Origin of the sequence: Erythrobacter litoralis (assembly GCF_029760855.1) — a bacterium.
In the GTDB taxonomy this organism is placed as follows: domain Bacteria; phylum Pseudomonadota; class Alphaproteobacteria; order Sphingomonadales; family Sphingomonadaceae; genus Qipengyuania; species Qipengyuania litoralis_A.
Genome location: NZ_SOSI01000006.1, coordinates 1 through 212,671, shown reverse-complemented (window position 1 = coordinate 212,671; position 212,671 = coordinate 1). Strand labels below are relative to the sequence as shown.

At 60.2% G+C, this 212,671-nt stretch carries 196 protein-coding genes, 3 tRNA genes and 1 other RNA gene; 104 read left to right on the top strand and 96 right to left on the bottom strand.

What is annotated here, in order from left to right; all coding sequences use genetic code 11:
• A partial coding sequence (locus E3U23_RS12575; RefSeq protein WP_279351622.1) for an ABC-F family ATP-binding cassette domain-containing protein occupies window positions 1-1,557 on the bottom strand: 1,557 nt, incomplete at its 3' end.
• Window positions 1,558-1,669: 112 nt separating this feature from the next.
• Here E3U23_RS12575 and E3U23_RS12570 point away from each other — a divergent pair.
• From E3U23_RS12570 to E3U23_RS12555, 4 genes are all read left to right on the top strand, one after another.
• Window positions 1,670-2,392: an SIMPL domain-containing protein gene (locus tag E3U23_RS12570; RefSeq protein WP_279351621.1), complete on the top strand. Its 723-nt coding sequence runs from the start codon at window positions 1,670-1,672 to the stop codon at window positions 2,390-2,392.
• Between the two features lie 63 nt (window positions 2,393-2,455).
• Window positions 2,456-2,764 (top strand): PepSY domain-containing protein, encoded by a 309-nt coding sequence (locus tag E3U23_RS12565; protein ID WP_279351620.1) that lies wholly within the window; start codon window positions 2,456-2,458, stop codon window positions 2,762-2,764.
• An 87-nt stretch (window positions 2,765-2,851) separates the two neighbouring features.
• Window positions 2,852-3,529 (top strand): response regulator transcription factor, encoded by a 678-nt coding sequence (locus E3U23_RS12560; RefSeq protein ID WP_279351619.1) that lies wholly within the window; start codon window positions 2,852-2,854, stop codon window positions 3,527-3,529.
• Window positions 3,530-3,599: 70 nt separating this feature from the next.
• Window positions 3,600-4,934 (top strand): sensor histidine kinase, encoded by a 1,335-nt coding sequence (locus E3U23_RS12555; RefSeq protein WP_279351628.1) that lies wholly within the window; start codon window positions 3,600-3,602, stop codon window positions 4,932-4,934.
• On the opposite strand, the gene E3U23_RS12550 is transcribed toward E3U23_RS12555, so the two are convergent.
• Entirely contained in the window at window positions 4,931-5,239 is a 309-nt protein-coding gene (locus E3U23_RS12550) for a chorismate mutase (protein WP_279351618.1), read from the bottom strand. The genes E3U23_RS12555 and E3U23_RS12550 overlap by 4 nt on opposite strands.
• Window positions 5,240-5,307: 68 nt before the next feature.
• Between E3U23_RS12550 and E3U23_RS12545 the strand changes: the two genes are divergently transcribed.
• From E3U23_RS12545 to E3U23_RS12510, 8 genes are all read left to right on the top strand, one after another.
• A complete protein-coding gene (locus E3U23_RS12545; protein WP_279351617.1) occupies window positions 5,308-6,324 on the top strand; it encodes a polyprenyl synthetase family protein in 1,017 nt (338 codons plus the stop codon).
• Between the two features lie 44 nt (window positions 6,325-6,368).
• Complete coding sequence (hrpB, locus tag E3U23_RS12540; protein WP_279351616.1) at window positions 6,369-8,873, top strand: ATP-dependent helicase HrpB; 2,505 nt, start codon at window positions 6,369-6,371, stop codon at window positions 8,871-8,873.
• A 16-nt stretch (window positions 8,874-8,889) separates the two neighbouring features.
• Window positions 8,890-9,168, top strand: coding sequence for an ETC complex I subunit (locus E3U23_RS12535; RefSeq protein WP_279351615.1), 279 nt, complete (start codon window positions 8,890-8,892; stop codon window positions 9,166-9,168).
• Window positions 9,169-9,202: 34 nt separating this feature from the next.
• An RNA gene (gene ffs / locus E3U23_RS12530) (signal recognition particle sRNA small type) lies at window positions 9,203-9,297 on the top strand.
• Window positions 9,298-9,346: 49 nt separating this feature from the next.
• Window positions 9,347-11,158, top strand: a complete 1,812-nt coding sequence (locus E3U23_RS12525) for a DNA polymerase III subunit gamma/tau (protein ID WP_279351614.1) — start codon at window positions 9,347-9,349, stop codon at window positions 11,156-11,158.
• On the top strand, window positions 11,155-11,493 hold the full coding sequence (locus E3U23_RS12520; protein ID WP_279351613.1) for a YbaB/EbfC family nucleoid-associated protein: 339 nt from the start codon (window positions 11,155-11,157) through the stop codon (window positions 11,491-11,493). Before E3U23_RS12525 ends, E3U23_RS12520 begins: the two co-directional genes overlap by 4 nt.
• 110 nt (window positions 11,494-11,603) lie before the next feature.
• Window positions 11,604-14,000, top strand: a complete 2,397-nt coding sequence (gene lon / locus E3U23_RS12515; protein ID WP_279351612.1) for an endopeptidase La — start codon at window positions 11,604-11,606, stop codon at window positions 13,998-14,000.
• A 187-nt stretch (window positions 14,001-14,187) separates the two neighbouring features.
• Window positions 14,188-14,460, top strand: coding sequence for an HU family DNA-binding protein (locus E3U23_RS12510; protein WP_279351611.1), 273 nt, complete (start codon window positions 14,188-14,190; stop codon window positions 14,458-14,460).
• A 62-nt stretch (window positions 14,461-14,522) separates the two neighbouring features.
• Here E3U23_RS12510 and rlmB read toward each other — a convergent pair whose 3' ends face one another.
• A complete protein-coding gene (gene rlmB / locus E3U23_RS12505; protein WP_279351610.1) occupies window positions 14,523-15,323 on the bottom strand; it encodes a 23S rRNA (guanosine(2251)-2'-O)-methyltransferase RlmB in 801 nt (266 codons plus the stop codon).
• Between the two features lie 148 nt (window positions 15,324-15,471).
• Between rlmB and E3U23_RS12500 the strand changes: the two genes are divergently transcribed.
• The 4 genes from E3U23_RS12500 to E3U23_RS12485 all read left to right on the top strand — a co-directional run bounded on the left by E3U23_RS12500 (window position 15,472) and on the right by E3U23_RS12485 (window position 18,387).
• Window positions 15,472-15,557, top strand: a tRNA-Tyr gene (locus E3U23_RS12500).
• Window positions 15,558-15,627: 70 nt separating this feature from the next.
• Window positions 15,628-16,767 (top strand): beta-ketoacyl-ACP synthase III, encoded by a 1,140-nt coding sequence (locus E3U23_RS12495; RefSeq protein ID WP_279351609.1) that lies wholly within the window; start codon window positions 15,628-15,630, stop codon window positions 16,765-16,767.
• Window positions 16,768-16,816: 49 nt separating this feature from the next.
• Window positions 16,817-17,566 carry a phosphatidylserine decarboxylase gene (locus E3U23_RS12490; protein ID WP_279351608.1) on the top strand — a complete coding sequence of 250 codons (750 nt, stop codon included), beginning with the start codon at window positions 16,817-16,819 and terminating at the stop codon, window positions 17,564-17,566.
• The gene (locus tag E3U23_RS12485; protein WP_279351607.1) at window positions 17,563-18,387 is read left to right on the top strand and encodes a CDP-alcohol phosphatidyltransferase family protein; all 825 of its coding nucleotides are present in this window, start codon (window positions 17,563-17,565) and stop codon (window positions 18,385-18,387) included. The genes E3U23_RS12490 and E3U23_RS12485 overlap by 4 nt, the downstream gene beginning before the upstream one ends.
• Here the strand turns inward: E3U23_RS12485 and E3U23_RS12480 are convergent.
• Window positions 18,368-18,595 (bottom strand): hypothetical protein, encoded by a 228-nt coding sequence (locus E3U23_RS12480; protein WP_279351606.1) that lies wholly within the window; start codon window positions 18,593-18,595, stop codon window positions 18,368-18,370. The genes E3U23_RS12485 and E3U23_RS12480 overlap by 20 nt on opposite strands.
• 340 nt (window positions 18,596-18,935) lie before the next feature.
• Between E3U23_RS12480 and rpsB the strand changes: the two genes are divergently transcribed.
• From rpsB to rpmE, 13 genes are all read left to right on the top strand, one after another.
• Complete coding sequence (gene rpsB / locus E3U23_RS12475) at window positions 18,936-19,685, top strand: 30S ribosomal protein S2 (RefSeq protein ID WP_279351605.1); 750 nt, start codon at window positions 18,936-18,938, stop codon at window positions 19,683-19,685.
• A 106-nt stretch (window positions 19,686-19,791) separates the two neighbouring features.
• Entirely contained in the window at window positions 19,792-20,715 is a 924-nt protein-coding gene (gene tsf, locus E3U23_RS12470; protein WP_279351604.1) for a translation elongation factor Ts, read from the top strand.
• Window positions 20,716-20,848: 133 nt separating this feature from the next.
• Window positions 20,849-21,085, top strand: a complete 237-nt coding sequence (locus tag E3U23_RS12465; protein ID WP_279351603.1) for a hypothetical protein — start codon at window positions 20,849-20,851, stop codon at window positions 21,083-21,085.
• 134 nt (window positions 21,086-21,219) lie between these two features.
• Window positions 21,220-21,945, top strand: a complete 726-nt coding sequence (gene pyrH / locus E3U23_RS12460) for a UMP kinase (RefSeq protein WP_279351602.1) — start codon at window positions 21,220-21,222, stop codon at window positions 21,943-21,945.
• A 13-nt stretch (window positions 21,946-21,958) separates the two neighbouring features.
• Window positions 21,959-22,516 carry a ribosome recycling factor gene (gene frr, locus E3U23_RS12455; RefSeq protein ID WP_279351601.1) on the top strand — a complete coding sequence of 186 codons (558 nt, stop codon included), beginning with the start codon at window positions 21,959-21,961 and terminating at the stop codon, window positions 22,514-22,516.
• Window positions 22,517-22,549: 33 nt separating this feature from the next.
• Window positions 22,550-23,227 (top strand): polyprenyl diphosphate synthase, encoded by a 678-nt coding sequence (gene uppS, locus E3U23_RS12450; protein WP_279351600.1) that lies wholly within the window; start codon window positions 22,550-22,552, stop codon window positions 23,225-23,227.
• The gene (locus tag E3U23_RS12445; RefSeq protein WP_279351599.1) at window positions 23,214-23,960 is read left to right on the top strand and encodes a phosphatidate cytidylyltransferase; all 747 of its coding nucleotides are present in this window, start codon (window positions 23,214-23,216) and stop codon (window positions 23,958-23,960) included. Before uppS ends, E3U23_RS12445 begins: the two co-directional genes overlap by 14 nt.
• A gap of 2 nt (window positions 23,961-23,962) precedes the next feature.
• On the top strand, window positions 23,963-25,111 hold the full coding sequence (gene dxr, locus E3U23_RS12440) for a 1-deoxy-D-xylulose-5-phosphate reductoisomerase (RefSeq protein WP_279351627.1): 1,149 nt from the start codon (window positions 23,963-23,965) through the stop codon (window positions 25,109-25,111).
• Window positions 25,112-26,230: an RIP metalloprotease RseP gene (gene rseP, locus E3U23_RS12435; RefSeq protein ID WP_347710022.1), complete on the top strand. Its 1,119-nt coding sequence runs from the start codon at window positions 25,112-25,114 to the stop codon at window positions 26,228-26,230.
• Window positions 26,231-26,391: 161 nt separating this feature from the next.
• Window positions 26,392-29,148, top strand: coding sequence for an outer membrane protein assembly factor BamA (gene bamA / locus E3U23_RS12430; RefSeq protein WP_431732687.1), 2,757 nt, complete (start codon window positions 26,392-26,394; stop codon window positions 29,146-29,148).
• Entirely contained in the window at window positions 29,148-29,840 is a 693-nt protein-coding gene (locus E3U23_RS12425) for an OmpH family outer membrane protein (protein ID WP_279351598.1), read from the top strand. Before bamA ends, E3U23_RS12425 begins: the two co-directional genes overlap by 1 nt.
• A gap of 21 nt (window positions 29,841-29,861) precedes the next feature.
• Complete coding sequence (fabZ, locus tag E3U23_RS12420) at window positions 29,862-30,314, top strand: 3-hydroxyacyl-ACP dehydratase FabZ (protein ID WP_279351596.1); 453 nt, start codon at window positions 29,862-29,864, stop codon at window positions 30,312-30,314.
• A 94-nt stretch (window positions 30,315-30,408) separates the two neighbouring features.
• Entirely contained in the window at window positions 30,409-30,642 is a 234-nt protein-coding gene (rpmE, locus tag E3U23_RS12415; protein WP_279351595.1) for a 50S ribosomal protein L31, read from the top strand.
• Between the two features lie 61 nt (window positions 30,643-30,703).
• On the opposite strand, the gene E3U23_RS12410 is transcribed toward rpmE, so the two are convergent.
• Window positions 30,704-31,339 (bottom strand): prolyl hydroxylase family protein, encoded by a 636-nt coding sequence (locus E3U23_RS12410; protein ID WP_279351594.1) that lies wholly within the window; start codon window positions 31,337-31,339, stop codon window positions 30,704-30,706.
• Between the two features lie 192 nt (window positions 31,340-31,531).
• On the opposite strand from E3U23_RS12410, the gene E3U23_RS12405 reads away from it, so the two are divergent.
• The 10 genes from E3U23_RS12405 to E3U23_RS12360 all read left to right on the top strand — a co-directional run bounded on the left by E3U23_RS12405 (window position 31,532) and on the right by E3U23_RS12360 (window position 39,697).
• Window positions 31,532-31,608, top strand: a tRNA-His gene (locus E3U23_RS12405).
• Between the two features lie 51 nt (window positions 31,609-31,659).
• On the top strand, window positions 31,660-32,724 hold the full coding sequence (locus E3U23_RS12400) for a Leu/Phe/Val dehydrogenase (RefSeq protein WP_279351593.1): 1,065 nt from the start codon (window positions 31,660-31,662) through the stop codon (window positions 32,722-32,724).
• Between the two features lie 54 nt (window positions 32,725-32,778).
• Window positions 32,779-33,501, top strand: a complete 723-nt coding sequence (ccmC, locus tag E3U23_RS12395; protein WP_279351592.1) for a heme ABC transporter permease CcmC — start codon at window positions 32,779-32,781, stop codon at window positions 33,499-33,501.
• On the top strand, window positions 33,501-33,641 hold the full coding sequence (locus E3U23_RS12390; protein WP_279351591.1) for a hypothetical protein: 141 nt from the start codon (window positions 33,501-33,503) through the stop codon (window positions 33,639-33,641). Before ccmC ends, E3U23_RS12390 begins: the two co-directional genes overlap by 1 nt.
• Complete coding sequence (ccmE, locus tag E3U23_RS12385; RefSeq protein ID WP_279351590.1) at window positions 33,638-34,108, top strand: cytochrome c maturation protein CcmE; 471 nt, start codon at window positions 33,638-33,640, stop codon at window positions 34,106-34,108. The genes E3U23_RS12390 and ccmE overlap by 4 nt, the downstream gene beginning before the upstream one ends.
• Complete coding sequence (locus E3U23_RS12380) at window positions 34,105-36,060, top strand: heme lyase CcmF/NrfE family subunit (RefSeq protein WP_279351589.1); 1,956 nt, start codon at window positions 34,105-34,107, stop codon at window positions 36,058-36,060. Before ccmE ends, E3U23_RS12380 begins: the two co-directional genes overlap by 4 nt.
• Window positions 36,057-36,584, top strand: a complete 528-nt coding sequence (locus E3U23_RS12375; RefSeq protein ID WP_279351588.1) for a DsbE family thiol:disulfide interchange protein — start codon at window positions 36,057-36,059, stop codon at window positions 36,582-36,584. Before E3U23_RS12380 ends, E3U23_RS12375 begins: the two co-directional genes overlap by 4 nt.
• On the top strand, window positions 36,581-36,982 hold the full coding sequence (locus E3U23_RS12370) for a cytochrome c-type biogenesis protein (protein ID WP_279351587.1): 402 nt from the start codon (window positions 36,581-36,583) through the stop codon (window positions 36,980-36,982). Before E3U23_RS12375 ends, E3U23_RS12370 begins: the two co-directional genes overlap by 4 nt.
• On the top strand, window positions 36,979-37,629 hold the full coding sequence (locus E3U23_RS12365; RefSeq protein WP_279351586.1) for a tetratricopeptide repeat protein: 651 nt from the start codon (window positions 36,979-36,981) through the stop codon (window positions 37,627-37,629). Before E3U23_RS12370 ends, E3U23_RS12365 begins: the two co-directional genes overlap by 4 nt.
• A gap of 118 nt (window positions 37,630-37,747) precedes the next feature.
• Window positions 37,748-39,697, top strand: a complete 1,950-nt coding sequence (locus E3U23_RS12360; protein WP_279351585.1) for a potassium transporter Kup — start codon at window positions 37,748-37,750, stop codon at window positions 39,695-39,697.
• On the opposite strand, the gene E3U23_RS12355 is transcribed toward E3U23_RS12360, so the two are convergent.
• Genes E3U23_RS12355 through E3U23_RS12330 form a run of 6 tightly spaced genes read right to left on the bottom strand, consistent with a single transcriptional unit; the run spans window position 39,694 to window position 45,231 of the window.
• Complete coding sequence (locus tag E3U23_RS12355) at window positions 39,694-39,960, bottom strand: hypothetical protein (RefSeq protein ID WP_279351584.1); 267 nt, start codon at window positions 39,958-39,960, stop codon at window positions 39,694-39,696. The genes E3U23_RS12360 and E3U23_RS12355 overlap by 4 nt on opposite strands.
• Window positions 39,957-40,607, bottom strand: a complete 651-nt coding sequence (locus E3U23_RS12350) for an inner membrane-spanning protein YciB (protein ID WP_279351583.1) — start codon at window positions 40,605-40,607, stop codon at window positions 39,957-39,959. The genes E3U23_RS12355 and E3U23_RS12350 overlap by 4 nt, the downstream gene beginning before the upstream one ends.
• A complete protein-coding gene (gene ftsY, locus E3U23_RS12345) occupies window positions 40,607-41,530 on the bottom strand; it encodes a signal recognition particle-docking protein FtsY (protein ID WP_279351582.1) in 924 nt (307 codons plus the stop codon). The genes E3U23_RS12350 and ftsY overlap by 1 nt, the downstream gene beginning before the upstream one ends.
• Window positions 41,527-42,717 carry a tRNA (N(6)-L-threonylcarbamoyladenosine(37)-C(2))-methylthiotransferase MtaB gene (mtaB, locus tag E3U23_RS12340; RefSeq protein WP_279351581.1) on the bottom strand — a complete coding sequence of 397 codons (1,191 nt, stop codon included), beginning with the start codon at window positions 42,715-42,717 and terminating at the stop codon, window positions 41,527-41,529. Before mtaB ends, ftsY begins: the two co-directional genes overlap by 4 nt.
• Entirely contained in the window at window positions 42,699-43,508 is an 810-nt protein-coding gene (gene dapF / locus E3U23_RS12335) for a diaminopimelate epimerase (RefSeq protein WP_279351580.1), read from the bottom strand. The genes mtaB and dapF overlap by 19 nt, the downstream gene beginning before the upstream one ends.
• 40 nt (window positions 43,509-43,548) lie before the next feature.
• Window positions 43,549-45,231, bottom strand: a complete 1,683-nt coding sequence (locus tag E3U23_RS12330; protein WP_279351579.1) for a putative bifunctional diguanylate cyclase/phosphodiesterase — start codon at window positions 45,229-45,231, stop codon at window positions 43,549-43,551.
• 156 nt (window positions 45,232-45,387) lie between these two features.
• On the opposite strand from E3U23_RS12330, the gene E3U23_RS12325 reads away from it, so the two are divergent.
• Window positions 45,388-45,798, top strand: a complete 411-nt coding sequence (locus E3U23_RS12325; protein ID WP_279351578.1) for an EVE domain-containing protein — start codon at window positions 45,388-45,390, stop codon at window positions 45,796-45,798.
• Here the strand turns inward: E3U23_RS12325 and E3U23_RS12320 are convergent, their stop codons facing one another.
• Both E3U23_RS12320 and E3U23_RS12315 read right to left on the bottom strand, forming a co-directional pair.
• Window positions 45,799-47,466, bottom strand: coding sequence for a thiamine pyrophosphate-binding protein (locus E3U23_RS12320; RefSeq protein ID WP_279351577.1), 1,668 nt, complete (start codon window positions 47,464-47,466; stop codon window positions 45,799-45,801).
• A 336-nt stretch (window positions 47,467-47,802) separates the two neighbouring features.
• Window positions 47,803-49,149, bottom strand: a complete 1,347-nt coding sequence (locus tag E3U23_RS12315; RefSeq protein ID WP_279351575.1) for an MFS transporter — start codon at window positions 49,147-49,149, stop codon at window positions 47,803-47,805.
• A 117-nt stretch (window positions 49,150-49,266) separates the two neighbouring features.
• Here E3U23_RS12315 and pgsA point away from each other — a divergent pair, with 117 nt between their 5' ends.
• Window positions 49,267-49,860 carry a CDP-diacylglycerol--glycerol-3-phosphate 3-phosphatidyltransferase gene (gene pgsA, locus E3U23_RS12310; protein ID WP_279351574.1) on the top strand — a complete coding sequence of 198 codons (594 nt, stop codon included), beginning with the start codon at window positions 49,267-49,269 and terminating at the stop codon, window positions 49,858-49,860.
• A 44-nt stretch (window positions 49,861-49,904) separates the two neighbouring features.
• Here pgsA and E3U23_RS12305 read toward each other — a convergent pair whose 3' ends face one another.
• From E3U23_RS12305 to rnd, 3 genes are all read right to left on the bottom strand, one after another.
• Window positions 49,905-50,228 carry a hypothetical protein gene (locus tag E3U23_RS12305; RefSeq protein ID WP_279351573.1) on the bottom strand — a complete coding sequence of 108 codons (324 nt, stop codon included), beginning with the start codon at window positions 50,226-50,228 and terminating at the stop codon, window positions 49,905-49,907.
• Window positions 50,229-50,323: 95 nt separating this feature from the next.
• Window positions 50,324-51,220 (bottom strand): LysR substrate-binding domain-containing protein, encoded by an 897-nt coding sequence (locus tag E3U23_RS12300; protein WP_279351572.1) that lies wholly within the window; start codon window positions 51,218-51,220, stop codon window positions 50,324-50,326.
• A 108-nt stretch (window positions 51,221-51,328) separates the two neighbouring features.
• Window positions 51,329-52,519 carry a ribonuclease D gene (rnd, locus tag E3U23_RS12295; protein WP_279351571.1) on the bottom strand — a complete coding sequence of 397 codons (1,191 nt, stop codon included), beginning with the start codon at window positions 52,517-52,519 and terminating at the stop codon, window positions 51,329-51,331.
• A 164-nt stretch (window positions 52,520-52,683) separates the two neighbouring features.
• Here rnd and aspS point away from each other — a divergent pair, with 164 nt between their 5' ends.
• The 7 genes from aspS (at window position 52,684) to E3U23_RS12260 (ending at window position 59,288) form a co-directional block, all read left to right on the top strand.
• The gene (gene aspS / locus E3U23_RS12290) at window positions 52,684-54,501 is read left to right on the top strand and encodes an aspartate--tRNA ligase (protein ID WP_279351570.1); all 1,818 of its coding nucleotides are present in this window, start codon (window positions 52,684-52,686) and stop codon (window positions 54,499-54,501) included.
• A gap of 111 nt (window positions 54,502-54,612) precedes the next feature.
• Window positions 54,613-54,849, top strand: a complete 237-nt coding sequence (locus E3U23_RS12285) for an acyl carrier protein (RefSeq protein ID WP_279351569.1) — start codon at window positions 54,613-54,615, stop codon at window positions 54,847-54,849.
• A gap of 100 nt (window positions 54,850-54,949) precedes the next feature.
• A complete protein-coding gene (gene fabF / locus E3U23_RS12280; RefSeq protein WP_279351568.1) occupies window positions 54,950-56,209 on the top strand; it encodes a beta-ketoacyl-ACP synthase II in 1,260 nt (419 codons plus the stop codon).
• A gap of 1 nt (window position 56,210) precedes the next feature.
• Complete coding sequence (gene mltG / locus E3U23_RS12275) at window positions 56,211-57,179, top strand: endolytic transglycosylase MltG (protein ID WP_279351567.1); 969 nt, start codon at window positions 56,211-56,213, stop codon at window positions 57,177-57,179.
• Complete coding sequence (locus E3U23_RS12270; RefSeq protein ID WP_279351566.1) at window positions 57,176-57,694, top strand: 2'-5' RNA ligase family protein; 519 nt, start codon at window positions 57,176-57,178, stop codon at window positions 57,692-57,694. The genes mltG and E3U23_RS12270 overlap by 4 nt, the downstream gene beginning before the upstream one ends.
• Window positions 57,695-57,779: 85 nt before the next feature.
• Window positions 57,780-57,856, top strand: a tRNA-Met gene (locus E3U23_RS12265).
• Window positions 57,857-58,034: 178 nt separating this feature from the next.
• Complete coding sequence (locus tag E3U23_RS12260) at window positions 58,035-59,288, top strand: tyrosine-type recombinase/integrase (RefSeq protein ID WP_279351565.1); 1,254 nt, start codon at window positions 58,035-58,037, stop codon at window positions 59,286-59,288.
• Between the two features lie 8 nt (window positions 59,289-59,296).
• On the opposite strand, the gene E3U23_RS12255 is transcribed toward E3U23_RS12260, so the two are convergent.
• Together E3U23_RS12255 and E3U23_RS12250 are read right to left on the bottom strand one after the other, a co-directional pair.
• Window positions 59,297-59,500 (bottom strand): DUF5818 domain-containing protein, encoded by a 204-nt coding sequence (locus E3U23_RS12255; protein WP_279351564.1) that lies wholly within the window; start codon window positions 59,498-59,500, stop codon window positions 59,297-59,299.
• Window positions 59,497-60,084, bottom strand: a complete 588-nt coding sequence (locus E3U23_RS12250; RefSeq protein WP_279351563.1) for a lytic transglycosylase domain-containing protein — start codon at window positions 60,082-60,084, stop codon at window positions 59,497-59,499. Before E3U23_RS12250 ends, E3U23_RS12255 begins: the two co-directional genes overlap by 4 nt.
• 139 nt (window positions 60,085-60,223) lie before the next feature.
• Between E3U23_RS12250 and E3U23_RS12245 the strand changes: the two genes are divergently transcribed.
• The 8 genes from E3U23_RS12245 to E3U23_RS12210 all read left to right on the top strand — a co-directional run bounded on the left by E3U23_RS12245 (window position 60,224) and on the right by E3U23_RS12210 (window position 71,495).
• On the top strand, window positions 60,224-61,132 hold the full coding sequence (locus tag E3U23_RS12245; RefSeq protein ID WP_279351562.1) for a DUF7146 domain-containing protein: 909 nt from the start codon (window positions 60,224-60,226) through the stop codon (window positions 61,130-61,132).
• Window positions 61,133-61,207: 75 nt separating this feature from the next.
• Window positions 61,208-65,455: a strawberry notch family protein gene (locus tag E3U23_RS12240; protein WP_279351561.1), complete on the top strand. Its 4,248-nt coding sequence runs from the start codon at window positions 61,208-61,210 to the stop codon at window positions 65,453-65,455.
• 104 nt (window positions 65,456-65,559) lie between these two features.
• Complete coding sequence (locus E3U23_RS12235; protein ID WP_279351560.1) at window positions 65,560-67,533, top strand: ParB/RepB/Spo0J family partition protein; 1,974 nt, start codon at window positions 65,560-65,562, stop codon at window positions 67,531-67,533.
• A 165-nt stretch (window positions 67,534-67,698) separates the two neighbouring features.
• Entirely contained in the window at window positions 67,699-68,628 is a 930-nt protein-coding gene (locus E3U23_RS12230; RefSeq protein ID WP_279351559.1) for an ArdC family protein, read from the top strand.
• Window positions 68,629-68,639: 11 nt separating this feature from the next.
• Window positions 68,640-69,080: a hypothetical protein gene (locus tag E3U23_RS12225; RefSeq protein ID WP_279351558.1), complete on the top strand. Its 441-nt coding sequence runs from the start codon at window positions 68,640-68,642 to the stop codon at window positions 69,078-69,080.
• Between the two features lie 219 nt (window positions 69,081-69,299).
• Window positions 69,300-70,232, top strand: a complete 933-nt coding sequence (locus tag E3U23_RS12220; protein ID WP_279351557.1) for a DUF2493 domain-containing protein — start codon at window positions 69,300-69,302, stop codon at window positions 70,230-70,232.
• 327 nt (window positions 70,233-70,559) lie between these two features.
• Entirely contained in the window at window positions 70,560-70,829 is a 270-nt protein-coding gene (locus E3U23_RS12215) for a hypothetical protein (RefSeq protein WP_279351556.1), read from the top strand.
• 267 nt (window positions 70,830-71,096) lie between these two features.
• On the top strand, window positions 71,097-71,495 hold the full coding sequence (locus E3U23_RS12210) for a single-stranded DNA-binding protein (protein WP_279351555.1): 399 nt from the start codon (window positions 71,097-71,099) through the stop codon (window positions 71,493-71,495).
• A 64-nt stretch (window positions 71,496-71,559) separates the two neighbouring features.
• On the opposite strand, the gene E3U23_RS12205 is transcribed toward E3U23_RS12210, so the two are convergent.
• Window positions 71,560-71,826, bottom strand: a complete 267-nt coding sequence (locus E3U23_RS12205; protein ID WP_279351554.1) for a DUF6437 family protein — start codon at window positions 71,824-71,826, stop codon at window positions 71,560-71,562.
• Between the two features lie 345 nt (window positions 71,827-72,171).
• On the opposite strand from E3U23_RS12205, the gene E3U23_RS12200 reads away from it, so the two are divergent.
• From E3U23_RS12200 to E3U23_RS12160, 9 genes are all read left to right on the top strand, one after another.
• Window positions 72,172-72,393 carry a hypothetical protein gene (locus E3U23_RS12200; protein ID WP_279351553.1) on the top strand — a complete coding sequence of 74 codons (222 nt, stop codon included), beginning with the start codon at window positions 72,172-72,174 and terminating at the stop codon, window positions 72,391-72,393.
• 686 nt (window positions 72,394-73,079) lie between these two features.
• Window positions 73,080-73,409 (top strand): hypothetical protein, encoded by a 330-nt coding sequence (locus tag E3U23_RS12195; protein ID WP_279351552.1) that lies wholly within the window; start codon window positions 73,080-73,082, stop codon window positions 73,407-73,409.
• Complete coding sequence (locus E3U23_RS12190; protein WP_279351551.1) at window positions 73,399-75,726, top strand: type IV secretion system DNA-binding domain-containing protein; 2,328 nt, start codon at window positions 73,399-73,401, stop codon at window positions 75,724-75,726. Before E3U23_RS12195 ends, E3U23_RS12190 begins: the two co-directional genes overlap by 11 nt.
• A gap of 41 nt (window positions 75,727-75,767) precedes the next feature.
• Entirely contained in the window at window positions 75,768-78,677 is a 2,910-nt protein-coding gene (mobF, locus tag E3U23_RS12185; protein ID WP_279351550.1) for a MobF family relaxase, read from the top strand.
• Window positions 78,678-79,118: 441 nt separating this feature from the next.
• Complete coding sequence (locus E3U23_RS12180) at window positions 79,119-79,322, top strand: hypothetical protein (protein WP_279351549.1); 204 nt, start codon at window positions 79,119-79,121, stop codon at window positions 79,320-79,322.
• A 7-nt stretch (window positions 79,323-79,329) separates the two neighbouring features.
• Entirely contained in the window at window positions 79,330-80,745 is a 1,416-nt protein-coding gene (locus E3U23_RS12175; protein ID WP_279351548.1) for a hypothetical protein, read from the top strand.
• Window positions 80,746-81,142: 397 nt separating this feature from the next.
• Entirely contained in the window at window positions 81,143-81,874 is a 732-nt protein-coding gene (locus tag E3U23_RS12170) for an aminotransferase (RefSeq protein ID WP_279351547.1), read from the top strand.
• Window positions 81,874-85,503, top strand: coding sequence for a DEAD/DEAH box helicase (locus tag E3U23_RS12165; RefSeq protein ID WP_279351546.1), 3,630 nt, complete (start codon window positions 81,874-81,876; stop codon window positions 85,501-85,503). Before E3U23_RS12170 ends, E3U23_RS12165 begins: the two co-directional genes overlap by 1 nt.
• A 4-nt stretch (window positions 85,504-85,507) precedes the next feature.
• Window positions 85,508-88,756, top strand: a complete 3,249-nt coding sequence (locus tag E3U23_RS12160) for an NERD domain-containing protein (RefSeq protein ID WP_279351545.1) — start codon at window positions 85,508-85,510, stop codon at window positions 88,754-88,756.
• A gap of 58 nt (window positions 88,757-88,814) precedes the next feature.
• Here the strand turns inward: E3U23_RS12160 and E3U23_RS12155 are convergent, their stop codons facing one another.
• Window positions 88,815-89,366: a hypothetical protein gene (locus E3U23_RS12155; protein ID WP_279351544.1), complete on the bottom strand. Its 552-nt coding sequence runs from the start codon at window positions 89,364-89,366 to the stop codon at window positions 88,815-88,817.
• A 258-nt stretch (window positions 89,367-89,624) separates the two neighbouring features.
• Between E3U23_RS12155 and E3U23_RS12150 the strand changes: the two genes are divergently transcribed.
• The gene (locus E3U23_RS12150) at window positions 89,625-90,767 is read left to right on the top strand and encodes an AlbA family DNA-binding domain-containing protein (protein ID WP_279351543.1); all 1,143 of its coding nucleotides are present in this window, start codon (window positions 89,625-89,627) and stop codon (window positions 90,765-90,767) included.
• 217 nt (window positions 90,768-90,984) lie between these two features.
• Here the strand turns inward: E3U23_RS12150 and E3U23_RS12145 are convergent, their stop codons facing one another.
• From E3U23_RS12145 to E3U23_RS12130, 4 genes are all read right to left on the bottom strand, one after another.
• On the bottom strand, window positions 90,985-91,620 hold the full coding sequence (locus E3U23_RS12145; protein ID WP_279351542.1) for a S24 family peptidase: 636 nt from the start codon (window positions 91,618-91,620) through the stop codon (window positions 90,985-90,987).
• Between the two features lie 303 nt (window positions 91,621-91,923).
• Entirely contained in the window at window positions 91,924-92,118 is a 195-nt protein-coding gene (locus E3U23_RS12140) for a DUF6961 family protein (protein ID WP_431732688.1), read from the bottom strand.
• Window positions 92,115-92,246: a hypothetical protein gene (locus E3U23_RS12135; protein ID WP_279351540.1), complete on the bottom strand. Its 132-nt coding sequence runs from the start codon at window positions 92,244-92,246 to the stop codon at window positions 92,115-92,117. Before E3U23_RS12135 ends, E3U23_RS12140 begins: the two co-directional genes overlap by 4 nt.
• Window positions 92,246-92,773, bottom strand: a complete 528-nt coding sequence (locus E3U23_RS12130; protein ID WP_279351539.1) for a thermonuclease family protein — start codon at window positions 92,771-92,773, stop codon at window positions 92,246-92,248. The genes E3U23_RS12135 and E3U23_RS12130 overlap by 1 nt, the downstream gene beginning before the upstream one ends.
• 163 nt (window positions 92,774-92,936) lie before the next feature.
• Between E3U23_RS12130 and E3U23_RS12125 the strand changes: the two genes are divergently transcribed.
• On the top strand, window positions 92,937-93,146 hold the full coding sequence (locus E3U23_RS12125) for a hypothetical protein (RefSeq protein WP_279351538.1): 210 nt from the start codon (window positions 92,937-92,939) through the stop codon (window positions 93,144-93,146).
• Window positions 93,147-93,150: 4 nt separating this feature from the next.
• On the opposite strand, the gene E3U23_RS12120 is transcribed toward E3U23_RS12125, so the two are convergent.
• The 19 genes from E3U23_RS12120 to E3U23_RS12030 all read right to left on the bottom strand — a co-directional run bounded on the left by E3U23_RS12120 (window position 93,151) and on the right by E3U23_RS12030 (window position 111,572).
• On the bottom strand, window positions 93,151-95,853 hold the full coding sequence (locus E3U23_RS12120) for a conjugal transfer protein TraG N-terminal domain-containing protein (RefSeq protein WP_279351537.1): 2,703 nt from the start codon (window positions 95,851-95,853) through the stop codon (window positions 93,151-93,153).
• Window positions 95,854-95,864: 11 nt separating this feature from the next.
• The gene (locus E3U23_RS12115) at window positions 95,865-97,301 is read right to left on the bottom strand and encodes a conjugal transfer protein TraH (RefSeq protein ID WP_279351536.1); all 1,437 of its coding nucleotides are present in this window, start codon (window positions 97,299-97,301) and stop codon (window positions 95,865-95,867) included.
• Entirely contained in the window at window positions 97,291-98,103 is an 813-nt protein-coding gene (locus tag E3U23_RS12110; RefSeq protein WP_279351535.1) for a conjugal transfer protein TraF, read from the bottom strand. The genes E3U23_RS12115 and E3U23_RS12110 overlap by 11 nt, the downstream gene beginning before the upstream one ends.
• Window positions 98,100-99,824 carry a conjugal transfer protein TraN gene (locus E3U23_RS12105; RefSeq protein WP_279351534.1) on the bottom strand — a complete coding sequence of 575 codons (1,725 nt, stop codon included), beginning with the start codon at window positions 99,822-99,824 and terminating at the stop codon, window positions 98,100-98,102. The genes E3U23_RS12110 and E3U23_RS12105 overlap by 4 nt, the downstream gene beginning before the upstream one ends.
• Complete coding sequence (gene trbC, locus E3U23_RS12100; protein ID WP_279351533.1) at window positions 99,821-100,576, bottom strand: type-F conjugative transfer system pilin assembly protein TrbC; 756 nt, start codon at window positions 100,574-100,576, stop codon at window positions 99,821-99,823. Before trbC ends, E3U23_RS12105 begins: the two co-directional genes overlap by 4 nt.
• Window positions 100,573-101,586: a conjugal transfer pilus assembly protein TraU gene (gene traU, locus E3U23_RS12095; protein ID WP_279351532.1), complete on the bottom strand. Its 1,014-nt coding sequence runs from the start codon at window positions 101,584-101,586 to the stop codon at window positions 100,573-100,575. Before traU ends, trbC begins: the two co-directional genes overlap by 4 nt.
• Window positions 101,583-102,218 carry a type-F conjugative transfer system protein TraW gene (gene traW / locus E3U23_RS12090; RefSeq protein WP_431732686.1) on the bottom strand — a complete coding sequence of 212 codons (636 nt, stop codon included), beginning with the start codon at window positions 102,216-102,218 and terminating at the stop codon, window positions 101,583-101,585. The genes traU and traW overlap by 4 nt, the downstream gene beginning before the upstream one ends.
• Complete coding sequence (locus E3U23_RS12085) at window positions 102,215-102,721, bottom strand: S26 family signal peptidase (RefSeq protein ID WP_279351531.1); 507 nt, start codon at window positions 102,719-102,721, stop codon at window positions 102,215-102,217. The genes traW and E3U23_RS12085 overlap by 4 nt, the downstream gene beginning before the upstream one ends.
• Window positions 102,718-103,098 (bottom strand): TrbI F-type domain-containing protein, encoded by a 381-nt coding sequence (locus tag E3U23_RS12080; RefSeq protein ID WP_279351530.1) that lies wholly within the window; start codon window positions 103,096-103,098, stop codon window positions 102,718-102,720. The genes E3U23_RS12085 and E3U23_RS12080 overlap by 4 nt, the downstream gene beginning before the upstream one ends.
• Window positions 103,091-103,498 carry a hypothetical protein gene (locus tag E3U23_RS12075; protein WP_279351529.1) on the bottom strand — a complete coding sequence of 136 codons (408 nt, stop codon included), beginning with the start codon at window positions 103,496-103,498 and terminating at the stop codon, window positions 103,091-103,093. Before E3U23_RS12075 ends, E3U23_RS12080 begins: the two co-directional genes overlap by 8 nt.
• Window positions 103,495-106,044 carry a type IV secretion system protein TraC gene (traC, locus tag E3U23_RS12070; RefSeq protein WP_279351528.1) on the bottom strand — a complete coding sequence of 850 codons (2,550 nt, stop codon included), beginning with the start codon at window positions 106,042-106,044 and terminating at the stop codon, window positions 103,495-103,497. Before traC ends, E3U23_RS12075 begins: the two co-directional genes overlap by 4 nt.
• Window positions 106,041-106,613 (bottom strand): hypothetical protein, encoded by a 573-nt coding sequence (locus E3U23_RS12065; RefSeq protein WP_279351527.1) that lies wholly within the window; start codon window positions 106,611-106,613, stop codon window positions 106,041-106,043. The genes traC and E3U23_RS12065 overlap by 4 nt, the downstream gene beginning before the upstream one ends.
• Complete coding sequence (locus E3U23_RS12060; protein ID WP_279351526.1) at window positions 106,610-107,479, bottom strand: DsbC family protein; 870 nt, start codon at window positions 107,477-107,479, stop codon at window positions 106,610-106,612. Before E3U23_RS12060 ends, E3U23_RS12065 begins: the two co-directional genes overlap by 4 nt.
• Window positions 107,476-108,771 carry a TrbI/VirB10 family protein gene (locus E3U23_RS12055; RefSeq protein ID WP_279351525.1) on the bottom strand — a complete coding sequence of 432 codons (1,296 nt, stop codon included), beginning with the start codon at window positions 108,769-108,771 and terminating at the stop codon, window positions 107,476-107,478. Before E3U23_RS12055 ends, E3U23_RS12060 begins: the two co-directional genes overlap by 4 nt.
• On the bottom strand, window positions 108,771-109,526 hold the full coding sequence (locus tag E3U23_RS12050) for a type-F conjugative transfer system secretin TraK (protein WP_279351524.1): 756 nt from the start codon (window positions 109,524-109,526) through the stop codon (window positions 108,771-108,773). Before E3U23_RS12050 ends, E3U23_RS12055 begins: the two co-directional genes overlap by 1 nt.
• Window positions 109,523-110,098, bottom strand: a complete 576-nt coding sequence (locus E3U23_RS12045) for a type IV conjugative transfer system protein TraE (RefSeq protein WP_279351523.1) — start codon at window positions 110,096-110,098, stop codon at window positions 109,523-109,525. Before E3U23_RS12045 ends, E3U23_RS12050 begins: the two co-directional genes overlap by 4 nt.
• Window positions 110,099-110,109: 11 nt before the next feature.
• Complete coding sequence (gene traL / locus E3U23_RS12040) at window positions 110,110-110,397, bottom strand: type IV conjugative transfer system protein TraL (protein ID WP_279351522.1); 288 nt, start codon at window positions 110,395-110,397, stop codon at window positions 110,110-110,112.
• A gap of 25 nt (window positions 110,398-110,422) precedes the next feature.
• Window positions 110,423-110,749 (bottom strand): hypothetical protein, encoded by a 327-nt coding sequence (locus tag E3U23_RS12035; protein ID WP_279351521.1) that lies wholly within the window; start codon window positions 110,747-110,749, stop codon window positions 110,423-110,425.
• A 508-nt stretch (window positions 110,750-111,257) separates the two neighbouring features.
• A complete protein-coding gene (locus tag E3U23_RS12030) occupies window positions 111,258-111,572 on the bottom strand; it encodes a hypothetical protein (RefSeq protein ID WP_279351520.1) in 315 nt (104 codons plus the stop codon).
• Here E3U23_RS12030 and E3U23_RS12025 point away from each other — a divergent pair.
• Window positions 111,565-111,810, top strand: a complete 246-nt coding sequence (locus tag E3U23_RS12025) for an AlpA family transcriptional regulator (RefSeq protein WP_431732685.1) — start codon at window positions 111,565-111,567, stop codon at window positions 111,808-111,810. The genes E3U23_RS12030 and E3U23_RS12025 overlap by 8 nt on opposite strands.
• A 443-nt stretch (window positions 111,811-112,253) precedes the next feature.
• Window positions 112,254-112,379, top strand: coding sequence for a hypothetical protein (locus E3U23_RS12020; RefSeq protein WP_279351519.1), 126 nt, complete (start codon window positions 112,254-112,256; stop codon window positions 112,377-112,379).
• An 82-nt stretch (window positions 112,380-112,461) separates the two neighbouring features.
• Here the strand turns inward: E3U23_RS12020 and E3U23_RS12015 are convergent, their stop codons facing one another.
• Together E3U23_RS12015 and E3U23_RS12010 are read right to left on the bottom strand one after the other, a co-directional pair.
• A complete protein-coding gene (locus E3U23_RS12015) occupies window positions 112,462-114,066 on the bottom strand; it encodes a GMC family oxidoreductase (protein ID WP_279351518.1) in 1,605 nt (534 codons plus the stop codon).
• Between the two features lie 5 nt (window positions 114,067-114,071).
• Window positions 114,072-115,541, bottom strand: a complete 1,470-nt coding sequence (locus E3U23_RS12010) for an aldehyde dehydrogenase family protein (protein WP_279351517.1) — start codon at window positions 115,539-115,541, stop codon at window positions 114,072-114,074.
• A 111-nt stretch (window positions 115,542-115,652) separates the two neighbouring features.
• On the opposite strand from E3U23_RS12010, the gene E3U23_RS12005 reads away from it, so the two are divergent.
• Entirely contained in the window at window positions 115,653-116,840 is a 1,188-nt protein-coding gene (locus tag E3U23_RS12005) for a cytochrome P450 (RefSeq protein WP_279351516.1), read from the top strand.
• Between the two features lie 159 nt (window positions 116,841-116,999).
• Here E3U23_RS12005 and E3U23_RS12000 read toward each other — a convergent pair whose 3' ends face one another.
• Entirely contained in the window at window positions 117,000-117,905 is a 906-nt protein-coding gene (locus E3U23_RS12000; RefSeq protein ID WP_279351515.1) for an HpcH/HpaI aldolase/citrate lyase family protein, read from the bottom strand.
• A 468-nt stretch (window positions 117,906-118,373) separates the two neighbouring features.
• On the opposite strand from E3U23_RS12000, the gene E3U23_RS11995 reads away from it, so the two are divergent.
• The 3 genes from E3U23_RS11995 to E3U23_RS11985 are packed head-to-tail and all read left to right on the top strand — an operon-like array spanning window position 118,374 to window position 120,864.
• Window positions 118,374-118,790 (top strand): carboxymuconolactone decarboxylase family protein, encoded by a 417-nt coding sequence (locus tag E3U23_RS11995; RefSeq protein WP_279351514.1) that lies wholly within the window; start codon window positions 118,374-118,376, stop codon window positions 118,788-118,790.
• Window positions 118,787-119,995, top strand: a complete 1,209-nt coding sequence (locus E3U23_RS11990; protein ID WP_279351513.1) for an MFS transporter — start codon at window positions 118,787-118,789, stop codon at window positions 119,993-119,995. Before E3U23_RS11995 ends, E3U23_RS11990 begins: the two co-directional genes overlap by 4 nt.
• 26 nt (window positions 119,996-120,021) lie before the next feature.
• A complete protein-coding gene (locus tag E3U23_RS11985) occupies window positions 120,022-120,864 on the top strand; it encodes an NAD(P)-dependent oxidoreductase (protein ID WP_279351512.1) in 843 nt (280 codons plus the stop codon).
• Window positions 120,865-120,886: 22 nt separating this feature from the next.
• Here E3U23_RS11985 and E3U23_RS11980 read toward each other — a convergent pair whose 3' ends face one another.
• Window positions 120,887-121,858, bottom strand: coding sequence for an NAD(P)H-dependent flavin oxidoreductase (locus tag E3U23_RS11980; protein WP_279351511.1), 972 nt, complete (start codon window positions 121,856-121,858; stop codon window positions 120,887-120,889).
• Between the two features lie 107 nt (window positions 121,859-121,965).
• Here E3U23_RS11980 and E3U23_RS11975 point away from each other — a divergent pair, with 107 nt between their 5' ends.
• From E3U23_RS11975 to E3U23_RS11965, 3 genes are all read left to right on the top strand, one after another.
• Entirely contained in the window at window positions 121,966-122,871 is a 906-nt protein-coding gene (locus E3U23_RS11975) for an oxygenase MpaB family protein (RefSeq protein WP_279351510.1), read from the top strand.
• On the top strand, window positions 122,868-124,082 hold the full coding sequence (locus tag E3U23_RS11970) for an NADH:flavin oxidoreductase (RefSeq protein WP_279351509.1): 1,215 nt from the start codon (window positions 122,868-122,870) through the stop codon (window positions 124,080-124,082). Before E3U23_RS11975 ends, E3U23_RS11970 begins: the two co-directional genes overlap by 4 nt.
• A gap of 252 nt (window positions 124,083-124,334) precedes the next feature.
• Complete coding sequence (locus tag E3U23_RS11965; RefSeq protein WP_279351508.1) at window positions 124,335-126,821, top strand: TonB-dependent receptor; 2,487 nt, start codon at window positions 124,335-124,337, stop codon at window positions 126,819-126,821.
• A gap of 146 nt (window positions 126,822-126,967) precedes the next feature.
• Here E3U23_RS11965 and E3U23_RS11960 read toward each other — a convergent pair whose 3' ends face one another.
• Window positions 126,968-127,906, bottom strand: a complete 939-nt coding sequence (locus tag E3U23_RS11960) for a cyclase family protein (protein WP_279351507.1) — start codon at window positions 127,904-127,906, stop codon at window positions 126,968-126,970.
• A gap of 19 nt (window positions 127,907-127,925) precedes the next feature.
• Window positions 127,926-129,713, bottom strand: a complete 1,788-nt coding sequence (locus E3U23_RS11955) for a flavin-containing monooxygenase (RefSeq protein WP_279351505.1) — start codon at window positions 129,711-129,713, stop codon at window positions 127,926-127,928.
• 123 nt (window positions 129,714-129,836) lie between these two features.
• On the opposite strand from E3U23_RS11955, the gene E3U23_RS11950 reads away from it, so the two are divergent.
• On the top strand, window positions 129,837-130,199 hold the full coding sequence (locus E3U23_RS11950; RefSeq protein WP_279351504.1) for a Rieske 2Fe-2S domain-containing protein: 363 nt from the start codon (window positions 129,837-129,839) through the stop codon (window positions 130,197-130,199).
• Window positions 130,192-131,652, top strand: a complete 1,461-nt coding sequence (locus E3U23_RS11945; RefSeq protein ID WP_279351503.1) for a class I adenylate-forming enzyme family protein — start codon at window positions 130,192-130,194, stop codon at window positions 131,650-131,652. Before E3U23_RS11950 ends, E3U23_RS11945 begins: the two co-directional genes overlap by 8 nt.
• Here E3U23_RS11945 and E3U23_RS11940 read toward each other — a convergent pair.
• The 3 genes from E3U23_RS11940 to E3U23_RS11930 are packed head-to-tail and all read right to left on the bottom strand — an operon-like array spanning window position 131,649 to window position 136,011.
• A complete protein-coding gene (locus E3U23_RS11940; RefSeq protein WP_279351502.1) occupies window positions 131,649-133,292 on the bottom strand; it encodes an MFS transporter in 1,644 nt (547 codons plus the stop codon). The genes E3U23_RS11945 and E3U23_RS11940 overlap by 4 nt on opposite strands.
• An 11-nt stretch (window positions 133,293-133,303) precedes the next feature.
• Entirely contained in the window at window positions 133,304-134,092 is a 789-nt protein-coding gene (locus tag E3U23_RS11935; protein ID WP_279351501.1) for an SDR family NAD(P)-dependent oxidoreductase, read from the bottom strand.
• Window positions 134,092-136,011, bottom strand: a complete 1,920-nt coding sequence (locus tag E3U23_RS11930; RefSeq protein ID WP_279351500.1) for a flavin-containing monooxygenase — start codon at window positions 136,009-136,011, stop codon at window positions 134,092-134,094. Before E3U23_RS11930 ends, E3U23_RS11935 begins: the two co-directional genes overlap by 1 nt.
• Window positions 136,012-136,120: 109 nt before the next feature.
• Here E3U23_RS11930 and E3U23_RS11925 point away from each other — a divergent pair, with 109 nt between their 5' ends.
• Together E3U23_RS11925 and E3U23_RS11920 are read left to right on the top strand one after the other, a co-directional pair.
• Complete coding sequence (locus tag E3U23_RS11925) at window positions 136,121-137,014, top strand: IclR family transcriptional regulator (protein ID WP_279351499.1); 894 nt, start codon at window positions 136,121-136,123, stop codon at window positions 137,012-137,014.
• Window positions 137,011-137,799: an SDR family NAD(P)-dependent oxidoreductase gene (locus E3U23_RS11920; protein ID WP_279351498.1), complete on the top strand. Its 789-nt coding sequence runs from the start codon at window positions 137,011-137,013 to the stop codon at window positions 137,797-137,799. The genes E3U23_RS11925 and E3U23_RS11920 overlap by 4 nt, the downstream gene beginning before the upstream one ends.
• Before the next feature lie 3 nt (window positions 137,800-137,802).
• Here E3U23_RS11920 and E3U23_RS11915 read toward each other — a convergent pair whose 3' ends face one another.
• The 8 genes from E3U23_RS11915 to E3U23_RS11880 all read right to left on the bottom strand — a co-directional run bounded on the left by E3U23_RS11915 (window position 137,803) and on the right by E3U23_RS11880 (window position 146,943).
• The gene (locus E3U23_RS11915; RefSeq protein ID WP_279351497.1) at window positions 137,803-138,765 is read right to left on the bottom strand and encodes an acyl-CoA dehydrogenase family protein; all 963 of its coding nucleotides are present in this window, start codon (window positions 138,763-138,765) and stop codon (window positions 137,803-137,805) included.
• 8 nt (window positions 138,766-138,773) lie between these two features.
• Window positions 138,774-139,952 carry an acyl-CoA dehydrogenase family protein gene (locus tag E3U23_RS11910; RefSeq protein ID WP_279351496.1) on the bottom strand — a complete coding sequence of 393 codons (1,179 nt, stop codon included), beginning with the start codon at window positions 139,950-139,952 and terminating at the stop codon, window positions 138,774-138,776.
• A gap of 4 nt (window positions 139,953-139,956) precedes the next feature.
• Window positions 139,957-142,134 carry an acyl-CoA dehydrogenase gene (locus E3U23_RS11905; RefSeq protein ID WP_279351495.1) on the bottom strand — a complete coding sequence of 726 codons (2,178 nt, stop codon included), beginning with the start codon at window positions 142,132-142,134 and terminating at the stop codon, window positions 139,957-139,959.
• Window positions 142,131-143,651: a class I adenylate-forming enzyme family protein gene (locus tag E3U23_RS11900; protein WP_279351494.1), complete on the bottom strand. Its 1,521-nt coding sequence runs from the start codon at window positions 143,649-143,651 to the stop codon at window positions 142,131-142,133. The genes E3U23_RS11905 and E3U23_RS11900 overlap by 4 nt, the downstream gene beginning before the upstream one ends.
• Window positions 143,652-143,788: 137 nt before the next feature.
• Window positions 143,789-144,541, bottom strand: a complete 753-nt coding sequence (locus tag E3U23_RS11895; RefSeq protein WP_279351493.1) for an SDR family NAD(P)-dependent oxidoreductase — start codon at window positions 144,539-144,541, stop codon at window positions 143,789-143,791.
• Window positions 144,534-145,370, bottom strand: coding sequence for a TIGR03084 family metal-binding protein (locus E3U23_RS11890; protein ID WP_279351492.1), 837 nt, complete (start codon window positions 145,368-145,370; stop codon window positions 144,534-144,536). The genes E3U23_RS11895 and E3U23_RS11890 overlap by 8 nt, the downstream gene beginning before the upstream one ends.
• Entirely contained in the window at window positions 145,363-146,142 is a 780-nt protein-coding gene (locus tag E3U23_RS11885; protein WP_279351491.1) for a FadR/GntR family transcriptional regulator, read from the bottom strand. The genes E3U23_RS11890 and E3U23_RS11885 overlap by 8 nt, the downstream gene beginning before the upstream one ends.
• Before the next feature lie 57 nt (window positions 146,143-146,199).
• Window positions 146,200-146,943, bottom strand: coding sequence for an SDR family NAD(P)-dependent oxidoreductase (locus tag E3U23_RS11880; RefSeq protein WP_279351490.1), 744 nt, complete (start codon window positions 146,941-146,943; stop codon window positions 146,200-146,202).
• 82 nt (window positions 146,944-147,025) lie between these two features.
• Here E3U23_RS11880 and E3U23_RS11875 point away from each other — a divergent pair, with 82 nt between their 5' ends.
• Window positions 147,026-147,970, top strand: coding sequence for an alpha/beta hydrolase (locus E3U23_RS11875; RefSeq protein ID WP_279351489.1), 945 nt, complete (start codon window positions 147,026-147,028; stop codon window positions 147,968-147,970).
• A gap of 43 nt (window positions 147,971-148,013) precedes the next feature.
• Window positions 148,014-148,577, top strand: a complete 564-nt coding sequence (locus tag E3U23_RS11870; RefSeq protein WP_279351488.1) for a TetR/AcrR family transcriptional regulator — start codon at window positions 148,014-148,016, stop codon at window positions 148,575-148,577.
• A gap of 13 nt (window positions 148,578-148,590) precedes the next feature.
• Here the strand turns inward: E3U23_RS11870 and E3U23_RS11865 are convergent, their stop codons facing one another.
• Window positions 148,591-149,466 carry a Coq4 family protein gene (locus E3U23_RS11865; RefSeq protein ID WP_279351487.1) on the bottom strand — a complete coding sequence of 292 codons (876 nt, stop codon included), beginning with the start codon at window positions 149,464-149,466 and terminating at the stop codon, window positions 148,591-148,593.
• An 11-nt stretch (window positions 149,467-149,477) separates the two neighbouring features.
• A complete protein-coding gene (locus tag E3U23_RS11860) occupies window positions 149,478-151,235 on the bottom strand; it encodes an N-acyl-D-amino-acid deacylase family protein (protein WP_279351486.1) in 1,758 nt (585 codons plus the stop codon).
• Window positions 151,236-151,356: 121 nt separating this feature from the next.
• Between E3U23_RS11860 and E3U23_RS11855 the strand changes: the two genes are divergently transcribed.
• The gene (locus tag E3U23_RS11855; RefSeq protein ID WP_279351485.1) at window positions 151,357-152,982 is read left to right on the top strand and encodes a flavin-containing monooxygenase; all 1,626 of its coding nucleotides are present in this window, start codon (window positions 151,357-151,359) and stop codon (window positions 152,980-152,982) included.
• On the opposite strand, the gene E3U23_RS11850 is transcribed toward E3U23_RS11855, so the two are convergent.
• Together E3U23_RS11850 and E3U23_RS11845 are read right to left on the bottom strand one after the other, a co-directional pair.
• Entirely contained in the window at window positions 152,979-154,178 is a 1,200-nt protein-coding gene (locus E3U23_RS11850) for a CaiB/BaiF CoA transferase family protein (protein ID WP_279351484.1), read from the bottom strand. The two genes, E3U23_RS11855 and E3U23_RS11850, sit on opposite strands and share 4 nt — an antisense overlap.
• A 13-nt stretch (window positions 154,179-154,191) precedes the next feature.
• Window positions 154,192-154,953, bottom strand: coding sequence for an SDR family NAD(P)-dependent oxidoreductase (locus E3U23_RS11845; RefSeq protein ID WP_279351483.1), 762 nt, complete (start codon window positions 154,951-154,953; stop codon window positions 154,192-154,194).
• A gap of 132 nt (window positions 154,954-155,085) precedes the next feature.
• Here E3U23_RS11845 and E3U23_RS11840 point away from each other — a divergent pair, with 132 nt between their 5' ends.
• Genes E3U23_RS11840 through E3U23_RS11830 form a run of 3 tightly spaced genes read left to right on the top strand, consistent with a single transcriptional unit; the run spans window position 155,086 to window position 159,720 of the window.
• Window positions 155,086-156,342 (top strand): MFS transporter, encoded by a 1,257-nt coding sequence (locus tag E3U23_RS11840; protein ID WP_279351482.1) that lies wholly within the window; start codon window positions 155,086-155,088, stop codon window positions 156,340-156,342.
• Window positions 156,339-158,063, top strand: coding sequence for an N-acyl-D-amino-acid deacylase family protein (locus E3U23_RS11835; RefSeq protein WP_279351481.1), 1,725 nt, complete (start codon window positions 156,339-156,341; stop codon window positions 158,061-158,063). Before E3U23_RS11840 ends, E3U23_RS11835 begins: the two co-directional genes overlap by 4 nt.
• Window positions 158,064-158,070: 7 nt before the next feature.
• The gene (locus E3U23_RS11830) at window positions 158,071-159,720 is read left to right on the top strand and encodes a GMC family oxidoreductase (protein ID WP_279351480.1); all 1,650 of its coding nucleotides are present in this window, start codon (window positions 158,071-158,073) and stop codon (window positions 159,718-159,720) included.
• 4 nt (window positions 159,721-159,724) lie between these two features.
• Here the strand turns inward: E3U23_RS11830 and E3U23_RS11825 are convergent, their stop codons facing one another.
• From E3U23_RS11825 to E3U23_RS11815, 3 genes are read right to left on the bottom strand one after another with little or no spacing between them, the layout of a single operon-like run.
• Window positions 159,725-160,510 (bottom strand): SDR family NAD(P)-dependent oxidoreductase, encoded by a 786-nt coding sequence (locus tag E3U23_RS11825; RefSeq protein WP_279351479.1) that lies wholly within the window; start codon window positions 160,508-160,510, stop codon window positions 159,725-159,727.
• Between the two features lie 3 nt (window positions 160,511-160,513).
• Window positions 160,514-161,017: a nuclear transport factor 2 family protein gene (locus E3U23_RS11820; protein ID WP_279351478.1), complete on the bottom strand. Its 504-nt coding sequence runs from the start codon at window positions 161,015-161,017 to the stop codon at window positions 160,514-160,516.
• A 3-nt stretch (window positions 161,018-161,020) separates the two neighbouring features.
• A complete protein-coding gene (locus E3U23_RS11815; RefSeq protein ID WP_279351477.1) occupies window positions 161,021-162,139 on the bottom strand; it encodes a Rieske 2Fe-2S domain-containing protein in 1,119 nt (372 codons plus the stop codon).
• Window positions 162,140-162,250: 111 nt separating this feature from the next.
• Here E3U23_RS11815 and E3U23_RS11810 point away from each other — a divergent pair, with 111 nt between their 5' ends.
• Entirely contained in the window at window positions 162,251-163,048 is a 798-nt protein-coding gene (locus E3U23_RS11810) for an SDR family NAD(P)-dependent oxidoreductase (protein WP_279351476.1), read from the top strand.
• On the top strand, window positions 163,045-163,797 hold the full coding sequence (locus tag E3U23_RS11805; RefSeq protein ID WP_279351475.1) for an SDR family NAD(P)-dependent oxidoreductase: 753 nt from the start codon (window positions 163,045-163,047) through the stop codon (window positions 163,795-163,797). Before E3U23_RS11810 ends, E3U23_RS11805 begins: the two co-directional genes overlap by 4 nt.
• A gap of 4 nt (window positions 163,798-163,801) precedes the next feature.
• Here E3U23_RS11805 and E3U23_RS11800 read toward each other — a convergent pair whose 3' ends face one another.
• Genes E3U23_RS11800 through E3U23_RS11780 form a run of 5 tightly spaced genes read right to left on the bottom strand, consistent with a single transcriptional unit; the run spans window position 163,802 to window position 169,033 of the window.
• A complete protein-coding gene (locus E3U23_RS11800) occupies window positions 163,802-164,119 on the bottom strand; it encodes a 2Fe-2S iron-sulfur cluster-binding protein (RefSeq protein WP_279351474.1) in 318 nt (105 codons plus the stop codon).
• Window positions 164,120-164,157: 38 nt separating this feature from the next.
• Entirely contained in the window at window positions 164,158-165,255 is a 1,098-nt protein-coding gene (locus E3U23_RS11795) for an acyl-CoA dehydrogenase family protein (protein ID WP_279351473.1), read from the bottom strand.
• Complete coding sequence (locus E3U23_RS11790) at window positions 165,255-166,424, bottom strand: acyl-CoA dehydrogenase family protein (RefSeq protein ID WP_279351472.1); 1,170 nt, start codon at window positions 166,422-166,424, stop codon at window positions 165,255-165,257. The genes E3U23_RS11795 and E3U23_RS11790 overlap by 1 nt, the downstream gene beginning before the upstream one ends.
• The gene (locus tag E3U23_RS11785; RefSeq protein ID WP_279351471.1) at window positions 166,424-167,302 is read right to left on the bottom strand and encodes an amidohydrolase family protein; all 879 of its coding nucleotides are present in this window, start codon (window positions 167,300-167,302) and stop codon (window positions 166,424-166,426) included. The genes E3U23_RS11790 and E3U23_RS11785 overlap by 1 nt, the downstream gene beginning before the upstream one ends.
• Before the next feature lie 15 nt (window positions 167,303-167,317).
• A complete protein-coding gene (locus E3U23_RS11780; protein ID WP_279351470.1) occupies window positions 167,318-169,033 on the bottom strand; it encodes a class I adenylate-forming enzyme family protein in 1,716 nt (571 codons plus the stop codon).
• A 230-nt stretch (window positions 169,034-169,263) separates the two neighbouring features.
• Here E3U23_RS11780 and E3U23_RS11775 point away from each other — a divergent pair, with 230 nt between their 5' ends.
• The 7 genes from E3U23_RS11775 to E3U23_RS11745 are packed head-to-tail and all read left to right on the top strand — an operon-like array spanning window position 169,264 to window position 175,892.
• Window positions 169,264-170,502, top strand: a complete 1,239-nt coding sequence (locus tag E3U23_RS11775) for an FAS1-like dehydratase domain-containing protein (RefSeq protein WP_279351469.1) — start codon at window positions 169,264-169,266, stop codon at window positions 170,500-170,502.
• 3 nt (window positions 170,503-170,505) lie between these two features.
• Window positions 170,506-171,345: an SDR family NAD(P)-dependent oxidoreductase gene (locus tag E3U23_RS11770; protein ID WP_279351468.1), complete on the top strand. Its 840-nt coding sequence runs from the start codon at window positions 170,506-170,508 to the stop codon at window positions 171,343-171,345.
• A 12-nt stretch (window positions 171,346-171,357) separates the two neighbouring features.
• Window positions 171,358-172,212, top strand: coding sequence for a phosphatidylglycerol lysyltransferase domain-containing protein (locus E3U23_RS11765; protein WP_279351467.1), 855 nt, complete (start codon window positions 171,358-171,360; stop codon window positions 172,210-172,212).
• A gap of 21 nt (window positions 172,213-172,233) precedes the next feature.
• Window positions 172,234-173,091 carry an enoyl-CoA hydratase/isomerase family protein gene (locus tag E3U23_RS11760; protein ID WP_279351466.1) on the top strand — a complete coding sequence of 286 codons (858 nt, stop codon included), beginning with the start codon at window positions 172,234-172,236 and terminating at the stop codon, window positions 173,089-173,091.
• Complete coding sequence (locus E3U23_RS11755; RefSeq protein WP_279351465.1) at window positions 173,078-173,608, top strand: lipocalin-like domain-containing protein; 531 nt, start codon at window positions 173,078-173,080, stop codon at window positions 173,606-173,608. The genes E3U23_RS11760 and E3U23_RS11755 overlap by 14 nt, the downstream gene beginning before the upstream one ends.
• On the top strand, window positions 173,605-174,822 hold the full coding sequence (locus E3U23_RS11750; protein ID WP_279351464.1) for an acyl-CoA dehydrogenase family protein: 1,218 nt from the start codon (window positions 173,605-173,607) through the stop codon (window positions 174,820-174,822). Before E3U23_RS11755 ends, E3U23_RS11750 begins: the two co-directional genes overlap by 4 nt.
• A gap of 5 nt (window positions 174,823-174,827) precedes the next feature.
• The gene (locus E3U23_RS11745; RefSeq protein ID WP_279351463.1) at window positions 174,828-175,892 is read left to right on the top strand and encodes an acyl-CoA dehydrogenase family protein; all 1,065 of its coding nucleotides are present in this window, start codon (window positions 174,828-174,830) and stop codon (window positions 175,890-175,892) included.
• On the opposite strand, the gene E3U23_RS11740 is transcribed toward E3U23_RS11745, so the two are convergent.
• Window positions 175,883-176,734, bottom strand: a complete 852-nt coding sequence (locus tag E3U23_RS11740; RefSeq protein WP_279351462.1) for a Coq4 family protein — start codon at window positions 176,732-176,734, stop codon at window positions 175,883-175,885. The two genes, E3U23_RS11745 and E3U23_RS11740, sit on opposite strands and share 10 nt — an antisense overlap.
• 1 nt (window position 176,735) lies before the next feature.
• Window positions 176,736-178,541 carry an acyclic terpene utilization AtuA family protein gene (locus E3U23_RS11735; protein ID WP_279351461.1) on the bottom strand — a complete coding sequence of 602 codons (1,806 nt, stop codon included), beginning with the start codon at window positions 178,539-178,541 and terminating at the stop codon, window positions 176,736-176,738.
• A gap of 88 nt (window positions 178,542-178,629) precedes the next feature.
• On the opposite strand from E3U23_RS11735, the gene E3U23_RS11730 reads away from it, so the two are divergent.
• On the top strand, window positions 178,630-179,421 hold the full coding sequence (locus tag E3U23_RS11730; RefSeq protein ID WP_279351460.1) for an enoyl-CoA hydratase/isomerase family protein: 792 nt from the start codon (window positions 178,630-178,632) through the stop codon (window positions 179,419-179,421).
• 67 nt (window positions 179,422-179,488) lie between these two features.
• Here the strand turns inward: E3U23_RS11730 and E3U23_RS11725 are convergent, their stop codons facing one another.
• The 12 genes from E3U23_RS11725 to E3U23_RS11670 all read right to left on the bottom strand — a co-directional run bounded on the left by E3U23_RS11725 (window position 179,489) and on the right by E3U23_RS11670 (window position 193,424).
• A complete protein-coding gene (locus tag E3U23_RS11725) occupies window positions 179,489-181,840 on the bottom strand; it encodes a TonB-dependent receptor (protein WP_279351459.1) in 2,352 nt (783 codons plus the stop codon).
• Window positions 181,841-182,134: 294 nt separating this feature from the next.
• Window positions 182,135-183,355 (bottom strand): acetyl-CoA C-acetyltransferase, encoded by a 1,221-nt coding sequence (locus tag E3U23_RS11720; RefSeq protein WP_279351458.1) that lies wholly within the window; start codon window positions 183,353-183,355, stop codon window positions 182,135-182,137.
• A gap of 5 nt (window positions 183,356-183,360) precedes the next feature.
• A complete protein-coding gene (locus tag E3U23_RS11715) occupies window positions 183,361-184,146 on the bottom strand; it encodes an enoyl-CoA hydratase-related protein (RefSeq protein ID WP_279351457.1) in 786 nt (261 codons plus the stop codon).
• Window positions 184,143-185,801, bottom strand: a complete 1,659-nt coding sequence (locus tag E3U23_RS11710) for an acyl-CoA dehydrogenase family protein (RefSeq protein ID WP_279351456.1) — start codon at window positions 185,799-185,801, stop codon at window positions 184,143-184,145. The genes E3U23_RS11715 and E3U23_RS11710 overlap by 4 nt, the downstream gene beginning before the upstream one ends.
• Window positions 185,798-186,613, bottom strand: coding sequence for an FAS1-like dehydratase domain-containing protein (locus E3U23_RS11705; protein WP_279351455.1), 816 nt, complete (start codon window positions 186,611-186,613; stop codon window positions 185,798-185,800). Before E3U23_RS11705 ends, E3U23_RS11710 begins: the two co-directional genes overlap by 4 nt.
• Window positions 186,610-187,812, bottom strand: a complete 1,203-nt coding sequence (locus tag E3U23_RS11700) for a CoA transferase (protein WP_279351454.1) — start codon at window positions 187,810-187,812, stop codon at window positions 186,610-186,612. The genes E3U23_RS11705 and E3U23_RS11700 overlap by 4 nt, the downstream gene beginning before the upstream one ends.
• A 3-nt stretch (window positions 187,813-187,815) precedes the next feature.
• A complete protein-coding gene (locus tag E3U23_RS11695; protein WP_279351453.1) occupies window positions 187,816-189,276 on the bottom strand; it encodes a 3-hydroxyacyl-CoA dehydrogenase in 1,461 nt (486 codons plus the stop codon).
• Between the two features lie 6 nt (window positions 189,277-189,282).
• Complete coding sequence (locus tag E3U23_RS11690; RefSeq protein WP_279351452.1) at window positions 189,283-189,831, bottom strand: cupin domain-containing protein; 549 nt, start codon at window positions 189,829-189,831, stop codon at window positions 189,283-189,285.
• A gap of 29 nt (window positions 189,832-189,860) precedes the next feature.
• The gene (locus E3U23_RS11685) at window positions 189,861-191,012 is read right to left on the bottom strand and encodes an acyl-CoA dehydrogenase family protein (RefSeq protein ID WP_279351451.1); all 1,152 of its coding nucleotides are present in this window, start codon (window positions 191,010-191,012) and stop codon (window positions 189,861-189,863) included.
• A 158-nt stretch (window positions 191,013-191,170) separates the two neighbouring features.
• Window positions 191,171-191,959, bottom strand: coding sequence for a CmcJ/NvfI family oxidoreductase (locus E3U23_RS11680; RefSeq protein ID WP_279351450.1), 789 nt, complete (start codon window positions 191,957-191,959; stop codon window positions 191,171-191,173).
• Window positions 191,960-191,961: 2 nt separating this feature from the next.
• The gene (locus tag E3U23_RS11675; protein WP_279351449.1) at window positions 191,962-192,855 is read right to left on the bottom strand and encodes a carotenoid biosynthesis protein; all 894 of its coding nucleotides are present in this window, start codon (window positions 192,853-192,855) and stop codon (window positions 191,962-191,964) included.
• A complete protein-coding gene (locus E3U23_RS11670; protein ID WP_279351448.1) occupies window positions 192,852-193,424 on the bottom strand; it encodes a TetR/AcrR family transcriptional regulator C-terminal domain-containing protein in 573 nt (190 codons plus the stop codon). The genes E3U23_RS11675 and E3U23_RS11670 overlap by 4 nt, the downstream gene beginning before the upstream one ends.
• 315 nt (window positions 193,425-193,739) lie before the next feature.
• Here E3U23_RS11670 and E3U23_RS11665 point away from each other — a divergent pair, with 315 nt between their 5' ends.
• Genes E3U23_RS11665 through E3U23_RS11655 form a run of 3 tightly spaced genes read left to right on the top strand, consistent with a single transcriptional unit; the run spans window position 193,740 to window position 197,998 of the window.
• A complete protein-coding gene (locus E3U23_RS11665; protein ID WP_279351447.1) occupies window positions 193,740-195,236 on the top strand; it encodes a class I adenylate-forming enzyme family protein in 1,497 nt (498 codons plus the stop codon).
• A complete protein-coding gene (locus E3U23_RS11660) occupies window positions 195,233-196,432 on the top strand; it encodes a CaiB/BaiF CoA transferase family protein (RefSeq protein ID WP_279351446.1) in 1,200 nt (399 codons plus the stop codon). The genes E3U23_RS11665 and E3U23_RS11660 overlap by 4 nt, the downstream gene beginning before the upstream one ends.
• 12 nt (window positions 196,433-196,444) lie before the next feature.
• Window positions 196,445-197,998: an AMP-binding protein gene (locus tag E3U23_RS11655; protein ID WP_279351445.1), complete on the top strand. Its 1,554-nt coding sequence runs from the start codon at window positions 196,445-196,447 to the stop codon at window positions 197,996-197,998.
• A 66-nt stretch (window positions 197,999-198,064) separates the two neighbouring features.
• Here the strand turns inward: E3U23_RS11655 and E3U23_RS11650 are convergent, their stop codons facing one another.
• The gene (locus tag E3U23_RS11650; protein WP_279351444.1) at window positions 198,065-198,604 is read right to left on the bottom strand and encodes a nuclear transport factor 2 family protein; all 540 of its coding nucleotides are present in this window, start codon (window positions 198,602-198,604) and stop codon (window positions 198,065-198,067) included.
• Window positions 198,605-198,847: 243 nt separating this feature from the next.
• Here E3U23_RS11650 and E3U23_RS11645 point away from each other — a divergent pair, with 243 nt between their 5' ends.
• The gene (locus E3U23_RS11645) at window positions 198,848-199,816 is read left to right on the top strand and encodes an AraC family transcriptional regulator (RefSeq protein ID WP_279351443.1); all 969 of its coding nucleotides are present in this window, start codon (window positions 198,848-198,850) and stop codon (window positions 199,814-199,816) included.
• Between the two features lie 6 nt (window positions 199,817-199,822).
• Here the strand turns inward: E3U23_RS11645 and E3U23_RS11640 are convergent, their stop codons facing one another.
• The 4 genes from E3U23_RS11640 to E3U23_RS11625 are packed head-to-tail and all read right to left on the bottom strand — an operon-like array spanning window position 199,823 to window position 202,988.
• Window positions 199,823-200,506, bottom strand: coding sequence for an RraA family protein (locus tag E3U23_RS11640; protein WP_279351442.1), 684 nt, complete (start codon window positions 200,504-200,506; stop codon window positions 199,823-199,825).
• Between the two features lie 2 nt (window positions 200,507-200,508).
• Entirely contained in the window at window positions 200,509-200,934 is a 426-nt protein-coding gene (locus tag E3U23_RS11635; RefSeq protein WP_279351441.1) for a Zn-ribbon domain-containing OB-fold protein, read from the bottom strand.
• Window positions 200,935-200,944: 10 nt separating this feature from the next.
• The gene (locus E3U23_RS11630) at window positions 200,945-202,108 is read right to left on the bottom strand and encodes a thiolase family protein (protein ID WP_279351440.1); all 1,164 of its coding nucleotides are present in this window, start codon (window positions 202,106-202,108) and stop codon (window positions 200,945-200,947) included.
• 19 nt (window positions 202,109-202,127) lie between these two features.
• The gene (locus E3U23_RS11625) at window positions 202,128-202,988 is read right to left on the bottom strand and encodes a MaoC family dehydratase (protein WP_279351439.1); all 861 of its coding nucleotides are present in this window, start codon (window positions 202,986-202,988) and stop codon (window positions 202,128-202,130) included.
• A gap of 89 nt (window positions 202,989-203,077) precedes the next feature.
• On the opposite strand from E3U23_RS11625, the gene E3U23_RS11620 reads away from it, so the two are divergent.
• Complete coding sequence (locus E3U23_RS11620) at window positions 203,078-204,496, top strand: MFS transporter (RefSeq protein ID WP_279351438.1); 1,419 nt, start codon at window positions 203,078-203,080, stop codon at window positions 204,494-204,496.
• Window positions 204,497-204,571: 75 nt separating this feature from the next.
• Here the strand turns inward: E3U23_RS11620 and E3U23_RS11615 are convergent, their stop codons facing one another.
• The 5 genes from E3U23_RS11615 to E3U23_RS11595 form a co-directional block, all read right to left on the bottom strand.
• Window positions 204,572-204,961, bottom strand: coding sequence for a VOC family protein (locus tag E3U23_RS11615; RefSeq protein WP_279351437.1), 390 nt, complete (start codon window positions 204,959-204,961; stop codon window positions 204,572-204,574).
• Window positions 204,962-204,983: 22 nt separating this feature from the next.
• The gene (locus tag E3U23_RS11610; protein WP_279351436.1) at window positions 204,984-206,450 is read right to left on the bottom strand and encodes an aldehyde dehydrogenase family protein; all 1,467 of its coding nucleotides are present in this window, start codon (window positions 206,448-206,450) and stop codon (window positions 204,984-204,986) included.
• 155 nt (window positions 206,451-206,605) lie between these two features.
• Entirely contained in the window at window positions 206,606-207,397 is a 792-nt protein-coding gene (locus tag E3U23_RS11605) for an EthD domain-containing protein (RefSeq protein ID WP_279351435.1), read from the bottom strand.
• Window positions 207,369-209,366, bottom strand: coding sequence for an FAD-dependent oxidoreductase (locus tag E3U23_RS11600; protein WP_279351434.1), 1,998 nt, complete (start codon window positions 209,364-209,366; stop codon window positions 207,369-207,371). The genes E3U23_RS11605 and E3U23_RS11600 overlap by 29 nt, the downstream gene beginning before the upstream one ends.
• Before the next feature lie 183 nt (window positions 209,367-209,549).
• Window positions 209,550-210,341 (bottom strand): enoyl-CoA hydratase-related protein, encoded by a 792-nt coding sequence (locus E3U23_RS11595; RefSeq protein ID WP_279351433.1) that lies wholly within the window; start codon window positions 210,339-210,341, stop codon window positions 209,550-209,552.
• Window positions 210,342-210,617: 276 nt separating this feature from the next.
• Here E3U23_RS11595 and E3U23_RS11590 point away from each other — a divergent pair, with 276 nt between their 5' ends.
• From E3U23_RS11590 to E3U23_RS11580, 3 genes are all read left to right on the top strand, one after another.
• A complete protein-coding gene (locus tag E3U23_RS11590; RefSeq protein WP_279351432.1) occupies window positions 210,618-211,364 on the top strand; it encodes an electron transfer flavoprotein subunit beta/FixA family protein in 747 nt (248 codons plus the stop codon).
• Window positions 211,364-212,296 (top strand): electron transfer flavoprotein subunit alpha/FixB family protein, encoded by a 933-nt coding sequence (locus E3U23_RS11585; protein ID WP_279351431.1) that lies wholly within the window; start codon window positions 211,364-211,366, stop codon window positions 212,294-212,296. Before E3U23_RS11590 ends, E3U23_RS11585 begins: the two co-directional genes overlap by 1 nt.
• Before the next feature lie 10 nt (window positions 212,297-212,306).
• A partial coding sequence (locus tag E3U23_RS11580) for an ATP-grasp domain-containing protein (RefSeq protein ID WP_279351430.1) occupies window positions 212,307-212,671 on the top strand: 365 nt, incomplete at its 3' end.

Genomic DNA, 212,671 nt, shown 5'->3' with positions numbered 1-212,671 from the left:
GGGCGGGGTGGCCTTCGAAGTAGAAGGACCCGCATCCTTCCCCGTGCCGGGCTGGTTGCGCCGCTTGCGCTCCCAATCCTCGTACCCGCCCGCGACCACATCGACCTTGCCGCTGCCGTCGAGGCCGAGCGTGACCGTCACCGTGCGATCGAGGAAGTCGCGATCGTGGCTGACGATCAATACCGTGCCTTCGTAGTCGGCAATCACTTCCTGAAGCAGGTCGAGCGTTTCAAGATCGAGATCGTTGGTCGGCTCGTCCAGCACCAGCAGGTTCGATGCCTTGGCGAATTCGCGCGCAAGTAAAAGGCGGCTGCGTTCGCCGCCGGACAGTATGCCGACCTTGGTATCGACGATCTTGGGATCGAACAGGAAGTCTTTCAGATGCGCCTGAACGTGCTTGCGATGGCCCTGCACGTCGATCCAGTCGCCCCCTTCGGCTAGCACCTGCCGCACCGTTTTCTCGGGTGAGAGGAGGCTGCGCTGCTGGTCTATCATCACGCCGGTCAGCTTGTTGGAGATATCGACCGTACCGCTGTCGGGCGCGATCTCGCCGGTAAGCATCTTGAGAAGCGTGGTCTTGCCGGCCCCGTTCGCGCCGACGATCCCGATCCGGTCGCCACGCTGGATGCGGAGCGAGAACGGCTTGATGATCGTGCGGCCGTTATAAGTCTTGGTGATGCTGTCGGCGACGATGACCGATTTCGACTTGAAGTCCTCCTCGGTCGCCAGTTTCAGTTTCGCCGTGCCGCCGCCGCTGATCATCGAGGCGCGCTGCGCCCGCATCTGCCACAGCTTTTCCAGCCGACCCTGATTGCGCTTGCGTCGCGCCGTAACGCCGCGTTCGAGCCAGTGCGCCTCGATCTTCAGCTTCGCATCGAGCTTTTCCGCCGCGCGCGCCTCCTCGGCGTAGACCTGCTCTTCCCAGGCCTCGTATCCACCGAAGCCGATTTCCTTACGCCGCATTTCGCCCCGGTCGAGCCAGAGGGTCGCGCGGGTCAGGCGTTTGAGGAACGTGCGGTCATGGCTGATGACGATGAAGGCGCCCTTGTACCGGTCGAGCCAGCTTTCCAGCCAGTCGATGGCGGACAGGTCGAGATGGTTGGTCGGCTCGTCCATCAACAGGACGTCGGGATCTTGTGCCAGCGCGCGGGCGATGGCGGCACGACGTTTCTCACCGCCGCTTGCCCCGTCGGTGCCGCGCGCCATGTCTATGCCGAGCTGCCCGGCGATGGCCTCGACCTCGTATTCGGCCGGGGCGTGGTCGCCCGCCAGCGCCCATTCCATCAGCGTGTCGTAACCGCTGAGATCGGGTTCCTGCTCCAGCGTGACGATGCGCGTACCGGGCTTCACCTTGCGAATGCCGCGATCGGCCTCGATCCGGTCGTCGATCAGGCGGAACAGGGTGGTCTTGCCAACGCCGTTGCGCCCGATCAGCGCCAATCGGTCGCGCGCGCCGATATGCAGGTCGAGCGTCTCGCGATCGGGTCCGCCCAGCAGCCAACGGCCGCCTTGTTGCAGGCCGAGGCCTTCCCAGCTCAAGATCGGAGGTTGCGCCATAGGCCGCGCGAGGTAGGCGCAGATTTATAAGGCCGCAAGCGGCGGCCACATTCAGTTTGGTGAAAGTCGCCCTGGCGGTATGGCGTTTCCGATAATTGGCAAGGAGCCTATCATGCTTAAGACATTCTTTTCCGCCGCCGCGCTCGCCGGCTTTGCCTCGGCCGCTCACGCCGCAGAGGTGCGGATCGCGGCCAGCGGTCCCGTTGTTGACTTGACCGTGATGGAAGAGGTCGATGCCGCGCCCGATCTCGTTACGATCAGTGCGGGTGTACAGACGGATGCGGATACGGCGGTGTCGGCGCTTCGCCAAAACTCCGAGGAAATGCGAAATGTGATCGAGCGCATCCGATCGCTCGGCATTGCGGACGAAGACATCCAGACGACCGGCATTAGCGTGAATGCGCGGTACGATTTTGATCAGGCGAACCGGCGGCAGATTTTCCTAGGCTACACGGCGTCGAACCGGGTGAGCGTAAAGCTTCGTGAAGTCGATGATACCGGCGAAGTGCTGGATGCACTCGTGTCGGCGGGCGCCAACGAGATCAATGGACCGAGTTTCAGTCTTGAGAACGATGAAGAACTCAAGGCGCAAGCAAGGTCCAGTGCCATGGAGCGCGCAGAGTCGCAGGCGATGGAATATGCACGCCTTGCCGGTTTTTCCGGTCTTCGACTGCTGGAAGTCAACGAAACGATCACGGGTAACATGCCGATGCCCGCTACTCTTGATGCCGCGCAGAATATCGTGGTGACCGGTTCACGGGTCAAAGCCCCCGTTCAACCGGGGCAGGTGACCATCGGCGTTACCGTCACCGTGAAATACGAGATGACTCGCTGAGCGTAAGGCCTTTTGCCATATTCACGGGTTGTTCAATGCGGGGCGACTAGGCAGGATGACATCATGAAAAGCGCCATTTCCTGCCTCGTCGCCCTCGGGTTGACGATTTCGCCGATTGCCGCGACACCTGCCTATGCGCAGGACAGGCGCTCCGATCAGAGCGAAGCGCGCAAGGAGATGAGCGCAGGCCGGGTGATCCCGCTGCGCAAGATCGAGGCGCGCATCCTGCCCATGATGAAGGGCGCCGAATATATCGGCCCGGCTTACGATTCCACGGCGATGGCTTATCGGTTGAAATTCATTCGCGACGGGCGTGTTCTGTATGTGGATGTCGACGCGAGGACGGGTCGCATTCTGGGACGCAGCCGGTAATACGCGTTCTTCGCGAAACCCCCTTCGGCGTTGCGCGTTCATCTACATGAACAGAAATGCCGTAATCAACGGAGGGGCGGACCTTTCATGCGCTTATTGATAGTCGAAGACGAGCCGACGCTCGGCCAGCAGCTAAAATCCACGCTCGAGCAGAACGGCTATGCTGTCGACCTGTCGACCGATGGGGAGGATGGGCATTTCCTCGGCAGTACCGAGGAATACGATGCCGTAATCCTCGATCTCGGTCTGCCGGAAATCGACGGGCTCACGGTATTGCAGATGTGGCGAAAGGAGGGGCGGAAATTTCCGGTCCTCGTTCTGACCGCGCGCGACAGCTGGAGCGACAAGGTCGCCGGCCTTGACGCAGGCGCGGACGATTACCTTGCCAAGCCTTTTCAGACCGAAGAGCTGATCGCGCGTCTGCGCGCGTTGATTCGTCGTGCTTCCGGCAATACCTCTGCGGAACTGGTTGCGGGCGACGTACGGCTGGACACGCGTTCGGGTCGGGTGACGCTGAAAGGCGAACCGGTGAAACTGACTGCGCAGGAATACAAACTCCTGTCCTACCTAATGCATCACAAGGGCAAGGTGGTCAGCCGAACCGAACTTATCGAGCATATCTACGATCAGGATTTCGACCGCGATTCGAATACGATCGAAGTGTTCGTCACCCGCATCCGCAAGAAGCTCGGTGCAGAAGTGATTACGACGATCCGTGGCCTCGGTTACAGCCTCGACGACCCCGCCGAACAGCCCCGCGCCTGAACCGGCGGGCCGGGCTGGCCCGGTAACGCTAGGCAAGGCGCCGGGTCCGCGCGGCAGCCTCGCGCGGCGTATGATGCTGATCGCGGCGGGATGGATTCTCTTTCTGCTGGTGGGCGGTGGGTTCGCATTGGATCGATCGCTGACCAATCTCGTGCGCGGCAATTTCGACGAGCAGCTGGAATATCTGCTCAATTCGATGATCGTCGTCGCCGAGATCGATTCCGACGGGCAAGTCTATTTCAACCGTCCCCTCGGCGAACCGCGTTTTCTCGAGCCGAATAGCGGCCTGTATTATCAGATAAGCGCGGAGGGGCGGGAGGATTTCCCGTCGTACTCGCTGGCTGTCACACCGTCGCGCTCGCTGTGGGATACCACGCTGCGACAGCGCAATCACGTCGATAACGAACCGCATTTCTATGACAGCGACCAGCTTTCCGGCGAGCCGCTGCGGATCGTGGAGCGAACTGTCATCCTGCCGGATAGCGAGGCGCGCTGGACTTTCACGGTTGCTAGCGCGCGCGAGGAACTCGATTTCCAGATCAATCGCATCCGCTCCATCCTGATCTGGAGCTTCGCCGCGCTTGGTCTTGGCCTCTTACTTATGGCCGCACTGCAGAATTGGGTCGGGCTTTCACCGCTTCGCCGGGTCAGTGCTGCGATCCAGTCTATGCGTTCAGCCGGCACCAACCGCATCACCGATCCGCTCCCAACCGAAGTCGAGCCGCTGGTCGAGGAAATTAACGCACTGCTCGCACACAGCGAGCGGCAGGCCGAAGAAGCGCGCACACATGCCGGCAACCTCGCCCATGCACTGAAGACGCCGCTCACCGTGCTGACCAACGCGGCCACGGCTCATGCGCCGGATCTCGATACGGCGGTAATCCGAGAAACCCGCACGATGCAGCGCCATGTCGATCACCATCTGGCGCGCGCCCGCGCGGTCGGCCGCCGCGCCGTCGGTCATGCGCGCACACTGGTATGCGAGAGTGCGGAGGCGGTCCGGCGGGCGGTGGAACGGCTGTATCCGGATACGCGCTTCGACATCGACGGAAATCGTACGGCGGCGGTCACGATCGAGCGGCAGGACCTCGATGAAATCCTCGGCAATCTGGTCGAGAACGCCGCGAAGTATGGCGGCGGCAGCGTTTTCGTGACGGTCGACGCAGAACCGGGCAGTGCGCTGTGCACGATCTGGATCGAGGACGATGGGTTGGGCATTCCGGAAGAGGAGCGCGTCCGCATCTTCGATCGCGGCGCGCGGCTCGACACCGGGAAGCCCGGTACGGGACTCGGCCTCGCCATCGTGCGCGATGTGGCGGAAATCTATGGCGGCGAAGTCGAACTCGATGAGAGCGAGGATCTTGGCGGCCTGCTGGTCAAACTCAGACTGCCGCGCGTCGGCTAGGCATCGCGCGCCCGCTCGTGGTGGCGGATGACCTCGTCGATGATGAAGCGCAGGAACTTCTCGCTGAACTCCGGATCGAGCTCGCTCTCTTCCGCCAAGGCACGCAGCCGGGCGATTTGCTGCTTTTCGCGTTCGGGGTCGGCCGGAGGCAGGGTGACGGTCGCCTTGTAACGGCCCACCGCCTGCGTGATCCGGAATCGCTCGGCCAGCATATGCACCAGAGCGGCGTCGATATTGTCGATGCTCTTGCGGTATCCGGCGAGGACGGCATCGGCGGCAGGCGGATCGGTCGTTTCGGCACTCATGATGCGCGCAGATTAGCCGCAATTCGTTCCTTGCCAAGCAAGCATAGGCAGCCCATGTCCAAGCGAACATGACAGCCGACGTCGTTTCCCTGCCGCGCAAAGCGCCAGAGCCTTCCCTTGAACCTATGCTGGCCTTGACCGCTTCGGGGATGAATCAGGTCAATCATGTCATCCTCGACCGGATGCAGAGCGAAGTTCCACTGATCCCGGCACTGGCCGGTCATCTTATATCAGGCGGGGGCAAACGCTTGCGCCCGATGCTGACGCTCGCGGGCGCGGAGTTGGCCGGTTATCAGGGTACGCGGCAATACAAACTCGCCGCCTCGGTCGAGTTCATTCACACAGCGACCCTGCTGCACGACGATGTGGTGGACGGCAGCGACCTGCGGCGCGGCAAGGCGGCGGCGAACATCATTTTCGGCAACCCCGCCACCGTGCTGGTCGGCGATTTCCTGTTCAGCCGCTCGTTCGAACTGATGGTGGAGGACGGCAGCCTCAAGGTGCTGAAGATCCTTTCGGGCGCCAGCGCGATCATTGCCGAGGGCGAGGTCGACCAGCTTACCGCACAGCGCAAGATCGACACCTCGGAAGAGCGATATCTCCATATCATCCGCGCGAAGACGGCGGCGCTGTTCGCAGCCGCGAGCCGGATCGCAGCCGTGGTCGCCGAATGCGACGACGAGAAGGAACGCGCGCTCGACGAATACGGCCGCAACCTCGGGGTTGCCTTTCAGCTGGTGGACGATGCGCTGGACTACGATGCCGAAGCCGCCACGATGGGCAAGGATCGCGGTGACGATTTCCGCGAAGGCAAGATGACTCTCCCGGTAATTCTCGCCTACGCACGCGGGGACGAGGAGGAGCGGACCTTTTGGAAGGCAGCGATCGGCGGGCATCGAACAACCGATGTCGATCTCGATCATGCCGTTATGCTGATCGATCGTCACAACGCCGTCGCCGATACGCGGGCCAGGGCTCGGCATTTCGCGCAGAGGGCGATCGATGCTCTATCGATCTTTCCCGATAACCGCGCGCGCCGCGCAATGACCCAGGCGGCATTGTTCGCGGTATCCCGGGGATATTAGGTTCGGAGCTTTCCGTTCGCCCCCAGCACGCACGGATGTAGAGCGTGAGTGAGCCCTTACCAATCCACTCAGTCCTCTCGGACCTTATAGCAGCACTCAGTACGCAAACCGGTGTAGTGCTCGTCGCGCCCCCGGGGGCGGGCAAGACTACGGCCGTCGCTCCGGCGCTGCTCAATGAGGAATGGTGTACCGGAACGGTCATCCTAACCTCACCCCGCCGTGTCGCCGCGCGCGCTGCCGCCGAACGTATGGCGGAACTGCTCGGTGAGAAGGCGGGCGAGACGGTCGGGTACCTGACCCGGCTGGATACGAAGCGCAGCGCAAGAACACGCATTCTCGTCGTTACTGAGGCGATCTTCGTCAACAAGATCCTCGACGATGCTGAACTGGCGGGCATTTCGGCGGTGTTATTCGACGAGGCGCATGAGCGGCATCTCGACGGCGATCTCGGCCTCGCGTTGGCGCTGGAAAGCCGCGCGGTGTTGCGCGAGGATTTGCGGGTGCTGGTCATGTCGGCGACGATTGACGGGGCGCGGTTTGCTGAGTTGCTCGGCCCCAATACGCCAGTGATCGAAAGCGAAGGGCGTGCGTATCCGCTGCGCATCGAATGGCTGGGGCCCTCGCCGCAAACCCGGATCGAAGACGCCATGACGTCGGCAATCGTGACCGCATGGCGGGCGGAAGAGGGCGATGTTCTCGCCTTCCTTCCCGGTGTACGTGAGATCGAGCGGGTGCGCGAGCGATTGTCCGAGCGTTTGCCGACCGCGCTGGTCCTGCCGCTCCACGGACAGGTGCGACCCGAAGACCAACGCGCCGCCATTCGCCGCGATCCGAAAGGGCGGCGGCGGATCGTTCTGGCTACCGCTATCGCCGAAACCTCGCTCACGCTGGATGGCGTCTCGGTAGTGGTCGATAGCGGTCTGTCGCGCGACGCAGAGTTCGACCGCGCTGCCGGAACGACACATCTGGTTACGCACCGTTCTTCGCAGGCCGCCAGCGCGCAGCGAGCAGGGCGCGCCGCGCGGCAGGGGCCGGGGACGGCCTATCGCCTGTGGGGGGAAGCGGCGCATTCCGGCCGCCCCGCCTTCGATGCGCCGGAAATCGAAACGGCCGATCTCGCGCCTTTGGTCCTCTCGCTAGCGCGATGGGGGACGGGCGATCCGGCCACGCTAGCCTGGCTCGATGTTCCGCCGGCGGCTTCGCTTGACGCCGCACGGGATACTTTGCGCAAACTCGGCGCTATTGATGATGACGGACGGATTACGCCATTGGGGGAGGCGATTGCTTCTCTACCACTCGACCCGGTCGGTGCGGCGACCGTTATGTCTGGTGCGGCGGTCGGGCAAGCTTTGCCGGCGGCGAAGCTCGTGCTGCTGTTACAGGAGCGCGGACTCGGCGGGCGTGGCGAGGACTTGCTTGCACGTTTGCAGCGCTGGGACGGGGACCGTTCGCAAAGGGCGACGGCAAGCCGGAAATTGGCGGAGCGGTGGGCTAAGACTGCTCAAGAATTCCTGTCCGTTCGATATGAGCTTATCGAAGCCCTGCACCATTCGGGAGTAGAAAATGGTGGTTCTTCGACAGGGTCAGGGCGAACGGGCAATGCTATCCCGGCTCTCTACTTGGCCCTCGCAAAACCCGATTTCGTCGCCAAGCGCCGCGATGCTTCGGGCGAAAACTGGCTTTCGTCAGGCGGACGCGGTTTTTTCCTCGATCCCGCATCGCCTCTCGCGCGAGCGGAATTCCTCGTGATCGGTGACGCGCAGGGACAGGCGAAGGGCGCGCGGATTACTGCGGCAGCGCCGTTGGAAGCTAAGCAAGTCGAACGCCACCTCGCTCATCGTATCGAAACGCGCAGCATCCTTCGCTGGACCGGAGAGCGAGTCGAGGCGCGGCGAGAGCGGCGGCTGGGCGCGATCACGCTGGCGACTGGGCCGGACCCGAAGCCGGACCCGGGCGCAGTTGTGGACCTTCTTGTGGAAAGGGCTGCGGATAACTTGTCGAGCATTCTCCCATCAGAACTCATCGCGCGTGGCGCTTTCGCGGGCGTGCGCGATTTTTCTAAACAGCATCTCCGCAAAACCGCCGATCTCTGGCTCCGCCCCTTGCTCGAAGGGCGCCGCGACCTTGGCGTATCTCGGCAGAAGGTCTCCGACGCGCTGCTCGGCCTGCTGGACTGGAATGCGCGGCAGGCTCTGGACGAACAGGCGCCCCGCGATTTCCTCTCGCCAGTCGGCACGCGCCATCAGATCAACTACGCCGCCGACGATGCGCCCAGCGTGGAAGTGCGCGTGCAAGCGCTGTTCGGTCTTGATCACCATCCCGTCATCGGCAGAGGAAACAGGCCCACCCCGCTGCTCCTGAAACTAACCAGCCCCGCCGGGCGGCCGATCCAGTCAACCGCCGATCTGCCCGGCTTCTGGCGCGGGAGCTGGCAGGATGTGCGCAAGGATATGAAAGGCCGCTATCCCAAGCATCGCTGGCCCGAGGAACCGTGGACCGAAACTCCGAGTTTGAAGACCAAGAACGCCTTTGCACGTGAGCAGAGCTGAATTAGAGGACGCACCCATGGCAGCACGAATCTATCAGCGACCTAAAAGCGCGATGCAATCGGGCAAGGCCCGCGTTGACGAATGGATCCTCGAGTTCGAGCAGTCCGAAGCGCGACGCGCCGATCCGCTGATGGGCTGGACCGGCAGCGGCGATACGCAGGCGCAGGTGCAATTGAAGTTCGCCTCGAAAGACGATGCCAAGGCCTATGCCGAGAAGTATGGGATTCCCGCGCGCGTCCATGCGACGCCGCCCAAGACGCTGAAGCTGCAGGCTTACGCCGACAATTTCCGGTAGTTGATTTATCCGCGCGCCGCCGCCATATGGCGCGCCGGGAGTCGGGTGGACGTTTGCGTTCGCTCACCGGGTCAGGTCCGGAAGGAAGCAGCCCAGGTGAATTGCGGCGGGTCGCTCGGCTCCTTTTCCATTCAAGCCTCGCATGACTTTCGGCGCCCGACGCCCTACCTAGCATTGCATGGGTGATTCACCGGACAATCCAGACGGTCTTCCGTGGGCGAACGAACCTGCGGAGGATGACGCGCCCAGCACCGCCGAGTTGGAAGATGCCGGTCAAGCCGCGATGTTCGGCGCTGCGCCAGAGCATGCAGAGGCCGAGAAGCCAGTCCGCTCCGAAACCTTGGAAAAGCAGGCCGCCGAAGCGCCGCCCGCCGCGCAGCCCTATCGCGTGCTCGCCCGCAAGTATCGCCCGCAAACCTTTGCCGAACTGATCGGGCAGGATGCAATGGTGCGGACCCTCGCCAATGCTATCGCGCGTGACCGGTTGGCGCATGCTTTCTTGATGACCGGCGTACGCGGGGTGGGCAAGACTTCGACCGCGCGGCTGATTGCCAAAGCATTGAACTGCATCGGGCCGGACGGGGAGGGCGGACCGACCATTAGCCCTTGCGGCGTTTGCGAGCCATGTCGGGCGATCGCCGAGGGCCGCCACATCGATGTGATCGAGATGGACGCCGCGAGCCACACCGGCGTCGACGATGTGCGCGAGATCATCGAGGCGGTGCGCTATTCCGCCGTGTCGGCGCGCTACAAGATTTACATCATCGACGAAGTCCACATGCTCAGCCGTAATGCGTTCAATGCGTTGCTCAAGACGCTGGAAGAGCCGCCGGCGCATGTGAAATTCCTTTTCGCCACGACCGAGGTGGAGAAGCTGCCGGTGACTGTGCTCAGCCGGACGCAGCGCTTCGATCTGCGGCGCATTCCGGTCGAATTGCTGGAAGGGCACTTCGCCGAAATTTGCCGGAAGGAAAAAGTTGAGGCGGAGGACGAGGCACTTAACATCATTGCCAATGCGGCCGAGGGTTCGGTGCGCGACGGGCTTTCGATCCTCGACCAGGCGATCGCCCATGCCGATATGGACAGCGGCAGCATGGTCACGGCGGAGCGGGTGCGCGACATGCTCGGCCTCGCCGACCGTGGGGCGCAGCGACGGCTTCTCGGCCATATCCTCGGCGGTGACGCGAAGGCGGTGCTTGCAGCGGTGGACAATCAGTATGCGCTCGGCGTGGAGCCTCTCGCGCTGATGCGTTCGCTGATGGATTTGACCCACCGGATCGCGCTGGCGCAGGTCGCAGGCGGCGAGGTCGATGCACTGTCCGCGGAAGAACGCGAACAGATTGCCGATTGGGCCGAGCGACTGGATGTCGGTCAGGTTCATCGCCTGTGGCAATTGCTGCTCAAGGGTCACGAGGAAGTCCGCCAGGCACCCGATCCGCTGGTGTCGGCACGAATGGCGCTGCTGCGTGTGCTTCACGCCGCAAACCTGCCCGATCCCGGCAGACTGGCGAAGCGGCTGGAAGAGATCGCAGCGAACGGCGGCGGTACGCCAAGCATCCAGGCTGGCGAGGGTGGGGGTGAAACATCGAAGGCGCTTGATTGGGCCGAACTGGTCGAACGGGTCGATGCCGCCGGTCAACTACAGGCGGCGAGCATCATGCGGTTGCAGGTCCGCCCGATTACGGTTGAAAAAGGGCACCTCGTCTATTCGCGGGCTGCGCGGTATTCGGACAAGATCGAGCCTATCCTTCGCGATGCGCTGCGCTTGGTGACGGGTGAGAACTGGCAGGTCGAAACCGGCGATCCCGCCGCGGCGTCGCCATCGCTGGTCGAGATCCAGCAAGCTGAGCGCGAACAGGCGAAAGCGGCCTTGCGCGAACACCCTCTTGTGAAGGCGACGTTCGCCGCCTTCCCCGATGCCGAATTGATCGAAGACGGCGCCGAGACGCCCCCGCGCCGGCGCGAAATCCCATGGAGTAGAAACGCATGAAATCGATGGAAGAAATGATCGCCGCCGCACAGAAGGCAGCCGAACAGATCCAGACCCAGATGGGCGAGGCTCAGGCCAAGCTCGACACGATCGAAGTCGAAGGCAGCGCCGGCGGCGGCTTGGTCAAGGTCCGCGCGACGGCGCGGGGCCGGATCATCGGCGTTGCGATCGACGACAGCATGATGAAGCCGGACGAGAAGCAGATGTTGGAAGACCTTGTCACTGCGGCTTTCAACGATGCGCGCGATAAGGCCGACCGCAAGTCTGCCGAGGAAATGCAGAACATTCAGGGCGGCATGGGCCTGCCGCCGGGGTTCAACCTCCCCGGCATGTAAGCGGCGCGTCGCTGTCCCCCGTCAATCGGCTTCGCTGCGTTGCGAAAGCCGGGGGCGCTCCCCATATTCCCTCCAGATAATGCGGTAATGCGGCCGCCACTGGACGGAATATGAACGAGACATACCCCCTTCTTCCCTTGCGCGACATTGTCGTGTTTCCCGGCATGGTCGTGCCGCTTTTCGTCGGCCGAGATAAGTCCGTAGCCGCGCTTGAAGCGGCAATGGAAGGCTCCAAGGATATCTTCCTTCTATCGCAGCTCGATCCTGGTTGCGACGATCCTGTGGCTGCAGATCTCTATGACATCGGCGTCGTCGCGCAGGTGCTTCAATTGCTCAAGCTGCCGGACGGCACGGTACGTGTGCTGGTGGAAGGTCAGGACCGCGCCAAGCTCGCTTCGTTGGACGAGCGCGAGAATTATATCGCCGCCAGCGTCGAGATGATCGATGAGCCTGCCGCCTCGGGCAGCGAAGTTACCGCGATGATGCGCCAGATCGTCGAGCAGTTCGGCGAGTATGCGAAGCTCAACAAAAAGGTTGGTGACGATGCACAGGAACAGCTGCGCGAGATCGACGATGCGGGCGAACTGGCTGATACGATTGCCGGTGCGGTCGCTGCGAAAGTCTCCGACAAACAGGCTTTGCTGGTCGAACGCGATCCGCTGAAGCGACTCGAAATGGTCATGTCTTTCATGGAGGGCGAGCTTTCCGTGCTCCAAGTCGAGCGCCGGATCCGTGGCCGCGTGAAGCGGCAGATGGAGAAGACTCAGCGTGAATATTACCTCAACGAACAGCTGAAGGCGATCCAGAACGAACTCGGCGATGGCGACGAGGACGGCGGCAACGAGATCGCCGAACTGACCGAAAAAATCGGCAAGACCAAGCTTTCGAAGGAAGCGCGCAAGAAGGCGGAAAGCGAACTCAAGAAGCTCAAGGCAATGCAGCCGATGAGCGCCGAGGCGACCGTCATCCGCAATTATCTCGACGTATTGCTCGATTTGCCGTGGGGCAAGAAGAGCAAGGTGAAGAAGGATATCGGCGAAGCGCAGCGCGTGCTCGACGAGGATCATTATGCGCTCGAAAAGGTGAAGGACCGGATCGTTGAATCTCTCGCGGTCCAGGCGCGAACCAACAAGCTGAAAGGCCCGATCCTGTGTCTCGTCGGCCCGCCCGGGGTCGGCAAGACCTCGCTCGGCAAGAGCATCGCCAAGGCCACGGGGCGCGAGTTCATCCGCCAATCGCTCGGCGGCGTACGTGACGAAGCGGAGATACGCGGGCACCGGCGCACCTATATCGGCTCGCTACCCGGTAAGATCGTCACCAATCTGCGTAAGGCTGGCAAGAGCAACCCGCTCTTCCTGCTCGATGAGATCGACAAGCTCGGTCAAGATTTCCGCGGCGATCCCGCATCGGCGCTGCTCGAAGTTCTCGATCCCGAACAGAACAGCAAGTTCCAGGATCACTATCTCGAGCTGGATATCGACCTGAGCGACATCATGTTCGTTACCACGGCGAACAGCCTGAACCTTCCGCAACCGCTTCTCGACCGGATGGAGATCATCCGCTTAGAAGGATATACGGAAGACGAGAAGGTCGAGATCGCGACCCGGCATCTCCTGCCCAAGCAGGTCGCCGATCATGGCCTGAAGGATGGCGAGTTTTCGCTGTCCGAAGACGGCCTCCGTGATCTTATTCGCTATTATACCCGCGAGGCCGGTGTGCGCACCCTGGAGCGCGAACTCGCCAAGCTGGCGCGCAAATCGCTTCGCAAAATCCTGGAGAAGGAGACCGAAAGCGTTTCGATCACTGCCGAAAACCTTGCCGACTTTGCCGGCGTGCGGAAATTCAAGCACGGCATGGGCGAGGAAGAGGCGCAGGTCGGTGCGGTAACCGGACTTGCCTGGACCGAAGTCGGCGGGGAATTGCTGACGATCGAGAGTGTGACCACGCCGGGCAAGGGCGAGATCAAAACGACTGGCAAGCTCGGCGAGGTGATGAATGAGAGCGTCGCCGCGGCCTTCAGTTTCGTGAAGGCACGCGCGCCGGCCTATGGCATCAAACCGAGCATCTTTCAGCGCAAGAACATCCATATCCACCTGCCCGAAGGGGCGGTGCCGAAAGATGGGCCGAGTGCGGGCATCGGCATGGTAACTTCCATCGTCTCTACGCTGGCGGGCATACCCGTGCGACCCGATGTCGCTATGACCGGTGAAGTCACGTTGCGTGGCCGCGTGCTGGCAATCGGCGGATTGAAAGAGAAGCTGCTCGCGGCGCTCCGTGGCGGCATCAAGACTGTCCTCATTCCGGAAGAGAACGTGAAGGATCTCGCCGAAATACCGGCCAATGCCAAGGAAGGCCTCGAGATCGTGCCGGTCGGCCACGTCGACGAGGTGCTGGAACGCGCGCTTACGGCGCTCCCCGCACCGATCGAATGGACTGAGGCAGACGATATCGCAAGCCAGCCGGTCTACGGACAATTACCGCAAAGCGGCGCCGCGACTGCGCACTGAGGGATCGTTGCATAAATTCGACATTGCAAGTCGAGGTGGATGGGCCTTACTCCGCGATATGTCCGAAAAACAGGGCTTTTTGGCCCAATAGGCCTTTGACAGGTCGGGCAAAAGTCTCTCAATTCCGGCCTTCGCAAATGCGATTCTCGATATTTTGCACATCATATCCAAGGGGGTACCTTTCACGATGAACAAGAACGACCTGATCAGCTCCGTCTCCGAAAGCAGCGGCCTGTCCAAGAACGATGCATCGGCCGCGGTCGAAGCGGTCTTTGATTCGATCAGCAAGACGCTCTCGAACGGCGACGAAGTTCGTCTCGTCGGCTTCGGTACGTTCTCGGTCGCCAAGCGGAAAGCCTCCACCGGCCGCAATCCGCGTACCGGCGAACCGATGACGATCAAGGCGTCGAACCAGCCGAAATTCAAGGCCGGCAAGGGCCTCAAGGATGCGGTCAACTAAGACCCGTCTCAACCTTCCAAGCTAAGGATAAAGGCCGCGTCGGATAATCCGGCGCGGCCTTTTTATTCGGACAAACGCCGAGTTGCTGCAGCATAAAGCGCGATGGCTGCCGCGTTCGAGACATTGAGGCTCTCTATCGCATCGGCGATCGGCAATTTCGCGATGGCATCGCAATGCCCTTCGATGTTCTGGCGCATGCCTTCGCCTTCCGCACCCAGCACCAGCGCTACCGGGCCGGCGGGGAGGGCGTCGGCAAGCGTTGTTTCGGCCTCGCCGCTAAGGCCGAGGCACCAGTATCCGGCGCCCGCCATCTCTTCCATCGCCCGGGCAAGATTGACGACCCGGACCCATGGCAATTTTTCGAGCGCCCCGGAAGCGGACTTTGCAAGCACGCCCCCTTCGGTCGGTGCATGACGGTCCTGAGTAACCACCGCCGCCGCCCCGAACGCCACGGCTGAACGCATTATGGCGCCGACATTGTGCGGATCGGTTACCTGGTCGAGAACGACGATCGGCCGGGCTGGATCGCCACCGAGCACTTCGTCCAGATACACATCCTCGAGCGGATCGCATTCCAGCACGAGGCCCTGATGCGGCGCATCCTTCGCCACGAGCCGCGCCAAATCGGTCACCTCCGCATATTCTAGCGGGAAGTCTGCCGGCAATTCTCCGTCAAGCGAGGCAATCCCCTCGCGCGTCGCCCATAATTTGCGATGCTTGCGTTCCGGATTGAGCAGGGCGGCCTCCACTGCATGCCGGCCCCACAGGCGCACGGCGCCGGCGCTCGCACGCCCGCTTCCGCGACCGCCCTTCATCCGACCGGCACGCCCTCGTAATGCGCGCTTGCGCTCGCCCTTCGCCATCGTAGTCCTCGAAATTCGATTGAGGGCGCGCTCCTGCCAGTGCGGGCATTGACAGGCAAGCGCCGCTTCGCCAAAGGGGCGCCTCTCGGCCGGGAGCGCTTACCAGCCCTCCCGCATTTCTCGCGTATGACGCAAGGCGAGCCGGTGTGGACAGGTGGCCGAGTGGTTAAAGGCAGCAGACTGTAAATCTGCCCGCGCAAGCGTACGCTGGTTCGAATCCAGCCCTGTCCACCACCCGCCTCACATAGTCGATCGAACGTAGACCGGGCTTGTCGGGTGGCAATCGGGGGACTAATCCGGCGCGATGTCCGATCCTAAGCATTCCGGCCACGCGGTTATTTCCGCTACCGGCCTGTTCACCCCCGAACACTCGATCACTAACGAGGAACTGGTCGCCAGTTTCAACGAGTATGTGCGCCGCGAGAATGCGAAGAATGCGGAAGATATCGACGCGGGCAAGGTCGAGGCGCTGACTGAAAGCTCGGTCGAATTCATCGAGAAGGCGAGCGGCATCAAGGCGCGGCATGTGATGTCGAAGGAGCCGGTGCTGGATCCCGACATTATGGCGCCGCGTTGGGCTGAGCGCTCCAACGATGAGCTTTCCATTCTTGCCGAGATCGGCGTGAAGGCTGCGCGCGAAGCCATGGAGCGGGCGGGGCGGGATGCAGCCGATGTCGATGCCGTGCTGTGCGCCGCTTCGAATATGGAGCGTCCCTATCCTGCCATGGCAATCGAAATCCAGCAGGCGCTGGGGATCGACGGCTTCGGGTTCGACATGAATGTGGCCTGCTCCTCCGCGACCTTCGGCATCCAGACCGCGGCGGATTACATCCGATCAGGCAATGCAAAGAGCGTCCTGGTCGTCAGCCCCGAGATTACCAGCGGCCATCTCAATTGGCGCGACCGCGACAGTCATTTCATCTTCGGCGACGTTGCGACGGCTGTACTGGTGGAGGAGGTCTCGCTCGCGCCTGCCGCTCATTGGGACATCCTCGGCACAAAACTAAAGACCGTGTTTTCAAACAACATCCGAAACAATTTCGGCTTCCTCAACCGCGCTTCGCCCCAAGGGGAAGGAGCGGCCGATAAGCTGTTCGTTCAGGAAGGGCGCAAGGTGTTCAAGGAAGTCGTGCCGATGGTGGCGCAATTGATCCTCGACGAAGCCGAGCGGCTGGACATCGATCCGCAAGGTCTCCGGCGGCTCTGGCTCCATCAGGCGAATGCGGGGATGAACCGCCTGATCGCGCAGCGCGTGCTGGGCCACGAAGCGAACGACGACGAGAGCCCGACGGTGCTGGATACGTATGGCAACACGTCGAGTGCGGGCTCGATCATCGCGTTTCACCTTAATAACAAGGACCTTTCCAGAGGCGATACGGGCCTTATCTGCAGCTTCGGCGCGGGCTATTCAGCGGGCACCGTTTTCGTACGCAAAGCCGGGTGATCGAGCGGCAAGGCTTGTTCGGATGAGGTGACGGGCTTAGAGCGGGCCGATGGCAGGGGACATTCTCGACAATCACGGGCGCGGTCCGTCCGGTTCCGGGCTCCCCTCCATCCATCCCGAAGGGCGTAAATTCGGCCTCGCGGCGCTCGCCTTGTCGCTTCTGTTCGCGCTGTTCGCTTGGGAGACGCTGGCATGGCCGATGGCGTTCCTGTCGCTGTGCATCTTCGCCTTCTTCCGCGATCCCGAACGCATCGTTCCGCAGGACCCGGCAGCCATTCTCGCTCCAGCCGATGGCGAGGTGACACAGATCGCGGAGGTGGAGCCGCCGCACGAATTGACGACGGACGATGGCAGCGGTCGTGCCGGATTGGCGGCGGAGCGGGTTACGCGCGTATCGATTTTCATCTCGGTGTTCGACGTGCATATCAATCGCACACCACTGGCCGGAACGGTGACGCGTGTGGTCTACATTCCCGGGCAGTTTCTGAACGCCGACTTGGACAAGGCCAGCGAGGATAACGAGCGTCAGCATATTCTCGTCGAGCGGAACGATGGCGTTCGGATCGGCTTTACCCAAATTGCAGGTTTCATCGCTCGGCGCATCGTTCCATTCGTGAAGCCGGGCGATATGGTGGGGGCGGGGCAGCGGATCGGGCTTATCCGGTTCGGCAGCCGCGTCGATACATATCTTCCTGCCGGAACCGATAGTGCGGTGATGCTCGGCCAGAAGGTCGTCGCCGGAGAAACCGTATTGGCCCGGATCGGCCAGCAGCAGCATCTCGAAGGGGTTTCGCAATGACGAGCAATCCGAACGATCCCTACGATGACGAGATTCCCGCTCGGCTCGGACCGAAGGCGGCCGAGGACGAACCGCCCGTCATCGGCAAGGTTCGGGGGCTTTCGCTGCGCACAATGTTGCCGAATGCTGTTACCGCCGCGGCCCTGTGTTCGGGCCTGACCGGCATACGCTTCGCGATCTCGGGCGCGTGGGATGCCGCCGCTGTGGCGATCATCGTTGCGGGATTGCTGGATGGGGCGGATGGAAGAATCGCGCGGGCCCTGAAGGCGCAATCCAGATTCGGGGCGGAGCTCGACAGTCTGGCCGATTCGCTCAGCTTCGGTACCGCGCCAGCCATCATCATTTACCTGTGGTCGCTCTCGGCCGAACCGCGACTGGGTTGGTTCGCAGCCCTTGCGCTTGCGATCTGCTGCGCCTTACGGCTCGCGCGGTTCAATGCGCAAATCGATACGAAGAACCAGCCGCATAAATCCCTCGGCTTTCTGACCGGGGTGCCGGCACCGCTCGGCGCGGGGCTGGCTTTTCTCCCGTTCTATCTATGGCGCGCAACTGACATCGACTTATTTCGTGAGCCGCTCTTGGTCGGCATCTGGCTGGCCGGCGTGGCGGCGCTGATGATTTCGAACATGGCGACGCCGAGTTGGGGCTCGCTGCGCCCACGCAGGGGGGTACGGCTCGAGCTGCTCGCGTTCGTGGGGATCGTATTTGCCGCTTTGCTCGTCGAGCCATGGTGGACGCTCAGCGCGATCGGTGTCGGTTATCTTGTCCTGCTACCAACGACCTTGCTGAAATATCGCCGAGTCAGGCGGCGCGCTGCGTAACCGAGAAGTTTCCGAGGGGTCGGTAGGTCGAACTACGCTGCGCGATCGATCGCCGTTTAACGCTAACCGAAACAGCCTTCGCCTGCTCGTTATGGTCGAACCGCATGGCTTGGAGGGCCGACCAGCTGCGCAGTCCGCTATCCGCGATAACGGCGAAGGCAGCGATTGCGCCGATGAGAACGAGACCGAAAGCGAGAGTGGCCAACATCGTGAATTCCTTAGAACGCTGCCCGTTGACAAGACCGGCAACTGCTGTGGATAACTTGCGGACAATAGGTTTGTTTCCGCTCTGATCCTTGTTCACGTTCTGTTCTTTGGTGTCAAGCCGGACGCAGGTCGTTTTCCGTATAATTTAGCTTTATTGAGGGGCTGGCCAAATCCCGTCGTTTTCGCTAGAGGCCGCGCGTCGGAAGTCCTGATGGCGCCAAGCGGCGTGGGTCATTCGGCAAAAATCCACATGGAAGGCGCTCATACCGGTGCCCGTCGCGGGGTTCTCCGCACATTCGGGTTCCAGCTTTTCAGAGGCATAACCGGAAAGGAATTACGTTATGGCGGCACCTACCGTCACGATGCAGGAATTGATCGAGGCCGGCGCACATTTCGGCCACCAGACCCACCGCTGGAATCCGCGTATGAAGCCGTATATTTTCGGCGCGCGAAACGGTGTCCACATTCTCGACCTGTCGCAGACTGTGCCCTTGTTCGCACGTGCCCTCGACTTCGTTTCGCAGACCGCGCGTTCGGGCGGCAAGGTGCTGTTTGTCGGCACTAAGCGCCAAGCGCAGGATGCGATCCGTGAAGCCGCGCTCGCTTCGGGACAGCACTTCGTCAATCATCGCTGGCTGGGCGGCATGCTCACCAACTGGAAGACGATCAGCCAGTCGATCAAACGTCTCAAAACCCTCGACGAGCAGCTCGCCGGCGACATGCAGGGCCTGACCAAGAAGGAAACGCTTCAGCTGACGCGCGAGCGTGACAAGCTGGAAATGTCGCTCGGCGGCATTCGCAACATGGGCGGCATTCCCGACGTGATGTTCGTGATCGACGCCAACAAGGAAGACCTTGCGATCAAGGAGGCCAACGTGCTTGGCATACCAGTTGTCGCGGTGCTCGATACCAACGTCGATCCCAGCGGCATCGCCTTCCCGATTCCGGGCAATGACGACGCCAGCCGCGCCGTGAAGCTTTATTGCGATGCGATCGGCCAGGCTGCGCGTTCGGGCAAGGGCGAGGGTGCCGGTGATTCGGGCCAGGATGTCGGTGCGATGGAAAATCCGCCGGAAGAAGCCGCAGCCTGAACCCTCTCGGGCGCGTCATGCGCCTGTCACGATTGACGCCCAGGCACCGGATCGCGCCAGCCGCCGATCCGGTGCCGGCATATTTATTTGAATGAAGGAATTTATGATGGCTGCATTCACTGCCGCTGACGTGAAAGCCCTGCGCGAAAAGACCGGCGCGGGCATGATGGACGCCAAGAAGGCGCTCGAAAGCTCGAACGGCGATATCGAAGCCGCGGTCGACGCATTGCGCGCCAAGGGGCTCGCCACCGCCCAGAAGAAATCGAGTCGGACCGCGGCCGAAGGTCTCGTCGGTATTGCCGTCGAAGACACCAAGGGCGTTTCCGTCGAAGTCAACTCGGAAACCGACTTCGTCGCCAAGAACGACAAGTTTCAGGATTTCGTCCGCAAGGTTACGCAGACCGCACTGAAGACTGGCGATGATGTCGATGCGCTGAAGAGCGCCGACTATCCCGACGGCGGTAGCGTCTCCGACAAGCTGACCGATAACGTCGCCACGATTGGTGAAAACCAGCAGATTCGCCGGATCAAGACGGTCTCCGTCAACAACGGCGTGATCGTGCCGTACATGCACAATGCCGTCGCACCTGACCTCGGTAAGATCGGCGTGCTCGTCGCGCTGGAAAGCGAAGGCGACAAGGCGAAGCTTGAAGAGCTTGGCAAGAAGCTGGGCATGCACATTGCAGCCGCTTTCCCGCAAGCGCTGACTGCCGATGGCCTCGACGCCGAAGTGATCGAGCGCGAACGTGCGATCGCCAAGGAAAAGGCCGCCGAAAGCGGCAAGCCGGAAAACGTGCAGGAAAAGATGGTCGAAGGTGCGGTCGGCAAATACGCCAAGGAAAACGCGCTGCTCAGCCAGATCTACGTAATCGACAACAAGACCCCGATTTCGCAGGTCGTCGAGCAGGCCAGCAAGGATGTTGGCGCCAAGGTCGAACTGGTGGACTATGTCCGCTTCCAGCTCGGCGAAGGCATCGAGAAGGAAGAAAGCGACTTCGCGGCCGAAGTGGCCGCCACGCGCGGCGCCTGAGCCCATCCGCTCTACTGGCTTATGCGGCCGCCGGACTTCGGTTCGGCGGCCGTTTTCGCATGCACCTTCCACGCGGCGCGGAACATCGCGGTCGGGTTCTCATTTCCAACGCGAACCCTACGGAGATTTTTTCATGAACAAATTCCCACTTATCGCCGCACTTCCCTTGGCGTTGTCGTTGTCCGCCTGTGGCGAGCCGATCGATGGAAGCGACACCGCCGACATGACGAACGATGCGGTTGTACCCGGCGAAGAGGGATCCAGCCCAACCGGAATGAACCCCGCAGAAGACGGCCTGCTGCAAACCGATCCTGAAAACGTCGATACGGAAACTCCGGAGTCGGTGTCGAGTGAAAACTCAATGAATTGAAGAGGTTCGTTGGTTTTCGAAAACGGTCGCTTTGATTATGATCGGGGCGGCCTATCGACCCTTTCCCTTTGCGCGCAAACACCTTCGCCGCTAAGGGAGCCGCTACCCACGTCACGTCCGGAAGCCATCGTCTCATGACCCTGCCCAAGATGAACCGCGTCCTCCTGAAATTGTCGGGCGAGGTACTAATGGGTGATCAGCCGTTTGGGATCGATCCCGCCTTCGTCAACGAATTGGCGCAGGAAGTGAAGACGGCGAAAGAGGGCGGGTTGGAAATCTGCCTCGTCATCGGCGGCGGCAACATCTTTCGCGGAATTTCGGGCGCGGCACAGGGCATGGACCGGGCGCAGGCCGATTACATGGGCATGCTCGCCACGGTGAAGAATGCCCTGGCCATGCAAAGCGCACTCGAGCAGATCGGCGTGCCGACGCGGGTACAGTCCGCCATCCAGATGGATCAGGTATGCGAGCCCGTCATCCGGCGCCGCGCCGAGCGGCACCTGGAAAAAGGCCGCATCGTGATTTTTGCGGCCGGGGTGGGCGCGCCTTATTTCACGACCGACACCGGCGCCGCATTGCGCGCAGCCGAAATGAAGTGCGATGCGCTGCTAAAGGGTACCAGCGTCGATGGCGTGTACGATAGCGACCCGAAGAAGAATGCCCAGGCCAAGCGTTTTGATTCCGTGAGTTACGACCGTGTCCTCGCCGACAATCTCAAGGTGATGGACGCTACGGCGGTAGCCCTATGCCGCGATAACGATATTCCGATCGTCGTGTTTTCGATCCGCGAGAAGGGCAATCTTGCTCGGGTACTTGCGGGCGAGGGCGTTCAGACGATAGTGCAAAGCGATACGAATTGAGAGGGAACCGGATATGGCGAAATACGACAAGGCCGACATCGAACGACGGATGAAGGGGGCGGTCGAAAGCCTCAAGGGCGATCTGTCCGGCCTGCGCACGGGTCGAGCGAATACCAGTCTGCTCGATCCCGTCGCTGTCGAAGTCTACGGTGCGATGATGCCGTTGAACCAAGTGGCGACGGTCTCCGCGCCCGAACCGCGTATGCTCAGTGTGCAGGTGTGGGACAAAGCGAATGTCAGTGCGGTCGAGAAGGGTATTGCGAAGGCCAATCTCGGTCTCAACCCGATGCAAGATGGGCAGACTATTCGCCTCCCGATGCCCGATCTGACCGAGGAGCGGCGCAAGGATTTGGCCAAGCTCGCCGGCGAATACGGCGAGAAGGCCAAGATCGCCATACGCAATGTGCGGCGTGATGGAATGGAAGCGCTGAAGGACGACGAGAAGGCAAAGGATATCTCCGAGGACGAGCGCAAGCGTTCGGAAGACGAGGTCCAGAAGCTGACTGACAAATACGTCGCCGAGACAGATGTGGCGGTAGAGAAGAAGGTGCAGGAAATCCTCACGCAGTGAGGGCGTCCACGCCCTTTACGAACGGAAGAGCCGATGGCTGACGCACGCGCCCGCCATGTCGCCATCATCATGGACGGCAATGGCCGCTGGGCAAAGAAACGCCACCTGCCTCGCGCGATGGGGCATAGAAAAGGCGTGGAAGCCGTGCGCGCGCTTGTGCGGTCGTTGCAGTCCATCGAGCTCGAATGTCTGACGCTTTACGCCTTCAGCTCGGAAAACTGGAAGCGGCCAGAGGAAGAGGTCGACGATCTGATGGACCTCATGCGCCGGTTCATAAAATCGGACCTGCCTGAATTTCTCGAACACGATGTCCGTCTAAAAATTATCGGCGATTGGCAATCGCTTGAACCCGATATCGTCGAAATGCTCGAAGATGCGCTGCGACGCACCGCGGATGGTACGCGGACTTTGGCAGTTGCGCTCAATTACGGCGGGCAAGCCGAAATCGTCGCGGCGGCGCGCGCAGCGGCAGAGGCTGGCGACATTACCGAGCGCAGCCTCGCGAACCATCTCTACACTGCGGATCTGCCGCCGCTCGACCTTCTTATCCGTACCAGCGGCGAAGTCCGGCTCTCGAACTTCTTGCTCTGGCAATCGGCCTATGCCGAGATGCTGTTTACCGACGTTCTGTGGCCGGATTTCACGCCCGACCATCTTCGCGACGCGCTCGATCATTTCTCCGGGCGGGAGCGACGCTTTGGCGGACGCTGAAAGAATCGAACCCGAACGCAAACGGGATCGCCTGAAGGCGCGTGCGAAGCGTTATGTCAGGGTTCCCTTAGCGGTTCGCACATCGGACCTTCCCAAACGCGTCGCCTCGGCCCTCGTCATGCTCGCCATCGCCAGTGCGGCGTTGTGGGCGGGCGGGGTCTGGCTCAGCGGTTTCATCTGGCTGGTCGCCATCGCCACCTTAGGCGAGTTCGCGCGGCTGGTGTGGCGCGCGACGGTGCAGCCGATTTGGCGGATCGTCGGTCTGGCGTTCGGACTGGCCTATGTCGGAGCAGCAGGCTTCCTGTTGTCGGCGTATCCGCTGAGCATTATCGCAGGGGTGGTCGGCGCGGTTATCTTCGTCGACAGTTTCGCTTACGGGTTCGGGCGTACACTGGGCGGGCCAAAGATTGCACCCAAAATCAGCCCGTCCAAGACTTGGGCAGGCCTTCTAGGCGGTATCGTCGGAGCCAGCCTCTGGGCCTATATTTGGCTGAAATACCTCGCCTTTCCGGGAGGTTTCGGCGTTACCTTCTCGGTGTTACCGCTGATTGCGACCGGTGCCATCGTCGCAGTTGCCGCCCAATCGGGCGATTTTTTCGAAAGCTGGCTGAAACGTAAAGCACACATGAAGGACAGTTCGAACCTTATCCCGGGGCACGGCGGCGTCTTCGACCGGACCGACGGTCTGATCCCAGTTATCCTTCTAAGCGGCCTTCTTGGGACCGTGCTGTGAGCGTGCGGTCCATATCCATTCTCGGCGCCACGGGTTCGGTGGGTACGTCCACGCTCGATCTTGTTCGCCGCAATCGCGATGCGTGGCGCGTCACGGCGCTCACGGCCAACACGGATGTCGAAAAGCTAGCGAAGCTGGCGCGAGAATTCGACGCCGAGATTGCCGTTATTGCCGACGACAACTGTCTAGTTGGCCTCGAAGAAGCTTTGTCCGGTAGCGGTATTGAAGCCTCGTCGGGTAGGGCGGCATTGTGCGAAGCGGCGGCACGGCCCGCCGATATCACGATGGCCGCAATCGTTGGATGTGCCGGGCTCGGTCCGGTCATGGCAGCGATCGAGCGGGGTGGAACGGTGGCGCTCGCCAACAAGGAAGCGCTTGTTTCGGCAGGCGAAGTCATGACGGCGGCGGTCGAAAAACACGGGGCGACGCTGCTACCGGTCGATTCCGAGCACAACGCCATATTTCAGTGCCTTCAGGGCGAGCGGATCGACGATGTCCGCTGGATCACGCTTACCGCAAGCGGCGGGCCGCTGCGCACGGTGCAGGACTTATCCGCCGTCACGCCCGAGCAGGCGGTGGCGCATCCCAATTGGGACATGGGTGCGAAAATCAGTGTCGACAGCGCAACGATGTTCAACAAGGGCCTCGAGCTGATCGAGGCGCATCACCTGTTTCCCGTGGGGCTCGAGAAGATCCGCATCGTGGTGCATCCGCAAAGCATAATCCATTCCATGGTCGAATATCGGGACGGGTCTACGCTAGCGCAACTGGGACCGTCCGACATGCGCGTGCCGATCGCCTCGTGCCTCGCCTGGCCGCGGCGGATGGAGACGCCTTGCTCGCCCCTGGACCTTCCCAAAATCGGCGAAATGAGCTTCTTCGAACCGGACGAAGAGCGTTTCCCCGCGACGAGGCTGGCGCGGGAGGCGGCGGCCGAGGGCGGGGCGGCGCCCGCCGTGCTGAACGCAGCCAACGAGGTCGCGGTGGCAGCATTCCTTGCAGGCAACCTACCGTTCACCCGCATTGCGGTATTAGTCGAGAATGTGTTGACCCGCGGCAACCGGCCGCCTGCTCCGCAATCGCTCGACGACGTGCTCCAGATCGACGCGGCAGCGCGGCGCCGTGCGGAGGAATTCTTGGAGAACGCCTGAGTGGACGGATCGATACCTTGGTGGATGTATATCCTCGGCTTCCCGCTTTTGCTGGGGCCGCTGGTGACCTTGCACGAACTCGGCCACTATCTCGTCGGCCGCTGGTTCGGCGTGCATGCTGAAGCGTTTTCGGTCGGTTTCGGCAAGGAACTGGCCGGATTCACGGACAAGCGCGGGACGCGCTGGAAGCTGAGTGCGCTGCCCTTGGGCGGCTACGTCCAGTTCAAAGGCGATATGAACCCCGCAAGCATTCCGGATAAGGACGAGATTGCCGCCGTTCCGCCGGAGGAGCGGGAAGGCAACTTTCACCATGCTGCGCTGTGGAAACGCGCACTGATCGTGTTCGCCGGGCCGGCGACGAACATTCTCATCGCCGTCGCCATTTTCGCGGCATTTTTCATGGCGTTCGGAAGGCCTGTGGCGCCGCCTATCGTCGGAGGGTTTTCCGAGGATTCGGTCGCGCAAACCGCAGGGCTGGAGGCAGGCGACCGGATCGTTGCCATCGACGGCGCGCCTATCGAGGATTTCACCGAAATTCGCAATCGCGTTGCCCTGTATCCCGGCAAGCCTATGACAATAGCGGTGGAGCGGGACGGGCAAGCGCGCTCATTCGATCTCGTGACCCAGGATTTCACGTTCACCGACGAGCATGGAAACAGCGGACGTATAGGACTGCTCGGCATCATGGGTGCCGCGCCGACCTTCGAAACGGTTGCGCCGCTCCGCTCAATCGCCTTGGCGGGCGAGGAGAATCTGCGCATCGTCGGCATGATGATAGAGGGTGTACGACAGGTTGTGGTCGGCGATCGCTCGGTTCAGGAACTGGGCGGACCCGTGAAGATCGCGAAGTATTCCGGGGAAAGGTTGTCGCAAGGCCCGCTGCCATTCATCGAATTTCTCGCGCTGATTTCGCTTAACTTGGCATTCATCAACCTACTGCCAATTCCCGCCCTCGACGGTGGGCACCTTGCTTTCTACGCGGCCGAAGCGGTCCGCCGGAAACCGCTTGGCGCTCGCAGCACGGAAATCGCCTATCGGGCGGGCGTTGCGCTCGTTCTGGCCTTGATGGTTTTCGTGACGATCAACGATCTGGTGACGCTTCCCTTCTTCGGAAGCTGACTCGGAAAAAAGCTGCGGGACGGCCTTCGGGGGACTGTCGCTCCGCTTGATTGGACGGCTCGCTTCGTGCAGGGGGCGCGCGAACCGCTCCGCCAGCGGGTTACCGCCCGGCTGATGCCGACGCGGATTTTTGATACAAGTGGACGGGAACCTCCTTGTCGATGACTCGATTTGCGACTGCCGCGAAGGGCAATGAAACACGCGTTGCCCGGCTTATGATCGGCCTTCTGGCGGGAACAGCCATGGCTGGCCTTTCCTCTCCGCTGATGGCGCAGGATACGGAAGATCAGGATGCGACACCCGCCCAGGCGGCGCCGGCACAGACTGTCGGCGTCGCGCCGACGACGGCGGCTCCCCAAGGCGATGTAGTGCGCACGATCGCCGTTTCGGGTGCGCAGCGGCTGGAGCCGCAGACGATCCTTTCCTACATCCAGCTTCGTCCGGGCGATCGCTGGAGCGCGGCAGTGGGTGATCAGGTTCTGAAAGACCTCGCTGCGACCGAACTTTTCGCCAGCTACAACGTGGTGAACACGGGCGGCGATGTTGTGATTACGGTGGTCGAGAATCCGGTCATCAACCGGATCATTCTCGAAGGAAACGAGCGGATCAAGGACGACAAGATCGTCCCCGAAATCAAGCTGGCTCCGCGACAGATATTCACCCGCTCCAAAGTGCGTGCGGACGTCGCTCGCATCATCGAGCTTTACAAGCGGCAGGGCCGCTTTGCCGCCACTGTCGAGCCGCAATCGGTGCAGCTCAGCCAGAACCGCGTCGATGTGGTCTTCGAGATCAACGAAGGCCCGAAATCCAAGGTCCGCCAGATCAATATTATTGGGAACGAGAAGTTCTCTGACGGTGAACTGCGCGACGAGATGGTCACCAAGCAGACCGGCGGTTTGCTGAGCTTCCTCAGCTCGAACACCAGCTACGATCCCGATCGCCTCGCCTTCGACCAGCAGCAGCTGCGAACCTTCTACCTGACCGAAGGCTATGCCGACTTCCGCGTCGTGTCCGCCGTGGCCGAGCTGACGCCCGATCGCGAAGATTTCATCATCACCTACGTTGTCGAAGAAGGCGAACGCTACAAATTCGGCGACGTCAGCGTGGACAGCCAGCTGCGCGACTTCGACAGCGCCGCGATGACGCGCCGTCTGCCGATGGCAACCGGCGATTGGTACAACGCAAAAACGGTGGAAGACACGGTCGAGCAGTTGACCGAGCTCGCCGGCACCTTCGGCTACGCCTTCGCCGACGTAGCGCCAAACTTTCAGCGCAATCCCGAAACCGAGACGATGGATGTAACCTTCGTCATTCGCGAAGCGCCGCGCGTGTATATCGAGCGGATCGACGTCAACGGGAACACACTGACGCAGGACAAGGTCGTACGGCGCGAATTCCGCGTATCCGAAGGCGACGCGTTCAACAGCCTCGCCATCAAACGGTCCGAAGCACGCATTAAATCCCTCGGCTTTTTCCAGGAAAATTTCGAGGTTACACAGGTCGAAGGCAGTGCGCCCGACCGGGTCATTCTCGAAGCGAACATCGAAGAGCAACCGACTGGTGAATTGCAGCTGTCGGCCGGGTTCTCCTCGATCGAGAGCTTTATTCTTGCCGGTTCGATCCGCCAGCGCAACTTCCGTGGGCGTGGCCAGACCGTGGGGCTCAGCGTCAATTATTCCCGGTTTTCGAAATCGGCACAGGCAAGCTTTTCCGAGCCTTATCTGTTCGATCGCAATATCTCGCTGGGTGCAGACGTTTATTACCGCCAGTTTGACAACGATTACTTCAACCGCGGTACCGGCACCTACGCGCAATCCACGTTGGGTGGTGCAATCCGGGCAGGTGTTCCGCTGAGCGAATACATGTCGCTCATCGGCAGTTACACGCTCAACTACGACGAAGTCACGATTGCCGATGCGTTCTTCGAGGATCGCAACGGCGACGGCGAGCCCGAATGTATTGCAACACGGTTTGTCTGCGAGTCCGTCGGCAAGCGTCTGAGTTCGATTGTCGGCCTGACCCTGAATTACAACAATCTCGATAGCAGCTTCCGGCCCACACGCGGCGAGTCCCTATCGGTTACCGGGGAAGTCGCCGGTCTCGGTGGCGATGTGAAATATGCGCGTTTGCGAGGGCGCGGCGCCAAGTACAAAAACCTTGGATCGAATTTCATCCTCTCGTTCGCCTTGGAAGGGGGGTACATTCGCGCTCTGGAAGACACTGCGTCGCCGGGCTTCGACGATGTCCGCCTGACCGATCGGTTCTTCTTGGGAGAACCGCAATTCCGTGGCTTCGCGATCCGGGGCGTCGGTCCGCGTGTCGTGCGGTTGCCTTATCTCGACGACGATGGCGATCCTACGACACCACCGGTCCTCCAGTCCCTCGAGGATTTCCGCGACGGTGCGGGCGGTCGGCGTCAGTTCGACGACGCGTTAGGCGGCAAGGCGTACTACCTGGGCCGTGCCGAACTCGAAATTCCTCTTGGGTCGGGTGCCCAGGGCCTGGGACTGCGTCCGTCGATCTGGCTGGACGTGGGTTCGCTGTTTTCGGTCGATCGTCCGATCTTGGAAGACAATCCCAATGGACGGCGTATCTTCGTGAATGGTCAACCAGCCTTTCTCCAGCCGCGACTGGATGCGAACGGAAACCAGATCGTAGCTGGTGGCGTGCCCCAGTTCGAAAATGTGCCGAACGAAGTCGCACCAGACGGAACCGTCAACGCGCCCAGCATTGATCGCAACGCCGCTTTTCGTGAAGTGTTTTATGGCGATAGTGCCTCTCCGCGCATCTCGGTTGGCGTAGGCGTCAACTGGAACTCGCCCTTCGGTCCATTCAGGATCGATCTATCCCATGTGATCAAGAAGCAAGAGGGCGATGACACCAAAGTCCTAACCTTCAACGTAGGAACGCAATTCTGATGAAATTTCTCACCAAAGCTCTTACCGCCGCAGCGCTTGCCGGTGCAGCCACAGTCTCGGTTTCGCCTGCCGCAGCGCAGGTCAGCGGCAACATCGCTGTCGTCGATGCACCTCGCGTGATCGCGAGCACGGCAGCGTTCCGCTCCGCCTATCAGCAGATCGGTACGACCTATCAGGCGCAGGCAACTCAGATCCAGCAGAAGACCCAGCAGCGCCAAACCCTGCTGCAGCAGCTCGATACGAACGGCGATGGCCAGTTCGACCAGACCGAGCAGCAGGCTGCGCAAAGCGCACCGCAGGCCGCGCAGATCCGTCAGCTTGAAACGGAAATCGAACAGCTCGGCGGACAGATCGAAATCGCCCGTGTCTACGCGATCGACCAGATGCTCCAGCAGTATCCTGCAGTCATTCAGGAAGTCGTGCAGCAGAACTCGATCCAAATTTTGTTGTCACCCGACTCGGTCGTTTTTGCGCCCCAGGCCGCGACGATCAATCAGAAGGTCGTAACGGCGATGGATGCCCGGGTTCCTTCGGTGCAGATCGCTCCGCCTGCGAACTACCAGCCGAGCCGCAATGCGGTTGCCGTGTATCAGGAAATACAGGGCCTCGCCGCCGCCGCCGCGCAGCAGCAGGCCGTTGCCGCGCAGCAGGGCCAGACCCAGCAGCCGGCCGCGCAACCGTCTGGTCGCTGATTTAAGATGGGGGCAGGGGATATGAGCGAGACCGGGTTCGACGTCGTCGAAGTGCTGAAGCGCCTGCCGCATCGCTATCCCCTGCTGCTGGTCGACCGGGTTGCCGAACTGATCGCCGACGAGCGTATCCATGCCGTCAAGGCGGTCAGCTTCAACGAGCAGTTCTTCCAAGGGCACTTTCCCGGCGCGCCGATCATGCCGGGCGTGTTGCAGATCGAAGCTTTGGCGCAGGCCGCCGGAGTGCTCGCGGTAGAGTCCCTCGGTTTGGCCGGATCCGGCAAGCTCGTTTACTTCATGGCGATCGAGAATGCGAAGTTCCGTGCCCCGGTAACGCCCGGCGTCCTCCTCAATCTGAAGGCCGAATTCGTTCAAAAGCGCGCCCGTGTCTGCAAGTTCGCGGGCGAGGCTTCAGTTGATGGCAAGGTGACCTGTGAGGTGCAGTTCACAGCGATGATTGCCGACGCGCCGGAATGATCTTGTAATTCGGGCTACGCGCGGCTAAGCGCGCGCCTTTCCCAACGACAGCTGGATCGGTCGGAACCGCTCCGAAGCTAGAAGGATATTCGACATGAAAGCCGAAGGGCATCCCGACTACCACACCATCACCGTCAAGATGACCGACGGCACCGAATTCCAGACGCGCTCCACCTGGGGCAAGGAAGGCGACACGCTGACGCTGGAAATCGACCCGACGAGCCACCCGGCATGGACCGGTGGCACACGTCAGATGCAGGAAGGCGGCCGCGTGGCGGCGTTCAACAAGCGCTTCGGCGGCATTAAGCTGGGCGGCAAGAAGAGCTGATCCGGCTAACAGTTTTGAAAAAGAGGCGGCCTCGCGGGGCCGCCTTTTTCTTGTCAGGGCTTCACCAGCCCCACGACTTTTCGCGGTACCATTTGGTCAGTACGTATTTGACGCCTTTTCGAACCTTCATCCCATGATGAATCGTGTTCGGATTTTCCGCGCCGTTCTCGCGCCAATTGTTCCAGGCTAGGAGCTTTCCCGCTTCTGGCTGAAACGTCTTTTTTAACGCTTTGAACCGCGTCGCACCCCCTGCCTCGACATCGTTCAGGTAGATCATGAAGGTCCAGGTACGCTGACCGGCGACTCCGCAATACTTTTCCCAGTCACGTCCGCCGCGGTTGAAATAATCGCAGTGCGGTTTGAACTCCTGCCCGACATCGTAGCGCTGTCCTTGCAAAGGCTCGCCATGTGCAAGGTCGATTCCGTTCAACTCGTACAGCGCGCGTTCGAGTTCGCGCACGACCGGCTCGTCAGCTGAAAGGTCGCACGTTTCGCTCGTCCGGAAATAGCGGTCGTCGCCTTCATCGGCCAGGGTGGAAGGGCGCCGATCCTTCTCGACCAGAGCTATCAACTGCCTACACTGATCTTGCGATATGAAATCGCGCAGTTGGAAGACTTGCGCCTTGTCGGTTGGCACTTTCTGCACACCCGCATGGGCAAGCAGTGTCGAAGCAGAGGATTCGCCCGGTCCGGTCATCGCGCGAACAATAGGCAGCGTGAAGTCTCTCGCAAGAGGCGAAAGATAATTGCGCGTATCTTGCTTCTCACGCTTTTTCGCTTCCCTCATTCGGCCTGTTATGCAACACGCATCCTTCGTCGCGCCAAGCGGGTTGACGCCCGCCGCCCCGCGTCTATGTGCCGCCTTCCCGGCCATGTCCGGGGGCGTGTGGCGATCGTAGCTCAGTTGGTTAGAGCGCCGGTTTGTGGTACCGGAGGTCGCGGGTTCGAACCCCGTCGATCGCCCCATTTTCCCGTCATGCAGCCGCCGAAGATGAAACACTTGCGGGATTGCGGACAATGACGGCGTTCTGGACCGAAGCGGATTACGACGATCACGAGCTGGTCGAATTGGTGCGTGATCCTGAAAGCGGACTGACCGCGATCATCGCTTTGCATTCCACCCATCTCGGCCCGGGCGCGGGCGGCACGCGGTTCTGGCATTATGCGGAACCCAAGGACGCGATGCGCGATGCGCTCCGTCTGAGCCGCGGCATGAGCTACAAGAACGCGATGGCCGGGTTGCCGATGGGGGGCGGTAAGGCCGTCATTCTCGCGGACGAGAAGCGCACCAAATCTCCAAAGCTGCTTGCCGCCTTCGCCGATGCTGTCGATGGCCTCGGCGGACGTTACGTGACGGCGGAAGACGTGGGCATCACCGAAGCCGACATGGCGGCGGTGGCCCAGCGCACACAATATGTTTCCGGCTTGCCGACGGAGGGCAACGATGCGGCGGGTGGAGATCCCGGACCGTTCACGGCGCTCGGGATTTTTCTCGGCATCAAGGCGGCGGTTAAGCACAAGCTCGGCAAGGACAGTGTCGAAGGTGTACACGTCGCTATTCAGGGAACGGGCAGTGTCGGCGGCGGCGTCGCGCGTCTGCTCGCAAAGGAAGGCGCACGGCTTACCTTATCCGACATCGACGCCGACCGGGCGCAAGCGCTCGCTGCCGAACTCGGCGCCGAAACGGTAAGCCATGAAGCAATCATGTCGGTCCCATGCGACGTATTCAGCCCGAACGCACTGGGTGCCATCCTTGACGAAGAGGGCATCGGAAGGCTCGATTGCAAGATCGTTGCAGGGGGCGCGAACAACCAGTTGAAGCGCGAAGAACACGGACCGATGCTAGCCGAGCGCGGCATCCTCTATGCACCCGATTACGTCATCAATGCCGGCGGCATCATTTCGGTCACCCTCGAATATCTGTGCCGGACCGATGGGGCACCCTGCGACATCAACGAGGTGCGCGCCCGCATCGCGCAAATACCCGAGCGGCTGAACGATATCTGGCGCACCAGTGACGAAACCGGTGTTTCGCCGGACCGGGTGGCGGACCGGATGGCGCAAAAGCTGATCGGTCGCTGACCTTCTTCACTTGCGGGTCAGGCGCGCCCCTGTAAAAGCGCCGAAGAAATCGACATGCACGGCTTCGCCAATCCGAAACGCTTCCTGAGCCTCGCACGCTGGCTCACGCCTCTGCTGCTGGCTGGCGGTCTGGTTATGGCGGGCGGGGCGCTGGCGTGGGGCCTGTTTGTCGTGCCGCCCGACCGGTTGATGGGCGAGACTGTGCGGATAATCTTCATCCACGTGCCGACTGCGTGGCTCGGTATGGCAGGGTGGAGCGCAATTGCCGTGGCGAGCCTCGTCTATCTCGTCTGGCGGCATCCGCTCGCCGCGATCGCCGCCCGCGCGGCGGCGGTCCCCGGTCTGGTCTTCGCCGTGATTTGCCTCATCACCGGCTCGATTTGGGGCCGGCCCACATGGGGCACATGGTGGGTATGGGACGGGCGATTGACTTCGATGCTGGTGCTGGCTTTCCTCTATGTCGCCTACATCGCGCTTGCACAGGCGGCTGATCGCGAAGGCGTATCTGCCCGTATTCCGGCGATTTTCGGGCTGATCGGGGCGGTGAATATTCCGATCATCAATCGCAGCGTAGTGTGGTGGAATTCGCTGCACCAGCCTCCCAGCATCACAATGGGCAAAAGCGCCATCGATGCCGAATTTCTCGTGCCCCTCCTTATCGCCGCGCTGGGCTTCTCGCTCGTTTTCGGCGGCGTGGTCCTCGCCCGGATGCGCGCCTTGCTGGCCGAACGGCAGGCCGAGGCGCGGCTGAGGCGCAAGGCGCTGGAGGCGATCTGATGCGCGAAACGCTCGATCAATGGCCATTCGTAATCGCGGCTTTCGCCGTGGCGATCCTCGCCACCCTCGCGCTGGTCGCGTGGAGCTGGATCGCGATGCGCCGTGCCGAGGCGAAACGTGAACGGGCTCGCAGACGATGAGCGCGCTAAAACCCAAGCACCAGAGGCTCGTACTTGTCGTGCTGGCACTGATCGCGCTGGTCGCGGCGGGGCTGCTTGCGGGCTACGCGCTGCGTAACCAAGCGAGCTATTTCTACCTTCCCGAACAAATGCGCGACGATCCGCCCGCCGTCGGTCAGGCCGTGCGGCTTGGCGGCATGGTCGAGCCGGGATCGCTGATGACGCTGAGCGACGGAGTGACGATCGATTTTGCCGTCACTGGCCGGGAAAACTCTCGCATTCCGGTGAGATTCTCCGGGATCGTGCCCGATCTCTTCGTCGAGGGTTCCGGCGTGGTCGCCGAAGGCCGGCTGGGTCCGGACGGCATCTTTGTCGCCGACAACCTTCTCGCCAAGCATGATGAGAATTACGTGCCTCGCGAGCTCGAAGGCATGAGCGAGCATCAGGCTGCCGAGATGGCCGAGGAAACGACGGTCGGGCTCGAATGATTGCGGAACTCGGTCTCGCCGCGCTGTGGCTCGCCGCAGCGCTCGCCTTTCTGCAGATGGTGGCGGGCGCGCTGGCCTTGCGCACCGGCCCGGATGGCGAGATCGCGCAAATTTCTCGCCCGAGTGCGGTGGTACAGGGTACCTTGGCGCTCGTTTCCTTTCTGGCGCTGCTTTACGTTTTCGCGGTGACCGATCTCTCGGTCGAACTGGTTGCGGCGAATTCGCATTCGATGAAGCCGTGGATCTACAAGGTCTCCGGTGCCTGGGGCAACCACGAAGGTTCGATGCTGTTGTGGGTCACCGTGATGGCGCTGTCCGGGGCCCTGATCGCGTTGGTCGAGAAGCGCTTGCCCGAACGCACGATGCAGGCGACATTGGCGGCGCAGGGGTTCGTGGCGCTCGGCTTCTACGCTTTCCTGCTTTTGAGTTCCAACCCGTTCGCCCGGCTCGAACCTGCGGCGGCCGAGGGACTGGGCCTAAATCCCCTGTTGCAGGATATCGGCTTGGCCCTTCATCCGCCGACGCTCTATCTCGGTTATGTCGGCTTGTCGGTCGCCTTCAGTTTCGCGGTCGGTGCGCTCATCACCCGGGAGGTGACGCCCGATTTCGCGCGCGTGATGCGTCCCTGGGTGCTGGTCGCGTGGGTCTTTCTGACGCTCGGCATCACGGCAGGTAGTTACTGGGCCTATTATGAACTCGGCTGGGGCGGCTGGTGGTTCTGGGACCCGGTGGAAAATGCCAGCCTCATGCCGTGGCTCGCCGCGACGGCCCTGCTCCACTCGGTCTCGGTCCTCGCATCGCGCGATGCCCTCAGGGTGTGGACGATCATGCTTGGCGTGGTCGCCTTCTCGATGAGTATGGTCGGTACGTTCCTCGTGCGCTCCGGCATCCTGACGAGCGTTCATGCCTTCGCCGTCGATCCGGAGCGGGGAACATTCATCCTGTTCCTGCTGGCAATCTATATCGGCGGCGCTTTGCTGCTGTTCGCCTTGAGGGCCTCGACCATCGCGGAAGGCAAGCGGTTCGCCGTCGCCAGCCGCGAGGGGGCGCTGGTGGTCAACAACGTCATGCTGAGCGCGATCCTGGCCATTGTGCTGCTCGGCACCCTATATCCCCTCTTGACCGAAGCGTTCGACGTGCGGGTTTCGGTCGGTCCGCCATATTTCAATCCGGTCTCTGCCATCTTCGCCATTCCGATGTTCGCCATCATGGCCGTCGGCCCGCTCCTGCGTTGGCGGCGGGATCGATGGGGGCGCATCGGGAAGGAGGTAGTGCTGATCGGCGCATTGCTGATCGCCGGACTCACAGCGATTGGCTTGCTTGCCGATATCGCTTTCCTTCCTCTGCTCGGCCTAGCTTTCGCACTGACGCTGGGCATTGCGAGTTTCCTACCGCTGCGGGGTCGGCGTTTGCTGAAAACGCCGCTCGCCACGTGGGGCATGGTGATCGCGCATTTCGGCATCGCGGTCGCACTGTTCGGCATGGCCAGCGAGAGCGCCTTTTCGACCGAGCGGTTGGCGGCGCTTCAGGCGGGGCAGGATACTACGGTAGGGCCATGGCGTGTACGATTGGCCGCCGTCGAGCCGCAGGCGGGGCCGAATTGGACGGCACTCGCCGGGCGCATGGTCGTACGCTACGAAGGCGATGCGCCGGTCGAGATCGCCCCCATGGCTCGAAGCTTCTGGGCGCCTGCGCAGCAGACGACCGAGAGTGAGCTCGTCACCCGGTGGAACGGCCAGCTTTATGCGGTTCTGGGCGGGGAAGCGCAGGACGGTCGCTGGCAGATCCGCCTGTGGTGGAAGCCGTTTGTCACCTTCATCTGGTATGGCGGCGGCTTGATTGCGCTGGGCGGCGTCCTGTCGCTGATCGGGAGGGTGGTCGGCGATATCAAACGCCGGCGGGTTCGGCGACGTGTCGATGAGCGGCGCGAAGATGCAGAAGCCTTCGCATGAACTGGCGTCTCTGGTTCCCCATCGCCGCGTTTACAGGCTTCCTTGCAGTCGCCGCATACAGCCTGTCGCAACCGAAGGACGATTTCGTCCGCAGCGCAATGATCGGCGAAAAGCTCCCCTATTTCGAACTTCCGTCGGCAGTCGAAGGCCGACCGAGCGTGACCAGCGCCAATTTTGCGGACGGTCGGCCGCGTCTGCTCAATATTTGGGCCAGTTGGTGCCTGCCGTGTATTGCGGAAGCGCCGCAGCTTGCCGAACTGGAACGGCGGGGCGCGGACATCGTCGGCATTGCCATCCGCGATAAGCCCGAAGACATCGCGGCGTTCCTAGACGAACATGGGAATCCCTATAGCAGCATTGGGCGCGACGACGTGTCCGAAGTGCAGCTCGGCATCGGTTCGTCCGGGGTGCCCGAAACCTTCGTGATCGATGGCGATGGGGTCATCACCTATCAGCATATCGGCGATGTTCGCGCGCCCGACGTGCCTGTGTTGCTCGAAGAACTCCGAAAGGCCGGAGCATGAGAGGGATTGCCCTTCTGACCCTTCTCGTCGCGGCACCTGTCGCCGCGCAGGACGCCATGCCGCCCGCGCCTTATGCCTATCGCCAGCTCGACGATCCTGCTCAGGAGGCCGTAGCACAAGACCTCATGGAAACGCTGCGCTGCCTGAAATGCCAGAGCCAATCCATTGCCGATAGCGATGCGCCGATGGCGGGCGATATGCGTCACCAGGTCCGCATCCGTATCGCAGCGGGAGAAAAACCGGAAGCTGTGCGCGGTTGGCTGATGGATCGCTACGGCAATTACGTAAGCTACTCGCCGGCGCTCAACACCAGCACGTGGCCCCTTTTCGCCATTCCGGGGGCGCTGGCCTTGCTGGCGGGCGCGCTGCTGTTCCGCCGGTTCCGGAGGCAGCGTTGAGCTGGCTGGCGATCATTGCCTTGCCGGCGGCCGCCTTTGCGCTTGCAGTCGTTGCGCTCCGCCTGCGCCGTTCCGGCTGGACATTGTTCGGGGCTGCGCTGTTGTTCGGCCTTGCGGGCTATGCGGCGCAGGGTTCGCCCGAACTGGCAGCATCGCCTCGTGCGGCGATCGCCGAAGCGGACGGGAATGGCGAGCAAATGGTCGCGGCCCGGCGCCAGTTCTACGATACGGAACGCCTGCCGTCGAACTGGATCGTGACCGCCGATGCCTTCGCGCGCCGAGGCGACTACGAACGAGCCGCGCAGTTCTATCGAGTCGCGGTCGAAGAGAACCCAGACGATCAGGAAGGCTGGCTCGCGCTCGGCATGGCGCTGGTTGCCCATGCGGATAGCACCTCGACTCCCGCGGCGACCTACGCTTTCGAGCGCGCTCTGACCGTTCCACCTGTGAACGGCGCTCCGCAATATTTCGTCGGCTTGTCCGCTCTCAATGCCGGCGACCTCGGCGAAGCGCTCGACTGGTGGGACCGCTCCCTTATGGCAGCGCCGGAAGATGCCGCGTGGCGAGAAGCGGTTTCCTTCCAAGTTCGGCAGCTTGAACAGGCTATCGAAGCGAGGCGCTCCACCACTGCCGCTTCGCGCAACTAAGGTTGCAGCCCTTGATATTGCCGCCTGTTTCGCGCCCTGCTAAGGGCCGCCGCCTTGCCGATGGCGAAACTGCGATCGGGCAAGACGAACCAGATGGGCGGCAAGGCGTAACTCCACAATGAGCCAGGCGACTGCGGATACCGTGGAACCGACGCCCGAAGGCGTGCCCGGTTCGCAGCAGCACGGAGGCGACCACGGTAAGGGCTCCAAGGCGACGCTCGCCTTGGGTGCCGTGGGCGTGGTGTTTGGAGATATCGGCACCAGCCCGCTTTACGCTTTCCGTGAGACTTTCCTCGGTTCGCACAGCCTCGCGATCGACACCCTGCATATCTACGGGGTCGTCAGCCTGATATTCTGGTCGATGACGCTGATCGTCTCGATCCAGTACGTGTCGATCCTGATGCGGGCCGACAATAAGGGGCAGGGCGGCACGCTGGCCCTCGTCGCATTGCTGACCCGCCATATCGGCGGGTCCGGCTATGGCTGGATCACAATTCTGCTCGGCGTGTTCGCCACCGCCCTGTTCTATGGCGACAGCATGATTACGCCGGCAATTTCCGTCCTTTCGGCGGTCGAGGGGCTGACAGTAGTCAATGCGGGGCTCCAGCCCTTGGTCATCCCGATTGCACTGGTTCTGCTGGTCGGCCTGTTCCTGATCCAGAAGCGCGGCACGGCGACAGTCGGCAAGCTGTTCGCCCCGATCATGATCGTCTATTTCGCGGTGATCGCTGTGCTGGGCACGATCCAGATTTTCCAGAACCCCTATATCCTTCAGGCTCTCAATCCGATCTGGGCGGTGCGCTTCTTCATTGCGGACGGGCCGATCGCCTTTCTCGCCCTCGGCTCGGTCGTTCTCGCGGTAACGGGGTCGGAAGCGCTTTATTCCGACATGGGCCATTTCGGACGGGGGCCGATGCGCCTTTCGTGGTTCGGCTTCGTCATGCCGTGCCTGCTGCTCAATTATTTCGGGCAGGGGGCGATGATCGCTGCGATGGATCCGGCGGAAACGGCGGCGGCGATGGAAAGCCCGTTCTTCATCATGGCGCCCGAATATCTGCGCCTGCCGCTCGTATTTCTGGCGACGGCCGCCACCTTCATAGCAAGCCAGGCGGTCATCTCAGGCGCATTCTCGATCACCCACCAGGCGATCCAGCTCGGCTTCATTCCCCGCCTGTCAACCGAACACACGAGCGCGAGCGAGCAGGGGCAGATTTACATTCCCTTCGTCAACAACGCACTGATGGTCTCCGTCATCCTGCTCGTGTTGATGTTCCAGAGCTCGAGCAATCTTGCCGCCGCCTATGGCATCGCGGTGACCGGTGCGATGTTCATCGATACCATGTTGATGGGCGTGCTGCTCTTCGCGGTTTGGAAATGGAAGTGGTGGTTCGCTCTCCCGGTCTTCGTCCTGTTCCTGTTCGTCGACGGCGCCTATTTCGCGGCCAACCTGCCCAAGGTGCCGGACGGCGGCTGGTTCCCGCTCTTGATAGGCGCGATCGCTTTCACTTTGCTCACCACTTGGGCGAAGGGCCGCAAACTGATGCGGGAGCGGATGAGCGAGGTAGCGCTGCCGATCGAAATTTTTGCGAAGTCAGCCAAGAACAGCGCGACCCGCGTTCCCGGCACCGCGATCTTCATGGCCAGCCAGACCGCGGGCGTACCTTCGGCGTTGCTGCACAACATCAAGCACAACAAGGTGCTACACGAGCGCGTAATTATCCTGACCGTGCTGATCGACGATTCGCCTTATGTCGATCCGAACCGGCGCTGCGAACTGGAAGATCTGGGCGACGGTTTTTACCGCGCCGTCCTCCATTACGGATTCATGGAAGAGACCGACGTGCCGCAGGGCCTGAAGAGCATGACACGCTGCGGTGGCGAATTCGACATGATGCATACCAGCTTCTTCCTGAGCCGTCAGACGCTGCTGCCGAGCGCCAATCCCGGCATGATGCTGTGGCGTGAAAAGATTTTCGCTTGGATGCTGCGGAATGCCGCGACCGCGATGGATTTCTTTCGCCTGCCGACCAATCGCGTGGTGGAACTAGGAAGCCAGGTCGAGATCTAGGAGCGAGACCCGCCCAGCGTCTCGCTGAGATAGTGCGACGCATGGCCTCTCGGTCGACCGGGCAACGTGGCCATTAAAGCGCGCAGGCCGCCTTTCATGACGCCGTTATCGTCACGCGTGATAACGTGAAATTTTAACTCGGCGTTATTCGACTGGAGATCGGGATTTGCCCTGAAGTTGAAGTCGACGATGCCTCGGCTGAGCGCGCGGAGGGCTTCATCAGACGGGCTGCTCTCGACGCTAATCTGCATGTCGAAACTCAACCCGTTGGCGGTTCGTCCTTCACCACCTCGTCCTTGTCCTCAAGCGATAGGCCGTGGCGAAGCAGCATCGGGATTTGTGTAAAGGTGAAGACGAAAGTCAGCGGGAGAAACACCCAGATTTTTGCCCAGAGCCAGCTTTCGAAGCTCATGGTGCGTACCAGCACCTCATTTAGTGCGGCGAGGGCGAAGAAGAAGAAACCCCAGTTGCGTGACAGCTTCAGCCAGCCGGCATGGTCCACGCCTTCGAACGCCGCTTCCAGAAGCACCTGAAGCCATGCGCGCCCGCGCAGCCAACCGATTACCAGTACGGTTCCGAACAGCAGATATATCGCGGTCGGCTTGAACTGGATGAAGCGTTCGTCGCGCAGCCAGATGGTAAGGCCGCCGAAACCCACGATCAGCGTGGTCGAAAGGATCAGCATCGGGCTGACGTGGCCGAACTTCCACTTGCTGAAGGCAAGCGCCACGACGGCTGCGACCATGAAGGCAATGGTGCCGTAGATCACCGCCGCGATCTCGCCGAAGGTCGAGGTTTCGGGCGGCTGGTAGAACTTGTACACGCCGAGGAATACGATGAGTGGGCCGTAATCGACCAGCGTATTGAGCCAGCCGGTTTTAGGTTTGGGTTTGGGTTTGTTCTCACTCATCACGCCACCCCGGCAATCACACGCGCGACGAGATCGGGATCGAAGGGGCGCAAATCGTCGATCTTCTCGCCCACGCCGATGGCATGGATCGGCAGACCGTACTGCTCGGCCGCCGCCACCAACACGCCGCCGCGCGCCGTGCCGTCGAGCTTAGTCATAACTAGACCGGTGACGCCGGCGACTTCCCTGAACACGTCGATCTGCGAAAGTGCATTCTGTCCGTTCGTCGCATCGAGGACCAGCACCACGTCATGGGGCGCTTCGGGATTGAGTTTGCCCAGCACACGGCGGATTTTTTCCAGCTCATCCATCAGTTCGCGCTTGTTCTGCAGGCGGCCTGCCGTGTCGACCACCAGCACATCGGTCCCGCGATCGGTGGCGCTTTTTACCGCATCGAACACGATGCTTGCCGGGTCGCCGCCTTCGGGGCCGCGCACCAGCGGCACGCCGACCCGGTCTGCCCAAGTCGCAAGCTGACCGATGGCGGCGGCACGGAAGGTGTCGCCGGCGGCCAGCATGACCTCGTAATCGTCTTCCTGAAACAGATGGGCGAGCTTGGCGATCGTGGTGGTCTTCCCGCTGCCGTTTACGCCGATCACCAGCACCACTTGCGGGCGCGGGAATGCAGTGATTTCTAGCGGTTTTGCCACCGGGCGCAGAATAGCGGCAATCTCTTCGGCGACGGCTTCCTTCAACTCCTGCGCGCTGATTTCAAGGCCAAAGCGCTTTTCGGCCAGCTTGTCGCGGATGCGGGCCGCAGCACTCGGCCCGAGGTCCGACATGATCAGCGCATCCTCGACATCGTCCAATGTCGCATCGTCGAGCTTGGCCGTGCCGACGACTTCGGTAAGATTGCCGGTCAGCCGCTCGGATGTCTTGCGAAAGCCGCCGAACAGCCGCTCTTTCCAGCTGGGCGTACTCATATCAAAAGGGTGTCCTCGATCCGGGAAGGGGTTACGTACGCGATACTGCCGATTTCCGCCTCCGCCGGTGCGCCGATGCGGGCGAAGTTTTCCGCATGGCCGGTGCGATCGCGTTCGACAAGAATGGCTTGCGGTCGGCCGAGTAGCGAGCCGAGCCATTGGTGGCGTACCTCGCCAACGACCGCGCGCAACTCGGCAGCGCGCGCCTTCACCGTTTCGCGCGGTACCTGCGGCATTCGCGCTGCGGGCGTGTCGTGCCGCGGCGAATAAGGGAAGATGTGTCCGTGGACGATCTCAAGATCGCGGACAATCGAGAGGTTTGCTGCATGATGCTCGTCGGACTCGGTCGGAAAGCCGGCAATGAGATCAGCACCTATCGCGATGTCCGGCCGCTTCGCCTTGAGATCATGGACTAATCGCATGGCATCGCTGCGCTGATGGCGCCGCTTCATGCGCTTCAGGATGAGGTCATGCCCATGCTGGAGGGACAGGTGCAAATGCGGCATCACGCGCTGCTCGCTGGCGAACAGTTCGAAGAGGAGGGGATCGATCTCGATCCCGTCGAGCGACGACATGCGCAGGCGCTCGAGCGCGGGAAAGCGCGCGAGGATGGCGGTCACCAGGTTGCCGAGCGGCGGCTGTCCGGGAAGGTCGTGGCCCCAGCTCGTCACGTCCACCCCGGTCAGCACAATCTCTTTTGCGCCCTCTTCGAGATGACGCTCCACCTCGCGGCACACTGCCGCGATCGATTGCGAGCGGCTCGCGCCGCGCCCCTGAGGGATGATGCAGAAGGTGCAGGCGTGGTCGCAGCCGTTCTGTATCGCGATGAACGCGCGCGTGCGGCGGGGAGGGGCGGCATTCTGCGATGGCGCGATGTTCCATGCACGGGGATCGAGCTTGGCGGCATTGGCGACGAAGCCGTCCACTTCTCGCATTTGCGCAAGCTGCGCCCGTTCGGTCTCGGCGGCGCAGCCCGTAACCAGCAGCCGCGCGTCCGGATTAGCGCGCCGCGCCCGGCGGATGGCTTGCCGGGTCTGGCGAACCGCTTCGTTGGTAACGGCGCAGCTATTGACGACGACCGTATCACCCGCAGTTCCCAGCATCGCGCGAATACGCTCGCTTTCCGCGATATTCAGCCGACATCCGAGAGAGATAACCTGCGCACCGCTCACGCGTAGTCGTCCCATTCGAAGGACCCTCGAAAGCTTTCGGTTGCCGGGCCGCTCATCTTGATTGAGCCGCCGTCCGACCATTCGATCTCCAGTTCGCCACCGGGCAGTTCCACAGTCACGGGCGAGCGGACGAGCTTGCGTCGCATCGCCGCCACGGCAGTCGCACAGGCTCCGGTTCCACAGGCGCGTGTCAGGCCCGCGCCCCGTTCCCAGACGCGAAGGCGGATGCGATTCTCGCCCTGGACCGTCGCGACGTTCACATTGATCCGTTCGGGAAACAGAGGGTCGTTTTCGATCAGGGGGCCGAGAGTGTCCAGCGAAACCGCGTCGCAGTCGTTCACGAAGAAAATGACGTGCGGGTTGCCGACGTTTACCGCTGCGGGGCTATATAGCTCGTCCCAGCCGACCGGCATGGCGAGGGTGTCCATCGCATAGGCGAGGGGAATGGCATCCCATTCTAACCTTGGTGCGCCCATGTCCACGCTGGCATTGCCGCCGCCGGGAACAGCCTCGACGATCCGGTCCGCCGTCTCGATCCGGCAGGGCTTGCCAAGCAGCAGGGCGACGGCTCGCGTGGCATTGCCGCAGGCGCCGACTTCCCCGCCATCGCGGTTGAATATACGCATGCGCACATCGGCCCGGTCGCTCGATGAGAGATGGACCATCTGGTCGCAGCCTACGCCGGTCTGGCGATCGGCAATCGCCTGAGCAACGCTTGCCGAAGGGATCGGCACATCGCGGTCACGTGTGTCGAGCACGACGAAATCGTTGCCCAGTCCGTGCATCTTGATGAAATCAGCGCGCATCGTGCGCGCATCTATGCGCTGTGCAGGGTAGCGTCCAGTGTCAGGAGGCTTGTGCTTCCCCGGCGGCGAGAATGCTTGCGGGACAGATCTCGTCCTCCTCGTCTTCGGTTTCGCGTAGCAGTCCCGCTCCAGCGAGGCGGATGCGTACCGCTTCGATCGGCTCGGGACGGCCGTAATGATAGCCTTGGCCCTTCATCTGGCCCATTTTCTGAAGTGCTTCGAGCACTTCGGCGTCTTCGATCCCTTCAGCGGTAACGGGCATCTGCAAGCCCTTGCTCATGGAAATGATCGCATCCACCAGCTTGGCGCTTTCGTCTTTCTTCCGCAGCTCGCTGACAAAGCTCTTGTCGATCTTGAGGCGATCGAACGGCAGGCTCCGCAACTGCGAAAGACTCGAATAGCCGACGCCGAAGTCGTCTAGACTGATCCGCACCCCCTGATTCTTGAGGCTCGTGATCATCGAACGGACGAGGCCGACATTCTCGTGAAGGCAGCTTTCGGTCACTTCGATATCGAGACGATGGGGGGGGAAGCGGTGCTGCACCAGCAGCTTCAAGATCTTCTGCGCAAACCACGGATCGCGCATCTGTACGGGCGATATGTTGACCGACACGGTCAGATGCGAAGCCCATTCCTTCGCATCCTCAAAGGCTTGAGAGATCAGCATTTCGCTGAGTTCCGCGATGACGCCGATGTCTTCGGCGATAGGAATGAAGATGTCGGGGCCGACCAGTCCGAGTTCGGGCGATATCCAGCGCGCCAGCATTTCGAAACCGGTGAGCTCGCCTGTACCGAGGTCGATCTGCTGTTCGTAATAAGGTACGAATTCGCCATTCGCGATGCCTTTGCGAATGCCCGCTTCGAGTTGATTGCGAAACCGCAATTCGGTTTCCATCGCTTCCTCGAACCAAAAAAAGCGGTTCTTACCCTTCTTTTTTGCCCGATACATCGCGATGTCCGCTTTGTGTATCAAACGACCGGCATTGCCTGTGGCGCGATCCTCGGACGAGAGGTCCGCGCTCGACGCGATACCGATTGAGAGCGTCACCTCGACCGCGAGCGATGGCAATTTGATTGGCGCGGAAACCCGCTCGATCAGAATGCCTGCGAAATGTTCGACCTGTTCGGCTCTGCTGGAATCGTAAGGCAGGAGGCAGGCGAATTCGTCTCCGCCCAACCGCGCGAAAATCGCATCCGGCGGCAGCAATGACGAAACGCGCGTCGAAATTTCTTTGAGCACGATATCGCCGGTCGCGTGACCATTGAGATCGTTCACCTGCTTGAAGTTGTCCAGATCGATTGCGATCGCAGCGAGGTGACGATCACTATCCGATTGCGAAGAAAGGGCTGAGCTTGCCGCTTCGGTGAAGCTACGGCGATTGAGCGCGCCGGTAAGGTGATCCGTATCGGCAAGCTGCCGCATTTTTTCTTCGGATATCTTCCGTTCCGACAATTCGGCCGAAAGCTTCTTGTAGCGATGCCAGCCAAGGAGGATAAGCGCGACGTTCAGAAGCAGGGCATTGGTCAAAGTGAGATCCGGTGCGGCAGCTCTGCCATCCCATGCGCGTATGAGATGCGGCAGAACGGAACCCGCGGTGATCGTAAAAAGAATGATCGCTGCAAGAGCGATGGTCAGCGTAAGGCGGTCGTGTACCACGACCGAGGCTTCGACGAGCGGATCTGCCCCTTTTGCTTCGCTGCGCTTTGCCAGACGTTGCTTCAATGTAGTCCGCCCCTGATCGTCCCGTCGCGGTGCTAGGCCGAGGTCGCCTAAAATCCCGTTAATCGCGGGACGGGATCGGTCGGGAACGGGCGTAGGCTGCGGGCCGTTACGGCTGCGTCGCACAACCCGAATATTACCACGAGGATACTACCGTTTATGGCCCGATACTGGCTGATGAAATCCGAACCCGATGCCTACAGCTGGGACGATCTCGAAGAGGCGGGCGAGGGCACGTGGGACGGGGTTCGTAACCATCGCGCAAAGAACAATCTCCAAGCCATGAGCGTCGGCGATCAAGCGTTTTTCTATCATTCCAATATCGGCCGCGAGATCGTGGGTATCGTCGAGATTACCGAGGCCGGCCTGACCGATCCGACCGACGAGACGGGAAAATGGGCCGCGGTTAAGGTGAAGCCCAAGACCAAGCTGCCGCACGCCGTATCTCTCAAGGACATTAAGGAGCGCGAACAGCTTCAGGAATGCGAACTGGTCACCCAATCACGCTTGTCGGTGGCGGAGATCGAGCCGTCCGAATGGTCGATCATCCTGTCGATGGCCGGTATCTGATCAGCCGCCCCGCAGCTTGCTGACCGTCGCGCCGCTGGCGGCGAGCTGCTCGATGTCGATCTTGCAATGGATCAGGCGCAGACCGCTGCGCCCTTCGGCGGCGACGAGCGCGTCCTTGAACTGCTCCGTCGTCTCGGCGAAAGCGGACCATGCCCCGTAGGCCGCGCCGAGAGTGGCGAAGTCAGGATTTGCGAGCCGCGTTCCGCTGATCCGGTTCTCGCCGGGAAATTCGCGTTCCTGATGCATGCGGATGGTACCATATGCACCGTTATCGACGACGATGACGATGAGGTTCGCACCGTGCTGCGCCGCAGTCGCGAGTTCCTGGGCACTCATCAGGAAATCGCCGTCTCCGGCAACGGCTACCACCGTGCGTTCGGGAAAACGCAGGGCGGCGGCAACGGCCGCGGGCAGGCCGTAGCCCATCGCGCCGCAGGTCGGCGCAAGTTGGCTCGGCCAGCCTTCGTAGCGCCAGTAGCGATGCCACCACCCGGCGAAATTCCCCGCGCCGTTGCACACAATCGTATCGGCGGGGAGCGTATCGCGCATAAATTGGACGCAACTTGCCATATCGAGCGGAAAATCGCCGGTATGGGCGGTCGCCCAATCGCGCCATTCGGCATTCGCCCGCGCGCCAGCGTCGAAGTCGATCCCGTCGTCATCATCCCACAATGCAGCGGTCTCGGCGAATTCGCCCATATCGGCGCAAATCGCGAGATCGGCTGGGTAGACACTATTCAGTTCGTTCGGATCGGGATGAACGTGGATCAGCGTACGGTTGCTGTGGTCGAGAGGCGGCACGGTGTATCCGTCGGTCGTCGCCTCGCCTAGCCGCGCACCAACGGCCAAAATCAGATCTGCTCGCTTCACCCGTTCGACGAGTTTGGGGTTCGGGCCATAACCGAGATTGCCGGCATAGACTTTCGAACTCGGTGAGATCGCATCCTGCCGTCGGAATGCGGTGGCGACAGGTATGCCGGTGCGCTCGGCAAAAAGCTGGAAGTATTCGCGCGCCCGCGCGTCCCATCCCGCTCCGCCCACGATTGCGACCGGATCGGCGGCGTCGGCAATCAGGGCCATCATCGTTTGCATCGCTTCGGGCAATGGCGCCTGGGGCGGCGGGGAGAGCCTGGCGCGGGGCGTTGCCTGCGTGTCGGCGCTCAGCATATCTTCGGGCAGGGCGAGCACGACCGGGCCCGGCCGGCCGGACATGGCCGTGGCATAGGCACGGGCGACGTATTCGGGGATGCGATCGGCATGATCGATGCGGGCGGCCCACTTCGCAATGGGTCCGAAGAAGGCGGGCAAGTCCACTTCCTGGAAACCTTCGCGCCCGCGCATGGTCGAATCGACGTCGCCGACGAACAGGATCATCGGCTGCGAATCCTGCTGTGCGACATGCACGCCTATGCTCGCATTGGTCGCGCCCGGTCCGCGCGTGACGAATGCGATGCCGGGCCGCCCGGTCATCGCGCCGTCGGCACAGGCCATGAACGCGGCCCCGCCTTCCTGACGACAAGTGACGAGATCGACCGTCGGCGTATCGCTCAATGCATCGAGGACCTGGAGGAAGCTTTCTCCAGGCACGGTGAAAATCCGGTCGCAGCCCTGTTCGGCAAGGCAATCGACTAGCAGGCGGGCGGCGGCGGGCGTTGGCTTAGCTGACATACCACTCGCGTACTTCCACCGGGGGGTACTGGCAATCCGCAGGTATGGTTGACCGACACGGTCACTGGAAAAGGTAAATGTCCCGCGCAGGGGCAGATTGGAAATCACAGGACCCCAAAAGTAAAGAACTCGTTAATGGGTCACTATGAGACGCGCACTTGTCCTTACCAACGAAGGTCGCCGCCACTGGCTGCGATCCTCTCTCCCGAGTCGTCGCAAGTTATTCAGCGACTTGCTTCCAGACGGGACGACGGACTGGCGCCTGTCTCTGTCGGACGTTCGTGGGGTAACGACTGTCTACTTCGCCACTTTTGCGGCTGTCTTGGCCTTCATCATTTAAGCTGTCGCCTGGGCAAGCGCCGCATCGCGTTCCGCGTCCAGCAATTTGCGCCCCAGCCACGCCGAAACAAGACACATTGCTGCACACAGCAGGACCTGTTCCACGATCGGGATACCCGCTGCGCTCATCGCCATTGCCAGTAGCGAGCCGCCCACCATTGCACCCGAATTGACAATATTGTTCGCTGCAATGGTACGCGAAGCCTTGTCCGGCGTCGCCCGGGTGGTGAGGAACGCGTAAAGCGGAACCACGAACATGCCGCCCGCCACCGCGATGCCGAGCAGGGCAAGCAGGATGAACGCTGCCATCGGCCACCCGAGGAACTGCGGAACATCGAGCAACATGGTCGGCTGGTCGCGCTCCCACAATTTAGCAAGTACGTAGAAGGCGACGACGAAGAAGCCCATAGCAATGACGGAAATTGGCGCATAGCGCGCCGACACCTCGCCCTTCAGCAGCGCATTGATCGCGACCGATCCGATGGCGACGCCGATCGAGAACACCACGAGAAACAGGCTGGCGACTTCCTTGCTCGCCATCAACACGTTCTTTGCGAGTGGCGGGAACTGGATGAACAGTACCGCCCCGATGGTCCAGAAGAAGCTGATAGCCAAGATGGCGTAATAGATCTCGCGATTGTGCATCGTCTCCCGAATGAGATGGCCGGACGCACGCCAGATGTTCCAGTCGAGCTTCTCGACCGCTCCTTGCGCCGGGGCGGGGGGCACCTGCCGGCTGACGAAATAGCCGACGATGGCGGTGACGATAATCAGGATGGCAGCGACTTCCGCCGGGATCCAGCCAGCCAGGATCGTTCCGGCGAGGATCGCGATATAGGTCCCCGCCTCCACCAGCCCGGTGCCGGCGAGGACTTCTTCCTTACGCAGATGCTGCGGCAGGATCGCGTATTTGATCGGCCCGAGAAAGGTCGATTGTACCCCGCCGAGAAACAGCGCGAACAGCATCAGCAGGATCGGCACGCTCGTATCGATCCCGAACAGCGAGACCGGCAGCGCGAAGCCGCGCCACGCCAGATAGAGGCCCGCCGCCCCGATCAGCATCAGCCCGATCTCGCACAGCTTGACGATCCGGATGATCGCCGCCTTGTCGCGCATGTCGGCCAATTGCCCGGCCAGCGCCGACAGAACGAAGAACGGCACGATGAACACGCCCGAAGCGACGGCCGAGAAGATGCCTTCCGCCTCTTCGGAATTATAGATGCTGTACACGACGAACAGCACCATCGCCGTCTTGTACAGATTGTCGTTGAAAGCGTTGAACAGCTGGGTCACGAAAAGCGGCAGGAACCGCCGTGTGCGCAGCAGATGCGTAGTCGTCGTCATGACCCCCCGAAAGGAAACCTCTCGTCTCGGTTCGCACCCCTAGCGACATGAGATTGCGGGACAAGGACAATCCGCGCCTTTTGCGGCGGGGCGTGACGCGCTAGGGAGACAGCGTCCATGATGAGCCTTCCCAACATCCTCACCCTGTCGCGCATCGTCGCGATCCCGTTGCTGGCGTTCCTGCTGTGGTGGCCGGGCTGGGCTGCGGGCTATCTTGCCGCCTTCGTGCTGTACTGTCTGATGGGCATTACCGACTATTTCGACGGCTATCTCGCACGGTCGAGCGGGGCGGTGTCGAAGCTCGGCATTTTTCTCGATCCGATCGCGGACAAGATCATGGTGGCCGCCGTCATCCTCGTGCTGGCGGCGCAGGGCGTGCTGCGTGGCCCGTATGTGGGCGATGCGCATGTTATCGCCGGCCTAATTATCCTCGTGCGAGAGATCGCGGTGTCGGGCCTTCGCGAATTTCTCGGCGGCTTGCAGGTAAGCGTACCCGTATCGGCGCTGGCGAAGTGGAAGACGACATTCCAGCTAGTCGCGCTAGGCTCGCTGATTTTGGGGCAGGGGCTGCCAAACTGGAACGTGATGCTCGGCGCTATCGAGGCGAACGTGCCGCACACGGTGGGTTTGATCACCCTATGGGGAGCGGCGATCCTGACGCTGGTGACCGGGTGGGACTACCTGCGCGTCGGCTTGAAGCATATGGATTGAGGTGCAAATGGGAGAAGTAACCCGTTGTCTGCTCCGGGACTAAACTAATTCGAAATTGTGTAAAATGTTGATTGCTCGTCTGGAGATGAATCCAAATCGATTCCCACCAGTTGAACACCTGCATTTCTCGCGAGCTTTTTGACTTTAGCCACACATCGCTCGATATGCTTTTCATCGACTAAGACACCAACTTTCGCATAAACAAAACCATCATACGGTTCGTCAAGATTAAATGCTTTCATCAGCTCGAGACCCGGTTTCATGGCAAAATGCTGGTTCGGCTCACCTGCTAGATAGAAAGTAAGCCACGCATGCTCTTCGAAAGCTGGATCCTTTCTGGCTTTAGCTATGGATGTTCGATCAAACATTCTTATCGATCTCGATATTGGCGAGCATAGTTACTATAAGAAACTGAGCCCTGTTACCTTTTCGCGATTGTAGGAACGCGAAACCGTCAGGGTTTCTAACCCGCCCGCAATTCCTCCGCCAGCAATTCGAAATCGCTGCGCCGCGGCGAGTTCTTGCGCCAGATCAGCACGATCTCGCGGCTGGCGGCTTTGCTTTTCAAAGGGCGGGCGACCACGTCGGTGCCGCTCAGGATGTTTGCCTGCACCGCCATTTCAGGAAGCATCGTAAGGCCGAGGCCGTTGTTCACCATTTGCACCAGCGTATGCAGACTGGTGGCGATCATCGTCGCGCTGGCCCGCAATTCAGGCCGGTTACAGGCGGCGAGCGCATGTTCCTTCAGGCAATGCCCATCTTCGAGCAGGAGCAACCGTCCCTCGTCGATCATATCGGCAGTGACGGTCTCCGGCGGGTCGCGCGGATCGTCCTTGGGAAAGGCGACGTAGAGCGGATCGTCGTCGATATGCGCCATCTCCACTTCGCCGGTCGCGAAGGGCAGGGCAAGCAAAGCGCAATCGACTCGCCCGTGCTGCAGCGATTCGACGGCATCCTGGCTAGTCTCTTCGCGCAGGAACAGTTCGAGATCGGGTCGCTCGCTGCGCAGGCGCGGAAGAAAACGCGGTAGGAGGAACGGGGCGATCGTGGGGATAACACTCATACGGAGTTGCCCGGCCAGCGGCTTTCCGGCGGCCTGAACGAGGTCCGATAATTCTTCCGCCTCGCGCAGGATGCGGTGCGCCTTCTCCACCACCGAATTTCCAAGGGCTGTGAACCGCACCACCCGCCGGCTGCGCTCCACCAGCGTAACGCCGAGAAGCGACTCCAGCTCGCGGATGCCCGCGCTCAATGTCGACTGCGACACGAACGATGCCTCTGCCGCGCGGCCGAAATGACCATGCTCATGCAACGCGACGAGATATTGCAGCTGCTTGATGGTGGGAAGGTAGGTGGACATTGCGATATGGTTCTATCCGTTCGCCCCCAGCTTGTCGAAGGGCTGCCGTGGTTCGAGGGCAAGTATCAAAAAGCGACGCCTCGCAGCGCTTGAAAGACGGCGAGGTCGTTACTCAGCGGCCTCTTCCGTTGGTACGTCATCGACATGGGTCATTTTCAGTCGGCCGTTCTTCACTGCGAAGGCGAGCTTGCCTTCGACGAGGTCGAGCGCGTCCCTGCCGAATACCTCGTAACGCCAGCCCTCCAAGATCGGCAGGTCGCGCGAGCCGGATGCCAGCGCTTCCATCTCGTCGGAACGGGTGAGCAAGCGGGCCGCCACATCGATCTCACGCGCGCGAATCTTCAGGAGCAGCTTCAGCAGGTCCGCGACCAATGCGCCTTCCTTGCCTAGCGGGGCGCCGCGCTTCGGCCGATCGGGCATCTCGTCTTTCGGCAGAGGCTCGGCGCTTTCGATCACTTTCATCAGACGCTTGCCGATGTCATTGTCTTTCCAGGCATTCGAAAGCCCGCGCACCTTGGTGAGGTCGGCCTGCTTTTTCGGCGGGTGGCTGGCGATATCGGCCAATGTTTCGTCACGCATGATCCGGCCGCGGGGAATGTTCTTATGCTGCGCCTCGCTCTCACGCCAGGCTGCGAGCGCCTTCAACCGTCCGAGGACCTGCGCATTGCGGCCGGGCGAGCGGATACGGTGCCAGGCGGTGTCGGCATCGTTGGCATAGTTGGCGGGATCAGCGAGCTTCTCCATTTCGGCATTCAGCCACAAACCGCGCTCGGTCTTCATTAGCTTCTTGAGAATGCGCGGGAAGATCTTCGCCAGATGGGTAACATCGCCGATGGCGTACTCAATTTGCCGCTCGGTGAGCGGGCGGCGGCTCCAATCGGTGAAGCGCGCGCCCTTGTCGACCGTAAAGCCGAGCCAGCTTTCGACGAGATTGGCATAGCCGATCTGTTCGGACTGGCTGATGGCCATCATTGCGATCTGGGTATCGAAGATGGGGTGCGGCGTCTTGCCGGTGAGGTTGTAGATGATCTCCACATCCTGCCCCCCGGCGTGAAAGATTTTGAGCACGTCCTCGTTGTCGGTGAGAAGGCCGAGCAGGGGCTTGAGATCGATCCCCTCGGCCAGCGGATCGACCGCGGCGGCTTCCTCCTCATTGCCGATCTGCACGAGGCAGAGTTCCGGCCAATAGGTATTCTCGCGCATGAATTCGGTGTCGACGCACACGAATTCGCTTTTGGCGAGACGCTCGCACAGCTCGGCCAGCGTTTCCGTATCGGTAATCAGGTCGTGGATTTTCATACGTGTCTTTTCTGCTTGCTGGGCGGAGTGCCGCCCTCGGCCGGTGCGATCTTGACAAATCCCCGGCCTTGCCCTGTTAGCGCGCGCGTTTCATCGCTAGGGAAGCGCCTCGCACACGATGTCGGCGCCCTAGCGCCAAAGCCCGCAATTTGGAAAGTCTTTCGATGCACGCCTACCGTACCCATACCTGCGCCGCCCTGACCAAGGAAAATGTCGGCGACACGGTTCGCCTGTCCGGCTGGGTCCACAAGAAGCGCGACCATGGCGGCGTGCTGTTCGTCGACCTGCGCGATCATTACGGCATTACCCAGATCGTAGCCGACGAGGACAGTGAGGCGCTTTCGCTGCTCGAGGGGCTGCGGCTGGAAAGCGTTGTTACGATTGACGGCGAGGTAAAGGCGCGGAGCGAAGGCACAGTCAATGCGAACCTGCCCACTGGCGAGATCGAGGTGTTCGCCCGAAGCGCGGCGGTACAAAGCCGTGCGGACGAACTGCCGCTGATCGTCAATTCGGCGGAGGACTATCCCGAAGAGACTCGGCTCAAATACCGTTTCGTCGACCTCAGGCGCGAGCGGGTTCACAAGAACATAATGCTGCGCAACCACGTGATCCAGAGCCTGCGCCGCCGCATGACCGACCAGGGATTCAGCGAGTTCCAGACCCCGATCCTCGGTGCGTCCAGCCCCGAAGGCGCGCGCGATTATCTTGTGCCCAGCCGACTTCATCCCGGCCGTTTCTACGCGCTTCCACAGGCGCCGCAGATGTTCAAGCAGCTGCTGATGGTCGCCGGGTTCGACCGCTACTTCCAGATCGCGCCCTGTTTCCGCGACGAAGATTTGCGCGCCGATCGCAGCCCGGAATTCTATCAGCTCGATTTCGAGATGAGCTTCGTCACGCAGGAAGACGTATTCAATACGATCGAGCCGGTGCTGGCGGGCGTGTTCGAGGAATTTGCGAACGGCAAGAGCGTGACCCCTGCCGGTGAATTTCCGCGCATTCCCTATGCTGAGGCGATGCTGAAATACGGAAGCGACAAGCCCGACTTGCGCAATCCGCTGGAGATCAGCGACGTCACCTCGCATTTCGAGACGAGCGGCTTCGGCCTTTTCGAAAAGATCGTGGGCGGAGGTGGCCGGGTTCGCGTGATCCCCGCGCCAAACACGCACGAAAAAAGCCGCAAGTTCTTCGACGACATGAACGAGTGGGCGCGCCGCGAGGGCTTCGCGGGCCTTGGTTACGTCACCCGCAAGGGCGGCGAATTTGGCGGGCCGATCGCCAAGAATCACGGGGGCGAGGGCATGGACAAGCTCTATGCCGAACTCGGGCTTGGCGAGAACGACGGCTTGTTCTTCGCCGCCGGCAAGGAGAAGGACGCCGCCAAGCTGGCCGGAGCCGCGCGCACCCGCGTCGCCGAGGAACTGGGACTGGTCGAGGGAGGCTGCTTCAAGTTCTGCTGGATCGTCGATTTCCCGATGTTCGAATACGACGAGGAACTGAAGCGTGTCGATTTCAGCCACAACCCGTTCTCGATGCCGCAAGGCGAACTGGAAGCGCTGGAAACGCAGGACCCGCTCGAAATCAAGGCGTGGCAGTACGACATCGTCTGCAACGGTTATGAACTCTCCTCCGGCGCGATCCGTAACCATCGGCCCGACATAATGTACAAGGCGTTCGAGATTGCCGGCTATTCGCGCGAGGAGGTCGATGCGAACTTCTCCGGCATGATCGAAGCCTTCAAGCTTGGCGCCCCGCCGCATGGCGGTTCGGCCCCCGGCATCGACCGGATCGTAATGTTGCTGGCCGACGAGCCGAACATTCGCGAAGTGATTGCCTTCCCGATGAACCAGCGCGCGCAGGACCTGATGATGGGCGCGCCCAGTATCGTAAGCCCGAAGCAATTGCGCGAACTCAGCATCCGCACGGTCGATCAGCCCAAGGCCGGAGCGCCGGAAGCGGCACGCGTGGACAATATCGGCGAATAAAAGTGTCTGCCGAACGTGGGTGCGCGGCCTGCCGTCCTAACCGGACTTGCGCAGCGCCGCCCCGTTCATTAGGGCGAAAGCCAAATTAACCCCATCAAGAGAGGGAATGGAATGAGCGAAACTGCCGAACGCGTGCAGAAGATTGTTGTGGAGCATCTGGGTGTCGAGGCCGACAAGGTCACGCAGGATGCTAGCTTCATCGACGATCTGGGTGCCGACAGCCTCGACATCGTCGAGCTCGTGATGGCTTTCGAAGAGGAATTCGGTGTCGAAATCCCCGACGATGCGGCCGAGAAGATCACGACCGTCGGAGATGCGACCCGCTATATCGAAGAGCACAAGGGCTAAGGCTTTTCCGTAGCTCTTAAACCCGCTTCTGCGGTATCCGGCAGGCCCGACCCCTTAACTAGCGGGCCGGGCCTGTCGTCTTTTTTCCTCGGAGATTTTCATGCGTCGTGTGGTCGTAACCGGACTTGGCCTTGTCACCCCGCTGGGTGCCGATGTCGAAACCACGTGGTCGAACCTCCTCGCCGGCAAGAGCGGGGCGGGTCCGATCACGCGCTTCGATGCGAGCGACCAGAAGGCGAAGATCGCCTGCGAGGTGAAGGGTAAGGATCACGAATACGGCTTCGATCCCGACAAGCGCATCGATCACAAGATACAGCGGCAAGTTGATCCGATGATCATCTTCGGCCTCGATGCGGCAGGCCAGGCGCTCGAGGATGCCGGTCTCGACGAGATGGACGATGCGCTCAAAGAACGCGCAGGCGTTACCATCGGTTCGGGCATCGGTGGGTTGCCGGGAATCGAATCAGAATCGATCAACCTGCACGAACGTGGCCCGAGCCGGGTCAGCCCGCATTTCGTTCACGGGCGGCTGATTAACTTGATCGGCGGGCAGATTTCCATCCGTTACGGGCTGATGGGCCCCAACCACGCCGTTGTCACCGCCTGCTCTTCAGGTGCGCACGCGATCGGCGACGCTGCCCGCATGATCAAGGACGACGATGCCGACGTCATGGTAGCTGGCGGCGCCGAGTCGACCATCAACCCTCTAGGCGTGGCCGGCTTCGCGCAGGCCCGTGCACTCAACATGAGCATGAACGACACGCCCGAAAAGGCGAGCCGCCCCTATGATCGCAATCGCGACGGCTTCGTGCTGGGCGAGGGCGCTGGCGTTGTTGTGCTGGAAGAATACGAACACGCCAAAGCGCGTGGCGCGAAGATCTACGCCGAAGTCGTCGGCTACGGTCTCTCGGGCGATGCCTATCACGTCACTGCGCCGCATCCTGAAGGCAAGGGTGCCGAACTCGCGATGCGCATGGCGCTGCGTAAGGCCGGAATGGACGCGTGTGACATCGACTATGTCAACGCCCACGGAACCTCGACCATGGCCGACACGATCGAGCTCGCCGCGGTAAAGCGCGTGCTGGGCGATGATTTGTGCGGTGCCAGCATGAGCAGCACGAAATCGGCAATCGGCCATTTGCTGGGTGGGGCAGGGGCGGTCGAGACGATCTTCTGCATCCTAGCCATCCGCGACCAGATCGTGCCGCCGACCCTCAACCTCGACGATCCGGACGAAGGCACCGAAGGTGTCGACCTCGTACCGCACAATGCCAAGAAGCGTGAGGTCGAGGCAGCGCTCAACAACAGTTTCGGCTTCGGTGGCACCAACGCATCCCTGATCGTCAAGAAAGTCGCCTGATATGCGCGCGGCGAAGGCGGTCGTCGCGGCCTTCGCCGTTATAGCGATGATCGGTGCGGCTTGGTTCGCCTCCGGATGGTGGGGCAGCGCCGATATCGATGAGGATACGACGGTTATCGTACGCTCGGGCTCCACGCTTACCAGTGTCGCCAACATGCTTGAAGAAGACGGGCTCATCGGATCGGCCGACGCTTTCTTACTGCGCGCTAAGATTCTCGGATCGAGCGATCCTGTAAAGGCTGGCGAGTTCGCCCTTCCTGCAGAAGCGAGCCCTGCGACTATTCTGGACACGTTTCAGCATGGGGACGTGATTCGCCGATTCCTGACGATCCCCGAAGGCATGCCTTCGATCCTGGTCTACGAAAAACTCATGGCCGAGGATCTGCTGACCGGCCAGATCGACGTTCCCACGGAAGGCAGTATTCTGCCGGATACCTATGATTTCGAGCGCGGCGAGAGCCGTGCGGCCGTTCTCGCCCGGATGCAGGACGCGATGACCGCTTACCTCGCCGAAGCATGGAAGAAGCGTGATGCCTCTGCCGCGGTCGACAGTCCGCGCGAAGCCGTGATCCTCGCCTCGATCGTGGAAAAGGAAACCGGCGTACCGCGCGAACGCCGAATGGTTGCGGGCGCTCTTTCCAACCGTGTCCGTATCGGCATGATGCTGGGCGCCGATGCGACCACGATCTATCCCATTACCAAAGGAAAGCCGCTTGGCCGCCGCATCCGCGTCTCTGAACTGCGCGACCCCAACCCGTACAATACGCGCGCCATTGCCGGGTTACCGGCAGGACCGATCACCAATCCTGGCCGCGAGGCAATTGCCGCCGTGCTCGATCCGGCAGAAACCAAGGCGCTCTATTACGTCGCGGACGGTAGCGGCGGGCATGTGTTCGCGGAGACATTGGACGAGCACAACCGCAACGCTGCGGCCTGGCGCAAGTTGCGCCGCGAACGGGGCGAGATGTGAGCGGGAGCGATGCCCCCCTCATCCTGACGGCCAAACTGCCGCCGGAGCTGCATCGGCGGTTCACCGATCTGCGCACCGAACACTTCCCGCCTGAGCGCAATTATCTAGAAGCGCACGTCACGCTGTTTCACGCGATCCCAGGACAATGCGAGCCGGAAGCCTGCAGCTATCTTGCGAGACTAGTCGGCGAGGTTGCGCCTTTGCAGGGTCGCGTCGAGGGCCTGATGCCGCTCGGCGGGGGCACCGCGATTAAGCTAAGCAGCCCGCAATTGCTCGATCTCAGGGATGAGATCGCCGACCATTTTCATGGCATGCTGACCGCACAGGACCAGCATCGTCCGCGGCTGCACGTCACCATCCAGAACAAGGTTTCCTCGAAGGAGGCCAAAGCCTTGCAGGCGCAGATTGCGGGCACGATCGACCAGCAGTCATTCGCCTTTCCCGGCCTCTCGCTTTATCGCTATCGCGGCGGCCCGTGGGAATTCGTGCGCGACTTCGCCTTTCGCGGCAAATGACGGTTGACCGGTCGGGCGGCCCGCCCTAAACGCGCCGCCTGCCGGGGGCGTCAGTGCCTTTCGGCGATGCTCCGTGCATGTTCGGGGCGGAGTAGCTCAGGTGGTTAGAGCAGCGGAATCATAATCCGCGTGTCGGGGGTTCAAGTCCCTCCTCCGCTACCATTCTCGAATCCGCATGGGTTCGCATGCATCCGCTTGCATCCGCAAAATCAAATAAATTCAAAAGCTTCTGCGTGATTCGCGTCCGCATGTGTCCGCTTGCATTCGCTTGAAGCCGGATTTGGTGTGGGGGTATTTTGGGGGTATTTCCGGGGGGTACTGAAAAGGAGCGATACCCCCAATGGCCCTGAGCGAGATTCAAATCAAAAAGGCGAAGGCTTCCGATCGTCCGTACAAGCTGGCTGACGGGGAGGGTTTGTTCCTGCTGGTCCAGCAAAATGGCTCGAAGTTATGGCGCATGAAATATCGTTTCAGCGGCAAGGAGAAGCTTCTCTCGTTTGGCCCGTACCCTGACATTGGCATCGCGGCGGCACGAGAACTCAAGAAGCTTGCGAAGGCGACATTGGCGCAGGGCACCGATCCCATGGTCCACAAACCAGGACGTGATTTCGAAGAAGAAAGAACCTTCAGGTCCGTCGCCTCCATGTGGCATAGGAATCGCGAGAGCAGTCTTGACCCGGCTCATGCCAGCAGGGTGTGGTCACGCCTTGAGCGGGATGTCCTGCCTGTCTTGGGCGAGATGATGATGCATGAGATCACTCCACCGGAAGTTCTGAAGGTCATTCGAAAGATCGAGGAACGTGGAGCGCTCGATATCAGTCGGCGCGCCAAGCAGGGAATCGGCCAAGTCTTCCAATTCGCTATAGCCAGCGGCATGTGCGAGACGGATCCCACCGCTCACTTGCGCGGAGCATTGAAACCACGACCCCGTGTTCGGCATATGTCCAAGCTGCCTTTGGCCGAACTTCCAGACCTACTGACGAAGATCGATCGATATGAAGAAGAAGTCGAGAGGCGCTCCGAGATCACCAGAGCGGCTCTTAAATTTGCTCTCCTGACCTGGGTCCGTACCAAGGAGCTTCGCTTCGCTACCAAGCAGGAGTTTGAAGGTCTGGACAGCGATGCCCCGGTTTGGCGGGTTGCCGCTGAACGAATGAAGATGCGACGCGAGCACATCGTCCCTCTTTCTCGTCAGGCGACCGACTTAGTTCGAGACCTGATCGCGACTGCCAATGGCGAGTACCTGTTCCCCGGCCAGAAGCCGAAGCAACCGATATCCGAAAACACGATGATCTACGGACTCTATCGGCTCGGATATCACGGCAGGCAAACGGTGCATGGGTTCAGGGGCCTCGCTAGCACTTGGGCCAATGAACAATTGGTTGAGGTTGGCCAGCCACCCATCTGGATGCGCCGATACAACTCAGATTGGGTTGAGCTACAGCTTGCCCACAGCGAGGAAAACGAAGTTCGCGGCGCTTACAATGCAGCCGAATACCTCGCACCGAGGCGTTTGATGCTTCAGGACTGGGCAGACTTCCTCGATCAACAGCGGAGCGATCGTGGCAAGCTTGCAGTACTTCGCGCCGCCTAGTCGAATGGCTAGGCCGGCACCTGTCCCAGCCACTCTACTCGAAGCCGATCAAGGCCAACGATTACGCCTTCGGCAGTGACATCGAAACCGATGTCGTCATTGGATGGCTCGAAATCTTCAAGAACCCAATGGTCACCCGCATCTGTGATAATCGCCATTCCTCGTGGCACGAGCTCAAGGCGCCCGCTGATCCGTATCCGATTCGTATTCATGTTGCGCTGTATGCCATCCATCGCGCGAGAACGCTGCGAACATAGCCCGGGGTTTCACGATTTTTGGGAATTCCGCCCGCCCGACTGACCGCTCCGGGTCCCGCATTGTAGGCTGCCAGAGCAAGGTGAATTGCCCCGAAACGGTCGAGCATTTGCCTAAGATAGCGGGCTCCGCCGTCGATACTCTGGCCTGGGTCATGCCTGTTGCCGACGCCCAGTTCACGAGCGGTTGCCGGCATCAACTGTGCAAGCCCTGCCGCTCCTGCTGAACTTATTGCCATCGGGTCGAAGCGCGACTCCTGCCAGACGAGCGCCTGCAGCAGACGAGGAGGAAGTTGATAGCGTACTTCCGCTTGCCTGATGAGCGGCTCGTAAAGCGCTTCCTTGAATGAACGGCGCGGAGACGATTGGGGGGCAGCAGCTCCATCAGAAGTCTGTGACGACCAATTGTCCTCTAACGAAGTCCGGGGCATTTCGCTCTGGCCGAGACCATGATCGAATACCTGGAATTCCTGCGCCTGCAAACTGCTGGAGCTGCACGCGACTAATGCGTACGCGATAACAGCCAATTGGAATATTCTCATCGTGTTCGCCTCGTATCTGGGTACGAATCGCATGAGAACATAAATGGAACAAAGGCTGTAGGAAAACGGTTTGACGTTGGCCTGCTGCAGAGGGGAGGGATGCGTTCGGCAGGGGCAATTGAACCGCAATGGAGCCGCCATGTCCCTTCCACTGTCCACCCAATCACGGTCTTCCCTGGAGGACATGGCGCGCCGCATTTGCGAATCGCGAGGGGGCAAATGGTCCGGCACCAAGGGCATGGCCTGCTGCCCTGCGCATGATGACCGCACGCCTTCACTCGGAGTGTCGCTCGGCCGACAGGCAATCCTCTTCCATTGTTTCGCGGGATGCGATCAGCAGAGCGTGCTGGCTGCTTTGGCGCGTGAAGGTGTCGACGCAACCTCGCTATTTTCAGGTTCTGCGATCAGTGAGGATCCCGAGGCGAGCAGAATGCGCAAACCCTCGGCGGCAGCGCTGAGGATCTGGCGCGAAGCACAGCCGCTGCGTGCCAGTCCGGCCAAGGCATATCTTGAGAGCCGCGGCATCCTCGCCGCATCTTCTGCGCTCCGCTTTCATCCAAGAACGCCTCTTGGCCCGAAAGGGCGCACCCGCTTTCTGCCCGCCATGATCGCGGCAGTCAGCCTCGACAAGGGGCCGATTGCCGTCCATCGCACGTTCCTTTCGGGCAATGCCAAGGCCGGCTTCGACAAGCCGAAGCGGGCGCTCGGCGCGCTCGATGAGGCTGCCGTCCGGCTCTTCACTCCGGTCTCCGGCAAGCTCGGCCTTGCCGAAGGCATCGAGAGCGCGATGTCGGCCTACGCTCTTACCGGTATTCCCGCCTGGGCGACATTGGGCAATGAGCGCTTCGGCCTCGTCGGCGTGCCCGAGAGCGTGACTGAACTCCATCTCTTCGTCGATCATGACGCTGGCGGCGAGCTGGCTGCGTCGCGTGGCCTGGCTGCCTACGAACAAGAAGGCCGGACGATCCATGTGCGCAAGCCTTCCTCCCACGACACCGACTGGAACGATGAACTGACAGCATGGCTGCGCCGCAAGGCGGCGCCGTAGAGGAGAGAGGGCTTCTCGAATTCCTGATCCGGCAGAGGGCGTGTCCCGATGCCCTCATCAGGAGGACGAATTGCCATGTTTCAGTCAGACCTGTTTCCCGCTGGCGAGCAACTGTCGTCAGTGCCCTTGGCCTACGTCATCGGCGCCCGACTTGCCGAGCTTCTCGCCTCGGGTCGTCATCTCACCCGTGCCGACATTTCCGGCCTCTTCGCTGAAGAGACCGGCGCCCTGGACTGGGGAAGCGCCTGGACCATCGATGACTACAACAATGCGGTCGAGATCGGCGCGCTGCTCTGGATTTGCGAGTCTTCGCGCATAGATCTGGCGGCAAGCGTGCACGAAGCCGAAGCGCGGTTCGACTGGCTCGAAGCAGCCTTGCCGCCGCGGCACGTTCGCAGCGAAGCACAGGTCGAGCTCCAGCAGTTCTCGACCCCGCCGATGCTGGCCTGGCTGATGGCGAGGGCCGCAGCTGTCTGTGCGCGAGACACGCTCCTCGAACCGTCCGCAGGTAATGGTGCGCTCGCGCTCTGGGGCAGCGTCCAGAACGCCTCGCTGCTCCTCAATGAGATCGATCCGGCAAGGCGAGCAGCCCTGGGCCACATCTTCCCTGCGGCCACGATCACCGCGCATGACGGGGAACTGATTGCCGACATGCTTCGCGGCCCTGTTCCGTCGGCCGTGCTGATGAACCCGCCGTTCGCCCGCAGCCAGGAACGCCGGAAGGGTGGTGAGACCGCTATGCGTCACCTGCGCGGTGCGATCCGAGCGGCTGCTAATGGAGCGAGGATCGTCGCCATCATGCCCGAAGGCTTCGATGCTTCCACATTCGCCGAGGCACAGGACGAAGCGTCACTGCTACTCGATGTGCGCTTGCGGCAGATGTTTCGCCGAACTGGCACGGGAATTGCCGTTCGCCTGCTCGTGGTCGACAAGATGCCGACTGCGTCTTTGCCCGCGATCACCGGAGATACTGCCGATCTGATCGAGCTCCACGAGCTTATTACTGCGCTGCCGCCACGGTGGCAGATTTCCGCCAGCCTCGATCGCCTTCGGGTCGGCAAGCCAGTGCGCCTGCTTGGCAGAACCTCGACGGATCGGGCGCCGGTCCGGCCGTTGGCGCCGTTCGCGGCGACTCCTGCAGCCACAGCGAATGGCATCGATCTTGCCTATTCGGTCCTCGCCGACCCCGCGCAGGTGCCCGAACAGACTGGCATCTACCTGTCTTACCGGCCCAGCCGCATCGTGTTCGAAAACGCGCCGGTCCATCCCACCCCGCTCGTGGAATCGGTCGCCATGGGCTCGGTCGCAGCGCCCCAGCCTGATGTTCGCCCGCGCCTTCCCGCAGGTTGGCAGGCCGATGGCCTTCTGTCCGAAGCGCAATGTGAGACACTGGTCTATGCTGCCCAGGCATTCGCGCGAGATCTCCCGGGCCAGTTCAAGGTCGGTCAGGAAGGCACTGCGCTCGAATTGTCCGAAGACGGACACGCATATCGGCAGGGCTTCTTCCTTGGCGACGGAACTGGAGCGGGGAAGGGAAGGCAGATCGCAGCGGTCATCATGGATCGCTGGCTCGCAGGCGAGCGACGCCATGTGTGGATCACCAAGAACGAGGCGCTGCTCGAAGATGCACGCCGCGACTGGGAAGCGCTAGGCGGGTTGCCGCTCGACATCCAGCCACTCTCACGCTGGAAACTCGGCCAACCTGTAATGATGTTCGAAGGCATCCTCTTCGTCACCTACCCGACGCTGCGCTCGGGGCGCGCCGAGGATACGCGGCTCGACCAGATCCTTGCCTGGGCGGACGAGGATTTCGACGGCGTGATTGCTTTCGACGAAGCCCACGCCATGGCAAATGCGCTCGGGAGCTCCTCCACTCGCGGCAAGGTCAAGGGCTCCGAACAGGGGATGGCGGGCCTCAAGCTGCAGAACCATCTCCCGCGCGCCCGTGTGCTCTACGCGTCTGCCACAGGTGCCTCGGACATCGCCAATCTCGGTTACACCTCGCGCCTTGGCCTGTGGGGACCCGAGACCGCCTTTCCGACCCACGAGGCGTTCATGACCGAGATCCGCGCTGGCGGCGTCGCGGCGATGGAGCTTGTCGCCCGCGACCTCAAGGCGCAGGGTCTCTATCTCGCCCGTGCGCTGTCCTTCGCCGGGGTCGAGTACGAGATCCTCGAACACAGCCTGACCGAAGCGCAGATAAAAATCTATGATGCCTATGCTGATGCCTGGGCGATCATTCACCGCAACCTCGAAGCTGCGCTCGAAGCAACCCGCGTGGTCGACGAGGACAGCGGCGATACGCTCAACCGCAATGCCAAGGCTGCGGCGCTATCGATCTTCGAAGGCACCAGGCAGCGCTTCTTTGCCCAGCTCCTGCTTTCGATGAAGCTGCCCAGCATGATCCCCGCGATGGAAGCGGCTCTTGGAGAGGACCATTCGGTTGTTGTGCAGCTGGTCTCGACCGCCGAGGCCATGCTCGACCGGCGCCTTGCCGACCTTAGCGTGGAAGAACGCAAAGCGCTCGATATCGATCTGTCCCCGCGTGAATACGTCATCGACTACCTCGTCAAAAGCTTCCCGGTGCGCCTGATGCAGGTCTTCGCCGACGAGGATGGCAATCTCCGCTCCGAGGCGATGAACGACGAGGAGGGCAATCCCGTTTTCTGCCCGCGCGCCATTGCCGCGCGTGACGCATTGATCGAGCAGCTCTGCGCGCTGCCGCCCATCGCTACCGCGCTTGACGCGGTCATCGAGCACTTTGGGTCCGAGGCCGTGGCCGAGGTCACGGGCCGTACTCGTAGGCTGGTCCTGGGCCGCGATGGCCAGCAGCGGCTTGAACGGCGAAGCCCGAGTGCCAATGTCGCCGAGGCGCAAAGCTTTATGGATGGGACCAAGCGCATCCTCGTCTTCTCGGATGCAGGCGGCACGGGTCGTTCCTATCATGCCGACCTTCATGCGAAGAACCAGCAGCGCCGGGTTCATTTCCTGCTCGAGCCGGGCTGGCGCGCCGACAACGCGATCCAGGGTCTTGGTCGCACGAACCGCACCAACCAGGCCTCGGCCCCACTGTTCCGTCCCGTTACCACCGACGTGAAGGGCGAACGCCGGTTCATTTCGACCATTGCGCGCAGGCTCGATGCATTGGGCGCGCTTACGCGCGGCCAGCGCCAGACCGGAGGTCAGAACCTGTTCGACCCGGCCGACAATCTCGAAAGTGACTATGCGCGCGACGCGCTCAGCCGCTGGTTCCAGCTGCTCTATGACGGCAAGCTCGAAGCCACGAACTTCGGTAACTTCGTCGAGCGCACCGGCCTCCGGCTTGAAAACCCCGATGGCGGACTGACCGACAATCTTCCCACGATCCAGCGCTGGCTAAACCGTATTCTCGCGCTGCCGATAGCACTCCAGAATGCGATCTTCGATGAATATCTCGGCCTCGTCGAAGCGCGGATCGAAGCCGCGCGCGAGGCCGGAACGCTCGATCAGGGACTGGAAACCGTCAGGGTCGATAGTTTCGAGGTACTCGCAGATCAACTCCTGCGCACCGATCCCGTGACTAGAGCCGAGACCCGTCTCGTCTCGCTCGAAGTGACGAGGCACCTTCGGCCTCTGCGATTGCAGCGCCTCGTGCGGATGCACGAGATCGGCAGCCCGCACGCGACGCCGATGCGCAATGCGCGCTCGGACAAGGTCGCCCTCTCGGTTCCTGCCCGGCGCCTTATCGCTGACGACGGGGCCGTGATCGAACGTCGGCGCCTTCTGCGACCGCTCAAATCCGCGAACTGGACGCTTGAGGCACTCGATGAAAGCCACTGGGAAGAATTCGGCGTCACCGCGTTCACGGACGCCTGGCGGGCCGAGGAAGAGGAGGCCGCCGCTTCGCCAGTGACCGAGCGTGTCCATCTTGCCACCGGGCTGCTGCTCCCTGTCTGGAAGCGCCTCCCCGGCGATCATGTTCGGGTCACCCGGCTCGTTGCCGACGATGGCCAGTCGATTATCGGGCGCGAGGTGCTAGACGCCGACCTCGCCGCAATCGCGGAGACCTTTGGCCTTTCCGGGATTGCTGGACCGGCGGCAAAGCAGATCGGCGACCTCGTCCTCGCCAGCGGCAAGCCGCTGGGCCTCGCAAGCCACGATGCCTTGACCGTCAAGCGATCGCTGGTCGGCGGCGAACAGCGCCTTGAACTGACCGGGTTCTCACCCGACCGGCTCGACTGGTACAAGAACAAGGGCTGCTTCACCGAGATCATCCGCTACCGCACGCGGCTGTTCGTCCCGGTGTCGAGAGCCTCGTCGGTCCTCCCCGCGCTAGCCGCCTGATCCCTCGGGCAGACCCCAATCTCAGAATCAGAGTGGAGGGGGCCCTTTGGGCTTGTGGGCCTCGTGATCCTCACCTGCGCCTTCATTCCATCAGGAGAAAACCCATGATCCAGTCGATTCCCTTGAAGAAGCTCGCTGAGAGCCCGCGCAACGTTCGCAAGTCGAGCGACGTGCTGGCCGATCTCCAGCTGCGGGCAGACATCGCCGCGCGCGGCCTGCTGCAGAACCTCGTCGTACGCAAAGGAAAGCGCGGAAAATTCGAGGTCGAGGCCGGCGGTCGCCGGCTCGCCGCGCTGCAGGCGCTGGCCGAAGATGGCACCTTGCCCGAAAACCACGAGGTCACCTGCCTCGTCATTGAAGGCGAGGAAAGCGAAGTGCGCGAAGCCAGCCTTGCCGAGAACTTCCAGCGTCTCGCGATGAACCCGGCCGACGAGGCGCAGGCTTTCGCGGCGATCATCGAGGCAGGCGCTACCACCGAAGACGTGGCGCGCCGCTTCGGCCTCACCGTCCGTTTCGTTGAAGGACGCCTACGCTTGGCAAGTCTCGCACCCTGCGTCTTCGAGGCACTCGCCGAGGGCACGATCACGCTCGACATGGCCAAGGCCTACGGCGCGATCTCCGACGTGGAGCGCCAGGCGCATGTCTATGCCGAGCTGCAGGACGCCTGGTATCAGATCACGCCTGACACCATCCGCCGCATGGTGCTCGATGCCACGGTGCGTGGTTCCGATCCGCGTGCCGTTCTCGTCGGACGCGATGCCTACCTGGCCGCAGGCGGCCGGATTGAGCGCGAACTGTTCGACGATGATGCCAGCGAGAGCTGGATCGACATGGCGCTGCTCGAGGGCCTCGCGCACAAGGCCATGGCCGAAGCCGCAGAAAAGGCCGCGCTTGAATATGGCCTTGCCTGGGTTCGGCCGACCCTTGGCAACTACGTCAGCCACGACCTTGTTGAAGGTCTCGGTCGCTTGCCCTGCGAGCCTGCGCCAATGACCGAGCAGGAAGCTCGGGAGCTCGGCGAGCTCGAGGCCGACTACGACCGTGTCGCCGCTGTGCTCGAAGACGAGGACAGCGACGAAGATGAGGTCGCCAAGGCCGAGAAGGAACTGGTGGTGATCGACCGCGCCATGCGCGCGCTCAATGATCGTCCCCCCGTGCTTGCCGACGAGCTGAAAGCCGAGGCCGGTGCATTCCTCGTCCTCTCGCGCAATGGCGAGCCGACACTGGTCCCGCAGTTTTATGCCGAGACCGAAGTCGTCGCCGACGAAGGTGTGGTCGAGGCCATCGAGGAAAGCTGTGCGGCGAAGCCCAAGGGAAGCTCGTTGTCGCAGCGCCTACTCGACGAACTCGCAATGCAGCGCCGCGACATCCTAGCGATCCATCTCGCCAACGACCCGGTACTGGCGCTCGACTTCATGGTCTTCACGCTCGCCGATGCCGATGGCCACGACTGGCGCGCCAGGAAAGCGTCGACGCTTGTCGGCTCGGTGGCTTCGGGCCCGGTTACCGGGTTCGAGGCCAAGGATGCAGCGGCGAGCGCTGCGCTCGCCGAGTTCGCCGGTTCGCTCGATGAAAGCTGGCGTGCTGGCGAAAGCGACGTCGAACGGTTTGCGATGTTCCGGGCGCTTTCCGACGAGGCGCGCTCAGCATGGCTTGGTCATGTCGTCTCGCGGGCTCTGGTTGCCAGCTTGGCCTGCGAAGGCGAGCGTTCGGTGCCGATGCACGAGGCGCTCGGCTCATTGCTCGAAATCGAGACCGCGCATTGGTGGCGTCCTACGGCGGCGAATTACTTTGACCGGGTGGCCAAGGCCCGCACGCTCGAAGCGCTCGATGTCGCCGGCGGTCCCGAACTGGTCAGTCGCTATGCCGCCTCGAAGAAGGCCGAGCTTGCGAGTGCAGCCGAGCGCATCTTCTCGGGTAACTTCATCGGCGAGATCGAGGTCAAGGAACGGGCGCAGGCATGGGTTCCTTCGATCATGCGTTTCGCCGGTTCCGAAGAAGTCCAACCGGTTGGGATAGATGCCGATGAGCTGGTCGGCGACGACGCGGCTGACGAAATTGCCGAGCAGGCTGCCTGACCCCTCCTGACAGGTCCAGGTCACTCGGCGGGCGGTCCGTCCCTCTCGGGACGGGCCGCCTTTTCGCTTTTCGCTGAATGTTGTCTACAGCAGAAGCGGAGAGAGGAGGGAGCTTTGCTTTTCCTGACCCGGGGCATGTCCGTCCCGGCGATCAGGAGAACTCCCATGACCAGATCCCGCCGCATTGCTTCGACATCGCCAGCGCAGCGCATCACCGCCGCCATCATCGAAAAGCTTGAGCAAGGCACCAAGCCATGGGTCAAGCCGTGGCGTGGTGTGCCGGTCTCGCGGCCCTTGCGATCCTGCGGGATGCCTTATCGCGGCATGAACACCTTCTGGTTGTGGATGGTGGCCGATGGCTGTGGCTACGCCTCGCCCTACTGGATGACGTACCGCCAGTGTCAGCAGCTCGGCGGACAGGTCCGCAAGGGTGAGAAATCGACCATCGCGATCTTCTACAAGAGCTACATCAAAGAGGTCGTGAACGCCGAAGGCGAAGCCGACACCGAGAACCGGCGCGTGCTCAAGGCCTATGCCGTGTTCAACGCGGATCAGTGCGATGGCCTCCCTGCATTCTACCATCCCAAGCCGCTGGTTGCCGCGCTTGAGCCCGAAGGACGCGAAGACCGACTTGATGCCTTCTTCGACGATATCGGCGCAGACCTGCGCCACCATGGTGCGCAGGCCTACTATGAGCCGTTGCGGGACCGGGTCACCATGCCGCCAGCCGAACTCTTCGAAGCCTACGACCACTACTATGCGACGCTCGCACACGAACTGTCGCACTGGACGGGTCATTCTTCTCGGCTCGACCGCGATCTCAAGAACCGTTTCGGCAGCGATGCCTATGCTGCCGAAGAACTGATCGCCGAGCTGTCCTCGGCCATCCTTGGAGCCGAACTGGGTCTTCCTGTCACCCATCTAGACCATCACGCCAGCTACATCGCATCTTGGCTCAAGATCCTCAAATCGGACGAGCGCGCGATCTTGACCGCTGCGGCCAAGGCCGAGGAAGCGGCCAGCCTGTTGCTTGACCTTGGGGGTCACCAATCCCTGGAAGGCGAGGCCGATGTCGATCTCGCCGATGCGGCCTAAGGAGCAGTGAGATGGGACGTTCCGTCAGCTATCCGACCGGGTCCGTGGTGGCCTTTCGCCTGCTTGATGACGGCGAAAACGAAGATGTCGACTGGGCCTATGAGTGCCTCGTCGACGAGGTCATTGATACCGCGAAGGCGGCCTTTCCTTCCTTCGAGCGCTTCGATGGATGGCGCGGCCGCGAAGATCGTATCCTCCTTCGCAATGCCTTCGCCGATTGCGGCATATCGACCTATTGCGGGCTCGCGGCGATCTGGCTCGTCGAGCGGGACGATGCCCCTTACTGGGAGGCCGATTTCTACAAGCCGCGAGTGCCGAGGGCGCGGCACTGGCTTGGCCAGGTCTCCTGTAGGTTCATCGGCCTGTTCGGTGAGCTGCGCCTGATTGGGCGGTTCTCGAATGGCGAAGCGATCTTAGAGCGCTCCCGATCCGCTTGCGCCACCGGGTCCTGATCCTGCCTCATCCCTGTTCGCCGGGAGAGGCCCTTGGGCCGGTCGGGGCGAGCCGCAACCTGCGGCCCGTCGGCCCGTGTTGCCCGCGCCAGCCTAGGGCCGCAGGTTTCCCGCTGCGCGGTGCGCCTCGCCCCTTGTTCCGGCCCTGATCGGGCTCCGGCGGACAGGGCCGAGGCAATGGTGCCTCCTCTCCTTGTCCCCGCGATCAGGAGACACACCATGTACGACAGCTTCATCGACCAGTTGAGCGGCCTCGATCTCTCAGGCCTTAGCATCAGGGCAGCCCCCTTCAACGAGACCGACTTTCCCTGCGAAGACGCGATCGAGCAGACGCTTGGCGCAGTCTGGTCCGACCTTTTTGCGATGTTTGCCGACACGGCTCTGGAAGCCGATGCCGAGGATATTGCTTGGGGTATGGTCAACCTTTTCCACCGAGCAGCCAGCCGCAAGTCCGCTCAGCTTGACCGGGCCAGCGACGAAATCCGGGTCCTCCTCGCGTCGGCCGATGGCTCCGAAGTGCATTCGAGCAATCTGGAAGAGCAGGTCGAGCGCGCGCAGTCTGCCGAAGCCAGCATGCTGGCCTTCGAGCAGATGCGTGAGGCGGCGGCAGCACTCTACCGCGACGAGACTGGTTCCTCGTGGAAGCCCGTTTCCGGCTCGCGCACGAGCCATTCGCGAAACCTTACCTCGGCCGTGATTGATGCCCGCGATTTCCTCCGCGCACGGGCTGAGAACCGGCGTCATGCCCTGATCCCGGAGGGAACTCCGGTCGTTTTCGCCGGTGGTCGCCAGAGCTTCGAGAACGCCGAGGATGCGCGCGCTTATGCCGACAATATCTGGGCGACCCTGGACAAGGTTCGCGATGCGGTTCCCGATCTCTTCCTGGTCCATGGCGGCGACGGCAAGGGTGCCGATCGTCTGGCAGCGAGTTGGGCCGAGCGCCGCGAAGTCCAGCAGCTGACCTATTCGCTTGATCGTCGGCTTGGTGCCCGCGCCGGGTTCAAACGCAACGAGCAAATGCTTGCGCTCAATCCGCGTTACGTCGTCGCATTTCCGGGCAATGGCGTGACCGAACGGCTGGTGATCGCTGCCAAGATGCGCCGGATCACCGTGGTCGATCGTCGCGGTCTGTTGGGCACCAGTCCGGCGTAATCGCCGAGACCCCTTACATCTCTCGTTTCGGCTTATCTTCATTGCCGAAAAAGGGCGGCCCCTTCCGAGGCCGCCCATAAGGAGAGAACTCATTGCATTGCTGCTCCGAGCCCTTCGGGTCGCGAGGCCGTATTACCATCGATCGTGGTTCAGTCGATTGTAGGGTTACGACAGGCCCGAATAGGTACGCTTTCGAGCAGCTTCCTTGCTCAATCCAACGAACCAGCTGATCTCTTGGGGGGTCTTCTGCGACCGCGATGCTTGCGTCTACAATCGAACCCGAGCTTTCGATTTTCGCACCCGACTATACGGGCTACAGAACCACCTATGCAACTCGACGATCTCCTGCAGCGCTACTTTGCCACCACCGACCTCACAGGGCTTGCTCCCGACACCTTTGCAGCCGGCATCGAGCATTGCCGGGTCGATCTTGGCCTTGAGAAGGACCGGGGCAAGCGCTTTGCACTGTGGTCGTTTCTGCACATGTTCGGCTCCGCCCCCGATCTCGATGTGGCGTTCGAGAACGAGGAAGACCGGGAGGCAGCCCGCGACTTCATGGATCTCCTGGCAGTATCGGAAAGCGACGGGCCAGGCTGATTGGAGCGGGATCACATCAGCCTTCAGACCCGCACCCGATACCCATCCGGCTTTTGTCGCGAACAGTCCTGAACCAGGTCAGCTGAGGACGGCAACCCGCTCTTTTCCGGCCGTGTTGGCAGCTGCGCTGCCTGCCCGCACCACCCGTCATGAACGGGTTCCCCTTGGAGCTTTGCTCCTGCGGTGCAGTCCCCCCATGCCCTGCTTCTTCTGGATGTTCGCAAGCCGGAGATGGTCTCCGGTTTGAGGAACTGAAGGACTATCATCATGACCAATATAGCAATCCTCACCGGCCGCATCGCCCGCGATCCGGAAACCCGCGAGACCAAGGGCGGCACCAACGTCACCGGGATCACCGTCGTTACCGATCGTCCCGCACGCGACAAGGACGGCAAGACCTATAAGGACGAGAACGGCTACACCGCCAAGGAAAGCGAGTTCCACCGGGTGACCTGCTTCAATGGCCTTGCCAAGACCGTCGGCCAGTACTGCTCCAAGGGCCAGCTGGTATCGGTCCAGGGCCGCATCCACTACACGCAGTGGGAAGACAAGGACGGGGTCACGCGCTACGGCACCGAGATCCTCGCCGACAAGGTCGACTTCCTCTCCCGCGGCAACGGCTCTGGCGACGAGAACGACAATACCGACGCTCCCGAGATCGACTGAACTCTCCCGTCGATCTCGCTCCCGAAGGGGTCCTGTCCAGCCGGACAGGACCCCTTCTTCTGTTTCAGTCTAACGGCTCTGCGGTTTGAGCGGTCCGCGTAGCAGCAGGGTCCTTCAGGAGCTTCTGGCTTTCTGCCTCTCCGAGGGTCGCCAGCCTGGTCGCGATTGCGCGCAGGCCTTTCCTCGAGAAAGCTTCAAGGCCTGTTCCGAGTATGACCTGCCCGATCTCAAGTGCGGCCGCATCTTCGAGTTCGCTTCGCCGTTGCTCGAGTGCGATCCGGTCTTCTTCGAGCTTCCTGAGAGCAGCAACAGCGCTTCGTTTGGTCGGCATTCGGACATTCCTTTCATCCCTTCAGCTGTCCTCCCGCCAGTCGCGATGGACCTCCAGGTGGCCTGTAGGAAAGTCATTTCTTGCACGGCATCGCGGGCAAGCGGAATGAACTGGAGGGTGGGGGTCTGGCTCACGATATTCCCAGTATGATGGGTCCGGAGGCCGCCGCGTCAAGGACGGCGGGGCCCCACCATTTTGCCTCCCCTTCGCTGCGCTGCGGTCCGACAAAATCGTTGCCCCCACCGCCGCTGGCGCGGTCGCCCTGACGGGCGTTCCCTGACCCGGCGACACCGCACCCACCGGCCTTCCTCCTGTCGTCTTGGCGACAAACATCAGGAGGATATCATGGCTACACTTGCAGCATGCGGAACGAACGCAAACAGCTACTTCGAGGCTCTGGCGGTTGCCGAGCGCCGGGCATTGCAGAGCTTCTTTGACCAGCACGTCGTCGAGGATGACGATCTTGGCTACTTCGCGCTGGACGAGGGCGACTACAACGCCCTGCCTGAGCATCTGGCGAACCGCGTCGTCCATACGATCCACGGGGGCATGCTCGACGAATTCTGACCAAGCGCCAGGGCAGGGGCCGGGAACGGTTCCTGCCCTTTTTTCATGTTCGCATTGGGTCAGTGCTGGCGACAAGCGGAGCGGAGCGGGGCTGGGGACGCACTCGGTCCCGCGCAGCCTGCGGCCTGCGCTCCTGCGGGTGCGGCGTTTTTGTTCCGGGCCCCGCAGGCACTCCGGGACCGGCAACGGGTCGGACCGGCGCGATGCGGCGGGGACGACAGAAGCCGCCCCCTGGCCTCGCACGCGCTCCTTTGCCGCCGCCTTGCTCCGGGGTGCCGTGTCTCTTGGTGGGCGATCATTGGCGAAGTCCTTGAGTCACCGCAGACGCGCAAACGAGGGTTGCTCGCGCTCCTTTGGCTGGAGCGGGAAATTGACCTCTGAAAGAATACGGGCATGCAGGCTGGACCAGGCCTCGCAATGGGGAACAGTTGGCACACCGTACGCAGCGGTGCCGCCAAGATTCCTGTAATGTTCTCATGAGTTTAGATTGCATATCAGGCTTGTGCATCGACCCATTTGAGCGTGATTTATGCCTTGGATTCGCACATTGGCTGCAAATCATCTGTATCTAAAATATTGAATCCATTTGCGAACTTTTCGTTTTCCTACAGCCTCCTTGTGATTTATCGTTCTCCTCGCCTTCCGTAGGTCGAACCAGGCTTCTTGAGTTTGAGGAGCTTGGCAAAATGCAACGTTACAAGAGCGTGCAATCCTATGTCCCGCCGCTGATAGCGGACTGGATTGCAGAACAATCGCGGGTCCGCGAGACCAGCGTAAGCGTGGTCGTGCGCGACCTGCTGGTGGCGGCCTGGAATCGCGACAACGACAGCCAGGAACGACCCGGCGCAGCCGATCCGGCGCGCCAGATGGTGTTCCTCACCACGGCTCTCGATGCCCTGCTGGTCAGCCATCCTGACGCCGAGCTGCGCAAGCGAACCCATGCCGCCTACCATCGCCGCCTCACCCAGCTTGGCTTCATTCCCTCGCGCGAAAAGGAGGACGGTGATGAAGACTAACATCCTCAACTTCACCCGCGGAAGCCAGCTGCTTGGTCACTTCGGTTTCATGTTCGCAGCGGGTCTCAAGGCGCCGTTTATCCTCTCGCTTCTCATCGTGGCTGGAGCTGTCTGGTGGAACGTCAGCTCCGCGCTCGACGACTACCAGACCTACCTCTTGTGGATGCATGTCTATGCCTCGGCCTACACCTTCATGGAGTTCGATCCTGCCAAGCTTGTTAACCTCCGCCTGCTCGATGGCGAGATGGTTGCCTTCCCGATGGCGGTGATCCGCGACTTCCCGCCGATGCGCGAAGCATGGGCACTGTTCTTCGCGGCGACGAAGCAGGCCGTGCTCCTCTCGCTGGTCTGCCTCGCGCCGCTCTTCGCGGCGTTCTGGTGGGTCGCGGAACACTTCGGCGAGCATTCGAAGCGCAAGCGTCACCTGCGCGGTGCCGAGCTCGTCAGCCATGACGAACTTGTTGCCGATATTGCCCGCTACAACCGCCGTCAGCGGGCCCGTGAATATGGCCGCGAACTGGGTTGGCGATGGCGCCTCGCAGGCAGCGAAGCGCTACAGGAGGCAGGTCTATATTCGCCTGCTCACATCGGCGGCATCAGCTGGCCATGGCGGCGCGAACAGAGCCACGCCATGTTCGTCGGAACCACCGGCATGGGCAAGACCGTTGCGCTGACCGAACTCGTCGATGAGATCCGCCAGAGGAAAGAGCGCGCGGTGATTTTCGATCTCACTGGTGCCTTCATCGAGCACTTCTACGACCCCAAACGCGACGTGATCCTCAACCCGCTCGATGCCCGTTGTCCGGCCTGGAGTGTATTCAACGACTGCACCACCAGCGCCGAATTCCATGCGGCCGCAGAGTCGCTTGTCCCGCACGATGGGGGCGGGGCGGAACAGTTCTGGGTACTCGCCGCGCGCACCTTGTTTGTCGAGACCTGCCTTAAGCTGATCGAGGACGGTCGGGGAACCAATGCCGCTCTCGCGACCGACCTGATGAATGCCAACCTCTCCGATCTCCACGAGATGCTCGAGGGAACGATGGCAGGCCCATTCACCAATCCAGGCGCTGCAAAGATGGCGGAATCGGTGCGGGCGGTGTTCAATGTCAACGCCAAGGCATTACAGCTGCTGCCGTCCGAAGGTCCGGCCTTCTCGATCCGCAAATGGGTCAAGGGCGAGTGCGCGGAAGGCTCGCTCCTGTTCCTGTCTTCTCGCTACGTCGACATGAGCATGCTCTCGCAAATGCTCACCCTGTGGCTCGATACGGCGATCAACACACTGATGACCGGGCGCACCACGAATGACCTCAAGCTGTGGTTCCTGATCGACGAGCTGGGCGCATTGCACCGGCTTCCCTCGCTCGAAAACGGCTTGCAGACGGCCCGCAATTTCGGGGGCGCGTTCGTGACCGGCGTGCACGCCTATGCCAAGCTCAAGGAGGTCTATGGCGACAACATGGCGATGACCCTGTCCTCGCTTGCCAAGACCAAACTCATGCTCGGAACCGCCGACCGCGAGACCGCGACCTGGTGCTCCGACATCGTCGGTCACCGCGAGGTCCGCGAGATGGAGGAAGGCTACAGCTACGCCTACAACAACTCGCGCGACGCGGTGACCATGACCCCTCGCCGCGAAGTCGTTCCACTGCTGCTGCCCGACCAGTTCATGCGGTTGCGGAGCCTCGAAGGATACGTCAAGTTCCCCGAAGGCTTTGCCTCCGCTCCGATCACCTTACGACCGCGCGACTGGCCGCGTATCGCCGAGGGGTTCATCCCCCGCGAGACCCAGAAACCGACCAAGCCGAATACACAATCAGCAGGCGACACATCGCCCCAAAGGAGCCGCAATGAAGAGCCGCACGGAGACGGTGACGAGAGCGAAGACCGGCGCCGCCACGATGAAAAGGTGCGCCACCAGGAGGTCGAGTCCGAGCCAAAGAATGGTCGCGGTAGCAAGTCGAAGCGGCGCACTGGCAGGGTGCGGCCGGGCGAGGTTCAGCCGGATGACACCATAGGCAAAGACGGGCGCGGACCGGACGAAGGCAGGCTTCCTTTGCGGGGCGCCCAAGACAGCACAGGGCAAAGCGAACTGCCGTTGGAACCTCGCGCCGACAATGCCGGGCGAGAGCCCGGAAGTGATGGACAACCCATCGAGCGACATGATCAGCACGAGCGCGCGTTGAAACCTGGTAAGCAGGGCCGCGCTCGGGCCGAACAGGATCGCATTCAGCGCGGGTTGCTCGGTGGCGCTGCCGGCGAGACCCGCAAGCCCGATCGCGACGAACCCGATGTTGGCGATATCGAACCCGACATCTGACGCGTAGCCAAACCAGGGGAGGGACATTCGGGAGACGCGCGATGCTTTCGGTCGCCAATGTCCGCTCGCCCTCGGCCGCGGCGAGCTATTTTGCCGCCGACAATTATTACGCCAAGGCCGACGCCGACCGGTCGGGTCAATGGGTCGGCAAGGGCGCCGATCTGCTGGGTCTCAAAGGGCGGGTCGAGACCAGGGATTTCGACGCTGTCCTGCGCGGCGAGCTGCCCGACGGTACAAGCGTCGGCAATCCCGGCCAGCCGCATCGTCCTGGCACCGACATGACCTTCTCGCTGCCCAAGAGCTGGTCGCTGCTGGCGCTTGTGGGCAAGGACGAACGGATCATCGAGGCCTATCGCGAGGCAGTCGTCGAGGCGCTGCAATGGGCCGAGAAGAATGCCGCGGAGACCCGCCTGGTCGAGCGCGGGAAGGTCAGGACGGTCGCAACCGGCAACCTTACGGTTGGCCTATTCCAGCACGACACCAATCGCAACCAGGAGCCCAACCTGCATTTCCACGCGGTCGTTGCCAATGTCACCCAGGGTCCGGAAGGCAAGTGGCGCACGCTCAAGAACGACCAGCTGTGGTCGCTCGGCACGCTGCTCAACTCCATGGCCATGGCGCGCTTTCGTTTGGGCGTAGAGAAGCTCGGCTACGAAGCCGGACCAGTCGGCAAGCACGGCAATTTCGAGGCGCGCGGTATCACGCGCGAGCAGGTCATGGCCTTCTCGACGCGGCGCAAAGAAGTGCTCGAAGCGAGGCGTGGTCCGGGCCTGGAAGCGGGCAAGGTTGCGGCGCTGGCAACGCGGGCTGCCAAGTTGCCGATCGCAGACCGGGCGGCCCTTGGAGATCAGTGGCAGGCCAGCGCCAAGGCAATCGGTCTCGATCTTCCCCGCATGGTCGAGGTCACCACAACCAGAGGCAACGAGCGCGCCGCACTGGACGCCCGCCCGCCCAATCTTATTGAGCGCGGACTATCGCTGCTCCGGGACTTTGCCGCCCGGGTGAGGGGTGAGGAACGCGATCCACTTGTACCCGATCATGTCCTCAAGCAGGGTCCCGAGGCAATCGCCGCGGCCCAGGCGGTCGCATCTGCGGTACGCCACCTCTCGCAGCGCGAGGCGGGGTTTCCCCGAGAAGCTTTTTACAAGGCTGCACTCGATTTCGGCCTCCCGACGACCATTGCACATGTCGAGAAGGCGGTGCGCTCCTTGGTGCGTTCGGGGGAGCTTGTGAAAGGCAGGGGCGCGCACAAGGGCTGGCTCGCAAGCCGCGAGGAAGTCGACCGCGAAACGCGAATCCTCGCCTGGGCCAACGAGGGAAAGGGGGCTGTCGAACCGATCCTGTCCGACCGGCGCGCCGATGCCAGTGTCCAGGCATCGGCGCTGGTCAACCAGGGCTTCCAGCTCAACGAGGGGCAGCTCGGTGCGGCGAGGCTCATCCTGACCTCGCGCGATCGCACGATTGCCGTGCAGGGTATCGCAGGGGCCGGGAAATCGAGCGTGCTGAAGCCCGTTGCAGACGTCCTGCGGGAGGAAGGACACAAGGTTCTCGGTCTCGCCGTCCAGAACACGCTGGTACAGATGCTCGAGCGCGACACAGGGATCGAAGCGAAGACGCTGGCGAGTTTCCTAAAGCGCTGGGGCAAGCTCGCCGAGGGCGCCGGAATGGTGGGTGTGGAACGCGACGCGCGAGAGGAGCTCAAGGGCAGCGTTCTAGTCCTCGACGAAGCCTCGATGGTGTCCAATGCGGACAAGGAGCAGCTGATCCGCATCGCCAATCGAGCCGGGGCCCATCGCCTGGTCCTCGTCGGCGACCGCAAGCAACTGGGCGCGGTCGATGCTGGCAAGCCGTTCGACCTGCTGCAGAAGGGTGGCATTGGACAAGCCGAGATGACCGCCAATCTTCGCGGCCGTGATCCGGTCTTGCGCTCTGCCCAGGCCGCGGCACAGGCGGGCCTCGTCCACACCGCCTTCGAGCACCTCAAAGCCAGCACCATCAAAACCACGGGCGATGGCGCGATCGTCGCCGCCGAACGCTGGCTGGCGTTGTCTCCGGACGAACGGGAGCGCACGGCGATCTATGCCTCCGGGCGCAAGATCCGCTCGGCCGTGAACGCCGCGGTCCAGACCGGGCTTGCAGCCAATGGCGAGATCGGACCCGAGAAGGTGAAACTCGACGTGCTCGACCGCGTTAACCTGACCCGCGAAGAACTGCGCTACATCGCTGCCTACAGGCCCGGGATGGTACTTGAGGTCGCAAGGGCCGAGCGCGCGCTCGGTCTCGGGCGCGGCGAGTATTCTGTGCGCAAGGTCGACGACCGGAAGGAACTTGTCGAGCTTCAGGACGCGCGAGGTAAGCTGCATCGGCTCAAACCGTCGCGCATCGGTCGCACCGGCAAGGAAGACAACCTGACCCTGTTCGATCGCCGTTTGCTCGATCTCCACAAGGGGGACCGCATTCGCTGGACACGCAACGATCACAGCCGAGGTCTTTTCAATGCGGATCAGGCAAAGGTTTCGCAGATCGACGATCGTCACGTTACCATACAAACCTCTAAGGGCATCGAGCGACGGCTCGGAAAAGAGGATCCGATGCTCAGGCGCGTCGACCTGGCCTACGCGCTCAACGCTCACATGGCGCAGGGCCTGACTTCGGATCGGGGTATCGCGGTGATGGACAGCCGCGAACGCAATCTTGCCAACCAGAAGACGTTTCTGGTCACCGTTACGCGCCTGCGTGATCAGCTCACGCTCGTGGTCGACAGTGCTGCGAAGCTGGGCGCGGCGGTTTCGAGGAACCAGGGCGATAAATCGTCTGCCCTGGAGGTAACCCGGCGGTTGAAGGAAGCGGCGCAAGTCGGGGTTGGCAAGGCGTCTCCGGAACAAGGCCCGAAGGCTTCAGAAAAGGAACTTGGCAAGGAGCGCACCCGGAATATCGACTTCAGCATTTGATCTGAGAAACGGCAGTGAGGTCAGCTTCGCGCCCCAATCTCAGACATTCGAGATGATTATTCGACCGCCCGAAAGCGGACGTCAACGGGATAGCGCTAGAGCGAAAGTGTTGCCGGACGATCCTGAAAGCCAGCTTTGAGCGCGCGACCAGCCAAAGTGGACAGCCGATGGTTCGACCACTGCAAGAGCCGACACCCGATTGCGGGGAAACAACTCTCGAACTTGATGCTGTCTCGGTCATTGGCCACGCTGCACGCGTGGAACGGAAAATTTAGGGCATTTCGTTCCCGTTATGTTTGCCGCTTGCGATCAATGATCTATCATTGCCCGATGACAGATCTTCGCAATGTTCCATCGTCCTTCGAAGCTATACGCACCAGTCTGCAGGCTAGGGCGATTCTTGATGTTCTTGCCAAAGAGCGTAGTTCAAACAGTCATGTGTTGACGACCTGGCTGGCCGCGATAGGCCTAGGCTCGTCCAGTCGGTCATTGTCCGACTTGCTCGACCGGCTGGAAAGGGATGACCTCATTCGGCTGGAACAGGTCGACGATTACCATGTGGTGCATCTACGCCGCCTTGGAGGCGAAGTGGCATCAGGCAGCGAGTCTCGCGACTGGATTGCCAAACCCGAGCTTCCAGAGTGAGCTGACAGTGAGCCGTCATCAGCGCACGATCCTGATCGCAGATTTTGAGTTGCCGCGAGGCGCGGTCACTGTTGAGCAGTTGATGGCCATGCCCCGCGCCGGATGGGAGCACCTGCGCAACCAGATCAATGTGCGGCGGCGCGAGGACCGCTCGAGGCCCATCGCGAGATGCAGGATATGCGAAGGCGGCGTCTTTATCAGGGCACAAGCTGTTGGGGACAGCCATATCCCGATGTACGCACACTACCCGGAAGCAAGCAAAGCCTGCCCATGGTATGAAGGCAATAATCTGCGGCCGGATGATGCTCGTGCGGCTCAATATCAGGGACATCAGGAATCAGCGCTGCATCGCCGACTTTGTTCGACAATCGAGCAGTTGGTCAAAGCCGATCCTAGTTGCACGCACACGGCGGTGAACACTTACTTGCGGTCTGAAATTCACAAGCGCGGTCGTTGGCCGGACGTCTTTGCCGACCTGAGCGGGCTGGGTCGCTTCGCGTTTGAAGTTCAGCTGTCAAAACCGTTCGCTCCGGAAATCGCGGCCCGCCATGTGCATTACGATGCTGAAGGCATCACCTTGGTATGGATTTTCAACACGCTTGAATGTCCTATGCCCCAAGGGTTCCATGATGTCGTGGCGATGCAGCGAGGCAATGTCTTCGTATTCGATGACGAGGCCGAAGCAGCCTCGATCGAGCGCGAAACTCTTGCCTTGAAGTGCTTCATGGAAAACGGTCAGGGCGGCTGGCACGAGCCCAGATTGATCGTTCTTGACGATCTCCAGACAGGCTATGGCCGGTCTGCATTTGTGGAAGACTGTCGCTCGGAGGCTTTGAAGCAGCGCTGCAAGAAGGAACGGTCGCGCTGGTGGGATGCCGCGAAGTTGGCGCGACAGGAGCGGCCCAATTCACCTGAGTATAGCGATCACTTCGAAGATGTTTGGTCCGATATGAAGGCAGGAATTCCGGGACTGTGGGAATGGGAACGGGATTTCTGGATAGAGCGGTCCAACCGTGCCCGCGCGCATGCAGCCGTGCTTTACGCGATCTTGTGCTCGGTGGCTCACAGCGCCGCCGCCAATCGTCCGATACTCCACATCACCAGGTTTTCCGGCGATGGCGCGGTATTGTCGATGCTCAACAGCAAACTGAACGGATCCGATTTCAAGCATTGCGCCAGCCTGATCGAAGCCTTTGTGGGGGGCACCTCCCTATCAGAGTTGCTTGAGAAGGCATCACTCCGTCGATTTATCGCCGAAGCCAAGCAGGCGGAGGCTCAGGTGGATCAGGAACATCCCCTGTGGCGTGTTATGACATTCCTTTTCCCGGAAGTGCTGGACGGTCTCGTGAGAGCGGAGTTGACTGACCTCGGACAATTACCCGACTGGGCGTCTTCGGCGCCAAGTGGGCCGATCATTGATTAGGCGTCAGCGAATACAATGCGCTTAGAGCACACTGCCTAGATATCAAGTTAGCGGTATTTCTTAGTTCGAGTGCATGACGCGCAGGGGCAAACTAATTATTAAATCAATATTTTAAAACATAGATTCATTAGAGATGATATGGACGATGTAATATCGGCAAAGAGCAAGAAAAAATATGCATACCTGTCCTCCTCCGAAAGAAGCGCTAGCGTTATGGCTGAAATCCTATGCGTCCATCCGCGATGGAAGCTACGGCCACCTGCTTCTCGAACAGCAGGGCGAAGCCGCGAAGTCGTTGCTTGAGGCCCTTCGGCCCTATTTCGAGTCTGCGCACCTCGACGCGCGCGAACATTTCCACAAGAAGGTCGGAATCAATTTGCACCCAGATGGCGGGGGTGTGAGCGAAATCACCTATCCGGCCTGCCTCCCAAAAAAAGCGAAGCGCGGGTTATTTGGCGAAGTATTGGCCGGCCTCGTCACTGAGGCCTATCAAGAGCACTATGTCGGTGGCCACGCTTGGTGCGTGCCAATTTTTCTCTTCCGAGAACATGACGATGTCGAGAAATATCTCTGGGCGCTAAAATTCGACCCAGCCCGAGTACGCGAAATTTATGGGCGACATGGAACGGATTTCGTCGGGATCGCCCTTGATGACGCCGGCGAAGTTATGCGGGTCATCGCGGGGGAAGCAAAGTGGCGAAAGACCCTCAATAATTCCACGGTGGCCGCTCTCATGCATGGGCCGAAAGAGCGGAACAAAGAGACGAATGAGCTGGAGCATACCGGCCGCGGCATTTGGTTCGAGGTAAATCGCGACACACCGATTCCGCACGGCTTGCGGCAGCTCCAGTTTCTGCTCGAACAGCGTGACCCAGAGGGTTACGCAGCCGCGATCCTCTCGATCGATCGCGCGGTGCTGGAATTGGGACCACCTCCGGCCCGCACCGATCTCATCGTCCTTGCCGGAAATGGCGCCGCCAGCCGGGATGGTGCGGAGTCCGTTCTAGATTGGGAGAACATGCCAGCCGACTATACCGCCGGGCGCGATCTGCAGGTGGTTGAAGTTATTTTGACAGGGGGCGATGCCTTGATCGATGCACTATATGCTTCGCTCTGGAGCGAAGGCTGATGCCTGAACGGGACGGCGAGCGCCTGGCCCTGGCGCAGCAGGTGCGCGTTGCGCTTGCGATTGAAAACGAGCTGAGCCGGCCGCAAGCCCGTGCCTATGTGCGCTGTCTGCAGACGACGTGGCAGGTGCCAACAATCGCTTGGGGGGATCGCGATTCTGCGCGCCAACTCGATGACAGTCGCCGTCTTCTTCATGCTGCACACATATTCAGGACCATTGAGGGTGTCTCGTCACCCCGCGCGATCGATTGCTATCGTCGGGTGGGCGAGATCCTAGAATGGCTCTCTCGGGCGGACGATAATGCCCGAACGGTCGTGCCGATCGAATTGTTATCAGCAGCGGCCTACCAGTTGGGCGGTCTTCCAGCCATGGCCTCGGGCCTGCTCGATCAGGTGCAGTCCGAGTATGAAGGCGTCCAGCTCTATGGCGCCTTCCTTCAAGCAAATTTCGATGCGGTCGTTCGACAGGCAGGTCGGTTCTGGGCCGAGAACGCGGAACTCACCGGGCCGGATGGCAATGCTGCTATCCTGAGGGCGCTGGCAGGCGAGGATGACGATCTCGGCCCGACTTGGGCAGCGACCATCGAGCTGGTCCGTTGCATCGGGCTTATTGCCGACAGTCTCCGGCTAGGCGACGAGGATCGGCTCGCAACCGCGATGGCGAAGCTCCACGCGCTCGATGAACTGGCGAACCGCTTGTTCAGCCATGATGCGGCGCTTGTGATCAGCCTTATGCGACAGGTCGCGGATCGCTATGCCGCCGCGACAATCTACAAGCCGCTTCGTGCATTGGCGAACATGCGTCCTGATCGCACGAACCGCCTTCTTGCTTATGGCAGAGACCAATTTAGCCGCGGTCGCGGTGTGCTCTGGACCTCTCAGCTACACGGGCTGGACCGTCTGCTGCGAGATTCGAACTTCGCGCTCTGTACACCGACCGGGTCAGGGAAAACGCTCGTCGCAAACCTGGCGCTGATCAAGGAACTGCTCCTGCGTGAACGCAATGACGCTCTTGGACCGATTGCGCTTTACATCGTACCCTCACGGGCTCTGGCCGGCGAAGTCGAGGCCAAGTTGACGGCGGAACTGCGTGGCGACGTGATCGTCACTGGGCTCTACGGTGGGGCAGACTGGGGCATCACGGACTATTGGCTCACGAGCGAAGAACCTGTGGTTCTGATCGTTACCGTTGAAAAAGCGGATGCTCTGCTCCGCTACCTCGGCTCGTTGTTGATCGCGCGCCTTGCCCTCCTGATCATCGACGAGGCGCACCAGGTGGTGCCGGAAGCAACGGAGGCGACGGCCGTTAGCTTTTCTGACCACAGTAATCGGTCGATCCGCTTGGAGAACCTTGTTTCCCGCATTCTCGCGCGGCGACCGGACGTTATCCGTATAGCCTTGACGGCGGTTGCTGGTGGTGCGTCGATACCGGTGGCGCGATGGATCGAGGGGCGACCCGATGCCGAGGCCGTGGGTGTTCGGTATCGTAGCACCCGGCAGGTCATCGGTGTTCTCGAAACAGCTCCGGGCAGCTCCGGTCAGATACTGCTCGACTTGATGAATGGGCAGCCCCTCTACCTACGGAATGAAGAGGCGCCAGTCTATCTGCCGCTACGGATCGCGCCGATGCCGCAGCTGCCCGCGCAATGGCGAAACAGCCTCAATCGGTTCAACTGCCTTTCTGTCCTGTGGACGGCGCTGCACCTTACCCAGGAGGATCAGCGCATCCTGATCTCTGTGGCCCAAGAACCCGAGCAAACCATGCGCTGGTTCAAGGAAGCGATGGAGCATGGCGATTGGCAGGGAATCAATGCGTTCACCGCGCCCGACGGCTATCTCGGTGTCCGATATGCGGAAGCCCGCGCGGCGTGCCTCGACTATTGCGGCGCGGACTCCTTTGAGCTGTTCCTTCTCGAACATGGCGTCGCGACCAGCCACGGACAGATGCCGCAACGGCTCCGTCGTCTCATGGTCGAGATGATCGACCGGAAAATCTGTCCGATCACGGTCGCGACGGCCACGCTGACCGAAGGGGTCAATCTCCCGTTCGACCTGATTTTCCTCACCTCGCTCAAACGGCGGTCATGGGATCCAGTCGCCGAGGCACCGATCGTCACGCCGCTGACCACCGCGGAGTTTCGTAATCTTGCTGGTCGGGCAGGCCGTCCTGGCGCCGCCCGCGGGATCGAGGGTATGACGCTGATTGCCTTGCCCACGCGGATTTCGACAACCGCAGCGGGGCAACGCAATGTTCAGGACGGGCAGCGCCGCGACCTAGTCAATGACTATGAGATGCTCCGGCGTTCGTTGATTGTCGAGGAACAGGACGCCGATGCCGTTCCTAGCCCGCTAGCGCTTCTGCTCAACCGTATCTGGCAAAGGGCGAGCCAGCTCTTGGGCATCCAGCCCGATGCCTTTATGGATTGGCTTGAGAGCACCGCGCCAGCGACGGTCAGCCCGGATGTGGGATCCGGTGCGGCCGGCGCGCAAACGCGACTGGCCGACGCGATGGATGAACTCGACAGCGTGCTGCTGACAGCCCTCGCAGAAAGCGAATGCATGACCGACGTGCCGATGAACGCGGCGCGGGCAGAGGCGGAATTGAAAGAGCTATGGGCCAGGACGTTTACGGTCGTGGCTGCTGCACAGGAAGCGTGGCTTGAAGCCGCGTTTATCCGCCGCGGCACAGGCATCGTCACGCAGCTTTATCCAGACGCTGCAGAACGGCGACGCCTCTATCAATATGGATTCCCACCGGTGGTGGGACGGCGATTTGAACCCGTTGCGGAGAAAATTCGTACGCTTATCGCCGGAGCCGCTGGCTATGGGACGATGGATGCCACCGAGCGCATCGACATCTTCGAGGCAATTGGATCGCTTATCGAAGGCGACCGCGGTTTTGGTTTTCGGGTTCGGGCGACCCAGGGCGACGAAGCCTTGCTCGAACGTTGGAACGACGTGCTCGGCTGGTGGATGAAAGAACCCGGCGCAAACGGGCCAGATGCACAGAATTTGCGCGCTTGGCAGCGTTTTGTCGCCGATAATATCGAATTTCGGCTGGGCGTAGCGATCGGTGCCGTGGTCGCGCAGGCATGGTCGGATGGTGCTCCGGATGCCACGGCGACGCCGAATCTGGCGACTTGGAAGGAAACGACGGGTTTACCCTGGTTCGGATTCTGGGCGCGCGAACTGCTTCGCTGGGGCACGCACGACCCCTTCGTCGCATTCGCCTTGTCGCAGGGGCTTGCCCAAACGCGCGAGGTAGCCGCTGCACGCCGTGTGGAGTTCGAGGCATGGCTTGAGGATCAGCTCGTTGCCGATGACGCGGATAATCTCATCGATCCGCAACTTTTTCAGCAGTGGCAGGCGAATTTGCCGAAAGCGGAGGCGGCCGCGACGGCGCAACTCTCGTTCAATACAGACTTGACCGGCACGGACGGCCGTCGGCGCCGCTACTCCGTTATCCCAGTGGTCACGGATGGGGGGACGCGTTGGCTCGATCCAGCTGGCTTCGAGCTCGCAGTTTCCCCCGGGGCCGGTCCCGAGGGACGCGACACCTTCAGGAGCGATTTCGAGCTTCGAACGGCAGGGCGTCGATCTGGCGTTACGCGAACATTCCGTCCCACCTGACGTGATGTCCGCTCTTCCAAACATCGATTTGTATCTCGGCGCATCATTGACCGAGGAGTCAGAGCGTTCGATCCTGAAATCACTGGTTGCTGGGTTCGGAAAGTCAGGTGTCCCTGCGGTCATCCTCGTAAACTTTCATATCGATGGGCGACAGGTCGATTGTGTCGTTGCCACCGCGCATGACGCATGGCTCGTCGAAGTGAAAAGTTCGGCACTGCTTGTTCGAGGCGCAATCAACGGAGACTGGGAACGCCTGTTGCCGACAGGTCAGTGGAAGACATATCCGAACGCATATCAGCAGGCACTTGACGCAAAGAACCGGTTACGCGACGTGATGGCATCGCGTGGATTGATCGACCGCTTCTACCCAGCTGGCGCTGTCGTCTTCACGGACCGCTCCGCCATCAGCCCGGAGCTGACCCGCGGAGATTTCAAGGTCAGCGTCACCCAATCTCACCTGTTCCGCCCGTGGGTGCAGACAGAGGATCGGTCGCCATGGACCCTTGACCAATGGCGGTCGTTTGCGATCGGTCTCGGACTGGCCAAGGTATCGCCTAGAGAAGCGGCTTCGTCCTCGGAGCTTGCATCGCGCCTATCGGCTCTGAGACTTCTGACCACAGCAGCCAAAGCGGACTATGCAAAAGACGGCGACAGGTGGATCGCCGAATCCGAAACAGCGCGCGCCGATTTGCTTGAGGCTTTGCAGCAGCCCCCAGGGTGTCGCGTAACGGGTCCAACCGGATGCGGAAAATCACTGATTGCGCGATGGTTCGCGGCTGATCGCGCTGCAAAGGGCGAATGCGCGCTGGTTCTCCAATGCAAGGACTATGCAGGATCTTGGGCGCGGCTGCTCAACCGTGAGGGCGCACTGCTCTGTGATCTTCCCATCCGCGAGCTCTACGCCGCCCTGCGTGCAGCCGAAGCACCATCCTATTTGATACTGGATGGGATGAACGAATTAGCCGGTGATAGAAGCCAGGCCGTCAGGGCTGCCGCCGCGCTTTGCCGACGGTTCGGCCTGCGGTTGATCGTTACCGATCAAGTGGATGAGGAGCCCGGCTTGGCCGGCCTCGGCTGGCTCCGGATACATCCGCCCGACTCCGATCTCAAAGCGCAGATCGCAGCGCGTGCGGGAAGCCGGGTGACGAAGAGCCAATTGGCTCTTCTCGATGCCGTCACCAGCGGCTTCGAGGCTGCCATTGTAGGCGAGATTGGCGCTGTTGCCGAACCAATGTCACGCCAACTGCTGATCGACCAGTATATCCGGCGGCGGCTCGGAGACCATGCCCGAGATGGTGCGGCAGGCCTGCGTCGTTTCGCCCTTCAACTCCAGAGCAACTTGGCCTTCTCGGCATCGGAGACAGTTTTTGATGAGCTGATGCTGGGCGATCAAATCGGCGCGTCGACCTGCTCGGCAATGTTCGATGCCGACCTGTTGGTGCGGCGGTCCGGTCGTATTTCTTTCAGCCACGAAATGCTTTTTCAAGCGAATGTCGCCCACGCCTTTGCATCCCAGGCGAACAAGATCGGCGAGCCATTTGCGAAGCTGCTCGGTTCACCGCTCTTCGAGCGCATTGCTGGCGATGTCCTCGCTGTTGTCGAGGATGACGACACCTGCCGCCGCATCCTTGCCGCATCGACCAACGCCGAATTGCTGCATGCTGCCGCTTCGGGCGATTTAGGTGACCTAGCCCGCGCGGAAGCGCGACGTTTGCTCGATGAAGTGCTCGATACCGTTGCGGCCGAGATCGACGGTCTGCGACTGATTATCGTCGATGGCGAGCGTCCCAAGCTGGATTGGGAAGAGCAAAGCTTGAGGGGTTGGTCTCACGAGGAGGGCGCAAGGCTCGGGGCAATCGGCCACGCGGTCGATGACGGCAACTATATAGGACTCTATCTAGATCTGTGCGCCCGAATGGACGCACGCTTGCTCGCCGAGCGCGGCCGCCTAGCAGAGTCCTGCAAGACCCATGGTATCCGAAATCCGAGAACGCAGGGCTTCTGGCTCGCCTATCTTCAATTCGGCAGGGCAAACGGGTTTTCGATCCTTGCGCGCAACTGCCAAAGTTCGTTCCGCAGGAGCGCTGCTCGTCGGCACGCCCTCGAATTGAATGTCGCCACAGCGACATCTGGCCAGCTCTATTTCTACCTCGAACGGCGCCACGATTTGGTGGGAGATGATCAGGCTGATCGCTTCGCGCAGGAACTCATCGCCATTTTCCGCGATCGCTATCGCTACGAGCCATACCATGTGCAGCTCGCCATCATGCAAGCGGCAGGCTTTTCCCGTGGTGCTGACCAGGCGCACATTGATGAGCTCATTGAGGCAATTCAGATGGTCCTCGACGAGCCCGGCCCAGATACGGGCGGCGTTGATGCTCTGAAGTTCTTGGGGGCACTCGACGAAAGCGCAGAGGACAGTCGGCCGCAAATCGAGGTGGAAGTTGCGGCGGTGATCGGACCAGCCGATGGCCCGCAGGTTTGCGCAACCGCCCTCAGCCTAAGCAATGCGATGTTCGATCACCCCTTCGATTACGTCTATTACGATGTGATTCATGCGCTTCCTGAGCGAGATCGTCGCCTCTTTCTGAGGCGAGCGCTCGATGCCGACGAGCCACGGCAATCTTGGAACCTCGGCTACCTTGCACGGGAAGTGGCGATGTTCGCTGATCCGGGCGACATGTTCCGAATGCAGCATCTCGCTGAGCTGCCGGATCCCAGTAACGGGATGCCACAATCGGAATGGGAAGCTTTTGTCATAGCAACCCGTTATCTGGGGCGCATGGGGCTGCCGCTTCCACCATCTACTGCTTCAACCCCCGCCGGTCATTGCATCGAAACGCTACGGAATCTGGTTCACGCTTTCGAGGCGGGAGCACAAGCCAAGGTGCGGGCCGTATGGCGTGAGTTAAACGGTATGTCACCGGGCCTCGTGATCGGATGCTTGAGCGAGATGGACGCGGCGTTGGGAGAAGGAAGCTGGCGTCGGATGGGACCGCAATGGCCTCAGTTTTTCATCGCTAGTGAATTTCCGGAGCGTTGTCTTAGGTTTGCGAGGGGCTTCCTGGACAGCGGAGAGCAAGCGGAGCATCATCATCGTACCTGGGAACGGGAACGACCGGCACAATATGCCTTCCAATGCATCGAATCACATGGCGACCGCAGTGACGTTGCGCGTCTGCGGCGCCTAGCTCTGACAGGGCGATTCTCACGTATGGCGCTGAACGCACTAGCAGTTCGTGATCGTGCCTAGCAGAATTTGCTCTTAGCCATTGCCCCCTGCATTAGCCCTCAACGGCGCTACAACTTGATTAGATATCGCCCCTCATTTCCATGACCGCCCCTTCGCACCAAGTGGTAATGATCCAGTGAGCTTGGAAAAGTTGGTCTAGATCAATGGCGAAACCATCGTAGGGTTTACCGTTTCGGTTAGCCGGATAGCGGAAACGATCTGCGAAAGGATCGAAGGTCTGGACCTGAGCGATCATATCCTGCACGCTTCGGGTAAGGTCGTCATCGTCGCTGCAACCTTCTGCCGCGCGGATATCGAGCAACTGCCGGAAGAGCACCTGAAGATCATGGCCAGGATTGCCAGCGATCTGTCCCGCCAGCTCAAGAATCGTCGACTTGATTGCAAGTTCGACACTCTGTCGCCAGAGTGACAGAAGCGGCATCTCGAGCAAGCCGCTGTGGTCAGCGTGTGCAAGATCCCACAAGGCTTCGAAGCCGCGTTGAAAGCTGTATGATGTCAAATCCCATGAACCCGCCAGCAAGTTCCCTGATGTCTCCCTCACAAACCTTTGAATCGTCGGCTGAGCGTTTACGATGTGATCGACTAGGTCTTCACGATGCTGCTGCGACATCTTCGGCCCTTCCGAGGCAAGGTGGCATTGATCGCCAGATACGTAGGTTTCTAGCGAGAATTCAACGGTAACAGCCCTACGGCATCAAGGCTTCTTCGCCCTTCTAACGCATAGTGGAAAAGACTAATGCTTCGGCTATTCATCGCTACCGCAGCAGGTGCCGACGGGCTCATAGTCTCGGCGGACATCAGCTCTCCTAGCTTCGCACTAGAAGTCGGATAGACTACTAACGTCCCGCAAGCAGGATATTTCAATAACATGATAGAACAGCCCATCGACGCGATCGACGAAGCCGCGCTCCGGCGCTTGATTGAAAATCAGGTCTTTGAAGGACGCGACCTCGAGTTCAAGCGGGAGTTGCCGGGCGGCGGCGATGAGGCGTCCCGCGAGTTTCTCGCGGACGTGACCGCATTCGCCAACGCCCAAGGAGGTGATATAGTCTATGGAATAGACGAGGCCAATGGCGCCGCAACTGGCCTTCATGGTCTAGATGTCGATGATCCCGATGCGGTAATTCTCAGGCTCGAAGGAAAGCTACAAACCGGTATTGAGCCGCGCCTGATTGGCGTTAGGATCAAATGGGTGCCGTTGGCCGACGGACACGGTGCCCTTGTGCTGCGCGTTCCCGGCAGCATAAGCGCACCGCACCGTGTCGTCTTCAAGAACGGTGCCCGCTTCTACGGACGCAATAGTCGTGGCAAATACGAGCTCGACGTACACGATCTTCGGCATGCCTTCACCGAGGCAGCGCAACTTCCTCAGCAGTTTCGACAACTCCATGCAGAGGCGATAGCCGCCACGCAGGGCGTCGATATGCCTTTTGCGATGGAACAGGCACCGATCGCAGTACTCACGGTCGCGCCGCTCGGGCTGTTTCGCGAAGAGCGCCGAATAGCGGTGACACGTGATAATGCTGTGGTGCCTGTTCGTGTGGGTGGATTTACGGCGCTCGACACTATCGAAGGGGTCCTAGTGCACGCACCGATTAATGAGGAACGCCGGGTCGGCTCCTACGCGCTGACTTATCGCAACGGACGGACGGACTCAGCTTTTGTAATTGGCGGCGTTCGGCAACTAAATGGCGAAGAGCGCCGCACAGTTTGGCCAACGGTCTTCGAACAGGGTCTCCTAGGAATGACGAACGCCACTCAGATGCAACTGCGACATCATGGCATTGAGGGACCTTGGGTGATCCTAACCAGCATCGTCGGCGCTAAAGGGTTTCGCATGATCGTCGGCGATGGCTATCCGACCTCAGAAGCATTCAGAAGTAATGTCCTACTCGGGCAGCATATAGTCGAGCGGATCAACGCAGACGCGCTTATGCCTATGGCCGAGGCATTTTGGCTGCTCTTCGGGGTCCACCGTCCGAACAATCGCGCGCTTGGTGCTGAACGATAGATCCATATTCGGGGAGACGCTATCTCCCCTTCATTTTCCCTTCGGCTCCTCTTGCTGCGCTTTGACGCGAGCTGGAGTGTGTCAATTCGAGCCGATCTCTACCGGAATAGCGGCGCTGAAGGGCAACTGCTAGTGGACAGATACGCGAAACTGAATGTCCGCTCTCTGCAATTCCGATGCGGAAAGCGGACAATCTCCTTCCGGCCCAGCAGTTGCCCTAGAGCGACCGGCCAAACCAGATCACCCGACCTACGACATGAACCTCGGACCGATCCATATCATGCCATGTGGGGTAGGCGGGGTTGTCGCTGGCAATCGTGATCTGTCTTCCGCCGGGCTTGATCGCGATACGCTTCACGACGAGCGCATCATCGGCGCGCAGGACGTAGATCCCGTCTCGCAGCCGCGACCCATGATCTGATGCATCGACCAGGACCTCGTCGCCATCGCTGAGCGTCGGTTCCATGGAGTCGCCCTTGACGCCGACGATCGACAGGCTGGCGCTCTTCGCCGAGGTGAGATGCCGCAGCCAGCGTTCGTCAAAGCCAAAGCGTGTATGCGCTGTCTCGCTTGCAGCGACAGCACCGAACCCTGCCGAGGCTTCGACGTCGAGCACAGGGATCTCCACCATGCCATCGGTGACCGGATTGGCAGGGCCGCCGAGGACCTGCTCATCGACGCCGAAGAAGCTCGCGAGCGTCTTGCGATCCTGGTCATCGAGCTTGCGAGGAGAGCCGCGCTTGATGAACTGCTGCACATAAGCCGGGTTGCGACCGAGCAGGCGCGAGATCGACGCGTAGCCATATCCGCCTTTGAGGATCAGCCGGTCGAGCTCTTCCCTGACATGTTCCATCTTTCGGTCCTTCGGATTTCAGATCTAGGAATTTTCCTAGACTCACGGATACCTTCCTACTAGGAACATAACAAGAACACAAGCAGTTTGCGAGTCGGAGCCAGAAGCGAATGGACCTGTTGGATCGGATCGAAAAGCATCTGAAGGATCACCATATTTCAGCGACGCGGTTCGGCCGGCGGGCCGCGGGTGATCCGCGCTTCGTCCTCGACCTGCGGAACGGACGGCGTCCGCGCAGGCGAACGCTGGAGCGACTGGAAACCTACCTCAATTCCTTCGACCAAACCGATGAGGAGATTGCGCCTATGACTGCGCCGTGCGCGCGCCAAGCTCACGAAAACGCCGGTCAACCTCGCGCCAAAGCTGCACGCCGCCTTGCTCGCCCGAGCGCGTCAGATGTTCGATCTTCGCTGCGATGAATTCAGCTCCGGCTTCGTCATGGGTTTTCTCGACCCAGAGCGTCATGCCCCAGAGCTCCTGGTCTCGCGTCAGCGTCAAAATAGCGACCAAATCGCGAGTACGAGCATCAGGACCATCGGAATGCCGAGAATCCAGGCTTCCAGCATTACCTTCCACTCGGCTTGCTCTCCGGGTGTCGGATCATTCTCGTGCGGCCAGAGGCGCATCAGCACCAGGCCTCTCGCCGTCCGGTCCACGTACGTGCCAGTCCTTCAGAGACGAGCTGGTCGCCGAGCGAGCGACCACCGCGCAAGATGACGCGCAGCTTGCGTCCGTACTGGTCTTCATCGCGATTGCCGATTGTCGCCAAGGTAAACTCACCTTCGTTGAGAAGGGCGACAAGCCGATCGCGGGCTTTGATGCCCAGATCGTATTCATAGTCGCACTTCGACTGCGAGATCTCCGGCGTATCGATATCGGCAATCCTGATCTTGGTGCCATCGAGCCAGATCGAGTCACCATCAATGACGCAGGTCCGGCGGACCATGCCGCAGACAGCAAATTCGTGCTTCTGCCGTGCCTGGGCCGAGGCCGAGCTCGATGTCCAGTTTATGCCAACAAGCCCGCCGAGCACACCTGCAAGGAGACCGCCGGCTATGAGCAAGACAGGCGTGCGACGACGGCCGGGTCCGCGCTTGCGAGCCTGAGTATGAAACTCAACGACCGTGCCTTTAAGGTCTCTGTTCTTGCTCATAATGAAGCGTTGCCCATGGCATTCTCTATCCAGATCGAACACACTTGGCCAAGTCCAACGCTCGCTTTTCCCGCGTCTTTCGGCTATTTGCGGGGCAACGACTTCGAGAGGCGAGACGGGTTAGAGAGGAGGGGGCGTCCTTGCTCGCGAAGGAGTGCTTGTTATGAATGATCCCGAGAAAATGCCACCGGCTGGCAAGGGCGACTGGGAAGGTTTGCGTGAACTCGACCGTGCGCTCGCCGAGGATCGGCTCACCTCCTATACGTGGAAGAAGACTTGGGCTGATCCTTGGGGACGGCTCAAACTAATCACTATCTTCGTGGGGCTGGCAGCTTTCGTGACGTTCGTAGTCGTGCAGGACGTGATCCTCTAACTCACTACCATTCCTTCACATCATCGGCGGCCTCGGCGGATGCGCCCTTGGCATCCCTGGTCTTCCCGTCGAGATAACTCTTTACGGTCCCAACCCGGTCACTGCCGCGGTCCTGAACCCTGTCGACTTCGCCCGCGATGTCTTCCCGGTCGCTGCCTGGTCCGCTCAGGCTGCCGGGAACCCCGCCAGGCCTGACCGAACCGCGTACTGCTCCGGCACCTCCGACCGATGGTCTGGCCACAGGCCTCGAAGCGGGGAGGGTCAGGTCATCGGCAATCTCTGCATTGAGGCGTTCAGCATAGCTTTCGACGAACCGTGCCTGCAGCTGCTGGCCCGCCGCGCTCATCTGGAAGTCGATATCGTCGAACCGCATCGGCCCGTAGTAGTCACGGTTGGCATCGATCTCGGCCATCCCCCATTCGCGGTAGGCCTGGCTGAGATTGAGCGATCCTGCGGCGTTGGCGCTCTCATACCAGCTTGCCTGGTTCTCGAGCCGGCTGGCGATCTCTTCGGCCCGGCGCGCTTCGAGCGTGTAGCTTTGCGCTTCGGTGATCGAAGTGGTGATGCCGGCGGCACTGCTCGAGACCAGCGCTTCCGAACTCGAGCTCGTCTCGCGCAGGAATCCTTCGCGCGTGCTCGACCAGTTGCGGCTGTCGGAGAGTTGGCGTAGCGCACCGGTGATCCGCGAGCGATCTTCCGAAGCGATCCCGATATCGCTGTCAGTCCAGCTTTGATTGCGCCCACCTTTGACGCCGAAAGATGCCGAGCCAGCACCCTTCTCGCCTTTCAACCCGACCCCTGCATCGCCATTGAGGAACCAAGAGACGGTGATGTCATCTGATGCGCGCCGCGACAGTCCGAATTGCTGCTGGAGCATCTTGGAGGCGCTATCGACTTCGCTGAAAGCGCTGCCGATGCTGTCGCTGGTCGAGCTGCCGCTGACGGTCTCGTTCGAGCGCGACCTTGTGTAAGCGTCGCGCAGTTCGCTGAACCGCGTGACCGCGGAACTGGTCGATTGCTGAGCGAGGTTGGAGAAGGTCTCGCTCTGGCCGCGGCTCTGGCTCGCCATGGTCGACAGCCTGCTCGAGAAATCCTGCCCGAGTGTGGGCGTGAAGGGATAGCTCGAGGTCGGCACCGCCGCGAACTCGGCATCGGGGAACCCTGTGGTCTGTGTTCCCGAGGTGCCGAACCCTCGTGTCTGGGCCGCGCCATAGGCGATGTTCGGCGCAAGGCTGGCTTGCGCGAACTGACGCGAGAACACGTTGGAGTTTTCAAGGCTGCTGTTGCCGAGCGAGACATTGCCGGTGCTCGCTTCGCGGGCGGCTTCCTCGGCCGCATTCTGGCTCGGGTTGAGATAGCTGGTGGCCTGGCCCGAGATCGCCATCGCGCCCCTGGCGACGCCGCCTGCGAGGAAGGGGATCGAAGCGACGAGGTAGCCTGCGAGAATGCCGATGTCGTTGTTGACGTCAGCCATGCCGGAGAAAGTGGCGAGGCTGAGCCCGGTGGAACCCCCTGCGGCTGCGACATCGCCTGCGCCCTTTAACATCAGGATCATGTGGAGGATGACGAACAGCGGTCCCCAGGCAGCGAGGTAGAAGAAGCCGGTGACGTAGCCCCTGAGTGCAATCGGACCGGTCCTGGGCATCAGGAACAGCGGGAAGAGCACCGGGAAGAGCGCGTAGAACACGACCGTCAGAACCACGTTAAGGATCGGCACCCATTTCATCGCATTGTGCGCGATCGAGGCATAGGTCCGTTCGGTCTGGATGTCGGCGCGGGTCTGCGCGAAGACGTCGACGCTCGAGGCGCCGCTCGCCCCGGCAAAGCCGTGCATCGCCTGGTTCATGGCATTGATCGTCAGCACCTGCCGGAAGATGCTGCTCGCATCCTTCGAAATCCCGGTGAGATACTGGTAGGCGACCGGCAGGTCGGCGATGAGCTTGGCCTTGGCGAGCGCTTCGGTCTGCTTGGGGTAGAGCTGGCGACCGGCAATTCGCGTCATCTCGTCGATCATGCCCGCCCATTGGCCCGAAAGCGCGGTGTAGGCCTCGCGGCAGGTCAGGATCGAGGCGGTAACACTGTCATCGGCCTGCCTTGTGAGGAACTTCTGCGCGCGGGCAGGGCTTCCCGGTGCAATGGTCGCCCAGATGTCATTGCTCTCGGAGAGCTCCTTCATCGAATAGCGGCCGAGCAGCAGGTCGTAGAAGACGCACTGGCGAACATGCTCGTCGAAATTGGCGGCGAACTCGGGATCGGCGATGCGCAGGGACCGCGTCGCTTCGAGCAGCCGCGCTCCATAGATCATCCCGTTCTTCGAGTAGTTGAGATCGTCGGGAAGACCGAAGACCGTCTCGGCCGAGCGGGTGAGATAGTCGCCCGCCTGGCTGGTAAAGCTCGCCATAAGCGCAAGGCCGAGCGGGACATTGGCGACGGTCGCGGGGGCAAGGCTCGGGTTCACCCGGTCGGTGACCTGCACATCCATCCGGGGCACCATCAGGCACATGTAGATGAGCGTCGCGCCGAGGAACCAGTTGAGCCAGGCGCGCCAGTCCTGGTTGAACGCGACGACGATGATCGCGAGTGCGAACCCCATTACCAGCGCGACCTGGATCAGGCTCTTGTAGCCGCCGGCGCCGGTCCATGCGGCGACGGCGTTCAAGACATTGACGATGTACTCGCCGCCGCCGGTGGTGAAGATCTCTACCATGGTGCCTCGCCTCAGGGGACGATCGAGCGCGACTGGAGACCGCGCGACCAGTCGAGCGCCGCCGACATCGAGGGCGACATCGAGGCGGCGAGCGCGTTCTCGATCATCGCGGTCTTCTCGATGATCTGCATGATCGCGGAGACCTTGGCCTGTCCGGTCGCCTGACGCTGCACCAGCCCCGAGCGCACTTCGGCGACCTGGCCGCGCCAGATTGCGAGCTTGGCTTCATCGGCGGCGATGAAGCTCGCCATCGAGCGCCCCGCTTCGGACACGATGCGGTCTAGAATGGCATAGAGCAGGTCGATGCTGGCGATCTCGGCGAGCGTGTCGCGATCGTCGGTCGGCATCCCGCGCCCATAGGCGGCCTGGACGGTGAGAATCCTGTACAGGGGCACCGAGGCGACCTGCAGCAGTTCTTTCTCGGCATTGCCGATCGCGCTGTCGGTGCGGATCGCTTCGACCATGTTGCCCATGAGGAGGGCAACGCGCGGCCGGATCGCCTTGGCATTGGCGAGGCTCATCTGCTGGAAGGTCGGGTTGAGACAGAGGTCGGTCTCGTCGCAGCGGAACACCCGCACGCTCTGGCCTTGCGTCCCGTCGAGGAGCGCGCTCACCAGCGTCGAGGAGGCATCGCCAGCAAAGGGCACGAACTTGCCTGCCTCGTCGTCCTTGGGCGGCACGTAGATCACCGTGCCGATCAGGGTCATGGCGTATTCGGCGAGGTCGCGGTCGAATGTGCCGCCGGGATTGAAGAAGGCGCTCTTTTTGAGGACGTGCCAGGTATAATTCCGCGGCACGCCGGGATTGACGTCGGCATAGTCGGCGCCGGCACCTTCGTTGGTGCTGCTCCGCTGACCGCGCGTGCCGCAGCCGTGCTTGGCCGCGGCATAGTCGGTGAAGATGCCTTCCGAATTGCCGATCGCTTCGCAGATCGCCTTGTCGGCAAGATCGCCCTTGGGCCACAGGCCCCCGACCAGTCCCTGCGCCATCTCGCAGGAATTGATCGAGAGATTGTTCATGAGCTGCGCCTTCTGCGAAAACTCCTGCATGATCTTGTTGCACTCCGGGCATACGGTATCGATCGCCAGACTGAAAGCGAAGCCGACGGCGTTGTTGGCCACGGCTTTGAGCAAAGCGACCATCTCGCTCGCATTGATGAAGGAGAAGGACCCCGCAAAGATGTCGATCCCGCCGCAGCCCGCGCGGGCGCGCGGCAGCTGGAGATTGGCCACGTTGGTGGTCTTCTGCGGGAAGCGGGTCCAGACATTGCCGAGGCTGTAATAGCCCGCCGACTGCCCTTCGAAGGCGGTCGGGCCGGTGACGTTGGCCGCCGCGCCCATATCGTCCATGAAGCGGTCCATGCTGTCACCGACATTCGCGGCGACAGGGGACGCGACCATGCTGGCGGCGGCCATCGTGAGCGCCGCATTGCGGATGCTAGTAATCATGTCCGGCTTCCTTCGAGGTGAGGAGGTAAATGCGGTCCTGGAGCTCGTCGGCCGAGAGCACGCCGTATCCGATCGGGATCGGGCGTCTGGTGACGCTGTCCCACAGGACGAGCGCCGGGGTGACCTTGGGCTCGAGGCCGAGCTTGCTGCGCTGAGTCGTCTCGACTTTGTAGTCGGGGAAATGGTGTGACGGCCCTCCGTCGGTCGAGATCGCGCGCACGGTGATCCGCCAGCGCTCGGCGACTCCCTTGACGATCGGGCTCATCACTTCGCACGGAGCGCAGGTCGAGCTGAAGAAGTAGAACAGGCCGTAGCGCTCGGAGAGATGCGTCAGCGCGCTGTCGCGTTCGGCGGCGCGCGCGTCCTGCCATTGCTTTTTGGCGAGCGCGCCGACCGGCCGCTCGAGCGTGTAGTCGAGCTCGGGATCCTGCCATATCGCGCGCTGCCAGACGTCCGAGAACAGCGAGGCCCGGTCGAGCTGGGCACGCTGGAAACGGATATAGGCCGCGACATTGGCCTCGGTCGGATAGAGGATCGCGCGCGCCTTCAGTTCGCGCAGCTCGGCGGTGATCGCGTCGAGTTCCTGGACCGCCGCGACCGGCTGCGTTGCGGGCGCATCGGGCTGTTCGACCGGTACGGGCTTCACGCAGTAGAACCAGTACCCGAGCCGTCGCCGCTCGCAGTAGAGCTCGCTTGCTGGATCGGTGCTCGCGATTGCGCCGCTGTCCTGCGCAGAGGCAGTCGGGGCAAGCGTGGTCGCGAGCGCCAGGGCCAGTCCGGTGATCGTGGGAATTCGGCTCATCGGTCGGTCCTCGCGTAATAGTCTTCGATTTTCTGCTGGATGAGGATGGAGGTCTCGAGCTCGTCGGGCAGACGCGCGGCTTCGGTGAACTCCGCGTAGACCTCGCTGAAATCCATGACGGACAGGTCGAGCCGGGCGAACTCGTCGAGCGTGAACCCGGCGCATTGCTCTTCCTTGGGCTTGGCCCATGGCTTGGGCAGCTGGCGGCGGCCCTGTTCCTGCAAGATCCGCGAGAGCCTGCTCTCGAAGCAGCAGTAGACCTTCTTCTTGGTCAGGCAGACGCCGAGGAACTTGTCCGAGCAGTATGTCCCGACATAGGCGCACAGGCCCTGCGCATCGCGTTCGTGAAGCAGCACTTCCTCGCGGTTGCAGCCGAGCGCGACGAGCAGGCTGATGCCGGGGATGAGCGGGAAGCCCTTGCCCTTGCAGCAGTTGAGCACGCCGAAAACCTTGGACGAGCAGGTATTGCGCGTGCCCTTGAACAGCGTCAGCGTCTCGGGATCGAACTGGCCGCGGGCCTCGTCCATCGCATGGAGCGCGGTGACGGCATCCTTGAACTCGTCATTGGCGGTGCGGGTGATCGTCTCGCAGCTGCCATCGATGCAGTAGACATCACCATCGCAGACATACTGCGTGGTGCTGTCTGTCCCGGGGAGCGGGCATTCGTAGATGCGCTCCCAGGTCTCGCACGGAACTTCCTCGGTGATGCATTCCTCGCGCACGAAGCGGCATGCGCCCTGGCTCTCGATATCATAGCAGTCGGTCGCCGCTTCGCGCGCGGTGCAGGTGTAGCTGCGCTGCCATTCCCAGCAGGGCCGTGTGACCGAGACGCCATCGATCACGCGGGTCTGCGGATCGGCATCGGTGCAGATCTCGGCGTCGAGCGTGCAGTCGGTGTTGTCGGCGAAGCCAGTGCACTGGCTCTCGTCTTGCGTTGTCGTGACCGTGGTCGCGGTCGTGACCTGGTAGGGCGTCTGGCCAGGAACCTGCTCGTCGCAGGTCAGCTCGGTGATCGGATCACCGGGCTCCGAACACCATGGCCTCCCGCCCGACGAACTCCATTGCAGGCAGGTGTCGCGGTGCCCGGTCACCCGGCAGGAATAACCGTCGAACCCGAGGCACTCGGGCTCGCCCGATCCGTTGAAGTCGCCGAACCGATTGCACAGATAGTGATATTGCGGGCGCTGGCTGACGGTGGCGACGAGCGGGACCACACATTGCCCCGCCGACTGATCGATCCGCGTGCCGCTGTTGCAGGTCGCGGTGTAGGTCCCGGCCGACCCGGAACCGGGCGGCAGCGGCACACACGATCCCTGGCCGCCCGAGATGGCCATGCCGCTGGTGTATTCGAGCGGGGCCTGGTTGATCGCGAGGCTGCGCGCGATCACGTCGTCGATCTCGGCCGGATCGAAGCGCGCACGGTTGGCGAGGCTGTCGCGCATCGCGCGGTAGCCCTGGTGCCCGGCCGCGGCGGCCGCCGCATTGCCCTCGATCCGGTCGGGATCGTCGGCGAGCGTCTCGAGGCCGTGCACAGCGTTGCGATCGAAGTTTGGGAGTGTGTTCGCGTCGGGCGGGGCTTGCGCGGCTTGCTGCGCTTCGCCGCGCAGGCTCTCGGCAAACGCCTTGTTGTCCGCACGTGCAGCCTGTTGCTGCGCGAGAGCCGGGTTCGGGAGCGCATCGGCGAGGAGAGCCAGAGCGATCAGTGTTCGCTTTATGCTCATCGATCGTCTCCTTCGAGCAGGGCCAGGTGAAGCCGTGCCTGGGCGGCGGCCGCGCCGCGCCCGTCGGCTAAGGTTCCGAGCACTTCTGCGACACTGATATTGCCTGCGATGCGGTCGTGCGGGGGCAAGCTGTCGGCGCAGTCGAACCCGTCGCAGGGGCTGAAATCGGCGGCCAGCACCACGAATGTCGGGGAGGCCTCGACGCGGAAGGCGCGAAACAGGCGGGGGTCGATCCCGAGAGCGCCGGCTTCCTCGCGGCTGCTCCATAGCGATGCCAGGCGCTGCTTGAAGAGGGCGCTGTTCCCTTGCGGGAAGCCTCTGAGCACCGTCACGCCGCCGGCGCGCGTGACATCGCGCACGAGGGCCTTGAGCGAGGCCTCTGGCATGCCGAGCGAGGCGAAGGCGATGAACCTCGGGCTTTGCCCAAGCGACGCGCTTTCGGCGTCGACCTGCGCCTTGATCATTGCGTCGAAATCGAGCGGGCCGTCCTGCGGCTTCCGGACAGCTGCCCCGGCATAGGTGGCACGAGCGGCGATGGCACCTTCCTGCGTTGCCCTGGCATCATCGGTGAGCGTTTCGGCACGCGTCCGGATCGTGGTCGCCAGCGCCTCGGCATCCTCGCGGTGTTCCTGTGCGCGCGCGCGGATCTGGGCGATGTCGAGCTCGGGCGCGGCATCCTGTGCCGATGCGGCGGCAAAGCCCGCAGCGATGACGAGGCTCGCGATTACAAGCAGATGGAAGGGGTTTCTCATAGCGCGCAGCAATTCCTCTTGCGCCAGACGAGGTATCCCATGTCCTCGCCGATGGCGGGGATGACCTGTCCGGGTGACTGGAAGGTGGTCGAGGCACCGATGGGCGGGCAGGCGAAGCGACCGCTCGTCGCCGGGTTGGGGTTGGTGGCCTGGAAGCGGTATTGCTGCTTCCTCATCACCGGCATCAAGTACTTGCCGCACAGGCCCTTCGAGCCCATAGTCCCCCACGAGACGAGTTCGCGGTGGAGCTTGTAGGCGAAGCGTGAGAGGACGAGGCGCGAAGCCTGGACGTGGCCTATGCTGGCCGAGACATTCCCGTTCATCGGGTACATCGAGCCCTGGCACCCGGCGCACCAGAACATGCCGTCGATCGGCAGCTTGGCGGTTGCAGCAGCGCAATCCGCCGCGCAGGCGGCAAGCGTCAGCGGGTTGGCGAAGAGCACCGCTTCGGGGTTGATGATCGCGGTGAGCTCGCTGTCCTGCCACAGCGGATCGATCTCGGAGATGTAGAGGATGTCGACCGATCCGGGCTCGAGGCAGAGGAAATCGGCGACGATCTCCATCCAGTAGATCAGCGGATAGGCGTACCAGTGGACGTGCCAGCTCGAATAATACTGGCTCGCGCCGCCCACAGCCGAAGGACCCGAGATCGAGCGGAAGCCGATATCGAAGCCCGGATCGAGTTTCATGCCGCCCAGGTTGACGAAGCACCACGGTTTCATGCTGACATCGGCAAGCCGCACCGGCTCCCAGAAGCCCATGGCGATACCGGGGCGAAGGCCGCACAGGCACAGCGGGAAGTCGGGGTTATCGGGATCGGGGCGGTTCGACGGCCAGATGTCGAGCCCGCCGATCGAGATCGGGAACAGGCACGACCAGCAGATGTCGGTGATCGGGTTGACGAACTGACCTGTGCATTTGCCGGGTCCCGCATCGGCCGATGCGGGCGAGGAAAGCATCAGCGAAAGCGTCGCGGTGAAGAGGACGAGCAAGGCGCGAATGCTGCTCATGGCTTTGCCTTTCGGGGTGGCAGCGCGATCTCGCTCACTTCGAGCACGCGGCCCTCTTGGCGCACGCGCGCGGGTACGGCCCTGATCCCGAACTTCTCGCTGAGCTTGCCGCCCTGGTCGAAATAGAAGCGCCGCTGGCGCGCCTTCATCAGCTCGAGCGGCGAGCCCCTAACAAGGATCAGCTTGGCGTTCGCGCCTTGCTTCAGGGCCCAGGCGAGCTGGTCGGGATCGTCGCCGTCGAGGAACAGAAGTTCGGCGCGCAGATCCACACTGTCGAGCGGATTGACCATTGTACCGGCGGCATGGACCAGTTCGCCTTTGCCCCCCCGAATATCGGCGGCGAGCGTGATCGTCGGATCGAAGTGCCAACTGCGCGCTTCGTGTGCGCGGACGAGGCCCGCGACGGGCTCGGGGCGGTTGACCCGGGCGATGGTTCGCGTCTTCAGTTTCTCGTTGAGCCGCGCGGTTTCGCCCGAAGCTTCCATCGTGCGGAGCTTCGAATGGATCTGTTCGAGGAGGTCGCGCTCGATGATCGGAAAGACCGCGCCGCGCTGGCCGTAGTCGCGTGCGTGCGCCGCACCCGGAACTGCAAGCAGCGCGAGTGGAGCGGCAAGGGACAGGAGATATCTCACAGGATCGCCCTCCCGCTGCCGAGGATCTGACCGCGGCAGACGAAACCGATTGCGGCATAGCGGCTGTCGAGCCCGCGCGGATGCGATGTGCCGGTGTAGAAACACCCTTGCGGGATCACGCCTTCGGGACCGGCGGCGAGCGGCACGCCGAGGCGGGTGACCGCAAGCCGCGTGGCAACCCGCTTGCCGTTGATGAGGACCGCATCGTCTTCGTGGCTCACGATATCCCCGGGGACGCCAAGCACGCGCTTGCCGAACATCTGCGGCCCTGGCCCGAAATGGCGCTCGACGAGCGCGCTTGGCGGCGGCTCGAAGAAGATCAGGCTGCCGCGCGCGATCGGGGCATCACGCTCGAGCCAGAAGGCCCAGTTGGGAAGGCTCGGGCTCGCGTTGATCAGGAAAGCGTGATTCTTGCCGAACGCGTCGAGCGGTGCCCAGGCGAGCGGGAGCAGGACGATGCCGCTGAGGAGCAGGGGGCGGCGCAGCCTGGATCTCCACTTCATGGCTGCTTCTCCTGGGAGAGCTTCCGAGCAATGCGCTGTTCGAGTTCGGGCGTGGCGTCTTCGGCGGCGCCTGCGAGCACAGCTTCGGCGACGAGAACCACGCGGCCGTCGTGGCCCATGTCGGCGACGGCGCTTTCGGCCGCCTTGAGATAGGCAAGGCTAGCGGCCTGGATCGCGGCGGGATCGGCATCGGCGCGCGCGGCATCCTCAACGAAGGCGCCGATGGTCTCGGCAAGCCGTACGGTGACGATCCGCTGGTCCGGCACTTGCACGATCTCACGGGTGATCCAGCCTGCCCAGAGCAGCGTGGTGAGTCCGGCCGCGACACCGAGCGCCTTCAGGGCCAGCGGACGCATGGAGGGTGTCAGTTCAGTCATGGGGTTGCGGTCCTTCGTTGAGGCGGCGATCGAGTCGGCGCAGGAAGGCCGGGAGGCGCAGCAGCGCGAGGCCGCCACTTGCGATCAGGAAGCCGATCTGGAGGTCTTGTGCGAAGAAACGGCGGGCGATGGGCTCGGCGGTCCGGTAGTGCTCGGCGAGGTTACCAAGCTGCGCGAACAGCGCCTCTAGGTTCCACCCTGCGAGCAGCAGAAACACGAACAGCGGAAGGCCGAGCACCAGCAGCAGCGTGCTCACCGCGAAGCCTGCCGCCTCGATCAGCACCAGGCAGGTGCCTTGCCCCAATGCGAGCCAGTTCACGGGTTGCCGGTTTCGGACGCTCCGCCTAGCAGTCGGGAGCGGCACGCGGTCGACAAGGGTGGTGGTTTCGAGAACCATCATGGATTCCTTTCCACGCCGGCGACGAGCGCGACCGCGCGCTCCAGGGGCATGCCGGTTTCGACATGGCGGTGGATCGCGGCATAGGTGTCGGGATCGGATGAGAAGACCGTCGCCGAAAGCGGATCGAGCACGAGCCTTCCGACCGCTTCGGTCTCGGGACCTTTCAGGTAGATTTCGCTGTATTCGTTTCCCGAGCGCTTGAGGCTGCGGATCAGGGTCTCGGTACGGTCGTCCATGTCGAGCCGCGCTTCCTTGCGAAAATCGGCAATCGTCTCGGGCTTCTGCTGGAGCACCAGCATCCAGTCGCTGTTTTCCAGGGCTGCCCGCGCGCCGTCGGACTTGTAGTAGTCGTTCAAGGACTGCGTCGCCGTGGCGAGCGCGCCGCCATATTTGCGCGCGGTGCGGGCATAGGTCTCGACAAACTCGCCCATCGAACCGCCCTTGAGCATCGCCCAGGCCTCGTCGATCAGCAGCAGCTTCTTGGTCGCGCGCGATGAGCGCGTCATCGCCTGGCCAGTCATGAACATGATCGCCGAGAGAACCACGCTTCGCAGTTCCTCGCGCGAGGCGAGGTCGCTCATCTCGAACACGGTGAAGTCGTCCTCGAGCGCGAAACTCGCTCTCCCGGAAAAGAACCCGGCGTAGCTGCCGCCGCGGCAGAAGGGCGCGATCGCAGTGGCAAGGTCCTTGCCCGCCTCGTTCTCGCTGGTGTGAAGCGCATGGGCGACGTCGTCGATCGCCCCGCCGCTCCCCAGCGCTTCCCAGACCTGTGTCACCGCGCGATCGATCAGCCCGCGCTCGGTGTCCGACGGTGCCGCGCTTGGCCGCGCCATCTGGCCGACGATCGCCTTGATCATCGCGAAGCAGTCGAGCCGGTAATCCTCGTCTGTGTCGGCGCGGGCATCGTCGACCAACGAGAAGGGATTGAGCGAGAAGCCCGAGGCGAGCGTGAACTCGACAAAGCGACCGCCCTGCAGCTTGACCGAATGCTCGAAGCTGCGCCCGTCGTCGATCACCACAACCTTGGCACCCGCGCCGCGCAAGGCGGCGCAGAGTTCCTGCAGCAGCACCGACTTGCCCGAGCCGGACTTGCCGCAGATCGCGATATTGTGGTTGCCGGCCGAGTTCTCGAACGGCGACCAGAAGAAAGGCTGGCCGCGCCGGCCCAGGAGCAGCAGGTGCGGGATCGGCCCGCCGAGATACTCTCCTTGCAGCGGAGCGATGTTCGCCGCGGTGGTCGAGAGCATGGTGCGGAAGCGCTTGAGGCGCGCCATGTCGTGGACCAGCCCGTCGGCAAGGCTCAGCGGGAACGCCGCGACGAGGCCCTGCAGCTGGAGGAAGCGCTCGTCGGCGAGGTCCCACCCGGCGGCCTTGTAGATCGCCTTGACCGTGCGCTCGTGCGCGTCGCCATCGCCAAGTGGCGAGATGGTGGTGACGCCGTAGAAGAGCTTCACGAGCTTCTTGCCCGCCTGGAGCTCGGCCTGGACGTGCTTCCACTCGGCCGACTGCTCGGCAAGGCGGGGCAGGAAGCGCGCGCTCTTGGTCTCCGAGAGACTGGTGGTGCGCATGAACTTGTAGCCCGCGCGCGCGGCGGCGGCTTCCTGGTCGGGAAAGTGGAGACAGAGCATGGTTGCCGCCGGGCAGGGGAAGCGAAGCTTGTCGGTGAACATGTCGCCGATCAGCCGCGCGCATTCCCAAGGCGCCCAGCGTTCGGGCGCCGAGCGCACGCCGTAGTGGCGGATGTCGAAACGGTCGGGATAGCATGCGCCGACCTGCGGGACGCCGTCGCGGCTGCGTCCGGTCTCGCGGAACCGTTCGGTCCTGAGGATCAGCCGGTCGTCCTCGACCTCGAGCTCGATGTCGCGGCGGATCGCCTGCGCATCAAGCGTGTCCTCGCGGTTCCAGTGGATCGCATCGGGCTCGCGCGCGGTGGTCGGCGAGGTCAGCTCGTCGACCAGCGCGAGCAAGCCTGCGGGCATGAGCGGTGCAGCTTCGAGCCCGAGCGAAGCGAGCATGCCGACGAGGCCGTCGCGGCATTCGGTGAGTTCGCCGTCGCTGACGCTGCCGGGGACGGGCACGCCCAGTGAGAGCACGAGCCGGACATGGCGGGCGTGGAACGGCGCATGCGCCGATCCCGACTGCCAGACGAGGTCGTAGAGCCGCTGCGTGCGGGCTCTCGCGATCGCTTCGTAGATCCCGCCCTGTTCGTAGCGCGGCGCAAACCATGGGCCGACGATGCTGCCGATCCTCGGGCTCGCGAAGTTGAGCACCTGGAGGCAGGCACCTTGGGGCAGGCTCTCGGAGAAGAACTGGCCGAGGATTTCGCCGGTGCGCTCGTCCGCCCCGATCAACGGAGTCACTTCCAGCACGAAGCCCTTCGAATGCGCGTTGCGGTAGAGCTTCGCACCCTCGTCGTAGACCCGGTAGGGCAGCCAGTCGGAGAGCATGTCGAGCGAGAAGCTCGGCCGCCCACGGTCCGCCTTGCGGGCATCGCCGAACAAGCCCGAGAGCAACGCATCGCGCGCGGTGGCAAGCGAAAGGCTCACAGCCCGTCTCCTTCCGATGTGTCAGGGTGGGGCACCCGGCCGGGGGAGGGGGGACGGCCGGGTGCCCCGGTGACCGGCGCCTCTGCGCCGGGCAGCTCCGGGTTCTGCTGGGAGGGGTTCACCAGCTGATCCGGAAGCTGCAGGGGAAAGGCGGGTGCGGTCAGGATAGGCTCGCCCTCGCCGTGCTGGACGGCGCGGCCGAGCGCGCGCAGCACTTCGCCGGTGCTGAGCGGACTGCGAAATCCCGTGCCAGGGCTGTCGGGCAGCGGGACATGGACGACCCGTGGCTCGTACTCCCGACCCAGCGCATCGCGATATCCGGCGAGCACGACCCTGAGGCTGCGCCCGCTGGTGTTGGCAGGAGCGTGGACGACCGGGGCGAGGGGGCCTGCTCCATCCGCGGACGAAACCCGGGTCGCCTGCGCGTCGATCAGCGACGTCGGGGCGCAACTGCCGCCAGGTGCACGGCAGGCGAAGTCGCCCTCGATATTGCCGCCGAGCGCGGTGCAGCCGGTCGCGATGAGAGCGAGGGCTAGCGTGGAGGCGGGGGCAGCGAGGCGCGCGTTCACCGGACACCTCCCGCTTTGGCGGCAAAGGCGCGCAGTGTCGCTGCATCGCGGTAACCGTGCAGGACGGCGCCATCGCTGGCCCGCACGATCACCGGGGTTCCGGCAAAGCCATTGTCCCTCGCAAAGGCCTCGTTGGCGTCGAGGGCCGTGGCTCTCGTGCAGGATTTCGGAGGGCTGACCGGCTTGCCTTCGTAGGCTGCATGCAGCGCTGCAACCGGATCCTTGGCACAGATCACGCTCTCGGAAAGCCTGCGGCTTGCTGCACCGAAGATCGAGATCGGGCGTTCCTCGACCTCGACCCCGGCCTTGATCAGCTCGCCTGTCAGCCGTTTGCAGTAGCCGCACTGGAAATCGGAGAAGACCACCAGCCGCGGACCCTTAGGATTGCCCCATCGGATCGCGCCCTCGGCAGGCAGCGCGGAGAGATCGACCTTAGCTGGAGCGGGCTTGGAACCGCCCATGGGCTGCTCGGCGGCTTCGCCGTGGCCTGCGGCCCTCGCGGCACCGGCAGCGAGCAGGTCGGGGTTGAGTTCGAGCAGCCGCGTCGCAGTAACATCGCGGCGCTCTTGCATGTCGTAGAGCCGTCCGACAAAGAGGTAGCGCGCCGCCTCGTCGATATAGAATAGCGTGTCGCCCGAGACGACCTCGCACCAAGGCGCAAAGGTCGTGCAGTCGAGCGCATCGATGGGCGTCTTGGGCAGGCGCAACTTGAGCGCGACCACAACGTCGCGGGCGATCGCTGCCTGTGCGGGCATGGCGGTAACGACCGAGACCCCGGCAGTGAGGACAGCGGCCGCGCTGGCCAGCGCAAGCGAGACATGGGCGACGCGGGCCTTGAGGCCTGGCCGCTGGTTGGCATAGTTCATTGGGGTGTGCTCCTGACATGGACGCCGTCGAGAAAGACGATCTCGACTGCGATGCCGGTCGGCATCTCGACGACGGGTTGGTACTGTTCTGCGCGTTCGATGAGGTATTTGCTGACCGTGTCGGCGGCTTCGCCCGCGCCCTGACCGAGGCCGCCCGCAAGTATGTCGGTCGGCGAGAGCGCTTCGCGCTTGCCGTCGCCGCCGACCTGGCCGGCAAAGATGCCGTTGGCGTTGGCGGAGAAGCCGCGCCCGAACCCGCCGACGATCCCGGCGAGCAGCGCCTGGCTGACAAGGCTACCTTCGCGGCTGACGATCCGGCCGCGCACGCCGGACTTGCCGGCAAAGGCGATGAATCCCTTGACCTCGCTGACCGCGTAGCGCCCGCCAGGCTGGGCGCAGGTCATGCGCACCAGCTTGACGTAGACCTTCTCGGCCGAGAGATCGCCGCGCGCCGCGCCGTTGACGAGGCAGCCGGTGATATCGGTGGTGAGCAGCTGGCCGCCGCGCATCACCGAGCGGGCGGGGCCGGTGATCCGCAGCACCACGGGGAGCGGATCGCTCTGGCTGACCACCCCGGTCGAGGCATCGACCCCGACGATGACCGTCGCCGGCGCATAGCTGTTGGGCGGCAGGTAATCGCGGCTTGCTTCGAGGAGGAGTGGCGGTGCGCTATCGCTTGTCTTGGGCTTGCCGGGCTTGGCGGGATCGCTGGCAAAGCTCAGGAGGCTCGCCTTGGGTTCGTCTGGGGGTCCGGACGGACCATCCAGTGGTGTGACCGGTCCTCCGGGGATCGCTGCAACTCTCGCTGGCACCGATGCGACCGGTGGCGGGGCGTTGCGCACGGTTTCGAGTTCGCTGCGCAGCGCGGCATTTTCGGCCGAGATCGCATCGATCGCCGCCTGGCCGTCGGTCAGCATGCGCGCGTTCTCACCGCGCAGCGTCTCGAGCTCCTGTTCAATCGCGGCCTTGGGCAGCTGGCTTTCCTGCAGGTCCTTGATCGCGCGGCCCTGCGCATCGAGCCGGTTGCCGTAGGTCGCCACGAACTCGCGGTTCGAGAGGTTGCGATTGACGAGGCCCCCGGTGTCGATCTCGACCGGCCCGTTGCCGTCTGCGGCCGCATCATCGTCGCCCGAGAAGATGAACAGGGCGCCGCCGATCAGCGCGATCCCGCCGATCCCGGCGAGGAGCAGCTTCTGGCGTTGGGCGATGGTCTGGTTGAGGTTGCGGCGGGCGTTGCCCTTGTCGCTGCCCCGAGCGGGCTGCTCGGTGGTAGCTTGATCCTGGTCAGCCATTATCGGGGCCCTCCCTTGGCAAAGACCAGGAAGGCGCTGGTGGCCTCTCCGGGGGCAAGGGTCTGGGCGGCGTAGGCAAAGGCTCGCGCTCCCGCGGGCGCATCGCGTCTGCCGCCGAGGTCGATCGGTTCTGCGCCAAGGTTCCTGAGGACGAAGGCCTGCCCGGTCAGCTCGGCGCCCTCGTATTGGGCAATTTGCTGGACCTCGAGATCGCCGGTCCGGCGCGGACGCGAGAGTTCGGCGCGCGCGCGGTAACCGGGCAAGACGGCATCGCTCGCCATCGCCGCTACGAGCGCGATCGCGGCATCGTCGGGGCCGCCCCTGGCGGCTTCCCATTCGCCGGCTTCGTTCTTGGCGAGCGCCGGGTTGGTGACGAACAGCTGGCTCGCCTCCTCGCCCTCGACCTTGCAGGCGAACTTGTAGACATGGCCCGCACTGCTGGTGGCGAAGAAGCTGACCCTGCCGCTCGCATATTGCAGCGGGACGGAGACGTAGATGTCGCCGCGCACGGGCTCGTGGGTCACCTCGAAATCGTTGTAGGGATAGCCGCTCGCCATCTTCGAGACATTGGCAAAGCCGTCTTGGATCAGCGCGATACGCGTGAGCGCGCCGCGGGCGAGCAAGCAGTCGATGGTCGAACCGTCGGCGGCCTCGACGAACTGGTCGGCGCGCGCCGGGACGGCGTAGGCAAGGGATGCAATCGAGAGCGCGACCGCCGTGAACGCCATGGGGAATGGCCGGGGAAGGGGCGTCATTGGTCCTGGTCCTGTGCTTGGTTTGGATCGGGAAGCTGGCGGAAACCGGCGAGCGCCAGGCTCAGGCCGCGGCGTCTCCAGGTGAATTCGAAGCTGCGCTGCTGGCTCGCGATCACTTGCGCGCCGACGAAGGTCTTGAGCGTCCCGGTGGCGGTCGACCTGAGATCCTCAGGATCCACCATCATCTTCGAGATCACGAAGGCCTGCGCGACGTCCGAGCCGCGCTGCTCCTCCACGATCGCGACGAGCTGCGCCTTGAGGCGTCCGTGCGATGCCGGGTCGGCCACCTTCAGGATTTGTTCCATCCAGTAGTCGAGGCTCTCGGGCGACCGGTTCAGGAGCATCAGCGCGGTGTCGCGGGTGACGAGCTCGAGGTAGTGCGCTTCGACCCCGCCGCTGGTAAGTGCGAGCCGTTCGGAGGTGATCGGCACCAGCACGAGGGATTCCTCGCGGGTCGCTGCTGCGCCTACTGCAAGCAGGCTGGTGAGCCCGAGCACGGCCGAAAGCGCGGCGAAGCGGTTGCGCTGCTTCAGGTGGCGCTGCGCTTCCTCATAGGCGAATTCGTCTCTCATGATGCCCTCCCTCAGCCGGCAAGCAGGCGGCAGTGGGAGGGCGGCGTGGCTTTCAGTCCCAGGAAGCTCCCGGGCAGGTACCAGTAGGCAGCATGAACCAGTTTCGACCCTGCGCCCGATGATTTCGCCTTCCGAAGAGCGAACCAGGCGAACCCGGAAAGGGCTGTGCCGATGATGATGTGCTGCGCTAGGATGCCCCAGGCGAAGGGGACCAGAAGTCCCGCAAACTCGTCGATCGTCCAGAAGCCGATAAGCTCCGGATCGTCGAGCCGCCGTGGAACGAGGTACCTGTCGGCCATGCCGCCCTCCCTTCGTTACCGCGGATCAGATGACCGCGGTCACGACCGAAGTGACGATCGGCACACCTGTGCCAACACCGATCCCGACGCCTACCGGCACCGCGACCTGGCCAAGCGCGAAACGACCCGAGGCCAGCGCGATGAGGCCGCCGGCAAGGCTCAGGACGGTGATGATCTTGCCTCCCGAGCCTTCGAGAAAGTCAGTGAACTTCTGCAGCGCCGGGTCGAAGGTGGTGTCGGCACCGGCATAGGCAGCGCCGGCACAGGCGAGTGCGATGGCAGCAGGAAGCAGATAGTCGCGGGCGCGAATGCCGCGCTTGGCGGCTGCGGGAAAGGCGAGGGACTTGGTCATCGAGAAACTCCGTTTCGAACATTGGTCAGCGAGGCGTTCGCTGTATGTTCTTTCCTCGATTGATCGGCGGGGTGTAGGAAAACGGAAAGTTGTGGGAGCCGCGCGGCGACCAAGAAAAATCGTCGAATTTGATGCGTTGGGGTGGATTTCGAGCGCGATGGGCGGGATTCTGGCGCTGGCTTGCCGGAATTCGCGCCAGTGTTGCCGGATTTCGCGTGCGGCTTGCCGCAATCTGCGCGAATCACGCGAGCGGAGGGTGCGGAGGGCTTCCTATATGTTCCTCGTATGTTCTTTTCGTTTTCCTACAGGAGGCCGTTCACTCTAACGTCGCTCAATGGACGATTCGACTCACAGATCACAAAGCTTAGAGCGGCAAGTCACGCATGAGGGACTCGCTGCCACTGCCCTATCGCCAGATCCTGTTTGCGCGCTCCTTGCATTGGCGGTCCGTCAGAGCGGTCGTACCCGCAAGGAGATCGGTACCCGGAGCGCAATCCATAAGGACGCCTTACGGCGCATCCTTTCCGGTGAGCGCTCGCCAACGCTGCGCGAGGCCACTGCGATCCTTGATGCATCCGGTTCGGCGACCCGCACCTGTCTCGCGCTTTGCCTGGTGGGGGAACACGAGCGGGCGCGCCAGTGGTTGGGAGAACCGGTGGAGGAATTCATCGAGACCTTCCTTGCCGAACTCCCAGCGTCGCTGGGAGACCTGCTTGAGAATCAGATCCAGGATATACGGCCACGCTGGGCTAAGGGTGCCGCCCGCCGTGTTGCGCGGCTCCTGTCGGATCACATCGAAGATCTGGATCGCAGGGATGAACATGTCTTCACATGACAATCCCGGCTACGAAACTAGCAGCGTAGATCAAATCAAGCCCGCCCGGACCGGATGCCGCTTATTGAGGTTGCCCGAGGTGATGTCCAAAGTGGGGCTTCGCCGCACAGCGATCTACGATCGGATGAAGCGAGGTCGCTTTCCCAAATCTCGATCCCTTGGACCCCGGTGTACTGTTTGGCTGGAAGCGGAGATCGACGAATGGATCGGGAATATCGCTAAATAGAGAATTTTGCGAGATGGTAGGATTGTATTTTGTCAGAGCTACAAATATTTGTTCATCTTCTGAGATTAACATATCTCAATATTATCTGATAAATGAGAAAATGTTTGCATCGGCTTAGCACCATTTTCGTATTAACGTGATTATACGAAATGCCGCTTTTCACTCGGTCCTCCGTCTGCTCCGTTCATATTGAGCGCAACATGACGAGAGTTTCTCAATATACGGCTGTCACAGCTATGAGATTCAGCCCCCACCAGCCCAGATCTTTCACCTCTTATATGTTGAATGTGCGGCCCGATCGGTGACGCTCACGCCAGGGCTGTAGGGCCGGGAGAACAGCGCCTGTCTTGCAGATGAGCCGCATCGCCAGTAAGCCTGCGTTTGCTCGTTTCCATTAATTTAATATGCCAGTTGTAGCACAGGCTCTGGACAAAGCACTACTTATGGAACAGATGGGTAATGCTATCTTCGCCGAGCAGAGCATCCAGCACAGTCCCGATGATTCCTTCTGCCAAAAACTGGCGGTGCGTCTTGGGGTGAATATTCCAAACGATCCGCTCGGACCGTAGGCATTCGGAGATTATTCGAACTATCTTTGCTGTTTACGTCCTGAAACCAAATAAGAAAATAAAACGCCCATAATGACAACCTCTAATGACTAGACGTCTGGATCATGGCGGCAGCCTTTTCGCCGATCATCATAGCGGGGGCATTTGTGTTGCCGCTTACGATATTCGGCATGATCGAGGCGTCGGCCACCCGCAAACCTGCGACTCCATGAACTCGTAGTTCCTCATCGACAACCGCCAGCCTATCTCCGTCAATGCCCATCCGGCAGCTGCCGACAGGGTGATAGGGTGTCTCCGCATGTTCGCGAACCCAAGCATCGATCTCGCTGTCGCTCCTGACATCACGCCCCGGCAGAATCTCCGCGCCGCTGATCGCTTGCAATGGATCTTGCGAGATAATCTCCCGCGAGAGTTTAACGCAGTTGCGCATTCCCATCTTGTCTGCTTCAGTCGCCATATGGTTGTAGAAGATGCGCGGTGCTTCGAATGGATCGGCGCTCTTTGCATCGACCCTTCCTCGGCTCTCAGGGTGCAGGATACACATATGGAAGGTGTACCCGTCCTCCTTGATAGGCTCCCCGCGGACAATTATCGAAGGGACGAAGACCAATTGATGGTCCGGCCGATCGAGCTCCGGCCGGGAACGGAAAAAGCCCCCGATGGGCGAGAATGATTGTGACAGCACGCCAGTTTTGAACAGGGCGTACTGGATGCCTGCCTTCGCCGCGCGCCAACCCTTGACCTGCGAAGAGATCGCGAAGGGTTCGGTGCAGATGTTGCCGACGCTCAGATCCAGGTGATCGTGGAAATTTGCGCCTACCCCGGGCAAGTCGTGCGTTGCGGCGATACCCGCTTCCTTCAACCGCTCGGCATCTCCGATACCTGACAACTGCAGGATATGCGGCGATTGGACGGCACCGGCAGACAGGATGACTTCGCTGTCGGCACTGACTGTCACCGGAGCGGAGCCGCTCTCCGTCGCATATTCGACCCCCGTCGCGCGTCCTTTGTCGATCAGGATACGGGTAATATGCGCGCCGGTCCGTATTTCCAGGTTCGGGCGGCGTCGCGCAGGGTCGAGAAATGCCTTGGCTGCACTTTGCCGCTTGCCGCGCTGGAGATTGAAATCATACCAGCCGATGCCTTCCTGCGTTTCACCATTGAAGTCAGGATTGAAGGGGTATCCGGCTTGCATTGCCGCATCGACCACCGCCTGGTGCAGTGGATTGCCCTGTTTTGCGTTCGTGATCGGCAATGGCCCACCCGATCCGTGAAATTCGCTTGGTCCATCGACGTGATCTTCCGATTTTCGGAACAGCGGCAGCAGGTCGTCGTAGCTCCAGCCTTTCAGCCCCATCTGCGCCCACTGATCATAGTCCCGGCTATTGCCACGAATGTAGACCATGCCGTTGATCGCCGAACTGCCTCCAAGACCACGCCCACGCGGGCAATAGATGCGGCGATTGTTGAGGTGCGGTTCGGGCTCGCTCATGAAGGCCCAGTTGTGGACATTCGGTTTGCCTACAAGATATGCCGCGCCGAGTGGAAAGTCGATCACACGTTTCCGATTGTCGGTCCCTGCTTCGAGGAGAAGGACCCGAACAGCAGGATTTTCCGACAGGCGAGAAGCCACGACGCAGCCCGCCGACCCTGCGCCAATCACTATATAGTCATAGCCCTCTGCCATGGCGTTCAGGCCGGACTTGGTTCGGGCATGGCAACACATTTGGTCTCGAGATATTCTTCGAAGCCTTCCGCTCCGGACTCGCGCCCGATGCCACTCTGCTTGTAGCCGCCGAAGGGCGCGTCGCCAGCGTACCACATACCCCCATTGATGCTGAACGTGCCGGTTCGGATGCGTCGCGCAATGGCGAGGGCGCGTTCCATGTTCGAAGAGTGGACAGCACCCGAAAGGCCGTAATCGCTATCGTTGGCGATACGCACAGCGTCCACATCGTCATCGTAGGGGATGACGACCAGGACCGGCCCGAAAATTTCCTCGCGGGCGATGCGCATATCGTTCGTGACATTCGCGAAAAGCGTGGGTTCGACGAAGAATCCCTCGGCCTTGTCCGCAGGAATGCCGCCGCCGGTCACGAGCGTGGCGCCTTCCTGCTTGCCGATCGCGATGTATTCCAGAACGCGTTGCTGCTGTTGTTCGGAGATCAGCGAGCCCATAATCTGCATCGGTGAGCTGGGATCGCCGTACTCGATGCTTTCAAATGCTTGCTTAAGGATAGCGACGGCCTCATCATGGCGCGTGCGCGGAACGAGAAGCCGTGTGATGGTTGCGCATCCCTGGCCGGCATGGAAGCAGACCATGGCTCCGCCTGCGACGGTCTTCGCGAAATCCTCGACATCATCGAGTATGATGCTGGCTGATTTTCCGCCGAGCTCGAGAAAAACCTTTGCGACGCGTTGCGAAGCCGATGCCATGATCGTCTTGCCCGTGGCGGTGGACCCGGTGAAAGAGATGGCATCGATCCTCGGGTCGGCAACGAGGGCTGCCCCGATTGTCGCGGCATCGGCGCTGGTCACGACATTGAGAACGCCCGCGGGCAGACCGGCTTCAACGGCCAGCTCTCCCAGAAGGGCGCCGCACATCGGTGTTTCAGGTGCAGGCTTGAGGACAACGGTGCAGCCAGCAGCGAGTGCAGGCAGCACTTTTGCTATATTGATCTGGTTAGGAACGTTCCAGGGCGTGATTGCAGCAACCACGCCAACGGCCTCCTTCCACACCTTGCGGCGACTCTTGAACCCGAACATCTCGGCAGTGCCTATATCCTGTTCCCACTCGTATCCTTCGGCGAAATCTAGCCAACCGTCGATCATGCCGAGAGGCGCATCGCAAGCCGCCGAAAAAACGGTGGCACCAGGAGCGCCAACCTCGTCGCGCGCGAGGTCGGCGAAACGCTGGCGATTGGCTTTCAGCACATCTGCGTATTGTCGCAAGGAGGCGATGCGTTTTGTGTGGTCGGTGGGCCAGTCGGTGTCGTCAAAAGCCCGACGTGCTGCAGCGATCCCCTCTTGCAGATCTTCCATGCCGCCATCTGCAGCGTGGCCAATCTCGCTGCCGTTCCAGGGCGAGATATCCGGATAAGTGGCACAGTTTTCGGCATCACGAAGTTCGCCGTCAATCAAGAGCTTTGTATTAGGATACATCAATCAGTCTCCACCGACAGCGTCTCAATCCATCATAGGCTGCCATTTGCCAATTGAGTGACCTCTTTGGGTGCGCTACACAAGCCAATAACATAGACCGAGGAGCCGGACATGTTCGATCCGTACAGCAGGGAATATGCTGAGGACCCATATTCGGTCTACGCGCGTCTCCGCGAGGAAGCGCCGGTCTTCCATAACACTGAGATGAACTTCTGGGCGCTCTCGCGCTACGAGGACGTGGTCGCCGCCCACCGCGATGCCAGGACCTTCTGCAGTTCAGGCGGGGTGACGATCGAAGGCCTCGAAGCCGGCCGGCCCCTGCTTATATTGAAGGACCAACCGGAGCATGGCATTGCCAAAGGCTTCGTCGTCAAGATGTTCAGCCGGGCTAGGATGGAGGCGCTCGATACCTTCATTCGCAAGCGCGCGGTGGAATTGCTCGAGGCGTTATATGAAGAACACGGCGCGAGCGGCGAATGCGATCTGGTCAGCCAGTTTTCGGTTCGTTTGCCCTTGGACGTCATTAGTGAGCTGCTGGGTATTCCGGTGGAACATCGTGAGAGAATCCACCACCTGTGCAACCGCGTAGTTGCGCGCGGCGAGGGCACGAGTCCCGAAGATGCGATGATGGCCAGCATGGAACTTACCGGTCTCTACATCGGCCTTGCCGCAGAAAGACGGGCCAATCCGACGGATGATGTTATCTCGATGCTGATTGCCGACGAGCAGGTAGCCGAGGATGGCAATATCGTCACCATGAGCGACGAAGTGATCGGCGTTCGCTTCATGGAGCTGGGCTTTGCAGGCCATGAGACGCTGGCAAAGGCCATTCCCAACGGATTGATGGCGTTTCATCATTTCCCGGGTCAATGGAAAGCGCTTGTTGCGGAACCATCACTAATGGACCGAGCGATACACGAGATCTTGCGCTACGATCCGCCTTCGCACCTCCAGGGGCGGACCACTACGCGCAAGGTAGAGATGCACGGCGTGACGATCCCCAAAGGCGAGCGCGTCATGCTGCTGACAGGCAGCGCTGTCAGGGATCCCGACGCGTTCGATGCTCCCGAGTCGTTCGATGTCACGCGACTTACCGACCCAAGATCGGTCTATTTCGGGTTCGGCGTGCATAAATGTCTCGGAATTCATTTGGCCCAGCGTGAACTGACGATCGTGTTCGAAGAGCTGACGCGGCGTTTCCCGAAATTCTCTTGCGACCCCTCCCGAGCGGAGAGGGCGGTCATGAGCAACGTACGCGGCGTGAAGAACTTGCCTTCGAAATTAGGGGCACATGCTTGATGCAAATTGGCTTGGGCGAGACGCGGTCGCCCAACGGACGTGTGACGGCACGAGGGTTTCGGCCATTTGGGTTCATCGATGATTGATCTTGCGAACGACCCGCTTATCGAAACCGTTAAGCATTGGACTCTCAAGTCTCAGGTCGGGGGCAAAATGACATCAGCCTTCTTGGCTATCCAGTATTTTTCTGGCTGCTTTCAAATGAACGATGTCGATCATCTTTCCGTCTAGCGATAGAGCACCTGCGTTCGGATTTGCATTGAATAAGTCGACGACCTTTGTCGCCCATCCGACATCGACCTTAGACTTGTCGAATACCCGATTGATAACCGGGACCTGATCAGGATGTATCGCCAGCATCCCGTCGAACCCCAGATTTCCGGCTGCGCGAGCGGAACTTTCAAATTGCGTCAAGTCGCGGAAGTTCGGATCTACTGTTTCGATTGCGGCAACGCCCGCAGCTCGGCTCCCCGCCAGGCAAAGCGACCTTGCCAATTTGAAAGGGTCCAAAAATTCCCCATGGCAATCGCGATTTTTGGAGCTCGACAACGAATTCGCGAAGTCCTCGGCGCCCCATGTAATAGCTAACAGTCTTTGCAGCCCGCCGAAGTTGCCGAAATCGAAAAGCGAGGAAGCTGTTTCTCCGCCAACTGCTAGAATGGGGGTGGTGGTCGTATCGAGTCCGGCAGCCGCTTCTAGAGCGGTCAAATAGTTTGCAAGAACTTCTACTTCCCGAGGTGTCGCCTTCGGGAGGACTATACCATCGGGTTTGTGAGGCACAATCGCTACGAGATCGTGCATCGCATCCTTGGTGTCGAGAGAGTTGACGCGGACCCAAATGGAAGTTGGTCGATCTTCAAGACTCAGTAGATCTGCAGCTGTTTTTCTAGCCACGGACTTCGCGTTCGAGGCTACAGAGTCTTCCAAATCTAGGATCAGAGCGTCCGCACCAACTGAGGTAGCTTTAGCGATCTTGCGCTCAGAATCGCCGGGAACAAACAGAAGCGATCTCATTCGATTTGGCTGCTTCCAACCGTTCATTGTCGGAGTTTCATGAAGGTCCATGCCTTGCCTGACCTCATTCACCACCTTTGGATACTAGTGCCCAAACAGGCGACGGATCAAACGGAGAGCCGGATTTTGCCAAGCTTGTAACTTTCTGGGTTCAGGACTCACTGGTTTGTCGTCGACCTGCAGCCAGACAACGTCGTATCCGACCTGTACCATTCTCGAACGTGGCTCGGTGGTCGAATGCCTCACAGTCTGTACTCCCTCTTCGGCTCCGATCGTCAGAACCGCATCCTACTATCACGCTTGGTAACGCAAGCGGATGGCTCAGTCATTAAAAAAGATACCTCTTTTGTGTTAACGGAAGGCGATGCGTGTGATCCGGTTAATCCTAGGCATGCTTACTGCAGGCGTCTTCTAGCGGATAATCTTGGACGGGTAGCTCGCAAAAAGAGGTATATCTTTAGGTGCAGGCATATTAGGTCTGCTGCGAACATGCAGCGGTAGCTGCTGAGGGAGAGACAAGTGACCGAAGAAGAAATCATCGAGCATGGCCAGCAGGTTTTCGAAGACTGCTACCGTGGCGTCGTTCCCATGCCGCCAAACATTCAGCCGTCCAATTTCGCCGGCCTTACGATGAAGATGTTCCACGATTATTGGGGTAATTTCGATGACAACCTATCCATGCGCGACAAGCGCTTGGTCATCTTGGGTGGGTTGATCATGGCAGGGCATGACAACATGGTGACGATCCATGCGGAATGTGCGCTGCGGAACGGTGAGATGGATGCCAACACCCTCCGAAACGTAGCGATGATGGCACTTCCCTACGCCGGTTTTCCTGCGACTTCGCCGTGTTATCTCGCGATCGAAAAGGTGATCGCGAAATGCGCCGCAGAGGGCGTTGAAGGCGCCGGAACTCCGCGCGAAGCAGCATCGTGACGAGCGCCCCCACGCGGCAGCTGAATTGGGCGGGTAAGGCGGTCCTCCTGTTTGGCGGTGTGTTGCCGGGCATAGCGACCGGCACCATCTCGGTAATGCTTCCCGGGATCTCCGAGGCTTTCGGAGGCGGTGGCGAGAGCAATTTGCTGATTACCATGGTAGCTACCGCCGCAGGTCTGGGCATGATGCTCGGCGCGCCGATCGGTGGGTATATCGCAGATCGGGTTGGTCGCAGGTTCGTACTCGTTGCTGCAGTTGCCCTCTTTGCGACCTTCGGGCTCAGCGCAATGCTGGTTTCTGAGCTTTGGCAGCTGATTGCCGCGCGGCTTGTCATCGGTTTTGCATCAGGGGCGATGACAGCCACATATGTCGCGATCATCGCGGACAACTTCGACGACAAGGCGCAAGGCAAGTGGGTCGGTTTCAATGCCTCTATTGCCGTGTTGTTTGTGGTTTTACTTAACCCCGTGGCTGGAGCGCTCGTCGATACCGGCTGGCGCAACGGCTTCCTCGTCTATGCCGTATCTCTCCCTGTGCTCCTGCTGGCGGTGCTGGGCATCCCGAAGAGAGATCCGGCTGAGGACGAAGTTCCTGAGCAGACGAACCTGATGGGTCTGATCCGAGCTATTCCTCGACTGGGGCAGACGGCGCTTCTTGCTACTATTGGCGGTACGCTGGCCACAGGAACGGTCCTGTACTGGCCGTTCCGGTTTCGCGAACTTGGTATCACCTCGGCTGAACAACTGGCTTATCACTACATTCCCAACGTGATGGTCGTGTTCATAGCTGCATTTTCGTATGGCTGGGTGCGCAAATGGCTGTCTGTCAACCAGGTCTTTGCGGTCTCCGGGGCAATATCGGCTTTCGGCCTTTTAATCGTAGCGCTGGCCCCTGATCCGATAACGGCTGCTGTTGGTCTCACGATCGAGGGTGCGGCGATTGGATTGATGACACCGAACCTTTCCATTTACGCCATCTCGATCGCGCCAGCCCATTCACGTGCACGCGTGGTCGGGCTCATGAAAGGCGTATATTACGGCAGTCCGTTTCTCACGCAATTCGCGCTCGAAGGCATAAATGCAGTAGCGGGAATCTCAGCAACATTGCTCGCAATTGCTGCCATGTCGTTCTGCCTCACGCTTTACATGCTGATAGAGATGAAACGCGGTACGGTTGTGGCGCCAGCAACAGCCGATAAGGGCTGACGGGAACACGCGACAGGAGAATACGAGTGACCAAGGTGGCTTTCATAGGTTTGGGGAGCATGGGCGCTCCGCTGGCGAAGTTGATCGCCAAGGGCGGGCATGATCTGTCGGTGTACGATCCGTTCCCCAAAGCGACCGAGGCATTCGAGGGCGTGGCGCGTATCGCGAGTTCGCCAGCCGATTGTGCCGCCGGGATCGAAGTTGCCTGCATTTGTGTGCGCGACGATGCACAGGTGCGTGACGTGCTCTTCGGCGAAAACGGGATGGCCGACGCGCTCGCGCAAGGAGCTCTTGTTGCGATCCACAGCACCATCGCTGTCGAGGCGCTCAAGGACATTGCCAGCAAACTGGCAGAGAAAGACATCGCAACGATCGATGCTCCGGTTTCGCGTACGCGACAGACGACGGATGACGCATTCGTCTATTGTATGCTTGGCGGTGAGGCTGAGGACATTGAGCGGTCCGAACCGGTTGTGCAAACGTTTGCGACCGAGTTCTCGCACATGGGTGGACTTGGTGCCGGTATGGCGACGAAGATCACGAACAATATGGTGACATGGGTGCAGATCGTGATCGCGCTCCAGGGAGCGACACTTGCCATCAAGAGCGGTGTCGAACTCGATCAATTGCTCACCGTTATGCGTGCCAATGGCAATCTGACACCCACGATGGGGGCGATCATCGGAGGCAAGCTGCAAGCCCCCTCATCGCCCGAACGCGAAGAATTGTTCGCTAGTCAGGGCGGGATCGGAGAGAAGGACCTGCTGTTGGCTCTCGAGACGGCCGAGAAGGTCGGTCTCGATACCCAGATGATCCGCGAAGCGCAGGGTCTTGTGCGAGGGCTTATGGCGGGCCCATCCGTCTACTGACCGAGGCCATCGAAAGCTGGGATCAGGCAGCGAGGCCGTTCAGACGCTCTCGGATGATGCCGTGGGCTTCGTCCATGATGCGCGAAACAAGTTCGCCGGCCCTAGGCGTGTCATGGATCAAGCCCTGGATCTGACCGCCCCAGAAAAGGCCTGCGTCCATATTGCCTGATTCTAGTAATTCGCGCCCTTTCACGCCGCGCACCAATTCGGCCACATCATCAAATTTCGCCTCGGGGCGGGCGAGTATTTCGACTACTCGATCTGACAGGCCTGTTTTCGCGACCCGAGCCGTATTGTGCAGGTTGCGGAAGATCAGGTTGGTCGACCGCTCGTCATTGTCGATGAATGCCTGTTTGCAGTTGTCGTGAATGGGGGCCTCTTGCGTAGCGCAGAAGCGCGTCCCCATGTTGATCCCGTCGGCACCGAGGGCAAGCGCCGCGACAAGACCGCGACCATCGCCGAAACCGCCGCTGGCGATGACTGGAATGTCGATCTTGTCGACGCAGGCAGGGATCAGGATCAGGCCGGGAATATCGTCTTCACCAGGGTGACCTGCGCACTCGAAGCCGTCGATAGAGATTGCATCGACACCCATTTTCTGGGCCGATACGGCGTGACGCACCGATGTGCATTTGTGCACCACCTTAATACCGTGCGCTCGCAGATCGTTGATGTGCTCCTGAGGCCTGTTGCCTGCTGTTTCGACGATTTTTACGCCTCCTTCGATGATCGCACGACGGTACTCGGAATAAGGCGCTCCGCTCATTCGTGGAAGGATCGTCAGGTTTACTGCGAAGGGCTTGTCCGTCAACTCGCGGACGTTTTCGATTTCGGCAAGCAGATCTTCCGGCGTTGGCTGGGTGAGGGCCGTGATAGTGCCTAATGCACCGGATTCGGACACGGCTGCCGCGAGGTCTGCGCGACCCACCCACATCATGCCTCCCATCATGATCGGATGCTCGATACCCATCAGTTCGGTGAAACGCGTCTGCATGGCCTGCTCCCAAAGTCTGTCATGCCGGACAGATTGTCAGTTGATCTCGGAGAAATCCATAAATAGAGATACCTGAATTGCAAGCGTGAAGATGCAGGAGTTTAATCTTGGGCAAGCCGAAGACATGGCTGGGAGAGGGGGATCGCCATGCGCGTCAGCGGCGGATGGAAACCCTCAATCTCCAGAAGGACTGGCTCGAGATCGGTGGGCTCACTTCCGCAGACTTTCTGTCGATTATTTTCCCCGTGCCGTTCGCGGGTTTTATGACGACATTTGCGGCGCCTCGAATGTCGCGCATCCTCCATTCGACCGGTGAATTGACCAACAGGGTGGCGAAGCGCGCGGTTGATACGATCCTCTTCTCTTCGACGCTTCACACCCATGGGTTCGGCACACCCGAGGGCCGCAAGGCTGCACAGAAGGTCAATGCCCTTCATGCCCAATATGATATCCATCCCGATGATTTCGTGCTGGTTGGCTGCGACCCACTGATCTTCACGCTGGACCTGTTCGACAAGTACGGCTGGCGCGAACTGTCCGCCAAGGAAAGGGAGGCCCAGCGCCTCTACTACGACCGACAGGCCCGTGCCTTCGGTTCGCGCAAGCCGCTTCCGAAGACCGAAGTCGAGATGCGTGAATTCGTCGATAACTATTTCGAAACGCAGCTATTCTTTGAGCCTCAGAACAAGGAAATGGCTGAGATCACGCTCGATTGGTACACGGGACTCGCACCCAGGCCCTTGCGCGGTATCATGCGCAAAATTCTCCTTTCGACCCTTGATCCGCGCATTGTGAAAGCGTGCGGACTGGAGGTTCCGAACAGGCTGGATCGCACGATCTCTCATCTTGCGATGAAGGCTTTGGCAAGCAAGGATCCCTTGCCGGACGGAAGACCGGACATGCTCAGCGAGCTCGTGGCGCAGGTCTATCCTGAGGGCTATCGTATCGAAGACCTTGGGCCGAAACTGAAATCTTCGCACTCTCCTACGGCAGAAGGAGCGGCGACGGCATGAGCGATTCCGACAAAAACGAAGGGCTGGAAAGCTACAAAAAGAGTATGCTCTCCGGCCTCGACAGCAAGGCCTCCGAGACTGACGCGCAGCTTTCCGACGGCGAACTCGATGTTTCGCCTCTTTTCGAACCTTTACGGGTAGGCTCCGCCACGCTCCCGAACCGTGTCGTAATGGCGCCGATGACGCGCAATATGTCGCCCGGCGGCGTTCCCGATGACAAGGTGGCGGCCTATTACCGGCGTCGTGCAGCTGGCGGGACCGGCCTGATCCTGACGGAAGGGACATATGTCCCTGATCCAGCAGCAGGTTTCTCTCCAAATGTACCGCGCATTCATGGTGAAGAGGCACTTGAGGGCTGGCGCCAAGTGGTCCAGGGAGTTCATGACGAAGGCGGCTGCATCTTCCCGCAGCTCTGGCATGTCGGCCTGATGCCTTTGCCTACCGATGATTTCGATCCGCAGGACGCGATCAGTCCGTCTGGCTATCTACGCCGGGACGAGAAGATCGGCCGGGAGGCGCGGGGAGACGAGATCGAACGCGCAATCGAGGCGTTCGGAGCCGCTGCCCGTAGCGCGATGGACTTGGGCTGTGACGGAATCCAGATCCATGGCGCGCATGGGTATCTGATCGACCAGTTCTTTTGGGACGTCACGAACAGGCGAAATGATGCTTTCGGTGGCAATTCGCTCGTCGAACGTTCGCGCGTTGCAGTCGCTATTGTGGAAGCCTGCAGGGCCGCCACTGCACCTGACTTTCCGATCTCGTTTCGTCTGTCGCAATGGAAACAGCAGGATTTCGGGGCTCGCCTCGCACCGACCCCGCAAGATCTTGAGCGCTTCCTTACGCCGCTGGCCGATGCCGGTGTGGACATCTTCGATTGTTCGACCCGGCGTTTCTGGGAGCCGGAGTTCGAAGATAGCGACATGAACCTGGCGGGATGGGCCAAGAAGTTGACGGGCAAGGTGACGTCGACGGTTGGCTCGATCACGCTCAGCACCGACCTGTTCTCGGGATATGTCGAAGGGGCAGAGACAGCGATAGGAAACCTTGGACGATTGGTCGACATGTTCGGACGTGGAGATTTCGATCTCGTGAGCATCGGTAGAGCCTCCATCGCGGACCCTGAGTGGGCCAATAAGGTTCGCGAAGGGAAACTAAATAAAATCAATGGGTTCGATGTCCAAGTTCTGCAGCAGACTGAACTTTACTGATCCTCGGCTGCATGGCGTCTGCACCTGTAATTTCGGGCCGTTCGAGCTATCTGAAGTTGGCGACTCCCACCTACCGAAGCGCAATTGAGTTATATCTATTGCGCTACGCATCGTATGGTATAACCTTTGCTTAATCAGGTAGCTGAATAGCCTGAAATTGGAAGTGCCGGGCTCAGTCAGGCTTGGCCTAGAGGATGTGGGAGGTATCCAATGGTGCTGAGGCAATCAGTAGGTGTTTCAACCAAAGCTTTCTTGAATTCTGCGGTCGCGCTGTCCGTCATGATCGGCTTCTCCGTTTCAGCTCAGGCGCAAAGCGTGTCGGATGAAGCGGACGAGAATTTGGGTGCGGCTACGAGTCCTGAGCTCACGGACGGCAATGTGATCGTGGTTACGGCCCGCCGCGTCGACGAGGACGTTCAGGACATTCCGATCTCTGTCGGTGTGCTTGGTTCCGAATCTCTGGAAGCAAACAACATCCAGGCCTTTCAGGATCTCAAAGGTTCGGTCGTGGGCCTCACGACGTCGCGCACAGGTACAGCTGCCGGTGGCTACGTAACTATCCGAGGCGTCACTCCTGTAGCAAGTCCGCAGCCCGCCTCCGATCAGGGTGTCGGATTCTTCATCGACGGCGTCTCGATCGCTCGCAGCCAGGGAGCGGGCGCTCCGCTCGTCGACATTGCACGCGTGGAAGTCCTCCGCGGCCCGCAAGGAACGCTCTTCGGGCGGAACAGCTCGATCGGTGCAATCAACTTCATTACCAACACTCCCGTTGATGAGTTCACCGCGTCCGCCAGTGCCAGCTATGGCAATTATGATGAGGTGGAGCTGAAGGGCATAGTCAATCTTCCGCTTGGCGAGAACCTGATCGCGCGTTTCGCTTTCCGCCATCACGAGCAGGATGGTGATGTAATAAATACCAATGAGGGCACGGGCTATATTTATCCGGAGCCTTTCGGCGCAATTCCCCCGACTGAAAGCTTCGACCAAAGCAATTCAGAATCTTACTTGGCGCGCCTGCGTTACACCGGGATCGAAGGGGTGACGGTCGATTACAAGTATGACCGCCAGGAACTGGAACTTTCGCCGGGTTCGCAGCAGTTGATCGGGTACAACCCGTCGAATGCGCTGACCGGACTGCTGGCTGGTCTTGCACCATTCCAAGCACCAGGCGCTGTCGTCCAGAGCTTCGATCGACTGGCTGCGGTGAATGAAGATCATGCGCCACTGCAATCGGTCGACAATGATGGCCACATGCTCGATATCAAGGTCGATGTAGGTGATAATTCGCAGCTCCGCAGCATCACTGCCTATCGCACAACCAAGAGCAACGGCGCGACCGATCTCGATGGCGGCGCGTGGGTCATCCCTGACGTGCTTTCCGGGCCGACCGGTGGCTTCTTTTCGGGCTTCCCTTTGACGAATCCGTTCAATCCGGCCGGACCGATCCTTCCTGCCGGACCACTGTGCGTATCGTGCTCGGTAAACAATCTGGACCAGCATGCATGGTCGCAAGAATTGCAATTTACGGGTGAAGCTGGACCGCTCGGTTATACGCTCGGTGCATATTATTTCGACGAACACGCCGAATTTACGAATACCTACTCCGTTTTCGCTTACCAGCAACAGGCACCGGCAACCTATACGCCAACTCAAGGCGTGTCTGTCCCGCCTTTGGGCACGCCTGGCGACTACGTGCTTGGGAATGATGGCATTTACGACAACGCGTCCTATGCCCTTTACGGTCATCTCGACTACGAGTTTTCGCAATTGATCGATGTCTCGCTTGGCCTGCGTCATACATGGGATGATCGCCGCACCAACGATCTACGGGCAGCACCGCTGGGTTCGGGCTTGAGCACCTATGATGACAGCCGGTTTACTTGGGACGCCGCTCTCAACGTGCACCCTACGCCGGACATCCTCGTTTTCGCAAAATATGCCCGGGGCTACACTTCGGGCGGCATCGACAGTAACATCACCTTCGTTCCCGAAGTGAGCGACCAGGTGGAACTTGGTTTCAAGTCGGAATTCGCGAATGGGCGAGTTCGTGTGAACGGCTCCATCTACAAAACGTGGATCGAAAATCGACAAAGCACGGTCCCCAACACTTCTTCGGGTGCTAACTGCAGTCCGGTACTGCTGGCAGCGGGTTTTACCGCTGGCAACTGCCCGGTTGGTCTATTCGTCTTTAACCTTCCGGGAACAAGCACGATACAGGGCCTCGAGCTCGAAACCTTCTTCGAGCCGATCGATGGGCTGGTACTCACGGCCAATCTGGGTCTGAATGATCCTGAATTCAGCACGGGTGAACTGCACCGTGCGCCGAAGGAAAATATCGCGTTTTCAGCACAGTACGCTTTCCCTGAATTCGGGAACGGCATGTTCCTCAATGCGCGCCTCGATGGCGACTATCGCGGCGATTATTATGCGACTGGGGGCAATATTCCCGGGCAATTCGATACTGGATCCGTACCTGCGCCGCTTCGCAATGGTCTGACCGATGCCGCTTATATCGCTGCGCTTGAACAGGCGACAATCGCGGGCGACTACTGGTTGGTGAACGGTCGGATTGCCTTGTCGGACATACCGCTCGGTGGTGCCCGCGCAGAGCTGGCCGGCTATGTCCGCAACCTCTTTGATACCGATGCGGCGTATTTCACCGTGAACTACGGTGCAAGCTACCATGCATCGTTCGAGCGCCCCCGCACCTACGGCGTGTCGCTATCGCTCGAGTTCTGACCTTCTCTCTCCGGTTTGACACCGAAATACGTTTCAGGCGCTCGGTCGAAGGACCGGGCGCTTTTTTTAGTCTACGAGATCCGGCCAGGCACAGAAAATGGGCGGCAGGTCCGGAAACCTGCCGCCCGAGCCTGTTCGCAAAGATCCTACTTCAGTACGACTGGGTTGATTGGCGACCCGAAGGCGCCCGTAATCTTCAGGGGAGGGGCCGAGAAAAGGAAAGAGTACCGACCGTCTTCGGCACAATCCCTAGACAGGGCCTCAAGATCGAACATCTCGCCCAGCGGCATCCCCATGTCGCGGATAGCGAGCATATGGAAAGGCAGGACGATTTCCCCGGCGAGGCTTTCCATACCGAGGAATTCGACCGCCATGTTGTCGGCCGCAACTGCTGCTGCCGATTTGTCGTGAAGCCACTCGGCACACTCGGCGCCAAGTCCAGCCTGGAAGCCGGCAACCTTGGTCTTGTCTTTCTGGACGGTGAAGACCCGCAAGTGTCCGGTGCGGATGATCACGATATCGCCTTGGCCGATCGATACACCTTGTGTTTCGCAACATTTGTCGAGCTCGTCAGGCGAAATCTTGTGGTCTGCCGGGAGCGCATCGACGCCATTCAGCTTGGCAATGTCGAGAAGTACGCCGCGTGACATGATCCCGGGGTTCCCGAGATGGTGGACGCCGTTCTGCTTCGTTCCGCGCGCAGTAAGGCACTCCGCTGCCTTGCATCCATTGTAGAGCTCACCGTCGTAATGAACGTGGCTCAATGCGTCCCATTGCGTCGCCGCCTGGGTCGGTGTGATCAGTACGTCATCATTAAAGCGCGAGCGCGGATTATTCGGATTGAAAACCTGATCAATGTCGCAAGCGAGCAACTGCGGGTTCGCGCGTTTTGTAACCTCGGGCACTTGCGGCCCGTCTTGGCTGAATTCCAGCCCCAGACTGAACATCTTGCCGGTCTGGACTTCCGATGCCGCGCGTTTCAGCGTTTCAGGAGAAACATGGTTCAGCGTTCCGCGCTGGTCATCATCGCCCCAACGCCCCCAATTGCGCAGACTTTCTGCGGCCTTGTCGAAATCGATCGTCATCTATCTCTCCCGGGATTTCTCAGGCGTCTTCGGACGCTTTGAATTTTGCGAGGCCCGGCATATCACCCTCAGCGCGCCAGTCTTCGAGGATCTTTCCGTAGCTGGTCATCGATCCATTATAGGTGGCAATCTTGATCATCGAGGGATCGGGCCGACCTTCGGCATTCATGTAGCTTGGTGTGCAATTTGCGCGGAACTCGGCAGAGACCATCAGAAATTCCATAATCTTCTGCCACCACTGCGCTTCGCCTTCTTCGGTGGCTTCGATTACTTCGATGCCTTCCGCGTCGCACTGCTTGACGATTTCGGCGACATGGATCGCGAGCTCGGTCAGCAGGTGGACGAAATTCACGGTCTGCCCACCCTGAACGAGGCTGAACATGAACATATTGGGGAAGCCGTGCGAATGGATACCGTGCAGCGTGTGCGGTCCGGTCTGCTTACCCCAGTCTTCGGACATGCTGACGCCGTTGCGGCCATAAATCTCGAAGCCCAAACGGCGGACGTAGAAGGTCGAGATCTCAAATCCGGTCGAATAGATGATGCAATCGACATCATAGTGCTGTCCGCCCACGGTGAGGCCGGTCTCATCGATGGCATCGACGCCGTGTCCCTTGGTGTCGACCAAAGTCACATTTTCCTGATTGAAGCTTTGCAGATATTCGTCGTGGAAGCAGGGACGTTTGCACATCATCGCGTACCACGGCTTCAGACCTTCGGCCGTCTCCTCGTCCTCGATGATCGCATCGACACGTGCGCGGACCTTGTCCATCTGCTCCATATCCGCGAGCTGTTGTTCTTCGCTGCTGGCGGCGTAGGCGTTAGGGATGTGCTTAAAGATGTTGGTCCACCCATCCTGAACCAGATCCTGCTCGACTTCCTCACTCGAAACCATGCGCGTGAAATTCTGCATGCGCTTGCGCTGCCAGCCAGGCTCAAGTGATTTGAACCATTCCTCGTCGGTCGGTCCATTGTCGCGCGGGCCAACTGCAGAGGGCGTACGCTGCACGACATAGAGTTGTTCGCAATCCTGCGCGAGGCGCGGAACTGCCTGGATTGCCGTGGCGCCGGTACCGATAATGGCGACCTTCTTGTCCTTTAGCTTCTCCATCCTTTCGGTGGGACTTCCGCCGGTAAACCCGTAGTCCCAACGTGTGGTGTGGAAGCTGTGGCCGCCGAAGGTCTCGACACCGGGGATTCCGGGAAGCTTGGCCTTGTGCATGATCCCACCGGCGATAGTGACGAAACGTGCCTTGATCTTGTCGCCGCGGTTGGTGGTTACCAACCAGCGGTTTTCGTCATCTAGCCAGCGCAGTTCGCTGACCAACGTCTGGAAGAGCGAGCGGTCGTAGAGATTGAAGTGACGGCCGATGCGCTGGCAATGGGCGAAGATTTCCGGAGCCTTTGCGTATTTCTCGGTCGGCATATAGCCGGTTTCCTCGAGAAACGGCATGTAGCAATAGGATTCCACGTCACAAGCTGCACCCGGATAGCGGTTCCAATACCAAGTGCCGCCGAAATCGGCTGCCTTGTCGATGATCCTTATGTCCTTAATCCCGCGCTCCATGAGCCGCGCACCCGTCATCAGGCCGCCCATGCCCGCACCAATGATGGCGACCTCGCATTCCTCTTCGAGCGCATCGCGCGTGAAATCGGGATCTGCAAAAGGATCGTGATCGAATTGCCTCTCCAGCTCCTCGAACCCAAGATACTGGTTGTTGCCGTCGTCGCGCAGACGCTTATCGCGCTCCGCAGCGTAACGCTCCTTCAGTTCTTCCAGGCGGCGCAGCTTCTCGTCTGACGTCACGGCAATCACTCTCCACGTAGATTTAATTGAGATACCTGTATACGGCAGCACAAGTGCTTACAAGGAAGGAATGGCGTTTGGATAACAGGTGCAACCATCCGGACGCGGGGTAAGGTGGCAAGGATGAATGCGAAGGGCGACAAGTGGATCGATGCCGGAAGCGCAAGGGACCTTGCGATAGGAGCAGTGAGCGCTGCGCAGCATAACGATACAAAGTTGGTGATCTGGCGCGGCGAGGACGGCGAATTGCGGGCGCTCGAAGCCAAATGCGCGCATGCGGGCATGGACATGACCCAGGGCGGCAAGGTGCATGGCAATTGGATCGAATGTCCTTTTCACACCTGGCGGTGGGACGAATTCGGCTCGCTCAGGGAGATTCCCTATTCCAAGAAACCTATCAAGCAGCCGCCGCCGCCGGCTTGTCCGCGTTGGACCGTCATAGAAGAGGGCGGGCGTATCTTCGTCTGCGAAACTCGCAATGGCTGACGAACCTTTCGAGCTTTCACTTGCCGCGCAAAGGGCCCTGTCGATGGAGAACCCCCGGGTCCTGGCCTTTGCGGGGCACTGGCGCGGGGGGCAATGGCTCTCCGACGTGGCTTGCAAATTTGATAGTCATCTGGTGGGCATGGCTGCTGTCGGCCTGGTCGCTCGCAACCGACCCCATCATGTTGCCTTGTGCATTGCCAACATTGCGGCGAGGCGGACGACCTCGATGATTTATTGTGCCCAGAGTCCGGCAGGCCTCGCTTCGGACATTCGGGCACTTCAGTTGCCGGTCATTGTCGCCGATGAATGTGACTGGAGTGACGAGGCACTCTGCGCTGCACGCGAAGCGGGAACAATGGCGATTTCTACCCGCGATACTTCTGCCGATGTTGCGATTGAGGTGCTCGCTGATGTCCGGGGTGACGAAGGAAATGCAGGCGAAAGTAATGTCGCGCTGCAGTTGCTCAGTTCTGGCACCACAGGTTCTCCCAAGAGGATCGATTTGTCCTGGAGCAGCATTTCGAGCGCGGTGGAGAATGCCGGAGCAGCCTACGCGGGTAGCGATGCCGCCGCGCCGCAAATCATGGTGCATCCATTAGGTAATGTCGCTGGGCTTGCCTACGCGGTTCCACCGCTGGTCTTTTCGCGACCGCTTGTCCTGCTCGACCGATTTACGCCACTGGGCTGGGCCGAAGCGGTACGTGATTATCGGCCGAAGCGCGGGACCGTTCCTCCGGTAGGCATCAAGATGGTGCTGGAGTGCGAATTTCCGGACGACTGGCTTGCCAGTCTCGATCTTGTCGCCGTCGGCGGAGGTCGCGTTGAGCCGGAGCTTCAGGAAGCGTTCGAACGGCGGTTCGGTGTGCCCGTGCTTACCGCGTATGGAGCGACAGAATTCGCTGGTGTGATCGCGAATTGGTCGCTCGCCGAGTATCGCGAGTTCGGATTACGCAAGCGTGGAAGCGCGGGGCGGGCCAGTGCGGGTGTCACTATACGTATCGTTGACGAGGGAAGCGGGCATCCTCTCGCGCCGGGAAAAACCGGAATTCTGGAAGCGAAAGTGGCTCGTCTGGGGGATGGATGGGTGCGGACGACCGATCTCGCTTCGATTGATGATGACGGCTTTCTATTTATTCATGGACGTTCGGACGGCGCTATCAATCGCGGAGGCTTCAAGATCGTACCCGATCATGTGGCCGGAAAGCTGCGCACTCTGGAAGGCGTCTCTGATGCGGCGGTGGTGGGAATTCCCGATGAGAGGTTAGGGGAAGTTCCCGTAGCCGTTGTAGAGCGTGAGCGAGATGCGACGCTCAGCATCAGCGGAATTACCCGCAGACTGCGTGATTTGCTCCCTGCATACCAGATTCCAGTCGAGATAAGGATATTGGATTCCCTTCCGCGCAACGCATCACTGAAAATATCTCTGGATGAGGTTCGCAAGCTCTTCGGCTAGGGCTGTGAGAAGCTTGCAAGTTCGCGTGCGCTTGGCTCTCGACTTGCGGGCAGGCCGCCCGTCTGTCGCTCGATCAGCCGCGTGATCAAAGGGAAATCACCGCGATGAAGCGCTAGGATCGCGGTCCAGTTTGCTGCATCCGCAGCGGTGGGACGCTGATTGTGCCGGATGTAGTCATGCCAGGTCGCAACGTCGTAACGCTCGATCCAGCGTTCAGGAGAGCCAAGGTCGCGCAGGAGGGTCCAGCCATGCGCGCCATCTCGTTTGCGCACGCGTCGCCTCTCCCCCATCAGAGCGAGAAATGCGGGGACGTCGGCTTCGTCGATATCGTAGGTGACGCTGATCACGATCGGTCCGCTTCTCCCCTCGATCGGCAATGCCAGGTCAGGTTCTTGCCAGTTGTTGGGAGCGAGATCGCGCTCCTCGTCTATCAAGGGCAGGAACTGCCCGAGTACGATTGAGAGGACATGGATGGAGGCAGCGATCAGGAGAGCCGTTTCGATGCCAATCGAGCTGCCGAGGACACCGAAACTGGCAGCGCCTGCAGCCATCGCACCGAAAGCTGCCATCTGGTAGAGTGACAGGGCTCTCGCGACAACCCAGCGCGGCGCTGCTAGCTGGACTACGGTGTTGCAGGTAGATAGCGCCAGGACCCAGCCTACGCCCACGAAAATCAGGGCTAATGCGGTCAACGCAATCCACGGGCTGATAGCGACGATGGCGGTGCCTGCCGCTGCACAAATCGATGCCAGCGCAACGACTTTTTCGCTACCCAGGCGCGTCAGCGCCGGCCGGACCAGAAATCCTGCCGCTACTGATCCGGCCCCGTAAGTCGCCAGCAAGAGACCGAAGACCAGCGGTCCTCCATCCAGTTTGTCTTTCGCAACGATCGGGAGAAGGCCCGAAACCGCTGCAATTGCGAAACCGAACAGAGCGGCACGCGGCATGACCCTCAGTATATCGGGAGACATGCGAGTGTAATTCACACCTGCGGCCATTGCATGCCACATGCGCTCCCGCGGTAGTGTCCCTCTTTGCTCTGTCGGCGGGCGTCGCGACAGGACAGCCAACATCGGGAGGTAGGTGAATGCGTTGAGGACAAACGCACCGACTGCGCCTGCCGCACCGACTACCGCGCCGCCAATTGCCGGGCCTAGCGACCGGGCGATATTGAAGGTCATTGAATTATAGGCGACGGCGGCAGGAAGGGCAGGGCGCGGGACTATCTCGCCCACGATTGCCTGGCTTGCCGGGGCGTTGAACGCGAGCCCGCATCCGATGGCGAATGTGAATGCCAGCAGGATCGTAGGCGTCAGGAGCCCAGCCCAGGCGAATAAAACCAGACCGACCGAGGCTATCAGCATAGAGATGTGTGAAAGGATCATCACCAGCCGCCGGTCGAACCCGTCCGCCAGCGCGCCTGCCAACAGCGAGAACAACATGATCGGCGAAACCATCGAGGTCTGGACGAGCGATACCATCGCCGGCGAACCCGACAAGTCTGTCATCAGCCATGCTGCACCCACGCCCTGAATGGTCGTTCCGAAGGAGGAAACGAGCGTAGTTAGCCAGAGCGCGGTAAAGAACGGCGTAGCAAAGGGCGAGGATACCTTTGTTGCGGGTGGCGGCTGCTGCGCCATCGGCTATCCGATCAACGGTCGAGCAGGCGAGAGATGCGATCGCGGATCATCGGTGCCACGTCGTCGATCTGTGGCGTTATGTAGAATTCGCGTGTCTCGGCACCTTTGAAGGCGGCTTCTGCAATCGCTTCGGGCGTCATTGCTCCGCCTCGGATCTGCTTGCCTGCTTCCTCGCCAGCGGCTGCGGTGGTGCGGGCAACGCTTTCCTTGAGCAGGGGCGTATCTACCCGCGGCGGGGCAAGCATCGAAACCCCGACCTTTTCCTGGCTGCCGAGTTCCATGCGCAGAGCCTCGCAAATTGCCCAGACACCGTGCTTCGCAGCAGTGTAGGAAGCCAATTCCGGTGCTGCGACAAAGCTCCCCATAGAACCGGTGATGACGAACTGGCCGCTTTCACCGGAGTCCAGCATCTTGCCGAGAAATGCATGGACCGTGTGAATAACCCCGAGAATATTGATATCCAGCGAGCGCCGCCAGATTTCGAGATCAGGCCTGAGCGTCGATCCGTAATTCAAGATCCCGGCATTGGCGAAGACAGCGGCTGGCATGCCGAATTCTTTGATCACTTCATTTGCGAAGGCATCAAAGGCGTCGGCGTCTCGGATATCGAGTTTTCGCGCTAGGCCCTTGCCGCCATCTGCCTCGATCTGGCGAAGCGTCTCCGTAACAGCATCTTCGGCAATGTCGGCGAGGGCAACGGTCATGCCGCGCTTTGCCGCTTCGAAGGCCATTGCCTTGCCGATGCCCGAGCCCGCTCCCGTAACTACTGCCACGCGACCGTTGAAATCGAGTGCGTCCATCAGGCTGCTCCCTGTAATTTGTCTTCGGATGTCATCTCGGCATGACCGGAGAATTTGACGGCATCCCAATCGATTTCTGTCAGCAGACGATGATATTCAGGACTATACCACGGTGCGTTTACCTGCAGACGTCCGCCTTGGTCGGCATTCAGATAGTAGTTCTTATCCGCCCCACCGAGAGCGCTAAGCTGAACAAGCTGCTTCGATTCTTCATCGAGTGCCGCGTTGTAGGCGTCGTAAGCCTCGCGGGTGACTTCGACCTGTGATTTGCCCTCTTCCAGCATACGCATGAGCATACGGGCGGCAAAGCTGCCCCAGGTGGCGAACCACACCGGTTGCTGCGGACCGCCGGAAATCGGTTGCGAATTCGGACCATAAATCGAGAAGAAATTCGGGAAGCCCGGATGCATCAGCCCGATGTAAGCACGCGCACCATCCTTCGAATCCCATTCGTCATGCAAGTCTTGCCCGTGATCGCCCTTGTAGCGCGTCGGCCACAGATACTTTTCGACGGCATATCCGGTCGCCGTCACAATGAGATCGCACTCATGGATTTCGCCGTCTTCGGTCTCGATGCCGTTGGCGACGAGCCGCTTGATCGGCTTGCTTACGAGATCGACGTTGTCGCGGGTGAGCGCCTTGTACCAGCCGTTGTCCACCACCGGGCGACGGGAAAGGGGGGCATAGTCCGGGGTGAGCTGCGCAATGAGCTCTTCGTCGCCATTCACCTGGTCTGCGATATAGTTCTTTAGAACCTCTCGCATGGCATCGTTGCCTTCGTTTACCACGCCGCCCTGTGCCTGCCATTCAGGGTCGGGCAGCATGAGCTTATGCGTGTCGAACAGCGGTACGGTAGCCGTGAACCGCCACCAGTTGCGATAGCCGGGGAAGTTTTCGATCAGCCAGAGGTGCTCTTCCTCGATCGGGCGCCCGTAGCCTGCGCGGGGCGTGATCCATTGGGGCGTGCGCTGGAAAACGCTAACGTGCTCGGCCTCGCGAGCGAGGGCACCCAAAATCTGTACGCCGGTGGATCCGTTGCCGATGGTCGCCAATTTGCGGCCTTTGAATTGAAGGTCGGCAGGCCATTCGGCGGTGTGGACGATTTCGCCTTCGAAAGACTCTTTGCCGGGAAATTCGATGATCTTCGGAGTAGCGAAAAGGCCGCTGCAGGAAACAACAGCGTTGACCGATATGACCTTCTCACCTTCCGGCGAGGCGACGGTGAGGCGCCAGAGGCTGGCAGCAGGATCCCAGCGGGCTTCTTTCACGTCGTGCTCGAAGAGAGTTTTGGCGTGCATTCCATGGCTGCGAGACACGTCATCCAAGTGCTTCCGCACAGTGCTGCCGCGGCCGAAATATTCCTTCCAATGGAACTTGCGTTCAAAAGCGAGTTCATAGGTCACCGACATGGTGTCCACGCGCACGTCCGGATAGGTGTTGATGCTCCAGACCCCGCCCGGTTCGGGACGGCGCTCGAGGATCACATAGTCGATACCGAGTATGTCGAACTGCTTGCCCATGCCGACGCCGGCGAATCCGCTGCCAATGATCGCGACCTTGAAGTCTTCGGGAATTTCCGGTGCTTCATCCTGCCATTGGGCGAAATAGGGATAGTCTTCGAAGCCGGCGATCGGGGCGCGGGCATTATACTCTTTGTCGCCGATCGGTGAACCGGTGCCCATTTCCATCATTTCGCGCATGGCGTCTGGCGAGGGCTGCTCGACTCGAGAGTCGGACGCATTCTCAAGCAGCCAGTCGGCAGCCTTTATGCGCAGGTCCGTTTTTTGCTCGTCGCTCATCTTGGCGGCCAGAGGCAGTTGCTTGAGGGTTGCGTCACGCGTGTGGTGGAAAAGGGTGATTTTCACCGCATCGAGGTCGGCCACCTCAAGTCCGCGAAGAATGAATGCACGATCGATCACTACCTTGGCTCCTCTAATTCCTCTACCTCTTTAACCGATTCGCCATATTTTGCAATGTCGAAATGTATTTCGCTGTTGCAAAAACAGATCGCACCGCTAGTCTCACTGTATGAGCAGGCCAGCCCTTTCCGCACTTCGCGCGCTGGAGATCGTAGATCTCATGGCCGGGCAACCGGCGGAAACCTTCACCCTTTCGGACATCGTTCGCCTGACAGGGACGAACGCATCGTCCTGTCACGCCATTCTCAACGTCCTGATGCAGAGGGGGTATCTGCTCCGCGATCCGGAACGCAAAACCTATTGGCTTGCACCTGCAGTGGTGGCCATCGGTGAAGCGGCCGCGCGACATGATCCTTTGCTGACACAGGCTCGACGTGTCGCACAAGACTGGGCGCTGGCGAGCGGACGTGAAACGTTGCTGACCGCGCGAGCAGGCAGCGACATCATCGGCGTCGCCCGTTTTGCAGGTCTCGGCGGTAAGGCAGCGAGCTTGCGTGTCGGTCAGCGTGTACCTCTTAGGGCGCCGCTTGGTGGCCTGTTCTTTGCATGGTCTGAAGATGACGATGCCGCGGCTTGGTGCGCTCCGGACGGACCCAGCACTTCACAGGCGGCTCGAGAGGCGCACGAAGGTGCGCTTGCTTTGTTAAGGGAGCGAGGATTTCTGGTTTCGCTCCGTTCTGCCGAGCACGGTGCATTCACTCGGCATCTGGTGGAATCGCAAGGCGACGGTATCGAGGAGGGGCGGCTGGCCATGCTCTTGGCGGCGATGGACAATGGTCTCTACCAACCGGAGGCTATAGACGCTGATCAGGAATACTGGGTCCAGAACCTCTCCGCCCCGATTTTCGACAGGCACGGTCGTGTGATCTACAACATCGGCGTCAGCTATTCCGAGGCCCCGATCAAAGGCAGGCAGTTGCAGCGCGATGCGCTTGCCCTGGTCGAAACTTGCAATGAGAGCTGGGCGGACAACCGAAACATGGAAGTGGGAGTCGGATTGTGACGAATTCTCTCGATCTGGAAGGCCAATGTACCATTGTGTGGGGCGGGGCTGCCGGTATCGGTGAAGCGACGTCACGCCTGCTGGCATCCCGGGGCGCCAAGGTCGTGATCGTGGGACGCAAACCCGAAGCCGGTGATGCATTGGCTGAGGAGCTTTGTGGTGAAGGGCTGAACGCCGCTTCAGTGGCAGGCGACGTTATGAGCGAGGAATCGATCATCAGGGTGGTCGACGCTGCGAACGAGCTCTTCGGGACACCATCGCTTTCGGCCAACATTATTGGAACTGCTGGCTTTTGCGACCTGTTGGCGATGGAAACGCAGGTGTGGGACGATCAGCTGGCGCTGAACCTGAGGCCCATGTTCCTTATCGGGAGGACCATGGTCCGCCGGTTGAAGGACGAAGGCAAGAGAGGTTCTCTTGTGTTTACCGGTTCGATCGGGGGCGAACAGGGCGCAGCCCGCCACGCGGCTTATGGCGCTGCAAAGGCCGGAATGGTCGCACTTGCGAAGTCGATGGCTGTTGAGTGGCGAAAGCTCGGCATTCGCGTGAATTGTGTCTCACCGGGGCCGATCGCTACGCCCCGCATTACGCCTTCGGACGAGATGAACGCACTTTTCGAACGCAAATTGCCCGCAGGTCGTTTCGGCACGCCAGAGGAGGTGGCAGAGACCATCGCCTTCGCCCTTTCTGACGCTGCCAATTTCATCAATGGACAGAATATAATCGTCGATGGCGGCTGGATGGCGGTTCCGCCGATATCGGCGGACGACAACCCCAACCTTTGACGATCATTGCTGATCGAGCAGGCGCCGTTCTTCGGCCCTGCGCGAGCTTCCCAGCGATGCAAATGTGTGCGCTCGCTTCAGGAAAAGATGCGCGTCGCATTCTGCGGTGAAGCCCATACCCCCGTGAACCTGGATACCCGCCTTGGCATTGGAGATTGCTGCGTCTCCTGCAAGCCAGCGCGCTGCTGCAACTTCATTCCTGTCGTTATTGCCTCGCCCGAAGGCTACGGCTGCAACCATGGTCTGGCTGTCGGCGGCGTCGGCACGCACGCGCATGTCGGCCAATTGGTGTTTTATGGCCTGAAACGATCCGATCGGCTGACCAAATTGTTCACGCTGCGACGCATACTCGACTGCCAACGCCGTGGCCCCATGCGCCATCCCTGAAAGCGCGGCAGAGAGCAGGAGCGAAATCCGGTCAGCAATCGGCGACCGCGTGTCTTCGGTCGGATCGGTATGGGGTGATCGATGGATCGTCAGTGTTTCATCCATGGATACAGCGCTTTGCCAGTCAAACATCTCACATGATGCAAGGACCGCTGTGTCCGAAAGCAGGACGACATGGTCTGCACCAGCGCCGTCGAATAGTAGAACCTCGCCGCCCAAGCCGCGCGCTGCGAAAGCTGCGCGTTCTTTGCCCGCGATGAGCGCCTCTCGCACGTTGTCCTCGGACAGGTGTACAGCTGCCATCTGTGCCAGGACAGAAGGTGAGGCGAGTACGCGACCCAGCTCGCGTGCTGCGACGATCTCCTCGGGCAATCCGTACCCCGCTCCGCCATCTTCCTCCGCGATACCCATGCCGAAAAGACCCATTTCGGCCAGGTCGTTCCACAGACTGCGCTCGATCGCACCGGCGTGACCGCTTTCTTCGCGCAGCCGCGACACAGGAAGGGCGTCCGCAAGCATCCCGCCGATGCTGTCGGCGATCATCTGTTGGTCTTCGGTCGGATGGAGATCTATGATCATATCGTGGCTCATATAGCTCTGGGACCACGTGGCAGCTGGAGTACGCGCTCACCGATGACATTGCGGCGGATTTCCGACGTACCCCCACCGATCGCCCATTTGAAGCTTTCCAAGTAATGAAGTGGCCAGTTGTGGGCTCCATCGCGAACCAAGGCGGAAGACCCGAAGATTTCGAGAGCTGCGCCGTTCACGCGGCGGGTCAGTTCGCCAAAATAGAGGGCAGGGATATTGCCTTCCGCGCCCGGGACTTCTTCGCGCATCCCGCGCGATACCGAAGCGACGGTCAGAGATCGCAGTGCCATGACTTCTGCCCGCAGGCCCGCCAGTTTCGCCGCGATGGCTTCGTCGTCGATCATCGATCGATTGGTCAATGGATCGACAGTACCTCGAGCCGCCTCGATCAGCCGTTCGACGCCGTTCGCGAGTTCGATCTGGTGTGCAATTGTCCCCGTGCCGCGCTCGAATCCAAGCGTCGTCATGGCGATATTCCAACCCTTGTTGATCTCGCCCACTACATTGGCGAGCGGGATGCGTACTTCGTCATAAAATACCTGCGCGAAATGGGTCACACCGCTCATCGCGGTAATCGGGCGGATGTCGATGCCGGGCAGATCCATGTCGCAAACGATCCATGTCAAACCGCGATGACGCGGTTCGTCCGGATTGGTGCGAACGAGCAGTTCCTGCCGGTTGGCACCTTCTGCATAACTGGTCCAGATCTTGGTCCCGGTAACGACAAGATGGTCACCGTCTACGACGCCGCGGGTCTTAAGGGATGCAAGGTCTGATCCGGCGCCCGGTTCGGAGAACCCTTGGCACCAATTTTCTTCGCCTTTGAGGATCGGCGGAAGGTACGTGCGTTTTTGCTGATCAGAGCCCTGGACGATGATCGTGGGTCCAGCGTGGCTCAATGCAACGAACATCGAGGCGGAGGGCGGGGCGCCTGCTCGGGCATATTCCTCGTGCCATATGAGTTGCTCAAGAACGGACAGACCTCGTCCGCCAAATTCCTCTGGCCACGATACGCCTGCCCAGCCGCCGTCATATTGGGTCCGCTGCCACGCAAGGTCATATTCGCGTAACGCAAGACCTTCTGCAGGTCGTGGCCCCTTGGGCACATTGTCCTGCAGCCAATCGCGGCATTCGGCGCGAAACTGGTCGAGTTTCGGATCTTCGATCAGACGCATCTGTCTACCTGCTCTTGGGCAAGCCGAAGAAGGCTTCGGCCACCTGGCTGCGATGGACCTCGCTGGTGCCGCCGTAGACGGTCGTCACAGAAGCGTGGCGCATTTCATGTTCGAGACGCTGTGCGCCATGTTTCCCGCGAATTAGCGTGTCGGGAGCGGCCAGTTCGAACAGATCGACCGCGTCCTTGAGCAAGGATTCAGACCCGTAGAGTTTGCTCATCGGCCCGGCTGCACGATCACCGCCTTCTGCTTTCAGGTGCAGCGCACGCCAGTATAGCAAATAGGATGCACGGTTGCGCGTGGCTGCAGCGGCAATGCGTTCAAGGACGCGCGGCTCGACGATACGGCCTGCTTCTTCAGCCCACTCAACCGCTGCTTCGACGGCGTGACGGTGTGGACCGACAAAACCGCCGCCACCCTGTTCAATGGTGAGGGCAAAGCCCATCACCTCGAGACCGCCATTGACCGGGCCGATGCGATAGCTGTCCGGCACGCGCACGTTTTCGTAGAAGGTAGCATTGGTCCGCTCGTCCTGAAACGTGTGGACCGGATGGATTTCGACGCCAGGATCATCCAGCGGCACCAGGAATACGGTCATGCCCCGGTGCTTGGGTGCTTCATGATCAGTGCGCGCGAGAAGAAACACGTGATGGGCGAGATTTGCGCCGCTCGTCCACATTTTCTGGCCGTCGATGATCCAGTCACCGCTTCCGTCATCGGCCTGACGCGCCTTCGTTTTCGCCGCGAAGACGTCGCTGCCGGAATGTGGCTCGGAAAAGCCAAGGCAGGAGATGATTTCGCCATCAGCGAGGCGTGGTACGATGTCTGCTTTCAATTCATCCGATCCGAAATGAATGATCGAATGGCCAACGAGGTTGGAGACATATTGCGAATGCGAGGTGACGCCTTCATCTTCCCAGACTTGCAGGGCAGCAGCCGTCGCAAGGTCGTCCAGTCCGCGACCACCATGTTCGATTGGCCAGCTGGGAAACAGCAGCCGCGCCTTACCCATTTTCTTGTTGAGGTCCCAGTCATGACCATCGTAGGAAAAATGAGCGTTGTCGCGATATTCTTGCGTCAACTCCTTCTGAAAGAACGTTCGGGTCTCCTCCGCGAAAGCAACGGCTTCCTCGCCATAACCAAACTCGACCTGGGCGCTGCCGACTTCGGGGAGAGGCGATGTCTCGTCTAGCCAAAGGCGCTTGCCAGCGACAATCAACTGGTCTCGCGGGTCGCCCAGGACCGCAGCAACAGCGCGGGCCCGCCTGACGTAAAGCTGGATATCGTACTCCAGCGCGAGGCCATATCCGCCGAAAGTATGCTGAGCGCGATAGACTGCCTGCGATGATGCCTGTGCGGCGAACCAATACGCCATCGGTGCCGCAGCAGTCGACTGTTCTCCGCCTTGCGCGATCTCCGTGATTGCCCAGCGCCACAGCATATCGCTGCCGGTCATTTCCGACGCCATGTCAGCAAGCGGGTGAGCTATTGCCTGGAAAGTCGCGATGGGCCTGCCGAATTGCTCGCGCTCCTTGGCATAGTCGCCAGCCAGCTCGAGTGCACGCAGGCCCATCCCGGTAAGGTGAGCTGCGGTGAGCAACTTCCATTCCTCGAGCGCAGCCAGAAACAGACTGCGGGCATCGTTGCTACCCTCAAGATTCTCCAACTCGCATTCGGAAAAGTCGATTGAGACGATGGGTTGGCCGGCGAGATTCTCGGGTGATGCGCGTTCGCTGGGCCGCGCCAATTTAACTTGAGCGCCATCGAGTACGAGCACGGCATCAGCAATCGCCCCGCCCGGAACGATCTGGGGACCACTACTCGCCTCTGCCAGGGCTAGCGTCACGACTGCATCACCCGTACTCGCACGTTCCAGCAATTCGTCCGGTGCCTGCAACTGGGCTAGCAATCGCGATGCGAGCATGCCTTCGATGAGGGGGCCGCTGACTAGTTGGCGGCCGGCTTCGAATGCGACCAGCCCGGCATCAAATGTTCCGAAGCCGTCTTCACCGGGCAGGCGCATGGCGAGTGCGCCCATTTCGCCTATTGCTTGCCAGAGCTCGCGGTCGAAGCCGCCTTCTTCTTCAGCTTTCCGGACGCGCTCCATCGAGCTGAGGTCGCCGAAGAACTTGCGAAATTCGTCCGCCAGCATTGCTTGATCTTCGGAAAGCGAAAGGTTCACGCGCCAGCCCCTTCGGCCTGTGCTTCGGCTGCCAATCTCTTGACGTTCTTGAGATCGATCTTGAGCGATGGTGTGCGCGGCAGCGCATCGGGAAAAAGAAAGGCCACCGGTACATTGGTGGCCGGCAATTCGGCCCGGATGGCCTTTTCGACTTCGGCGGCAGGAAGCGGATCGCGTCCCGGCTGCATTTCAATCACCGCCACCGGTACCTCGCCCAAGCGGCGGTCGGGCGCTCCGACCACGCTGCAAACTGCCACGCCCTCGATCCGGTTGATCACGGCTTCGATGGAACCTGGCATAATCTTGAAACCGCCGCGCACGATTACGCCGTCATTCCTCCCGCGGTGGAAGAGGAAGCCGTCTTCGTCGAGCATGCCGAGATCTGTAGTCTTGATGAAATCATCACCGAGCATCGGGACCTTCACCTCGATAAGTCCCGTCTTGCCTGCGGCCAGTACCTCGCGCGTATCGGGATCGACGATGCGTACTTCGTTTTGTCCAGTCGGCTTGCCGACGCTACCGAATTTTTCCTCACCAAATTGCTGGTGCAGTGGCGCGGACATCGAGGTGGCAGCGCCGCAGAACTCTGTGGCCCCGTAGGAGAGAAGGATCGCTACCCCGAAGCGTTGTTCGAAGGCGCGATGGGAGTCTGCATCCACCGCTGCAGTTCCCACCATGAGATAGCTGACACCTTCCAGTGCGTCGTCGTCGATGTCAGGCCGATCGAGCATCATCCGTATCCCAGCCGGGGGAATGATGACTGCCGTGGGCCGATGCCTCTTCACGAAGGCAAGCCAGTCGTCGAGGTCGAATTTTTCCTGGAAAAGAACCAGCCGGCGCGAAACGACGTAAGGTAGAAGGGAATAGATGCCCGAGATGTTCGATATAGGGAAGTTGACCGTGCCCGGGTCGCCTTCTTCATCGGATTTGCCACCCTGATCCAGCACGCCTTGGGCAAGGATCGCGGTTTCGATCGTCGAATACTGCGTTCTCGATCTCTTGGGAGCGCCAGTGGTTCCGCTGGTCAGTAGCTCGACAACAGGCTGCTCTGTCGGAGGAGCAGTTCCTGCACGGTCGGCTGATGGGTCGCCTGCGACAAGCTTCACAGGACTTTCTGCATCAAGGTCGGCGGAAAGCGAGATACCAAGTGCTCCGGGGGCAAGGGCTGCGATCGTTTCCTCGGTCCAGTCCTGTTCGTCGGCAATGACGGCGGGCAGGTTAAGTTTCCTCAGATCGGCAGCAATGGCTTCGGGCGATTGGAAGGCATAGGCCATGATTATCGTACGCCTGCCTGCCAGCAAGGCCAGTAACGAAGCGGCGAAGGCAGGGCGATTGCGTGGAACGAAGCCAATTTGCTGCGCCTCGCCTAACCCGGCCTCATCCAGAAGCCGTTCTACCGCGTCGGCGACGTTGCGCATGTATGACCATGGGACTTCGCGGCCCTTGAAGTCTAGCGCCGTCTTGTCTCCGTCGCCGGCCAGCGCGTCGGCAATGATGCTGTCGAGTTGCTTTGTCATCGCCGGCCTTCATCCTCAGTCCGCTCTTCGCGGACATTCCCATGGTCGTTTATCTCTGCCAATTGAGATACAGGAATTGCCAGTTCAGGCAATAGGGGTGGGCAGGGTGTCGGACGCGCTGTCGAGAATTCCGGACGTCAGGCGGTTACACCCTGGTCCATCGAATAAACGGAACCATGCACCCGTTTGGCGCGCGGTGATGCGAGGAAAGCCACCACCTGAGCGACATCCTCGGGCTGGGCGATCTCCCGTGGGCCGGATCCGATGAAGAGCAGTTGCGGATCGTAGTCTTCCGTCACGGTCGTGCCAGTTGCCATTGGCGTCAACATGCCGCCAGGTGCGACCGCGTTGATCCGCACTGGTGTCTTCCAATACTCGACGGCGAGGCTGCGTGTCAGGGCTATGAGCGCGCCCTTTGTCGACGAATAGGCCGCGATATAGCTGTGACCGGTCAATCCCGACGCGGATGCGACGTTGACGACAGAACCGGCAGTCTTTTCGAGATGGGGGAAGGCCTGTTGGAAGAGCAGGAAGGGCGCGCGGACATTGACCGCGTAGAGCTTGTCGTACTGCTCGACGCTGGTCTCGGCCGCGTGCCCGAAGACCAGCATCCCGGCCACATTGCAAAGTGAATCGAGACGACCGAACTTTTCTACGGTCTTGGCTACCGGGCGGAGGCAGGCATCGGGATCCGACAGATCGGTAGGAATGACGATGGTCTTGCTGCCATTCTCAGCGCACAGTGCCTCGGTTTCCTCAAGGCCACCCTCGTTTACGTCGACAAGAGCAAGATCTGCGCCTCTCTGGCTGAGTTCCACTGCGACAGAACGCCCGAGGCCCGATGCGGCACCCGTGACGATTACGCTGAGACCGGCAAATTCCTTATCCATCCCTATTCCCTTCCTTCGCGCTGGAATGCGGCGGGCGCGATCCTGGAGCGGCCGGCTCCTGCGGGGCTCCGGCGAAACACTGCGCTATCTCCAGCCATTGGTCTGCCTCGGTTCCGCAGGTCACCAGTTCGGTATCTTCCGGGGCGCGGCGCTGGGTCACGACCAGCGCGAAATCGAGTGCGGGTCCGCTTACAAGACTGTCGCTGCCCGGCCATTCCCACTCTTCGCCTGAGGGGGCTTCCAGTCGCACAGTTGGCCGCTCAGGTGGCTCCAACTCTCGATTGCGGAAGGACCAGCCGAAGGTTCGGGCACCAAGATCGCATACATGGCGGATGCGGGATGTCGGTTCCCGCTGGACCCTGAAAAGGTCGTAGATATCCTGACCATGCGCCCAGACCTCCATCAAGCGGGCGGTGGCAAAGGATAGAACGCCCATTTCCGGTCCGAACCAGGCCACTCGGTAACCATCTTCCGCGGTCCGAAGAGATCTGACAATGCGTTCGTATCCCTCGCGCCAGATGCGCAATACTTCGGCATCGGAAATGCCTTCGAACTCGGTGCGGATTTGCTGTGACAATTCGATACCGTCGGCCTGTTTCGCGCGGATCGCGGTAACGGTAGCGCGAAATGCATCGACATCGCCGAGTGAGATAAGTCCGAATCGGTCAACCTGGAAAAGGTGCAGGATCTGGTCGCGAACCGTCCAGTCGAAAAAGGGCGTCACACACCCCCAATCCTCCGCGCTCAGATCCGAGACGAATGCATCAAGCTCCTGGTTCTCGGCCAGCAGTTCGTCGCACAGGCGCTCGACGACCCCAGCATCAGCCATGATGCAGGACAGCGTCGCCAAACTTGGTATTTTCGAGGCTCTTAGCCATCCACTCTTCGATTGTATCCGAGCAGCGGTGGCTGGCAATTTCAGCCATTTCGACATCGCCTTCGAGAATTGAGCTGGCGAGTTTCAACCTGAGTTTGCGGTAGGTTTCAACTCGGTCCGGGCGATTGATCAGCACATCCTGCTCGCGCCGCAACTGAGCAGTAAAATCGTAAAGGATGTCGAGCAGCAGTGTGAGAACGGCGTTCTCGCTCATTTCACCCAGGATTTCGCCGAACAGTCGCTCGCTGCGGAGGAACTCGCGATAGCCATGTCCATCGGCCTCATTCTTGTTGGCGTCGAGATCCACCTGGCAATCGATGAACTTCTTCAGCTTGGCCTTTTGTTCGGGATCCTGATTCCAGGCTGCTCTCTTCGCCAGTTCAGCGCGCAATGGCTTCATTGCTGCCGTCGTTTCGGACAAGCCTGCATTGCGCGACATCAAATATAGCGCGGCCATTCTGCTCACACTAAGTGAGCCCGGTCGGGTCGCGAAATAGCCCCCGCCGACACCGCGTTTGATCTTGATAAGGTTTTCCTGAACCACTCTGGCGGAGGCTTGCCGCAGGGTTGGACGCGACACCTTTAGCAGGTCGATCATATCCTCTTCTGACCCAAGGAACTCTTCGTCCTGCTTCGACAAGGCGAAGATGCGCAGTTTTTTTGCGGCCTCGTCGACCGCCGATGCCGCGCCGGCCTCGCGCTGCTTCTTTTTCGGTTCAGCCATTGTATTCAACTCCTGAAAGCAGTCGTATTGCTGACATTTGCAGCAATACGTGAACGATTATCTGAAATGACCTCCGGTGACGGCCAGCGTCGCTGCCGACGTGAAATTAGAGTCCGGGGAGGTCAGGAAAAGGCAGGCGCGGGCTACATCTTCCGCAGTTCCCGGTCGAGCGGCACGATTGAGATTTTTGACACTTCCGTCCGATTCCTGTGCCTCAAACATAAAATCTATCATCGGGGTTCGGATCACGCCGGGGCAGATTGTGTTGATCCGGACTGTTGGCCCGAGTTCGCCCGAAAAAGCTTCCGAAAACGCCACCAATCCCGCTTTCGTCGCAGAGTACACCGCCATGCCAGGCTGAGACCTCAGGCCTGCAAGCGACGCGATATTCACGATCGTAGCGGCCTCGGCGGCTTCGAGGTGCTTCAAGGCCGCACGGCACATCAGGAACGGGCCCGCAAGATTGACGCCGACGGCTCGCTGAAAGTCGTCGTAGCCGGTCTCGCGAACCTGCTTGCGCACGAGGATACCGGCCACATTCACGAGGCCATCGATCCCGCCCATGGACCGAGCAGCGGAATCAACCGCGGTGTTCACTTCCCTTTCGCTCGAGACGTCGCAAACGGCGTTTTTCGCGCGCAATTCTTTGGCGAGGGAGGCCAATCTCTCGGCGTCGATATCGACCAGGGTGAGGTTCGCCCCTTCGGATGAGAAAAGGCGGGCGATACCTTCGCCCATGCCTGACGCCGCACCAGTCACGACGATCCGTCTCCCGACCAGTTTTTTGCCGTCCCTGTTCATCAAATAAACTTCCTCTTCAGACGGTCTTATGCTTAAAAGAGGTATCTGAAAAGAATTATAGCGTCATCATGAGAGGAATGGCATGCCGCTGGACCCTGATGCTAGGCAAATGGTCGACCTGCTGGAATCAATCGCTCCGGTACCCAATGCCCATACGGTCGCTCATGAGTATCGGGAGGGAAGGGCGGCAGGCCTTGCCGAACGGCAGGTTGAGGTCATCCCTGTAGACCAGGTCGAAACGTTCGATGTCGAGGGTCGAAACGGCCCCGTCACTATCCGCTGCTATCGCCACGGTTCGGAGCAGGGGACTCGTCCGACCCTGCTGTATATGCATGGCGGCGGTTTTGTGACTTGCAGTATCGAGACGCACGATCCCTATTGCCGTACACTCGCTCGCGAAACGGGCCTGACCATCGTCTCGATAGACTATCGCCTTGCGCCCGAGCATCCTTATCCGGCGGGGTTCGAAGATTGTCTCGACGTGCTGAACTGGGCAGTCAGCGACGAGGCAAAAATGCACGGGATCGACAGGTCGCGGATCATTGTATCAGGCGATAGTGCAGGCGGAGCTCTGGCCGCGGCGCTTGCAATCTGGGCGCGAGACAATGGCGGGCCGCCAATTATCCACCAGCTGCTCATATATCCCGTAACCCTGAACGATTTTTCGACGGCTTCATATACTGAGAACGCTGAGGGCTTTTACCTCACGCAGGAAGCCATGCGGTGGTTCTGGAAGCAATATATCGGACAGGAGGAAGGGGAGGTCGACCAGTTCTCTGCTCCTGGCAGCGCAAGCGACCTGTCGGGACTGCCTCCGGCTACCATCATCACGGCTGGTTACGATCCTCTGCGTGACGATGGCGCGAAGTTCGCTGCGCGACTGGAGGAGGCAAATGTGCCTGTCGTTTATCGGGACTTTGCAGGTGCCTTTCACGGATTTGCTGGCATGTTCACTCTCGACTGTGCTCAACAATCGCTCAAGTTCATTGTCGAACAACTCAAAGCAGCCGTGGCCGGAACGACGTAAGGGCACAGTTTATCGGCAAGCAGATCGTCGCTAGAGAAAGCAGATGAACGAGGTAAGCGCCCGCCCACTCGATCCGCGAGCCCAGCGTAGCCGTCAGCGCCTGCACGAAGCCATGCTCGCGCTTGTCGCCAAAAAGCGTCTTGATGACATCTCGATTACCGAAATCGTTGCGCAGGCGGAGATTGGCTACGCGACCTTCTTCCGACATTATCCGGACAAGCAATCCCTCTGGAATGCCGTAACGGCGAGCCTCCTACACGAAATCAACTTGCGGGTGTCTGCACTCATCGCATCAGACGATCATCACGCGGCGGCGATCGAGATCTGCCGCTTCGTTGACCAGCACAAGGACGTCTATCGTGTCATGCTGGCAGGGGGGGCGGCCAACCACACCCGTGATGCGATGCTTTTCGATTCTCTCGCGGTTGCAAGTTCCTCGCAAGACGCTGCGTCCATCGATCTTCCGCCAACCTTGGGTAGCCATTTCGCGGTCGGCGCAATCTTTGCGATCCTGGCGTGGTGGTTGGAGGGACACGACGACATCGAACCGGAACAGATTGGCGCTTATCTGGACCGGCTGGTTTTCACACCGCTATTCGATTTCTAGGCACCGCGTCCGGTCAGCCTCGCAATACTTTGCTCGCTTCTTCCCACCGGTCACCCGGTCCCCGATCAAACCCATATTCGGTAGCGATATCTTCAAGTGGCTGGTCCAGATGCGCGGAATAATCGATCATGAACAGGGGGCGGTTCAAGGCTTCGCCTCGCTCGATACCCATTCTTACCGCTTCGGCCATCAGGGGAACGCCTGCATGGTAGTTGAACATCGTGCGTGCGATCATCGCGCTGGAAACAAAACTGTTGTTGATGCTGAGCTCCTGGGCGAGCTCGCTCGAGAGCAGCCGCGCATTGGCAGTCACATTCATCACCGCGAGAGCAAGCTCACCCGCGTGATTGGGTCCGAAACCGGTCAGGAGATGCTGGAGATCGTGACTATGTCCAATCGCCTGCATGACGAATTCGTAGTCGCTACGCGCCTCGACATTGTGGACGAACCGCATCGTCATTCCGGATTGGGTGATGAAAGCATGGACAGCATGGCCCAAGGTACCCGGGGCGCACTCGGAAACATCCGTGGCTTCGATTGCGAGCGGCTTTCTTGCCGCGAGCCAGGCGTCGAACTCGTGGTTGTTCTCGCGCTCGCGCTCGACGATGGCTGCTGCCTCGAAATAGTCGGTAACGTCGGCAATGCCGCGCGTCATTTCGGGGATGTCCCATGTGAAGGGGAGGTCTTCACCATAGCGACGCAGCGCCATGGTCTTGAAGGCATGGGAGAAGAGCGGGCTGTTCAGATATTTCGACGTCGACATCGGAACGCTGCCTGCCGCGGGTTCCTTGCCCTGCTTCATGTATTGCGCTTCGCGCTCTGTCATGCCGCCTTGGCGCTGGAAGATCTCCGAAGGATCGCGCTTTTCGAGCTTGCCCATCTTGTTCATCGACTTGCTCCTTATTCCGCCGCTTCCGCCAGTTCCTCGGACCCGGTCGGCTCATAACCTGCGATCTTGCCGGGGTACTGTCCGGTAAAGAAGCCTGCCTGGAAGGTGGGGTAGCCCGCGACCATCGTCAGTCTCATCGGAGCCGCTTCGCGCGTATAGCGCCAGGTGCGCCCGCCAGTCCCGTCGGGAACGTCGAACATGCGGATCGTTGGCCGGCGTTCTATTTCGTCGATATTCCAAACTGCGATATCGGCCACTTTTCCAGTTTCAAGCGTCCCGCGATCGTGCAGGCCGAAAACGGCGGCGAGTTTGCCTGTGCAGTTGTGGATGGCTTCCTCGATGGTAAGCAGGCCCTTTTTGACGACATAGTCCTTGATGAGGTCGATATGATCGCCAATCCCGCACAGCATCTGACCATGAGCGCCGGAATCCGAGACATTGCCGATGGCGTATGGGTCCTTGAATAGGTCGGCCAGCATCTTGTCGCTTTCCCGGTCGATGACGAAGACCAGCGTCGAGCCAAGACCATTCAGCTTCAACCATTCGGCGAGCGCATCGCTCGCATGGTCTTCTTGGCTTTGCTCGATCACGTCGGCAAGGGTTACGCCAATGCCGAAGGGGCCGTGCCCGCTCTCGGATTCGATCATAGTGACCGTTTCCGGACGGCGGAAATAGGCCTGCGGATACATGTCCTCGTCCCAGGCCTTGCGGGCGCGGGTTCGCCAGTCGGGATCGTCTAGCAACGCATATTTCCCTGCTTCGTCCTTGGTCTCGATCAATTCGTGCCAGACGAGGTTGTTCGACTGCGCGAATGTGAGCGAGTTGAAGAAATTGACGTTGGTCGTCGGGGGGACGTGGTGGAAGGTGGTGTACATCTCCCTACCTTCGTCCTTGAAGCGCTGATGGATGTCATGCGTGTTGGGGAGGCGAGCCATCTGGAACTTCAGGGTCGGAACACCGGCCCACAGGGTGCGGAATTTGCGGCCCCTCAATAAAGGATCGAACCGCGCGAGGTCCTTCTCACCCTCGTATCGCTGGAAGACCGACATCATGATTTGGAAGGTCTTATCTTCATACTCGTCGAGAACGTCGAACAGAGCCGTGAATTCCTCGTCTGCTGCGAGGATTGTCGGGACGGGATTTCCCTGCCCATCGTAGTCCATCGTGTTACTGGAAAGACCGAGCGCACCAGCATCCAGTGCCTCGCGCAGCAGGTCCTGCATCTCGCCGATTTCTTCGGTGGAGGCGGCGCGCTCGGTTGCGTCCATTCCCATGACGGCGAGGCGGATTGCGATGTGCCCGCAGTAAAATTCAAAATTCACCGGAACCCTCAGATTGCGGAGCATTGAGTCGCGGTATTCGCCCCAAGTGCTCCAGTCCCATGGCAGTTCATCCCGGAACGGGGTGATCGGGATGTCCTCGAAGAATGAGAATATCTTGATCATCGTATCGCGAGCTTCCGGATCGTTGCTGACCGGTGCGGCGGCGAAACCGCAATTTCCATTGACGCTTGTCGTCACACCATAGCCGCTCATGGGCTCGAGATTGGGGTTCCACCACATCGGGGCATCGTAGTGGTTATGCGTCTCGATAAAGCCGGGAGTTACGTAGCAATCGCTCGCATCGATCAAGCGTTCGAGTGGCCCCTTTTCCAGGCCTTCGGCGATCTCGACAATCTCACCATTGGCGATGCGAATATCAGCTTTTCGGGCTCCGGCACCGGTTCCGTCCACAATGGTTCCGTTTTTGATAAGTGTGTCAAACAGCATTGCAGTCTCCCATGGGCGCGCTTGCGACTCGCGCCATCTATGATATAGACTGTATCATACTTTTGGGCGGGTGCCGGTCAATGCCGATTGCGGCAGGCGGTTCTGCCGAGCGGGTGAGGATATGGCAGAACGTTTTGATGTGATCGTGATAGGCGCCGGATTTGGCGGGCTTCACCTCATTTGGAAAATGCGCTCTATGGGCCGTAGCGTGGTGGCGCTGGAGAAGGGCGGCGACGTAGGAGGAACCTGGTACTGGAACCGCTATCCAGGGGCGCGCTGCGATGTCCCAAGCCTCGAATATTCAGTGCCTTGGGACAAGGAACTTGAACAGGAATGGGACTGGAGTGAACGGTATTCCGCGCAGCCGGAAATCCTTTCCTACATCGAGGAGATCGCCCGTCGTCATGACCTCAAGCGTGATATCCGGTTCGATACCACAGTCACCGCGATGGCACGCGACAATGCGCGCAAGCTCTGGGTAGTCGAGACGGAGGGTAAAGCGGTTTTCGAGGCACCTGTCGTTATCAGCGCGGCCGGTTGCCTTTCGACGCCGAACTTGCCCGACATCCCCGGGATCGAGACCTTCGCGCGGCCGATCCATCACACGGGTCTTTGGCCGCATGAACCGGTGTCGTTCGAGGACAAGCGTGTGGGCGTGATCGGGACAGGCTCTACCGGCGTCCAAGCGTCAACCGCGATTGCTGCGGAAGCAGGTCACCTCTTCGTCTTCCAGAGGACTGCGCAATATAGTCTTCCGGCCTTGAACCGATCACTAACCAGCGAAGAACTTGCGGAGGCGAAAGCTGACTATGCCACTATCCGCAACCACCAGCGCAACAGTTTCGGTGCGGCAATCATAGAGCCGCCCAAGGCAATGAAAGCCTTCGACGACAACAAAGAAGCGCGCTTCGCCGAATACGAGCGGCGCTGGAATATCGGTAGGCAAGACTTGCTCGCCGCTTATGCGGACATCGGTACGGATGAACAGGTGAACGCAGAGGTTTCGGAATTCGTACGCGAGAAGATCCGGGGCATCGTGAAGGATGCCGAGACTGCAGAAAGGCTTTGCCCCAGCGCAAACCCGCTCGGCACAAGGCGGATCATCATGGACACGGGCTATTTCGAGATATTCAACCAAGACAATGTCAGTCTGGTCGACATACGTGAGGACCCGATTGCACGCATTGCCGAAACGGGGGTCAAGCTGGAAAGTGGGCGTTACGTCGAACTCGACATGCTGGTAGTCGCGACCGGCTATGACGCAGTGACAGGTCCGCTTCTGGACATGAACATTACGGGCCGCGAGGGCGTAGAGCTGGCGGAGAAATGGAAGAACGGCCCGGAAACCTATCTCGGCCTGATGATGCACGGTTTCCCGAACCTATTCACCGTGACTGGCCCACAAAGCCCGACGGTCCACGCAAATGTCATTATGGGCATCGAACAGCATGTCGACTGGATCGGCGATTGCCTGGCGATGATGGAGCGGGAAGGGATCGAAGAAATCGAACCGGAGCACCAGTCCGAACTGGAATGGGCGAAAGTGGTTGAAGCGATCGGGAGTGCCAATCTACGCGCGAAGGACACTAACAACTGGTACACGGGCGGAAACATCCCGGGCAAACCGCGATCATTCATGACCTACCAGGGTGGGCTCGATCGCTATCGCGCTATCTGCGACGAAATTGCGACCAACAGTTATCGGGGGTTCCAATTGAGCCCAGCAAAGGCTTCGGTGGAGGCTTAAACAATACCCTTTTCGCGAAGTTGGGCGAGCCTGCTTTCATCCAAGCCAACTTCCGCAAGAACTTCGGCGGTATGTTCGCCCAGTGTCGGGGCGCGGCGGTATAGCGATCCCGGCGTTTGCGACATTCGGAAGGGCGTCTCGATAACAGGGGCAGGGCTGGGCAGTCCGGGATAGTCCATCGGCTTGAGGAACCCCATCGCCGCAATGTGCGGATCGTCGAGCACGTCCTGAGGCGAATACAGTGGGCCCGCAGGAATACGGGCCTCCTCGAGTGCGGAAAGCATTTCCTCAAGGGTCATATCCGCGCACCAGCTTTGCATCTTGGCATTGAGAATTTTGCCATGCTCGGCTCGCTTGTCGTCGTTTGCGAAGCGGGGATCCTCGAACCAGTCGGCTTCGCCAACCAGGCGGCACCAGCGTTTGAACATAGGCTGTCCCGCGATCTGAACCAGCACCCAACCATCGCGAAGCTGGAAGAGATCGCAGGGAGCAGCGGCGGTCCCGCCATTTCCCACTCTTCCGCGGTTCGAATTGAGGATCGCCTGATCGATCACCATGCCATTGGTCATCATCAACGCTACGGGCAGCAATGCAGCTTCGACAGCCTGACCCTCTCCGGTCCTCTCGCGGTGATACAGCGCCATCGCGATTCCGATGGTGAGCGATAGCGCGGTTCCGAAATCGACATAGGGTACGGTTGAACGCATCGGCTGTTCGGGGGTGCCGGAACGATAGACACCGCCCGACATCACCTGTCCGATACCGTCGAAGGCGACCCGGTTGGAATAGGGGCCGCCGCGACCGAAACCTTGCGCGGTGGCATAGATGATATCGGGTTTGATCGCCTTTACGCTGTCGAAGTCGAGCGCGTTTGCCTCGAGCGCGGCGTCAGGCATGTTTGCAAGGACGACATCGGCTGTAGCGATGAGATCGCGCAGAATTGCCTTGCCCTCGTCGGTCATCGTGTCGAGCGTGACCGAGCGCTTGTTGCGGTTGCACTGGAGAAACGTGGCACCGTCTCCGGTTTCGGAAACAGGTTGGACAAAGCGGTCTTCGCCGCCGCTTCGCTTCTCGATCCGGATAACGTCGGCGCCCATGTCGGCGAGGATGGCCCCGCACCAAGGGGCAGCAATGAAGCGCCCGAAGTCGAGCACCCTGACACCTTCAAGAACCTGTTTCATCTGCTTTTCGTCCATCGCAATCCCTCCCTCAGATCGTGAATCCGCCGTCGATTGGCAACGCGACGCCATGTATGAACTTCGCGCGGCTGCTCGACAGGAAAAGTACGGCTTCCGCTATGTCCGCGGGTTCGCCTGGTTTGCCGGTAATAGGGCTCAGACGATTGAAAATCGCCCTGAGCTCGTCTGCGTCGCGGTCCAGGGCTCGGGTCATCGCGGTGCGGATTATTCCGGGGCAAACTGCGTTTATGCGAATGCCTGATGGACCATATTTCCGTGCCGCCGAACCGGTAAGTCCCACTACTCCGTGCTTCGCGGCCGTATAGTCGAGTGCACCCACGTTGCCGGACAGACCAGCGATGGAAGCGGTATTGATGATCGTTCCGCCGCCTTGCTTTTCCATCACCGCCACTTGGTGTTTCATGCAATAAATGACGCCCAAGAGGTCAACAGCGATTGTCTGCTCGACACGGATCAGATCGAAGGGTTCTTCATGGCTGCCCGTGATGCCGGCATTGTTGAAGGCATGATCGATCCGCCCGAACTGATTGAGGCAATCGTCTACTGCTCTTTCGCAGTCTTCAGGCCTCGAGAGGTCCGCCACGATACCAGCCGCCTCGCCCCCTGCTTCCCGGATAGCGGCAACAGTGTCCATGCAGCGGTCTGCATCCAAATCGACGCAGGCGACAATTGCTCCCCGCTTAGCGAAAAGCAAAGCGGTCTCCCGACCGATGCCGGAGCCGGCCCCGGTAACGAAGGCTACTGCCCCGGTGAATTCGTTGTTCAGGTCCATCGTCCCGGATTGCCGATTGATTGCTAATGCTTGTTTGAGGTACCTCTATGTGACTACTATCTCAGTGAGGCAAGGTCCGCGAAGGCTCTTGTGGATTGGGAGAGCGATCATGGACGAACCGGCATGGAGCGCGTGAGGCCCGGCCCTTTCCCGTGGTATCGCGGTTGGACAATGGTCGGCCTTGGCATCGTCATGGTGATGATGAGTGTCGGCTCGGTCCTCTATGGATATTCGATTTACGTCACGCCGGTGTCCGAGGAACTCGGTCTTTCGAGGGAGACGATCAACAGCGGGATTGTTTTCCAGCATCTCGGAACGGCGCTGCTCACCCCGATGATCGGGCGTATGCTCGACAAGGTCAAGGTGAGTACAATCGTGGCCATCAGCGGTATCTGCATGGGCGGTGGGCTGATGGCGCTCAGTATTGGGGATGCACTTTGGCCCAAGGCCGCCTTGCTCTTCTTCCCGATTTCCTTTGGCTTTTCAGGCGCGGGTTCGATCGCTAGCTACGTATTGGTTTCCCGCTGGTTCAAGGTCAATCGCGGGCGGGCGATGGCTATCGTTGCATTCGGGCAATCTGGCGGCAGTGTCGTCTTTGCCCCGGTGGTCGCACAGCTGGTTGCCGCTTTCGGCTGGCGCGAAGCGCTGGTCTATCAGGGCGCCTTTGTCGGCATAGCTTTGCTGCTCATCGCCTGGGGGATGGTCGACCGCCCAGTAGAGGGCGAAACCGAGCCGAAGCCGAAAAGTCTCGATGAATCCGAGCCGGTCCCGCAAGTCCCCGACGAACCCCCACTGCCGCTCAAGCAGATCATCGCCAATCCCACGTTTTGGGTGCTGGCAGGCATCGTCGCCCTGACACTGGCTGTCGTGCAAGCAACGGTCGTCAGCCTCGTCCCGCTTGCCAATGGACGTGGGATCGATCTGGTTCAGGCAAGTACGTTGATCTCGATGATCGGCGTGTCGGGATTACTCGGCAAATTCGCTCTTGCCATCATCGCGGACCGTTTCGACCGCATGAAACTAGTCACATTCGGGGTCGCGGTTATCATGGCCTTTGCCTTCAGCCTGACGCTGGAGCTTGGCTACTGGGGCCTCGCAATTTCGTGTTCGCTCGCCGGACTTGCAATTGCCGGTTTCTGGCCGGTCTACTCGGCTTTGCTTGCGGATATTTTCGGAGCCAATTCGCTAGGTTCTGTCGAAGGCCTCGTCGCCCCGATCATCTCCCTTACATCTGCGGGTGCGATCTACCTCGCAGGTGTCACTTTCGACGTGAATGGCGACTACAGGTTAACCTTCCTCATATTCGGGGCGGCGCTGGGCGTTGCCCTTCTGTTGTCGCTTTCTCTGCAGTTCATGCAGTATCGCAGGGCGCGGACCGCCAAGTCATGAGGGTCGACCTGGTCATTCGCGGCGGTACGATCGTCGATGGAAGCGGTGGGAAAGCCTTTGCTGGCGATGTTGCCGTAAAAGACGGCAGGATCGTCGCGGTGGGACCACTCGACGGTGTCGACTGCAGCGCCGCGGAGGTGCTCGATGCAACTGGCTGCCATGTCACTCCCGGTTTCGTCGACATACATACTCATTACGATGGCCAGGCGATCTGGTCCGACCGCCTCCGGCCGAGTACGGATCACGGTGTTACCACGGTCGTGATCGGTAATTGTGGAGTCGGCTTCGCCCCTTGCCGAGCGGACGACCGTGACGCCCTGATCGGTTTGATGGAGGGGGTCGAAGATATTCCAGGTGTTGTCATGGCCGAAGGCCTCGACTGGAATTGGGAAAGCTTCGCTGAATTCCTTGGTGCCATCGAAGCGAGGCCGCATGATTGCGACATCGGCGCCTACCTGCCGCATTCGCCACTCAGGGTATACGTCATGGGGGAGCGAGGGATCGCCCGTGAAGAGGCGACTGCTGACGACTTGCAGGAAATGCGCAGGCTGGCTGCCGAAGCAATCGAGGCCGGGGCGCTGGGGTGTGCGACCTCGCGACTTTTCTTCCATCGCACGGCCCAAGGCGAGTTAATCCCCACCTTCAATGCCTCCGAGGACGAACTTGATGCTCTGGCTGGAGCAATTGACGATGCAGGTGGTGGTATCCTCCAACTCGTGCCCAACTTCGAAAACCCAGATCCGACCGATGAGGTCAGACTGATCATGAGAGTGGCGGAGCGGCATCGCGTACCTGCCACCTTCACCGGGACCAGCGGACCCGAGCCGAAAATTCTGGCCAAACTGCTCGATAATGCAAAAAAGCAGGGTGCCTCTCTCACTGCCCAATTGTTTCCGCGGCCGATCGGCATGGTGCTCGGCCTTGGCGTCTCATGGAATCCATTCAGCTTCTGCGACAGCTTTGCTGAAATCGCTCATCTCGACGCCGCTGAGCGGGCCGAAAGAATGCGCGACCCTGCTCTGAGAGCCCGGATCTTAGGCGAACAGCCCGATTTCGTACGCTTTCCGCTTGCAAGACAGACGCGCAATTTTGCTCGCATGTATCCGATTGGACCGGACTTCAACTACGAGCCTGCACCGGAAGACAGCGTCGCTTCACGCGCCGAGGCAAGGGGAGTGTCTGCAGCCACGGAAGCGTACGACCTGCTTCTGGCAAACGAGGGTGCGAGTCTAATGCTCGTGGCGATGGGAAACTATTCAGATGGTACACTCGATCCTGTCCGCAGCCTGCTGGAGCATCCTGCAACAGTGCTTGGTCTAGGCGATGGCGGTGCCCATTATGCGCTGATCTGCGACGCCAGCTATCCCACGACTGTGCTCACGCACTGGGTACGCGACCGTGATCGCGGCCGGATTGCGCTTGAAACCGCGATCCACGAATTGAGCCGACATCCCGCCGAAGTAGTTGGCCTTTGCGACAGAGGGCTCCTGCGCGAGGGTTTCAAGGCCGATATTAACGTCATTGATCTGGCGAATCTGTCCCTCCAGATGCCAGAGCCGATTGCTGACCTGCCGGCTGGTGGCCGGAGATTGATGCAAACTGCTAGTGGTTACCGCGCGACGATCCTTTCAGGCCAAGTGACATATCGCGATGGCAATCCCACGGGCAGCTTGCCTGGCACGCTCGTGAGGGGGCGTCAGGAAGCTGCGTCCACACATTGAGAAACCGATGAGACATTTCGACGCAGACTACGTAATTGTGGGCGCGGGGAGCGCTGGTTGCGTGCTCGCCAATCGCCTGAGCGAGAATGGCCGCTATTCGGTGCTTCTCCTCGAAGCGGGGGGCGACGATCGCCCGACGCGCAATTGGCGGCAGTTCGGCTCCGCAGCCCTGATCCAGATCCCGGTGGGCTTCGCCAAGACAATGAAGAATGCGGCAGTGAGCTGGAACTACGAGAGTGAGCCGGATGCGCAAACGGGAGGAAGGCGTCATTCCTATCCCAGAGGAAAGGTTCTTGGCGGTTCTTCCTCGATCAACGCAATGCTCTACGTTCGCGGTCAGCCAGAGGATTACGAGGGGTGGCGCCAGCAAGGGTGCATCGGTTGGGGATGGGACGATGTCCTGCCATATTTTCGCAAGAGCGAGGACCAGGAGCGTGGCGAGAGCGAATGGCATGGCATCGGCGGTCCGTTGAGCGTTACTGATACGCGCGACGGATTGCCTATCAGTGAAACGGTGATGGAAGCAGCTGAGGCTATCGGAATTTCGAGTGTCGACGATATCAATGGGCCGAGCCAGGAAGGCGTGACCTGGTCACAGGTTACGATGCGGCGTGGCCTGCGCCATTCGGCGGCAGCCGCCTACCTGCGACCAGCGGAAAAGCGCAGAAATCTGCGCATCCTGAAAGGCGCAATGGCAAGGCAGGTCTTACTGGAAAGCGGCCGTGCTTGCGGAGTCGCCTTCTCGTTGAATGGAGGCGATGCGGAGGCTGTCGCCAAAAACGAGGTCATTCTATGCGGCGGCGCTTTCAATTCGCCGCACCTGCTTGAACTATCTGGCATCGGTTCGCCAAAAAGACTGAGCGAACTCGGTATATCGGTGATTGCCGGTTCACGTAACGTCGGCGAGAACCTGCAGGACCATTTCATGCACGCACTCAGCTTTCGGATGAAGGAGGGCGTACGATCGATCAACCAACAGGCACAAGGGTTCGGGCTAATCGGCCAAGTGCTGCGCTACGCCATCAGTCGACGAGGATTGCTGGCCCAGTCATCTTCCCAGCTGATGCTGTTCACCAAATCCCGCCTCGAGCTCGTGACACCGGACATCCAGATGCACATCACGCCGGCAACGATGAAACCGCCGAGTGAAGCGGGAGGGAAGCTGGTTCCGGACGATCACCCCGGGTTGACCTTCGCTCCGTGCCACCTGAGGCCGGAATCGCGTGGACACGTGCACGCACGCTCTGCCAATCCGGCGGAATTGCCGGCGGTCACCCCGAACTTTCTTGCCGCGCAGGCGGACCGCGACGCACAGGTTGCGGCGTTCAAACTTGCACGAACCATTGCGGCACAGCCGGTTCTTGCGAGCCAGGTGGAATGCGAGACCCTCCCGGGAGAAAAGATCAAGGGAGACGACGCAATCCTGTCCTACATCCGCGCCGCAGGGACCACCGTGCACCACCCAGTCGGAACTTGCCGGATGGGCGGGGACGAGGCTTCCGTTGTCGATCCCCAACTACGCGTGCGAGGCGTCGACAGGCTTCGCGTCGTCGATGCTTCGGTCATGCCGAGGCTGGTGTCTGGCAATACAAATGCGCCCGTGATCATGATCGCGGAAAAGGCGGCGGACATGATCCTTGCGGATGCAGCCGCTTAGGGGCTCAGTCTTGCCACTTCTTTCCGGCATTGTAGATGGTTTCTACAGCCTCCCCGCGTTTCAGCGTGGCGAGGTGCTGGAAAAAGGCATCGCCCGGTTCGGCGCGCAACAAAGGTTCATTACCGAGGGCCTGAAGACCGGAACGCGCCATGTCTTCGGGCTTGGCGCCGCGCCCATAGGCTTCGGGAAAGGTTCGCTTGATAAAGGGTGTATCGACGCTGCCCAGCGCGTGAACCAATACGTCGACACCGTGGGGTTTCAATTCGAACCACAGGGCCTCTCCAAGCGTCGTCGAAAAAGCCTTCGCTGCACTGTAGACAGCGATCTGCGGAGCGCCAACGAGATAGGCGAGTGAGCTGACGATGATGATTCCGCCGCGACCACGCTGGCGCATCAGTCCGCCGAAGTGGTGCGCGAGTTCCATCGGTGTTGTGGCGTTGAGAGCGGTGAGGGTTCTTGCATGATCAATCGACGTATTCAGGAAGTCGTCGTTGATCCAGTTTGAACCCGCGTTGTAGACGAGTAGGCCAATTTCACGATCCGCCAGTGTTTCTGCCAGCATGGTAGGTGTTGCCGGGTCAGTCAGGTCGGCAGCGAGGATGTCGATTTTTCGCTTGGGGTATGTGCTTCTGAGCGATGCAGCAGTTGCCTCCAAGCGGCCGGCATTGCGCGCAATCAAGACAAGGTCGATGCCACGACCGGCCAGCAAGTCCGCGTAGCTAGCGCCGACCCCTTCAGAGCCTCCCGCAATAAGCGCGGTCGGACCGTATCTGGTGGCGAAATCGGTCATCGACTAATCGCCGAAGTAACTCGGGTCGCTACGGTCACGTTTGCTGGTCGTCTCGAAAATTCCGGCGTTACTGCCGCTCTGGTCGAAATCGAGTAGGTATTTGCGGTCCGAGATGCGCCAGGTCCCTTCGCGCTTCTCCCATTCGTCTACGTAGCGGCCAAGATTGCGGATGTCGTACGCATTGCCCTCTTCATCGATCCGACGAAGCGTTGCATCGACGTAAGACTCGCTGAGCGCCTGGTTCTCGCCCTTAATCCAGATCAGGATGTTTGCGAGCTGGTGTGCGTGCGAATGGAACATGGGATGTGCCTTCATGCACATCTCGACAAAGCCATGACCCGTGCCCTGAAACACGCCTACACCGTAATCAGCCACGGCATCTTCGTGAAAGCAGGCCTTGCCGAGTTCCTCGTCCATCCTGTCCATCGAACGGCAATATTCGTAAAGTTTTTCGGTAATTGCCTGCTTGTCGAGAAGTTCGCGCAATTCGTCCTTCAAGTCGGCCACAGCTCAAGCCGCTTCCGGCTTGTCTTTGTTATGACTGGCGTAGAACTGCTTGTAGTAGACACGGTTGCGGCCGAATGGACCGTCACCTTCGCATACCATTGGCGGGTCCTTGCGCACGTGGCGATCGAGGATGACCTTATCCTGGTCGAACTGTCGGGTGATGTCTTTCACGATGGCCTTGGTGAGGCCAGCGGTCGGTCCATCGACATTGGCCTTGGGCTGGGTGAATGCCATCCGGTTGTGGGTTATGTCGCGATCGACGGGACAGGTGCCGGTCATCATGACGGTATCGGTAATCCCCGAGAAGCGGACATAACCCTGGCCCGGACCAACCGTGACGGATTCAATAACTCCGTCGATCTCGCCGCGCGGCGTATGCATCTTCAAATAGGATGTGATGATCCGGCGAATGCCGTCGAACTTGAATTCGTAGTCCGGCACGCTCTTGGCACCGTGCACATATTTGAAATGGCTGACGTCGACCGCGTTGTCGGCAATGTTCTCCATCGCCGAATAGACATGCCATTCGTAGGTGCGGAAATCGGTCCAGCTATCGTCGCCTGCTTCTTCGAATGTTGCAGGTTCCCACTGCGGCGCGGCCTTCTCCGGATGATACCAGACCATGACCATTCCGTTGACTTCGCGTACGGGCCAACTGGGAATACAATTGTCGCGCTTTGCCTTGGGGGGGATCGCTCGTGAGTAAGGAATATCCTCGCAAGCCCCTTTCTCGTTCCAGCGCCACGCATGGAACGGGCATTCCAGCAGATTGCCATGAACTTTACCGCCGACGGCCAGATTGGCGCCATAGTGCGCGCAATAGGCATTGATCACCCGGGCCTCACCATCCTCCCCGCGCCAGATCGCGAGATCCTGAGCGAAATAGCGGGCAGGGCGAACCTGTCCGACTTCAAGATCATGTGAATAGCAGACGCAGTACCAACCCATCATGAATTCGGTCTGCATATTGCGTTCGTCCGCCGAAGGCCTGTTCGGCAGGTCAGCCATGCGCCAGATAAGCAGCTCTTCCCCAGTCAATTCGCCGAGATACGCATCCGTCGCCGTTTTCTGAGGCTTGGCTTCTGCTTCAGCCTTCAGCTGGGCGTCGCTGGTCGGGGTCATCCTGGTCTCCGCATCCAATCTTGGCCGACGACTCATCAGTCGGCGTTTTTCAATTGAGTTATCTCAATAGGTCCTTACGATGCGAAAGGCAATGGAAAACGGAGCGGATCGATGACCAGGGGTGAGTTCAACAGCAAACGGGTTCTCCTGACAGGTGCAGCGAGCGGGATCGGTAAGGCCTGTACTGCGCAACTTATTCGCGAAGGCGCCCGGGTTGTGGCTGTCGATGTAGACGAGAGCGGTCTAAGAGCTTTGAGCGAAGAGGTCGGAGGTGAACTTTCCACCTTTGTTGCTGACCTGTCGCAACGAGGCCCGGCTGAAGAGATGGTCGCAGTCGCCGTTGCTCGTTTGGGAGGGCTCGATATCCTCCTCAACAATGCTGGGATCGGTTCTTTTGGACGCGCAGTCGATACCGATCCTGAAACTTGGCGCCGGGTCCATGCCATTGACCTCGATGCCGTGTTCTACGCTTGCCGCAAGGCACTGCCGCACTTGGTCGAATCGAAGGGCAACATCGTCAATACGGCGTCGATTTCCGGACTTGGCGGCGACTATGGCTTCACCGCTTACAACAGCGCCAAGGCAGGCGTTATCAACCTGACCCGCAACCTGGCGGTCGACTATGCGCGTGACGGCGTGCGGGTGAACTCGGTCTGTCCGGGCTACGTCCTGACCGCCTTGACGTCCCAGATGCCACCACCAATAGCGCAGGCATTCACCGAGAGCGTGCCCATGGGCCGCGGTGCGCAACCGGAAGAAATTGCTGAGGCAATCTGCTTTCTCGCGAGTGATCGGGCCAGCTTCATAACGGGCCACGCATTGGTCGTGGATGGCGGGAAGACGGCGGAAACGGGGCAGCCCAATAATATGGCAGTCATGCAGAAGGCGTTGGCGGGAGCCGGACAGTGACACGGTCGATCTTTGTCACCGGCGGAGCCGCGGGCATTGGCCTGGAGACGGCGAAACTGTTTCGTGACAAGGGGTGGCGGGTCGGTGTCGGTGATGTGGTGGATGGGCCCGACGAGATAGGTGTCGAAAGCTTTCTGCTCGATGTGAGAGAGCGGCGGTCGTGGCAAGACGCACTGGCAGGGTTCTGCGGAGAAGGGGGCCTAGATGTACTGGTCAATAATGCGGGTGTGGTTCGCTATGGATTGTTGGAAGATATCTCGGGCGAGGACACCGATCTGATCGTCGATGTTAATCTCAAGGGAGTACTGAACGGAGCCCGCATCGCGCTTCCATACCTCAAGCGAGGACAGCGCCCAGTGCTCGTTAATGTTGCATCCGCTGGCGCGCTTTATGGCGGTCCACGGCTTGCAGCCTACACGGCGACCAAGGCGGGGGTGAAAGGCCTTAGCGAAGCACTTGATGGCGAATGGGTTCAGCACGCCATCGAAGTGCGCTGTGTCATGCCGTGGTTTACGCAGACTTCAATGGTCGATGCGCCCGGTAAGGGCCGGAATGCATCAATCAAGGACGATATGGGCAACCTCGGTGTGCACGGTGCCGAAGTCCCTGCACAGGCGATCTGGAATGCTGTCCACTCGGATAAACTGCACCATCCAGTAGGCGGTAAAGCCCGGATGACCTGGCGGCTTGTCCGCTACTTCCCCAATTTCATGCGCAAGAACGTGCGCCGACAGCGAAAGCCAGACTGACGGATCAATCTTCAGGAGCGATGGTCACCTCGAGACCTTCGGGGATATCGGAGACGTTCAGCTGGCAGGAGAGACGGGAGTACGGCGTACGGTGGTCGCTGCTTTCGAGCAAATCGTCCTCATCTTCATTCATCTTTCCGAGCTTGCCGAAATGCGCAGGATCGACATGCACATGGCACGTTGCGCAGGAGCAGCATCCGCCACACAGGGCGAGGAGCTCGTCGAACCCTGCATCGCGGATAACCTCCATTACCGTCTGGTCAGGCTCCGCCTCGATTTCGGTCCGCGCACCGTCTCGGTTGATCACGATCAGTCTTGGCATACTGAGTGGGTTCCTGTCGTTTCGTTTGTTTTGGGGGGTCAAAGTTGCCAGCGGAGCTGTGCAAGGCGTTCCGCATGGAAGCGATCGTCGCCCAGAAGACTGCCTGCAACTCTGGCGCGCTTGAAATAGAGGCCGAGATCGAATTCGTCGGTAACGCCGATGCCGCCATGCATCTGCACCGCTTCGGCAAGGACATCGCGCGAAAGGCGTGTCATCACACACTTTGAGAGACTTGCTAGCTGGGACGCGTCCTCGCTGCCGGAGTCGATCGAGCGAAGTGCCTTCAGTACAACTCCGCGTGCGAGATCAAGCCTTGCGTACAACCGGGCAGTCCGATGCTGAAGCGCCTGATAGGTTCCGATTACACGGTCGAACTGCTTGCGCTCCTTTAGGTAAGAGACCGTCATCGTGAAGGCCTGGTCGCTGATGCCGAGGAGTTCGGCAGCGAGAAGTGCGCGTCCGATATCCAGCGCCATTGAAATCGCTTCCGATACGTCGCCTTGTCCGACAGGTTCACCCCTCGCGCCCTTGAGGACAACGGATGCGAAATTGCGCCCGTCGATCGTCTGTATCGGCTCGACATGGCAGCCCTCGACCGAGGTATCGACAAGGAAGAGGCGCGTCGCGTCTCCATCCTTAGCCGAAACAAGCATGTGCGAGGCTCCTATGCCGTCGATAACGGCAGTCTTGTCGCCAGATAGCGTATCATTGCGGGCGGTCGTATCGAGCAGGGAAGGGTCGTGACGGGACGCCTCTTCAAATGCGCATGCTACAACCAGTTCGCCTGAAATCAGGGCCGGAAGAAGTTTATCGCGCTGGTCGTCTGTCCCAAGGCGGGCGATCAGTTCGGCAGCCATTGCTGCGCTGACTAGCGGTGCAGCCGTGAGATTGTGGGCTGCCATTTCGATGATAACGCCGGCGGCTGCCACACCCATTCCTACGCCGCCATTTTCCTCCGGGATGTTTGGGGCAACCAATCCATTCTCGGCGAGGGAATTCAGCAGCGCAGGATCATAGCGCAGCGTGTCGGTGCTATCGCGAAGTGTCCGGAAGGCAGTGACCGGAGCCAAGCGGTCGAGCAATCCGCGGGCTGCATCTGCAAGCATGGTTTCGTCTTCGGTGAGAACCAGTGCCATTATTTGTGCTCCGGCAATTCAAGCGCGCGCTTGGCTAGAATGTTGAGCTGGATCTCGTTGGAACCGCCAGCGATGCAATTCGCCGGCGCGGACAGCCAGCGGACGGTGTCGGCATCATCCATTGTCAGTGTATCGGTCCCTGTCAGTGCACCGATCAGCTCGGTGCGTGCATAGTTGAGCTCGGTTCCAACCAGCTTGAGTACCGATGGGGTGTGCGGGTTCATTTCGCGCGCCTTGGCCTGATCGCGCATCCGTTCCATTGCGATCTGCATAACCCAGCTATCGATGAGATTGTCGACGACTTCCTGTCGCAACGCCGGTTCGGCCCGAAGACCGCTGACGCCCAAGGTGTCTTTCGCAACCTGTTCGAGGGGCTTTCCCATTCCGGCACCCGACGCCTGACCAATCATGGCGCGCTCATGCCCGAGCAGGAATTTCGCAACGCTCCAGCCCTGTCCCCTTTCGCCGACGATGTTCTCGGAATTTGTCACTGCATTGTCGAAGAACGTCTCACAAAAATGCGCGTCCCCGTTGATCAATTCGATCGGACGGGTCGTCACACCTTTCTGGTCCATGTCCAAGAGGAGAAAACTGATGCCAAGATGTTTCGGGGCATCCGGTTCCGTCCGGACCAGCGCGAAGATCATGTCGCACTTGTCGCCATAGGTGGTCCAGATTTTCTGGCCATTAACTACCCAATTTCTGTCGCGTAATTCCCCGCGCGTCTGAACGCCCGCGAGATCGGACCCGGCACCAGGTTCCGAATACCCTTGCGCCCAACGCACCCGTCCGTTTGCGATGTCGGGAAGGTATTTGCGCTTTTGTTCTTCGGTCCCGAACTCAAGAAGAGCTGGGCCGAGCATCCAGATCCCAAGGCTTTGCAGCGGTGACGCCGCATCGATGCGCTTTAGTTCCTGCGCCAATATGGCCGCCTCGGCTTTGCTCAACCCGCCTCCGCCATATTCCTTTGGCCAATCCGGAACGGTCCAGCCGCGCTCTGCCATACGTTCCATCCAGAGCCTTTGGTCATCGCTCGGCCAATAGGGACGCCGTCCGCCCCAAACCGAATTTTCGGGGCGCATGGGCACGCCTCGTGCTCCGGGAGGGCAATTTTGTTCCAGCCACGCGCGCGTATCGGCGCGGAACGCCTCAAGGTCGTCATCGGCCATCAATCGTCATCCAGTCCGAAAAGCTTCAGCGCATTGTCGCGCAGGAACTTGGGCCAGACCTCGTCGCGAAAAGGCACATTTTCGAGCTCGGCAAAAATCCGTTCGAGACTGAGGCCCATGGGAAAATATCCGGCGTAAAGAACCTTGTCGCTGCCGCGCTTGTTCGCGAAGTCGATGATGGACTTGGGATAGTGCTTCGGTGCGAATGCGGAGGTGCTATAGTAGAGGTTGGGATACTTCAGCATGAGTTTGACCGCCAAGTCTTCCCAAGGTTCAGCACCGTGCCGCATCACAAACTTGAGTTCGGGAAAGAACCAGACGACCTCTTCGATCAATTCGGTTTTTTGGCACATGCTGGGGACGCGCGGTCCGGAGACGCCGGTCGTACAAAAAAAGGGCAGTCCTTCCTCCACACATGTGGCGTAAATTGGATACAGGCGCTTGTCGTTGATCGGCACCTGCGGATTGATGCCGGCGGGGAAACAGGTCACCGCCACGATGCCGTGATCGCGCTTGAGGCGACGGATATCGCGCACTTCGTCCATACCGCGATTTGGATTGCATTCGTAGCTGAGCATGAATCGCTCAGGAAAGCGCCTGACTGCCTCGATCCTGTCGGTGTTTCCTGACGAAATTCCGGTCATCGCACGCTCGACACCATGCTTGTCCATCTCGCCGATGACCCAGGCGACCTTGTCCTCTTCGCCTCCCGACTGCGGAATATCCTTGAACATGTATTGCGCCGGCATGGAGAACATCTTCCGGCTCTGCTCGTCCATCAGCAAGGGCTTGAGGAACTCGTACATTTCCTTGTTGTCCTCGGAAACGGGAATTCCGAGCATCAGGTCTATGACGCCTATATCCTTGGGCATTGGCATGTAATTGGCTCTCCCTCAGGCCGCCTGTTCGGCGTGTCGTTCTTCGTAGAGCCGTTTGAGCGCGGCCTTGTCTACCTTTCCGGTGACGTTGCGGGGCAGGGGGCCAAGGTCGAAAACGATCTCGGTCGGCACCTTGTAGTCTGCCAGATGCTCGCGCGCATGGTTCTTCACGGCCTCCGGATCCGGGGACATCACGCATCCATCAACCAAAACGATTGCCGCGATCGCCCGTTCACCCAGACGCTCGTCGGGAATGCCGAACAGGGCGACCTCGTGGTGATGATCGACCATCGCAAGAACCCGTTCGACCTCGGCGCAATAGATGTTCTCGCCGGCGCTAATAACCATGTCCTTGGCTCGATCGACAATGGCGAGCATGCCGCGTTCATCGACTGTGCCTAGGTCGCCGGTCAGCAGCCACTCGCCGTCGAACGTCTTGGCAGTTGCTTCATCAAGCCCCCAGTATCCAGACATGACCGTGGGGCCACGTACGACGAGTTCGCCTACTTCGCCGACATCTGCCGGGGAGCCGTCCGACCGGCGGACCTCGATGTCCACGAGCGGCAACGGGACGCCGACCTTTCCCGGGTTCTCGGCGAACACAGGACCTGAGCAACTTGCCACCGTCCCGGTGAGTTCAGTCATCCCCCAGCCAGCAGCCTGACCCGCTTGAGGAAACTCCTTGTATATTCGCTTGGTAAGCGCAATCGGGCTGGCTTGCCCTGCAACAACCATGCTGGTGACGGACTTCATGCGCTCGGCAGCATTGGGTTGAGCGAGAAGGTCGGCCATGACCAGGCTTGGTCCCGAGACTTGGGTCACCTTATTGCGTTCGATGAGGTCAATCGCCACTGCCGGGTCCCAGCGCCGCATCCCGGCAAGCACCCCGCCGCCCTGCATGGTCGAGATCATTTGCGTAACGCCGGAGATGTGGAACATCGGGACTATCAGGAGGGGGGAAACCGGCGGTGCATGCTGGCGGATCAGTTCTACCGAGATCCCGCGCCTCTCCGCCGCCATCGTCATGCCCAATTCGCCGATGTATTCAAGCTGGCGAGCTGCATTGCAAATGTTTGCGTGACTTATCGTTGCGCCCTTGGGCCGACCGGTCGTCCCCGAGGTGAACAGAATCATCGCGGGATCATCGCCTGTGGCACGGACGTCGATATGATTCGCCTCACCCGCTTCGATGAGATCGCCGATCTGGGGGAAGCCGATGACCGGTATTTCCGTCTCATCATCCAACCTTTCGGCGCAGCGTTCGTCTGCGAAGATCAGTCTCGCTCCGACGTCAGCAGCACTGGCCGCGATTTCGGGCCCTTTGCTGCGACTGTTTAGTAGCGCCGCCACCGCCCCCAGCCTTTGGATCGCCCAGAACGCGGTAAACCAGTGCGCGCTATTGCGCATTGCTACACCGACGACTTCTCCTTCCCGGATGCGGTGCGTCTCAGATAGCGAGGCTGCGAGCTTGCGCGATTCCTCCATGACCTTGGCGTAAGATTTGCGGATATCTTCGATCTCGAAGAAAGCGCGTGGGCCAAAACGCTCTTCGCTCGCATCGGCGATGTCCAAAAGGGCTTGCTTGGTCCCGGCGAAATGACGAGTCTTCGCTGTACCAGGTTGCTTGACGGCGAACGGTGACCCTTGGGCAGTCAACTTTGCGGCACAAGCGCGATAAAGCGCGAGCGCATCGCCGGTTTCGACACTTTCTCCCATCCGCCTCTCCATCATTCCACTCGCCCGGCACTATTGATGTATCTCAATAGACTCTGCTGCGCAACTCGCCAGAGCGCCATTTCCCTCGGTCTGCTACATACCGATTTGGACCGTAAGTATATTGCGCTCGCCGACAATGTGCGTAAAAGAGGTATCTCAAAAGGCGGGGACGTCCGGCGCGACCTCTTGGACACAGCGGAAATCTGTCGATCCTGCCGAACGAGACAAGGGGTTGAGGAATCTTAATGGCTGATGATGGACTGATCCGAAACCAGATCACCGACGAGTCAGTCGATCTGATGCGCCGCCGTATCGGTTTCCCCAACCCAACCTTACGGGTTGGTGCGATCGACGAACCCTGGAACATCCGCTGTTCCGATGAAGCGGTGCGTCGGTTCGCCTATTGCATCGGTGACGACAATCCCTTGTTCACCGATCCCGATTACGCTGCATCGACCCGTTGGGGAGGGGTGATCGCCCCTCCTGCCTTCGAGAAAAGTATGGGCGTAAATCGCAATCCGGTGATGGATCCGGAGGAAGCGAAAATCACATCGAAGGCCCTTCGGGGTGTGCAACTATACCATTCCGGTGGTGAGAACTTCTACTGGTCTCCGATCAAGGACGGCACCAAGCTATACCGTTCGCGCTACGTGAAGGCGGTGGAGGACAAGCAGTCGGAGTTTTCCGGGCGCTCGGTCATCGTAACCAACGGGCTAAACCTTTGGGACGAGGACGATCGTATCGTAGTCAGCGGGGTCGACTGGTTTGTCCATGCAGAGCGGAAAAAGAAGTCCGGCGACAAGAAGGCGAAGTACGCGAAGGAGGAGCCCGCTTCCTATACCGACGAAGACCTGGCGGAGATCGAGGCGGCATATGACAATGAATATCGCCGCGGTGGCGATACGCTCTATTACGAAGACGCCGAAGTGGGCTCTTCCCTTCCGAAGATGGTCAAGGGGCCGCTGACCATCACCGACCTGTTCAACCTCCATATGGGGGCGGGTTGGCTGGTGTACGGGAATTGGCCCAATCGTCTTGCCTACGAAAATCGAAAAGCCCTGCGCGGCTTCTACACCCGCGATGAATTCGGTGCGTGGGATACGTTGCAGCGTGTTCACTGGGACAAGGACCTAGCCGAAAAAGTCGGCGTACGTATGATGTATGACATCGGTCCGGTCCGGCAATTCCACGTCAGCAATTTCCTGACGAATTATGCGGGAGACGATGCCTGGATCCACCGGATCAAGTTCGAATTCCGCCGCTTCAACTATATGGGTGACCTCACCTGGATGACCGGTGAAATCACCGACAAGCGTGTGGACGATGTACTTGGCCCACTGATCGAGGTGGAGCTTCGTGGGACCAATCAGCGGGGGATCGACAACATCCACGCTACCTCGACCATTCTCGTCGCAAGTCGCGAGCACGGTCCGGTCAAGCTGCCCGAGCCCCCGCTGCCGACCGAATTTCGAGCGAAGGACTAAAGCATGGCCGCGGACTATCGTGAAGCATACGGCGACTGGGGCTTGGTCCTCGGTGGATCAGAGGGCCTTGGAAGAGCTGTAGCCCATCAGATGGCCAAGCGCGGACTGAATGTTGCGCTCGCCGCTCGCAGGCAAGGGCCGCTTGAAGAAACCGCCCGCGCCATTAGGGAAGAGCATGGCGTCAAGGCGAAGACCATCGCGCTCGATCTCGTTTCGCAGGATGTGGTCAATCAGATCGAAACCGGCATGGAGGGCGAAGATGTGGCCTTCCTCATGTATAACGCCGCAGCAGAGCCTTATGGCAGCTTTCTTGATCTCGATATCGAAGAGCATCTCTTCAATATCGAACTCAATTGCTCTTCGGTCACTCGCGTGGCCCATCACTTCGGGCGCAAATTGGCCGAGCGGGGCAAGGGCGGGCTCGTAATCGCCTCTTCGCTTGCCGCCGCCGTGGGGCTCGACCGCTGGATCACCTACGGCGCTGCCAAGGCGTATGACAACATACTCGGCCAGGGCCTGTGGTATGAGCTTGGCAAGCACAATGTCGGCGCCTGCAGTTTCATGATCGGAACGACTTGGACCGAAAGTCTTCAGCGGACGCAGAAGAAGCTCGGCGGGGTTTTCGCTGAAACGCGCACTCCCGATGGGTTGCCCGAGGGCATGGCCATTCCCCAGCTACCGGAAGAAGCGGCCGAAAACCTGTTCAACCAGATCGATGAAGAGTGGCTCCCTGTCATCTACGCCAATCCCGATGACGTGGCGCGCTGGAATGGAATGGTGCAGGCACCGCTTCCGGCTGTGATCCGCATGGCGGCGCAGATGCAGGAAGCCTGGTACGAATAGGCAGGTTGGTCCGTGCCGATTGCCCACCCATCAACCGAAACCCTCGGCAGGGCCCTGACGCTTTCCGATGCGGGCGCTATTTCTGCTGCCTTGGAGATTGGGCCGTTCGCGCCCGCCGAGTATTCATTTGCCAACCTCTGGCTGTTCCGGAATCGGCACGACTATCGACTGGTTGAGGACGGTCTGCCGCACATCCGCGGCATCACTTATGACGGCGAAGTCCATGCGCTTCCGCTGGAAAAACCGAGTGGAGACAATTTCAGGGCGCTGCTTTCGACCGGGGTCGATTGCATCTTTCCTGTCGGAGATGCGGTCTCTCAACTTGTCGAGGAGTTGGGTCTTCGCTGCGATCATCGAGATGCCGACAGCGATTATTGGTACGACGCTGCGGCGATGGCGCAGTTGTCCGGAGCAAAGGCGAGGCGTAGCCAAGCGCGGCAGTTCGAAACTACCTTAGCCCCCGAATTCGAGGATTGGTCCGATCACTGTGTCACCGAAGCGCTTCAGGTGCTTGAGGGTTGGTCCGAGGATGTCGGGAGACCAGCTGACAGGACCGACATTGCAGAATGCCGCGAAGCACTCGACCTCACCGGCGAACTCGGTTTGGAAGGTTGCCTCGTAAAAGTATCTGGCGAGGCCGTGGCCTTCCTCTTGTCGAGCGGTACCAGAGACACGCGCATCGTACATTTCGCCAAAGGTAGGCGACAGTACTCCGCCGCCTACCCATGGATGTTTTCGCAATACGCCGGGCGATCCGGGGCGCAATGGATCAACTTCGAACAGGATTTGGGTAATCCGGGATTGGCTCAGTCAAAACGGGCTTACGTTCCGGCCAAGCGTCAGTCCAAATGGCGCTTGCGCATTTGAGGTATCTCAATTAAGAATTTCATGAAGGTCATCTTGGAGTTTGGGGTGTCGGAAGAGCTCGTCAAAAAGCAGGTGGATGAGGGGATTTGCACCCTCACGCTCAATCGGCCCGACGTGCTCAATGCACTCGACACGTATTTGATGCGCGAGTTGCACAAGGCGCTCCAGGACGTGGCTGAGGACGAGGATATTCGCTGCGTGATCCTGACCGGCGAAGGCAAAGGCTTTTGCGCGGGCGGTGACATTCGCGCCATTGCAAAGGCGGCCAAGGACAGGGCCGTCGCATCGCAGGAGCGTTCGTCGGACAAGCCTAAGGGTTCGGGGTTCGAAAAGCGGGTCGGGTGGGTTCGGAGAAGTGCGGAGGCGTCACGGCTTCTGCATGAGATGCCGAAACCGACAATCGCGATGATAAATGGGGCTTGCGCCGGAGCGGGGATGAGCCTCGCTGCAGCTTGCGATTTTCGCGTTGCCGGAACGTCGGCCAAGTTTCGCTCGGCCTTCACTTCGGGGGGGGTTTCGGGCGATTATGGCGGTAGCTGGCTCTGGACCCATATCCTCGGCACGGCGAAAGCTCGCCAGCTTTACTTGCTTGATGCCAAGCGCAACGCGAAGGAAGCGCAGGATTTCGGTCTGGTCGACGCAGTCTACGAGGATGAACACCTGGCGAGCGAGGTCTTCGAAATGGCGCGTAGGCTGGCCAGGCTTCCGGGAGAGGCAGCAGCCTATGCCAAGATCAACCTCAATGCGGCGCTGATGGAAACCTTCGTGACCTCACTGGATCGGGAAAGCCGGGCCATGATGCTGTCACGAGACTTGCTGGCGAAGCGACGCAAGACAGAAATTTCGGAAGCAAAGAGCGAAGCCCATGTCGGTGAATAGTGAATTCCAAGGCGGCTGGTCGCTACAGCGGTTCGACAAGATCGGGACGAATGGCGAGGTCGAGCAACCGCTCGGCAGCCAGCCGAACGGAATGATCAGCTATACTGCGGATGGGGCGATGTCGGTCCAACTACTGTCGGGCGACGGCAATGTTTCCAGCGGTATCGACGCAATCTCGTGTTATTCAGGCCGATACGATGTCGACGCCGGCAGTGGAATTGTGCGGCATCATGTGGAGTCAGCTTCGGTTGAAGGGTTGCCGGGCACAGTCCAGGAGCGCAATTTCCGATTTGCCGGCGATCGCTTGATCCTTTCGACCGTACTTGATGGTTCCCATTTTGAACTGGAATGGAAGAAAATCTCGAGCGGCAACGAAAAGATCGGCGGCGAGACGAATTACGGCTATTCAGTGGGCTGGGGTAAAACTCGGCAAGCCGAGAACGGAGACAAAGCTTCAAGGAGTTGGACCGCGCTTGATTGGGATCATGACGACGGCTTCCGAAGCTTTTCCCCATGACCATCTCAACGGAACAACTCCATCAGTTGTCGGACGAGGAATTTCGGGCCGAGATTCGGGCATTCGTTGCGGAGCAATTGCCTGCAGAAATGGCCGCGCGGACGTTGCTGGGCTACCATCCTCATAAGCCGGATGTCGAATTCTGGACTGCAAGGCTCAATGAGAAGGGCTGGGCGGCTCTCAATTGGCCGACCGAATATGGCGGTACCGGGTGGTCGATTACCAAGCGTCACATATTTGACGAAGAATGCTATCTAGCCGGATGCCCGGCGGTAAATCCGCAGGCATTTCACCTTGTTGGTCCGATTATCTACGCCATCGGCAATCAGGAACAGAAAGACTATTTCCTGCCAAAGATCCGATCGGGCGAGCATTTTTGGGCCCAAGGTTTTTCTGAGCCCAACGCCGGATCGGACCTTGCCTCGCTCCAGACCAGAGCCGTGCGAGATGGCGATGAGTATGTCGTGAACGGCCAGAAGATCTGGACGTCGGAGGCGCAATATTGTGACTGGGTATTCTGTCTTGTCCGCACCTCTACCGAGGGTCGCAAACAGGCTGGTATCTCCTTCCTCCTTGTCGATCTCAAGACACCCGGGATCACCATTCGCCCGATAATCGGGATCGAAGGGGGGCATGTCCTTAACGAAGTGTTCTTCGAGGACGTTCGCGTGCCGGTGACCAACCTAATCGGCGAAGAGAACGAAGGCTGGACCTACGCCAAGCAATTGTTGGGCGCCGAACGCACCTTCTCCGCAGTGGTGCCGCGCTGCAAGGGGCTGGCCGCACGTATCAAGTCAATCGCAGCTGAAGAGAACACATGTGGCGCAGGCAGACTTATCAACGAGCCGCACTTTGCCCGTCGCCTCGCTCAGTTGGAAATCGAGCTGATGGCTCACGAAGCGACCCTTCTTCGTGTCGTCGCCGAGGAAGAGGCCGGGGTGAACCAGCATTCACCGACGCCCTCGATCCTCAAGGTCAAAGGCACAGAATTGCTTCAGAAACTGGGTGCGCTTGCAATCGAGGCATTGGGCGATGCTGCAATGCCGCATTACGCAGAGGGCGACTACATGCTCGATGCGCCTTCGCAAGCTCCCGGAAATCCCGCAGCATATGGCGTGGTCTCCGACTTCCTCTATCACCGGTCCGCCACGATTTATGGCGGTGCCAACGAAGTGCAGCGCAACATTATCGCTGCGCAGTTGCTGAGGGCATGACCGCCATGGACCTCCAAATTCTCCCCACCGAAGAGCAAGAAATGTTGCGCGAAAGCGTCCGGCGCTGGGCCAGTACTCGCGATGTTCGCGAACCCGGAAACGCGGAGGCCGATTGGGCATACGGTGCTGAACAGGGGTGGCTCATGGCCGGTTTGCCAGAAGTGGCTGGCGGCTTGGGAGGTAGCGACGTCGACAGTGCCGTCATTGCCGAGGAACTCGGCCGGGCGCTGGTACGCTCAGGGTTTGTTGAATGCGGCATGGTCGGCGCGCATCTTCTCCTCGCCGTTTCGCCTGAACGAGCCGAGGAAGTAGCGTTGGGCGGCGCGAAACCCGTGCTCGCTCATGACGAACCGGGAATGCGTGGCCACTTCCCGAACATTGAGACGAAGGCTACCGAGAATGATGGCTGGAAGCTGACCGGCACGAAGTCGGCAATCGTCGGTGAGCCGACAAGCCTTGTCGTCTCGGCCCGTCAAACCGACGGCGCATTGGCGCTATTCGAAATCGGTGCCTTGAGCGCGCCGGTCCGGTCGTACGAAACGATCGACCAGCGCGCCGGCATCGAGCTGCATCTTGAAGATACTCCTGCACAATTGCTTCTCTCCGGATCGGCAGCGGAGAACGCTTTAAAGGAGGCCATCGATCGTGCGTTGGTGCTGGAGAGTGCCGAGGCGCTCGGTGCGATGGAAGCGGCCTTCGACATGACTCGCGATTATTTGATGACGCGAAAGCAGTACGGTCAGCTGATCGGCGAGTTTCAGGCATTGCGTCATCGCATTGCGGATATGTTCATCGAGCTCGAACAGGCCCGATCAATCCTGCAAGTAGGTCTTTCCGGCCTTGCAAGCGGAAAGACATCGGAGCGCGCAAAGCTCGCCGCCGCGACGCGTGCACGTGTGGCGCAGGCAGGACTTTTCGTCTGCGGTCAAGCAATCCAGTTGCACGGCGGGATAGGTGTCACAGACGAATACCCTGTCGGGCATTTCTACAAGCGCCTGGTTGCCTTTGCGAACCGGCATGGCGGCGAAGCGCGACAAGTCGAGCGCTTCGCCGAGCTAGCTTACGGCTGAGGCACGATCCGGTCTGGGATTTCTTCTTCGGTGAATATCCGGTTCATCGGTTCGCTGTCGAAATCTTCCGCTTCACGATAGCCGAGCATTTCACGTGCTTCGGGGATCGAGAGGTGCAGAGCGTCTTCATACCGCATGATCATAATGGGATCTGAAGCTTCGCCGATGGCGAGCCCGCGCCGCACCATTTCGAGGGTGGTGTTCCAGGTCTCGGGATAGTGAAGAAAACTCCTGAAAATAAGGCGGTTGGCACCGAAAATGTAGATCAGGGAAAACTCCGTCGCGACTTCGGCAGTGAGGTGAGTATGCGGGTTCGACAGGCGCACCATGTAGGGCAGCAATTCGCCTAGGGAATTAAACTGTCCGCCGGTCATCAGATGTTCGAAATCATGAATCTGGCCATTGCGCTTCTGGATGAAATCCCAGTCGCTTTGCGGAGGCGAATTGGCCCAGCCGAAGTTCAGTGCGATGCCATGCTCGGTGATGTAATGATAGTATTCCGCGCCGAAGCTGCCCTTAGGGAATTTTGCGAAATCTTCCTCGGTCAGTGGGCTTAGGTATTTTTCCTCGACCCAGTCGCGAAATTTCGGGTTCACTGCCTTTTCGTGGTCGATCAGCGCTTGCATCCGTTCCGGTGTGCGCAGGTCGGTCAGCGCCTGGGCTAGCCCGGCGGTAGGATCCGACGCGATCGGGAGGTCGGGACCGTTCCGACGCATCAAATGCAGCGGCAACCAATCTCTAAGACCGGGGTGGTTGAGAAAGCGAGAGGAGCTGACCAATTGGCTGGACGTTGTCGAAACCTTCTCTACGCCCTTTTGGAAATAGCTGTAATCGCGGGTCATTTTATGACTCCTGGGTTCTGTTCGGTTCGAGACCGGAAGGGATTGGAACGGGAAAATCGAGTAGCAGCTGAGCCATTCCCTTGGCCGCCGGATCAAATGACGGATTGGCCAGCATTCCGCCGGAAAGGGAGTTCGAAACCACGAGGTTGAGAGCGTGAATTCCGGGGACTGCCTTGCGCGTCACCTCGCACACAGATCCACCAAGTTTGTACGCATAATGCGCAGCGACCCGGTCCGGTGACAGTGCGTGATAGATATGGGGGAGGAAGGTGGGCTTCCGGGCGATCACCCCGACATTGAACAAGTCACCCTTGTCGCCGCTTCGTGCCCAGGCGAGCGCGATGAGAGGAACTTCGCTGACCGGGTCATCGTCCGGCGGGGCTGGCTCCCCAACCGGGTCGGCTTGGTCGCTCGGGCAGAGTCCAATGCTTTCCTCAAAGTGGACGTCATGCCCGCCTATTGAGATAATGATTGGAACTTCCACACGCTCCAAGAGAAAGCTCCCGAAGAAGGTGAGCGGTTTGACTGTCGTCCCCAGCGGCACCGATGTGCCGACACACATGCTGGTCATGATTGAGCTCTGTTCGCGCGCAAAAAGGGCTGCACCTTCGCGGTCGATATGGTCGGCAACCATTCGGCATATTGCTCTGCTGTCATCCCCGATCACATCACAATGGGTGTGCTGGAACCCGGGGAGGTCAGCTTCGGCCAAGAGCATGGAGCAACGCTTAAAGAGTTCGGCGGCCGTCCGATTTGCCTTGGCGCACGCCTTCTGGCCAACGATTGGCGCCAGCGCGGTCGCTCTCCATCCGCGATCCCATGTAAGGGCGGCTTTCAAACGGTTCGGCCGGCCTCGGCCTTTCGCGCCGCTGACGCGCACGCGATCCGGCCCAACCAGTGCAACCTCGACCCCGGTCCAGTCGCACACGACGTCGGGTACTGCGTATGCTGATGCGTCGCCCACCTCGTAAAGCAACTGCTCTGAAACCGTGCCGACCGAAACTATCCCTCCGCTGCCTTCGGGCTTTCCGATCTCGAACATCCCATCAGCGTGGCAGGCTGCGATCGGGAAGCCGATATTGGCCCAGTCCCTCACTTCATCCCAATCGGTGAATGTGGCGCCGGTAACCTGTGTAGTGCATTCGATGAGGTGGCCCGCAAGAGTGCCAGCCGAGAGCAAGTCGAAATCTCCTTGCGACCAACCGAACTCGTGGATCAGTGCGCCGAGGGCTGTTGCGCTGTCCACAACCCGCCCGGTGATTACGATGTCCGCGCCTTCGGCAAGAGCGCGCGCGATTGGGAATGCTCCGGTATAGGCGCTGAGGCTCAGGAATTGGTCGGCATCTTGCAGTTTGTCGCCGAGATCGGCGCCGCTGAACATATCGCAGGTGCCGCGATTAACCAGCTCGTCGACGCGATGGCCGAGGTTGTCTCCCGATATACTCGCAACCGTGAGCTGGATCCCCGTACGCGCAATGACAGCTTCGACTGCTGCGGCACAGGCCCGCGGATCAAGCCCACCGGCGTTGGCGATGACCTTCACGCCCTTTTCGGCGATCACGTCGAGGTACGGTGCTATCTGCCCCGTAACGAAATCGGAAACATAGCCTGGTTCTCCGGCAATTCGTGCCCGGGCAAGAATGCTCATGACGCCTTCGGCCAGGCAGTCGAAGACTATGTAATCTAGCGGATTTTCGCACCCCAGCAGCTGAGACATTGCGATCCGGCTGTCGACGAAGCTGGCGCTGGCAGCACCGATGCGCACCACGTCTTCCCTTGGGGGCTTCGAGGCAGGATTGTCGGTCATCTCTCCGGGACGCAAGGTAGCATGTTCGGCTATTGAGTAAACTCAATTGCCCCTCTAGCTTTGTCGGCAAATCCACCGGGAGCGGACGATGTACGATCATTACGAAATGTTGAAGGTCACCAAGCAGGGCAAGGTGGTGACCGTTGCCTTCAATCGGCCCGAACTCAAAAACGCTACCAATCCTCAGATGCACCAGGAACTAGTGCGGATTTTCCCTGAAATCGGACGCGATCCCGAAGCCAATGTAGTCATACTCACAGGTGAGGGCGACTGTTTCTCAGCTGGCGGCGATGTTTCGGCGCTCAAGAACTCGCTCGACGATCACCTTCGCTGGAACGAGAGCATGATCGAGGCTGCGGACATCGTGAATGCAATCGTCGATCTCGACCGCCCCATCATTGCGCGTGTCAACGGGCATGCGATGGGGATGGGTGCTACTGTCGCTCTGTTCTGCGATATCGTGGTAAGTACGAAGCGCGCCAAGATCGGCGATCCTCATGTCCATATCGGCCTGACTGCCGGCGACGGCGGTTCGATCATCTGGCCCGCGCTTGTCGGGTACGCTCGTGCAAAGAAATACCTGCTGACCGGTGAGCCGATAACAGGTGAAGTCGCTGCAGAAATCGGCCTCGTGACAGAAGCCGTAGAACCCGAAGAGCTCGACGAGCGGGTGAATGGCTATGCCGAAAAGCTGGCAAACCTGCCCGCAGTCGCGGTCCGCACGACCAAGAAGGCTGTGAACCTCGATCTCAAGGCGCGCGTCGATGCGATGATGGATGCACATCTCGGCTTCGAGACGATGTCGCATCTTTCTGCCGACCATCGCGAGGCCGTGATGGCGTTTCTGGAAAAAAGGAAACCCGAATTCACTGGTCAGTGAATCCGGGCCCGTAATTGCAAAAATTTAAAATGGCGGGCGGGGCGTTTCGTAGGCCCCGCCCATTAGCTTAGAACTCGATCGAAAGATCAATCCCATAGGTTCGTGCCTGTTGGTATTGCACCGCGGAAGCAAAACCGAGACCGGTCGCTTGGACGATACTGTCATCGTCGAGCAGGTTCTTTCCCCACAGCGCGACTTCTCCACGAAATGCGCCGATCGGCAGATCTTTAAGGGCGACACGTCCGTTCAAAAGGAATTGCTCTTGGCCGGTGACGGCTGCGCGATAGGCCGGATCCTCTTGTGATGTGAGGCCTGAGCCGGGCGTAGTGTCGTTGGAGAGCAAGGTCCTGCTCTTGTAACCAAGATCGGCACGGAACATCAGATCACCGCCAGCAACATCATACACATCGTACTGCGCGGACACATTGCCAACCCACTTCGGTCGGAAGAATTCCTGCACGCCCGGTACACCGGCACCAATTCGCAACGGAGCGAAAATGGTATCCTCCTTGAACTTGAAATCGGTGTAACCGACATTCGCGGACAGGGTCAGGGCAGGAACCGGAACGAAGGTCGTTTCAAGCTCAAAACCCTTGGCAACGGAATCGGCGTAAGGGACGATGGCCTGGCCGAATTGGGCCGCACTGGCAACACCGGTAAGAACGCCAAGCGTTGCAGCCTGGATACTACCATAATCGACATGGAACACGGCCAGGTTTGTGCGCAAGGCGCGATCGAAAAGATCCGCCTTCAGACCCGCTTCCCACGATTTTGCCGTTTCAGGCGCGAAGGTAATGGTTGCGAGCTGGCCACCCGATATGAAACCGGTCGCGTACTTCGCATAAGCGAGGATTTCAGGAGTAGGCTGGTAATTAACGCCTAGAAGATAAGTTACCCGATCGTCCCTGTAATCGATCGGGACTGTCCTGCCTTGCGATGGGTTAGGAATAGAACCTGGGACACTCTCCTGGCCGATCTTGCGATCCTTGGTGAATCGCAAGCCGCCCACGGCGCTGACCGTATCTGTTAGGTAGAATTCTGCCTGAGCATACAAAGCCTTCGAAGTAACTTCGACGAATGAGGATTGGTAGCCCGTATTCTGGGGGATCGTGAATGGCGAAAGAAATGCGTCGGTATTCTGACCGATGATGGGCGATCCTTGTAGCACATTGAAGAGATCGTCAGAGCCGCCAGCTTCCTGATCATTGTTGAAATACAGCAAGCCACCGGTGATATTGAACCATTCGGTCGCAACGTTAACCTGAAACTCGTTACTCCACTGGCTATCCTTGTTGTATGAGTTGTTGACCACGAATGTGAACGGGAAACCGCCTAGCGTGGCCGGCAAGTTCAAACCGCCTAGCCCGTCGAGCTGAAAATAGTTGTTCTCAAGCTCAGCGGTGCGATGGGCCAGAATGTTCTTGAATGTCAGAACATCGTTGGCTGCCCATTCGACTGTGAAGTTGTGACCTTCAGACTTATTCTCCCCGCCCAGTGTCAACCAGTTGTTCACGGCGTCGGGCCGTGTGAGGCTGATTGGAGTCATGGGATTGGTTGCCGAGCTGTAAAACCCGAATGGTGCCAAAGTGGGAGGAGTTCCGCCGAACTGCAGGACCGAGGGATCGGCGAGATAAGCGAGACCGGTCGCCCCCGGCACATAATCCGCCTCTGCATAATCGTACTTGTACGACACCGTCAGGTCCGGATGAAAGTCGACATCGGCCGCAACAAAGACGCCCTCATTGTTCTCATTACCCAGCGTTTCCGGTGAGGTCAGAACGCCCTTGCGGCCCCCGGTCGCTGGCCCGAAGTCGAACTGCGTGCCTGCTCCGAGATTGTCCGTATCCCCCCTGCGTTCGGAATGAAGGTATGATGCGGTAACGGCAATGGGGCCGATGCGCGGGAGATCGACACGCGTCTTCGAACGCAGCTGATCGTAGTTTCCGTACGTGACTTCCTGCCGGAAACCCAACTCGCCTGTCGGTTCGCGCGTCGTGATGCTGATCGCTCCGCCAGTGGCGTTGCGCCCAAATAGCGTGCCCTGTGGGCCGCGCAATACCTCGATGCGTTCAATGTCGGCAAATTCGAGCACCGAACCGGCGGCTGTCTGAATGTATACGCCGTCGACATACAGCGAGACCCCCTTGTCAGCGCCGATTGCGCTGCCGAAGGTGTAGATGCCACGGAGAGTGTATTGCGGAAGCTTACTGCCGCCGGCACCGACGCGCACCGACAGGTTGGGCGCGATGGAGCTGAGATCGGTCACATCCTGAATACGATTAGCCTGAATTGCTTCGCCTGTAAGAGCAGTAACCGCAACCGGGACATCCTGCAGATCCTGCTCCCGGCGCTGCGCTGTGACGACAATCACGTCGACGCCGCCGGCCTGCTCTTCTTCGGCGACGGTCGCCTCGAGCATGTCGGCATCCTGCGCATATGACGGCGTGCAAATAAAGGCCGAACTTGCGGCACTAGCGAAAAGTACGCTGTGTATGTGGTTCATGTTCTTCTCCCGGCGACCGCTTCAATCCCTGGTGTCCGGCTGAGGCGACAGTTCACAAGACTCAAAATGCTCAAATCCAGACCTGCAGAATAGAGGTATCTCTATTAAGTCGCAATCGACTGAAGCGCCGGAAGACTGCTTCTTTCGTCTGCCGATCATATGCTGCGGGCTACATTCGAAGCATCGCGACCGCCTATTCGTATCTGACCGCTAAACTGCCTTTTCGAATATTGCGGACAGGCCCTGTCCTCCACCGATGCACATGGTTTCAAGGCTGTAGCGGGCATTGCGTCGTTCCATTTCGCGCAGCAGCGTTGCCATGATGCGCCCACCGGTGGCCCCGACCGGGTGGCCAAGTGAGATGCCGGAACCGTTCACATTCAGGCGATCATAGTCTTCGGGCGCAAATTCCCACGCTTTTAAACAGGCGATGGCCTGCGCGGCGAAGGCCTCGTTCAGTTCTATCAGGTCCAAATCCTTGAGGGTGAGCCCTGCGCGTTCCAAAGCCTTCGAGGTTGATGGGACGGGGCCTATGCCCATGACCTTGGGCGCCACACCTGCAACTGCCCAGCTTTTTAGCGTGGCGAATGGCTTCAAACCGTGCTTGTCGGCCACTGCGCGTGTGCAGACGATTGCCGCAGAGCCACCATCGTTCTGGCCACTGGCGTTGCCGGCAGTAACGGTGGCGCCCTCAAGACCGCGGCCCATAATCGGCTTTAGCGTCGCGAGTTTATCCAGGGTGATGTCGCGGCGGATATGTTCGTCACTGTCAATGACGAGCTCACCCCGCTTGCGATCTACGACAGTGACGGAGATGATTTCGTCGGCAAATTTGCCGCTGTCGCTCGCTTCGGCTGCCTTGCGGTGTGAATTGAAAGCGAACTCGTCCTGCTCTTCCCGCGGTATCGAATATTCGGCGCGCAGATTTTCTGCTGTCTCGATCATGCCTCCGGGAACCGGGTAATTTTGGCCGCCAGCGCTCACGCGCCCACGTTGCAGGGAATCATCCATTTCCCAAGGCCCGTTCACCCCCCAGCGGAGCTTATGGGTAAAGAAGGCAGCATTGGTCATTGACTCCGCGCCACCCACCACCACAAGATCGGCACCGCCTGTTGCCACGGTCATCACACCATAGATGACAGCCTGAAGACCCGAGCCGCAGCGGCGATCAATCTGGATGCCTGGTGTTTCGACAGGCAGCCCTGCGTCCAGTGCCACAACGCGGCCTAGAGCCGGGGCTTCCATCGTGGGATAACATTGCGCGAAAATCACGTCTTCGACGGCTTCGTACGCGATGCCTGTTCTCTCGAGCAGTCCGGTAAGCGCTGCGACACCCATGTCGACCGCGCTCTTGCTCTTGAATTGACCGCCGAAACTTCCGACCGGTGTGCGGACAGGCTCGCAGATCACGATATCGCTGAGTTCGGGCATGGTAATTAGCGTCCCTTCCATTGGGGTTGGCGTTTCTCCACAAAGGCTCGGGGACCCTCTTTCGCGTCGTCGCTCGCAAAGACCACTGCTGCCTCGTCACGCGAGATGCGCCGCAGTTCGGCATCGCTACGGTCACCGACCTGCCTGCCTACCTTAAAGCTGGCCGCGACCGCTAGCGGGGCATTTCCGGCGATGATGCGCGCAAGGTCCAGCGCGCTTTCCATTAGCGCATCGAGTTCAACCACACGATTGACAAGGCCGTGGCGGGCGCCGGTTTCGGCATCAATCGGATTGCCGGTTGCGAGCATTTCCAACGCGATATTCCGCGGGAGGGCACGCGCGCTGCGATGGACGCCGCCGGCATTGGCCATCAAACCACGTTTGACCTCTGGCAAGCCGAACTTTGCATCGTCGCTAGCAAGTATCATGTCGCAAGACAGAGCCAGTTCAAAGCCGCCGCCATAAGCAAATCCGTTTACCGCCGCGATCCAAGGTTTGGTGCGCGTAGCATCGACCAATCCGCCGAAGCCGTATGGCGCTGCCCGCAATTCCTCCACTCTTCCGGCTGCGACTTCCTTTAAGTCCGCACCTGCACAGAAGAATTCGGGTGAGACAGAGGCAAGAATGACAACGCGAATGGCTGGGTCGGCCTCCAACCGATCGACAAAGCCAGTCATGGTGCGGTTGAATGCGCCGTTCACGGCGTTGCGCGCGTTCGGTCGGTTCAACCGGATTACCGCGATATGATCCTCGACAATTTCGAGGGTCAAGGGAGCTGTATCCTCACTCATGCGGCGGCTCTGTTGGACATGGTTGAGGCCAGCCCGCGACCGATCACATGGGCCTGAATTTCGCCGGCGCCTTCGAAGATGTTAAGGATTCGCGCATCACACAGCACGCGGCTGATCTGGTACTCCATCGCGTATCCATTGCCGCCATGGATCTGCAACGCATTGTCGGCATTGGCCCATGCCACGCGAGCCCCCAGCAGCTTCGCCATGCCTGCCTCGATGTCGCAGCGCTCGCCCTTATCTTTGTGTCGCGCTGAAGAATAGGTGAGCTCACGCGCCATCACGAGTTCGCTGACCATCATCGCCAATTTGTCGGACACGCGTGGGAACGCCAGCAGGTTCTTGCCGAACTGTTTGCGTTCCAAAGCATAGGCAAGGCCAAGATCGAACGCGTTCCAACCCACACCGATCGCGCGGGCAGCCGTCTGGATGCGGGCACCCTCGAAAGTGCGCATGAGTTGTTTGAAACCCTGGCCTTCCGCGCCGCCAAGAATGCCGTCGGGGGCAACCTCAAAATCGTCGAAGCCGAGCGTGTACTCTTTCATCCCACGATAACCGAGCACCTCGATTTCGTCCCCGGCAATCCCTTCATCGGGGAAGGGGGCCTCGTCGGTGCCTCGCGTTTTCTCGGCGAGGAGCATGGAAAGGCCGCCGTAGCCGGGAGTCTTGGGATCGGTTCGGCACAACACGGTCATGAGGTCAGCGCGAGCGGCATGGGTTATCCATGTCTTTGCCCCGTTGATCAGCCAGCTACCGCCATCTGCCTTGCTGGCTCTCGTGCGGACAGATGCCAGGTCCGATCCGGTGTCGGGTTCGGTAAAAACGGCTGTCGGCAGGATCGATCCGTCTGCGAGTTTTGGGAGGAATTTCGCCTTCTGCTCTTCGGTGCCATTCTCACCGATCAGTTCGCCCGCGATCTCGGAACGTGTTCCAAGGGATCCAGCGCAGATCCAGCCGCGCGAGAGCTCTTCCGAAACGAGGCACATGGCCAGCTTTCCAAGACCAAGACCGCCGTATTCTTCGGCAATGCAAACACCGAACACCCCGAGATCGGCCATTTCCTTTACGACCTCAATCGGGATCAGATCATCGGCGAGGTGCCATTCATGGGCCTTTGGCGCGATGCGATCTTTGGTGAAGGCCCGGAACTGCTCGCGGATCATGTCCAACGTTTCATCACCGAAGCCTTCGAAGGGTCTCTCGCCGTCCGCAAGTCTTGCAGCAAGTGCGGCGCGGTTGTCCGGCGTATTCCCACGCTCGATGAATACGCGTGCCGCCTTCGAAGCGGCGAAGGCGCGAGCCTGCTCGGTTAGGCCAAAATCAGCCGGACGCGCCACTTCGGTTTGGTTCATTGGAACGCCGCCGGCCAATTGTGCGCAATACTCCCCGAAGCCGACCTTGAGGATGAGTTCCTCGACGGCGCCGAAGCATTCTGTCTCGTTCGCGCGCTTCGCCCAGCCTGCGGTCGCGAAGAGCGCTTCCGCCGTGGTCGAAATCCACGCGAAGCCGTGAACCATATGCTGCTCGCGCTCGGCAATTGCGGCATCGACCTTGCCCTCGGGTGCGATCGTGTCGGACACCTTGCTGTGCACCGCATCTGCTAGATCGCGTGCGGCATTGGCAGCTTCTGCGGAGAGGCTGATCCAGTCGGTCATTGGTAAGTCACCTTGGCTTGCATGGCAGTCGCGCCGTCGGCACGGACGGCTTCGACTTCGTTCTTCGTAGTCTTCCTCAGGTAGATCGGCTGCCCGAGGAATATCGGCGCAATCGCCCGAAAAGAAAATTCGGCCAACGCACCATCGCGCATGGCGAGGCCTGCCAGCCTTGCTGCGGTGAAGGGACCATGCACGATAAGCGCGGGGTAACCCTCGACCTCTTTCGTATAGGGCAGGTCGTAGTGAATACGGTGGCCATTGAAGGTAGCAGCGGAGAAGCGGAAAAGATTGACTTCGTTCGGCGCCCACACTTCGCCATCTGGTGCAGGGGTCACCGTTTCCGGCATAGAGAGCACGTCGCCCCAGTCACGATAAACATAAGTTTGGCGTTCGCGCACACGGACGGATCCTTCCTGGACGAGGGTTCGGTCAACTTCGACGAACACCAGATCGCCGGAACGACCCGACTTGTGGTTCACCTCTGCCACGCGGCTCGAAAGCTGTCCCTCGAGGCCGGTTTCAACAGGGCCTTCAAATTTAATCGAAGCGGAAGCGAACATGCGCCGCGGTAAGGTGATCGCTGGCAGGAAATCGCCGCGCCTGGGATGGCCATCGGGTCCGATTTCTGCATCAAGGGGGCAGGGCAGAAAGAAAGCCCAATGCGGAAGCGGTGGGGCATGACCCTCGTCGGTTAGGCCGACCGCACGGGAATAACGTCTCAAGGCAAGCTTATCGAGTGGCTGGTATTCGATCACCTCCCGCCCGATCGCGTTCTTCCATTCCGTGATCTGCGGTTCCGAAATCTCGCTCATCCGACAATTCCTGCATCATGTAGCCTGCCAACCTCGCCATCGGAGAGGCCGAGGAAGTCGGCTAGCACTTCCTCAGTGTCGCGCCCAATAACGGGCGCCGCGACAGGTGCGGCTCGCTTTTCTGAAGGGATCCGGGCGGCGGAACCCGGTGCGGGATAATTCGAGCCCCCCGGGTGCGCGATCGGGGTGAAAATGGGATTATCTGCAAACAGGCGCGGTTCGGCCGAGATGGATTCCTGGAGCGTGTGATACTTCGACCACGTAACCCCCGTGTCGGCGAATTTCGCCTCGAGTGCCGACGCATCGAACCTCGCGAAACCTACCTCGAACAGCGGATCGAGGCGGTCGCGATAAGTGTAGCGCGCTCCCTCATCTCGTGCGAAATCGACGCCCAACTCTTCTCCGAGAGCCTGAACTTCAGGAGCGATTCCGATGCTGGTCAGCAACCCGCTCCATTGCCGTGGAGTTATCGCGACGATCATGAACCGCGTTTTGTCCTTCGCCACGAAGTCGCGTCCGAACGCACCGAACAAGTTGTTTCCTGAGCGAGGCCGGTCGTGGCCGCCAAGCATGACTTCGGCAAGGTTTCCGAGATTGGCGAGGCTTGATGCAGCGATATCCGACAACGAGACGCGAATTTCGCGGCCTCGTCCGCTAGATTGCCTGTCACGTTCGGCAGCCAGGAGTGAAAATGCGCTATACGCGCCTGCCAGCAGGTCCCAGGCGGGAAGCACGTGATTGACCGGACGATCGTCATCCGCGGGCCCTGTCATGTATGGAAGCCCGATTGCGGCATTGACCGTGTAGTCGACTGCTGGCGATCCATCTGACCAGCCCATCACGCGCAATGTGAGCTGATCGTTGCGCAGACTTTGCAGCACTTCGTGCGACAGGAAGCCGTCGACAGGAAAATTGGTGACGAAAAGCCCGTCGCCGCCCGTGGCAAGCCGCTGTGCCAGCTCTCTTCCCTCCGGTTGGCGAAAATCGAGCGCGATCGAGAGCTTACCTTTGTTGAGACCTTCCCAGTACAGGCTCTCGTTATTGGGTCCCAATGGCCAGCGGCGCGCGTCGGGTCCGCCGCCGATCTGGTCAAAGCGAATGACCTTCGCACCCATTTGTGCGAGATAAAGGCCGCAGGAAGGCCCGGCTACGAACGCCGATCCTTCCACCACGGTCATGCCATCGAGCAAATTGTACATGAGCTACACCGCGTACGCCGACAGGCCGAGTTGCGCGCGGCGGCGCAGCCAGAGGCTTGGTCGATACCGGTCCGAACCGGTAATGGTCTGCAACTGGCGCATGATGTCATGGGTCTTCTTCGGACCCAGCCATTCGGCAATTTCGACCGGTCCCTTCGGATAATTCTGTGCCAGCTTCATGGCGAGGTCGATGTCCTCGGGGCTACCTACGCCGATCTGTGCCAATTCGCAGCCAAGATTGGCAATCATTCCGAGTATGCGCTGGAGAACGAATCCCGGTGAATCTGCGATGACTTCGACCGTGTAGCCACCGACGCGCAGCCAATCTGCGACCTTCTGGCTTGCAGCTTCTCCGCCGACAGCGGCCATTACAGTCAGGTGGCGGTTATCGAATGCCGTAAGATCGATGGCCACCGTCGTCTTGGGATCCAGGCCCATCCTCGCGCAAGCGGTTGCACAATCTTCGCCTATCGGCGCAATCAGAGTGACGTCGTTGCCTGAATCCCATTCCATCGCTTCTGCAAGGGCGGAGAATTCGGGGCCGTCACCCGCGATTGCGGGCCGGATCCTTGGCGGTTTGTCGGAAGCTTCGGGGGAGGGAGGCCAGCCCATATCTTCGCCATAACTGAAAAATCCCTGACCGGACTTGCGGCCGTATAGCCCTGCATCATTCATCAAGGCATGTCGTGTTGTCGTCCTTAAGCGCGGATCATGCTGGTAACCTTCATAGATGAAAGTTGTGGCAGCGTAGTTCACATCGATACCCGTCAGGTCCATCAGTTCGAACGGGCCCATTCGGAAGCCTGCTCCATCGCGCATTATGCGGTCGATCACCGCAGGGTCAGCGACCTGCTCCTGCGCAATTGCGAGCCCTTCAAGCGCGAGTGCGCGTCCTTGCAAATTCACGAGAAAACCCGGCCCGTCCTTCACTGTGACAGGAGTTTTTCCGATCTGCTTCGACAGTGCGGTCGCACGCGCGACAATTTCATCGCTGGTGGCTGGTGCCCGAATTACCTCGACGAGCTTCATCAAAGGGACGGGGTTAAAAAAATGCAGGCCGCAGACGCGGTCCTTGCGCTGGCATCCTTGCGCTATAGCCGCGACCGAAAGTGACGATGTGTTGGTTGCTAGGACGCAGTTCTCGGAAACGTGACTTTCCAGGTCCGCGAACAGACTTTGCTTCGGTTCAAGCCGCTCGACGATCGCTTCGACTACCGTTTCACAGTCGGAGAAATCGGCCGTCGAGTTCGCAAGTGTCAAGTTTTGTCGCGCCCTGTCGGTTGCCCCAGCATCTAGCTTGCCCTTGTCTTCGAGCTTGGCGATAAAACCGAATATGCTCTCTGCGGCCTTTTCCAATGCCACGCGGTCGAGATCGTAGAGGATTACCTCGATCCCAGCTTGTAACCCGATTTGCGCAATGCCGCTGCCCATTGGGCCGGCGCCGACTACTCCGAGCTTCTGCATCGCGATTTACTCGGCGGGCTCGGCGTTCAGCTCCGAAGGAGCCTTTTCGGTCGGCCACGTATCCTTACCGTTACGGGTGGCTTCGGCCATTTTCTCGAGATGCGCCTCGTCGTTGCCTTTGAACTTGATGTGGAACTTGTTTGCGGTGCGGAATTCCAGCACTTCAAGGCCGTCAGGGCCAACCTCGTAAGTGTAGTCGAAATTCGCCGGGATGAAGACGCCATCTCCCTTGCCGAGGACCTGCGTACCCATTTTCAATGAGCCGGCGATGACGTAATAGAGGCAATCGGCATCGTGGCTGTGTTTCGGCAGTACGAACCCACTCTTGAACCAGGCATAGACGAGGCTCATGCCGCCTTCGCCCGGCTCCCTGAACAGGCAAACGGTGTTGTCGATGTCCTTTTGCGCAAGGCCCACTTCGGCAATCTTGGCGAAGCCTCTCATCAAGGTCTCGTCCACGCCGACGTACGGCATCATCTCCTGCGTCAGTTCCTCGCCTTCGGAGAAACGGAAGATTTCCATCTTCTTGCGCGGTTTTTTCTCGGGCTCGCTCATTTCGGTTCTCCTCTTGACGTTGTCGGCTGTCAGATTTGCATTCCCGCTTCGCGCAGCAACGCTTTGGCGATAATCGTCTGCTGGATCTGGCTGGTGCCTTCGTAAATACGCATTAGGCGGACATCGCGGTAAAAGCGTTCGACCTTGTATTCGGCCATATAGCCGGCTCCGCCGTGAACTTGCACTGCGCGATCGGCGCAGCGGCCCAGCGCTTCGGAGGCAAAGTATTTTGTGCTTGCTACGTCGCGGCTGACTTTCTCGCCTTCGTCGAACCGACGCGCGACATCGCGGGTCATGCACCAAGCAGCATAGGCATCTGTGCGGCTGTCGGCGATGAGGCCCTGAACGAGCTGGAACGCCGCGATCGGCTGTCCGAATTGCTTGCGCTGCACGGAATATTCCACGCTTTCTTTCACCAATCGGTGGCACATCCCCGAAGAAAGGGCGGAGAGGTGGATGCGACCCCGATCGAGCACTTTCATCGCTGTCTTGAAGCCGCGGCCCGGCTCGCCGCCGATGATGCTGCTGGCAGGGACCTCGACATCTTCGAAGATCACGTCGCTGGTAACAGTGCCTTTCTGACCCATCTTCTTGTCGGCCTTGCCGAAGCTGATGCCTTTGGCACCGGCGGGAACGATGAATGCGGTAATTCCCTTGGCACCCGGCTCGCTCTTGTCGGTGCGTGCCATGACGGTAAGCATCCCTGCGCGCGGTGCATTCGTGATGTAGCGCTTCGTGCCGTTGATGCGATAAATGTCGCCGTCCCTTGTGGCGGTGGTCTTGATCGAGGCTGCATCGGAGCCTGCATCGGGTTCGGTCAGAGCGAAACTGGCCATCATGCCGCCAGCAAGCTGGGGCAGCCATTCGGATTTCTGCTCCTCGGTGCCATCCATCACAATCCCCTGGCTCCCGATCCCCACCGTCGTTCCGATGACGGAGCGATAGGCGAATGAGGTGCGTCCGAGTTCGAAGATTACTTGGGCTTCTTCGCTCATCGTAAGGCCGAGGCCACCATATTCTTCGGGCACGGTCAGGCCGAAAAGTCCCATCTCCGTCATTTCGGCGATGATTTCCTGAGGAACCGCGTCTTCTTCCTCGACCCGGTCCTCATTGGGAATGAGGCGTTCGTCGACAAAACGCCGGACAGTGTCGAGCAAGAGCGAGAATGTATCCTGGTCCAATCGTGCCTCCGAAAGGCGCTCTCCCGCGCCTCTGCCATGTGCTATGATAATTGAGGTCACTCTATTGCGCAGGTCCGCGAAAGGGCAAGCCGGTGAAGCTTCGTTGGCGCTAGAGTATATCCTCGTGGACGGAGCGCTCCGTCCACGAGTACGCAAAGCTACTCGAAAATTGCCACGATCCGCGCTTCAACGGAGGAACGCGAAACACCGCCGTCGGGATGGCTGAAGGCGCTGTGTGCGCAGCCCAGCGGGTTTTCCGGATCGAAATCAATACCGGTGAAAACCAGCGACTCATCCGCTGTCATGTCGGGATAATAATAGAATTCGCAGTCTTCGTTGGGGGCGAGGATAACGTAAGGCGTTTCGCTTTCTTCCTCGACCGTCACGCCCACCACGTGGGCATTCTCGGGAACCGTCCGGCGGTCGGTAACAGCCAGGGGCCGATCCTGCGGAGCAGGTGTGAAGGTCTTCCAGACGTTGTAGAGAACGGCCTTCTTGAAGGTCTTGCCATGCTTTTCGACGAACATGCGGCTGATTGCTTCGCCGACTTCGCGGGGATGATCGATATGGACGAACCCGGCAGTGACCATATGCTCGCCTCGGGCATCGGGATCCGCAATGCGCTTGAGTGGGCGGAAGAACTGGATGCATTCCTTCGCGCCGGTCACGCGTTTGACGAGTTCCTCGCACGAGGGCGCATAGACTTTGTCGATCCATTCCTCGTCGAACCACTGGGGGTCTTCGAGCTTGTGTTCGGCAAGTGTAAAGCCTTCGCACCCAATGCTTGGCGCGGGATTTGCCGTCCGGGCATCGGTTACGCGAAAATCGCGCGGGGTCAGCTTGAGACCCTCGTGCACGTCGTCGTGATTGTTGTGGCGTCCGCCATCGTTCGGATCGGCGGCGAAATTGAACGTGGCTTCCACGTCCTGCGAGATGTCAGTGGTCATGCTCAGGCTCCTCGGAGATTATTGAAATATTCGGTTTCTGCATCGAGTGAAAAAAGCCGTGCCAGCGCCAGCAGGACGACAAAGCCCATCACCAGCAGTGCGTTGATTGTCGCCGTTTCGTAGACGTCAGCGACGGCTATAACCGTGTCGCCCGTTTCGACGGTACCCGTCGGTGCGGTCAGGAAAAGCAATGGATATTGGGCTGCCGTAAGTGCCCAGAAGGCGATAGGAAGCAGCCAGAAACCACGGTTAGCAAAGTCGGGTAGGGGCCTGGCCCTTTTGTTGAGCCAACTCCACACTAGAAAGATTGCGAAACTCGTGACCAGCCATCCAAGGAAATTCGATATCGGCACGCCGTTGAGGCCGGAAGGATCGCGGAAATGCCACTGCGAAAGGACAGTCGCGCCTATCGGGTCGTGGGTGAGATCGAACTGGGTGAGAATGAATGCGGCGAGGATGGGCGAGGCCCAAGTAGAAAAGCGCTCGCCAATGATAACCCGGGTCAATAACCAGGCGGGTAGACCGAGCATGAAATAGCCCAGTGCGACTGCGAAGGGCACGGCACCAATCTTCGCGCCGAAGGCGTCCGTGTGTGTGAAGAAGCCGAACGGAACGCCCGTAGCTATGCTGAGGTTTTCCAGTGCGAGAGCGATTGTGAAAGCGGATGCGCCCATGAGCAGGGCAGTTTTCCAGGCAAACCCTGCAACGGCCAGCGTGATCGCGAAGAGCGTTAGAGCTATCCCGGTCACTGGTTCCAAAGCCTGTGCGATGGGGGACATGGATGCGGCTGCTACTGTAAGCGCGCTGATTGCCCAGGTCGCCAGAAGGATCCAGCACGCGATTACCGACCGGCTCGAAAGGACTGATATTGAGGTTTCTTGGGAATTGGAGGTCATCGCGGCTCCTCGCCGGAACTTTCGGCAATCAATCTCTCAAGTCCGGGCCTGTAATCGGCTGCGATCGAGGTTATGTCCGCTTGTTCGAGCGACGAGCGCAGAGCGGAATATCCAGCCTCATCACATTTTTTGCGGGTAGTTTCGCGAAGCTTCTTTGCTCCGCCTGCATTCGTGCGAAGTGTTTCAAGATAGGCAGCTGCGACAGCCGCGCCGATAACCAGTTGGTTGGCTTCCAGAAACAGCGAAAGTGCCGTGCTCGGCGACAGCCCGCGATTGATGAGAATTCTGAGCAAGGAATTAGAGTGATCGCTATCTGCAAGACCACCGAGCATTCCGTCCATGAGTTGCGGAATTAGGCGCGGCGTCTCGCGGTACACCGCAAAGGTTCGATCCGCATGTTCCCTCAGGGCGTCTTGCCATTTCTGGCCGCGGTCTTCGATGCCATTGCGCTTAGCAAGCCTGCGGGAAACAAGCGTTGCCAGGTGATCACGGCCCTCGACATACCCGTAAAGGGTCGCGACCCCGATTCCGAGTTCGCGGGCGACCGAAGTCATGTCGAATTCGTCCAACCCAATTTGGCAGGCAGCGTCGACCACCTTGTCGAGGGTTAGGCGCGGGGGACGTCCAACTCTTCGCTTGGCTTGCGTTAGGATAGCTGCTCTCTCCATGGAACAATAATTACCGAATGACATTCGGTAATGCGAGTGGGAAGAATAGGCGCAGTGTCCGGAATCGCTCTCCGAAAAGCTGCGGTCTGCTATCCGTAAGGCCAACAGGAATGCTCGATAATCCCAGAAGCGGTTTGTGAGCCTGTAGGCCCTCGACCCACGACATGGGGATTGTTAAAGATATACCTCAATTAATGCGTGGGAGAGTTCAGCATCATGGATCTGGCATCTACAATCGATGGCGTCTTGGCAATCGATCCACCCAAGGATGCGGTCGAATTCGGAGGCGAGTGGTTCAGTTGGGCCGAGCTCGATCGCCGGAGCCGGAATGTCGTCCGCGCCCTTGAGGCATGTGATGCCGGGCCCGACACTCGTGTCGGTGTGCTCCTGAGAAACCATATTGATTTGGTTGCAGTGTTGCTGGCCCTGTTCCGTTCGGGCCGCTGTCTCGCCAGCCTTAACGCTGTTTCCCCCGACGCGAAGCTGGCCGATGACATTCTCGACGCAGCAACCCCCGTCTTGATAGCGTGTGGCAGCGACTGGAAGCGCACGGGCATCAGAGACGCGGCAAAGAGGGCCGGCTCCGCCATTATTTCGGTTTCAGGTGAGGATGTGAGTGTCGAGGTTCTCCGCACTGCCACCAATCCTGAAAGGCGATTGGCGTCAGGTGTGGCAATCGAAATGTTGTCCAGCGGGACAACCGGCAAACCCAAGCGGATTCCATTGCCGCGGCGCAACCTTGAGAAGGCGCTTGCGGGTGCCGCATCCTACGAGAAGGGCCGCGATCCCAATGCACCTCCCGAACTGCGCTCCGGAGTTTCGATCGTCACGGCCCCTTTGGCGCATATTGCTGGTATCACGGGTTTGATGAACAACCTGCTCGCCGGGCGGAAAGTGTGCCTGATCGAACGTTTCACGGTCGAGGGATTTCGCGACGCAATAGTGCGGCATCGGCCAAAGGTGGCCGGCGCACCGCCTTCCGCGCTGCGCATGATCCTTGATGCCGACATTCCTCCGGAGGATTTCTCAAGTCTGGTCGCATACCGCACTGGCACGGCGCCTCTCGACCCCGATCTCGCCGATGCATTCTATGAGAAATACGGCATTCCTGTCCTGCAGAACTACGGAGCGACTGAATTCGCAGGGGGTGTAGCGGGCTGGACGCTCCAGGATTTCAAGGCGCATTGGAAAGACAAAAGAGGTGCGGTCGGAAGACTGAACAAGAGCGTCGAGGCGCATATCGTCGATCCTGAAACCGGAGGCGAATTGCCTGCGGGCGAGGAAGGGTTGCTGGAGCTTCGCGCGCCCAATGTCGGGGACGGTAAGAACTGGGTGCGCACCACCGATCTCGCCGTAATCGATGAGGATGGCTTCCTGTATATCAATGGTCGGCATGACGGAGCGATAATCCGGGGAGGGTTCAAGATCATGCCCGACGATGTGATCAAAGCGATGCAGGCCCACCCTGCGGTACGCGAAGCATCGGTTGTGGCGCTTCCGGATCGCCGCTTGGGGCAGGTTCCCGCAGCGGCATGGATCGCCAAGGAAGGCGTCGATGCACCCGACGAGGAGGCGTTCCGCAGCTGGCTCAAAGATCAGCTGCTGCCTTATCAGGTTCCGGTCTCCTTGATGCAAGTCGAAGAGTTGCCCCGAACGCCCTCTCTCAAGCCTTCCCTGCCAGACGTGCGGGCTTTGTTTGAAAGCGCTGCATGACAGCGCTTTCCGGCATTCGCGTCCTCGATTTCGGGCGGTATGTCGCTGGACCATACTGCGCGACCCTGCTTGGCGACTTCGGTGCCGACGTAATCCGGGTCGAGCGTCTGGAGGGTGGTGAAGACCGTTGGTTGGTCCCGGTTGCCGAAAGCGGGGAAGGTGCACTGTTCTTTCAGATGGCACGAAACAAGCGTTCGCTCGCTTACGATCCCAAATCACCCGATAGCGCCGAGCTGATCCGTCGTCTTGTCGAAAGTGCGGACGTGGTAGTCGTCAATCTCCCTCCGTCGGCTTTGGCGAAGCTTGGGCTGGATTACGAAAGCCTCACGGCGATCAAACCAGACATAGTTCTGGCCAATATCTCTTCGTTTGGGCCAGTCGGCCCATGGACTGATCGTCCCGGTTTCGACAGCGTCGGGCAGGCAATGTGTGGATCACAGTTTCTCTCCGGACCAGGGAACATACCTTATCGTTCGCCGATTACCTGGGTCGATCATGCGACGGCTGTTTATGCGGCTTTTGCCGTGATGATCGCACTGTTCGAGCGGCAGAATAGCGGGCGGGGACAGGAAATCGACGGGAGCCTGTTGGGTTCGGCACTTGCCTTCTCCAGCACATTCCTGACCGAGCAATCCATGAACAATGCGGATCGCCAGGCTATTGGCAATCGCAGCTTCCTGAACGGTCCTACTGACACCTTTGCTACCAAGGATGGCTTCATCGTCACGCAAGTTGTTGGCGATGCAATTTTCAAGCGTTGGGCGAACCTGATCGGCGAAAGCTCATGGCTCGAGGATGAGCGTTACGCGACCGATGAGGCGCGCGGCGTCAACGGCGAAGCCCTGTCCGAGCGTATGGCGCGTTGGACCGCTGCTCGTACGAGTGACGAAGCTCTTGAAGAAATGGCCGCGGCAAGGATTCCAGCCGGACCGGTTCTGTCACCCCAAGGCGCGCTCGATCACCCACAAGTCGCAGCGATGGGACTGATAGAGGAGACATTGATCGAGCGACTAGGTGTCTCCGTGCCCTTGACTCGCGCACCGGTGAACCTCGGAAAGACGCCTGCCTCTATACGCCGCGCGCCACCAGCAGTCGGTGAGCATTCGGCAGCTATCCTCGAAGAGGTCGGCTATTCGCCGGAAGAGATCGCTAAGCTCGAGAAGGACGGTGCGATAACCACTGCTGTGCAGGGTTAATTGGAGATACGAATGGCTAGCGATACAGAACCGGCAATGACGATCCCGCACCTGGCGCTTGCCGCTGCCCGCGATTGGCCCGATGACATAGCGATCGTCGATGGCAAGCGCCAGATTACGTTTGCCGAGCTCGCTCAAGAGATGAAGGCTGCTGCAGCTGGCTTTGTCGCTGCAGGTCTAAGCGAAGGTGAACGAGTGGCGCTGTGGGCCCAGAACTCCGCCGACTGGATCGTAGTTTGTCTCGGACTTCAGGCCGCAGGCGGTGTGCTCATACCTTTGAATACTCGCTATCGGGAAGGCGAAGTCGCTGACATAATCGAGCGAAGCGCAGCTGCGATGGGTGTCGCGACAGAGGAATTCTTGGGATTTCGCTATGCCGATACCCTCAATTCGCTCGACATACCGACCTTGCGGAAAGTCGTTTCGCTCGATGGTAATGAGTGGGACGCTTTCCTTGCGGCAGGCTCGGGCTACGGTCGCGAAGTAGAGCGCCGGATTGCCGCCCTGTCCGGAGGTGACTTGGGCGACATCCTGTTTACGAGCGGGACAACCGGTGCGCCCAAGGGTGTGATGGCAACGCATGAGCAAACCGTGCGCACGGCGCGCTTGTGGGCCAATGCCACCACGATTACGCATGGCGACGGCTTTCTCATCCTCTGGCCATTTTTCCACTGTGCCGGATACAAGGCAGGTTGGGTGGTCAACCTCGCCGTCGGGGCTACGACTTTACCGATGGCTCAGCTCGAAGTCGGCGAACTTGTCGATCTGGTCGAGCGCGAGCAAGTTACATTTCTCCCGGGGCCGCCAACATTGTTCCAGACTCTTCTGACCGATTCCGCTTTCGATCGCGACAAGATATCTTCGGTCCGGGTCTCGATAACCGGGGCAGCTTCCGTACCTCCGCAGCTCATCACCGACATGCGGGAAACCTTGGGAATTCCCACCGTGCTTACCGGCTATGGGCTTACTGAGGCGTGCGGTACGGTCACCATGACTGGACCGTCCGATCCCCCTGAAATCATCGTGCGAAGCTGCGGCAAGCCGATCGAGGGAATCGAGCTGAAGCTCGTGGACGAAGATGGCAAAGTGGTCGCGGGCAGCGAACCGGGGCGCGTATTCGTGCGGGGATATAACGTGATGCAGGGTTATCTCGATAATCCCGAAGCGACAGCAGAAGCGATCGATCCCGAAGGCTGGCTCGACACAGGCGATATCGGCGTAATGGACGATGACGGGTATCTTACCATCACCGATCGGTCGAAGGACATGTTCATCAGTGGTGGATTCAATTGCTACCCGGCCGAGATCGAGGCCATGCTGATGGCGCACCCCGACATTGCACAGGTTGCGGTCAAAGGCATTCCTGACGAGCGCCTGGGAGAGATCTGCGCAGCCTGGATCATTCCAGCCAACGGATCGTCTCCGACCGACAAACAAATCGTCTCATGGGCGCGTGAGAAGATGGCGAATTTCAAGGTGCCGCGTGCCATCTCTTTCGTCGAAGATCTGCCGCGTAACGCGACCGGCAAGGTGCAGAAGTTCCTGCTTCCCGAAATCCAGCAATAGGCAGGGTGTGGCCCGCTTCAAACTCCCCAGTGTGGAGCGGGCCGTGGTGACGACCGTTCGTCTCGATCAGTCGCCCTTGTAGGTCCAGGGTGTCCGTGCTTCGGGTTCCGGAAGTTCGTTGAGAGCGCCATCCAGAGTGTCGATCGTTGTGGTGAATCCGCCGACCATTGTCGTCTTCTTGATCTTCCACCCGTCATCCGTGCGGACATAATCATTGATGCGCTGCGAAAGGCCCATCAGCGGTTTGTCTTCGCGGAAACCGACCATCATAAGCATGTTGGACCATTCGACCGCGGTATCACCGTCGATCTCGATCTTTTCGTTGACGCTGGTCTGGAAGACGAAGGGGAGGGGGCCCGCATCGCCGTAATAGAAATCCCAATATTCCGTGAATTCCTTGCGTCCGCGCGGCCCTTTGCCAGGTTCATGCAGTCCGAGAACCTCGATCGTGGCATCGTCGGTGAGATAGTCGAGCGCTTCCATGCGACCGGCCTGCTTGCCGGTGAAGCCGCCCGTACAGGCGTAATGGAAATTGAAGAAGCAATCCTTGATGGCCTGCTTGTCTTCCAGTTCCTGAATTCGCTCTTCCAGCGTCTTTTGCGCCATGGGTAATCCTCTCAAATCTTTGGTTTGCGGGGAACGATGGCAAAATGGATAACTCAATTGTCGTTTGTCCCCTACGGCTGTGCGCTGGCTATCCGTCCAGAAATCTGAACTTGCGGTTGGGCCGGACGCAAAGCGACTTCCTTGGGCGTCGGCTTGCTACCCCTGTAAATTACCTATACCCTTGGCCAATCGCCTAAAGCGCACAAAAAATGGCGCAAGCGATGGAGAGAGGATTGGACTGAAATGACGGACGCGCGCAGCGTGAACCTGAGCCGGGCCCTGAGTGGCTTGCATCTCGTCAGCGCCAAATGGGCTACGATCGACATCGGCGATGGGCACGGATTTTCGCTGGACCGCGCTGACGATCTGATCGCGGTACATTTCGTCCTGGAAGGTGCGATTGAACTTTCCTGCTCGCATGACGATCCGCAGACATATTCGGCGGGGCAATCTGTCATCCTACCTAGCGGGGCCCAGCATGTAATTCGCACCGGTCCGGGTGCGAAATTGATGCGTATGTCTGAAATAGCGGATAAAGGGGACGATCCGAGCGGTTCGTTCGAGAGCGAGGACAGTCCAGCGCACCTGATGTTCGGTGTATCGCGTTCGGATCAACCCAGGGCGACCGTGCTCAGCGGGCAAATCGGCCTAACGTGGCCGCAAGATCTCCTGCCGCCGCGGGAATTGTTGCCAAAGGTTATCGAAGGGAGTCCAGGCTATAAGCCTAACACTCCCTCATCCGACGAAGCTGTGAGATCCTTGCGTGAGATGGCGGACGCTCCGGGCGGCACTATTTGCCTTGCCCGGTTTGCGCACCTTTTGGTCACTCGCCGGTTGCGGGAGCAGTTGCTACAGGAGCCGGCTCTCGTGAGCGAGAATCCAAGGTCGAGTGTGGCAATTGCGCGGGTGGTCCAGGCTATCCGCCTCGAGCCCGGTCGGCCATGGTCCGTGACAAGTCTCGCCAGTCATGCAGGGATGTCGCGTTCAGGCTTTGCTGAGAAATTCCGGCAGGAAACCGGGCGCACTCCCATGGAAGTCGTGACCGAAGCTCGCATGGATATGGCTGCCCGGCTACTGCGACGCTCCAGAGAGCCGATCAAGACGATCTCTGCGTCGACCGGTTACTCGTCAAGCACAGCGTTTATCCGCACCTTCCGCCGTCATTTCGGGAGTTCGCCGACCGAGTATCGCGAACTGGAAGCGGCAGAATAGAGTCGCTCAGGCTTTAGGCTTCATCGCTGCAGCTAGCGCTTCGAGATCGAGCGGCTTTGTCCTGCAAACTTCGAAAATCCCTTCCTCCCACGCCTTGTGAGCCGCAATACTCTCGGGAAGTTTCTCGGCAAGGTCGGACGGGATACGTACGACGCCGTGACAATCGCCGTGAATAATGTCTCCCGGACGGACGGTGACGCCACCGACAGTCACAGGTGTATTCACTTCGAGCAAATCGACTATGCCACCGCCAGCTCCTGCCCCGTTGGCAAAAGCCTGGAAGCAGAGTTCCGCCATCTCGGGGAGATCGCGGACGGGACCGTTGGTAACGCCTGCGTGGCAATCCAACGCGGTGTGGATATTGGAAGTAACTTCGCCCCAAACACAGACCGGCCCCTCCCATTCCCCGTTGTTCTCGACAACGAGGAAGCGTGGGCCGTCAACGTCGAGCAGCCCTTGATCCGGCCCCACATCGGCCATCTTCCCTGGTCCGCCCTCGCGGCGAGTTGCCATCTTGCGGGTCACTGCAAATCCGCATGAAACACCAAGTTCGGGCGCCATGCAGCCGACGATGTCGCGGTCCATTACCTCTAGATCGGCTGGCTTAACGCCAAGACGCTTCAGCCCGTTAAGAATGTCCGGTGTGCTGAACTCGCGCAGCCTATCTATGGTTTCGCGCGTTACCAACACGTTCAGGCAGCCTTGACCCGGTACATCGTGATGTTTTCTCCGGGGATGTCCTCGTAGACGATTTCCATCGGCATCCCGATTTCGAGCGTATCGAGATCGGTATCAACCACGTTGGCCAGCAGGACAATCGAACGAGGGTGCTCATCCATCTCGACCAGCGCCACACCATATGGATCGGTACCAAAGGTTGGCGGACCGCGATGGACGACGGAGAAGGTCATAAGTTTTCCCTTTCCGCTTATTGGTGTCCATTCGAGGTTCTGCGACAGGCAAGAACGGCAGCCTTCATAAGGTATCCAGTTCCAGTCACCGCAATCCTTGCACTTGGTCACGCGGAATTCGCGCTCTGTGAGCCCTTCCCAGAAAGGCGCGTTGAATGCTTCCTTGCGGGGAAGGGGGCGCAGGTAGGCGTTGGGGTCGATATCCATTTCTACCTCCTCAATCCGCCGCCAAAAGCAAAGTGCCGGCTAGCCCATGAACGGACCACCCTTGGGCTAGGGTGACGCCGATCTTCGCATCCTTGACCTGACGCTCTCCGCATTCGCCCCGCAGCTGGCGGGTGACTTCGATCGTATGCATCCCGCTCGGGTTGCCATTGTGGCTGTTCGCCATCAGCCCGCCGTCGGTATTGGCTGGCATCTTGCCCCCTCGATACAGATGACCTTCCTTCATGTAGTCTGCACCTTCGCCCATCGAGCAAAAGCCCATTTCCTCAAGATTACGGGCCACGGTAACCGCGAAGCAATCGTAGAGCCCAGCTACGTCGATCTCGTCTCTGCCGATGCCAGACATGTCGAAAGCCATGTCGCTGCACTTGCGGACCGCCTGTCCCTTGGGATCATTCCAGGGTGACGGGATAGTCATGTAGCTGTCGGTGTAGGTCGCTTCGGCACCGCCCAAAACCCAGACCGGCTTGGTCTTGCAATCTTTAGCGATTTCCTTCGATGCGACTACGATCGCATAACCACCATCATTGTCGAGCGGGCATTCGAGGAGGTGGAGCGGACTCGCAATCATCCGGCTTCCCAGCACGTCCTCCACCGTGATTGCGCCGCGATGTCCCATAAGGGAATCCGGCTTCAACATGGCGTTGGCTCTCATCTGGACAGGGTACTCGGCGAAGATTTCGTGCGGCGTGCCGTATTCATGCATGTATTGGCGCGTCCACATTGCATACCACACGGACATGTAGGCTCCATGCACCATGAACTGCCAATCCGGTACGCGCGGTGCCTTGCTTTGCACTTTCAGCTGGCGAGGTCCGTTAGGATTGTTGCAATTGGCGAAGTAGATAACGACGACGTTTGCCATTCCCGCAGCAATAGCATTGGTAGCTTTCGCGACAGCGGATGATCCGTTGCCGACATCCATGTAGGTGATTGGCCTTCCGCCAAGCTGCTCGGCCCATGCCATGTGCAAGTTAAGCGGTGTTTCGTAGGCCATCGGAATAAGCCCATCGACCTGTTTGTGGCTAAGCCCGGCGTCGTCGAGAGCCCCCTTGATCGCTTCGAGTTCGAGCGACCACATGCTGCGCTCCATTCCGCGCGCCTGTTCGGTCGTATAAACGCCGACGATCGCCGCTTCTCTTTGCGGGAAACCCATTTCCTATCCTCTCGAATGCTCAGTTGCGAACATTGGCACGACCGCCGGTCGCAACCAACACGTCGCGCTCAACCGCAGTTGCCTGGAAGGCGACATTCCCTTCGCCAATGGTCCAGATATCAGTCCGCAATGTTTCCCCTGGGTACACAGGATTGGAAAATCGCATGCCGAATTTCGACAAGCGAGCTTCGTCTCCGTCGCATGCTGCTTCGACGATGGAACGGGCTACGACGCCGTAGGTCGCCATGCCGTGCAGGATGGGGCCGGGAAAACCGGCTTTCATGGCGACCTGCGGATCGGCGTGAAGCGGATTGTGGTCGCCCGACAGGCGATAGATCAAAGCCTGTTCTGGTTGCGTAGCAAGTGCGATGGTGATCTCCGGATCGCGTTCAGGCGGGGATTCTACACGCGGCGCGCCCTCTTCCGAGCCGCCGAAACCACCGTTCTGGCGGAGCATCAGGACAGTGCGGGTATCGGCGATCGGATCATTATCTCCCGCCACGCGAATGGTTTTTTTGGTTTGCAGGATCGCACCCTTCTCCGACCCTCGATCCCATATCTTCTCCACACCGGTCGAGACTTCGAAAGACCCGGATGCGGGAAGCGGACGGTGAATGTCGATCCACTCCTCGCCATGAAGCACGGCGTTATAGGCTATCCCAAAGCGTTTATCGAAGATGGCCATCGACATGCCCATGACGGTTGCCATGGTCGGGAATGCGACAAGCCGGTCCTCGAGCAGGTATTTGAGCTTGGTCTCATCCTCTATCGCAGCAGGGCCATAGCCGATGCCGAGATTATAAATGATGCTGTCGCGCTCAAGCCATTCTACCGACTTTGTGTCGGGGGCGCTGGCGAGCAGGTCGTCTGCGGCAAGCATTGTCGATTGAACTCCTCTCGAGAACCGCTAATACAGGTATCTGAATTGCTGTCGAGAGAACAGTTCCAATTTAACCGGAGGGGCATTTCATGGTAGCGGTCGATCTTACTGGAGGCTCTGCAAACTCTCCTGGCCTCGTAAAGCGCCATCCCAAAGCGGTCGTCGCGCTGGCTATCCTGATACTCTTTACCATCCTTTCCTACGCCGATCGCATGATTATCGCGCTGCTGGTGGATCCCATCAAGGCAGACCTCGGCCTCGACGATGTCCAGTTCAGCTACCTCACCGGTCTTGCCTTTGCGCTTTGTTTTGGAATCGCCAGCCTCCCGCTGGCATGGCTGGCTGACAAGTGGTCGCGCCGCTGGGTCATCTATCTTGGCGTCACCTTGTGGTCGTTGGCCACCGCGGCAGGCGGGCTTGCCAGCAGCTTTGGCGAGATGTTCCTTTCGCGCTTCTTCGTTGGTGTTGGTGAGGCAGCGCTCGCCCCTGCGGCCTTCGCCATGATTCCGGATCTATTTCCAAAGCATCAAGTAGCACGTGCAACCGGCCTAATGGGGAGCGCGGCGGCGCTTGGTGGCGGAATGGCTGTGCTAAGCGGGGGTTTCCTGGTCGATTTCACTGGGTCGATGGGGCAGGCGACCTTGCCTGTCGTCGGAGCAGTTGCTCCCTGGCAAGCTGTGTTCCTGATTCTTGGTTTGCCCGGTGTGTTGCTGGCCTTCCTCACATTACTGCTTCCCGGACGTGACGAGTCTGAGGCGCTGCGGCAAGCAGGCAAGCGGCAACCGGCCGAGGCGCCTGCCATGGTCGAAACCGGTCCCGACATCACCATGGAAGCCGCTCACAGCCCCAAGTCGGGCTACTTCGCATGGCTAAGGTCGAACTGGCTCTTCATGTCCGGGCTGGCCCTTGGGTGCAGCGCGATGGGCGCGCTTGCCTATGGTCTGACAAGCTGGACCCCGGCCTATCTTAGCCGAGTGTTCGGCCTTTCGATGGGCGAGGTAGGCATCACACTCGGATTCGTTCAGATGCTCAGTGGTCTTGTCGGTTACATCGCGGGAGGCTGGCTGATCGACTGGTTGGAAGCGCGCGGCATAAAAAATGCGCCACACCGGTATCTCATCGGCGCGACCTGCATCGCGATTGTCGCATCGGTCAGCGGTTTCTACCTTGCCGGAAGCGTCCCCGTAGCACTTTTCTTTATTGGAATGTATCACATGGCCGCTCCCTTCAATTCTCCGATGGTTGTTGCTTTGCAAAAGGGTGTCCCATCTGACTTCCGGGGCCAGGCCATCGCTCTTGCAACCATGACCGCAACGTTGATCGGCATGCTTGCAGGGCCGACGGTCATCGCACTTTTTACAGAGGAATTCTTCGGCGATCCCGCCAAGGTCGGTGCCTCTGTCGCGATCGTCGGTGTGATCTGCGGTATTGTCGCTCTGCTGTTCCTGAGCACGAGTTACAACGCCGCATTGAGAGCGCGAAACGATCTGGATGCGCTGGAAGGCTGACGGCGTCGGAAAACAAAAAGGGGAGCCGGGATCGTAGTCCAAGCTCCCCTTTTGACTGCTTGAAGGGCTGCTATTTCAGAGCGTGATGCCCGGCCAACCATGTTCAGAGAAATCGTAGTCGACACCGCTTGGGGTCTGCATTTTCATCTCCCAGGTCACGCCGGCATCACGATCGTTGGGATCCACCATGCATTTCGATCCATGTTTTACGGCCCGGTCGATTGCCTTGTCCATATCTTCGACCACAAAACCAAGATGGTTGATTCCCGGCTCGGCGTAGTTCGGGTGGTTCTCGTCGGGGATCTTGATCAGCGCGATATTCATTACGCCGTCACTAAGATAGATCGCGCCCATCTCGGAAGTGCCTGCGCGGCTGATTTCCTCGAGCTCGAAGGTGTTCTGGTAGAACTGGCTTTCCTTGTCGAGATCATCGACAGTGATTGCAACGTGGCGAAGTTTTGCCATGGTAGTGCTCCTTTTGACCTGATCAGGCCATGCTGATGTAAACGTTTTTGGTGCGGATAAATTCGCGAATGCCGTGGATGCCGCCCACGCGCCCGACACCGCTTTTCTTATTACCCCCGAATGGCGCCGCCGCAGGTAGTCCATAGGCGTTGTTGACGAGGATGCTGCCGGCATCGAGTGCTTGTGCCACGCGATGGACGCGCGTCAGGTCGTCGCTCTCGATATAGGCAGCTAGGCCGTAGGGCGTGTCGTTCGCCAATTGGATCGCCTCTTCCTCTGTCTTGAACCGCATGAAGCTGACTACGGGGCCGAATACCTCGTCACGCACGACTTCGTGGCTGTTGTCGACATTGGCGACCAACGTCGGGCCGACGAAGTATCCTTCCGCCAGGTCGCCGCCCATGCGCTGGCCGCCCGTCAGGACTTCAGCGCCATTGGCGCTGGCCCGCTCGGCAAATCCGAGCACGCGTTCCATCTGCTGCTGATGTATCAGCGGCCCCATGGCGGTATCCTTGTCCGCCGGATCGCCTACCTTCACATAGCCAACGGCGTTTTGGACGTCGGCGACAAAACTGTCGTAGATGGAATCTTCCACCAAGACGCGAGTGCCTGCGATGCAGGCCTGGCCAGACATTGGGATGCAACCCATCAATGCCGCCTGCACCGCCTTCTGGCGGTCGGAATCAGCAAACACTAGGCGGGCGGATTTTCCGCCAAGCTCAAGGCCTACAGGTGTCATGTTAGGCTGCGCAGCCGAAAGAACCTTTTGTGCAGTGTGTCCACCGCCAGTAAAGTGAAGCTTGTCGACACCCGGATGGCTGCACAGGGCAGATCCGCCTTCGCCGCCACCGGGGACGACATTGATCACGCCCTCCGGAATACCGGCTTCCAAGGCAAGTTCACCAAGGCGAATACAACTGTAGGGTGCAAATTCGCTCGGCTTAATGATGCAGGTGTTTCCCGCAGCCATTGCTGGAGCGATCATCTGGCCAAAGGATATGGCGGGCCCGTTCCAAGGCACGATGATGCCAACGACACCGTAGGGCTCGTCGATCGTGTAGTCGAAAGCGGGCACTGGCCAGGTGGTGATCATGTCACCGCCGATCTTGTCGGCCCAGCCGGCATTGTATTCGAACAGGTCCGCAATCCATTCTGGAAAAGCTTCGGCCATCATGTCGGGAGAGCCATTCTCCGTCATGACGATGGACTTGATCTCGTCAAAATGCTCGCGGATCAGCGCGGCGAACCCCAGCATGAGTTTGCGCTTCTCGTTCGCAGGAAGTTCCCGCCAGCCTGGCAGGGCTTTCCTTGCGGCTGCAACCGCCGCATCCATCTCGGCCTTGCCGCCGAGCGGGATAGCCTGCGTCAGTTTGCCAGTAGCCGGATAAAGGTGATCGTATGTACCGATCGAACTGTCGGTGGTCTTCTCGCCGCCGATGATAAATCCGGCCTTCGGGAGAACCGAGGTGTTGGCTGGTGTAAGTCCCATCTGTGTTCCCGCTGCCCAATCCGCTGCATGACGCAGCATCGATGTATTCTTTGTCAGGATGAAGATGCGGGGCGGCGCGGCACATGTAAATGCGCATCGGGTGGAATGGATAATGCGCTAGGCGTTCTGGATGCGCTATCCATCGCGGTGCAAGATCAGTCCGACGTCTGGGTCCATTCCGTCGCGCCGTCCGAACCGGTAGTCTGGCGGGCAAGATTCAGTTTTGCCAGCATCTGGACGCTCTCTGTCGCGCTAGCCAGCGTGGCTTGGCCCAGATTTTCCAAGGCTTTGTCATTGCTGGCTGCTGCAAGCGCTTTGTCGCGGTTGGGAAACCAGACCTCGATTACCGCCGCAAATCGATAGGCCTTGGCCGGGTCGACGACCTCATTCCAGACAATTCGCTTTGCGTCCGGAAAAGCGGCGGGAAGCCGGCCTGCAGCTGCTCGTGAAGCCAGATCGAATCCGTCACGCTTCTCCGGAGACACGAAAGACAAAAGGACGTGAGATGTGGCATCCCCATCGACGATCACAGATTCTTCGACAGCCATCGTCCAATTGTCGACGGCTCCTGCAAACACCCGCTTTTCATCTTCGTAAAGCTCTTCGAGTGAGTGAGGGTGATAACGCGCTGCAAGCAGATCTTCCCAGCTCTTCATCCCGAGAATGGTCGATCCGTCATAATCCTTCGTCAGCAGTGCAGATACGCCCTCTTCGCGATCCTTAACGCACTGGTGCGAGCTAAGAAAATGCTTGCCGAGAGAGGTCGCGAACTTCCCTGCAAGCGCGGCATGGCTGCGCCAGGCTTCGGGAAATTCTGCGGGCGCAAGTGCCGGATTGCGGCGAGCGAGATAAATCAGCTTGTAGCGCTTCTCCGGATCGGGCTGGAACGCCAGCGCGGTAGGTGACGGACCGCCCATGTCAGCAGAGTGCCGGTTGAATTGCGCCATAGCGCGCCACAATTGCGCGCACGGCCTGATATCCGTCATGTACGGCATCGCCAATACGGCCACCCTTTCGGCTGTCGCCGATGACGTGGGTGGAGATTCCCATCTTAACAAGTTCATCGGCCAGGTCGGACTGCGGATCTCTGCCTTGTGCGAGCAGGACATGATCTGCAGGCAAATTGCTTTCGCTGCCATCTGCCCCATGCACAGTTACCTCATTCTCGCCGATTGCGACGATGTGGTGGAGTGGGAGCACCTCGATGCTTTCATGGTCGCCAAGACGGCCTACCAGGTTCGAGCGGTAAACCTGCTCCGCCGAGCGGGCCAGCTGGTCCTGCCGCGAGCGGGTGATGAGCGTTACTTTTGCTCCACGCGCTGCTGCAAATTCTGCGGCCTCGCATCCGGTTTCGCCGCCGCCATATACGATCACCCGCTCGCCATCGGCGAATACCGTATCGCTGTCCCCCATGAGAAGATCATAGGCTTCTACCACGATCGCCACATTTTCGCCTTCGATCCCGTGCGAGCGTTTGCGGGTACCTGCGGCAACGATGGCTACATCAGGTTTCAGGTCAGCAATTTGCGTCGCGGTAACGCGCTCACCAATGTGCGCTTCGACCTTGCTTCGCTGAACCTGCAAGTCGAGGTAGTCGCGATAGCGCAGGAGCAGCTCCTTACCTGGCGGTGCACCGGACGCGATAATGCCGCCACCCAACTCACTGCGCGCTTCGAAAAGATGCGTTTCGAAGCCGGCATCCGCCAACATCAGAGCCGTGCTGATACCGCCAGGACCTGCACCGATAACGACAGCGCGCTTATCCTTGCCGAGATCGGATGGGATTGGCGCGTCCAGTTCCCGGCCAGTGCGAGGGTTTTCGGCGCAGGTGACGCGGTGAAGGTTTTCAGGTGCGATGCAATAATTGCAGGTTGTGCAGGGGCGGATCAACTCAGGCGTCCCACCTTGCGCCTTGGCTGGCCAGTAAGGATCGGTGAGCGAGGGGCGTCCGAGGGCTACGAGATCGCAATCGCCTTCCGCGATCGCCTTTTCTGCCGTCTCGGGGACGCGGATCTGACCAACCCCGATAACGGGAGCGCCGGTATATTCGCGCAATCGGCGGGCATATGGAAGGCGCCAGCCTTCGGGAGCCGACATGGGCTCCATGACCTTGTCAAAGGCTTGGGGACCCCGGCCTGTGCTGGCGTGAAGTATATCAACGCCTGCCTCGACAAAGTGTTTGCAGATGACCTCGGTCTCGTCGATCGACAGTCCGCCAGGCACGAACTCGTCAGCTGAAATACGATAGCAAAACGGCAGGTCGCCGATTTCCGCACGCACCGCGCGGATCACAGCGAGTGGGAATGCCATCCGTCGATCTTCGTCTCCGCCCCATTCGTCGTCGCGCTGGTTCGAGATAGGCGAAAGGAATTGGGACAGCAAATACCCGTGCGCGCCGTGCAGTTCGATCCCGTCATAGCCTGCGCGTTTGGCCCGGCCTGCGGTCGCGGCAAATGCATCGACCAGATGGCGGATCAGCGCATCGTCCATCGCCTCGACGATCAGTTTCTCCGGATCCTTTCGCGAGTAGACCCGGCTCGGCCCCCGCACGATGCCGTCCTTGAGGAACTTGGCCAGCGCAAACCGACCGCCGTGCTGCAATTGGAGAAAAGCCTTCGTACCGCTTTCATGGAGGGCGTCCACGAGACGATAGTGACCGTCGAGCTTCGCATCGGTCTCAAGCGAAAGCTGGTGCTCCTCTGACCTGCCGGTAGCCGGGTCGACATTGGTAAATTCGACAACGATCAGGCCGAAACCGCCGCGTGCACGTTCTTGATAGAAAGCGATCTGGTCAGCAGTAACCCGCCCATCAGCCCCGCCGAGTGAGCTCGACATTGGTGCCATGACGACGCGGTTCTTCAGCGTGAAACCGCCGATCGCAAATTTGGAGAAAAGGTTGGGATAGTCAGAGGGCACCAAAGGATCCTAGGTCACGTTCGCAATTGACTTTCGAATGTCTTTCTAGATCGCGGCTCTTAGACCAGCAAACTATGCTAGGTTACCTGACCTCCTTCATTGCATGCAGAGTGTCCAATTGACTCACGATTTTTGTCTGGCTTTTGGGCGCTGGGCCTAAGGGACGAGGGTTGGAATCCTAGTTCACTTTCCTTTGAAGCTTGGAGGACGCTTCTCCTGAAATGCTTGTACACCTTCAATAAAGTCTTCACTATTTCCGGCTCGGCGCTGAGCCTCCGCTTCATGATTCATGGCTTCAGCCAAACTCATGTGCTGGGCTCCGCGAACCAGCTGTCGGATCATTCCAAGCGCGAGGGTTGGCCCATTTGCCAGTCTGTGAGCGAGCGATTTAGCCTCATTCATCAACTCTTCGTCATCAACGCATCGGGTAATGAGGCCGATTTCCTCCGCTCGCTCTGCTGGTATTCTCTCTCCAAGCATCATTGCTTCCAAGGATTTCGGTGTACCGGCTGATTTAGGGAGGAGCCACGTCGATCCTCCATCCGGTACGAGCCCAATATTCACAAAGGCTTGCAGGAAGAATGAGGAGCGTGCAGCCACGATGATGTCGCCGTAAAGTGCGAGCGCGCATCCAATACCCGCTGCCGGCCCATTCACCGCGGTGACGACAGGAATGTCGAGTGATGAGAGAGCCAGCATTCCGGGGTTGTAATGGTTCTGAAGCGATTGCCTCGATGCATCCCCAGGAGCCGCACCGTCAAACGTTCTGCCACCAATGTCCGCACCCGCACAAAACCCACGACCAGCGCCGGTAATCAGAAGCGCGCGCGCTCCTGATCTACTTATTTCATCCAGCGCCGAGCGAATCTCATCAAACATATGGGGCGTGGCCGCGTTCATTCGATCTGGCCGATTTAGAGTGAGGACAGCCACCTTGTCGTCATGTTCGATAAGAATTGTGTCGTAGTTGCTCATATTGGTGCCAATCTTCCAAGAGGTATGCAATTACCTGATACTCTGAACCTGATTTTGCAACCGCGGGATGGCCTTTCGTGGGTCTTAGGTGGCCTCAATTTCAGGAATGGATTGTTCGCGTTGTAGGTCACTCCCACTTGGAGCGCTTAAGTTTTGATACACTTTTCTGGACTTCCAATTGCCTTATTAGCCGACTTTGCGAGCATGACTGATCTGAACGCAATCACGATTGAGGTATCTGAATGAAGTCATTTGGATCGTAAGAAAGGTAACCGCATGAGAATCCTCGTATCCGTAAAAAGGGTCATCGATTACAATGTGAAACCGCGGGTCAAGGCCGACGGTTCGGGCGTGGATCCTGCCAACGTCAAGATGAGCATGAACCCGTTCGACGAAATCGCTGTCGAAGAAGCGATTCGCTTGAAGGAAGCCGGCAAGGCGGAAGAAATCGTCGCGGTCAGCATCGGCCCGGCGAAGGCTCAGGAAACGCTGCGCACGGCGCTCGCGATGGGCGCGGACCGGGCGATTTTGGTCGAAACCGACGATGATGTCGAACCGCTCGGCGTTGCGAAGATTTTGAAGGCGATTGCCGAAGAGGAGCAACCGGGCATCGTCATGCTGGGCAAGCAGGCGATCGACGACGACAGCAACCAGACCGGCCAGATGCTCGCCGCCCTGATGGGCCGGCCGCAGGGCACCTTCGCCAACACCGTCGAGGTCGACGGCGACAGCGTTACGGTCAAACGCGAAGTCGACGGCGGTCTCGAAACCGTCAAGCTCACCATGCCGGCGATCGTGACGACCGACCTGCGCCTCAACGAACCGCGCTACGCTTCGCTGCCCAACATCATGAAGGCGAAGAAGAAGCCGCTCGATACGAAAGGCCCGTCGGACTACGGCGTCGATATCGCGCCGCGCCTCAAGACGACCAACGTGTCCGAACCGCCGGTGCGCCAGGCAGGCGACAAGGTCGAGGACGTCGATGCGCTGGTCGCCAAACTCAAATCACTGGGAGTCGCGTAATGAAGACGCTCGTACTCGTCGAACACGACAATAGCGAAATGAAGGACGCGACGCTTGCGGCGGTCACCGCTGCGGGCAAGCTGGGTGAAGTGCACCTGCTCGTCGCCGGATCGAACTGCCGCGCCGTTGCCGAGCAGGCCGCAAAAGTCGCTGGCGTCGGCAAGGTCCACATCGCGAACGATGCCGCTTACGAAAACGGCCTCGCTGAAAACGTCGCGCCACTGGTCGCCGATCTGATGGGTCATCACGACGCTTTCGTCGCGCCGGCCACCACGACCGGCAAGAACATCGCGCCGCGCGTCGCAGCCATGCTCGACGTCATGCAGATCTCGGATATCCTCTCGGTCGAAGGGGACAAGACCTTCACCCGGCCGATCTACGCCGGCAACGCCATCGCAGCGGTCGAATCGAGCGACGAAAAGCTCGTCATCACTGTGCGCGGAACGGCCTTCGACAAGGCCGAAGCGGAAGGCGGCTCGGCAGAGATCGAGGAAGTTTCCGGACCGGGTGATGCGGGTCTGTCGAGTTTCGTCAGCTCCGAAATCGCGGAAGGCGGCGACCGCCCCGAACTGACCAGCGCAAGCATCATCGTATCGGGTGGCCGCGCGCTGAAGGACGGCGAAACTTTCGAGCAGATCATCATGCCGCTCGCCGACAAGCTCGGCGCCGGGGTCGGTGCAAGCCGCGCGGCGGTCGATGCGGGCTATGTGCCCAATGACTATCAGGTGGGCCAGACCGGCAAGATCGTTGCGCCGGACGTCTACTTCGCCATCGGCATTTCGGGCGCGATCCAGCACCTTGCGGGCATGAAGGATTCCAAGACCATCATCGCCATCAACAAGGACGAGGACGCGCCGATCTTCCAGATCGCGGACATCGGCCTCGTGGCCGACCTGTTCAAGGCCGTGCCGGAGCTGATCGAGAGTTTGTGAGGAAATTTCCATGAACATTCACGAATATCAGGCCAAGGAACTTCTGGCGAAATACGGCATCGCCGTACCCAAAGGCCACGCAGCGCTGTCGGTCGATGAAGCAGTCGAAGCGGCGAAGAAACTGCCCGGACCGCTTTACGTGGTGAAGGCGCAGATCCACGCGGGTGGCCGCGGCAAGGGCACGTTCAAGGAACTCGGCCCCGATGCGAAGGGCGGCGTGCGCCTGTCGAAAAGCGTCGATGACGTCGAAGCCAACGCGAAAGACATGCTCGGCAACACGCTGGTGACGATCCAGACCGGCGACGAAGGCAAGCAGGTCAACCGCCTCTATGTCACCGATGGGGTCGACATCGAAAAGGAATACTACCTTTCGAT

Bases quoted from the DNA above. Each gene is read 5' to 3' on its own strand.
- E3U23_RS12570 (WP_279351621.1), top strand. From the start codon at position 1,670: ATGCTTAAGACATTCTTTTCCGCCGCCGCGCTCGCCGGCTTTGCCTCG.
- E3U23_RS12565 (WP_279351620.1), top strand. From the start codon at position 2,456: ATGAAAAGCGCCATTTCCTGCCTCGTCGCCCTCGGGTTGACGATTTCG.
- E3U23_RS12560 (WP_279351619.1), top strand. From the start codon at position 2,852: ATGCGCTTATTGATAGTCGAAGACGAGCCGACGCTCGGCCAGCAGCTA.
- E3U23_RS12555 (WP_279351628.1), top strand. From the start codon at position 3,600: ATGATGCTGATCGCGGCGGGATGGATTCTCTTTCTGCTGGTGGGCGGT.
- E3U23_RS12550 (WP_279351618.1), bottom strand. From the start codon at position 5,239: ATGAGTGCCGAAACGACCGATCCGCCTGCCGCCGATGCCGTCCTCGCC.
- E3U23_RS12545 (WP_279351617.1), top strand. From the start codon at position 5,308: ATGACAGCCGACGTCGTTTCCCTGCCGCGCAAAGCGCCAGAGCCTTCC.
- E3U23_RS12535 (WP_279351615.1), top strand. From the start codon at position 8,890: ATGGCAGCACGAATCTATCAGCGACCTAAAAGCGCGATGCAATCGGGC.
- E3U23_RS12525 (WP_279351614.1), top strand. From the start codon at position 9,347: ATGGGTGATTCACCGGACAATCCAGACGGTCTTCCGTGGGCGAACGAA.
- E3U23_RS12520 (WP_279351613.1), top strand. From the start codon at position 11,155: ATGAAATCGATGGAAGAAATGATCGCCGCCGCACAGAAGGCAGCCGAA.
- lon (WP_279351612.1), top strand. From the start codon at position 11,604: ATGAACGAGACATACCCCCTTCTTCCCTTGCGCGACATTGTCGTGTTT.
- E3U23_RS12510 (WP_279351611.1), top strand. From the start codon at position 14,188: ATGAACAAGAACGACCTGATCAGCTCCGTCTCCGAAAGCAGCGGCCTG.
- rlmB (WP_279351610.1), bottom strand. From the start codon at position 15,323: ATGGCGAAGGGCGAGCGCAAGCGCGCATTACGAGGGCGTGCCGGTCGG.
- E3U23_RS12495 (WP_279351609.1), top strand. From the start codon at position 15,628: ATGTCCGATCCTAAGCATTCCGGCCACGCGGTTATTTCCGCTACCGGC.
- E3U23_RS12490 (WP_279351608.1), top strand. From the start codon at position 16,817: ATGGCAGGGGACATTCTCGACAATCACGGGCGCGGTCCGTCCGGTTCC.
- E3U23_RS12485 (WP_279351607.1), top strand. From the start codon at position 17,563: ATGACGAGCAATCCGAACGATCCCTACGATGACGAGATTCCCGCTCGG.
- E3U23_RS12480 (WP_279351606.1), bottom strand. From the start codon at position 18,595: ATGTTGGCCACTCTCGCTTTCGGTCTCGTTCTCATCGGCGCAATCGCT.
- rpsB (WP_279351605.1), top strand. From the start codon at position 18,936: ATGGCGGCACCTACCGTCACGATGCAGGAATTGATCGAGGCCGGCGCA.
- tsf (WP_279351604.1), top strand. From the start codon at position 19,792: ATGGCTGCATTCACTGCCGCTGACGTGAAAGCCCTGCGCGAAAAGACC.
- E3U23_RS12465 (WP_279351603.1), top strand. From the start codon at position 20,849: ATGAACAAATTCCCACTTATCGCCGCACTTCCCTTGGCGTTGTCGTTG.
- pyrH (WP_279351602.1), top strand. From the start codon at position 21,220: ATGACCCTGCCCAAGATGAACCGCGTCCTCCTGAAATTGTCGGGCGAG.
- frr (WP_279351601.1), top strand. From the start codon at position 21,959: ATGGCGAAATACGACAAGGCCGACATCGAACGACGGATGAAGGGGGCG.
- uppS (WP_279351600.1), top strand. From the start codon at position 22,550: ATGGCTGACGCACGCGCCCGCCATGTCGCCATCATCATGGACGGCAAT.
- bamA (WP_431732687.1), top strand. From the start codon at position 26,392: ATGACTCGATTTGCGACTGCCGCGAAGGGCAATGAAACACGCGTTGCC.
- E3U23_RS12425 (WP_279351598.1), top strand. From the start codon at position 29,148: ATGAAATTTCTCACCAAAGCTCTTACCGCCGCAGCGCTTGCCGGTGCA.
- fabZ (WP_279351596.1), top strand. From the start codon at position 29,862: ATGAGCGAGACCGGGTTCGACGTCGTCGAAGTGCTGAAGCGCCTGCCG.
- rpmE (WP_279351595.1), top strand. From the start codon at position 30,409: ATGAAAGCCGAAGGGCATCCCGACTACCACACCATCACCGTCAAGATG.
- E3U23_RS12410 (WP_279351594.1), bottom strand. From the start codon at position 31,339: ATGACCGGACCGGGCGAATCCTCTGCTTCGACACTGCTTGCCCATGCG.
- E3U23_RS12400 (WP_279351593.1), top strand. From the start codon at position 31,660: ATGACGGCGTTCTGGACCGAAGCGGATTACGACGATCACGAGCTGGTC.
- ccmC (WP_279351592.1), top strand. From the start codon at position 32,779: ATGCACGGCTTCGCCAATCCGAAACGCTTCCTGAGCCTCGCACGCTGG.
- E3U23_RS12390 (WP_279351591.1), top strand. From the start codon at position 33,501: ATGCGCGAAACGCTCGATCAATGGCCATTCGTAATCGCGGCTTTCGCC.
- ccmE (WP_279351590.1), top strand. From the start codon at position 33,638: ATGAGCGCGCTAAAACCCAAGCACCAGAGGCTCGTACTTGTCGTGCTG.
- E3U23_RS12380 (WP_279351589.1), top strand. From the start codon at position 34,105: ATGATTGCGGAACTCGGTCTCGCCGCGCTGTGGCTCGCCGCAGCGCTC.
- E3U23_RS12375 (WP_279351588.1), top strand. From the start codon at position 36,057: ATGAACTGGCGTCTCTGGTTCCCCATCGCCGCGTTTACAGGCTTCCTT.
- E3U23_RS12370 (WP_279351587.1), top strand. From the start codon at position 36,581: ATGAGAGGGATTGCCCTTCTGACCCTTCTCGTCGCGGCACCTGTCGCC.
- E3U23_RS12360 (WP_279351585.1), top strand. From the start codon at position 37,748: ATGAGCCAGGCGACTGCGGATACCGTGGAACCGACGCCCGAAGGCGTG.
- E3U23_RS12350 (WP_279351583.1), bottom strand. From the start codon at position 40,607: ATGAGTGAGAACAAACCCAAACCCAAACCTAAAACCGGCTGGCTCAAT.
- ftsY (WP_279351582.1), bottom strand. From the start codon at position 41,530: ATGAGTACGCCCAGCTGGAAAGAGCGGCTGTTCGGCGGCTTTCGCAAG.
- mtaB (WP_279351581.1), bottom strand. From the start codon at position 42,717: ATGGGACGACTACGCGTGAGCGGTGCGCAGGTTATCTCTCTCGGATGT.
- dapF (WP_279351580.1), bottom strand. From the start codon at position 43,508: ATGCGCGCTGATTTCATCAAGATGCACGGACTGGGCAACGATTTCGTC.
- E3U23_RS12325 (WP_279351578.1), top strand. From the start codon at position 45,388: ATGGCCCGATACTGGCTGATGAAATCCGAACCCGATGCCTACAGCTGG.
- E3U23_RS12320 (WP_279351577.1), bottom strand. From the start codon at position 47,466: ATGTCAGCTAAGCCAACGCCCGCCGCCGCCCGCCTGCTAGTCGATTGC.
- E3U23_RS12315 (WP_279351575.1), bottom strand. From the start codon at position 49,149: ATGACGACGACTACGCATCTGCTGCGCACACGGCGGTTCCTGCCGCTT.
- pgsA (WP_279351574.1), top strand. From the start codon at position 49,267: ATGATGAGCCTTCCCAACATCCTCACCCTGTCGCGCATCGTCGCGATC.
- E3U23_RS12305 (WP_279351573.1), bottom strand. From the start codon at position 50,228: ATGTTTGATCGAACATCCATAGCTAAAGCCAGAAAGGATCCAGCTTTC.
- E3U23_RS12300 (WP_279351572.1), bottom strand. From the start codon at position 51,220: ATGTCCACCTACCTTCCCACCATCAAGCAGCTGCAATATCTCGTCGCG.
- rnd (WP_279351571.1), bottom strand. From the start codon at position 52,519: ATGAAAATCCACGACCTGATTACCGATACGGAAACGCTGGCCGAGCTG.
- aspS (WP_279351570.1), top strand. From the start codon at position 52,684: ATGCACGCCTACCGTACCCATACCTGCGCCGCCCTGACCAAGGAAAAT.
- E3U23_RS12285 (WP_279351569.1), top strand. From the start codon at position 54,613: ATGAGCGAAACTGCCGAACGCGTGCAGAAGATTGTTGTGGAGCATCTG.
- fabF (WP_279351568.1), top strand. From the start codon at position 54,950: ATGCGTCGTGTGGTCGTAACCGGACTTGGCCTTGTCACCCCGCTGGGT.
- mltG (WP_279351567.1), top strand. From the start codon at position 56,211: ATGCGCGCGGCGAAGGCGGTCGTCGCGGCCTTCGCCGTTATAGCGATG.
- E3U23_RS12260 (WP_279351565.1), top strand. From the start codon at position 58,035: ATGGCCCTGAGCGAGATTCAAATCAAAAAGGCGAAGGCTTCCGATCGT.
- E3U23_RS12255 (WP_279351564.1), bottom strand. From the start codon at position 59,500: ATGAATACGAATCGGATACGGATCAGCGGGCGCCTTGAGCTCGTGCCA.
- E3U23_RS12250 (WP_279351563.1), bottom strand. From the start codon at position 60,084: ATGAGAATATTCCAATTGGCTGTTATCGCGTACGCATTAGTCGCGTGC.
- E3U23_RS12245 (WP_279351562.1), top strand. From the start codon at position 60,224: ATGTCCCTTCCACTGTCCACCCAATCACGGTCTTCCCTGGAGGACATG.
- E3U23_RS12240 (WP_279351561.1), top strand. From the start codon at position 61,208: ATGTTTCAGTCAGACCTGTTTCCCGCTGGCGAGCAACTGTCGTCAGTG.
- E3U23_RS12235 (WP_279351560.1), top strand. From the start codon at position 65,560: ATGATCCAGTCGATTCCCTTGAAGAAGCTCGCTGAGAGCCCGCGCAAC.
- E3U23_RS12230 (WP_279351559.1), top strand. From the start codon at position 67,699: ATGACCAGATCCCGCCGCATTGCTTCGACATCGCCAGCGCAGCGCATC.
- E3U23_RS12225 (WP_279351558.1), top strand. From the start codon at position 68,640: ATGGGACGTTCCGTCAGCTATCCGACCGGGTCCGTGGTGGCCTTTCGC.
- E3U23_RS12220 (WP_279351557.1), top strand. From the start codon at position 69,300: ATGTACGACAGCTTCATCGACCAGTTGAGCGGCCTCGATCTCTCAGGC.
- E3U23_RS12215 (WP_279351556.1), top strand. From the start codon at position 70,560: ATGCAACTCGACGATCTCCTGCAGCGCTACTTTGCCACCACCGACCTC.
- E3U23_RS12210 (WP_279351555.1), top strand. From the start codon at position 71,097: ATGACCAATATAGCAATCCTCACCGGCCGCATCGCCCGCGATCCGGAA.
- E3U23_RS12205 (WP_279351554.1), bottom strand. From the start codon at position 71,826: ATGCCGACCAAACGAAGCGCTGTTGCTGCTCTCAGGAAGCTCGAAGAA.
- E3U23_RS12200 (WP_279351553.1), top strand. From the start codon at position 72,172: ATGGCTACACTTGCAGCATGCGGAACGAACGCAAACAGCTACTTCGAG.
- E3U23_RS12195 (WP_279351552.1), top strand. From the start codon at position 73,080: ATGCAACGTTACAAGAGCGTGCAATCCTATGTCCCGCCGCTGATAGCG.
- E3U23_RS12190 (WP_279351551.1), top strand. From the start codon at position 73,399: ATGAAGACTAACATCCTCAACTTCACCCGCGGAAGCCAGCTGCTTGGT.
- mobF (WP_279351550.1), top strand. From the start codon at position 75,768: ATGCTTTCGGTCGCCAATGTCCGCTCGCCCTCGGCCGCGGCGAGCTAT.
- E3U23_RS12165 (WP_279351546.1), top strand. From the start codon at position 81,874: ATGCCTGAACGGGACGGCGAGCGCCTGGCCCTGGCGCAGCAGGTGCGC.
- E3U23_RS12160 (WP_279351545.1), top strand. From the start codon at position 85,508: ATGTCCGCTCTTCCAAACATCGATTTGTATCTCGGCGCATCATTGACC.
- E3U23_RS12155 (WP_279351544.1), bottom strand. From the start codon at position 89,366: ATGTCGCAGCAGCATCGTGAAGACCTAGTCGATCACATCGTAAACGCT.
- E3U23_RS12150 (WP_279351543.1), top strand. From the start codon at position 89,625: ATGATAGAACAGCCCATCGACGCGATCGACGAAGCCGCGCTCCGGCGC.
- E3U23_RS12145 (WP_279351542.1), bottom strand. From the start codon at position 91,620: ATGGAACATGTCAGGGAAGAGCTCGACCGGCTGATCCTCAAAGGCGGA.
- E3U23_RS12135 (WP_279351540.1), bottom strand. From the start codon at position 92,246: ATGCGCCTCTGGCCGCACGAGAATGATCCGACACCCGGAGAGCAAGCC.
- E3U23_RS12130 (WP_279351539.1), bottom strand. From the start codon at position 92,773: ATGAGCAAGAACAGAGACCTTAAAGGCACGGTCGTTGAGTTTCATACT.
- E3U23_RS12125 (WP_279351538.1), top strand. From the start codon at position 92,937: ATGAATGATCCCGAGAAAATGCCACCGGCTGGCAAGGGCGACTGGGAA.
- E3U23_RS12120 (WP_279351537.1), bottom strand. From the start codon at position 95,853: ATGGTAGAGATCTTCACCACCGGCGGCGGCGAGTACATCGTCAATGTC.
- E3U23_RS12115 (WP_279351536.1), bottom strand. From the start codon at position 97,301: ATGATTACTAGCATCCGCAATGCGGCGCTCACGATGGCCGCCGCCAGC.
- E3U23_RS12110 (WP_279351535.1), bottom strand. From the start codon at position 98,103: ATGAGCCGAATTCCCACGATCACCGGACTGGCCCTGGCGCTCGCGACC.
- E3U23_RS12105 (WP_279351534.1), bottom strand. From the start codon at position 99,824: ATGAGCATAAAGCGAACACTGATCGCTCTGGCTCTCCTCGCCGATGCG.
- trbC (WP_279351533.1), bottom strand. From the start codon at position 100,576: ATGAGAAACCCCTTCCATCTGCTTGTAATCGCGAGCCTCGTCATCGCT.
- traU (WP_279351532.1), bottom strand. From the start codon at position 101,586: ATGAGCAGCATTCGCGCCTTGCTCGTCCTCTTCACCGCGACGCTTTCG.
- E3U23_RS12085 (WP_279351531.1), bottom strand. From the start codon at position 102,721: ATGAAGTGGAGATCCAGGCTGCGCCGCCCCCTGCTCCTCAGCGGCATC.
- E3U23_RS12080 (WP_279351530.1), bottom strand. From the start codon at position 103,098: ATGACTGAACTGACACCCTCCATGCGTCCGCTGGCCCTGAAGGCGCTC.
- E3U23_RS12075 (WP_279351529.1), bottom strand. From the start codon at position 103,498: ATGATGGTTCTCGAAACCACCACCCTTGTCGACCGCGTGCCGCTCCCG.
- E3U23_RS12060 (WP_279351526.1), bottom strand. From the start codon at position 107,479: ATGAACTATGCCAACCAGCGGCCAGGCCTCAAGGCCCGCGTCGCCCAT.
- E3U23_RS12055 (WP_279351525.1), bottom strand. From the start codon at position 108,771: ATGGCTGACCAGGATCAAGCTACCACCGAGCAGCCCGCTCGGGGCAGC.
- E3U23_RS12050 (WP_279351524.1), bottom strand. From the start codon at position 109,526: ATGACGCCCCTTCCCCGGCCATTCCCCATGGCGTTCACGGCGGTCGCG.
- E3U23_RS12045 (WP_279351523.1), bottom strand. From the start codon at position 110,098: ATGAGAGACGAATTCGCCTATGAGGAAGCGCAGCGCCACCTGAAGCAG.
- traL (WP_279351522.1), bottom strand. From the start codon at position 110,397: ATGGCCGACAGGTACCTCGTTCCACGGCGGCTCGACGATCCGGAGCTT.
- E3U23_RS12035 (WP_279351521.1), bottom strand. From the start codon at position 110,749: ATGACCAAGTCCCTCGCCTTTCCCGCAGCCGCCAAGCGCGGCATTCGC.
- E3U23_RS12025 (WP_431732685.1), top strand. From the start codon at position 111,565: ATGAACATGTCTTCACATGACAATCCCGGCTACGAAACTAGCAGCGTA.
- E3U23_RS12030 (WP_279351520.1), bottom strand. From the start codon at position 111,572: ATGTTCATCCCTGCGATCCAGATCTTCGATGTGATCCGACAGGAGCCG.
- E3U23_RS12020 (WP_279351519.1), top strand. From the start codon at position 112,254: ATGGAACAGATGGGTAATGCTATCTTCGCCGAGCAGAGCATCCAGCAC.
- E3U23_RS12015 (WP_279351518.1), bottom strand. From the start codon at position 114,066: ATGGCAGAGGGCTATGACTATATAGTGATTGGCGCAGGGTCGGCGGGC.
- E3U23_RS12010 (WP_279351517.1), bottom strand. From the start codon at position 115,541: ATGTATCCTAATACAAAGCTCTTGATTGACGGCGAACTTCGTGATGCC.
- E3U23_RS12005 (WP_279351516.1), top strand. From the start codon at position 115,653: ATGTTCGATCCGTACAGCAGGGAATATGCTGAGGACCCATATTCGGTC.
- E3U23_RS12000 (WP_279351515.1), bottom strand. From the start codon at position 117,905: ATGGACCTTCATGAAACTCCGACAATGAACGGTTGGAAGCAGCCAAAT.
- E3U23_RS11980 (WP_279351511.1), bottom strand. From the start codon at position 121,858: ATGCAGACGCGTTTCACCGAACTGATGGGTATCGAGCATCCGATCATG.
- E3U23_RS11970 (WP_279351509.1), top strand. From the start codon at position 122,868: ATGAGCGATTCCGACAAAAACGAAGGGCTGGAAAGCTACAAAAAGAGT.
- E3U23_RS11960 (WP_279351507.1), bottom strand. From the start codon at position 127,906: ATGACGATCGATTTCGACAAGGCCGCAGAAAGTCTGCGCAATTGGGGG.
- E3U23_RS11950 (WP_279351504.1), top strand. From the start codon at position 129,837: ATGAATGCGAAGGGCGACAAGTGGATCGATGCCGGAAGCGCAAGGGAC.
- E3U23_RS11945 (WP_279351503.1), top strand. From the start codon at position 130,192: ATGGCTGACGAACCTTTCGAGCTTTCACTTGCCGCGCAAAGGGCCCTG.
- E3U23_RS11940 (WP_279351502.1), bottom strand. From the start codon at position 133,292: ATGGCGCAGCAGCCGCCACCCGCAACAAAGGTATCCTCGCCCTTTGCT.
- E3U23_RS11935 (WP_279351501.1), bottom strand. From the start codon at position 134,092: ATGGACGCACTCGATTTCAACGGTCGCGTGGCAGTAGTTACGGGAGCG.
- E3U23_RS11925 (WP_279351499.1), top strand. From the start codon at position 136,121: ATGAGCAGGCCAGCCCTTTCCGCACTTCGCGCGCTGGAGATCGTAGAT.
- E3U23_RS11915 (WP_279351497.1), bottom strand. From the start codon at position 138,765: ATGATCATAGATCTCCATCCGACCGAAGACCAACAGATGATCGCCGAC.
- E3U23_RS11910 (WP_279351496.1), bottom strand. From the start codon at position 139,952: ATGCGTCTGATCGAAGATCCGAAACTCGACCAGTTTCGCGCCGAATGC.
- E3U23_RS11900 (WP_279351494.1), bottom strand. From the start codon at position 143,651: ATGACAAAGCAACTCGACAGCATCATTGCCGACGCGCTGGCCGGCGAC.
- E3U23_RS11895 (WP_279351493.1), bottom strand. From the start codon at position 144,541: ATGGATAAGGAATTTGCCGGTCTCAGCGTAATCGTCACGGGTGCCGCA.
- E3U23_RS11890 (WP_279351492.1), bottom strand. From the start codon at position 145,370: ATGGCTGATGCTGGGGTCGTCGAGCGCCTGTGCGACGAACTGCTGGCC.
- E3U23_RS11885 (WP_279351491.1), bottom strand. From the start codon at position 146,142: ATGGCTGAACCGAAAAAGAAGCAGCGCGAGGCCGGCGCGGCATCGGCG.
- E3U23_RS11880 (WP_279351490.1), bottom strand. From the start codon at position 146,943: ATGAACAGGGACGGCAAAAAACTGGTCGGGAGACGGATCGTCGTGACT.
- E3U23_RS11875 (WP_279351489.1), top strand. From the start codon at position 147,026: ATGCCGCTGGACCCTGATGCTAGGCAAATGGTCGACCTGCTGGAATCA.
- E3U23_RS11870 (WP_279351488.1), top strand. From the start codon at position 148,014: ATGAACGAGGTAAGCGCCCGCCCACTCGATCCGCGAGCCCAGCGTAGC.
- E3U23_RS11865 (WP_279351487.1), bottom strand. From the start codon at position 149,466: ATGAACAAGATGGGCAAGCTCGAAAAGCGCGATCCTTCGGAGATCTTC.
- E3U23_RS11860 (WP_279351486.1), bottom strand. From the start codon at position 151,235: ATGCTGTTTGACACACTTATCAAAAACGGAACCATTGTGGACGGAACC.
- E3U23_RS11855 (WP_279351485.1), top strand. From the start codon at position 151,357: ATGGCAGAACGTTTTGATGTGATCGTGATAGGCGCCGGATTTGGCGGG.
- E3U23_RS11850 (WP_279351484.1), bottom strand. From the start codon at position 154,178: ATGGACGAAAAGCAGATGAAACAGGTTCTTGAAGGTGTCAGGGTGCTC.
- E3U23_RS11845 (WP_279351483.1), bottom strand. From the start codon at position 154,953: ATGGACCTGAACAACGAATTCACCGGGGCAGTAGCCTTCGTTACCGGG.
- E3U23_RS11835 (WP_279351481.1), top strand. From the start codon at position 156,339: ATGAGGGTCGACCTGGTCATTCGCGGCGGTACGATCGTCGATGGAAGC.
- E3U23_RS11830 (WP_279351480.1), top strand. From the start codon at position 158,071: ATGAGACATTTCGACGCAGACTACGTAATTGTGGGCGCGGGGAGCGCT.
- E3U23_RS11825 (WP_279351479.1), bottom strand. From the start codon at position 160,510: ATGACCGATTTCGCCACCAGATACGGTCCGACCGCGCTTATTGCGGGA.
- E3U23_RS11815 (WP_279351477.1), bottom strand. From the start codon at position 162,139: ATGACCCCGACCAGCGACGCCCAGCTGAAGGCTGAAGCAGAAGCCAAG.
- E3U23_RS11810 (WP_279351476.1), top strand. From the start codon at position 162,251: ATGACCAGGGGTGAGTTCAACAGCAAACGGGTTCTCCTGACAGGTGCA.
- E3U23_RS11800 (WP_279351474.1), bottom strand. From the start codon at position 164,119: ATGCCAAGACTGATCGTGATCAACCGAGACGGTGCGCGGACCGAAATC.
- E3U23_RS11795 (WP_279351473.1), bottom strand. From the start codon at position 165,255: ATGGCACTGGTTCTCACCGAAGACGAAACCATGCTTGCAGATGCAGCC.
- E3U23_RS11790 (WP_279351472.1), bottom strand. From the start codon at position 166,424: ATGGCCGATGACGACCTTGAGGCGTTCCGCGCCGATACGCGCGCGTGG.
- E3U23_RS11785 (WP_279351471.1), bottom strand. From the start codon at position 167,302: ATGCCAATGCCCAAGGATATAGGCGTCATAGACCTGATGCTCGGAATT.
- E3U23_RS11780 (WP_279351470.1), bottom strand. From the start codon at position 169,033: ATGATGGAGAGGCGGATGGGAGAAAGTGTCGAAACCGGCGATGCGCTC.
- E3U23_RS11775 (WP_279351469.1), top strand. From the start codon at position 169,264: ATGGCTGATGATGGACTGATCCGAAACCAGATCACCGACGAGTCAGTC.
- E3U23_RS11770 (WP_279351468.1), top strand. From the start codon at position 170,506: ATGGCCGCGGACTATCGTGAAGCATACGGCGACTGGGGCTTGGTCCTC.
- E3U23_RS11760 (WP_279351466.1), top strand. From the start codon at position 172,234: ATGAAGGTCATCTTGGAGTTTGGGGTGTCGGAAGAGCTCGTCAAAAAG.
- E3U23_RS11755 (WP_279351465.1), top strand. From the start codon at position 173,078: ATGTCGGTGAATAGTGAATTCCAAGGCGGCTGGTCGCTACAGCGGTTC.
- E3U23_RS11750 (WP_279351464.1), top strand. From the start codon at position 173,605: ATGACCATCTCAACGGAACAACTCCATCAGTTGTCGGACGAGGAATTT.
- E3U23_RS11745 (WP_279351463.1), top strand. From the start codon at position 174,828: ATGGACCTCCAAATTCTCCCCACCGAAGAGCAAGAAATGTTGCGCGAA.
- E3U23_RS11740 (WP_279351462.1), bottom strand. From the start codon at position 176,734: ATGACCCGCGATTACAGCTATTTCCAAAAGGGCGTAGAGAAGGTTTCG.
- E3U23_RS11735 (WP_279351461.1), bottom strand. From the start codon at position 178,541: ATGACCGACAATCCTGCCTCGAAGCCCCCAAGGGAAGACGTGGTGCGC.
- E3U23_RS11730 (WP_279351460.1), top strand. From the start codon at position 178,630: ATGTACGATCATTACGAAATGTTGAAGGTCACCAAGCAGGGCAAGGTG.
- E3U23_RS11725 (WP_279351459.1), bottom strand. From the start codon at position 181,840: ATGCTCGAGGCGACCGTCGCCGAAGAAGAGCAGGCCGGCGGCGTCGAC.
- E3U23_RS11720 (WP_279351458.1), bottom strand. From the start codon at position 183,355: ATGCCCGAACTCAGCGATATCGTGATCTGCGAGCCTGTCCGCACACCG.
- E3U23_RS11715 (WP_279351457.1), bottom strand. From the start codon at position 184,146: ATGAGTGAGGATACAGCTCCCTTGACCCTCGAAATTGTCGAGGATCAT.
- E3U23_RS11710 (WP_279351456.1), bottom strand. From the start codon at position 185,801: ATGACCGACTGGATCAGCCTCTCCGCAGAAGCTGCCAATGCCGCACGC.
- E3U23_RS11705 (WP_279351455.1), bottom strand. From the start codon at position 186,613: ATGAGCGAGATTTCGGAACCGCAGATCACGGAATGGAAGAACGCGATC.
- E3U23_RS11700 (WP_279351454.1), bottom strand. From the start codon at position 187,812: ATGTACAATTTGCTCGATGGCATGACCGTGGTGGAAGGATCGGCGTTC.
- E3U23_RS11695 (WP_279351453.1), bottom strand. From the start codon at position 189,276: ATGCAGAAGCTCGGAGTAGTCGGCGCCGGCCCAATGGGCAGCGGCATT.
- E3U23_RS11690 (WP_279351452.1), bottom strand. From the start codon at position 189,831: ATGAGCGAGCCCGAGAAAAAACCGCGCAAGAAGATGGAAATCTTCCGT.
- E3U23_RS11680 (WP_279351450.1), bottom strand. From the start codon at position 191,959: ATGACCACTGACATCTCGCAGGACGTGGAAGCCACGTTCAATTTCGCC.
- E3U23_RS11675 (WP_279351449.1), bottom strand. From the start codon at position 192,855: ATGACCTCCAATTCCCAAGAAACCTCAATATCAGTCCTTTCGAGCCGG.
- E3U23_RS11665 (WP_279351447.1), top strand. From the start codon at position 193,740: ATGGATCTGGCATCTACAATCGATGGCGTCTTGGCAATCGATCCACCC.
- E3U23_RS11660 (WP_279351446.1), top strand. From the start codon at position 195,233: ATGACAGCGCTTTCCGGCATTCGCGTCCTCGATTTCGGGCGGTATGTC.
- E3U23_RS11655 (WP_279351445.1), top strand. From the start codon at position 196,445: ATGGCTAGCGATACAGAACCGGCAATGACGATCCCGCACCTGGCGCTT.
- E3U23_RS11650 (WP_279351444.1), bottom strand. From the start codon at position 198,604: ATGGCGCAAAAGACGCTGGAAGAGCGAATTCAGGAACTGGAAGACAAG.
- E3U23_RS11645 (WP_279351443.1), top strand. From the start codon at position 198,848: ATGACGGACGCGCGCAGCGTGAACCTGAGCCGGGCCCTGAGTGGCTTG.
- E3U23_RS11635 (WP_279351441.1), bottom strand. From the start codon at position 200,934: ATGGATATCGACCCCAACGCCTACCTGCGCCCCCTTCCCCGCAAGGAA.
- E3U23_RS11630 (WP_279351440.1), bottom strand. From the start codon at position 202,108: ATGGGTTTCCCGCAAAGAGAAGCGGCGATCGTCGGCGTTTATACGACC.
- E3U23_RS11625 (WP_279351439.1), bottom strand. From the start codon at position 202,988: ATGCTTGCCGCAGACGACCTGCTCGCCAGCGCCCCCGACACAAAGTCG.
- E3U23_RS11620 (WP_279351438.1), top strand. From the start codon at position 203,078: ATGGTAGCGGTCGATCTTACTGGAGGCTCTGCAAACTCTCCTGGCCTC.
- E3U23_RS11615 (WP_279351437.1), bottom strand. From the start codon at position 204,961: ATGGCAAAACTTCGCCACGTTGCAATCACTGTCGATGATCTCGACAAG.
- E3U23_RS11610 (WP_279351436.1), bottom strand. From the start codon at position 206,450: ATGGGACTTACACCAGCCAACACCTCGGTTCTCCCGAAGGCCGGATTT.
- E3U23_RS11605 (WP_279351435.1), bottom strand. From the start codon at position 207,397: ATGGCGCAATTCAACCGGCACTCTGCTGACATGGGCGGTCCGTCACCT.
- E3U23_RS11595 (WP_279351433.1), bottom strand. From the start codon at position 210,341: ATGAGCAACTACGACACAATTCTTATCGAACATGACGACAAGGTGGCT.
- E3U23_RS11590 (WP_279351432.1), top strand. From the start codon at position 210,618: ATGAGAATCCTCGTATCCGTAAAAAGGGTCATCGATTACAATGTGAAA.
- E3U23_RS11585 (WP_279351431.1), top strand. From the start codon at position 211,364: ATGAAGACGCTCGTACTCGTCGAACACGACAATAGCGAAATGAAGGAC.